The sequence below is a fragment of the Undibacterium sp. TJN25 genome (assembly GCF_049339885.1).
Taxonomy (GTDB): Bacteria; Pseudomonadota; Gammaproteobacteria; order Burkholderiales; family Burkholderiaceae_D; genus Undibacterium.
Map to the genome: position 1 here is coordinate 170,539 of NZ_JBMPPM010000002.1, position 223,878 is coordinate 394,416.

Below are 223,878 nucleotides of genomic sequence, written 5' to 3' on the forward strand. Positions count from 1 at the left end.
GGTGTAGTTCATGCGACAGCTGATTTCCAGGATTTTCTCGCGGGTGCCGGCGTTCAAGGGCGGCAGTGCCAGCAGCAGGATGACCTTGCCTTCATAAAAAACATTGTGGTCGCAGTGGATGCTGAGCCCGCCGAGGGAAATGTCGTTGACGCGGCCGTGGAAGGTCTTCTTGCCGTTGCCGCCTTCATACACGATCGCCATGCGCCATTTGACCAGATAGCGCTTGTGCGCGCGCACATTGGTGCGCGGCAGCTTGGCCGAAAAAAAAGGCAGCGGCGAAGGAGGGGCAGAGCTCAGTTCCTGCTCTTCCTTGTTCAGACCCTGCAGTATGCGCAGGCTGTCTTCTACCGCTTGGTCTACATCTGGGTTTTTCATGGTGTACATCTATCCTGCATGCGGCCAGCCGCGACTTCAATGGAATCCTGGGCACTACAGCGCGAATGCAAAAATTATAAGCGCAAAACATGCCGGCTTGCGCAGGCATCGGTTTCTTTTCGGCGCGGCAAACCGGCGGGCGGTCTGTGTTTAATCGGTGACAGCTTGAATGATAGGGGAATATTTGTCTCGCGGCAATTCAATTATTGCTCTTTTGTTATTTTCTGGTTGATGTTGCTGATATTGCTGATGTGGCGAAGCGGCAGGGCTTCCTCGGGGAAGCCCTGCTGCTTTAAGTCGCCCGATGACAAGCGGCTTATTTTTCTTGGTTTCCTTATTTACCCGGAGCCTGGTTCACGAAGTTTGTCAGCAGCGGAATCACTTTTCCAGGCGCTTCTTCGATCAGCCAGTGGCCGGAGCCGGTAATGACTTGGCCATCTACATTGTCGGCCACCAGTTTGACCTGGTTGATCAGGAAGGTGCCGCCGGATTTCTCGCCGGAGATGACCAGCACGGGCATCGTCAGTTTTGTCTGTCCCAGCTGCTGGAAGTCTTGTGCATCTTTTTCAAAATTATGGAAGTATTCAAACCCGGCACGCATGCCGCCCGGCTGCGCATAAGCTGCGGTGTAGATGCGGCGGTTGGCTTCCGGTACGGAATGGTTGCGGTCGGCAGCAAAATCATTCCAGAAGTGTTCGAAGTAGATGCGTTCGCGGCCTGCCACCAGTGCCAGCGGCACGTCGCCGTAGAAATGGAAGTGCCACAGGTCGCGCAGCAGCCACATGTCTTGCCAGTTGCCTATGCCTGGCAGGAAGGCGTCCATCAGCACCAGGCGGTCTGTCTCCTGCGGATATTGCGCCGCATACGCATAAGCCACCATCAGGCCGATATCATGGCCGACCACCGTGGCATGCTGGTAGCCCAGCGACTGCACCAGCGCATGGATATCCTGCGCCATGGTTTTCTTGTCGTAGCCGCCGGCCGGTTTTTCAGACATGCCGGCGCCGCGCAGGTCAGGCACGATGACGGTATGGTTTTTCGCCAGGTCGGGCATGACCGGCGTCCACATATAACCGGTGTCGGTGTAGCCGTGCAGCAGTACGACCGGGCTGCCCTTGCCGCTGATCTGGTAATGCAGTTGCACGCCGTTGACCTTGACGTCATGGGCGCTGAAGCCGGGTGCGGTAGGGGTGATTTCCTGGGTTTGCGCTTGCGCGCCGGCAGACAGGCCGATGCTGATTGCAGCAACGGCGACGGCAGCAGCGGCCTGGATGCCGCGCAGCAGGCTGCGGCCGGATGAGATGGATGCTTGTGTCATGATGATCTCCTGTTGAAGGCGGCTATCGGCGATAGCCAGCCGGTGAACACAGGATATGATTTATATATTCGATCAACAATGTGGAATATATTCATTAACCATTCATAATTTGTGAATTAAGGTCTTACGCTCATATAGCGAGGTGTCGCGCTTATTTGTAAGGTAGCAGGGAGGATGGATGGGAAGCTTGCATTCTATTGCCGCCGCCGTTCATCGTTGATGAAGGCAGCGGCACGCTGATGTTGCCGCTGGCAAGGCAGCCTGCGGAAACAGGCTTGCCAGCCTACTTGCTGAGTGAATCCGCCAGTGCGCCGAAGGCGGCGTCCGTCAGCGGGATGTTGGCGATATTGCCGGCGATGGGGTGGGAAGAAAACTTGGCAATCACCAGTTCTGCCTTGGGGTCGATATACACGCGCTGGCCGTGGATGCCGCGGGCATCGAACACGCCGTTCCTGTTATTCGATACCCACCACATGCTGCGGTAGGAGTAGCCGCTGCCGTAGCCGGCCACGTTCGGGTAGCCGGCCTTGGCAAATTTGGCCGGGTCGCCGCCTTTGCGGATGTCTTCGATGACGGAGGTTGGCACGATCTGCTGGCCGTTGAATTTGCCTCCCAGACGCATCATCTCGCCGAAGCGCGCCATATCCCGCAGCGGCAGGCTCAGGCCGCCGCCACCGGATTCCGAACCGATGGAATCGACGCTGAAGTAAGCGTCATTTTCCGCGCCCAGCTTTTGCCAGATTTTTTCAGACATCAGCGCAGAGGCCGATTTGCCGCTGGCGCGCTTGATGATCCAGGTCAGCACTTCGGCATTGGACGTTTTATAGGCGAAGGCTTCGCCGTGGCTGCCTTCTTTTTTGAGCCTGACCAGGAATTCGTAGAAATTCTTCGGTCCTGCATAGCCGGGCGGCACGGGCAGCATGCTGCCGGAGCGGGCGTAGTCGAACACTTCCGCCTTCGGATTGGCATAGTCTTCCGAATATTGCACACCTATCGTCATGTCCATGACCTGGCGCACGGTGGCGTCGCCATAGGCGCTGTCCTTCAATTCGGGAACGTATTTGGTGACCAGGGCTGCAGGATCAAGCGTGCCTTCCGCGGCCAGTATGCCGGCCAGCGTGCCGATGAAGGATTTGGTGACGGAAAACGCACTATGCGGCAACTGCGGCTCTGCACTGCCGCTGTATTTTTCATAGATGACCTTGCCTTTGTGCAGCACGATAATGCTGTCGGTATAGGTGCGGGCCAGCATGTCTGCCCAGGTGGCCTTGGCGCCCTTGTCGTCGGTGAAGCTGAGCTGGTCCAGGTTTTTCAGTTCCACCGGCAGCACGGACGGCGCGCTGCTGCCGCGCCAGACATTCACGGTGGGCACCATTTCGCGCATGTGCGAGAACGACCAGCGGGTGCGCGGGAAGCTGTAGAAGCTGCCGTTGCCGAAAGTGACCACCTTGTCCGGCGGCGGCGGAAAACCCTGCATCCAGCCCAGGGCTTTAGAATCGGTGGCTGCCGGGTCGGGCAGGGCAGGGGCGGTTTGCGCCAGACTGGCGCTGCCCGAGGCGAGGGCGGCAAGAACGGTGGCTGCGGCCATGGTAGCTTTCATAATGTCTCCAGATTTTATTTTATTTGAACGCTCTGAAACTCATCTCAGTATCATCTCATTGATACGAGCGAGAGGCGCTCTACATTAAACCTTATCAATTGCTACATTACAACCGCATTATTTTCACCAATGTTGTGCATTTCCAAAAAATTGTATGGGATGGCTGAGTGTGCCTGGTTTGCATACTACAATCGTGGCTCCCACCGGAGCAAAGATGAAGATACGCACCCAGTTGATGTTTATCGCCGCGGCCACGCTGCTTCCTGTTGTCGTATTTTCTGCCGTGGCGCTGAACCTGCTGCTGGAAGCCGAGCGCAATGCCGCGCTGAAAAACCTGCGCGAAGCCGCGCGCGCGATGGCGCTGATTGTCGATAGCGAACTCGGCAATGCGGATGCGGCGCTGCGGGTGCTGGCCACGTCGCGGGCGCTGGCCAGCAAGGATCTGCGCGGTTTTTACGAACAGGCCAAGTCTGCCGACCGCGGCCCCGGGTCGTGGACGCTGCTGTTCAACTACAATGGCGAGCAGCTGATCAACACCCTGCTGCCTTTTGGAAATACCCTGCCGAGTTCGGCAGACCTGCTGCGCGTCCAGGCCAGCAAGATGGAACTAAAAAGCGTACTGGAAGGCGTGGCGGGCAACCGTACCTATGTCTCGAACCTGCTGAAAAGCCCGCTGACAGGCAGGCTGGTCACCACGGTCAACGTGCCGGTGCAGCTGCCCGGCGACATGAAATATCTGCTGACCGAGACCTTTGCCGCCGACTATTTCGTGCGGGTGCTATCGCACGGCAATATCCCATCCAGCTGGACCCTGGCGATCATCGACCGCGACGGCAATTTCATCAGTCGCAGCCGCGGGGCGGACCAATTGATAGGCAAGCCGGCGCGGCCTGAGCTCATCAGGGCGGCGCGCGATGCGCAGCAAGGGCAGATCCGGCACCTGACGCTGGAGGGCGTGGATTCCTATGATGTGTTTGTGCACTCGGCGCTGGCCGGCTGGACGGTGGCAATCGCCGCGCCGGCCGACCAGATAGAGCTGTCGGCGCGGCGCGCTGTCAAGCTGGCGGCACTGGGTTTGCTGGCCGCTGTCCTGATGGCGGCCGTTACTGCGGCACTGGTCAGCCGCAGCCTGGTGCGCGCCATTGCGGGAGCCGCGGCTTCCGCTGCGGCAATCGGCCGGGCAGAGGTGCCGGCAGAAAGCATTACCGACATCGAGGAAATAGACAAGCTGCATGCCGCGCTGAACAATGCCGGCATTTTGCTGCGCCAGGAGCTGCAGTCGCGCCAGCGGGCCGAGGCGGAGCGTGAAGCACTGCTGGGCAACGAGCAGCATGCGCGCCAGCTGGCGGAGCAGCAGAATACCGCCAAGGACCAGTTCCTGGCCCTGCTGGGGCATGAGCTGCGCAACCCGCTGAGCGCTATCAGCGGCGCCATCCGGCTGATGCAGATGCAGCCGGCGGGCGGGGTCAATCCCCAGCACCTGCTGCGGGCGCAGGAAATCATTGAGCGCCAGAGCAAGCACCTGAGCCATATTGTGGATGATCTGCTCGACCTCAGCCGCATGAGCATGGGCAAGATCTCGCTGAACAAAAAGCCGCTGGACCTGGCCCGCGTCGTCAAGGCCTGCGTGGATGCCCTGCACACCACCGGCCGCACCAGTGCCTACACCGTGTCGGTCGCGGTGGAATCTGCGTGGGTGGACGCTGATGCCACAAGGCTGGAACAAATCATCAGCAACCTGATCGGCAATGCGCTGAAGTTCACACCGGCCGGCGGCAAGATCGACATCAAGCTGAAGGCGGAGGCTGCATCCCACACGGCCGTGCTGATGATCCACGATAACGGCATCGGCATTTCCAGCGAACTGCTGCCGCGCGTATTCGACGCTTTTGTACAGGGTGTGGCGCAGTCCGACAAGGCGCTGGGCGGCCTTGGCATAGGCCTGCATCTGGTGCGGCAGCTGGTGCAGCTGCATGGCGGCGAGGTCAGCCTGATGAGCGCCGGCGCCGACCGGGGCACGACAGTGCTGGTGCGCCTGCCTTTGCTGTCGGAAGAAGCGCGTCAGGCGGTGGTGCCGGTAACGGCAGAAACCGCCGGCGCGGCGCCGCTCAGCATCCTGCTGGTGGAAGACAACCGCGATGCGCGTGAGATGATGGCTGCCTTGCTGGACATGCACGGCCACCAGGTGATAGAAGCGGACACCGGCGAAGAGGGCGTACTGCGCGCACTGGAGCACAAGCCCGGCATTGCCATTATCGATATCGGACTGCCCGACATCGACGGCTACCAGGTGGCGGCCCGTATCCGCAGCCATCCGGCCTTGCGCGGCACGCTGCTGATTGCGCTGACCGGTTATGGACAACTGGCCGACCAGCAACGCGCACTGGGGGCGGGGTTTGATTACCACCTGGTCAAGCCGGTGGACATAGACCGGCTGATGGACATCATCCGCGGCAATTCCGCCGCGAGCCGGCTTTCAGTGTAGCCGGGAAGGGCGCTGCAATTCGTGCTTGAGCACGTTGATCAGGTCAACCAGGTGGTAAGGTTTTGCCAGCACCCGCACACCCGGTATGCCGACTGCCTGTTCGGTATAACCGGTTGCCAGCACGATGCGGGTAGCGCGGAAACGTGCAGTAATCGCCTTGGCCAATGCGATGCCGTCGGTAGCGCCGGGCATGACGATGTCTGACAGGATCAGGTCGAAGGTAGTGCCCGATTCAAGGATGCGCAAGGCCTCGTCACCGTCCCGGGCCACCGTCACGCTGAGGCCGGCCAGCTCCAGTGCGGGCCGCACGGTTTCGCGGATCAGCGTATCGTCTTCCACCAGCAGCAGCGTGGCAGCCGGCATGGACGCGCCGACTTCTTCTTTCACCGGCTTGGGGGCGGGCACATCGCTGTCCGAGCGCGGCAGATAGATGCTGACCAGGGTGCCTTCGCCTGCCTTGCTGCTGAGCGTCAGCGTGCCGCCGCTCTGCCGGGCAAAGCCGTAGGCCTGTGGCAAGCCCATGCCTGACCCCTTGCCCATCATCTTGGTTGTAAAAAACGGGTCCAGTGCCTTGCTGGAAATTTCATCGCTCATGCCGGCGCCGGCATCGCTCAGCTTCACGCACACATAGTCGCCGGCTTGCAGCGGGTCTGCCGGCTGCGTCAGGATGTCGTTATGGATGGACAGCTGTATGACGCCGCCCTGGGGCATCGCGTCGCGGGAATTCATGATCAAATTCAGTAGCGCCAGTTCAAACTGCAGCGGGTCCAGCCGCACCGGCCACACGTCCTGCTCCACCTCCAGCTTCAGTTCCATATTGCTGGGCAGCGCGCCTTTCAGCAAGGGCAGCGCGCTGTTGATCTGGCGCGTCATGTCCACGGTTTCCAGCCGGGCTTCCTGCGTGCGGCCAAAGGCCATCAGTTGCGACGCCAGCTGCGTTCCCTGCTTGACGGCGCGCTGGCAGGTAGCGATCAGCGCGGCGGTTTTTTCATCCTTGCTGGTCATCGCGGCGACCTGCAGGCCGGTGGTCAGCGTTTGCAGCACATTGTTGAAGTCGTGCGCAATGCCGCCGGTGAGGCGGCCCAGCGACTCCAGCTTTTGCCCTTGCAGCAGCGCCCGTTGCGCATGCTGTGCGTCGGCCACGGCCAGTTCCACGCGGCGCTCCAGCTCCCGCTTTGCATCATGCAGGTCGGCCGAGGCCTTGCGCAGCGCGGCATGCACCGCATCCATTTCTTCGATATCGAAGGCGTGCGGTTCCACCGTTTCGCCGCGGCCCAGGCCTTCCGCCGCCAGCCGCAGCACTTGCGCCGACCTGCTGGTGCCTGCCGCCACCCATAGCGCCGCCCAGATCGCACACCCTAGCAGGAACAGCGACAGCAGCCCCATCATCTTGGTCGTGGCAATTGCCGCCTGCTGCAAATCCTTGCGCGGTACGCTGACGACAAAGGTCCAGTCCGAATTGGGCGCCTTGCTAAAAAACGCGGACACTGCCTCTCCGCTCAGGGCGGTTCCGTCGTTGAAGCCGTCATTGTATTGCCGTATCTTGTCCATGATGGGGCCGTTGGCGCGGCGGCCGACATAGTCCTGCGCCTGCTTGCTGCGGGCAACCACGACGCCGGTACGGTCAACGATGGTGCCTATCCAGTTGGACGGCAGTCGCTGCTCGTCAAATACCGACTGCAGGATGTTGGCATAAATGCCCATGTCCAGGTAATAGGCGATATTGCCGTTGCGGAGTACCGGTATCTGGATGGAAAAGCTGTTGCGTTTGCTGATGGGTGCAAAATACAGGTTGGATACGATGGTGGCCTCAGGGCCATAGCGTTCGCGCAGTTCGCGCACGATGGGCACCAGCGGCTGCTCCACGGTATTGAACGGTAGCCGGGTATTGAGCAGCACCTTGCCGCTGGGGTCATGCAGGATGATGGCGCTATCCGTGGTATCGGAAATCCTATGGGCCTGACGGTAAAAGCTGGGCAGGTCGCCTTCTTCCAGGCTCTGCGAAATGGACAGCGTACGCAGGATGGCTTCGCGCCGCGCGATTTCCTTATCCACCACCAGCGCCATTGCGCGCGTCACTTCGCGCATATTCTGCTTGTTGGCTTGCTGTGCTTCCAGGTAAACATAGGCGATACTTGCTGCCGCAGTGATGATGGCGGGAACCAGGACGGCAAGGACAAGTATCAGGAGCCTGGAGCGAATGCGCATGTATTTATTTCGCAGTTGGAATATGACTAGTCTAACAAATTCTGCGAATTGAGTGTCTTTGATACAGATTTGTTACTTTTTCGCTTGCGCGGCCACTGGCAATGCAATCCCTGCACCCGTGCTTGGTATGCGGCTCTTTATGAAAATGCCGGGAACCTGTTTCGCCCCTTTATTTTTCGCCAACCCATATTTACAGCGTTGCCCATTGCCCGCTTGCCGAATTTTCTCCCTCCATTTTGAGCCATTTGTAAGTCCATTCGTTGCCCTCTTTGTAGCCGATTACCATGGCCATCCCCGCTCCAAGCTTGGCGCCGCGCTGGTAGCTGGCGATAACGTCCCACCCAAAGATGAGGTCTCTTCCCCGCCCGGTATTCACGGGGGCTTCATCTTCGCTATCGCTGCCGCTCGATTTTGATTCTTTCTTTACTGGCGGGGGTAGCGGAAACGGCGAAATGGACAGTTTGCGCCGAACGCTTGGAGCGTCATCGTCGTTAACAGGCATTTGAAGCGAACTTTCGGCATTGTCCCTGTCGATTTGCCTGTTTCTGGCCTCACCCATGGAAGGGGGCTGTTCATTGGCGATATGTGCGACGTAGGTGTCCGTCACAACGAACCTGCATCCCGAGAAGGTGCTGGTGAGGAAAAATTGACAAGGGGTGAGGTTGAGCTCGCGGACCAGCACACTTTCTACACTCAGATTTTTCCACGGTAGCCAGTAGACCTGCTTGATGTGCGTAGAATTCTCCGGATTGCCATCTGCCATGCTCAGGTCGTAGCCGGTGCCGTTTTCACGCCGGGCGGCGTTGATCCAGACGGCGCCCTTGGCATTTGTTTCACTGCGCTGATCCCTCAGCTTGCCGTTAAACATAATGACCCCAAGCGTGTTTTCTCCAACCAGGCCGGGTACCTCATCCCATAAACTTGGCATCATGCGTTCCTATCAAGTGATCGTTCTATTTTGATGTGCTAAATTTTCATTTGTTATTTTTCTCCCGCGAGCAATTGCACATCATGTGGGCGACGCGCAATGGACTGGCATTGAAGGCTTCTTTTTTCAGATACTTCTGCTCTCCCAGCGATTTTTCAAAAAAACCTTTCGACTTTTCCAATTCTCGTTTTCTTTGTATCCAATCCCCGCCGCCGCGATTAGGTGAACTATAGTGATCGGTATGCGGCACAGTTTCATGTAGATTGCCGCTGCGGCTTTCCCACTCTTCTTTTCCTTCTACGTTCACTTCAATTTTTTCTTTGCAAATCTGGCAGTAGATTGTTCCGCCGACCGACGTTGAACGCTTGCGGATTTCCAGTTGGCGGCCCTTGTTCCAAGTGGGGCGGGGCGAGACACAGCCACCTTTTTCAATATCCAGCGCCTCCGAATCCTCGTAATTGAGCCTCTTCGGTTTCGCTGTATTTTGATCGAGAAGGTGATCAAAGGGGCATCTTTCCGGTAACTTTCCTTTGTAGTAAAAAATACCTGGGTCACAAGTGTGCTTGGTGCATTCGACGACCCAGATGTCCACCGTTCTTACTTTCTTTTTCTTCCGTGGTTTTTCTTCTGCCAGCATTGCGATGCTCCTTTGAATTGAGATTGGAACGGCATTCAAAAAGACTGCACCCATGTCCCGGGTCAACCAAATCAGGGCTCATGAGCCAAATATGATTTTATTTTCAGTTATTAAAAATATACCATTTTCGAATGAAATGTTTGTTTTTTTATACTATCAAGAGGCCGTACTTATCAATTTGTCCATGAGTAATTGATACAGATTTTGGTCAATAATGATGTATATTTAAAAGCAACTCTTTGGTACGCGAAATCTCACCTGAAAGGACCTTGTATGCGCTGTGCACTCCGTAGCTGTTTGTTCCTGCTGGCCCTGTCAGTCCTGGCAGGCGGCGAGGCCGCCGCAACGACCCATTCCCTTGGCATTTCGTCGCCGCTGCAAGGCGGATCGCTGGCCTCCGACATGAATGCATCCGGGCAGGTTGCTGCGATGATCGAGGACCAGAAGGGCGGCTGGCATGCCGCGTTTTTTGAAAAAGGCGAACTGATCAAGCTGGAGACGCTGGGCGAAACGGAAAGCGAAGCAAAACGCATCAACGACAAGGGCGAGCTGATCGGCTCATCCAACAAAAAAGACGGCACCTGGACAGCTTTCCTCTACAGCCGTGCCACAGGCATGCAGGAACTGGGTACCCTGGGCGGCGCCAACAGCCACGGCGCGGCGCTGAACAACGCGGGCTCCGCCGTGGGTTTTGCCGACACTGCCAATGGCGACTGGCATGCCTTCCTGCACCAGCCCGGCGAACCGCTGAAGGACCTGGGCACACTAGGCGGCAAGATCAGCTACGCCAGCGGCATCAACAATAGGGAACAGGTAGTCGGCACGGCGACCACGGAAGACGGCTCCCGCCACGCTTTTCTGTACGATGCCGCGCGCGGCATGGTGGACCTCGGCACGCTCGGCGGCCGCTACAGTTCCGCCACCGCGATCAATGACAAGGGCGTCGTCGTCGGCACATCCGAAATGAAAGACCGCAGCTGGCATGCCTTCGTTTATGACGGCACGCAAATGAAAGACCTGGGCCTGGTTATCGGCGCCGGCGACAGCTTCGCTACGGCCATCAACAATGCCGGCCATGTCGTCGGCAGCGTGGAGATCGGCGAAAGACACCTGTCCTTCGTCTGGCGCGACAACAAAATGCTGCTGCACCCCAGCGGCAAAGGCCTGTACCTGACGAACGCCATCAACGATGCGGAGCAGGTCATAGGCGCCACCTACGACCGCGGCCTGAACGCCGCCACCATGCAGTCAAACGCAGCGCCGTTTGTAGACCTGGGCGGCACCAAAATTCTCAGCTTCAACCTGATCATGGTGCTGCTGGCCGGCACGGTGGTGATCTTTCGCAAGCGCTTCAGGGGATTGTTTTTCAGGACATATCACTTTTAGTATTGGCGCAGGCGAAGGGAGGATAGGTTCGGAGCAGGTGGGGTGTGGACGAGCGGCGGTCAGCCGTGATTCAACTTTTTCGATGTATCAAGCAGCGCCACTGCGAGAATGTGGCAGATAGTACGTTCTGGTCTGCATGGGGAAAATTATCTGCCGCGAGGGGGCGGACGCCAAATTGTCTGACGTCCGCGCACTCGGCTGCACTGACAAAACTTACGTCGAAGCAGCCGGATGGAGCTGGCCTCAGGCTGCGAAGCCGCCATCGATCAGCAGGTCGGCGCCGGTGACGAAGGCTGCTTCCGGGCCCGCCAGGTAAGCCACCATGGCGGCGATTTCATCTGCTTTGGCGTGGCGGCGTAGAGCCATCAGGTCATGCAGGCTGGCGCCGAACTCGGCTTTTTCCGGATTCATGTCGGTATCGACAGGGCCTGGCGCCACGTTGTTGACGGTGATGCCGCGTGGGCCGAGGTCGCGCGCCATGCCTTTTACCAGGCCGATCAGGGCCGATTTGCTCATCGCGTAAACCGCGCCGCCTGCGAACGGCATGCGCTGGCCGTTGGTGCTGCCGATGTTGATAATGCGCCCGCCATCTTGCATATGCTTGGCCGCTGCCTGCGAAGCGACGAATACAGCGCGCACGTTGACGGCGATGGTGCGGTCAAAGTCTTCCAGCGAATATTGATCCAGCGGGCCAACGATCAGCACGCCGGCGCTGTTGACCAAAATGTCCAGGCGGCCAAAACGCTTGGCGACGCTGTCGATGGCCTTGGTCAGGTCGGCGGGATCAGAGGCGTCTGCCTTGATGGCAATGGCCTGGCCGCCGCTGGCCTTGATTTCTTCCGCCAGCGCTTCAGCAGCGATTGCCGATGCAAAGTAGCCGATAGCGACGGTTGCGCCTTCGCGGGCCAGGCGGCGCGCAGTGGCGGCGCCGATGCCGCGCGAACCGCCGTTGATGAAAGCGACTTTACCGTTCAATTGGGTGCTCATGATGTTTTCCTTTCAGGTTGGGTTGGTGAGCACAGTATGGTCATCGCAACCTGATCGCGGTAGTCGTAAAGTTGAACGTTCAGTTTCAACCAATGGTTTAAAATATGGCCATGTTGACCGAACTGAGTAGCTATCTCGATGCATTTATTGCCGCAGCCGATGAAGGCAGCTTCTCTGCGGCTGCTCGCCGCATGGGCCTTACGCCGGCAGCCGTCAGCAAGAGTGTGGGGCAACTGGAGGCGCGGCTGGGTGTGCGCCTGTTCCAGCGCAGTACCCGCAGCCTGTCACTGACTACGGATGGCGAGCGCCTGTACGGCCAGGTGCGGCTTCCATGGGGCGAGATTGGCGATGCCCTGGCCGATCTGCGCCAGGGAGCAGGCAAACCGGCCGGCACGCTGAAGGTTTCACTGGCCTATACGATAGGCCGTGAGTATTTTGTGCCCATGATGGACGAGTTCGTACGCCGCTATCCGGACGTGGTGCCCGATCTGCATTTCGATAACCGCCAGGTGGACCTGATCGCCGAGGGCTTCGACGTTGCCATAGGCGGCGGCATAGAGCTGACCGATGCGTTGATCGCGCGTGAGCTGGCCCGCCTGCGTATCGTGCTGGTGGCATCGCCGGCGTATCTGAAAACGCATCCGGCACCGGCGCATCCGCTGGAACTGGCGCGGCATCGCGGCTTGCTGCGCCGCTCGCTCAGTTCCGGGCGGCTGGTGCCCTGGACCTTGAAAAATGTCTCTGGTGAAGAAGTGGTGGCCAGCGTGCGCCCCATCATGGTGCTGGACGACCCTGAGGCCATCGCGCGTGCGGCTGCCAGCGGCATGGGGATTGCCATGCTGCCGTTGCCGCATGCCTTACCACTGCTGGAACGCGGCGAGCTGGTGCGCGTGCTGCCCGAGTGGTATGCCGACGCGCTGCCGCTGTCGATTTACTACACCAGCCGTAAACTGGTGCCGGCCAAGGTGAGGGTATTTGTGGACTACATCGTAGAAGAATTCCGCGCCAGCGGCCAGGCAGCCCGCTTCCGGCAGGGGTGACATGGCAGAGCCGGCTTTCTTTCAGGCCTGAACTGCCATTCAGAAAATAACGGCGGTACGGTGGTGCAAGCGGGTTGCGGAAATTAGTCTTATCCGCGTACCGCTGCCTCGATCTTGGCGACATCAATCTTCTGCATTTGCATCATGGCCTTGAATGCACGCTGGGCGACATCCCCGCCTTGTGCCATCGCCGTGGTCAGGACGCGGGGCGTAATTTGCCAGGACAAGCCCCATTTGTCCTTGCACCAGCCGCATTCGCTTTCCACACCGCCATTGCTGACGATCGCGTTCCAGTAGCGGTCGGTCTCCGCCTGATCATCGGTGGCTATCTGAAAAGAGAACGCCTCACTATGCTTGAAAGCGGTTCCGCCATTGAGCCCCATGCACGGCACGCCGCACACCGTGAATTCGACCGTGAGAACGGTGCCCGCTTTGCCTCCGGGAAAATCGGAAGGTGCGCGGTGAACCGCGCCGACCGCGCTGTCGGGAAAAGTCTGTGCGTAAAAATGTGCGGCCTCCTCGGCGCCATCGTCGTACCACAGACAGAGTGTATTCTTGTTCATCATTAGTCTCCTTTATTTACCATTCGCCGTGCGTGTGTTGCTGCCCATGAAGGTCGAAGCCCTGGGCAAACGCACCGTTACTTAACGGGTACGTTGACGAAGTGCCGGCACTGCAATAACCAGACATCGCATAGCGGATATAAGAATTGTCACGTCAAAGATTCTACATCCTGCACACATAAAAAATCATGCTATTCTGTCATCTTGATGGGAAAAGAACTGCAATTGGCCAGAAGTGGACGGTCGGAAGTGCCTGCCAAACTGGTGGCGATTCAGAGATAACAAATTACAATAGACTAGAATTTCCAAGGACAACTGAATGAAACTCCGGCAAATAATTTTCCTGTCGATTTTGGCCTGCACGTTATCGACTGGAACCCTGTTTCTAGCATCAATATTGTTTATAGATTTCCACTCATGGGTAAAATTACTCCCGGAGGGACAAGCTAAACTTGTGACTCCAGCGTTGCTCCTGCTTACTGTTATTTTCCTATCTCTTGGTGCATACCTTCGACGGGATGGCAATTCGACTGAATATGAAGTTTAGAGTCGTTGCAGGAAGTGAACCAAGCTAACTGGCAAAAGTCGGCCAAAAGCAGACTTTCTCATTAATGTCGGCGTTAACCAAATATGAAACTCTAAGGATATGCGCGCATGAGCAATCTAGATTGGACACCAGTCACCCATGAGAGCTGCGGCAACGTAAAGGGGCCTTTCTACCACGGGACCAGATACGATCTGGTCATAGGCGACCTGCTGGTCCCTGGTTTCGCGTCGAATTACGAAGAGGGCCGAGTCTCAAATAACGTGTATTTCAGCTCCCTCCTGGAGCCGGCTGTCTGGGGTGCGGAGCTGGCTATCGCACTCGCCGCAGCAGAGGGCCGTGGACATATCTATATCGTAGAGCCCACAGGCAGTTTTGAGGACGATCCAAACCTGACCAACAAGCGCTTTCCCGGCAACCCTACACAATCCTACCGCACACGTCAGCCCCTGAAAATCGTCGGTAAGCTGGATGATTGGGCAGGGCACCCGCCGGAAGTGCTTCAGCAGATGCTGGATGGCCTCAAGGAAAAAATGCGTAATGGCCTGGCACCGATTGAAGACTAGTTGATTTTCAAAAGTGAAAGGCCTGGCGAGGCTCGCCTTAAACTTCGAGGAAATGATGGCAGGAAAATTTTTGGGTCGAGGCGCACTCGTTGACCTTATCAAAAGCTCCATATGCCAATTGAATGAAATGAGCCCGTGGCCCGTCCCCAAGGATTCATGCCAATTTAAGAGGCCGCATAACGGAGTACCGTCGGCCGGTTGAATTCACAGCCAGTAGCAGTCATTCAAATCTGCCCCAGCAAGAACTGTTTATAACTTATGACCGTACGCTCGGAGACATTAGGACGCATCGTCCAGACATGGAAAGACGGCCTTCGGATTCTATGGACTTATGCTCCAGAGATGCCAGCACAGGACGAGCGGAGCACTATGCCATGGTTGACCATAGTACGATGGGAATACGACGGATCAGGCAATGAGGGCATGCCTAGCGCTGACGAAAATGACCATATGCTGATGCTCGAAGCGGCTCTTGAAAAAATTGAGCATCCGGCGTTTTGCCTTGAAGGCTATCGTCGGATTGGCGCTGGCGTAAGAGAATTTGTATACTACGTCTCGGATCGCGAAAGATTTCTTCAGAAATTCAATAGTTACACGGCAAAAGATCCACGATACCCAATCACAATCAAGTTCTATAAAGACGAGGCGTGGTCCGATCTTCAAGACCTCATTGATGACTTTAAGACAGTGGAGCATGGCGCTACAAAATCAAGCTGATCTGTTTCGTAAGTATTCCTGCTAAATATCTGGATGTCCGCAATGGAGCGAAAGTGCTCACCCGATACACTAACTAGCCGGCTTGAACACAGTACGAAATGCCTTCAGCGCCGCCGGTTGATAGACAGTGCCATGATTTTCTTCCGGCATGGACTCCACGTGCCAATGCATGCCGGCGTTGTTGGCCTTGGTCAGCGCACTGGAAAACTTCTGCATCATCTCGGCCTCGCCGCTCTCGCCGCTGGCGACAAGGTAAAGCGTCTTGTTGCCAAGTGCCTTGCCTGTCAGCAGGGGCTCGGTATCCTTGATCAACTTGCTGTCGTTCCACCACAGACTGGGGTCGATCGCAATGCCGGTATCGAACAGATCGGGTTCCAGCAGGAGTGTTTCGACGACGAACAAGCCGGCCAGCGATTCGCCGACGATGGCATTCTCCTGGGTGGTGCGATAGCGGTCCCTCACCTGCGGCATTAGCTCGGTTCGAATGAAGCGGCGAAATGCCGCCGAGCCGCCGACAACCGGGGCGATCGCTTTGTCCTGTGCGACTTCGGTTGGCCCGGTCATGTCGCGCCGGCGTTGTGTGTTCTCGATGCCGACCAGGATAAACGGGCGCATCGTCATGTTATCAACCGATACCTGCAACAGTCCTGCTATGTGCAGGAAATCTTCGGCCAGCCCTCCGTCGGGCATATACAAGACTGGCAGGCGTAGTTTGTCCCTTGCCGTATAAACCGCAGGCATATACACGTTGATGCGCCGCGTTTCACCAAGAACCTGCGAGCGTATTGTAAATGTCTCGCCTATCGACAGTGGGGTGGCCGCTTCCCTTTGCTGGGCAATGCTGTCAGCGGCAACAAACAGCAAGCCGGATGTCAGCGCGACGATGCATGCGCGTGCCGTGGCGCCGCGGCGCAATTTTTGTATGAAGCCTATAAGCATTTTTTTTCAGTGTAAAAGGAAGTGAAATTTTATGGACGAAGCCGGGTGATTGTATGGGCAGTATTTTAACTTGTCCAGCAACTGGCGCCGTACCATGATGAGTGCACTCCTCCTGTCTTATTGGGCAGCATGCTTTTCGCTTTGTGCGTCAGCCCAAACGGGAATCGCCTTTGTCGGGCCGCTCAAAGCGATAGCCGGATACATCTTTGCCCGCAGTAGCAAGAATGGCCTTTCAACCAGCCAGAAGAGCAGCCATCCTCCGGCAATGCCTGCGAGCAGTATGATGGCGATTCCCGGTATTGAACTGGTATCGATATGCATTTTTTCTAAAGTGGGCATTACCAATTTAAATATGGGCTTATGCGCCAGGTAAATCGAATATGACCATAGGGCGATACGCGATGCGCCCGGTAAACGCGTGCGGTGCAATAGGGACGTTGTGCTCAGAGCAGAAAGGGTCAGGATGGCAAAGCTTATTGCCAGCAGCGGATAACCGAAGATGGGCATGTAAAACCCCAGTCCGTAGCCCGGCACTTCCAGGAACATCTTGAATAAATATAAAATTGCACCGGCCGATGACAAGCCGATGAAAAATAGAAGATTTCCTTTTTGCCCCAGCTTTGAATAAGCGGCGGGGTGGAAATTTTTCATCATGGCGATTGCCACGCCGGGCAGTAATTCGTCGAAACGGGCAAAGCTCGAATAATAGATGTATTCATAGTAGTCAGATCCATTAATTGCGGCTTTTCCATGATCAAGCCAAGCCAGGCCCCTGGTTGCCATGCCGGCGGCAATCGCGGCGCCGATTATTATCCACCCCAGTTTCCTGAAAGTTTTAAAACGAGCGATCAGTAAGGCCATGGCTGGCAGGACAAGATAGAATTGCTCTTCAATGCAAAGCGACCATGAGTGAGTGAAGGTGTGGCCCGGGCGAAGCCCCAGATTCTGCGTAAACGTCAAGAAGCGCCATAGTGGCGCAGTTTCCTGGCCGGCCAGATCGGAGGGGAAGATAAAGTAGATTGCCAGGATGAAGTAGTAGTTCGGTAAGGTCCGAAGCAAGCGTTTCATGTAGAAGGTCTTCAGGGAAAATTTCTGACCCAGCGCAATCGGCGACAGTATCTGGTTCCCAATCAGATACCCGCTCAGCACAAAGAACAGGTCAACCCCTGCCCATCCAATATCGGTCACAAATCCAAAGGTGCTTGTCCCGCTGACTACCACCATGTAGTGATATGCCAGCACAAGAATAATCGCAGCGGCGCGTAGCGTATCCAGTCCAGGCAGGCGGGTGGCCGTCTTGGTTTCCATCATGGGTCTATCCTTTTTGTGTCAGTGTTGGCGAGCATTGGCGAGATCGGCAATGGGTGAAAATGCGATTGTTGAGCATGGCGATGGCGCTGTCGCATGAAGAGTGATGAATGCGGGTGCAGCAGGGATGACCTCGGGAATGGGGCTGCTATACTGCTCCGCAATGAAACCTTTACTTTCCATGCCGGCCTGGCTGCGAGCCCTTCTGATCAACTTTGCACTGTGGACTCTGCTGTGCGCGCTGGCCGGTATTACTACTTACGGCGATGCTTTACATGATGGCGATACACGCAGCTACTGGCGAATGACGCTGGGATGGTGGTGCGGCTATGTCGTGATGATGGTGCAAAGCTACTTCCTATACATGATTTACCGTCGGCATCCCGGCTGGCTGGCCACGCCACGCTGGATTACGGCGGGTTACCTGCTCTATATCCTTTTATGCTGGCCCGGTGCGATGCTGGGTCTTGCGTACAGGCGCTGTTTCAAGTTCGGCATGGCGCCGACACTGGAGAACTCCTGGCGTTATTGGGTGTCGATGGACAAGTTCGAATGGTTCGTTGTTTTTCTGTTGCTGACAACGGCCTTTGGCGTCGTGGTGGCGGGCTTGCTTTGGCGCCAGCGCCAGCAGCAGATAAGCGAGCTGGCCGAGGTGCGATTGTCGCTGGAGAGGCAGCGGCTCGCGGCGCTGCGCGGACAGCTGGAACCGCATTTCATGTTCAATACGCTGAGCGCCATAGGGGCGATGGTGCGCACGGATGACAAGCCGCTCGCGCTGGATGGCTTGTCTCGCCTTGGCGACCTGCTGCAATATGCGCTGATGAGCAGTGAGCGGGATTGGGTAGGAATAAAACAGGAGTTGCAGTTCGTCCGTGATTATCTGGATCTGCAGCGTCTGCGTTTTGGGCCGCGCCTGCAGGTTTGCATTGAAGGTGAGCATTTGCTGGACGAGGACCTGGAGTGCCCGCCGATGCTGCTGCAGCCGCTGGTTGAAAACGCACTGCGCCACGACCTGGAATGCCATGAAAACGCCAGCGATATTGCTGTTGCCTTTTCCCGTGACGGCGGGCGTTTGTTTGTGCATGTCAGCAACCCCGTCCACGCCCGCGCGGCGCCTGCAGCTGGACTAGGGATCGGCTTGCGCGGCATCGCGGCACGCCTGAGCCTGGCATACGGCGATTCTGCGTCGCTGGCCGTAAGCCAGGTGGCCGGCCGTTTCGTGGCAGAGTTATGCCTTCCCTGGGAGCTGGCGGAATGAGCGCGCCTCTACAAGTATTGATTGTCGATGACGAGGTGCATGCGCGCACAAACCTGCGGCTGGCATTGCTTGCACTTCCCGGCTGGGAGCTGGCCGGGGAATGCTCCAGCGCCGCGGCGGCACGCGCCTGCATGGCAAGCTCTCACGTGGATGTATTGCTGCTGGATGTGCAGATGCCGCTGGAATCGGGGCTGGAACTGGCGCGTGAGCTGAGCGGACTGGATTCGCTGCCCCTGGTTGTTTTTGTCACTGCGCATCGCGGCCATGCGCTGGATGCATTTGACGTCCATGCGCTCGACTATATCGTCAAGCCTGTTGATGAGCGCCGCTTGCAGCAGGCGCTGGAACGCGCCAGCGTGTTGCTGGGTCAGCGTGCGATCTACGCCCAGGCGCTGCGCAAATTTACCGACCCCGCCCCCGGCTATTGGAGTGAGCTGGTAGTGCGGTCGGTAGGGCGGATAGACCGGGTCGCCTTGGCCGACGTGCAATGGATAGAAACTGCCGGCAACTATGTTGAGCTGCATCTGCCGCAACGCAGCTTGCTGCATCGAAGCACGCTGACGGAATTGGCACGTTACCTCGATCCACGCGAATTCCTGCGTATCCACCGGCGCATTCTGGTGCAACGCAGCCAGATGCTGGGGGTGCGCCAGATACAGGAAGGAAGCTACGTGCTGATCCTGCAAAACGGCCATAGCCTGCCTGTCAGCGAACGCTATATTGCCGCTGCCAAAGCGGCGCTGCACGACCAGCGGCGATCAATACCTTTGGTGCAGTAGCAAACTCGTTTGCCGGTAACACCCGGATGCCGCTTTGCGCTCCAATCCAATCGGTGACACAATATACTCACTTCCCATATTTCATCCCACCTTTATCATGGCAAGCAAAAAACAGAAAATCCACGGCATCATCCATACCGCTGCAGCGGCTTGCGCGGGTGTGGGTGGTGGGCTGGCGCAGGTGCCGGGGTCGGATGCGGCGGTGATTGTACCTTTGCAGACGGCGATGATTTCGGCGATTGCGGCGGAGCATGGGGTGACGTTGACCAAGGCAGCTGCAGCGGATATTTTGCTGACGTTTGCGGCCACTACCGGCGGGCGCTGGGTCAGCCAGCTGCTGGTGGGCTGGGTGCCGGGCATCGGCAATGTGATCAACGCTTCCACTGCGGCCGCGGTGACGGAGGCCGTGGGGTGGGCGGCGAATACTTATTTTTCTAGGAATGCGACGGAAATTTCCGTCACCTGAGGTGGATCAGTCCGGCAGGTTTCCCTGGTAAGCAGCATTCATCTTTTGCATGAAAATCTCTTCTTCGTCACCGCGGTAGCCTCGCCGCACTTCGCTGTAGCCAAAGCGGATATACATGTCGATTGTCGTCTGGTTGCCCACTACCGCGGTAAATAGCTGGAAGCTGTGCACGTAAGCGTAGCGGCGCTCCAGTTCCTCCATCAGTTGCCGGCCATAGCCTTTGCGCGCGTGGGCAGGGTGGACGATCAGGCGGCCTATGTGGCAGCTTAGCTGGCCCGGTTCCCCACTGACATACGCGCGTACCGAGCCGACGATGGCGCCGTCTGCGACGCCTTTCAGCACCAGGCCCTGTTCGATCTGTTCTGCGATTTCCTGCACCGGCTGGAGTTGCGGATCGAGGTAGTTCGGGAATTTTCTGAAGGCCAGTTTTTGCAGGTCGAGGATAGCCTGGGCATCGGCGGGAGCAGCCAGTGTGATGTGCATGAGGTTTGATAATGCGTGAGCTGACGGGGTGACATGATAGCGGATATCTACAGCTGTATCACGGATGAAACTGCAGTTCAGCTCATCCGCTTCAGGCCGCTACTGTTTTGGCATTCACCAGGGTTGCGCGTCCCGCGCCTATGCCGAATGACGCAGCCCCTATGCCCAGCAGGATGAACAGCACTGCTGTGGCGTGGTGGCTTCCGGTCCAGCCGTGCAGCAGGCCTACCATCAGTGGCCCGGTGGCAGCCAGCGTATAGCCTACCGCCTGCGACATGCTGGACAGGTGGGCGGCAACATGCGCATCCGGCGAGCGCAGTACAATCACTGTCATCGCAGCGGCGAACAGGCCGCCCTGGCCGACGCCTTGCAGGCCGGCCCACAGCCATACCCAGCCGCCGGAAATCGGGCCCACCGTCATGGCGACCAGCGCGACCACGGCGATGACCGCCAGGAAGACATTGATCATGCGCTGGTCCTTGCATTTGAAGGCAACGGGCGGCACTAGCAGGCAGGTGGCAACCTGGAACATGACCGATACCGATACCGCGAGCCCGGCTTGCACGCCGTCCATGCCGCGCGAGCGCAGGATAGGCGCCAGCCAGCCAAACACGCAGTAGGCCAGCGCCGACTGCAAACCCATGAAAAACGTCACCTGCCAAGCCAGCCTGTCGCGCCACAGGCCTTGCACGGTATAACCGCTATGCTGCGCGTGACGCTTGCTGGCCAGTGCCTGCGGCGCCCACATCAGCGCAATGACAATGGCCGGCAGCGACCATGCGGCCAGCGCCAGCGGCCAGGAGTTATTGAGCATTTTTTCTATCGGAACAGTCAGGCCGGCTGCACCGGCGGCGCCTGCGCACAGCGACATCGTATACAGCCCCATCATCAGCGCCGTCCGGGTGGGGAAATCGCGTTTGACCAGGCCGGGCAGCAGCACGTTGCCGACCGCGATGCTGGCGCCGGCCAGGCCGGAAGCGATGAACAGCAGAGGGATGCTGCCCATTCCACGCAGCGCAGTGCCGGCGGCCAGCAGCACCAGCATACCCAGCAGTGTGCGTTCCGCGCCGAAGCGCCGCGCCAGCATCGGCGCCAGCGGCGCAAACAGGCCCAGGCACAGCACCGGCAGCGTGGTCAGCAGGCTGGCCGAGGCGGAAGACAGGCCGGTGGCAGACATGATTTCCGGCAGCAGCACCGACAGGCTGGAGAAGACCGGCCGCAGGTTAAACGCGATCAGCACCAGGCTGGCGCCCAGCAGTAATTGGCTGACGCGGTTGGGATGTACCGGCAGTGAAGCTTCCGCGGGCGGCACGCTATCGATTTCCGCATCAATGGCCTGCACCAACGCCGGGTTGCTGAGGGAGGAGGGGGAGGGCGTCGTCATCTTATTCTTTCAGTCCGGGCGCGGTGCTGGCGACCGGCGCCAACAGGCGTTCCAGTTCATTCAGCACCGGCGCCATGAAGGCATGCATGGCTGCCGCTGCACGGTCGGGATCGCCGCTGGCGATGGCGTCGACGATGCGCTGGTGGGCTGCCTGATCAGGTTCCGGCAGATCGTTTTTCAGTGTGGAGGTAATGGTGTCCTTCACCGACGTGGAGAAGAACTGGTATATCTCGGCCAGGGCGGCATTGCCGGAGGAGGCGATGAGGCCCTTATGGAAATCCAGGTCGCGCGCGATGAAGGCGGCCTTTCCTGCTTCGTCATCGCCCTCAAAGCTGCCCCTGGCATTCACCAGTGCCTGCAGGCGGGCGAGGTCTTGATGGCTATGCCTGGCTGCGGCCAGGCGCGCGGCTTGTACTTCCAGCGCGCAGCGTACTTCAAACTGGTCGCGCAGGCTGGCGCGTTTCAGCTTCAGCATGCCGGCGGCGCTGTCGGCGACGGCCCGCACATAGGTGCCGGAACCCTGGCGCACTTCCAGCATGCCCTGGGTGACCAGCATCTTGACTGCTTCGCGCACCGTGCCGCGGCTGACATTCAGCAGTTCGGCCAGCCTGGGCTCGATGGGAATGCGCTGCCCCAGCGGCCAGCCGCCGGACGTGATTTCGGCAGTCATTGCGGCGGCGGCATTGTCCACCAGCGAAGGGCGGGGCGTGTTTTGTATCATAAAAGCTAATTCATCCAATCATCTGATGATTTTAGGTCTGGTTGTAGCGGGTGTCAAGGCGGGTAGCTTATGGGACTATATATGTGCTGATGCGAGCTTTACCGCTGTCAGAGTATCTTGCGTTGCGCGCAACACGGTGTTTCCTTGATAATCAGGTTTCTGTCCGTGAACAGCCTGCCGAGACAATATGCCTTTTACCATTCCAGACCGTCTGCAATCTGCCCGTCTTTGCCTCCGCCCCTTGCAGGAGGCCGATCTTGCCGCGGTGCTTGCCTGTTACGACCATCACGAGGTCATGCGCTATTGTCCGCCCACGCGCTGGCATACGATGGCGAATGCGCGCAACTGGTTCACGCGGATACAGCAGCGCATCGCGGAAGGCAGCACCATGCAGTTCGTCATCGAACTGAATGAACCGGAGACAGTGATAGGAAGCTGCGTGCTGTTCAAGCTGGACGAGGAAAGCCTGCGCGGCGAGATCGGCTATGCGCTGGGAAGACAGTATTGGGGGCAGGGATATATGCATGAGGCGCTGCTGCTGCTGGTGGAACACGGTTTCCGCAAGCTGGCGTTGCATCGGCTGGAAGCGGAGATCGACCCCAGGAACGAGCATTCGGCAAAGAGCCTGCTGCGGCTGGGCTTTGTGCTGGAAGGCACGCTCAGGGAGCGCTGGATAGACGATGATGAAATTTCCGACGCCGGCCTGTACGGTCTGCTGGCACGCGACTGGCTGGCGGCGCAGGAGGCGGGGCCGGGTGGCGGTTAAGCCATCATCAGTCTCTGCCGGCTGCCGTTATCTACACCGTTCCCTTGCCTGCCATGTTTTGCTTGGCCGCAAAGCGGGACAAGGTGTCCGGCACCATGCGTTCGAAGAAGCCTGCAATAAATGACCAGACGATCAGCTTGGCATACTGCACCAACGATTCCGGCGTGGCATGGCGGAGAAATTCCGAGAAGTATGGCGGTTGCTCCTTGGGGTCGCCTATGCTGTCAGGAAATGCGGGAAACAGGTCGCCCTTGACTAAGCCGGCGACGAAGATGATGTAAAAAATCACCGCAAACAGCGCGCCGCTGAAGGGCGACACCAGCACGCTGAAATTGCCCCAGCGCAGCACCGCGATGTTGTGCACCGGATCACCCTCGTCGGAGGCGCTCTGGTAGCGTTGCTGCACGCTGAGCAGCCCGCCCATCAGCCCGGTAAACAGCACGGCGCCCAGCGGCGTGACATCGACGCTCCAGCGTGTGAACGACACCAGCAGCGCGTAGATGAACAGGGCGATCAGCCCCACGCCGGTCATTACCGCGATGACGCGGGAGACGTATTCGCGCTGCTGCTCCCAGGCGGGGCGTATCGCATAGCGCAAGTGGATCTGGGTCAGCAGGAATTCCACGTCGGCGCGCAGTGCGGCTTCGGTACTGCTGCTCATTGCCGTGGGCTTGGCCGGGTCGGGGTCCTTCGGCTCCGCGTCCTCTTTTTTGCTGCTGTCCACGGGCGGCCCCTGGTCGCCCTGGCGCTTGTTGTCGGTGATCTGCGCCAGGTAGTCCGGCGGGCGCGACGCCAGGTAGGCATCATATTCGCGCAGGCCGGCCACATCGCGGTAGCGGTTGCGCAGGCTCCATACCTTGCGCGGCAGCTCGGTCTTCGGCATCAGCCGCGACAGCACCAGGTCAAACGCGTACAGGTCATCCCAGTTGAGGATGCCATCCTGATTTTTCTGGACGATCTGGTCGAGCTTGGTTTTGGATTCCTCGGGCACCTGCGCTGCGGGCAGGCTGCGGTATTTGCCCTCCAGGTGTTCAAAATAGATTAGCGCATAGGAGGGCAGGGGGCGGCTGGTGCAGTCCTGGTCCAGCAACAGGGATTTCAACATCATGCGCATCGCTTCCCCTTTTTTTGTCTACCTGTCTTGCCGTCGGCGCTGCCAAGTCTTTTATCTATGCGTGCAGGAACAACCAGAAATCAATCTATATGGTATTTGGGGATTGTCAATTTTTTAATGCCGGCCGTTGCGGGGCCGCAACCGGATTTCAGCTTTTTTTCAGCTTTTGCCGGCGGGCTCTTTTGCGGGTGAAAGGATTCTCCCTTATCCAGCATCTCCAGTATGGCCTGCATGCGCCTGGTCCGGGTTTCAGGCTTCTTCGCCGTGTGCAGGCGGTAGGCAATCGAATACAGGTTGGTCTTGTTCAGGCTGCCGAAAAAGGCGAAGGCCTTCTTGTTGTTCTTCAGGGCGGCCAAAAAATCGTCCGGGATGGTTGCAAGGCTTTGCGATGCGTAGGCAAGTTGCCAGCGGCCATCTTTTTTTGCCGCTTCCACCTGCTCAAGGCCGGCTGGCTGCATCTTGCCGGCGCCGGTAAGTCGCTCTGCGTGGCCGACGTTGATCGCGGACCAAGTGCTGCTCGTGCGGCGCGGGGTAAATTTTTGCAGCCACGAGGCGTCATCGAAAGGTTTTTTCTGGCCGTCTATCCAGCCGTAGCATAGCGCCTCGTCCAGTGCCTCGGCGTAAGTGACGGTGGCAGTGCCTGCATCTTTCTTGAATATCTGTAACCAGACGCCGTCTGTACGGCGATGGTGGGTAGCCAGCCACTGGCGCCATTTTGCGGCGGTGGCGAAAGGCAGGACGGTGAGCTCGGGTTTATCGGCCATGCGATGCTTTCTGGGATCGGGCAGGGATTGTTTGATATTTTAACCACATTTTTTGCGAAAGACGGGTTATCGGCAACCGGCACCACTTGTTTATTGGGCGGTCTGCGGAGCAGTCCGGTGCGGATAGCGCGCGGGCGCTCCCCACAATGCAAACAATTGTGAAAATCGATACGGGCCCGGCAGTCTTGCCTGTAGTTCGGGGCTATTATGCTAAAGGCTGATCCGGCAGCTGCCGGGGACCGCTTTTTCACGGAGATCCCAAAAGTGGCTGCTGCACGCTGGCTGAGCAAGACGATCTGGTTGCCGGTGGCGGTGCTGGCCGCAGGCGTCGTGCTTTCCGTTACGCTGGATTTTGGGCAGCAGGCAGACAACGCTCGCCGTGAGCAAGAGCATTTCGACGGCCTGGCCGAGCGGACGGTGACGCAGATCAACAACCGCCTGCAAAAGTATGAATATGGCTTGCGCGGCGCGCGTGGCGCCGTCATCGGCGCCGGTGGCGTGACCATCTCCCGTAATACCTTCCTTGAATATGGCCGCTCGCGCGATATCCGGCGCGAATTTCCCGGCGTGCGCGGTTACGGCTTTGCACGCCGCGTGCATCCGGGCCAGGAGGCGGCTTTCATTGCGCAGATGCGGCGTGACGGCTTGCCCGATTTCCAGATCAAGGAGTTTGCCCCGCACGAGGGCGACCATTTCCCTATTGCCTTTATCGCACCGCAAAAGAGCAATGAGCTGGCAATAGGCATAGACCTGGCATCGGAATCCAAGCGGCATGCAGCCGCTATCGCGGCTATGCAGACTGCGCAGCCGGTGCTGACGGCGCCGATTTCGCTGGTGCAGTATCCGGGCAAGCCGGACCGCGGCTTCCTGTTGCTGATGCCCGTATATTCGTCGATGGAAAAAGCGGAAACGGCTGCACAGCGGGACGCGCTGACCATAGGCTGGGTGTATTCGTCGCTGCAGATAGACGAAGTGCTGACCGGCTTCGACTACTTCGACGGCGAGTTTGCGATGGGGCTGGACGATGTCACCGAACAGCTGCAGCCATCGTCGCCAGGCCAGTCCGCGCGCATTCCTTTTTTTGCCTCTCCCGGATTTGGGAACGCCGTTGTCAACGGGCTGGAAAAAAGCGTCGACCTTCCCGTGTACGGACGCATCTGGCGCGTGCATATCAAGGCGCTGCCTCTTTTCATCAGCCATCTTGACGCGAAAAACCCGCAGGCAGAGGCCGGCGTCGGCATCCTGCTGAGCGCCTTGCTGGCGGTGCTCGCCTACAGCTACCTGCGCGCCCGGGAACGGGATGCGAGGGCCGGCATGGAGCGCAGCCGTCTTGCGGCCATCGTGGAAGGCTCCAACGACGCCGTCATCGCCCAGAGCCTTGAAGGCACCGTTACCGACTGGAATCGGGCCGCGGAAAAAATGTTCGGTTACAGTCCCCGGGAAGCAATCGGCAATACGCTCATGAACCTGATCGTGCCTTTTGAATATTCATTGGAAGAAGATGACGTGTTGCGCCGCATTGCAGGCCGCCAGGAGGTGCAGCATTTTGCGTCGGTGCGGCGGCGCAAGGACGGTTCGCTGCTGGACGTGTCGGTCACCGTATCGCCTATCCACGGCGCCGGCGGCGGCATGCAGGGCGCCGCGCTGACCATCCGCGACATCGGCGGGCAAAAGGCGCACGAAGCCAATATTCGCAGGCTGAATGCGTCGCTGGAGCAGCAGGTGCAGATACGCACGGTGCAGATAGAAAAATACTCGGCATTGCAGCAGGCGATTTTGGTCAGCGCGGGTTCTGCCGTGATTGCGACCGACCGCGATGGCCTGATCACGCTGTTCAATCCTGCCGCCGAGGCCATGCTGGGCTACGCCGCTGCCGACATGCTGGGTCAGGTGTCATCCACGGCCTTCCATGACCCGGCCGAGGTGATGGCCCGCGCGGCCGTGCTGTCTGCGGGGCTGGGCACGACAGTCAAGCCCGGCCTGCAGGCGCTGGTGGTAAAGGCCGCGATGGGCAGGCCGGACACCAATGAATGGACGTTGATTGCCAAGGACGGGCACCGCATCCCGGTGCTGCTGACCGTCAGCGCCTTGCGCAATGAGCAGGATGAGATCATCGGCTACCTGGGCATTGCCACCGATCTGACGGAGCGCCGCCGCAACGAACTAGCGTTGGAAAAAAGCGAGCGCTTCCTGCGTACGCTGACCGACAATCTGCCGGGCATGGTCGGCTATTGGGGTGCGGACCTGCGCTGCAGCTTTGCCAACTACGGTTATGAAACCTGGTTTGGCCGCAATGCGCAGCAGATGATAGGCATCCACGTGCGCGACATGATGGGCGAAGATATCTACCGGCAGAGCGAGCCCTACCTGCATGGCGTGCTGAACGGCGAAAGCCAGCAGTACGAACGTGTGCACGTGATGCCCGGCGGCACGGTAGCCTATGCACAGGTCAACTATATTCCCGATATGGACAACGGCGAGGTGCGCGGGTTCTATGTGCTCATTTCCGATATCACCGAGCTCAAGCATGCGCAGCTGAACCTGGAGCAGACCAACAAGATGCTGCAGGCCCGCACGCGCGAGGCGGAGGCCGCCAGCCGCGCCAAGAGCGATTTCGTCGCCAACATGAGCCATGAGATCCGCACGCCGCTCAATGCGGTGCTGGGCATGGCCTACCTGCTGGAAAGCACAGGGCTGACGGCGGAACAGAAAAAATACCTGGAGATGATCAAGGTATCAGGTCAGACGCTGCTTAGCATCCTGAACGATATCCTGGATTTTTCCAAGGTGGAGGCGGGCCGCATGGAACTGTCGATGACAGAGTTCCAGCTGGCGGACGTGCTTAATGCGGTCGCTACCATCATGACGGTGAATGCCGGCGAAAAAGACCTGGAGCTGGCCATCGCCGTGGAGCCGGACGTGCCCAGGGTGCTGGTCGGCGACGCGCTGCGGCTGCAGCAGGTGCTGGTGAACCTGACCGGCAATGCGCTCAAGTTCACAGAACGCGGAGAGGTGGCGGTGCTGGTCAGGCTGGTGCGCATGCAGTCCATCAAGAACAAGCCGTATGCCGTGCTGTGTTTCAGTGTGCGCGATACCGGCATAGGCATGAGTCCGGAACTGCAGGGGCGGCTGTTTGCCTCGTTTACCCAGGCGGATTCTTCGTTCACGCGGCGCTTCGGCGGTACTGGACTGGGGCTGACGATTTCAAAACGGCTGACCGAATTGATGGGCGGCAGCATTGGCGTCACCAGCGACGAAGGGCGGGGCAGCGAATTTACCGTCACGCTGCCTTTGCAATGCGCGATGGACCAGGAGGATACGGCCCGGTCGCGCAGCTCTATCGGCAACCTGCGCTTCCTGGTGGTGGACGATAACGCCACCAGCCGCGACTACCTGGGCAAGACGATACAGGGCTGGCGCTGGGAGGTGGATACTGCAGACTCCGGCACCCAGGCGCTGGCCCTTTTTGAGGCAGAACAGGCGGCGGGCCGGCCGTATGACGTGGTGCTGGTGGACTGGCAGATGCCGGGCATGGACGGGCTGGAAACCCTGCGGGCGATCCAGGCCCTGCCGACGGACGCGGCAAGCCAGGCGGAAGCCGGCCACGGCTTGGGCGTCGGCAACAAGCCTGCAGCGCTGATCAGCATCATCATGGCGAGCTCTTTCGGCCGGGGCAAGCTGATGCATACCGACGCCGAGCAACTGGCGGATGCCGTGCTCAGCAAGCCGTTGACCGGCTCCAGCCTGTTTGATGCGCTGCATGGCGTGCTGGTGGGGCTGGGCGCGTCCGTCCATGTGCTGCAGGAAGCCCGTTCCACGCCGCTGCTGCAGCGGATTGACGGCGCCAGGCTGTTGCTCGTGGAAGACAATCCCTTGAACCAGGTAGTTGCCCGCGGCATGCTGGAGCAGGCAGGCGCCAGCGTGGACGTTGTGGACAATGGCCGGCAGGCGCTGGACAGGCTGCATGCCGGCGCCGGCCGCTACCATCTGGTGCTGATGGACATACAGATGCCAGTCATGGATGGTCTGACCGCCACCCGCGCGCTGCGCGAGGACCTGAAGCTAAGCCTGCCGGTACTGGCCATGACGGCCGGCGTGATGGCTTCCGAGCGGGAACTGTGCATCGAGGCCGGCATGAACGATTTCATCGGCAAGCCCATTGATGCAGACGACATGCTGTCCAAGATCATCCGCTACCTGCCGGAGCTGCCGCGGCATCCCGCACTGGCATCCCACGCTCACGCTGCGAAAAAAACATTCAAGTCGTTTGCAGCGGCGACGGCAGCGGATGAAGCAGCGCCGGTGCCGGTTTTCGACCCTGGCCACCTGATGGCGATCACCAAGGGCAAACCGCAACATACGGCGACCATGCTGGGTTTGGTCAGGAAGGTAGTGGAGAATGGCACCACCCCCGTCACCGAGGCCAGGCAGGCCTGGCAGGAAGGCCGTGCCGACGATGCTGCACGCATGCTGCATACGCTGCGCGGCATGATGGGCACGCTGGGTGCAAAACGCTTTGCCAATGCGGCGCTGGAACTGGAAAAGACCTTGCCGCATGAAGCCGCTGAAAAGCTGGCGACGATGTTTGGCCGTGTAGAACAGGAACTGGATGCGGCAATAGAAAAAGCGCGGGTATGGGTGGAAGAGCAGGGCTCGTAAATTGCCGGAGCACCTGATTTTTTGCCGCCTGGGTCACGGTAGAAATCGTTGAAGCCTTACGCTAGCGGCCTAGCTGCACGACCTGGTTTCTCGCAATCAGGCTCCATTCCACAATACCGATATAGCCGTCTTCCACCGCTACCACGACATTGCGGCCGTTGGTGTACACCACGGTGCCGGCGGGATGCACATGCAGTTCCGTCCAGCCTACCGCGCGGCGCACGAACATCATTACATTGTTCAGATGCGCAATGCATTCGTGCTGGCCGAAAGCGCGTATCCGGCACAGTACTTCGGCCACCGGCTGGTCGAATTTCAGCAGCCACTCGCTGTCGGGTAATTTTTCCCAATAGCTGCCTTCATCGCCTTGTGGCGACGCCTGTTCCCATAAGCTCGTAAAGTCTGACGCGACTTGTCTTGCAAGATCGCGCATGGCGATCTGCGTGCGCAGGCTCAGGCTTTCATGGCAATCTTCATCCGTGAGCGGGAAATGCCGGTCTGCCAGGATGTCACCGCTATCGAATGCATGCTCCAGCCTATGGCAGCTGACGCCCCAGCGTTGCCTGCCTTCCAGGATGACGCGATGGAACGGATAGGGCCCGCGGCCTTCCGGCAGCGGCGACGGATGAAAGTTGACGGCATGGCGCAGATAAGGCCGCCAGTCCGGCACCCGCCAGTTGTAGCTTGCAATGACCAATATGTCGCAGTCTCGCGCCTGCAGGTCCAGCAGGTCTTGCGACGTGATGCGGGATAGCTGGACCTCCATCTTCAACTGGGTCGCATAGCTCATGACCGCCTGGTTGTGGTTGACGACATTGTCCAAAGGCACGGTGAACAGCTTGACCGGCTCCCAGCCGGCATTGACAAAGGCTTCAAATACGCCCATGTAACGGTCGGCGGTGGCAATGGCAAAGCGCATGACGGGATCCCTTTTCTTTTGACTGATGGGGGCTTGATGAATAGCGGGCCGGGCGGCCATACTGCGAAAAACATCCAGCATTGCATTTGAACACCGGCATGTAACCCCAGTTTTTCAGCGGCAGTACTTTTGTATCCGCACGTATCCTTCCGCATGTTTTTCTTTACAAAGCTTTGCAAGCTCGGTGGGAAGGCGAACAGAGCAATGCCTTTTAGGCACATAATATGGGGACTCGTTTTTGTTAAGGAGATGCCATGATGATCAAGCCGCCTGAAGATGCCCTGGGCGAAGCAGTCAAAGCGCCGGCCGAACCTGCCGACCACCATCATGAGCGGCTGGCAGACATGCCCGGCCAGAAAAAGAATGCGGCCGGGCGCAAGAAGGACAAGTCAACGCCTGACAGCGGCCTGAGCCGGCGCAGCATGTATGAAGACCAGTAAGCGGATTGACGCAGGCCGTGGCTGCAGCGGCCGGTAGTGGAAATTTACGGTCAAAAAATAAAAGGCCCGGGTTATCCGGGCCTTCAGCATTTAAAGGAATGTTTAAAGCAATAGATCGATAAAGATGCGTGTCGCGGCTGAGGCCGCGGCGTCTTATACACGAATGTCGCCGGAATCTGTATTCGAACGAATCTTTATATCGGTTGCCGGATTATTCCGAGAAGACGACTTCGACTTTATCCTTGTCGTGCTTGCTATCGTCATTGCGGGGCTCGCGGTAAGGCCGGTCCAGGTATTTATGGTGAAACTCTACTACCCGCGCCACCATGCCAGGCCGGTCCGTCTCAATTTCCCTTACCTGTTTCAGGCGGCCATTGCTTGGCGTGGAAATAATGGCGTTGGCGAATGCGCGCTTGTCAGGCCAGAAGCTTGTACTTTGCATGATAGTCTCCTTGGATGAGAGTGAAGCATTGGTGATGCGTAAATCCATGGACTCATCATATTTTCAATGCAATAAATATCCAACAGGACATGATCCATAGTGCATGTCGGATGAATCTGACAACAATTGATGGAAAGACAGGGAGAGGACGGGAACTGTGCCGGCGGAAGCGGCTATCTGGAAGGGCGTAACAGCGGGAAAGATGAAAAAAACGGCAAGGCGGGCATGCATTGCCGGGAGGATCTGGTGTGCATTTTTCTCATCGAAGAAAAATGCGATCCTTCCCGGTAGCCGGTGCGGCCTGCATCACTGCCTTGCTCATTCTGTTGCTGCGCTTACTGCTGGTTTCCTGTGTTCGACATAAGGAACATCGAGGTATTTGTGATGGAACTCGACCACGCGGGCAGATATGCCTGGTTTGCTGGTCTTTACTTCACGAACCTGTTTCAGCCTGCCATTTCCTGCGGTAGAGGCGAATACGTTGCTGAAAGCGCTTTTATCGGGCCAGAGGCTGGTTGCGTTTTGCATGATGATCTCCATTAAAAATTTTAAAATTCACACTGCGTTAGTCGTGCCAAATCTGTTGTTGCCAAGCTTGCTTACTTCTTGTGGGGAGCTGCACTGTGTCAGCGCAGCTCCCCGAATAAAAAAACCTGTTACCGAAAATAGGGAGGTAGGGGGGCGGTAACAGGCTGAGGAGCCACTCTTGCCCGGTTAGCCACCGATATATTTAGTGTTGCGGCTGCCGAATCTTGCTACGGCTGCCTGCATCGTTTCGGATTTCACTTCAGTACGGCTGGCTGTGTTGCCTGTATATTTGCTGTTGGATACGATTTCTTTGCCGCCTATCAGCAAATTCGATGCGTGGGCCTGGCTTTGCTCTGTCTGCAATTCAGCGGGTGTCTTTGTATCAGCAACTGCTTTTACTGCGCCGGTAGTGGGCGGATAGTTGACATAAGGCTCGTCGCCGAAGCCAGCTGCAAAAGCTGCTGCGCCGCTCAGTGTCAATACTGCTGCTGCGATCAATTGTTTCGTTTTCATCGTTATTCTCCTGATGCCTGTAGGCCTCAATATGGATTCAAGCAATTCGTCCAGCTTGTCAGTCGCTTCACTTATCCGGCTGACCGCGTGAGCCCTGTACCTGTCTGCTTGTTTGGCAGTACCTTGCTCATCGATGGAAGCAAGTGTAGCCAGCGATCGGGCTTCGATAAAGGCCGCTAAAAGAAATTCACTGTTCGCGTGGGTGAAATAATCGACGTAGATATGCCGAATCCGTATGCGCTCCATAGGAGAAATGCAGCTGAGCACAGCGTTGAATGCGTGCGGCAAGGCGCGCGCAGGTGGTGGTAACAGCGCTGTAACCCAGTAGTTTTACGGTAGTGTGCTGCCGTGTTTTTGCGGTGGCAGACGTGTTGTTGCGGCGTGAACCGGCGAACCGGTGTGATGGATAGCGGTAGATATATCAGCGATATCTCTGCCGCAAGCATGGAAAGTGGAAGAGCAGGTAACTTTATTTGACGGGCGGAACCCGGATGCCGCTATGTTGGCTACGCTTGCGGCAGCACCGTGCTTGCTGAGGTTCTCAGAAGCCCAGATCCGCCAGCAGATCGTCAACGCTGGATTGTTCCAGCGCAATGCCGCCGGCGGCGCCGGGACCTGCCATCAGTTCATCTTTTTTGATCAGCGACATCGTGCCCGGCGGCGCCGCATCGATGAGCAGTTTCAGCAGGTCGTTTTCAGTACGCTCTATCAGCGACACTACTTTCTTGATCAGCTGTCCTGTCAAATCCTGGAAATCCTGTGCCATCATAATTTCGGACAAGGCCTGGTACGTCGTGGCGCCGGTTGCCTGGCTTTCTGCAAGAAAGGCCGCAGTGCGAGCCGCGAGCGGATGCGCATCGCCCGCAGCCGCCCATTCGGCCTGCAATTTTTCCGCGGTATCGCCCAGGCGTTCCTGCAGCGGCATGGTTTGTTCGACCTTGTTCAACACCGTGTTGGCGGCTTTTTCGGTCAGGTTGCCGATGTGCTGCAGGCGCTCGCGTGCAGACGGAAATTCACTGGCAGCTTCGGACAGCACGTTGTCCGCGCCGATTTCGGTCAGCGTATCGTGCAATGCGCGGATGATGTCACCGAGGCGTTCAAAGACCGGCGTATCGCTTGGGAATTGCGGAAGACTGCTGCCGCTCTCTGATCGTTGACTGGCCATATTTCCCATGCTGACACCCCTTTATTTGTACTGATAATAATTTATCTCTATTGCAACGCTGTGACATTCCGCATTCCTTGGGCGTGCCTTCCTTGTATCCAGAGCCTGGCGTGAGGACGCAGGCAACGCCGGAATACAGGGAGGGAAGTTCATCAATGCAAGACATGGAGCGGGACGGAATGGGAAACAACGCACGGCCAACAAAGTTGACGTACGGCAATTTTAACACGTAAAGCAGATGCATCAAGATAGACAGCTTGAATTTACGGGCGAGGTTTGGAACCGATTTGAAAAAGATTGTGAATTCCCTTAAGCCTGAGGTTGAGCTTTCAGAGGAATTTCGTAACTGTTTTCTTTCCGGCGCAAACATAGTAAGCTAAAGTAACTTAATGTAACAATTTCCATAAGCTGGCGCTGCTTGCGGGCAAAGCCTGAAAGGATGATTCCATGAATGTCAGACATTTGACGGTTGGACAACGCTTGACCCTGGGTTTTGGCCTGATCCTGGCTTGCATGCTGGTCATGATCAGCATCACGGTGACGCAATTGTCGGGCATTGCCGGCATCAACACGCGCATTACCGAAAAAGAGTGGGTCAAGGCGGACGCGTTGAACCAGATGAAGGAAACGACGCGCGCCAATGCCGGCAAGACGCTGGAACTGTTCATTGCCCAGGATAAGGCGAAGGTAGCCAAAATATTGGACGGCATCAGCGCCAACAAGAAAGTCATTGCAGAGAGCTTGCAGGTGCTGGACAGGCTGATCTACACGCCGGAAGGAAAAAACCTGCTGGCGGCCATCAAGGAAGCTCGTGCGCGCTATCTGGAATCGTATGAGAAAGTGGCCAGATTGCTGGAGCAGGAGTTGCGCGAAGATGCCGTGACCATGATGCACAAGGAAACCCTGGTGGCGATGGAGATCCTGGTCGACAAGATAGAGGCGCTGTCGGTCCAGCAGGACAAGCTGGTGGCGAAGGGTAATGCGGAAATGAGCGCCAGCGTCGGCACCAGCCGCTTCTGGCTGCTGACGCTGGGTGGCCTGTCGCTGGCGATAGGCATCGTGGTCGCCACGCTGATACGCCGCAAGTTGACGCGTCAGCTGGGCGGCGAACCGGACTATGTCATTGAGGTCGCCGACAGGATAGCTGCGGGTGACCTCAATGCGAGGATAGAAATCGGAGAAAAAGACCAGGGCAGCATCCTGTATGCGATCAGGCTGATGCGTAACAGCCTGCGCGAAATCGTCGGCGACGTACGCAACGGCGCTGCGCTGATTGCCACTGCATCCAGCCAGATCGCCGTCGGCAACCAGGACCTGTCATCCCGCACTGAAGAGCAGGCCAGTTCGCTGGAAGAAACCGCCTCCGCAATGGAGCAGCTGAACGGCACCGTAAAACATAATGCAGAAAATGCAGACCAGGCCAACAAGCTGGTAATCAACGCCTCCGGCGTGGCGGTCAAGGGAGGCCAGGTGGTGGCTGACGTGGTGCACACGATGCGCTCCATCAATGACTCTTCCAGGAAGATCGTGGACATCATCAGCGTCATTGACGGCATCGCCTTCCAGACCAACATCCTGGCGCTGAACGCGGCAGTGGAAGCTGCGCGTGCCGGCGAGCAGGGGCGGGGCTTTGCCGTGGTTGCTGCCGAAGTGCGTAACCTGGCGCAGCGCTCTGCCGCGGCCGCCAAGGAGATCAAGGAACTGATCAATGCGTCCGTCAACGAGGTGGATGCGGGGACGCGGCTGGTGGATGCGGCTGGCCTGACGATGGAAGAAATCGTCAACAGCGTACAGCGGGTGTCCGACATCATGAGTGAAATCTCGGTTGCCAGCGGCGAGCAAAGCCGGGGCATCAGCCAGGCCAACCAGGCCATCAGCCTGATGGATGGCGTCACCCAGCAAAATGCGGCGCTGGTGGAAGAGGCTGCCGCTGCCGCCTATTCGCTGCAGGAGCAGGCCCAGCAACTGACCAAGGTGATCAGCGTGTTCAAGCTTGACGAAGCCGCCGCAGCAGCAGAGACAGGGGCAGCGGCAGCCAGACCGGCGCCGCGCAAATCTGTTTCAATCCCACAGCCGAAAGTCGCCGCGCTCGGCTAGAAACTGCGTTGCGCCGCCCATCAGATGCCCTCGCTGAGGGCATTTTTCTATGTTTCTCCTGTTTTTTCGGTTTGCCTCACTACGGTAAAACTACTAGCCGCCACGGTGAGTAGCCCGCGTAAATACCTGTTCATGCCACATTCAAGCGCTTGCTCGCTCGCTGCGGCGCACCATGCTTTTTTTCCTGTTCTCATAGGAGGAAAAGCGATTCTTTGGCCTTGCCGTCATGCGGCTTTGCAGCAATGCGGCGGCCCGCCATTTTCATTGTTGCGCCAACGGGAACAATGTATTTCCATTTGTCACCTTTATCGCAAAAGCCGCGGTGGCTACACTGCAGTCATCGATGAGCGACACCCAAAGCAGTAAAGCCGAGCAGATAAGTGCGCGACTCACCGAGGCTGGATCAGGATGCCATCAATGTACGTCGGCCCGCCAGCCTGTGGGAATGAATGAAATACTTGTTTTTACTTACTTAACTTATTTGGAGCACGATCATGAAAGCCACACAAATCATCGCAGCAGCAGTATTGACATTGACAGGCGTTGCCGCTTTTGCAGCCGGTGCACCAGTAGGCGGCGAAGCGTATGTCAGCTTCCCTATCCCTAACACCTTCAGTAAAACTGCCGCCAGCACCAAAACCAAAGCTGAAGTGCAGGCTGAACTGGTGCAAGCCCGTTCCGAAGGCCAACTGATCGGCGGCGAGGAATATGTGTCCACAGTCGGTAAAACAACCAGCACTGTCAGCCGTGCTGAAGTGAAAGCGGAAGCGATCAAAGCTGCTAAAAACGGCAGCCGTAATACTGAATACAGCTTCGGTGGTTAATCAACGCCAGGTAATACGTAGAGTAGCCGGAGCAGCCAAAGTAGTTTAGGCCGCTGGGCAAGGTAGCAAGCATTCGTTTCACCCTGTAATTGAACTCCTGAATCAAGTCTTCATTGATGGCCTGCCCCGGTATCACTACCGTGGCAGGTTCTTTTTTTTCGGCGGACATAGTGTCCGTATTGCGAAAAAATACTCTCCTACGTTAAAAATAGTCACATATTTCAATTCCTGCATCGTTTATGTGGCAAGGCGTGTACATCCCGCCGCGATAGTGCTTGCAGCACGGGCACATTGTGCCTAATCATAGGCAGGTAGTGCAGTCACAATCCCACTCAATACAATTGGCAAAAGCCTGGCCCGGCGCCGGCGAAAGATCATTTACAAATGATCATTGCAATTTAAGCTCAGGACATGGCTGACAAGGATACTTCAGCGTATAACGCTTCTGCCGACAACCGGCTTGCACTGGTGCGTGCCAATTTATTTGCGCTGCTGCTGTGGCCGGTGTTATGCATACTGGCAACCGGCGTCATCTGGATACTGGTACTGGCCAAGATAGATCGCGACAAGGCGGAGCTGAAGCGCAGCGCATTCCACGATGCCGGTGCGCTGTCGAAATCCTATACCGAACAGCTGATGCGCTCGCTGGACCAGATCGACCAGATCACCCTCAGCCTGAAATTCTACTGGAACAAAAGCGAAGGCCAGCTCAGCCTGGAGGAACAGGTCGCCGCCGGGCTGTTTCCGGAATCTTCACGATTAAATGTCGGCATTACCGACCGCCAGGGGGTGATGATCACCAATACTATGCCGGGCTGGATGCCGAGGGACATTGCCGACAGGGCTTATTTCAAAGCCGCCCAGGCTGAGAGGTCCGGCAATATGCAGATTGGCGAGCCTGTCCGGGGCAAGCTTTCCGGCAGGGCGGTGGTGCCTTTCGTGCGAAGATTGGAAACGGCCGGTGGGGAGTTTGACGGCGCGATCGTCGTCGGCGTGGATAATGTCTACCTCGCTGCGTTCAGGGATACGTCCAGCCTCAGCGCGCACGATTTCCTGTCGGTGCGCACGCTGCAGGGCACCGTGCTGGTCGCGAAGGCCGGCACCGGCCTCGGAGGTCTGTCAACAATATTCAGGGAAGCGCCTGCATTTGTGGGGCAGGACGGGATGGCTGCAATGCCCGGATCGGCATTTTTAGACGGGGAGCCAAGGATTATTGCGTGGAGCCGGCTGGGAAGCTATCCGCTAGTCGCCACGGTGGGCCTGTCGGAAAGGGATTATTTCGCCGGCTACGAAAAAACTTCCGGCAATTACCGGCGTTTTGCTGTGGCCGGCAGTTTGCTGCTGCTGGTGGTGGCGTTTGCCGCTGCCGCCTTTTCTTACCGCCTGGCCTGGCGTAAGCAGCAGGCCGAAGAAGTCAAGGATACCTATCGGCTGGCGGTGGATGGTGCGCGTGAAGGTTTTTACATGGTCCGGGCGCTGTATGACAGCAACAAACAGGTCATCGATTTTCTGGTGGAAGATTGCAATGAACGCGGTGCGCAGCTGGTGGGGCGAAGCAGGGACGAGCTGGTCGGCGCCCGTTATAGCGACCTGTATCACGGCGACCATGCGGAATACGTGCTGAACATTTTCCGGGGTGCGATGGAAACAGGGTTTTACGAAGATGAGTTCAAGGTTTCCACGCAAAGCCCGGTGCGCGGCGAATGGATGCACAGGCGGCTGGTGCGCTCTGGCCCCGGCCTGGCAATGACCTTGCGCGATATCTCCGACACCAAGAAGCATGAAGAGCAATTGTGGAAGATGGCCAATGCCGATGCGCTGACCAGCCTGCCCAACCGGCACTGGATGATGAGCTACCTGCCGACTGCACTGGAGCGGGCGCGCTCGGACAAGATGACGCTGGCGATCCTGTTCCTGGACCTGGACGATTTTAAAACCATCAACGACAGCATGGGCCACCAGGCCGGCGATGAACTGCTCAAAGCCGCGGGGGCGAGGCTAAAGGCAGTGCTGCGGCCGCACGATCATGCAGTACGCCTTGGCGGCGACGAGTTCACGATCATCCTTGAAAAATCGGACAGCGATGCAGACATCATTCATGTTGCCGAGCGTGTGATCCATACGCTGCGGGAGCCGTTCTCTTTTTCCGGCGGCGCGGCGCATGCCATCGGCGTTTCCATCGGCATCAGTATTTTCCCCCGGGACGGGCTTGATGCGGAAAGTTTGCTGAAGCTGGCCGATGAGGCGATGTATGCGGCCAAATCCAGCGGCAAGGGGCAGTTCAGATTCTATGGCCAGGCTGAACAGGGCGAGGCGAGCTGATACGCCGCCTACATGCCTTGTCTGTATCTGGCTATCGCAGGCAAATAACCGTATGCTGTCATTTTTGCTTCGGTCACCGTAACGGCTTGCCTGTGCATTCCACCTATTTCCGATCCAGACATGCAACTGAAACTGCTCCAGCAGAACGACGCCGGCCCGCTGCTGCAATTTGAAACGGCCAACCGCGCGTGGTTTGAACAATTCATCGAAACCCGGGGCGTGTGGTTTTATACCCCTGAAGGCATGCGCGCACATATTGCCGACTTCATGGAAAAGCATGCGGCCGGCCGCCTGTATCCCTACCTGGTGCTGGACGAGGCCGGCAGCATTATCGGCCGGGTGAACCTGAGGGATGTAGAGTGTGCAGCCGGCACTGCACGGCTGGGCTACCGCGTTGGAACCGATTACGCAGGCTGCGGCATCACCAGCGCCGCAGTGCTGCAGGTGCTGGACATCGCGCGTAGCCAGCTGGGCCTGAAGCGCATCATCGCTCATGTGTCGGTAGAAAATCCGGCCTCTGCCAGGGTGCTGGAAAAGAATGGGTTCACGTGGACTGGAATACGCGAGGCAGTAGCGCTGGTGCAGGGCAGGGAGCAGCAATGCCACGAGTACGTATGCGAACTCGGCTTCTGAGCCCGGCGCCAGGCAATCGGGCGCCAGGCGGCTGTGCCGTTACCCTGTCGCCAGCATCCTACCCCTTCATCTTCTGCCTTCATCCTGCCTATTGGCGAGGCGGGTCCTAAGCAGGCAGGACTTGCGAGGGATTGACTGCGTCGCGCGATACGCTCAGCGTCAGCACACTGCCCAGCACCAGGCAAGCGGCCAGCATGTACATGCCGTTGTCGGTGCTGTGCGTGGCGTCCTTGATCATGCCGACCAGCGTCGGGCTCAGGTAGCCTGCCAGGTTGCCCAGTGAATTGATCATTGCGATGCCGGCTGCTGCCGCGGTGCCGCCGAGGAAGGCGGTAGGCAAGCTCCAGAACAAGGGCAGCGTGGACAGGATGCCTGCCGTGCCCAGTGTCAGCGCAGCCATTGCCAGCACAGGATTGCCGGTGAAGAGCACGCTCAGCACGAGGCCGGCGGCGCCCAGGAAGCCGGGCACCGCAATATGCCAGCGCCGTTCGCCCAGCCGGTCTGAGCTGCGACCCACCATCACCATGGCCACGGCAGCAAACGCATAGGGAATCGCTGTCAGCAGGCCGACATCCATCAGGTCCTTGACGCCCAGCGCCTTGATCAGCGTCGGCAACCAGAAACTGATGCCGTACAAGCCCATCACGAAGCAGAAATAGATCAGCCCCATCAGCCACACCTTGCCGTTGCTGAACACCTGGCCCAGGCTATGGTCTTGCTTGGTCTGCTGCTCGCGCGAGACGGCGGCATTGATCAGGGTCTTTTCGGGGCCGCTCAGCCACTTTGCATCGGCGATGCGGTCATCCAGCAGCACCAGCGCCACCAGGCCGACCACGATCGACGGGATGCCTTCCAGCAGGAACATCCATTGCCAGCCGCGCCAGCCGTTGACGCCTTCCATCACCTTCAGAATCAGGCCCGACAAGGGGCCGCCAACGACACCGGCGATGGCCACTGCCGTCATGAACAGCGCGACGATGCGGCCGCGGCGGGCTGCTGGAAACCAGTAAGTCAGGTACAGGATGATGCCGGGGAAAAAACCGGCTTCGGCCAGCCCCAGCAGGAAGCGCAATATGTAAAACTGCATCGGTGTGGCGATGAACATCATCGCAGCCGACAGCACTCCCCAGGTCAGCATGATGCGCGCGATCCATATCCGCGCGCCTACCTTGTGCAGGATGATATTGCTGGGGACTTCAAACAGGAAATAGCCAATGAAGAAGATGCCGGCGCCGAGGCCGTATACGGTTTCGCTGAGCTGCAGGTCGCCCAGCATCTGCAGCTTGGCGAACCCTACGTTGACGCGGTCGAGGTAGGCCACGATGTAGCACAGGAACAGGAAGGGTACCAGCCGCCATGTCAGCCTGCGGTAGGTGGCCTCTTCGAAACTGTATGTGCCTACGCCTGCGCTGCCTGTGTCGCTGATGCCCATGCCTGCCTCCGTGATTTTATGATTTGCCAGGGGCTTGCGGTCCCGTGACGATTTTTTCATAGATTAACATTGCCGGGGAACTATGTCTAAATTCCCTGAGGCAGTGGGGCTGTAGGGCTGTAGGGCTGTAGGGCAGTAGCGCGGGCGCAGGAGCGGGGTCAGCCTTCGCTGAAAATGGCGTCGCAGCCTTCGCGCGGTTCTTCCAGTTTTTCTAGTTCGTCCACCATCTCCAGGTCCAGCAGCTCTTCCATGGCGTTCATGTAGCTGTTCAGCTTGGCGGCGCCGATCAGGCGGTAAATCTGTCCAGCCTCATTGCGGATGCCGATGATCATCTGTTCTTCCCGGACTTCTTCCACACTGGCCTTGTCCAGCAGCAGGTTGCCGATGATGTGTTTGTCTATTTTGGCAACTGCCATGCCTGCGATGAGTGCGGTTTTCACGATGTGTTCCAGTTTCTTGTTTGAGCGATGTCGGTGCCGATGGCCGCTCCGGCAGCCTTACGGGCGATGCAGGTCCGCGGCGGTATTCGGTGGCGAGGCGGTATTTTATAGGGATTTGCCGCAACCCGCGAATAAGATGATCATTTTAATATGCTCGCCAGTCCGTCCGGCCCGCCTGCGGAATCAGCTTGCTGCCTGCCAGCGCAGTTTCGCCCATGCTGCTTTTTGAGCGGGATTGAGGAAAGTCCAGGCCACCAGCCTGCTTTGTTTCTGTCCCTGGCTCATCGTCACGGTTTTCGTATCCTGCACGCCTGCCTTTTTTAATGCCGCATATATCCCGGTCAGGGTGGCGGATTTGGAGACCAGTGTGCTGAACCAGAAAATGCGGGTTGGAATCTGCGCGCTCTCCTGGATCATGCGCGTGATGAAGCGCTCTTCGCCGCCGGCGCACCAGAGTTCGGCTTCCTGTCCGCCGAAATTGAGCCCGACAGCATCCGGTTTGCCCAGGTTCTGCCATTTGCGCTGCGAGCCGGCGCCGGCTTCGGCCAGCGAAGCGTGGAAGGGGGGATTGCACAAGCTCAGGTCGAACCAGTCGTCCTCGCCAACGATGCCTTTGAAAATGGAAGAGGCCACGCTTTGCAGGCGCAACGTGACGGCGCCGGCCAGCGCCGGATTGGCATCCAGTATGCGCTGAGCGTTGGCCAGCGACGAAGGGTTGATGTCCGATCCGGTAAACTGCCAGCCGTATTCGCTATGGCCGACCAGCGGATAGATGCAATTGGCGCCGCAGCCTATGTCCAGCGCCTGGACAGACTTCCCGCGCGGTATCTTGCCGCGGTTGGCGTCTGCCAGAAGGTCGGCCAGGTAGTGCAGGTAGTCGGCGCGGCCGGGGACCGGCGGGCATAGATAATCCGGCGGGATATCCCAGCTGCTGATGCCGTAAGCATCTTTCAGCAGTGCGCGGTTGAGCGCCTTCACGGCAGCGGCATCGGCAAAGTCGATGCTCGGCTCACCCTGTGGATTGAGGATCACCATGCCTGCCAGTTCCTCGTCTACCGCGCCCAGGCTCGCAAAATCATAACGGCCCTGGTGGCGGTTGCGCGGATGCAGTGCGCTGCCGCCGGCGGTGGGCCTGGAAGGAGTTGCTGGACGGCGGATTGGGTTGGGCATGTTGGCGGCTTCGAATAACGGCTAGGGCGACTGGCCGTTATTGTCCCACAGTGTACGGAGCTGCCTGGGGATTTAAAAGACGATGGCCGGCTGGCCGGGCTGCCAGGGCGTGAATTTTTCCATTACGGCGTCGAATAAAGAGGATTCCAGCAAACCGTTCATCCATGCCCGCACCGCATGATAAGGGCTGGCGCTGAACCAGGCCGGGTCCACTTGGGCAAACTGGCGCACGAAAGGAAACAGCGCCATGTCCGCCAGCGACATGCGCGCTCCCAGCAGGAATGTCGTCTGTTGCAGTCTGGCTTCCAAAGGGGCGATCAGTAGGGCGACGCCGTTGTCGCGGTAGGTTTCGGCTGGCTGTTCGGGATGGCGCCCTGCATACTTGTAGCGGTCCAGCATCGCCTTGAAGGGGCCGTCGTTGACAGCGATCAGCTGTTCAGCAGCCTCTACGGATTCCGGGGCCGGTAGCCAGCCTTCGGGGTCTTGCTGCGCCAGCGCCCAGCGCATGATATCGATACTCTGGTCGATTATGGCGCCGTCGGGCAGTTGCAGCACCGGCACCGTTGCCTTCGGCGACAAGGCCATCAATTCGGTGGGTTTGCTGCGCAGGGCGACTTCGCGCAGCTCCACCGAAATGCCCGCGTATTTCAGGGCCAGGCGGGCGCGCATTGCGTAAGGGCAGCGGCGGAAAGAATACAAGACGGGGAAAGGCATTCGGTGAGCTACTTTTGGTTACAAGAGACTATTGTAGGCTGCAACCTCATGGAGCGTCAAAGACCGCTAGAATGATGGTTTTGCATCGCATCGGTATAAATGCGTGTGAAAAGCTCTTTTTTTTAAAACATCAAGTAGGCAACAATGAATAAGCAAGTTGGACCGGAACCGGTAAAAGAAAGCCAGCCTCGCTTCGGCAGGCTGTTGGTAGTATGTTTCGGCGTCATTATCATTTGCGGCGTCCTGGTATGGGTGAATGAATCCTACCTGTCGGATTGCTGCAGTTTCGATTTTCTGGACAAGATCACCGGCTATCACGGCAAGTGACACCCACACCGCGAGGAGACATGAATGAATAATAAGAAACTGGCTTTACCTCTGTTACTAACGATTGCCTGTGCAGGCCTGCCGGCGGCTGCCGGCGCGGCCAATGTCAAGATTACGCCGCTGGGCAGCCATGACGGCGAGTTTTGCGGGGCAGACCGCGCACTGATCTTTGAAGACCCGGATGGCACGCGTATCCTGTACGATGCCGGCCGCACCGTACGCGGCGGTAACGATCCCCGTCTGGGCAAGATTGACGGCGTGCTGCTGACCCACCTGCATAGCGACCACCTCGGCGACGCCTATCAGCCTGCCGCCAATGCAGGCAGCTGCGGCGCACCGGATTTTTCCGTCAAACCCACGCCCTCTTCGGTGACCGAGGAAGTGGTGCTGGCGAAAAAAGCCAAGCTGTTTGTCGGCGGTGAAATGGGGAGCTTTTTTACCAAAAGAATCAGGGCAGCCGGCGGTGCAGCAGACCAGGTCAAGCTGGTTCGCTTCGGTGGCCAGGACAAGCTGGGCGGCGTCAGTATTGCCAGCGTGCCAGCGGCGCATGCCAACGGGCTGGAACCCAAGTTCCTGACCGGCGCCCAGGCTGACGGGCTTGCCGCCAGCGGCTTGACAGCCTATGTCGGCCCTGCCGGCGGTTATGTGCTGACCTTCTCCAACGGCCTGGCGGTGTACCTGTCCGGCGATACCGGCATCATTGCCGATCAGGACCTCGTGGTGCGGCGCTATTACAAGCCCAAGTTGGCAGTGATGAACATCGGCGGCGTATATTCGACCGGGCCGGCGGAAGCTGCCTATGTGATGAATGACCTGGTGCAGCCGAATGCAGTGATTGCTTCGCATGCCAACGAAGCCGCCACGAAAGACGGAAAACTGCAGCCGGGTAAGACCATGGACTTTAAAAATGCCGTCAAGGTACCGGTCTATGTGCCTTTAAGCGGCAAGACCATGGAGTTCAGTGCAGAAGGGAAGTGCGTGGCGGGCTGTTGAAGCGGGCTGTTAACGCTGTCTGACATGATGCAAAAGGGCGCAGTGCTGATGCTCTGCGCCCTTGGGTAAGCTGGAAAAGACGGGCTTAGTGGGCAGCCAGCTCCTGTGAGGCGGCAGGAGCGCGCTGGCTCATTGCGGCCAGTTTTGCCATCCAGGGCTCGGTAATTTCAGTGATCTGCCTGTCGGTTGCCAGGATTTGTGTGATCAGTGCAATTTTACGCATGCGGTCTGCGCCATCCAGCGGGGGCAACGGGTTTGACTCCACAGCGCGTGAGTGTTCTGCGCATTCCTGTTCCAGCGCGCTGAGACTGGCCCAGTCGTTGGCGCGGGCAGCCGAAAGCATCTGGCTGGATAAGCCGGCGATATGTTCGTACAGTGCAATCACGTCTGAGGATGTCATAAGCTTTACCGGAAAAAGATTAAATTACGGCTTGTCCAACATTTACGGATCGACTTTGGTAAAACTTTAGGAAATTTTTCAAATTATTTTAAAAATTATTGAAAAGGTCGGTTCAGCGCTGGTTTTTGCGTAAATTTGTTATTAATTGGCTATTTGATTTGTCAAAAAAACATTAAAATACGTGCTGCTTCGACAGCTAAGCCAGAGCAGGCGGATGATCGGCAGTCTGTTTCCAGATATGCGGTGCCAGCCTCAATGTTATTCTGGGGCATCATTTCTGCAACAATATTGCCGCACGCCTGTTTTCTTTGCCGACTACACTGAAGGCACCGCCGCCAGTATCCGCAGTCGACTCCTGATTTGAGCGCATCTCGATGAGTAATAAAAATAGCAATAACGCAAGCGCAGCATCCCTTGACCCAGCCACTCCGGCTGAATGGGCGGCATTCCGCCAGCAGGCCCATGGCATGCTGGACGACATGCTGGGCTACCTGCAAGACATACGCGAGCGGCCGGTATGGCAACCTATTCCCGATGCGGTGCGCAACAGCTTTCGCGAGCCGCTACCCAGGGCGCCGGGCGAGCTGAGCGAGGCGCACGACACCTTCATGGACAGTATCCTGCCGTATTCCATCGGCAATGTGCACCCCGGCTTCATGGGCTGGGTGCACGGCGGCGGCTCTGCGGTAGGCATGCTGGCCGAGATGCTGGCCGGCGGCCTGAATGCCAATCTCGGCGGGCGCGACCATATTCCCATTGAAGTAGAGCGCCAGATCGTACGCTGGGTGCGCGAGCTGTTCAGCTTTCCCGAGACCGCCAGCGGCGTGTTTGTTACCGGCTCTTCCACCGCCAACCTCATCGGCACGCTGTGCGCGCGCACCAGAAAGCTGGGAACTGATGTCCGCACTGCAGGCGTTGCCGCCAGCACGCAACGGCTGACGGCGTATACATCGGCCCGGGCGCATAGCTGTGTCGCCCAGGCGATGGACCTGTCGGGTCTGGGCAAGGACATGCTGAGGATGATCCCTACCGATGCACAGGGGCGGATGGACCTGAACGTGCTGACGGCCCAGCTGAAGGTGGATAGCGAACGCGGTTTTACGCCTTTCCTGATCGTCGGCACTGCAGGCACGGTCGATGCCGGTGCGATCGACGATCTGACGGCGATTGCGCAGATCGCCCGCCAGCATGATGCTCACTTCCATGTGGACGGCGCCTTCGGCGCGCTGGCGATGCTGTCACCGGTGCTGGCGCCGCGGCTGAAAGGGCTGGAACTGGCCGACTCGGTCGCCTTCGATTTCCATAAGTGGATGCAGGTGCCGTATGACGCCGGGTTCGTCATCGTGCGCGACGGCGAACTGCATCTGGACACTTTTGCGACCCAGCAAAAAACTTACCTGAAGCGCGACGTGCGCGGCATGGCGGCGGGTTCGCCGTGGCCCTGCGACTTTGGGCCGGACCTGTCGCGCGGTTTTCGTGCACTGAAAACCTGGTTCACGCTGAAAGTGTATGGCGCAGACAAGCTGGGGCAGGTGATAGAACACAGCTGCGCATTGGCGCAGTATCTGCAGGAAAGGATAGTCGGCACGCCGGAGCTGCAACTGCTGTCCCCGGTCGCGCTGAACATTGTCTGCTTCCGCTACCTGCCGGCAGGCGTGAGTGACGAATTTGCCGACAGGCTGAACCAGGAGATCGTCATTGCGCTGCAGGAGTCCGGCATCGTTGCGCCGTCCTCCACCACGATGGGCGGCCATTTCGCCATACGCGCGGCATTGTTCAACCACCGCACCACCACGCAGGATATCGACGCCTTGCTCAATGCCGCGCTGGCATTCGGCAAGGAGCTTGCTGCTTCGACAGCAACAGACAAGGAGCAAGCATGAAGCCTGGCAACCTCGCACCGGTGTTTACGCCCGGCTCCAATTATCTGATGGGGCTGGCGGCGATGCTGCGCGCCGCCTATTATTCGGTCAACCTGACGCCGCTGGGCAATGAGCTGATTGCCCACCTGGATACCCATCCGGAAGACGCGAATGCGCTGATGGACCTGTCGACGATCCTGTATATGCTGGGCAACCGCGAAGTGGCGGCCGCCACGCAGACCGAGGCACTCAACCTGGCGCGCTTTTACCAGTTGCCTACAGCGGCCGGTAATGAGGCAACGCTGCGCGTGCTGGCGCTGATGGTGCCGGGCGACTTCATGGCCAATACGCCCATCGAATTTTTGCTGGAAGATTCCGATGTCGCGGTGGACCTGATGTATGTGATTCCCGGCATGCCGTTGCCGGAGCTGGTGCCTGACCATGACGTGCTGTTCATCTCGGTCGGCGAGGCGGAGAACACGCATACGCTGCTGGAACAACTGGCGGAAGAAACGCGCGACTGGCCGCGCCCGGTATTGAATCGCGCCGAACATACGCTGAAACTCTCGCGCGACAAGGTCGCCGGCTTGCTGGCAGGTGTGAGCGGCATCTGCATGCCGGTCACTGTCAGGGTAGAGCGTTCAGTGCTGGAGCAGATCGCTGCCGGGGAGATTACGCCGCTGTCGCTGCTGGGAGACGGTGACTTCCCTGTCATTGTCAGGCCGGTGGGCTCGCATGCCGGCCACGGGCTGATGAAACTGCCGGCAGCGTCCGACGTCCGTGCTTATCTGGACAATATGCAGGAAGAGCAGTTCTTTATCTCCCGCTTTGTCGACTATAGCAATGATGACGGCCTGTTCCGTAAATACCGCATCGTGCTGGTGGAAGGCAAACCCTTCCTGTGCCATATGGCGGTGTCCGAACACTGGATGATCCACTACCTGAACGCCGGTATGGCGGAAAACCAGGCCAAGCGCGATGAAGAGGCGATTGCGATGGCAGGGTTTGAAGAAGGTTTTGCCAAGCGCCATGCCGCCGCCTTCGAACAGATTTACCGCAAGTTCGGCCTGGACTATGTCGGCATCGACTGCGCGGAAACTGTGGAGGGCGATTTTCTGGTATTTGAGGTGGATACCAGCATGATCGTGCATGGCATGGATCCGGTCGACCTGTATCCGTACAAGCCGGCAGCGATGCAAAAGGTATTTACTGCATTCCGGGCCTTGCTGCAGCGGGCAATCCAACCCGCGACAACGGAATCTTGAACCGGGTCTGCTGGCGTTAATGCCATCCTCAAATATGAAGCCATTCAATCACTGAGTGAAAATCCAGTTGGAAAAACGGAGCCGTACCATGATCGTTAGCGTTCCAGCTTACGCACTGCCTTCCACCGATGAGTTGCTGGTGGCGGGCGGCGACGAGCGTATTGCGCTGGATATCTTCCATCAAAAAAATAAATACGGCTGCCGCGCGACACCAACGGCTGAACTGGTCGTATTCGGCTCTTGCACCGCCTCCGGCATCTCCCCAGAAGGCTATGCTGCTGCACAGCGGACTCGCCAGCATATCGCGCAGGCGTTGAAGGACGCATCACCGGTGGATGTATACCGGCGCGAAATGCAGCGCCTGCGCAGGGAGCTGCTGGTGCTGTGTGGCCTGTGCAGTACTGCGACAGACCTGGTATTTGCGGCGTCCGGAACCGATATTCACCTGATTGCAGCGCAGCTGGCGTCCACGCTGTCCGATGGACCGCTGCATGTCATCATGGTCTGCGCTGAAGAGAGCGGCAGCGGCGTGCCGGCGGCGCTCGGCGGGCGGCATTTCAGTGCGGCGACGGCGGCGGGAGTGAATGCCGCCAAAGGCGAACAGGTTGCGCCGCAGACGGTGGCGGGTGTCAGCCATGTGGCGATCCGCGACGCAGCGGGCAAGGCGCGGCCGCTGGCCGATATCGATGCCGACGTCAGGCAGCAGGCGGCGGATGCCTTGCACGCTGGTGGCCATGTTCTGCTGGTGGCAACGGATGTGTCCAAGACAGGATGTATCGCCCCCAGCCCGCAATGCGCGATCCAGCTGCAGCAAGAGCATGCAGGCAGGCTGCACGTGCTGATTGATGCCTGCCAGTGGCGCATCGCGCATGCCAGCCTGCGCGCTTACCTTGGCTGCGGCTTCATGGTGGCCATTACCGGTTCCAAGTTTGCATCCGGCCCTTCATTCTCCGGCGCCTTGCTGTTGCCGGAGCAGGTGCGCGAACGCCTGCAGGGGCGGGCGCTGGGCGCCGCCGTGCATGCCTATTCCATCCGCGAAGACTGGCCGGAATACCACCAGGCGGCGCAGGCGCTGGAGCCCGGTTTCAATTTTGGCCTGCTGCTGCGCTGGCAAGTCGCCTTGCATGAGCTGCGTGCCTTTTATGCCATACCGGAAGCCAGGTCGCGCTATTTTCTGCAGCGCTTTGCCGCGCGGGTGCAGCAGCGGCTGCAAGAAGATCCCTGTTTCGAAGCGCTGGATACGACGGTGCTGGACCGTCAGGCGCTGGGGCATATTGCCGCCTGGGACGAAATACCCGGCATCATGGCCTTCATTATTAAAAAACCGGGTCAGCGCGTGCCGCTTAGCAACGAGCAGACCCGGCAAATCTATGAGCGCCTGCAGGAGCGCAGCTATCCGCACGTCAGCCCCTACCTGTTCCAATTGGGGCAGCCTGTCGCCTGCGGCGTGCGCGGCGGCCGGCCGGTATCCGCGTTGCGGCTATGCGCCAGCGCACGGCTGGTAGTACAGGCAGTCGCCAATGCCCACGGTGACGGCGGCGATGCCATCATCGAGCAGGCCATGCTGTGTTTTGACGAGATTGTGGCAATGCTGGACCAGGTTTAGTTCACCTGGTAGCTGAGCAATTGCTGCCGGGTGCGCGTTTGCGGCAAACCGTCCGGCGTAAAGGTTTCGGAAATGGACAGTACTTCGCGCTTTACCTGCGGGCTGTACCAGGATGTGATCACGACCAGGCCAGAGGCCAGCTTGCTCTCCAGCGCCCAGTTGTTCTTGTAGACAGTCTTGATCGCTTTGAACCTGCCGGCAGGCGTATCCACCATCTCCCAGCCCTTGACCTCTGCTTCAAAATGATTGGTGATCACCTGCATTTCAGTGGCGAACGGTTCGCCTGGCCGCTCGCCGGCCGGGACTTCCTGACGCAGTTGGAAGCTCCATTTTTTACCGGGTTCCAGCGGCCACTTGTAGAGTATCTTGTCTTGGCGCTCGCCGCGAAAACTCAGCACACTGTTCATGTCGGCATTGTCGGTGGTCTCGAACGCCTTGGGCATCTCCAATTCACCGTCGCCGCTATTGGTTTTGCTCTCTATGAACAGGTGGACGTATTTGTCTTCTATTCCCAGGGTTTTCATGCTGATTTCACTCAGCACCCTGGCGGAGCCCAGGTCCACCGTATTGTAAGACCAGCTGTCGTCAGTCGCGGGCTTGGGCTGCGCAGCGCTCTGCGCCTGAGCCGCTGGAGCAAAGGCGAAACCGCAGAGCAGGGCCAGGCCGGCCAGGCGGGCAGCGTACCGGAACGGGCTGGTGTGTTGCTTTTTCATTAGGGTCAATCCGGTTGCGGGAATGCCTGATTCTATTCCGGAACCCGTTTCGGCGTTGCCTTCCCGTAGGGGCGTTTTGTAAGCCAGTGTGACCTTGTCTAGCGCAATGTATCGGCGCTTGCCAGCTTTGCCACTTCTATTGCACCAAGCCCGTCCACCAGCATGAAGTAACCCGTGCGGGCAATAAACCTGCTGCCGGCCAGCGTCGTGCCGGGTTTGACATGGCAGAACAGCCCCAGGCCTATGCTGCCGCACTGCATGTCGTCGGACGGCTTGCTGCCGGGCAGCAGCGATTCCATTGCCCTGCGCAGCGTTGCCTCCGTGACCAGTGTGAATTTGCTTTCGACGTTTGCCTCATTGTTGCCGGATGCATTGCCGGCGACGACGCGCGAGGTATAGCCCAGTTCTTTTTTGCGCAACACCAGTTGTATGGGCGGGTCCTGCCGGCTGGGGCGCAGCTGGTAAGAGCCGCTGAAATGGTCTGTGTCCACTGCAAATGCAGGGGCGCAGGCAGGCAGCAGGCTGGAATATAGCAGGAATGTGCGCAGGAGTTGTTTCACAAAGGCCGGTGGTTGACGTAGGTTTGAGGAAATACTTGCCGGATTCTACCATTGCGGCCGTCGGCAATGAGCGTGATTCCCTCCAGCTGCACAGCTGTTTTTGATACAAATAGTTAACTTTGGGCGCACTCCGGCCGCGATTGGCGGCGCCAGCAACCCCTTACTTTTGTCTTACTTGGGGTGTAAAAAGAGATTGCATGAATTCGAGTTGTTATTGTGCTATTGTCTCTCAATGGCAATGCAAACTCCGCCAATTCCAGGTATCCGCTTCAAATACTTCAACCAATAGAGGTAAATCATGAATACACATTTTTCTGGCCGCAGCTACGGCAGCCTGTCCATCCTGGCTTTGGCTGCCGTGCTGGCAGGCTGCGCTTCCTCGCCCATGCCGCTGGACAAAACCCCGGTTGTGCCTGATAGCCTGAAAGTGCCGTCCGGCCAGGTGTTGTCGCAAGCTTTCCGCGCCACCGGCATCCAGATTTATGAATGCAGGCAAAGTAAGGCCGATGCGCAGAAATATGAATGGGTATTCAAGGCGCCTGAAGCGACTTTGCTGGACAATGCCGGCAACAAGGCAGGCAAGCACTATGAAGGCCCTACGTGGGAATCCAATGACGGCAGCAAGGTCGTCGGCGAGGTCAAGGGCAAGGATGACGGCCCTGATGCCAATGCGATTCCCTGGCTGCTGCTGAGCGCGAAATCGGTTACCGGCAAGGGCATCTTTAGCGAGACCCAAAGCGTGCAAAGGCTATATACGACCGCCGGCAAGGCGCCTGGCTCGGAATGCACGGCCAAGCTGAAAGGCGCGGAAGAGCGCGTGCCTTATACCGCGACTTACTATTTCTACGCTGCGGCAAAATAATTGCCTGAATAACGGTCTGATCGAGTCTTGAAGCGGCCCGGTTTCCTTCAACGGAATCCGGGCCGCTCTGTTTTCATGCCGGCGATGGTGCAGTAGCCGCCTCCAGCAATTCGGCTGTTTCCCGTGTATGATCATTTCGCCTCATTCAGGCTTAAAACAATACATGGAGACAGCATGGCACATCAATTTCAAAAGGCATTTACCGCTATTTATCTGGGGATCATCGTGACATCGACCGCATTTGCACAATCCCGGCTGCCGACCATTGCGCCGGAAAAATACACTGAAGAACAGAAGAAGGCTGCGGAGGAGTTCCTGGCCGCGCGCAAGACCCCGGTATTCGGCCCGTTTGAGCCGCTGATGCATAGCCCGCAAATGATGAGCCAGGCGCGCTCCATGGGTGATTACCTGCGCTATCACTCGGCCATCGGCAATACGCTGAGCGAATTTGCGATCCTGGTCACCGCGCGTGAATGGACGCAGGATTATGAATGGCATGTGCATTATCCGATAGCGCTGAAGATGGGCATCAAGAAGGAAATCGCCGATGCCATCGCGGACGGCAGGCGGCCCACAGGCATGTCGGAAGATGAAGAAATCGTCTACGATTTTTCTACCGAGCTGCACAAGAATAAGCGTGTTTCCGAAGCGACCTTTGCCCGTGCCGACAAGCGCTTCGGCAAGGCCGGCGTGGTGGACCTGACCGGTATCAATGCGTACTACACGCTGCTGGCGATGCAGTTGAACGTGGCCCAGTATCCATTGCCCAAAGGCGGCAAGCCGCTGGTCCGTCTCCCTGAATAAAGGCAGGCAGCGGTAATGGACAGGCTCAGTGTCATGCGATTATTTGTCGATGCTGCTGCACTCGGCAGTTTTTCCGCGGCCGGGCGCAAGCAGGGGCTGTCGCCGGCAGCGTCCAGCGCCTGCATACAAAGGCTGGAAGCATCGCTGAAAGTAAAGCTGTTTGAGCGCACGACCCGCAGCCTGCGCCTGACCGAGGAGGGTGAGCTATATCGTCAGTACGGGCAACAGGTGCTGGAGCTGATGAACGAGGCTGACCATGCGCTGCAGCAGGGCAAGGACACGGTGCGCGGCACGGTGGCGATCTCGGCGCCGTCCGACCTGGGGCGTAACCTGCTATTGCCTTACCTGGACGAATTCCGGACGCAGCATCCGGATGTGCGTTTTGTATTGTCGCTGACGGACGGCACGGCCAACCTGGTGCAGGAGGGAATTGATGTGGCGATACGCTTCGGCCAGCCGGCCGATAGCAGCATGGTGGCGCGGCTGCTGTTCGCCAATCGCAGGGTGATTTGCGCATCGCCGGATTGCATCGCTCGTCATGGCCGCCCCGAATCGCCGGAGCAACTGGCCGAGTTGCCGACATTGGTGCTAACGACTGCGCACTGGACGGTGAACGAATGGCGTTATCGTCTTGCCGGTATTACGGGCACGGGCGGCGAAGGTGCACTGAAGTCGGTGCGGCTGTGCAATACGCAGCAAAGCAATGACGGCGAGGTGATCCGCAAATGGGCTTTGCAGGGCCACGGCTTTGCGCGCAAGTCCTGGCTGGATGTGGGCGCCGATGTACGTGCCGGCCGCCTGGTCACAGTGTTGGATGATTTTTTTGCCGACCAGGCGCCATTGAATATCCTATACCACCAGAACCGTTTCCTGGCGCCGCGCATCAGGCTGCTGGTGGAGTTCCTGCAACAGCGGTTTGGCGCGTATGCCGCTGAGCTGCAAGGCTGATTACCAGCCGTCGATTTTTGAAAATTATCAAACTTTAATATGTTATTACATAATTTTATATAAAAATTATGTAATAACATACTTTACTTTGAGTGATTGCTATGCTAAAACATAATAAATAATCCAATATTATGTTTTGACATATCATGAGTCTAATCCCACAAATCAAAGCCAGGCAGCAGTCGCTCGGCAAAACCACGCGTGACATTGCCAAAATGGTGGCGATGGCGCCTTCGAATGCGACCAATTCCCTGTCCGGCAAGATAGACGTGCGTGCTTCCACGCTGGAAGCCTTTGCCGGCGCGCTGGACGCAAAATGGGTACTGGTGCCGCGCCATTTGATGCCCGAAGTCGAGCGTTTGTTGTCCGGTAAAAGCATAGGCCCGGATGACGTGCCCAGCGCGGCGCAACGTTTCCTGGATGGCGAGAAATAAATGAGTAATGAACTAAGTCCGCGTTACCTGGAGGTCTGGCTGCGCGACCTGCATGTGGGCTGGTTGTGCGAGGCGGGGCGCACCACGCGCTTCGTCGCGACTGAGCCATATATAGCCGATGCCCGCAGGCCGACGCTGTCGATGTCGCTGACGGTGCCGGGCAGCGACCGGCTGACGCGTGAGATTCTGCAAAACCCTTTTGATCCCGCACTGTATCAGGAGCGCGGCGAATTGCCTGCGTATTTTGCCGGCTTGCTGCCGGAGGGTGATCTGCGCAAGCGTCTGGCGGCAACGAGGAAGGATATCCGCGATACCGACGACTTCGGCATCCTCGCCGCTGCCGGGCTGGATTTGCCGGGTGCGGTGAAAGTGTTGCCGGCCGACCTGGATAAACTGACCGACCATGCGCGCGCAGTCGGTGTCACCGGTGGTTCGGATAACCTGGAAATCGGCGTGCCCGAACAGGCAGCGGAAGGGGCTGCGTCACTGTCTGGCATGCAAGACAAGCTAGCGTTATCCACTGCGCATAAGGGCAAGCGCTTTACTTTACCTGTCAAGGGTCGCCTGTCCGACGTGATCGCCAAGCTGCCTGCGCGCCATGACGATGCGCAGATTTTTAACGAATACACGGCGATGCAGCTGGCCCGCATGGCAGGGGTCAACATTGCGCCGTGCAGCACGCGGCCGCTGACCGATATTGATATGCCGGATCTGGTGCAGGCATTAGGCGAAGACAAATATTTCCTTGCGGTGGACCGGTTTGACCGCACGCCAGACGGCGCCGTGCATGTGGAAGACGCCTGCCAGCTGCAAACGCTGATGCCGATTCGGAAATATGCAGACACCCGGTATTTTGTGGCGCTGCTGAAAATACTGGACAGGCTGAGCGTGCGCGGCGTGGAGGACATCCGCCAGTTTTTCATCCGGCAAACGGTAAACACGCTACTAGGCAATTCGGATGCGCATCTGAAAAATTTCAGCGTCATTTACCACAACGGCATCCTGCCGGAACTGTCACCGGCATACGATATCGTCTGCGTCAGCGCCTTGCCGGGTTTTGCAGGGTTTGCGACCAATGTCGCCATCGATGCTCAGCAACAGCGGCAGACGCTGCAAACCTACAAGGACATCGCAACGCAGGCCGGCATTGCTGCCCGCATCGCTGTTGCCGCGGTCAAGGATACGGTGGAGCTGGCGCGTACGCGCTGGCCAGAAGCGCTGAAAGACCTGCCGGCGCCGGCCGCGGCAGATGCCGAGATCAGGCGCCGCCTGGCGGTGCTGCCGCTGGCGCAATAACGTTCAATATCCTCAAATGCACATTACAGCAGGCCGCCGCCTTCTACGTCCAGCACCGTACCGTTGATGAAGCCGTTCTGCATCGCCATCAGATAAACCTGCGCTACTTCGCCAGGCTGGCCGACGCGGCCTACCGGCAGTCCGGGAGCGACCTTCTCCATCACTGCATTGCGCGCATCGGAGCCGGGCGCGCCCCATAGTTCGGTATCGATAACGCCGGGGCTGACCACATTGACGCGACGCGGCGCCAGTTCCTTGGCGAGATTCTTGCCCATCGCTTCCACCGACGCGTTGACCATGCTCTTCAGCAGGCCGCCGGGACCGGGCTTGCGCGCCAGGATGCCGGAAGTCAGCGTGACGGAGGCATCGGCGGCGAGGTAGGGCAGGGCTACCTGCACTGCCTTGACATACCCGAACACCTTGACGCTGAAGGCCAGCTGCAATTCTTCCTCCGACAGTGCCGGCAGTTTTGGCGAGCCTACCCTGGCGCCGGAGGTCAGCACCAGATGCTGTATCGGCCCTATGGACGCGAACGCCTGGCCCAGACTGGAGGCATCGGTAATGTCGGCGCTGATGCCGGTAATGCCTTCATGAGTGCTAGCGGAGCGTCCCAGGACAGTGACTATGGCGCCGGCATTTTTTGCGGCTTGCGCGATGGCACGGCCCAGGCCGGAGGTGCCGCCGACGATGACGACGTTTTGCTGATGCAGGGAATTGAGTGCAGACATGATGTTTCCTTTCATTGGATATTAAATAATTTCGGGGCGGGCGGTGCCCGCTTATGAGTGCTTTCCAGCTCTATTGCTTGATGATACCCATTTGCTGCAACAGGCTCAGGTTGTCCTCCAGATGCCAGTTTTCGGCGATCTTGCCGCCGGCAATGCGGTACAGGTCAAACGCCTGGAAATCGATGGCCTGTCCCTGGCCGCGGGTTTGTCCGAACTTCCCGGTGAAGTGGCCGCGGAAATGCAGATGCACGCTGACCCGGTCGCCGGCAACCACCATGTCTTCTGCTTCTGCCGTCAGGTCAGGCACCGCGGCCCTGAATGCGGCGGAAGCTTGCAAGGGGCCGGCAACGCCCTGTGGCCGGCCGGGCGGCAGCGTGCGGTCGGTGAAGTCCGCGGCCAACGCCTGCTGTGCGTATTGCGCCTTGCCGGTATTCCAGAATGCCGCGTAACGCCGCGCTGCAAGCACGGCTGCGCCGGACTCGGCTGTTTTCGCCGCTACGCTGACATGCAGTGGTTGTGGCAGGTCTGCATCGCTGCTTTCGGCTGCATGTACGGCCATTGAGCTTGCCAGCAAGGCTGCAGCTGCCATCGCCATTGCAGGCCGCGCGGAGGCGGAGCGTTTGGCGATGGGAGTAACGGAAATAATTGAAATAACAGAAGTGAGGGCGGTGAAAATTGGGAACATGATCATCCTTTCGGTGAAGATAAGCGTGAGTGCTGGGAAGGATTGTCTGCCTAAGGCCCTGTTTTGATAATTGGCTTCGATGTGAAAAGATATTCTTGTTTTTGTTGAATATGGATGCCACCCCGGCGCACGTGGCCCTGGTAAAATTTACTTACAAATAAGTTTAGGCGAATCGGCGCAAAGCGTGTATATTCCGCTTTGTACTTGCATCAGGTCGTAATATTGTTGGTCCCAATTCCGCATGGCTGTTCCTCTGGTCGTTCTGTTTTATCTCCTTCGGTTTTAATTTCTTGGTTTCAAGTGCCTTTCAGGCAATCTTGCCTATTCTTAAAATAAAAGGAAATCACATGAGCAATCAAACAGGTATCGTAAAATGGTTCAACGACGCTAAAGGCTTCGGCTTCATTACTCCAGACGCAGGCGGCCCAGATCTGTTCGCGCACTTCCAGGACATACAGTCCACAGGTTTCAAAAGCCTGTCGGAAAATCAGCGCGTTTCTTTTGAACGCAGCGTTGGCGCCAAAGGCGACAAAGCCAGCAACATCCAAGTTATTTCTTAATTCATCGGTCGGCATTCGCCGGCTCTTGAAAGAAACGCTTTAAGCCCAACTTAGCTTGTCAGATTGAATAATTACCGGCCATAAGCACCGTGCAGATAGTACGGGCTTGTGGAAAAACAGTCTGTCAGCAAGTGAAGCAAAAAATCGCCGAGGGGCATCGCATTGCGGTTCCCCGTTTGTGCAGACCGGCTCTAACCGGCCGGCCACCATGCAGATAGCATGGGGCCGGAAGATGGTTTAGCCGGGCAGTGGGATGAATATCCCGCCAGTGAAGGTCGTCTTGAAGGCGCACCGGAACGCACAGCCAGTTCTTGCCGGCCAGTAGCGCGCACTAGCGCCGCTTCTGGAAAATGGCTTAACTGATCGGCGAAGCAAATAATTCGACTATCGGATGACGGTCGCACGGCGATCTTATCCGGAGCAGACAAATGCAAAACCCGCCAGGGACACTGTGCAGATAGCACGGGTTTCCGGTTCCGGCGGCACCATGCAGATAGCATGGGTTGCCGGCCTTGGTCTGCTGTAGAGCAATATAGTGAATGGAAAGCCCGCTTTGTAGCGGGCTTTTTTGCGTTTACTACATTTGTTTTGCATGCTTCCAAAGCATTACCGGCATATTTGCCGTATCAAAGGGATTTGCTCGAAAATTGCTTTGCGGTAAAATTGCGAATTTCCTCGTGGAAATGCTAAATATATCTGGTGCAGGGCTGCATACGTGACTTGCGCACCTGGCGCGGGCTTTGTCGGCGCGAACCAACGCAGGCAGCTTTTCCGGCTAGCCTTCTTCGATTAATAAGAGTATATAAGTCAAGTGCTTAGCAATTATGTGCCTTAAAACGGTAGGCATCGCCTATGGCAAGGTATGCGGAAGAAACCGCAGCCTGTGCAGACCTCTGAAGGGGACGGTGTGTTTACACGACTGATCAGCCGGACTTTCCTGCCGCCTAAAACCGCCACGCTGGATATGCAGCAGTGGCGCGAACAAGTATTGTCCGCCGTACTGTTTGCAGTGCTGGTGCTGGGCAGTATTACTGCGGTGCCGAGCATCCTGCTGGCGCTGAGTGAAGGCCTGCAGTCCATTGCCATCATGGATACCGCGGCGCTGATCTGGCTGGCCTGCATCTGGCGCCTGAAGCGCTTGCCTTACAAGGTGCGGGCCATCAATTTCCTGGCATTGCTGTACATGGTTGGCGCGTGGTTCCAGATCATGGGCATCCCTGTCAGCCAGATTTACCTGAAAGCAGTCCCTATCATGGCGGCGCTGCTGCTGGGCATGCGTCCCGCTGTGTATGCGCTGGTGCTGGATGCGCTGACGATGCTGTGCATCGGCTACTTGGGCAATGCCGGCCAGTTCGGCACCGGCCTGGCGGACCAGCCTTTCCTGCGCTGGGTCATCATCACGCTGAATTTCAGTTTCGTCTGTACCGCGATCACAATCTCTTGTGCCGTGCTGTTACAGAAGCTGGAAAAATCGCTGGAAGCGCAACGCGCCATCAGCGAATCGCTGAAGCAGGGCCAGGAAAGCCTGCGCGTGGCCAATGAAGAATTGCGCCTGACCGCTGCCGCCGTAGAAAGGCTGAACGACCTGGTGCTGATTACGGAAGCCCAACCCATTTCGCTGGATGGTCCGCGCATTGTGTTCGTCAACGATGCCTTTGTGCGCCGTACCGGGTATGCGCGCGATGAAGTGCTGGGTAAAACACCCCGCATCCTGCAAGGCCCGAATACGCAGCGCCATGAACTGAAGCGCATCCGGATGGCGCTGGAGAAGTGGGAGCCTGTGCGCGCCGAGCTGATCAACTACACCAAGGCCGGCGAGGAATTCTGGGTCGAGGCGGACATCGTGCCCATTGCAGACGACGCAGGCGTATTCACGCACTGGGTGGCGGTGGAGCGCGACATCACCGAACGCAAAAAATCGGAAGCCCGCATTCACAAGCTGGCGTTCTTCGATGTGCTGACCGGCTTGCCGAACCGGCGCCTGCTGCTGGACCGCATCGGCACGCTGCTGTCCAGCGCACGCCGCACCGGCCTGGTCAGCGCTGTGCTGTTCATCGACCTCGATCATTTTAAAAATATCAATGAGGCGCGCGGCCATGCGGTAGGCGACGCCTTGCTGCGCCACGTGGCCAGGCGGCTGGGCAATCTGCTGCGCGAGATGGATACCGTGGCGCGCATAGGCGGTGATGAGTTTGTTGTACTGGTATCCAATATCGCGTCCGATATCCAGTCCGGCGCCCATGCAGCGCTGGCCGTGGCTGAAAAGATCCGCGATGCGATGGCCCAGCCTTTCGTCATCGACGGCCAGCCTTATAGCTCCGGCGGCACCATAGGCGTGACGCTGCTGCCCAAGACCGGCCAGTCCGCCGACGACCTGCTGCGCGAGGCCGATACGGCGATGAACCGCGCCAAGACGGCAGGGCGCAACCAGATTGCGTTTTTTGAGTCGGCGATGCAGTTTGAAGTGGAACAGAGGCTGACGATAGAGCGGGATATGGCCGAAGCGGTCGCAGCCAGCCAGTTCGAGATGTACCTGCAGCCGCAGTTCAACTGCGATGGCGAGGCGGTCGGCGCGGAATTGCTGATGCGCTGGTTCCACCCGGTGCGCGGTCCGGTATCGCCGGCGGTCTTCATTCCGGTGGCGGAAGAATCGGGCATGATATTAAAATTGGGAGAATGGGCATTGCGCCAGGGGTGCCAGACGCTGGTGCGGCTGGAGCGGGCCGGCAGGGCGATGCCGGTGTCGATCAATGTCAGCCCCAAGCAGTTCCGCCAGGCCGATTTTGTGGACCAGGTCTGCGCCATGCTGGCGGAAACCGGGGCGTCGCCCTCATTGCTGATCCTGGAGGTAACCGAAGGTCTGCTGATCGACAACCTGGACGATACGATTGCCCGCATGCGCCAGTTGACCGAAAGGGGCGTGCGGTTTTCCATCGACGATTTCGGCACCGGCTATTCCAGCCTGGCCTACCTGAAAAAACTGCCGTTGTACGAACTGAAGATAGACAAGAGTTTCGTGCGGGATGCGCCGGCAGATCCCGGCGATGCTGCCATCGTCCAGGCTATCCTGTCGATGGCAAAGCCGCTGGGCCTGCGGGTAGTCGCCGAGGGTGTGGAAACCCGGCAGCAGGCGGACTTCCTGATTGCAAGCGGCTGCGACTGCCTGCAGGGCTTCCTCTTCGCCAAACCCATGCCGGTGGACGACTGGCTGAGCCAGAAGCGGGATCACGCTGAACCGCTCCGTGTATAAACCGCATCCAGTCCATGTCCCCGGTTCGGCGCAATTTGTTTCCTTGTAAGTCAAATTTTCAAACACTCCATTTTTTGGGGGCGTTTGAATTCCAAGTCCGGCGCGAGCCGGCTGGATTCAATGCCGTGGACATGGTAAAAAATATTATTCCAGTGTAAGTTTTTTCTCTCTTTTTCGACTAATCGGCTGACGATGGCATTCCGCACCCAAGTGTTGTGCGGGGTTCTCCCCGATCTGCTTGTTAAAGGAAGATGATGAACTTTAGTAACTTGAAAATCAGCATGCGGCTGGCAATTGCTTTCGGCACGCTGATGTTTGTCATGCTGGCCATGATTGTCTCCAATGTTGAAAGGCTGACCGAGATAGGCAGCAAGAACACCACCATCATTGACAAGAACTGGATAGGCGCGTCCGCCGCGCTGGAAATCGATGCACTGACGCAGGAAAACGGCAGCCGCACGCTGGAGCTATTCATCCGTAGCGAGCAGGGCGACCGGATTGCGCAATATAAGGCCATCGACGACAACCGCAAGAAGATCGATGCGCTGGTGCAGCAATTTGCGAAGGTCGCCAGCACAGTGAAGGAAAAAGAAGCATTGTCCAGGTTTGTTGCCGCGCATGGCGCCTTTATAGCTGCCTATACCAAAGTGGCGGACCTGATTGAAGAAGATCGTCGCGACGATGCGGTGGCATTGCTGACCACGGTGGCGCAGCCTGCATTGAATTCCGTCCTGGCAGTGATGAACGACATCATCAGCCTGCAAAAAAACGAGATGGCGGGCAATGGCAGGGAGATCAAGACAAGCATCGCTTTTTCCCGCACCCTGGCGCTTGGCTTCGGATTTTTTGCACTGCTGATCAGTGCGCTGTTTTCATTTTTCATCACCCGCTCCATCACGCGCCCGCTGAATGTGGCGGTCGCCGCCGCCAGGCGGGTTGCCGACGGCGATCTTACCGGCAGCATCGACGTCAATCGTACAGACGAGGCGGGGCAGCTACTGTCAGCCTTGTCCGGTATGAACGCCAGCCTTACCAGCGCGATTGCGCAGGTCCATGAAGGCACCCATACGATTGCCGCCGCCTCGGATGAAATTGCCGCCGGCAATGCCAACCTGGCTTCCAGGACTGCGACGCAGAATAGCGCGCTACAGGAAATTTCCGCCTCCATGCATGGGCTGACTGCCGCAGTGAGGCAGAATGCCGGTAATGCCGGGCAAGCCAATTTGCTGGTCATGTCTGCGTCTGAGGTTGCCACCAAAGGCGGGCAGGTCGTGGGCGAAGTGGTGCTGACGATGGGGGCAATACGCGAAAGCTCGCGCAAGATAGTCGACATCATCGGCGTCATTGACGATATCGCCTTCCAGACCAATATCCTGGCGCTGAATGCGGCGGTAGAAGCAGCACGCGCCGGCACGCAAGGCCGTGGATTTGCGGTGGTGGCCGGTGAGGTGCGCAATCTCGCGCAGCGTAGCGCCGTGGCAGCGAAGGAAATCAAGGAACTGATAGGAAGCTCAGTCGAGCGGGTGGATCACGGCACCGAACTGACAGACAAGGCAGGGAAGACCATGCAGGATATCCTGTTGTCCATCCGCCAGGTGACAGAGATCATGTCCGCCATTACCGCCACAGGCCGCGATCAGAGCGTGGGTATAGAACAGGTCAACCTGGCCATCACGCAGATGGATGAAATTACGCGGCAGAATTCTGCATTGGTTGAACAGGCGACTGCAACCGCGCAAAATATGCATGGGCAAAGCATGGCGCTGGCGCATGCAGTCAGCCTGTTCCGGCTACATCCTTCTGTCAAGGTTCCCGGCCTCGCCGGAGGCTTGGCGGATGACAGAGCGGCAATGCATTTTGTGCCCGCCATGGGGCAGCGGGGAATGCGCAGCAAAGCTCCGCGCCTGTCTTGAGTCTTCTGCTATGCGTGAAGCTCGACCTCGCCTTCAATTTCCACAGGGATGTTGAACGGCAATTCCGCCATGCCGACTGCGCTGCGCGCATGCGCACCCGCGACCGGGCCATACAGCTCATTGATCAGGTCGGAGAAGCCGTTGATTACCGAAGGCTGCCTGTTGAAGCCGGGCGCTGAATTCACCATGCCCAGCACCTTGACCCAGGCCGAAATACGGTCCAGGTTACCGAGCGTGCGTTTCAGGCTGCCGAGTATTGACAACGCGGTGAGGCGTGCTGCCGTATAGCCTTGCTCTACCGTCACTTCCTTGCCGAGTTTGCCCAGCGGTTCCGCCAGCGAGCCATCCGGATTTTGCGGGCCGTGGCCGGAAATAATGGCGCGGTTGCCGACGACACGCACAAACTGGAAGGGCAATTCGACCCCTGGCGGTGGCGTGACGGCAGGCGGCAGGACCAGCCCTAAGGCGGCGAGGCGTTCTTCTATCTTCATTTTGTATCTCCTGACTAAAGTCCAAGAAACTTTTCCAAATATGCATTGTAGCAATTCCGGCGCAAGCCTGGTTGGGCAAGCTCATGTATCATCATGACCAGAAGGCAATAGCCGAGCACGTAAAAATGAACTGAAATCCGGTATACGGATTCACCAACTACATCATGGAATGGAGATATAACATGAGCGTTAATACAGACTACGAAACCATCAAGTACGACATCAGCGACCACATCCTGACGATTACGCTGAACCGGCCGGAAAAGCTGAATGCCTTTACCGGCAAGATGATGGCGGAACTGATCGATGCCTTCGACAAGGCCGACGCGGACGATGATGTGCGCGCCATCATCATGACCGGCGCCGGCCGCGCGTTTTGCGCGGGCGCAGACCTGTCCAGCGGCGCTGCCACGTTTGACTACGCAAAGCGTACCGACAGGCCGGAAAAACAGGGTTCGCCAGTCACGTCCGACGGGCAGATGGACTGGAGCAATGAGCTGGTGCGTGACGGTGGCGGCAGGGTGACGCTGCGTATCTACGAGTGCCTGAAGCCCGTCATTGCGGCAATCAACGGCCCGGCGGTCGGCATCGGCATCACGATGCTGCTGCCATGCGACATCCGGCTGGCTTCCGAAGAAGCCCGCATAGGATTTGTCTTTGCGCGCCGCGGCATTACACCGGAAGCCTGTTCTAGCTGGTTCCTGCCGCGGCTGGTCGGCATCAGCCAGGCGCTGGAATGGACATATACCGGCCGTATCATCCCGGCGCAGGAAGCGTTGGCCGGCGGCCTGGTGCGCAGCCTGCACAAGCCTGATGAATTGCTGGACGCGGCGCGTGCGCTGGCTGCCGAGATCGTTCACAATGCCGCACCGGTTTCCATCGCACTGACGCGCCAGATGTTCTGGCGCATGTCGGGCGCCGATCACCCGATGGAAGCGCATAAAATAGACAGCCGCGCCATCTATTCGCGCGGTGCCGCTGCCGACGCCAAGGAAGGCGTCGGCTCTTTCCTGGAGAAACGGCCTGCAGTATTCACCAACAAGGTATCGCAGGACATGCCCTCGTTTTTCCCCTGGTGGCAGGACCGGCCGTATAAATAAAGACGGACGATGCAGGCAATGATGAAGCGGGGTTTTGATGACTAAGGCAGGTGCGCTTTCCGATGCAGATGCCGCGTTTGAAGCGGCGCGGCGGCTGCATGAGGCAGGGCAGCTTGATCAGGCGAAGCTTGCCTATGAAAAGATATTGATGCAGGCGCCAGAGCATGCGGACAGCCTGCATCTGCTCGGCGTTGCCGCGCACCAGTCGGGCGACCACGTGCGCGCCAGCGCGCTGATCCAGCAGGCGATCAATGTAGCGACAGGCCCTGTGCGGGCGGTGTACTACAACAACATAGGCTCGGCATTCCGCGCCTCCGGGCGCCATACGCAAGCGATGATTTCGTTCGGTGTCAGCATCCGTATCGACCCGTCGTATGCGCCAGCCTATTTCAACCTGGGTGTGGCGTTGAGCGATGAGGGCAACTGGGAAGTCGCCTTGCAGCGCTTTGCCACTGCGTTGCGCCTCAACCCTGAACTTGCCGATGCCCACTACAACAAGGCAATTGCCGAAAAGCAGCTGTACCGGACGGAAGAGTCGCTGGCCAGTTTCCGCGAAGTGCTGCGGCTGCAGCCGGACAACGGGCTGGCGCAGCATTACGTCGCGCTGCTGACAGGTACGGCGTCCGACAGGGCGCCGGATGACTATATCGTCAGTGTTTTCGACGGCAGCGCCGAACATTTCGACGAACACCTGGTGGAAGAGCTGCAGTACGATACGCCGCAACTGCTGGTAGATATGCTGCAGCAGCATGCACATGCAGGCGAGAAGGCGTGGGCGGTGCTGGACATAGGCTGCGGCACCGGGCTGGTGGGTGCGGCGATTGCCCCATTTGCGCATTGTCTTGCGGGTGTGGACTTGTCGGCCAGGATGCTGGAAAAGGCGCGTCAGCGCAAACTCTACGACCGCCTGGAACAATCCGAATTGCTGGCGATGATGAAAAAGGAAGCTGATGCATCATACGATGTAATCACGTCTGCCGATGTGTTCATCTACATAGGCAGGCTGGAAGGCGTGTTTGAGCAGGCGCGGCGCCTGCTGAAGCCTGACGCCTATTTCGCCTTTTCGGCAGAATCGCTGGATGACCTGCTGGAAGAGGACGCCGGCACCGGCGAGGATTACCGGCTTAACCCCAGCGGCCGCTATGCGCATGCTGCCGCCTATCTGCGCAGGCTGGCTGCTACCCATGATTTTGAGGTCAGGAGCATGTTCAGTACGCCGGCACGCCTTGAAAGGGGCTATCCGGTGCTGGCCTGGTTGGCGCTGTGCCAGCGCAGGCAATAGTGTAGAGGACGGCGTAGAATCCGGCAAAGATGGATCAGGAAAAACCGACCACCGGGTGCGGCACGTAGGGTGCTTCCAGCGATGCGATTTCCTCCACGCTCAGTGTGATTTCCAGCGCTGCCACCGCGTCTTCCAGATGCTGCGGTTTGGATGCACCGATGATGGGCGCAGTCACGGCACTCTTGCTGAGCAGCCATGCCAGCGCAATCTGCGCGCGCGGCACGCCGCGCTGTTTTGCTATCTCCGCCACGCGCTCTACCACGGCGCGGTCGGAATCCACGCTGGCGACATACAGGCCCTTGCCGAATTCATCGGTTTCGGTGCGCGCGGTTTTTTCATCCCAGTCGCGCGTCAGGCGGCCGCGGGCCAGCGGGCTCCACGGTATCACGCCTATTTTCTCCGATGCGCACAGCGGCAGCATTTCGCGCTCTTCTTCGCGGTTGATCAGGTTGTAGTGGTTTTGCATAGTGCTGAAGCGCGTCCAGTCATGCTTGTCCGCCAGGTGCAGCGCTTTGGAAAACTGCCACGCATACATGGATGACGCGCCTATATGGCGCACCTTGCCGGCCTTGACCAGGTCGTGCAGCGCTTCCAGCGTTTCCTCTATCGGTGTTGCATGATCCCAGCGGTGGATCTGGTACAGGTCCACATAATCCATGTCCAGCCGTTTCAGGCTGGCGTCTATTGCCTGCATGATGGCCTTGCGCGACAAGCCGGCGCCATTCGGTCCGGGCTGCATGCGGCCATGTACCTTGGTGGCGACCACGATGCTGTCGCGGTTGGCGTAATTCTTCAGCGCGCGGCCGACGATCTCTTCACTGGTGCCATCAGAATACACGTTCGCCGTATCGAAAAAGTTGATGCCCAGATCCAGCGCCTGCTTGATCAGCGGGCGGCTCGGTTCCTCCGGCAGTGTCCACAAATGGGTGCCGCGCTCTGGCACGCCGTAGGTCATGCAGCCGAGGCAGAGGCGAGAAATGTCGGTGCCGGTGTTACCCAATTTGGTGTATTTCATGCAGACCTCGAAGGTGAAAAATGGTAATGGAAAGAAGAACAAGTCCGGTGATACTTTACACAAGTTCCATTTTTCTTGCCGAAGGCAGTCCGCACGGTGCCGAGCATTGACGCACGCTTTAAAGATCACTACAGTGTCTGCTCTTTAAACGCCTCCCTGCGGGACGGCAGTTTTTACGACGGAGTCAACTTGATCACCAGCAGTTTATTGCAATCGGTTCCAGGGATAGTGCACGGCTTTGGAACGGCTGCCGAACTTGTGCCGCATGCGCTGGCAGGTGCGTGGGCAGTGAGGCCTGGCAAGAAGCAGGTTCATGGCACGCAGCTTGCCGAAGTCACTGCCGCTAACCAGGAGTGCGGCGATGCCGACGGCATTTTTTCAGCCGAGGCAGGCATACCGATTAGCGTGATTACCGCCGATTGCGTGCCACTGATACTGGCAAGGCGAGACGGTGCCATGGTGGCTGCAATACATGCAGGATGGCGCGGCCTGATAGGCGGCATCATCGATACCTTTGCTGAGTGCCTGAAGGAAAAAGGGGAGGCGCCGACAGACTGGGTTGCCGCCGTGGGCCCTACGGTTGGCGCGTGCTGCTACGAAGTCAGCGGAGAGCTGGCCGCACAGTTTGTCAGCCACTTTCACTGGCTACCCACTGAAACAGTCAGCCCGCGTCACCGCCACCTGGAGTTGAATGCAATAGCCGAAGCAGAGTTGCGCAGGATAGGCATAGGCGACGTGGATAATTTGAAGCTGTGTACGATGTGCAGGCGGAATGCGGAAGGCAATTTTTTATTCCGTAGCTACCGTAGAGGCGACCGCGGGCCGCAACTGCATTCGGGGGCGATGATATTGCCCTAGCATGGCATATGGAGAAGGGCTTTGCTGCGTACAACTTACGCTGTCATGCAGTGACCATAGCCTGGGTGGAGCGGAGCGCAACCAGGGGCATGGCTCGGAGCATTTCGGATTTTGAACTTTGCATACATTTTGCATATGCCGGTATCCGGGTTTGATCCCGGATTCCGCTGCGCTGCATCCAGGCTACTCTTCTCTTTTTTTTGAAGAGGTGCTGAACGTAATGTTGACAATCTCGCGCTGCACAGGTTTTGCCTGCGAGGCAGCATCTACAGGTGCGAGCGGCGTATCGGGCTACCGACGGCATTACGCGCCGGGAATTTCGCCCATCATCTCGCCCATGCGCACCGCGCCTGCCGGTTCCCATGCCGGATTGAAGTTCAGCGTATGTTGAGGAAACAGCAGCACCACGGTGGAGCCCAGCAGGAAGCGGCCCATTTCCTCGCCTTTTTTCAGCACGATGTTCTGGTCGTCATATTTCCATTCGCGCACGTCGCGTGTGCGTGGCGGATTGACGACGCCATGCCATACCGTGGACATGCTGCCGACGATGGTGGCGCCCACGAGCGTCAGCACAAAAGGGCCGTGCGCCGATTCAAATACGCAGACCACGCGTTCATTGCGCGCAAACAGGCCGGGTACGCCGCGCGCCGTGGTCGGGTTCACGGAGAAAAGCTCACCCGGCACGTAGATCATGCGCGTCAGGCGGCCGTCGCAAGGCATGTGGATGCGATGGTAGTCGCGCGGGCTCAGGTAGATGGTGGCAAAACTGCCGTCTTCATATTGCGCGGCCAGCGCGCGGTCGCCGCCGACCAGTGCGGTGGTGGAATATTTGTGGCCCTTGGCCTGGAAAATCTGGTCCTTTTCTATCGCGCCGAACTGGCTGATAGCACCGTCCACCGGGCAGACGTAAGGGGCGGCAGATAAGGGCCGCGCGCCTTCGCGCAAGGAGCGGGTAAAGAAGTCATTGAAGCTGGTGTAGCTGGTGATGTCGGAATTTGCCGCCTCCTCCATATTCACCTGGTACTTCCGCACGAACCTGCGAATGATGCCGGTCGTGATGCTGCCAGCCCGTGCGTCGGCAATCAGGGAGCCAAAGGAGGTCATCGCCTTTTTCGGCATCAGGTACTGCGGCAATACGGCGAAACGATCAGACACGATAAAACACCCTTAATGAAGTCAGGAGGGGATTATAACGGTGAGTATCATTAAAATTGAAGCCTAAATTCACCTTGCGCCACATTATCGCGCTGCAGCAAAGAATCTCTGTGGGCATCAGGACAGCATATTGCCGCACCGCCACGACGGAATCGCGTTAAACGCCCGCCGATGATCCTTTCTCGCCCTTTTTCTGTGCGCTTCGCGCTAAAACGAGATGCCGAGGGAGACGGCGCTATTGGAAGGCCCTTGCCCCCGCATCCGGGCTGCCTCAAATTTAATCATCATCAGAATATCTTTTTAAATCAAGTGCTTGGGCGCGGCGGGTGTGGGTTATCCACAGCATTGTTAACAGCTTGTGTGGGTAAGCCTGTGGCTTGTGTGAACCAGCGCACCGAAGCATGCGGGCGGCGGAGGTATACATAGCGGTACACCGTCCATTAACTCGATGAAAGTAAAAAAACATGAGCTCAAATCCATCACAGCCTAAAGCCAATTTGTCAATCGATACTGCTGCGATACGCATTGCCGCGCAAAATCTTGACGATGGAGCTGTCACTTCAGGTTACCGCGGTAACCGCGAAGAAATTATTGCCATGCTCAATGGCGCGCTGGCGACCGAATTGTTATGCGTCATGCGCTACAAGCGCCACTATTTCACAGTGACGGGCCGCGAAAATCTCGCCGTCAAGGCAGAGTTCCTGCAGCACGCACAGGAAGAAGCAGATCATGCAGACCAGATCGCGGAGCGTATCGTGCAGCTGAACGGTGAACCCGACTTCAATCCCGCCACGCTGACTGAGCGCAGCCATGCTGAATATGACGATTCCAAGGATGTGCAATCGATGATTCGGGCTGATCTGATCTCGGAACGGGTTGCCATCGAGTCCTACCGCCAGATGATAGAAAAAATAGGCGATTCCGACCCTACCACGAGGCAGATGCTGGTTAGCATCATGGCCGTGGAAGAAGAGCACGCGGATGACATGCGGGATTTCCTGTCGCTGTCTTGAACGGCTAATGCTGCGCCCGTGAACGGGCGCGGATCTCTGCATTATTCCAGGGCCGTCCATTGGCAACGATGGCCGGCTCTTTTGCTAATTTTGTCCGGCTTGTTCACAACCGCAGCCATCCGCTCAGGATACCCATGAAATATACCGATTACTATGCCGCGCTGGGAGTCGACAGGAAGGCCACCCAGGCAGAAATCAAGCAGGCTTACCGCAAGCTCGCGCACAAATATCATCCGGATATTTCCAAGGACGCCGAAGGCGAGAGCAAGTTCAAGGACATCGCCGAAGCCTACCGAGTGCTGAAGGACGAGGAGAAACGCGCTGAATACGACCAGCTTGGCGTGCACCGGGCCGGTGAAGAATTCTCGCCGCGTGGCGCCGGCCATTCACCGCATTCACCGTATTCGCAGCAGTTCGATGATGCCGATGCCTCATTTGCCGATGTCGACATGGCCGACCTGATGGCGGCGTTTGCCGCTGCACGCAAGGGTGGCAGCCAGGCGGGAGGCCGTGGAGAAGGTTTCTCCCGCCAGGCATGGCCGCAGGACGGCCAGGATTTTGAGACTGAAGAACCGGTCACTCTGGAACAGATGCATGCCGGCGCGGAAATCGATGTCAGCGTCAGCTTGCCGGAGCTGGATGCACAAGGCATGCTGCATAGGGTGCCGCGTACTTTTCGCGTCAAGGTGCCCAAGGGCGCGCAAGACGGCCAGCGGCTGCGTTTGCCGGGCAAGGGCGGGGCAGGCATGCACGGCGGCAGGCAAGGCGACCTGTATGTGGTCATGCGTGTGATCCCCCATCCTTTGTACCGGGTGGACGGCAAGGAACTGTACATGGATCTGCCGCTGGCGCCATGGGAGGCAATGCTGGGCGCCAGCGTGCAGATACCCACGCTGGGCGGCACGGTGGAAATGAATATTCCCGCGGGCACGGTCAATGGCCGCCGGCTACGCCTCGCAAAGCGCGGCCTACCCGGGGCGGATGGTTCCATGGGTGATCTGTATGCCATGGTGCGGATAGAAGTGCCGAAGGAAATCACGCCGCAGCAGCGCGAACTGGAGGAGCAGCTGGCCAAGCTGTCCACGTTCAATCCGCGCGCGCATTTCGCAAAATTTCAAGCTGGAGGTGCATGATGGCAGCCGCAACTACAACAACACCGCACACCATAGAGCGCGTACATGCTGTATGGCTGAATGAGACGGAATTTTGCTCGCTGGAAGAATTGGTGAGCCTGTCGGGCCTCTCCCGGCTGGAGCTGGATCACCTGATAGATATGGGCGTGATCGAGCCGGACAGCGTTCGCGGCGAGCAGATCGTATTCCAGCAGCGCTGGCTGGTAGTGGCGCGTTCCGCCCGGCGTATCAGGGATGACTTTGAACTGGATACACAGGGGCTGGCGGTTGCCGCCAGCCTGCTGCAGCGCATAGAGGCGCTCAAGGGGGAGCTTGCCTCTGCGCGTGCGCAACTGCTGCACGGCAATCTGTCTTCGGACGCCTAAATTACCAGGTGTCGATAAACAGCTTGCCGTCGTTGATGACCTGTTTCGCACTCTGCAAGCCGCGCACCAGCCAGGCGCGGGTGTCTGCGGGGTCTATCACCGCATCAATTTCCAGCGTCGCGGCCATATTGGCGGCTTCTCCGTTTTTGTACTGCTGCGCGACCAGTTTCTGGAACAGCGCGTCACGCTCTTCGCCGGCAGCGGCCGCTTCCAGTTCTTTCCTGTACCCCAGCCTGACCGCGCCTTCCAGTCCCATCGCCCCAAACTCGCCGGTAGGCCAAGATACCGTGAATACCGGCGCATCGAAGCCGCCGGCCGTCATCGCCTGTGCACCCAGCCCATAGCCTTTGCGCAGCACCACGGTAAAGTAGGGCACGCGCAGGTGGGCGGCTACCACGAACATGCGGCATACATGGCGTACCTGTGCCTGCGCTTCTATGTCGGGGCCGACCATGAAGCCGGGCGTGTCCGTCAGCGATACAATAGGCAGGCCGTGTGCATTGCACAGTTGCATGAAGCGCGCAGCCTTGTCGGCGGCTTCCACATCAATGGCGCCACCCAGGTGTTTGGGGTTGTTTGCGATAAGTCCTACCGGACGGCCCTCGATACGGGCCAGCGCAGTGACTAACCCCGCGCCGAAGCCGGCGCGCAGTTCCAGCACCGATCCACTATCGGCCAGGCCCTGCATCACCTTGCGCACATCATAGACGCGCAGCCGGTTCTCCGGGATGGCGTTGCGCAGCAGGCGCTGGTCGGCGCACTCCCAGTGGGTGGTGCGGCCCTGGAAATAAGACAAGTATTGCTTAGCGGCCGCGACGGCTTGCGCTTCGTCCTGAACGAGCACGTCAATGACGCCGTTGCCGGACTGCACATCGCTGGGGCCGATTTCTTCCGGTTTAAATATGCCCAGCCCGCCGCCTTCTATCATTGCCGGGCCGCTCATGCCGATGTTGCTGGCGGCGGTGGCAATAATTACGTCGCAGCAGCCCAGCAGTGCCGCATTGCCGGCAAAGCAGCGCCCATGGACGATGCCAATGACGGGCACTTTGCCGGATAGTGCCGCAAATTGGCTGAAGGTATGGTTGTTCAGGCCGGCGACAATCGGCATATCGGTATCGCCGGGGCGACCGCCGCCGCCTTCCGCAAACAGCACCACCGGCACCTTGAGCTGGTGCGCCAGTGCCAGCATGCGGTCGGTCTTGTGGTGGTTGCGCATGCCCTGGGTGCCTGCCAGCACGGTGTAGTCATAGGCCAGTACCGCGCAGCGCGCGTTGTCGGCACCGAATTGTTCTGCATTGATGCTGCCCAGGCCGGTGATCATGCCGTCCGCAGGGGTGTTGACGATGAGGTCTTCGATGCTGCGGCGACGTGTCTGCGCGGCGATTGCCAGTGCGCCATATTCGATGAAACTGTCCGCGTCGCACAGGTCGGCGATGTTTTCGCGCGCGGTACGTCCGCCTTGCGCGTGGCGCTTGCTGACTGCCGCCGGGCGGTTGGCGTCCAGCGTAAACGCATGCCGGTCTCTATTCTTTTGCAGGTCCGACCGTATATGGTCGAGGTCGACCTGTTGTTCGCGGGCGTGCGTTAGGGCTTCCGCATCGGCGGCTTCCATTAGCAGCAGAGGTTGATCCTGCGCGACAAAGTCGTTTTGTTTCGCGAGGATGCCGATGACGCGGCCGGCGGTCTCGGCCACGATTACGTGCTCCATTTTCATTGCTTCGATGACTGCCAGCTGCGCGCCCGCTGCCACCAGTTCACCTGGCTGGACGTTGAAGGCGACCAGTTTGGCGGGCATCGGCGAATTGACAAGGCTTTGGCCATCTTCCAGTGATTCGCTTGCTTCCTGCCCGCCTTTTGGACGCGGCTTGGCCGGTACAATGACTGCTGCAAGAGCGGGCTTGTCTGCCAGCGAAGAGGCGGCTTGCATGAGCTCGGCCAGATGTTCTTCCACGAAGCGCGTATGGATGCGGTGCGGCACAAACTCCGGCCTGTCCAGCAGCGCCCGCAGCAACGGCAGGCTGGTGGCAATACCTGAAATGCTGCATTCATCCAGCACGCGGCGCGCGCGCCTGGCGGTATCGGCAAATTGCCTGCTGCGGCTGCTGACGATCAGCTTTGCCAGCAGCGTATCGTAGTGCGGCGACGGCGTATAACCGGCATAGCCATGGGTGTCGACCCTGACGCCGGGGCCGGTGGGCAGGTCGAAGCGCTGCAGGCTACCGGAACTTGGGTGTGCGTTGCCGTGCGCATCCAGGGTTTCCGCATTGATGCGCAGCTGTATCGCATAGCCTTGCTGGCGCGGCGGCACAGCCGGGTCCAGGCCGCAGTCTGTCAGTGTTTCTCCCGCAGCAAGGCGGATCTGCAGCTGCACCAGGTCGATGCCGGTTACTTCTTCGGTGACGGTATGCTCTACCTGCAAGCGCGGATTGGCTTCCATGAAGACAAAGGGCAGGTCGGCAGAGTCTTCGTCGACGAGGAATTCAAAAGTGCCGAGGCTGCGATAAGCTGCCTTGCTGGCCAGGGACAGCGCGGCATCGTTGATCAGGCGGCGCATCTCTGCAGACAGGCTGGGGCTGGGGGCAACTTCCACCAGCTTCTGGAAACGCCTTTGCAGCGTGCATTCACGATCGCCCAGCGCGATCACCTGGCGGCCGTCGCCGGCGACCTGGATTTCTATGTGCCGCGCGCGTTTCACGAGCCGTTCCAGATACACGCTATCGACGCCGAACGCGGCGCGTGCTTCCGATACGCAGCGCGCATACGCTTCCGGTAGCTCCGCGGCATGCTGAACGACGCGCATGCCGCGCCCGCCGCCGCCGCCGGTGGCCTTGATCATTACACTGATGCCTGCAGGCTGGGCCGCAAAGAAGGCCTGTGCCTGCTCCAGTGTGGCGGCGCCGGTGCCGGGCACCAGCGGTATGCCGCATTGCAGGGCCAGGGCGCGCGCCTTGGCCTTGTCGCCGAATATCTCCAGATGTGCAATGGAGGGGCCGATGAAACAGACGCCGGCCTCGGTGCAAGCCTGCGCAAAGTCTGCCCGTTCGCTGAGGAAGCCGTAGCCGGGATGGATAGCATCGCAGCCGGTTTGCTGTGCAATGGCGATCAGCCTGCCGGCATCCAGATAAGCTGCGGCGCCGGTGGCGTTCAGCGCGATAGCTTCATCCGCGCCGGCGACATGCAGTGCGCCGGCGTCATCCTCTGCAACCACGGCAACCACGGCAATGCCGAGGTCGTGCGCAGCACGCAGGATGCGCAGCGCGATCTCTCCGCGGTTGGCGATCAGTATTTTTTTAAACACGGCAATTCCTTTACATTGAACAGTCGTAGCCTGGATGGAGCACAGCGTAATCCGGGACGCTCTACGACAAACTCGGGCAAGAAGCCCGATGCCGGGTTTACTCCCGGATTGCGCTGCGCTCATCCAGGCTACAGAGCGGTTAATATTGTTAGCGGTCTTTCAGCAGCCGGCGCAGCACCTTGCCGGCGCCAGTGGCGGGCAGTGCATCGATGAACGCCACTTCTCTCGGCGCCTTGTAGGTCGCCATGTTGTCGCGCGCCCAGGCGATGATGTCGGCGGTCTGCACGCTTTGGCCGGGCTTCAGCACGACAAAGGCTTTCACCACTTCGCCCTTGTCTGCATCGGCGATGCCGATGGCAGCTGCCTGCGCGATGGCAGGATGCTTGATCAGTATGGTTTCCACTTCTTCCGGAAACACGCTATAGCCGGATACCTTGATCATTTCCTTGAAGCGGCCGATGAAATTCAGGTAGCCGTCCGCATCCAGTTTGCCCATGTCGCCGGTATAGACCCAGCCGTCGCGCAGCGTCTGGGCTGTGGCCTCCGGCTTGTTCCAGTAGCCTTTAAAGACGCCGGGGCTGCGCAGCACGATCTCACCGATGTCGCCGGTGGCGCACTGCAGCCGGGTATCGGGATCGATGATGCGAATTTCGCAACCGGTAATCGGCTTGCCCTGCGTGCCCCAGCGTATCGCGTCCAGCGGCATATAGGTATCCAGCGTATGCGTCTCGCTCAGCCCGTAGGCAGCTTCCGCCATGCCGCATTGCGGCACATGCTGTTTCCATTGATCGGCCAGTGCTTCGGTGAAGGTAATGCCGAAGCTGGTGACGAGGTTGGTGCGCAGGCTGGACAGGTCGAACTCCCTGATGGACGGCACCTGCATCAGCGCCACGTTCATCGGCGCGATGCTGTACCAGTAGCTGACCTTGTACTGCTGCACGGCCTGCAGCACCGCCAGCGGATCGAAACGGTACAGCAGCACGCAGGTGGCTCCGGAATAGATTGTGCAATTCACGCCCATGATCATGCCGGCGATGTGGTACAGCGGCGCTACTGCCAGCAGCACATCGTCGATGCCGATATTGCCGTTGGTGACGCCGGCCGCTGTTTTGTACACTGCATTGCGGTAGCTCAGCATGGCGCCTTTTGGCAGGCCCGTGGTGCCGGATGTGTAGGTCATCAGCGCGACGTCGTCCATGGACAGCTCAGGCTGCGGCGATTCGCCCCCGGCATTGACTGCCTGCAGGAAGTCAATCACGCCGGTGTGGGTTTCTACGGACGTTTTGCCCTTGTCCCGCATTGCCTGCAATTCGGCGGGCAGGGTGATGGGAGCAGGGACGGGCTGTTGCGGCAGCAGGTCTGCATAGTTGACAGAAAAAACGTGCTGCAGTGCCGTCTTGCCGCGCACCTTGTCCACCACTGGCAGCAGATTGTCCGCTGCAACGATGACGCGTGCCTGCAGGTCGTTGAGCTGGTATTCCAGCTCATGTTCCTTGTTCAGCGGGCCGCAGGGGCAGACAATGGCGCCCAGCTTTTGTATGCCGTAATGCGCCATCACGTATTGCGGGCAATTGTTCATGAACAGCACGACCGGGTCGCCCGGCCTGATGCCGAGTTCATCCAGCCTGGCCGCGAAGGCATCGCTGGCGCGGTCCAGCTCAGCATAACTGATGGGCTGGCCGTACCAGACATAGGCGGGTTTGTCTGGCTGATTGCGCGCATGCTGGCGCAAATGTTCATGCAAGGGCTTCATTTGCTGGTCTCCATACTTTTTTGCATATTATACTCACTAGTATAATAAATCTACCAATGAGTATAAATCGTTACCGGATGGTGTAAGCTGACGGAAAAAACACCGTGAAGAAGAATTAAACGATGAATACCGCTGCACACCCTGCTATCCCCGGCCTGGGCAGGCAGAAGACCTCCACTGCCGGCAGCGATGAAAAGCGCGAGCGTATCCTGAAGGCGGCCGAGGCCCTGTTTTTTGAGCAGGGCTATGCCAGCACGACGATGGACCAGATCGTGCAGGCGCTGGGAGTGACCAAGCCCTTTGTCTACTACTATTTCCGCAACAAGCTGGAAATCTTTGAAACCCTGTCCTGGCGGCCTACGCTGGCCTGCCTCAGCACGATGGACTTTCCAGAAATCGATACGCGCGCCGCGCATGAAAAGATCACGGATGGCATCCGCGACCTGATCCGGGCTACGATCAGCCACTATCCTTCCGCTTTTTTCGGCTACCGCGAACCGCAGGTCTATAGCGCCGCCTACAAAGACAGGCTGAACACGCTGGCCCACCATTTCTACGACAGGCTGTGCGCCTTGCTGGAAGAAGGGCGGCGAGACGGCATGCTGGACTTTAACGAAACCAGGGTGACGGCGCTTGCCGCATGCAGCTTGCCGGGTTTTTTGTATACATGGTACCGGCCGGACGGCCGCCTGGGCGAGGAGGAAATGGTGCAGGAACTGTCCCTCCTGGCATGGCGTGTGCTGGGGCTGCGCGCTGACACACCATGAGGTGACATGCAAGGCAAGGTGGCTTGGCGCAACGGCGGCGCGTATCTGCTATTCATGTTGCGAAGTTTGCCCATCCGTGGCAGGATTCGCTGGACAGAATCGCAACTGTTGCCGGAGCTGATTTCTTCAGCAGCGCCGGACGCGAACGAGTCTGCCCGGAATACGCTGTGAGATATTCAGCGGGCGTAACGCTATCGTGGGAATGGCAAAATGAATACTGAGGTAGTGGCTTCGTTCATCATGAGCGAGGGGCGCGTTGCACGCGGCAGCATGTTTTACCGCCTGCTGATTGCGGGTGTGCTGTGCACGGCGTTCGGCATGCTGGGCGGCGAGCTGGCTGGGAGTTACGGCAGCGCCGTGTTTGCGGCGGCGTTCCTGTGGTGCGCCTGCGCGGTGTTTGCGCAGCGGCTGCATGATATCGGCCGTTCCGGATGGACGCTGCTGGCGGCGCTGGTTCCTGTGCTGGGGCCGATATGGCTGCTGACGCAACTGCTGAAGCGCGGCGTGGAAGGACCTAACCGCTATGGCAAAGATCCGATGGCCCGCAGCGGCTACCTGTCCGTCGATATCTCACTTTAATCTCCTATGCCTACAGTCAACGACGTTACCCAGCTCAACCGCATTCCGGTTTTTGCGATTGCCACGCCCCATGCAACGTCTGATGTCCAGGCCATACTGAAAGACTCTTCCTTTCCGGTGTCGGTGGGCGGCGGGCATTTCAGCATGGGTGGCCAGACCGCCAGCCACGGCAGCCTGCATCTGGACATGCGCGAGATGAACGAAGTGCTGAACTTCGATCCGCAGGCCAGGACGATACGCGTGCAGGCCGGCATACGCTGGTGCGACATCCAGAGTTTTGCCGATCCGCACGGGCTGGCGGTGAAAATCATGCAGACCTATGCCAACTTCACCGTGGGCGGTTCGCTGTCGGTGAATGCGCATGGCCGCTACATCGGCCTGGGGCCGGTGGTGCTGTCGGTGCGCAATATCGTGCTGGTGCTGGCCAGCGGCGAGGCCGTCAACGCCAGCCCTGCGGAAAATAGCGAGCTGTTTTATGCGGCGATAGGCAGCTACGGTGCAATTGGTATCATCACCGAAGTGGAGCTCGACCTGGTCGAAAACATCCGCGTGGAGCGACGCAGCACCAAGATGCCGACGGCGGCCTATCCGGCCTGGTTCGATGCCAATGTGCGGCACCGCGAAGATGCAGTGTTCCATAATGCCGACCTGTATCCGCCGTTGTACCAGAGAGCGCGCGCGGTATCCTGGTTCAAGACCGAGACGCCGGCTTCTACTCGGCACCGCCTGCAGGCTCTGCGCCGTATCTATCCGCTGGAAAAATACTTCCTGTGGGCGATTTCGGAGACGCCGATGGGCAAGCTGCGGCGCGAGTACCTGATCGATCCCTTGCTGTTCTTGTCCAGCAAGGTGCACTGGCGCAATTACGAAGCCGGATACGATACTGCGGAACTGGAGCCCTTGGGCCGCAGGCGCCGCACGTATGTGCTGCAGGAATATTTCGTGCCCTACGACCGCCTGCTGGACTTTGTCCCGCGCATGGCGGCGGTGCTGAACAAGCACAAGGTCAACATGATCAATATCTCGATCCGCCATGCGCTGGCAGATCCCGGCACGCTGATGGCCTGGGCGCGCGGCGAGACCTTTGCCTTTGTGCTGTACCACAAGCAAAGGACGCGCGACAACGCCAAGGAGCGCGTTGCGGTGTGGACGCGCGAGCTGATCGATGCCGTCATCGATTGCGGCGGCACCTATTATCTGCCTTACCAGCTGCATGCCACGGCCGAGCAGTTTCATCGTGCCTATCCGCGGGCGCGCGAACTGTTCGAAGTCAAGCGCTACCTGGACCCCGGCTACCGCCTGCGCGGCGCCTTATGGGATAAATACTACCTGCCGACGCTGATGGAGGCCGACGCAGGAAAGTCGAAACAGGCCTCCAGTTCCCTGTTCCATTCGGTCTATAAGGATGTGCGGCATGCAGATAAATTCTATGCCTTCCTGCAAAACATTTTCCACCTGTATCCGGAAGACAGGCTGCACACGCTGATCAAACAGTCGGTGGCACAGCACGATAATGATGAAGCGATCTACCGCGCGGTGCAGGCAGGCTTGCCGGAAATAACACCGCCGCTGTCGCTGCTCCGTTATGCGCTGCCGTCGCTGCGGGAGCAGAAAGAGGAGATGGGGCGCCAGACCGCAGAATTGCTGGGCAAGAAAGCCAAGTTTGCCGATTACGTGGAAATCGGCAGCACGGGGCGCTATGTGAATGCCTTGCGCAAGCACTTGCGGCTGTCCGGCGGCGTCACGCTGGTGCACGACAAGGAAGCTGGCAATTCCCCTGTAGATATCGTCGAGCGCGGCCAGTTACGCAAGATAGGCGGCTTTGTGCCGCTTAACGATTATGCGCCGCTGGACCTGCCGGCCGAAAGCGCCGACCTGATCAGCTGCTACGCCGGACTGCACCACATGGAGCCGGAAAAACTCGGCCCTTTTCTGCAGTCGATAACCAGGACGCTGCGCCCGGGCGGCTACTTCATTTTGCGCGACCATGATGTAACGACGCCGGAGCTGGATGCCTTTGTCAGCCTCGCACATTGCGTGTTCAATGCGGGGCTGGGCGAATCCTGGGCCACCAATGCCGCCGAACTGCGTTTTTTCCAGAGCCTGGATACGTGGATACAGCGCGTCGAAGCGGCAGGCATGCAGCATACCGGCGGCAAGATGCTGCAAGCCGGAGACCCGTCGGACAATGTGCTGCTGGCTTTCCGCCGCGCAGAGGCGGGCTGAGGTGCGGCGCTTGCGTCTTGCCGGTGCTGTGCGGTTTTTGCATCTGGTGCTGCTTGCCGCTGTATTAATGGCAGGCATGGCCGGCAGCAGCCTGCTGGCGCGCGCCGAAGGCGGCAGCGTGATAGAGGAGCAGGAGCGCAGGGGTGTGGAACAGACCTTCTTGACCTTTCCGGAATGGTTCCTGGTGCATAGCCCGGCCGAGTTTGCGACCGAAATTGCCCGCCATCCGGCACATGAATTTCCGTTTGCCGGGCATATAGGCCAGTTGTGGTCCAGCTATGCCAGCGTCATCGGTGAGCAGCTGCGGCAGGATTATCCGGCCAACCCCGGCTACCATGTGATGATCGTCGTCATTGCCGGCAGCACGACGCTGGAATACGGGCTGCGCTGGGTCTATGAAAATACGGTGGGCAGGCTGAGCTGGGCCTTGTCGTCGCGCCAGCTCAGCGAAGAAGACCATTATGCTGCCGTCGTCGCGCAGGACTATGTCGACTTCATCCGGCAGGAACCCTGGTACCTGTATGACTTCGGCGCAAAGCTCAAGGGGCTGTGGACCACGGTACCGGCCTTAGGGCCGGACATGGTGCGCAAATGGGAGCGCCGCTATGCGCTCAGCACCGAATACCTGCTCAAGGCTGCCTATGGCAAGCTGATAGAAAAAGCCACGCGCGCTACCTATACGCCTGCGCTGATGACGACACGCGTGCTGGTGGACCATTTGCCTGGCGAGCTGGACGTGGACAAGGTGAAGCTGCTGCGTCGCCTGCCGGATGGCAGCGCGGTGCTGGATCTGCCGCGCTATTACGATTTCCGCGTGGCGGCAACGTCGCTGGCGGAGCAGGGCATCAAACTGCTCGATATCGCCGGCAACCAGTCGGTGATCCTGGTCACGGTATGGGCAGATGCGGATTTCAAGGATCCCCATCTGCGCGTACTGTTTGAACAGCCGCTGATCACGATGCCGGGCAAGAAGCGGGTGGCCCTGGTAGTGCCGGTGCGCGATCTGTCGGAGTTCCTGCTGATCGCGCCCAAGCAAGGGCTGCGGGTAGAGCATGTCTATGATTATTGACGCTGCATGAACGGGCCGCAGCACCTGCGGGCCGCTTGCTGACTTTGGGAAGTATCAATGAAATCGATTTTGAATGTACTGGGCATCCTGCTGATGCTGTTGGGCGGCATCTGGTTCTTGCAGGGCGTTAATATCCTGCCGGGCAGTTTCATGACGGGGCAGGTGCAGTGGGCCATCAACGGTGGCGCCGTGTTCGCCACCGGATTGATTGCGTTCATCGTTGCCCGCAAGGTGGGCAAGGGCAAGAAAAAATAGGCGACGGGTATTTATTGCAGCGCGTTTGGCACGCAACGCAAATTCCGTAGTCGCGGGGTTAATGCTAGTATTAGCAGGTTAGGCTTTTTTAGCGAGAGCGGCGTACCGCCTTCACTGTTTTTTCCGTAGCTGTTTTCGAGCCGCTGCCTTGTTGCCCAGTATCCATCGGCATTTCCAGCTGGTGCAGCAAGCTGTCAGGCGATGATCAGGCGCTATTGCGCCGGCGCCGGATGCCGGAAGATAAGATATCCATGTATTGTTAAGTGTTTAGATGAATTCCATTCTGTCTCCTTTTTCCAACATCAGTTCTCATGTGCAGGATATCCTGACCATGTACCTCGTGCCGATCGGCGTGGCGGTCGTCATTGCGATCACGATCGTGCTGTTTGGCCTGGGCAGGGGGAAAAGCAGTGCGGGCGCAGAAACCATTCCGGCTGACATGGACAATGAACGCAGCCCGGAACCGGATACCGTGCCGGCGCCGGCTGCCGATGCAACACCGGATGACGGCAAGCTGGCAATCCTGATCGTTGATGATTCTGCCGTTGCCAGGGCCAAGCTGGGCAAGCTGTTCCAGGCCAACGGCTACCATGTCGTCGTTGCCAATGACGGCTTGCAGGCGCTGGAAAAATTGTCCGCCACCTTCTTTTCAGTGCTGATCACCGACCTGGAAATGCCCAACATGAACGGGTTGGAACTGATCGCATCGGTGCAGGGCAGCCTGGAAACCGAAGACCTGCCTATCATCGCCATTACCGGCCATGATGAATTGCAGGCGCGCGTGCATGAATACCAGGGCCTGTATGGCATCTTCAAAAAACCCTGGCACGACAGGGAATTGCTGAAGCGGGTGGAAACCCTGGCCCAGTTGCGCCAGTCTCCCGCCAATGCACCGCGGCGGCGCAAGTCCGATATCCACGCTTAAACTTCTCGCTGTTTTCGTGGCGGCATTGCGCGCATATTTCTGCATGGCATTGTCTTTTGCTTTGCCCTGCGCTGCGCGTTTGATACGCTTAGTTGTTTTTCTAGTAATCGGTGATTTGTTCTGGACAAGCAACAGGATTCATTTTAAGCTCTTGTATGGCCTGTCGGTTTGCTACTTTTTTTGTCTCGCTGCATGCAGGGAAACGGGACGGAAGCAAACCAAAAGCCAGATAGAGTGAATGTATTCACCTGATTTTTCTGCCAGCAAAGATGACGCCCGCAATGCCTTTCCACGATGAAATCGTCCGTCTGTTGACCCAGTCGGAACTGCCTGAAGGGCTATATTACCGATTTGCAATGATCAACAACCACGGCGCCGCTTACCAGTGGTCGGTGCAGACGCACTGGTGCGGCTATACGGAAGGCAAGGAGCGGCGCGAAATCCACGAAGGCACGCTGTATCACGGCGCAGAAGAGCGCCGGCGACTACATGAGGCCGGCTATCCGGCGCTTATCATCAACGATGAAGCGGACATCAAATATTTTCATGCCTTTGGCGGTTATGCGCTGATCCTCAAATCGATTGCCGAAAAACGCTTTTCCTACCATATTGCGCCGCGTATCAGTACCGCCAGTTCCAGTGGCCGCGTCCATCATCTGGATGCAGCGGCCGCTGCATCGGCGCAAATGCAGGTCGATGCCTCTGCGCCCAGCCGCAAGCTGCGTCTGGGCATATTTCGCGGACGCCGCCGCTGCCTGATCTGCGGGCAATCGCCTTCGCACTACCTGAACGTGGAATTTAATAGCAGGGAATCGGTGACCTGGGGGCCGGGCGGCGGGCATGGCGAGCGCAACAGCGTCATCATCTGCAAGGATTGCCATGACGCGCTGGAGCCGCATATGGACTTCAAACTGATAGGCTTGCTGCGCGAGAAATATCCACGCATTTCCACCAAATATTTCGAAGATGTGATGCGCTACCAGACCTGGGTCAAGGACCACATGGGCAAACTAGGCTAGCCGGGTAATGCTGAGCGTGCTGTCTGCCGATTTGCCATTTTCCGGCAGCGTTTGCACCGTGCCGCTGACGTTAAAGCGGGTGGCATTTTCTACCCAGTGATAGCAGCCGTCCAGATGTGTGATGCCTTTGTGCAGCGCCAGCGTTACCTGGTATTCTCCCGGCGGCAGCCAGGCTTCGAAGTGGAAGGCCAGTTCCAGGGGCATTCCAGCCTTCACGGCAATCGGCAGGTTCTGCAGCCTGGTATTGCTTCCGCAGGCAGTGTTGCCGCGACTGTCGCGCACGCCTATCCCCACGGTGAGGTCTTCTTCCTCAATGAACGCATGGCAGGTTAATTGCACGGTCACCGCTTCTCCGACGCTGATGTTTGGCGAACGGCTTTGTTGCCCCAGGCAACTGGCGGATAGCAGTTCTATTTGACGAGTGCCAAAATTGGCTGCTGCATCCTTGGCGTCTTGCTGGATGAGTTTAGGGGCGTTCCTGCCACTTTCATCGCGTCTCTGGCTGAGTGTCAGAAAGCTGGAAATCTGGTGGCGCTGCTCCTGGAATCTTTGCGCGGCCCATTCGCACAGTGCGTGGTCGACCCGGTTCTTGGCCCTGATATGATTTGCCAGCGCGGCGGGTATGTCGCCTTCCAGCTTGCGGTCCCGGGTGACGTTCAGCACAGGCAGAATCTGCCTGGGCAAACCCAGATCCTGGCAATAGGTATCGATGAAACCTTGTGTATCCGAGACAACGCCAACCAGGTCGTATTCTTCCAGGCTGCTGATGGCAGTTTCCAGCAAGGCCGATTCACTCAGCGTTTCCGGGTCGTCGCACAGGCGACGCGCAAAATGCGTCGCCTGGAAATTGACATAGCTGCGCAACACATCGGGGCTTTTGTCGGCCAGGTAATCTTCGAGTTCATAATTGACGGCCGCGATCACGACTGGATCCGTCATGCTTCCTTCGAGCACTTGTTCGCGATGCGCGCGATGGAAATAATATTGCGACAGAAACCTGTCCACCGGATCGCGCAGCAGCGTGCAGTAATACCAGTCGGGCGCCAGGGTATCACCGGGAAAAAACCAGATATGCGATCCAATGAGGCGGCGCATGCCTGCGGATGCAATCAGCACATGGTGAGGATAGGAGACGCCGGGCAATTCACCTCGCTCGCCGATGGCAGCAGCCAAGGCTTCCTTGACGCTGGTTCCTGCGGTTTTGGGAATATGATCGAATATTGTTTTCGTCATGATCTGATAAAAAACGAAGTAGAAGGGCAGCGTCCCGCGAACCAGGCACGCACGGCTATTCCGATCATGTTTCTGCCGGCTTGGTGCACTGTGAGGCCTGCACAGTGATGCTTGGCCGCATGCAATGTGCATCTAATCAAATAAGTATATAAATTATATGAGCACCAATAGTGCTTTACGGAAGCTTTTACAAAACATTACTTTTCTCTTTCCCCGCCATACAAAACGATACTTTCCCGTTGCTTTATTTTTCAATGGCAGCGTTGATGCGGCGGTAGAAAACTGTTAGGAATGTTTGCAGGTAATGTTTTTGGCGCGTGGCCGGTAGGACGCTAATCTGAAAAAATGGGGAGGATTCAATTTTCCCGCGCGAGCACTCGCAGCGCCTGTTCCGACCATTCCACCCACAGGCTTTCATGCATGATGCCGGCGCGGAGCACCAGATGCTGCAGCTGCGCTTCCCGGGAGTTTTTTTCGGGTGGAAAGTCATCTGCTTCCAACTGCTGGTACAGCGCCAGCTTTTCCCTGTGCATGTCCATCCTGCGCTGTATGTCACTCGCCAGGGAGGTTGGACCTATGACGGCTTCCGCGCGCAGCCTCAGCATCAGCTCGTCGCGCAGCGGTTTCGGGTCCTGGCTTGCGCCGGTCCAGCGCTGCAACTCTTCGCGGCCTGCAGGCAGCACACGATATACCTTTTTGCGCCCGCGGCCCGATTCCGGCGGCAGCGATTCCAGCCAGCCGCTTTCTTCCAGCCGCCCCAGTTCACGGTAGATCTGCTGATGCGTGGCATGCCAGAAAAAACCGATGGAGCGGTCGAAGCGCCGCGCCAGCTCGAAGCCGGAGCACGGCTGCTCCAGCAGCGATGTCAGTAGCGCGTGAGGCAGGGACATAAGGTTGCGCTTACTCGGATTTTTCCGGTTTGGCAGCCTTGTACGCGGGCAGGTGCTGGCCCAGGCGCTTGCCCATTTCCTGGCCCAGTGCCTGCAGGCCGCTGAGTGGCCGTATCATCACTTCGAACTCAGTGATCTTGCCCTGTTCATCGAAACGTATCAGGTCTATGCCTTTTAACTGCTTGTCGCCGACGTTGGCGCTGAATTCAAGCACGATGTTCAGGCCGTCATCCGACGACAGCTCGCGGTGGTAGGCAAAGTTCTCAAACACGTCGATGACCGTACCCAGCACCAGCACGACTGCATCGGCAGATTTATACGGCGAGTTGGCCATCGGCGAGCGGAATTCCGCCTGGGGATGGACGATGCCGGGCAGGGCGGCCATGTTCTTGTCTGCTACCATCGTATGCCATGTCGCCAGCGAGGCCGCTACGGCGGGTTTCAGATTATTCAGTTTGCTCATGTTGTTCTCTCTTTGCGAATAATTTGCAGTGTTATTTATATGGTCGCGGCGAGCCGCGTTCCCTGGTTGATGGCGCGCTTGGCATCCAGTTCGGCCGCCACATCGGCGCCGCCTATCAGGTGCACGCTGCAGCCCGCTGCCTGCAGGTCGGCATACAGTTCGCGGCGCGGCTCCTGGCCTGCGCACAGAATCACATTGTCCACCGGCAGCAGTTGCGGCTGGCCGTCTATCGTCACATGCAGGCCCGCATCGTCCACCTTGTCATAAGTGACTGCCGGTATCATCTTGACGCGGCGCGCCTTCAGCGACGTACGGTGGATCCAGCCGGTGGTCTTGCCCAGGTTGTCGCCCACCTTGCTTTCCTTGCGTTGCAGCAGGAAGATGGTGCGCGGAGATTTTTCCGGCTCCGGTTCGCGTATGCCGCCGGCCACGGCGTAGCTGGGATCGATGCCCCATTCTGCATAAAATTTGGATGGGTTAATGCTGGGGCTGTCGCCTGAGTGCGCCAGGTATTCGGAGACGTCGAAGCCGATGCCGCCGGCGCCGATGACGGCAACCGCTTTGCCGACCGCTTTGTGGTCGCGCAGCACATCCAGATAACCCATGACCTTGGCGTGATGCACGCCCTCGATTTGTGGAATGCGCGGCAACACGCCGGTGGCAAGCACGACTTCATCGAATTTTTCTTTCGCCAGTTCAGCGGCGCTGACCCGGGTATTGAGTTTCAGCGTCACGCCCTTCAGGTCCAGCTGCTTGCGGAAGTAGCGCAGCGTTTCGTAAAACTCTTCCTTGCCCGGCACCTGTTTCGCAATATTGAACTGGCCGCCGATCTCCTTATCCGCCTCGAACAGCGTCACATCATGGCCTCGCTCGGCCGCGGTGACCGCAAAGCTCAGTCCGGCAGGGCCGGCGCCGACGACGGCAATGCGCTTGGGTTTTTCCGTCGGGGCAATCAGCAGCTCGGTTTCATGGCAGGCGCGCGGATTGACCAGGCAGGAAGTGATCTTGCCGCCAAATGTGTGGTCCAGGCAGGCCTGGTTGCAGCCTATGCAGGTATTGATTTCGTCGGCCTTGCCCTGTTCCGCCTTGCTCACAAAGAAGGCGTCCGCCAGCAGCGGGCGTGCCATCGATATCATGTCGCAGAACCCGTCGGCGATCAGCTGTTCGCCCACTTCCGGCGTGTTGATGCGGTTGGTGGCGATCAGCGGCACGCCTACATGGCCTTTCAGTTTTTGCGTGACCCACGCATACGCTGCGCGCGGCACCTTGGTGGCGATGGTCGGGATGCGCGCCTCATGCCAGCCTATGCCGGTATTGATGATAGTGGCGCCTGCCGCTTCGATGGCCTTGGCCAGCTGGATCACTTCTTCCAGCGTGGAGCCGCCTTCCACCAGGTCCAGCATGGATAAACGGTAGATGATGATGAAGTTGGGGCCAACTTTTTCCCGCGTGCGGCGCACGATTTCGACAGGGAAGCGCATGCGGTTTTCATAGCTGCCGCCCCAGGCGTCCTGCCGCTGGTTGGTGCGGGCGGCAATGAACTCATTGATCAGGTAGCCTTCGGAGCCCATGATCTCCACGCCGTCGTAGCCGGCATACTGGGCGAGGGTGGCGCATTGGACGAAGTCGGCGATGGTTTGTTCCACCTCGTCGGTGCTCAGCTCATGCGGCACGAAGGGATTGATCGGCGCCTTGATGGCGCTGGGCGCCACCAGCGACTGCTGGTAGGAATAACGTCCGAAGTGCAGTATCTGCATTGCGATCCTGCCGCCTGCCTCATGCACCGCCGCGGTCACGGTTTTGTGGTGGTCTGCTTCTACTTCTGTCGTCAGCTTGGCGCCTCCCTGCATGGGGCGGCCGCGGTCATTGGGCGCAATGCCGCCGGTAACGATCAGGCCCACGCCGCCGCGCGCGCGCTCCGCGTAGAAGGCGGCCATGCGCTGGAAACCATTGGGCACTTCTTCCAGGCCCACATGCATGGAGCCCATCAGTACGCGGTTTTTCAGGGTGGTAAAGCCAAGATCCAGGGGCTGGAGCAGATGGCGGTAGGCTGTCATGACGCGTCTCCTTTTGTGTTGGTGTGATTTGCCGGGTTATTTTAGGACGCATTCTTGATTTATGCAACCAGTTGCATAAAGAGGCGAAAAAACACATCAAATAGGCCTGGCCCCAGTTTTTAGAAGAAAATCAGGGGAGGGTGTAGTCGAACTCGTAGAAATGCTTGCCATCGACAATGTCGATTTTCATCCGGCCTTCCAGCCCCGTCAGCTCGCCTGCGCCTGAATCGGGCACCACGCTGACGGTAAGCTGCGGCGTGCCGCGGGTCATGGTGCCGCTGTGCTGCAATACGAAGCTGCCGCTGCGGCCCTGCAATGTACCTGTCACCTGTTCGATGGCGACATAACCGGCCGAGCCTTTGACATTGCCCATTGCCGCCAGCATTTCGCCCAGGCTGTGCGCATCCAGCTCGCCGTGAAATTGCTTGTCAATGGACATGCGGCCCGGCACGGCATCCGCCGATTTGCCGGGCGTGGCCTGCGGAGTGATTTTCACGTCGAAGCTGCCGCTGATATGCTGGGTCATGCTGGTTTCCTTTCATCTGAGGGGATGCGATACGCTGGTGCCCAGGCGCAGGCCGGGTGAGGCCTCCTTCTCTATCATAGCGCCTATCGTGGTGTCTGTCGTGGCCTGATATGCAGGCGCTGCTTGATTTTCCTGTTGTGCTCAGTCATCATGGTTGCCTGATTGGGATAACCGAAAAAAAACCGCCGTGAGTACACCTGAGCCATTGCCGCAAACTCCGCTGGACCAGCATCCTTCCCGCATCCGTTTCCTGGACGGCTTGCGCGGCCTTGCCATTTTAATGGTCGTGCTGTTCCACGCGTATGCGCGGTGGTCTGATCTGTATCCGTACGGCGCCAGGTTTGCCGGCGTGCCTGTGTTTGCCTACGGCATGCTGGGCGTACAGCTATTCTTCATCATTTCCGGTTTTGTCATTTTCATGACGCTGGAGAAATGCACGACTTTCCTGTCTTTCGTGCTGAAACGCTGGCTACGGCTGTTTCCGGCGATGCTGATCTGCTCGCTGTTTATCTTCGCAACGGCAAGCCTGTTTGTGGAAAGGCCGGCCGGCGCACCGGTGCTCAGGGATCTGCTGCCGGGGCTGAGCCTGGTGGAGCCTTATGTGTGGAGCAAGCTGCTGGGCTCGCCGCAAGGCGCGCTGGAAGGCGTGTTCTGGTCGCTGTATGTGGAAGTTAAATTTTATGTGCTGTTTGGCCTGATGTATTTTGCATTGGGCGGCCGCAAGGCGATTATCGGACTGGCGCTGCTGTTTTTTGCCAGTGCGCTAGGCAATGTGGCAATCCAGTCCGGCATGGCGGCTCCGCAGGGCATGCTGGCTCATGCCGCCAGCCTGCTGTACTGGTCGGGCGCGGAGCACTATGGCTGGTTTGCGGCAGGCGCCCTGTATTACCTGGCGTTCAAGCAGAAAAGCCGGCGCATGCTGGGCCTGGCGATAGGCGTGGCCTGCATTGCCGCGCTGGTGCGCGAAGGCGCCGTTGCCGACAAGATTGCTGCACTGATGATCGTGCTGGCATTTACCATGGCTATTGTCAGCAGCCGTGTACAGCACCTGCTCAATCTGCGAGTGCTGGCATGGCTGGGCGTGATCAGCTACCCGCTATACCTGCTGCACGAAAACATGATGGTAGCAATGATCATCAAGGCCGGGAAATATGCGCCGTGGATGCCGCACCTGCTGATGCCGGTGCTACCTGTGTTGCTGATAGCCGCGCTGGCGGCGCTGGTGGCGCGGGCGGGGGAGCCATGGCTGAGGCAGCTGCTGCGGGCGGGCGTGCTAAGGATAGCGCCCCATTCATGGGCGCTATCCTGAGTTTTTTGGTCGATTAGTCTGGCTTGAGAATTTTTGCAATCGGGCTAAAGCGCAGGCGGTGCGCATCCGGCAGGCCGGTTCCCAGCAAGGGGCGCAGATAATTCAGGAAGGCATCCGTGACGCCAGTGCCACCCGCGTTGATGAATTCATCTTCCATCACGCGCGTTTTCCCAGCCACGGCTTCCAGCGGCAATAGCTCGTACTCCACCGAATATGCCCCGTTGCGCTTGATCGCCACCGAGCCATCGCGCTGGCCCCACATGGCAAATTGCACCGCTTTTTCACCGACCTCGCGCGCCTCGCGCTGATCGACGTCGGACACGCAGCCGAGGAAAGAGCGCTGCAGGTAGCCGAAGGTGTCGCCGCGCACGCGCTTGATGTTCAGCTTTTCCTTGATCTCGTCGCACAGCAGATCGGCCAGCGCTCCAGTGCCGGACAGCTGTACGTTGCCATGCGCATCGCGCTCCACCTCCTTGCTCAGCAGCGTGGCGATGGCTGCGCCCGAGGCATCATGTATGCCTTCTGACACAGCGACCACGCAGCGGCCGTAACGCGAGTAAGTTTGCTTGACGTCTGCCAGAAACTGCTCCATCGAAAAATCGCGTTCCGGCATGTAGATCAAATGCGGGCCATCATCGGGAAATTTGCGGCCCAGCGCGGAAGCGGCGGTCAGGAAGCCTGCATGGCGTCCCATGACCACGCCAATATAGGCACCCGGTAACGAGGCATTGTCCAGGTTGGCGCCGGCAAAAGCCTGTGCGACAAAGCGCGCAGCGGAAGGGAAGCCGGGCGTATGGTCGCTGCCGACAAGATCATTGTCGATGGTCTTGGGGATATGGATGCAGCGCAGCGGATAACCTTCTTTTTGTGCTTCCAGGCTGACGATGCGCACCGTATCTGAAGAGTCATTGCCACCGATGTAAAAGAAATACCCGATCTCATGCGCGCGCAAGACCTTGAAGATTTCCTTGCAATATTTGTCGTCGGGCTTATCGCGGGTGGAGCCCAGCGCGGAAGAGGGGGTGTTCGCCACCGCCTCCAGGTTCAGGGTGGTTTCCTGCGTCAGGTCAACCATGTCTTCGTTGATAATGCCGCGCACGCCATGCCGGGCGCCGTAGACACGCTCTATCACAGGAAAGCGGCGCGCTTCCAGTACCACGCCCGCCAGCGACTGGTTGATGACGGCGGTAGGTCCACCACCTTGTGCGACCAGGATTTTTCCGGATGCCATATTCTTCCTTTACGGTATGAAATGCAATCAATCGCAGCTTTTTTCGCTTAAGCAGCTGGCAATGGTCATGCCATTCTACCTGACGCGCGCATGCCGGGGCCAGCGCCAGGTATTGCCTGGACATTGCTTGCCGCGCAGACGCCAGGCTGCTACGATATTTTGCGAACCTTCTTCAACCTGCTGATGAGGACCAAGCCATGCGACTGAATCATCTGGATATTCCCGTCACCGATGTCGCCGCGACGCGGCATTTCTTTGAGGCCATGCTAGGGTTTCGTCATCTGCAAACGGTGGGCGCGGACGAGATGGCAATACTGATGGATGAGTCCGGCTTTGTGCTGGTGCTCAACCGCCTGGTCACCGATGACATGCAGGCGTTCCCCAGGGATTTTCATATCGGCTTCCTGCAGAAAGACGAACAGGCCGTGCGTGAGCTGCATGAAAAATTTACCGCTTCCGGCATGGAGTCGGTGTCCCGCCTGGAGAACTCCGACAACAGCTCGGCGTTTTATTTTGTGGCTCCCGGCAATATTAATGTCGAGATCAGCTGGCGAACCTGACGCTGCTGCCAGTGTCGCCTTTGATTGAATGGACAAAGCCCACGCCGCTTGCTAGACTTTTTCACGATAGCAAAGCCACCTTCGATGATCACGACCCGATTGGGACATGCCACATGCCTGAGCAAAGCCCGACGATACCGCAGTATCTACGCCGCTACACCGACTTGCCTGCCTTGCTGTATCTGCTGAAAGAAAAAAAGATCACGCTGCTTGATCCTGCCAGTTGGGATGACAGCAACGATTCGCACTATCTGTCACGCTACAAGGAAAAGAAGGAACTCGGCAGCGTGCTGGCGGTGTGCTTTTCCCAGGCGGAAGAAACCTATCACCATTGGCGCGTGTTTTCCGGTAACGCGTCCGGCATTTGCATACGCTTCAAGCGCGAACCCTTATTGCGCGCGCTGCGCAAGCAGCAGGGCTTGATGCTCGGCGAGGTCAATTACATGGCACTGGCGGAAGCCAGGAAGTCATTGCCCGCCATCGCTGCCTTGCCTTTCATCAAGCGCGCCGCCTTCATTGACGAACGGGAATTCCGTGCCGTTTTTGAATCCGGCGCCGCATCTCTGCACAGCCTGGATGTGGCGATCCCTCTCAGCTGCATAGACCGCATCTCTTTGAGTCCGTGGCTGCACCGCAACCTGGCGGACGCCGCCAAGGAAGCCATCAAGGGCATAGACGGTTGCGCAGGGCTCAAGGTCTACCGCTCCACGCTGATCGGCAATGAAGAATGGAAGACCATAGGCGGTAGCGCCTGCTGACGCTGCATGCGCTGGGCAACGCCGATGCCGTCAGGCTATACTTGTTGTTCCGGTTCGGCCGCCTGCTTGTTTTGCTGCCGGAATCAAACATAAAAATGAGATAGAGGGACACGCAATTGGATACAGCAACACATAAGCTGGACAGCGCGCAGGCCGTGCATGCGCTGGATATCGCTACTGCACTCGTGCGCCAGCCGGACGGCAGCTTTCTGGGCAGCACCAGTCCTGCCTACGGCAATATGGTGGGGCCTTTTGGCGGCGTTACTGCAGCCACGCTGCTGCAATCCGTTATCACACATCCCGAGCGCCTGGGTGAGCCTGTTGCGTTGACGGTCAATTTCGCCGGCGCGCTCGCCGACGGCGAGTTCAGTATTATTGCCGAACCGGTGCGCACCAACCGCTCCACGCAGCACTGGGTGTTACGTTTGCTGCAGGCCGGCGAGACGGCGGCCACTGCTACTGTTGTCACGGCCACTCGGCGCGATACCTGGTCGGCCACTGATGCGCTATTTCCGCAGGTGCCCGCTGCGGCAGAGCTGGCGAGAACGCCGCCCATAGAGCGCGCCGCGTGGACCCGGCAATACGATATGCGCTTTGTGCGCGGCGGCCCGAATCCGGACGGCGGATGGACGCCGGGCGCGGACGCCGACACCGAAAGGGATTCTATCAGCCAGCTGTGGATACGCGACGAGCCGCCGCGTTGCCTGAATTTTGTATCGCTGGCGGCAATCTGCGACGCGTTTTATCCAAGGTTGTTTGCGCGCAGGCCCAAGTGGGTGCCAATCGGTACGGTGTCGCTGACGACTTATTTCCACGCCGATTCGGGCATGCTGTCCGCGGTGGGTAGTCATGCTTTGCTGGGAACTGCCCGCGCCCTGAGCTTCAGCAACGGTTATTTCGACCAGACCGCCGAAGTCTGGAGCCAGGAAGGACGCCTGCTGGCGAGCAGTCACCAGGTTGTGTATTACAAGGAATAGTCAGGGAAGACGGTTCAAGGTTGCCAGCGGAAGTGATCGATTTCTCCGCTATCCATTTTTCTTGCCATCCTTGCTTTTCATTTGGAGGTCAACTTGCCTATAGTGTAAAGGGCAGGAATTCTCTTGCCCGCGCATTGCATGGAAAGGGCTGCAAGTGGAAAAGCCGGTAGGAGTTGCACAACAGGCCGAAGTCGGTAGCGCGGAAGCCATGAACCTGAATGCATTGGGCGATTATTCCTTTTGCTATGGGAGTTTGCTGATGCTTGCGCTGTTAGGCGTGCTGGCATTGATGATTGTGCTTGGCATGCCTGTCTACGGCAGGGCGGGGCATTTAGGTGCGGTGGACATTTTCAACGTGCTCAGCAGGCTGAGTGCCGGCATGCTTTTACTCCTTGCTGCGTATGCGGAATATTGCAGGATGCACAGCAGCGGCAAGGTTCGGCTGAGTGCCGGTGTGCAATTGTTTGCGCTGGCGATTGTATTCTGGTGTGCCGGGTTCAGTAACGCGGATGCCGGAACCGCAGTCGTGCATCTGCTGGGCTGGCTCGGCAGCACATGCTCAGTAGCATGCGGTACCATATTTTTCTAAAGCGTTGAGGAGGCGCATCGGCGCGCCGCTGTTTCTTTTTTGATCAGATCATGTCGAACAGCGACGTAGGCTGGCCGTCTTCCAGGCCTGTGATGCCATTGAACTGCGTGCCCTGCTTGGTGTAAAAATCCGCCAGCGCGTTAGCCTGGGCAGTCAGTGCTTTGGCAACGGTATCTTTTTTGGTGTTCAGCGTATCGATGTCCTTATTGACTCGTGTGCTGTCCTTGGCAATGCTGCCGTCGCTGGCAGTGATGGCCGCAATCTGGCTCGACCAGCGGTCGGCGATGCCTTTGCCGTTATCGGTGAACAATTTGGCGACGGTGTCAGGATCGGTATTGATGGCGTTCTGCAGTTTTGTCTTGTCAACCTGCATGTCGCCGTTGCCGGCGATGCTGATGCCGATTGCCGATAGCGAGCCGCTGAGGCCGCTGATTGTTGATGCGAGCTGGGTTTTGACCTGGTCCACGACGGCATCCGATTGGAGGGCGCCCTGTTTCAGCGAATTGAGGCTGGAGTTCAGCGCATTGTAATTGGTGACGAGCATGTTGACGTTGCTGGCGATCTGCGAGGAATCCTGCACCACGCTCAGCGTGCTGGTGCCGCTTGCTTTCAGCGTCAGGTTGATGCCCGCCAGACTGCCCTTGCCGGCGATGGTGTTGCTGGGGCTGCTGGCAGCCACGCCGTCCACCGTATATTGCGCGTCCTGCGCAGTGGAGGTCTGGCTCATTCCTTTTGCGCCTGCGGGATCGAACCCCAGCAAGCCTTTCAGCGACGGGTCGCCGTCTGTGCTGATCCGCATGCTGCCGGCAGCGCCGACGGGGGAGTTGAGCACCAGTGCATAGGCATCGCCTTTTTGCACTACGCTGGCCTGCACGCCGACATTGGCTTTGTTGATTGCCGCAGCCACATCCTGCAGGCTGGCGCCGTCAGGGATGGAAATGGCCTTCGCTGTATCGCCATTCGGCGTGAATTTGCCGCCCGAAGTGATGCCGAATTCGATATTGATGGTAGACGTAGTGCCGTTGGGATTGCCCGGTCCCAGGGCTGCAGTGGCGCTGGAAATGCTCTTCGACGTCAGCGTTTGCGCCTGCGCCAGCTGCTGCACATTGATCGCATAGGTTCCGGACAGGCTGCTGCCGGTGCTGCTTGCCGTCAATATGGATTTGTCCGACGAGGTGGCGGCTGCCAGCATGCCGGAGCCGGACACGGAATTTGCCATGCCCTGAAATGTCGCCAGCAAACTGCTGAGCTTGCCCAGGCCGGAAAGCGTGGTTTGATCCGTTGCAATGGCGGCATTCAGTTTGGGTGCGATCGTATTTTGCGATTGCATCATCTGGCTGACCTGGTTATAGACCGCAGCCGACGCGCCGCTGGTGCCAGTGCTTGTGCTGGGAGGTGTGTAGCCTGGAGTAAAGCTTGCAATTCTCATATCTTTTATCCGGTGAAGTGCAATGCCGCGCCTGCTGTTGATACTGGCAAGACGCATTTGCAATAGTCTTCAGCATTATACAAGTTGCAAGATAAGCCTAAGTGAAGAATAGGCCGGCAATCCAGACTCAACTCTTACATTTGCCATTATTTGTCGCTATTTGTCATTATTTGCTATTGTCGCAGACGCTTTTTACAGCATTGTTACCGTTAACATTTTGTGCGCAGGGCAGGGAAGAAATGCTAACATATCGGGTTAGTTACCTTGCGGTAATTTTTAATGCGATTTCAGTGTTTTCAGTGTCTTTGTTGACGTCTTGCGCCTGGAATTTACGATCGAGATTTGGATGTTGGCGCTTTTGGGGCATCCATCACCAAGCTTCCGCAAGTAAGCACTATAAATAAGCGCCAAAAATAAAGCGGGGCAAAGACCCTTGACCATAATGTATGAACTGTTCCTAGCTCGGGATGAAAAATGAATATTAAAAACATTGGTATCGGTAAACGCCTGGGATTGGGCTTTGCCGTTATTCTCGCCTTTTCGATGCTTATCACCGCCATTGGTATCTGGCGCTTGCAGACCGTTGCCGGCGCTACGCGGGAAATGATGCAGCTTCCGCTGGCCAAGGAAAGGATGATTTCCGATTGGTATAGCAATCTGCATAGCGCTGTCAGCCGCACGACGGCGATCGCCAAAAGCAGCGATGCTGCGTTGGGTCCTTATTTCAAGGAAGCCGCTGCAGCATCTTCCAAGGCGTCCGCAGAATTGCAAGGCAAGCTGGAACCGCTGGTGTCCGGGGAAGAAGAGACCAAGCTGTTCAAGCAGATAGGCGAGTTGCGCAAGGTATACTTGTCTTCCCGCGATGAAGCCGCCAAGTTCAAGGCAGCGGGCCAGGTCGAGGATGCGGAGCGTGTATTCTCGCAAGTGTTTGTGCCAGGTGCGGCGCGCTACGAGGGCCTGATGCTGGACTGGGTCAAGATGCAGCGCGACACTATCGATGCATCAGCCAAGAAAATCGACGAAGTCGCCAGCACGGCAACGAGACTGCTGCTGTTGCTGGCGGTGCTGTCGCTGGTTTTTGGCGTCGTATGCGCGTGGTTGCTGACAACGGGCATTACACGTCCGCTGAAAAATGCCGTCGATGCGGCGCGGCGGGTGGCCGGCGGCGACCTGACCGGTGAAATCTCTGTGGAGTCGACCGATGAGTCCGGCCAGCTGCTGCAGGCACTGAAAGAAATGAATGGCAGCCTGCTCAGCATCGTCACCGAAGTGCGCAGCGGCACCGATAACATCGCCATCTCATCATCCGAGATCGCCGCAGGCAACCAGGACCTGTCATCGCGCACTGAGCAGCAGGCAAGTTCGCTGGAAGAGACGGCCTCGTCGATGGAGGAGCTGACTTCCACCGTGAAGAACAATGCCGACAATGCGCGCCAGGCCAACCAGCTGGCTGCGTCTGCCTCCAGCGTCGCGGTTCGCGGCGGCGATGTGGTGGCGCAAGTAGTGGGCACGATGGATTCCATCAACGATTCATCGAAGAAAATTGTCGACATCATTTCCGTCATTGACGGGATTGCATTCCAGACCAATATCCTGGCGCTGAATGCAGCGGTGGAGGCCGCGCGTGCAGGCGAGCAGGGACGCGGCTTTGCGGTGGTGGCGACCGAAGTGCGCAACCTCGCGCAGCGCTCTGCGTCGGCAGCGAAAGAAATCAAGACGCTGATCGGCGATTCTGTCGAGAAGGTCAATATCGGCACCAAACTGGTGGCCGAAGCCGGCACGACGATGCAGGAAATCGTCAGCAGCGTGCAGCGCGTGACCGATATCATCACTGAAATCACCGCCGCCAGCAATGAGCAGAGCGTGGGCATAGCGGAAGTCAATACCGCCATCGGCCAGATGGACCAGGTAACGCAGCAAAATGCCGCGCTGGTGGAGGAAGCCGCTGCCGCAGCCGAATCCATGCAGAACCAGGCTGCGACGCTGGCGCAGGTAGTCAGTGTGTTCAAGGTGAACCAGCTGGCAGTGCCTGCATCGGGCGTCAGCCGTCCGGCAGCTTCGCGTCCGGCAGTGGCCAGGGCACCGGCAACGAACAAGACAGCCAGCCGGCCGGCGCCTAAACGTCTGGCGGCGGCGAAACCTGCCGACGATAACTGGGAAGAGTTCTGATAAGAAGCCGAGCACTACCTTCCTTATGAAACCGCCTTGCCGGCGGTTTTTTTATGTACATGCCCATCGCCGCCGGACCTCATACTGACTGCAAGCTAGCCGTCCGGTGGTGGGCAGATGGACTATACTTTCCTGCTTAACGAGTCGTTTTATATAATTATCATGATATCCCTGCAAACTGCCGTTACCTTCTTCGGACTCTCCGTATTGCTTGGCCTGAGCCCCGGGCCTGACAACGTATTTGTGCTATTGCAGTCGGCGATGCGCGGCCGCAAGGCTGGCATGTTTGTGGTGCTGGGCCTGTGTACCGGACTGCTGGTGCATACCAGCGCGGTGGCGCTGGGCCTGGCCGCCGTGTTCGCCGCATCGGCGACGGCGTTCACCGCGTTGAAGCTGTGCGGTGCGGCTTATCTTATCTATCTGGCATGGGGCGCCTTCCGCGCGCCGGTCGGACAGCTTAGCGCGGGCAGCATGGAGCCCACCAGCGCGGCGCGCATGTACGGCCGCGGTGTGCTGATGAACATTACCAACCCCAAGGTGGCGATCTTTTTCCTGGCCTTCTTGCCACAGTTCGTCAACCCGGCGGCAGAGCATGTCGGCTGGCAAATCGTTTGCCTGGGTTTTGTGTTCATGCTGGCAAGCTTGGTAACTTTTGGCGCCATTGCCTGGTTTGCTGCGTCGTTCGGCCAATTTTTTCAGCGCTCACATCGCGCGCAGCGCATATTGAACTGGATGGCCGGCACAGTCTTTGTGGGGCTTGCCCTACGCCTGATATGGTCCCAGCGCTAGCAAAAACCGTGTGCGAATAACGAACACAAAAGCAGCATTCGCTTAAAGATGGGCTAAGCCCTTGCTTTGCAAGCCTATTTTACTGTCGCGGGTTTTATAACCGCAGGCGCGGCGTTCTCTCCTAGCGGCGCGGATATCCGGAAATACGATGCGCCTGGTTTGCGGTATTCCACACGGGCCACGCGCCGGGTGAAGATGCCGCAGTAAATTTCAAATGATTTAATTCCTATAAATCAATCACTTATTGGGATTTCCGCTGCGGGGACTTCGGCATTGCCATGGCTGGCATGAAGCCTGCATTGGAATGCGGAATAATTCAATCAACAGGAGACGGCAATGCCCGATAAACCCTTACCCGCCTTGAATCCGCCTGCAGGCAAGCGCTAAGCGGGATACACTTCATTTACCCAAGAACGAGACCGGTATGCCCTCGCTGGCACGCTGTATTCCGGCATTGCGGCCATTACGTCGCATCCCGGCTGCCGTGGGCAGCGCGTCCGCGTATGCGGGCCATCTAGCCACGGCAATTTACTTCAGGAGACTCCATGTCCAATATTGATATCACCATGACCACTAACGCCCATGCGGAAAAACGCGCCGACGAGCGCCGCCGTATATTCGCGATTCTTGCCGCTTCGTCCGGCAACCTGGTGGAGTGGTTCGATTTTTATGTTTACTCATTTTGCGCCATCTATTTCGCGCCGGCCTTTTTCCCGAAAGGCGATCCGACCACGCAATTACTGAATACCGCCGGCGTGTTTGCCGCCGGCTTTCTGATGCGGCCGATTGGCGGCTGGCTGTTCGGCCGCATTGCGGACAAGCATGGGCGCCGTACATCAATGATGATTTCGGTGCTGATGATGTGCGGCGGCTCGCTGCTGATCGCCTGCTTGCCGACGTATGCTTCCATCGGCGCGCTCGCGCCTGCGCTGCTATTGCTGGCAAGGCTGTTCCAGGGCTTGTCGGTAGGCGGCGAATACGGCACCAGCGCCACCTACATGAGTGAAGTGGCAATCCGCGGCAAGCGCGGGTTTTACTCCTCTTTCCAGTATGTGACGCTGATTGGCGGCCAGTTGCTGGCGGTCGTGGTGCTGGTCATTTTGCAGCAGTTGCTGACGGTGGACGAGTTGAAATCATGGGGCTGGCGCATTCCGTTTGTGCTGGGTGCAATCACTGCAGTGATTGCGCTGTACCTGCGTCGGACGCTGAGCGAGACCACGACCGAGGAGCAACGCAAAAACAAGGACGCCGGCACGCTGGCGGGCCTGATGAAGCATAAAGCCGCGTTCATGACCGTGGTGGGTTTTACTGCCGGCGGTTCGCTGATCTTCTATACCTTCACTACCTATATGCAGAAATACCTGGTCAATACTGCACACATGGAAGCGAAAACTGCCAGCAACGTCATGACCGGCGCGCTGTTTGTCTACATGATCATGCAGCCGCTGTTCGGCGCCTTGTCGGACAAGATAGGCCGCCGCACGTCGATGATCTGGTTCGGCTCGCTGGCGGCGATCCTGACAGTGCCTATCCTGCATGCGCTGAAGGATGTGACCAATCCATACGAAGCGTTCGGCCTGGTCATTGTTGCGCTGGCGGTGGTGAGCCTATATACGTCGATCAGCGGCCTGATCAAGGCGGAAATGTTCCCGCCGGAAGTGCGCGCGCTTGGCGTAGGCTTATCCTATGCAGTCGGCAATGCGCTGTTCGGCGGCTCGGCGGAGTTTGTCGCGTTGACGCTGAAATCCTGGGGCATGGAATCCAGTTTCTACTGGTACGTGTCTTTCATGTGCGCGATTGCGCTAGTGGTGTCTTTCCGCATGCGGGATACCGCCAAGGAAGGTTACCTGGTGCATGTACCCTGATATAAGGAGCACTATCCAAGGAGTTCGATCATTCATGAAGCCCCAGCCACGCTGGGGCTTTTTTGTTGGAACGGCAAGGGCGCGCTGCCGGGATGCCCCGTGTCACTTCTGCCGCTTCCAGCTATACTTAACACATGCTTACATTTTTGCTACCCCTTATTATGCTCTTGCAATACAATTAACATATAGGGAAATTGTCTTTCCTGCCGAAAATACGTGATGCCCGGCCGGCTGAGGATGTAGCCGCTCGTGGCCACCGCAGCTTCTGACGCCGGATTTGCCGTTGAGGTGCAAATGAGTACTATCGATAAAATTTACAGCAAGACTGCCAAGGGCCTGGCAGCCTTGAGGAATGTTCCTAAAGACCTGAGCCGGGACAGCATGAAGATTCTGGCGAGGGTGGATGGCAAATCCAATAACGCACAACTCATCGCTGCATTTGCCGGCATGCCGGTGCAAAAACTGCGCGAAGCGCTGGATTCCCTGGAAAGAAATGTCTACATCCGCGTGCTGCCGGCAGCAGAACAGGAAATTATCGAGCCGGCGGTTGAGAGAAGCACCAAGCTCGACTATACGCCGGTCTCCAATACTCCCCCGGTGTCTGAAATCGAAGTCACCGAGCTTTCTCCGCAAGACAGCGTGCAGGCCTGGGCCGAAGCACAGCGAGGTGCCCAGTCCCTGCAGGAAAAAGGGTTTTACACCCATACCAAACAAGCTCCAAACGCTTTCCCGCGCATCGGCCTGGCTGGGCTCTCCATCCTGATCATGGAGGATGATGAGAATATCTCCAACCTGATGGCCACCATGCTGGCGAGCAAGGAAGTCAAGGTAAGGCAGGTCGCTGATATCCCCAGCGCACTGGCTGTGCTGAAGGAAGCGGAGATACCGGACATGGTACTGCTGGATGTCGTGGTGCCGGGACTCGAGGGCAAGGATGGCTTCCACGTGCTGGAAGTGATACGCAAGGATCCGCGGCTTGCTGCAATCCCTGTCATCATGGTGACATCACAGATCGGCGATACCGACGTGATGCACGGCTTGAAGGCGCGCGCGGACGGCTATATTTTCAAGCCGCTGAAGTGGGCCACGCTGTACCGTTGCATACGCAGCGTATTTGGTTTGCCGGTGGAATAGCTGCAGGGCTTTAATGCAAGACTTTATTCTTCGTTGTATTTGCGGTCCGATCCCCTGAATTCTGTGACCGGATATTTGACAGCATTGGCCTGTATTTTTTGCCGGGCCGCTTGTTCCAGATCTATTCCCGCCAGATCGGCAAAGCGCACCAGGTACAGCAGGATATCTGCCAGTTCCTCGGCGGTGCAGCTCTTCAGTTTTGGTTCCTGCAATTCTTCCCAGTGCTGGCCGCGCGACCACTGGAACAGCTCCAGCAACTCCGCCGCTTCAATGGAGATTGATGCCGCCAGGTTTTTCGGTGTGTGGAATTGCTCCCAGTCGCGTTCTGCGGCGAAGGCTTTCAGTTCATTGCACAATGCCTGGTTATCTATCATGCCGGTCCTTTCTGCATATTCATCATTTTCATCAGGTTGACTGTCCGGCTTTGGCGAATACTTCCGCCATCCAGTCTACGAACACTCTAACCCTGGGCGACAGCTGCCGGTGGTGCGGGTAGAGCACGGCAACCGGCATCGGGTCTGGCCTGAACTCGGCCAGGACCTCTTGCAGCCGGCCGCTTTGCAATTCCTTTTCCACATGGTAGCGCGGCACCTGGATCAATCCGAAGCCATTGATGCAGCAGGCCGCATAGGCATCTGCATTATTCACCGAAACCATGCCTTTGATCGCGCAGCTCAGCGGCTTGCCGTCTACGATAAAATCGAAGGGAAAGAATTTTCCGGTCTGCGAAGAAAAAAAATTGATGCCGCGGTGCTGCTCCAACTCCGCGATCGACTTTGGTACACCGTGTTTTTCCAGGTAGGCCGGACTGGCGCAGGTGACTTGCTCCAGCGTAGCTACTTTGCGGGCCACCATCGATGAGTCGCGCAATTCACCTACGCGCAGTACGCAATCCACACTTTCCCTGACAAGGTCGATCAGGCGGTCTCCCATGCCGATTTCCAGTTCTATGTTGGGATAGCGGTCACAAAATTGCGGCAGCAGCGGCATGACGAAATGCATGCCCAGCGTACCGTGCATGTCGATACGCAACTTGCCGGCCGGATTGGCCGACGCTTCGCTGAAAATGTTCTCTGTCTCTTCCAGGTCAGCCAGCAAGCGCATGCAGCGCCGGTAGTAGGCATCGCCATCCAGCGTGGCCGTGACCTGGCGCGTGGTCCTGTGCAGCAGGCGCACCCGCAGCCTGGCTTCCAGCTGCTTGATTGCATGGGTGACGGTGGCTTTGGGGAAGCCGAGTTCTTCTCCTGCCCGCGTAAAGCTGCCCAGCTCCACGATGCGGGTAAAGATGCGCATCGATTCAAACCTGTCCATAAACCCGCCTATTGTTAATTAAAATTGCACAGTAAAGACAATTTTACCTAGTTTATCCAATTGCGATCAATAGGCATAATGCACTCACTGGCTCACACAAAGCTGCGCAGCCTTAACAGGAAGTACAGAAAGCACAACCTTCTCAATCATTAAGGAGCATCAAATGACTATGACCAACACAACATCCGCATCTGGCAAAGTTGCCATCATTACCGGCGCATCACGCGGCATAGGCGCTGCCATCGCCCAGCGCCTGGCGGCAGACGGCATGGCTGTCGTTGTCAACTACGCCAGCCGCAGCGATGAGGCCGACGCGCTGGTTGCAAAAATCGTCGCCGGGGGCGGCAAGGCAGTCGCGGCAAAAGCCGACGTGGCCGACGCTGCTGCGGTTGCGGCGCTGTTCGACACGGCGGAAGCGGCATTCGGCAAGGTGGATGTGCTGATCAACAATGCAGGCGTGATGCCTGCAGGCTTGCCGATGCTGGCCGACACCGATGATGCGTCATTCGACAATATCTTCGATATCAATGTCAAAGGCAGCTTCAATACCATGCGCCAAGCTGCCAAACGGCTGCAACATGGCGGCCGCATCGTGAATTTTTCAAGCAGCGTCGTCGGCCTGGCCATGCCTGGCTATTCGGTATATGCCGCTTCCAAATCGGCGATAGAAACAATGAGCAATATTTTTGCGAAAGAGTTGCGCGGCAAACACATCACCGTGAACGCAATTGCACCAGGACCGACAGCGACAGCCTTGTTCTTAAACGGCAAAACCGAAGAAGTCATTGAGCGCCTGAGCAAAGCCGCTCCGCTGGAGCGCCTGGGCACGCCGGATGACATCGCCGCGGCAGTGGCTTTCCTGGTCAGCGCGGACGGCGGCTGGATTAACGGACAGACCCTGCGCGCCAACGGCGGCATCATTTAATTTGCCCAATATCCTACTGCGCGGCCGTGATCGAGGCTCATCCGCTACTCGGAATGCTAACGTACCTTAAGTACGTTCCGCTTCCTGCGTTGCTCTTCACCTCGCTGACGGCCGCTCGCTACGGATTTTGAACAAATTAGTCCCTCATTTGTAAAGGAAAAACATCATGAACTCAGTGGTTTTAGTCACAGGCGCTTCCACCGGTATCGGCAATCTGACAGCAAAGGCATTGGCCGCAGCGGGACATACGGTGTATGCCAGCATGCGCGACATCAAGGGGCGGAATGCGCCGCAGGCAAGGGCATTGGTTGATTTTGCCTTTGCCCATGGTTACAGCTTGCGCCCGGTTGAGCTCGACGTGCTGTCCCAGGAATCTGCCGATGCAGCAGTCAAGGCCATCCTGGATGAACAAGGTCGCCTGGATACCGTGGTGCACAATGCGGGCCATCTGGTGGTCGGCGCAATGGAGGCTTTCAGCCCGGAAGAAATCAGCAAGGTGTTTGACACCAATGTGCTGGGTGCGCAAAGGGTCAACCGCGCGGCGTTACCTGCAATGCGCAACAGCAACTCCGGCCTGATGTTGTGGGTCAGCAGCTCGACGGTGCGCGGCGGTTTCCCGCCTTTCATGGGCCCGTATGCGGCGGCCAAAGCGGCCATGGATTCGATCGCGGTGACCATGTCGTACGAGCTGACCCGTTTCGGCATTGAAACTTCCATCGTTGTTCCCGGCGCTTTTACCCGCGGCACCGCGCACTTCCCGAATGCAGGCAAACCCGCCGACGAAACGACAGCTGCTGCCTATAGCCGCTACAACGGTTTGATGGACCAGGTTGGCGCCCGGCTCAGTGCGCTGATGCCGGACGATGCCGATCCTCAGGCTGTTGCGGAAGACATTGCCCGTATCGTCAGCCTGCCGGCAGGCACCCGCCCGTTCAGAAGCGTTATCGATTTCATCGGCGACGGCGCAGCGGAAGTGACCGAAGTGGCAGAGCAGGTCAGGCGCGATTTTGCAAAGCGCATTGGTATTGACGACTTGCTGCAGGTATCCGAACGGGCTGCCTGATGAAACTGCCAAATTGAGGCGGATGTATTCCTAGAAGGGCAGGTTTGAAAATCAAACCTGCTTTTTTTGCGTTAAGAAGATAGGGAGGAGGCAGCGCAAGAGGCGCTGCGAACCTTCATTTGACGCGGGGCACGCGCCTGTGTCAGCATCGAATCCTACAATACGCAAAAGGCCCGCATAATGATCATCACCCACGACAACAAGACCCCCAGGATCGACCCCAGTGCTTATGTGGCGCCAAATGCCGTTGTCTGCGGCGATGTCAGTATAGGCGCCGGCTGCCGCATCCTTTATGGCGCGCAGCTGATTGCGGAGAGCGGCTCCATCAGCATAGGGCGCGAATGCATCGTGATGGAAAACGCAGTGCTGCGCAGTTCGGCCGAACATGCGCTCAGCATCGGCAACCATTGCCTCATCGGGCCGCAAACCCATGTGGTGGGCTGCACGATAGAAGATGAAGTATTCGTTGCGACCGGCGCTGCCATATTCCATTCTGCACGGCTGGGCAAGGGAAGCGAAGTCCGTATCAACGGAGTCGTGCATATCAAGACCCATGTTGCCGCCGGCGCTTTTGTGCCCATAGGCTGGGTGGCAGTGGGCACACCGGCGCAAATGTTTGCGCCGCATGAACACGACAAGATCTGGGACGTGCAGAAGACGCTGGATTTTCCGCTGACCGTGTATGGATTCGAACGCGCTGACGCCGATATGGTAAAGATTACGCAGCGCCTGTCGCACAAGCTTGCTGCCCATAAAGACGACACGCTGGTATGAGTGAGATGATGTGATATGAGCGTTGATTGGCTGCACGACGCAGGGACAGCGGTGGGGCAGGGTGTGTTTGCACACAGAAGCTGCAGTTGATATCTGCTAAGTTGGATTCTTTCGCGATCCGCTACGAGAGGACTTTATGAGCCTGCCAAGAATCCCGCCTGAGCCTGGTCAAAAGCCGGAACCGGTGCCGCCGCTGCCTGACAAGCCTGATGACGAACCGGTGAAAGATCCGCCGCCGGCCCCGCATACGCGCGAGCCGATGCGGCTGTAAGCCTTACTTCTCCCGCTTTAGCCCTTCCAAATCCGCTGTAGCCCGGTATCGGTGTGTATCCAGCCGCCTTGCGCGCTGGGCCGGTAATAAAATCCGACACCGCCGCCGCGGAAGCTGCGGATCAGACCGCCCAGCACTTCTTCATGCAGCTTGGAGATGCGAATGTCTGCGGCGCGGCCTTCCATGTGCAGCGATTTCCTGGCCGCCGGAACGCCTTCTTCTATCAGCCTGCGGTTGGATTCCGGCGTGCGGTAGCCGGACAATATCTGTAGCGGCTGCACCATGCCAAAACGTTCCACATAGGCTTGCGTGGCCCACAGGGTTTCCAGCAGTTTGGGGTCGATAGGAACAGTCTGCTTGCCGTTGACATCGCGCAGCATGTGGCACAACTGCTGATAAGCCGATTCCTGTACGTCGCCGTCTTTCCAGTACAGCAGCTTTGTATGTTCGCCGGTGGCGGGACGTATGATGTCCAGCGTGCGCGGCTTGACCCAGAATTCTATGTCCAGCGACTGGGAGTCAAAGAGGTCGGGCGGCGGTTCCATGCTGGTGGCGGGGACCTTGTCGGCACCAGCCTCGGGGGTGTTTGCGCTGGCGAGGGGGCCGGTAAAAACGCCGGTATACAGGCCGGCTGCCGTCAGCCACAAACTCTTTTTCAATACGTTACGACGAGATGGCATGGGTGTTCTTTGCTCGCTGTGGTGCTGGGAATGCAGGTAGTGTATATCAGACCATACAAATATGTGGGGCGCCACCCACATTTTCTTTATGAATTTTGTAGCAGATTTGTTGCAGGCGCAGAGCACGCTTATGTGCTGCCGCGGCTGACGCTCTCGCCGTCTGTAGGGCGCAGCGTCCAGAAAGACAGCGAAGACAACGCCGTGACGATGCCCAGTGTCAGGAAGGCGTGATGCAGCGAGGACGTCAGCAGCAGCTTGTCGCTTTGCGGACTGTCGCCGAGATACCACGCCACGACCAGCGAGCCGCCGGCCAGGCCGAAGCTCAGCGACAGCTGCTGCAGCGAACTGGCAATGCTGCTGGCCATGCTGGAATCCTTGTCGTCGACATCGGCATAGGCCATGGAATTCATGCTGGAAAACTGCAGTGAATTGAAAAAGCCCATGGTCAGGCCCAGCGGCACGATCAGCGACACCGGCGTGGCGGAAGTGACCAGCGCAAACAGGCTGATCGTTACGCCGATCAACACCGTGTTAACTATCAGCACCTGGCGGTAGCCGTATTTGCGCAATACCCTGGGTGCGATCAGCTTCATGCCCATGGCAGCGAACGCAGACGGCATCATCAGCAGGCCGGATTGCCATGCGGGCAAGCCCATGCCGAGCTGGTAGAGCAGGGGCAGCAGGAAGGGCAGGCCGCCTATGCCAAGGCGTGTGATGAACCCGCCAATGACGGCCACCCTGAAGGTGCGCACCTTCAGCAGCGTCAGCCGCAACAGCGGGTGGGAAGACTGGTTGGCGTGCCAGCCGTAGGCCGCCAGCAAGGCAATCGCGAGCAGGAACAGCACGGCGCCGGACGTAGGGTCAACCTGATGTTCGCCGAAAATTTCCAGCAGCCATGACAGCAGCGCGATGCCTGCGCCGTACAGCACCAGGCCTACGAGGTCGATGGGGCGCGGCTCGTCGCCATGGTAGTCCGGCATGTAGCGATGGATCAGGTAGAGCGCTACCACGCCCACGGGAACGTTGACGAAGAATATCTCGCGCCAGCTCATCCAGTGTACGATCAGCCCGCCTATTGTAGGCCCCAGCAGTGGGCCGATCAGCGCAGGCAGGATCACGAAGTTCATCGCAGCGAGCAGTTCCGATTTGGGGAAGGTGCGTATGATGGCCAGCCTGCCGACTGGCATCATCATCGCCGCGCCTATGCCTTGCAGCAGGCGCGCCGCGACCAGCATCGGCGAATTAGCCGAGACGCCGCACAGCATGGACGCAATGGTGAATACCGTTACGGCGATCATGAAGACGCGCTTGGTGCCGAAGCGGTCGGCCATCCACCCGCTGATGGGGATGCAGACAGCCAGGCTCAGGATATAGCTGGTGACGACGGACTTCAGGCTCAGCGGCGTCACGCCCAGGCTGACGGCCATGCTGGGAATCGCGGTATTGACGATAGTGGAGTCCAGCTGTTCCATGAACAGGGCTGTTGCGACGACCCAGGGAAGGTATTTTTTTGTATCGGTAGCGGTCATCTTGGCCAGGAATCTCCGGGCGGCAAGCGAGCCGGAGTTTGCAGAAAATCGTGAATGGATGGTTTGCGACGGATTTGCGATATCGCAATCATAATCGATTCTGCAAGCTTTCGTCTGTGTTCCGCCTCACAGATGCCGGTATCGGACGGCTTCTTTGCCCGGCGTTGCCCATAAAAAAAGCCGGGCTTCGTTATGAAGCCCGGCTTTGATAACTGCTTACCCAGCCGGAAACCGGCCGGAAAGCCAGATCATGCTGGTCTTAGAAGTTTGCCTTGAACTGCACGCCGTAGGCGCGTGGCTCGTTCAGGATACCGGTCAGGTTGTCGAAATCGATACCTGCGACGATCTGTTGCCTGTTGGTGATGTTGCGGCCGTAGGCAGCGAGTTCATATTTGCCGTTGCCCCATTTGTAGCCGACACGTATGCCGCCCAGTGTCAAAGGTTTGGCAGTGTATTCCTTGGATTCATACAGGAATTCGTTGAACTTGCCTTTGTACGACCAGTCGGTGAACGCGAACAGGTCGCCTTCGCCTACAGGAACGGTGTATTGCAATGTGAAGTTCGCCACCCATTTAGGCGCTTGTGGCAGAGGATTGCCATTGATCGACACGGTGCCAGGCAACGGGCCTGGTGCGTTGGTCACGGTACAGCCGTTGCCGCAAGGAGCCGCGAACAGACCTGGATCCTTGATCTCGGTCTTGTTGTAGCTGGTGCTGAAGGTGGTTTTCCAGTTGCGGTTCAGATTGGCCTGCGCTTCCAGTTCAAAACCCTGGCCTTCGACTTTGTCGGCGTTAACCAGTTGATTCTGGTTGACGGCGCCGCTGCCGGCGGTCAGCTGCATGTCTTTCACGCGGTACTGGAACACCGTGGCGCTGAGGCGAGCAGTGTTGTCCAGCAGGTCTTTTTTGATACCGGCTTCAAACGACAGATTTTTCTCCGAATCGGCTACCGAGATGCTGTTGCCGAACAAGACGCGTCCCTGGATACTTGGCGCGCGGTAGCCGGTTGCAACGCGTCCGTACACGCTGGTGCTTGGGTCTATCGTGTAGTTGGCGCTCAGATCCCAGCTCACGTTGTTGGAGCGTGGATGGGCCGTCAGCACCGGTGTACCTGTGTCGCCAGGGCCTGCACCTGGAGTGACATAGCGTTTTGCGTCAAAGTCTTTTTTGTCGTCGGTGTAGCGTACACCGGCGCGCAGTTTCAGCTTGTCATTGACCGCATAGTTGACGGAGCCGAAAGTTGCCCAGGATTTGGCGTGCTGATGCTGGTTCGCATAACCGTCCTGCACGTTGCCAGCCAGGGAATTGAAGTCGAAACTGTCAACCTGGATGTCTTCCTTGAAGAAGTAGAGACCGCCTATCCATTGCAGAGGATCCTTGGTATTGGATTGCACGCGGAACTCTTGCGTGAGCTGCCTCAGGAAAGGCAGGCCATCGGCTGTCTCGGAAGGGAAGGGAATGAAGCCGGGGCCGCTAGGCTGAGCAAAGCTCGCACCGTAACCGCCGTCAACGTCGGCGCGGCTATATACTTTTGCCCGGTCGTAGCCGGTGACGGAAAACAGGCTGATGCCTTCCAGGTCCCATTTCAGGTTCATGTTGAGGCCGCTGGACGTCAGGGTCTGCGTGTTGATGCCGTCGGTCGGATAACTGGCGTAATCGAAACCAGGCACGATGTTGTTAGTGCCTTTCTGGATGATGTTGGCGCGGAACAGCGTCGCATTGCCTGCCATGTCGCGGCCATGGGCGCTGAACAGGGCGGTAAAGCCGGCATCCTTGTACTGGAACTGCAGGCGTGCTGCATTGTCGTGGTAACCCTCGAAAGACTTGGTTCCGCCGTTAGGATTTGGATTGGTGTTGTACACGCGGTCGTTGCGGCTTTGGGCCTGGCCAGAGAAGCGCATGGCCCAGCGGTCGCTTAGCGGCACGTTGATTGCGCCTTCCAGGTTGACGGCGCCGTAGTTGCCGTAGCCCAGGTTGGTGTAGCCTTCAAATACGTTGGTCGGCTTGGCGGAATCGAACTTGACGATACCGGCCGGCGAGTTACGGCCGAACAGCGTGCCTTGAGGGCCGCGCAGTACTTCGATGTTGTTCACGTCAAAAACAGGGAAGCCCTTGAGGATGGGGCTTTCCTGCACCACGTCGTCAAAAATCAGGCCGACAGGCTGCGATGCATTCATGTCGAAGTCGGTATTGCCCAGGCCGCGAATATAGAAACGCGGGAAGGTGCGGCCGAAATCGGATTCGACGTTCAGGCTGGGGACGCGCTGCGCCAGGAAAGTGATGTCCTGGCCGCTGGCGTTATAGGTGTCCAGCACTTCGCCCTTGATCGAGGAAATGGACAGAGGCACGTCACGCAGGTTTTCTGTGCGGCGCGCGCCGGTAACAATGACTGTTTCCAGCTTGGTCGAATCAGCCGGCGCATCGGCGGTGACGGCAGCCGGCGCGGTTTGCGCCAGCGCTGCGTGCATGGGGAAGGCAGACGCGATCGCCAGGGCGATCAGTGTCCGCGTTGCTCCCTGCATCACGGATTGGTTGGTTAGCTTCTTTTGCATGTGCTCTTCCTCGGTTATTGACTTCATCTATATAAGTCTTGCTATTTTTGTAGCTTTTTATCGCTCTCGGCGCTTCTGGCAATGAGGCTGAATATCGCCTCTTTCATTAATTTGCAAACGATACGCAAACGTTTGCGCGTTCGTTTTGATCATTAACTGCCACTGCCAAAAACAAGTCAAGAATTAGTCATTCGCCAAGGAATATTTCACCAAAATGACGCGAAAGATGTTGTGTAATCCAAACAAGTTAATGATTTTGATAATTTTGGTGCGCGGCATTCACCACACTGGACTAGCGCCCGAAAATGGAACTTTAAAAAAGGAAATATTGTTTTAAGGTAAATTATTTGACTGAATCAATGCAACTGATATCTGGTTTCTCTGAGATGGCTTGTCATGACTGCTGTCCTTGTTGTTGCCCGGCTTTGAAGGTATATTCATTTCGGCAACATACAGGTATCCCGGATCACCCGCCGGAACCTGCCGTAATCACCCAGGACAGTTTTATGGCCCGCATCATCATCCCCCTTCCGAGTCTGGATTTCGATCCCAGCGAGGTCGCCATTCCGTGGAAAATCCTGCGGCGACACGGCCATCAGGTACTGTTTGCGACGCCGGATGGGCATACAGGCCGGGCGGATGCGTTGATGCTGAGCGGCGAGGGCCTCGATTTCTGGGGTTTCCTGCCGGGGTTGAAAAACCTGAAATTGCTCGGCCTTGCGTTGAGGGCGAATGCGGAAGCGCGCCAGGCTTATGCCGATATGGAAAACGATGCGGCATTTTGCGCACCGCTCAAGTACGGCGATTTGCGTGTAGAGAGTTTCGACGGTTTATTGCTGCCCGGTGGCCACAGGGCACGCGGCATGCGTGCCTATCTGGAGAGCGAGGTCTTGCACCGCTTTATCGCCGGCTTCTTTGATGAAGACAAGCCGGTTGCGGCGATCTGCCATGGGGTACTGGCGGCGGCGCGCAGTGTGTCTGCACGCACCGGCAAGCCGGTACTGCACGGGCGCCAGACAACGGCGCTGCCGTGGAAGCTGGAAAGCTCAGCGTGGTCGATGATGAGGTTTGCGGGCCGCTTCTGGGACGCAGGATACTACCGTACCTATGCGGAGCAGCAGGGCGAGCCGGCGGGATACTGGAGTGTGGAGGGCGAAGTGCGGCGCGCGCTGGCGCAGGATTCGGATTTTAAAAATGTGCCTGCGGGTACACCCGGTTTTTTTCGGAAAACCAGCGGGCTATTCCGCGACAGCGATACGGATACTTCTGCAGCGTTTGTCGTCGTGGACGGCAACTACGTATCGGCACGCTGGCCGGGTGATGCGCACCTGTTCGCTACTACTTTTGCCGATGTGCTGAGCCGCGAATTTGCGCGGACAGGGCAAGCCAGCGGACTGCCTGCAGAGAGCCTTGAAGACACTGGCAGCGCGACCTGAGTGCGGGCACCGGCTTTCTCTTAATCACCGCTGATGTAGTTGTTGCACATGGTGATCAGCGCACTCAGCTTTTCACTATCGGCCCTCTTTTGCAGCACCGCCTTGACTTCCGCGATCTGCGCGCGGCTAGGAATGATTTCAGTAGGGCAGTCGCACATCCAAGTTACCAGCATCGCCGTGATTTTTGCCGCAGACAAGCTGGCCACTTCTTTGCGCGTAGGTACGTGGCAAGGCTTCTTGTCGTAAGCCCTGCACCATTTCTCGGCTGCCAGCAAATTGCTTAGAGGAACACCAAATCGGTCGCTTTCTTGTTCATTTCTCATACTTCGCTTTTGTTCGTTGATCTTGCGAACCTGTCTTTGACAAGTTCCGACCGGACCCGATGCGGCTATTTTGACAGCGCACCTGCAAAGGCAATCCGATCCTATAAGACATTGCACAATCAGCAAAAACTGCATTGCTGCCAGCTTATTATGCACCAGGAAGTGACTGTGGCGCTGCCGCAATATATTGCCTCTGGATAATTTTTTGTAACTGCATGATTTTTCCCGGCTGTCAGGATTTGAGTGGAGGCCATCATCCGTTTGCAAATCTCTGGCAATATATGCATGTACCAAGCATTCATACGGCATGCCGATGAGCGGGATCTTCCTGCCTCCATGCTATCAAAAGGGGCGAACCTGTTCATGCATACACCCAAAAATCTGGCCGCGGCCCAACTGCTGCTGGAAGCCAGGCGCAGCAATGTGCCGCTGGCGGCGCTGACCGATGAAGCAATGCCGCTCGATGCGGCAGATGCCTATGCGATCCAGGATATCGTGACCCATTCCTTGGGCAAGATAGGCGGCTGGAAAGTCGGCGCGCGCGGCCCCGGCGCTCAGGCCAATTGCGCGCCTTTACCTGCCAGCCTGGTGCATGCTTCGCCTGCGCTGGTGGCTGCAGAGGGCAAGGGGCGCTGCGCGATAGAAGCCGAAATTGCCATGCTGCTCAAGCATGACCTGCCGCTGCGGACTTCCGCCTATACCAGGGCCGACGTGATTGCTGCTGTGGCATCGCTCCATCCGACGCTGGAAGTGGTGTCCTCTCGTTTTGCGGCGCCGCCCTCGAATCCGCTTGCCGGTCTGGCCGACAGCCTTAGCAATGGCGCGCTGGTGGTCGGCCAGGGGAGGGCAGAAGACCTGGAGATAGACCAGACCTCACAATCGGTGGAGCTTTATTTCGATGCCGAACAGGTGGCGGCTGCAACGGGAGGAAATCCCGTCGGGGATATCTGGGAATTGCTGGTCTGGCTCGCCAATCACGCGGCGCTGCGTTGCGGCGGTTTGCGGGCGGGGCAGATCATTACGACAGGTTCCTGCACCGGCCTGACCTTTGCCAAACCAGGAACCCGCGTCAAGGCTGTTTTCCCTGGTCTGGGTGCAGTGGAGCTACTGGTCGAATGAGATGTTTGCGTTACAAAATTTTTGTGTGCAGATTCCTGGCGGTTAATGACAAAACACCAAAACGGATGCAGAATGCGCTTTCTGCTTCACTGCTGTTTTCTTGATTAATTTCCATGTGGAAACCCAATGTTTGCGCGGGTTTCTGGGTAACAGGGTATTCAACCGGAATGGCATATTTGTAGAAAGGCGGCCTGCGCTGGCGGGTGTATCCGAAGTGTAGTCTATGGTGGCAATTCAGCAGGGATGGAAGATGGCGGGTGAGATTTTTATCGCAAGAAAGCAAGACGATGCAGCAAATGAAAACCCTATCTGCCTGGAAGAATGGCTCTCCGCCTGTAGCACCGATCCCTCTCTGCGGGTAGTGAACGAATTGTCCGCGGTTAACCCGTCCACCGGGGAGCCGGAAAAGGTGGCGAGCAACGGCTGCGCCTTCTATATGCATCCGGTGCAGGGCAGTTTGTATGTGTTCGAATACGTGCAGGGAAAAGTAGCTGCGCGCTATGATCATCAGATATTGCAGAAGGCGAAGGAACTGGCTTTCCGTCTTGGCGCGGTTTTGCAGGATGAGCAGGGCCTGGAAATTATTGCATGAGCATTGCGGTTGCCGTATAAACGGGAACGGCATTGAGGTTTTTTAAAGGGGAGGCTGAGATGCATGCACTCAAGATAATCGCCGAAACGATGATGGCGCTGATGGTCCCACTCTCCCCCATGCTGCTCGGCCGACGGCCTCAGGTATTGCCGCGGAGCCAGTGGCCCGTAACCGTGGGCGCTGCAGTGGATAGCCTACTGTTGCGCATGTCGGCGCAGGATAAGGCGATGGTCAAAGCCACCCGGCATGAGGATCTGGTCATCTTCCACCACCGCTGGGGCGGCAGCATCCGCCGCTACTACGGGCTGGATAGCGGTAACCGGCAACTACTGGCTGCCGCGGCCGCAAGGCCGGGGGAGGCCGACCAGGCTGCCAGGAAAATCATCGAAGCGGTGTGGCAGGAACTCCAGCGTAGCTGAACCCGCGGCGCCTGACTTTGGGATCACACCGATGCCTATTTCGTTTGCAGCTGGTCGTAGACGCTGCTGGCGATGCGAGACAGGTCGTTTTTGCTGATGCCGCCTGAGAGCGCATAGCCGAATTTTCCATCTATCCAGTAAAACACGTTGACCTGGCCTTCCTGCGCAAAGCGGAAGCCGGTATCGCGGTTTTCGCTATTCTCGGATGCGACGTATAACGTCAGCCGCTGGCCTCCGGTGTCGGTGTACATAAATTGTGCGACCGGCCCGCTGCTGCCGGGAAGCAGCCTGCCTCCCACCAGATCGTAACCCAGCGGCCCCAGTTTGGGAGGATGCAGCGGGGTACCCAGGCGTTTGGATAGCCAGGCGACCAGATGTGCTTCCTGGTCTGCGCCGACCTCCACGGGATGTTTTACTTCCGGGCTGAATACGACGTGGGCGATGGCGGCCTGTTGCGGAAGTGACGCGATCTGCCGGCTTTGCAGCGTATCGCCCCCTTGGCCGGATTGGGCATATTGCGCGGCAGACTGCCAGCCATGCAGCACCCACCCGGCAGCGCCGCTGGCCAGCGCCAGCACGATGCCCGCCGCAATACGCTGTAAGGACCAGCGTGCTGGAGGCCGGTGCCGGGACGCGTGCGGAACGCCGGCGGCGGCATGCAGCGCCGAAGGCACGGCTTCTTCCAGCACCGGGTCAAACAAGGCACGCAGGCTGGCGTTCTGCTCGCGGTAGATGCGTACACGCTCGGCGTCTTCCGGTGCGGCCTGCAGCCAGGCTTCTACCTGCAGCTGTCGGGCCGCAGGCAGCGCGCCGTCCACGTAGGCGTGCAATTCGGCTTCAGTAATCGGAGCTGGTTTCATTTGACGACTTTCAGCGGTACTACGGACGCCGGGATTGCTGCCCGGCCTTCCATCAGCACCCTCAATTTTTCCCTGCCCCTGGCCAGGCGCGACATCACCGTGCCGATGGGAATATCCAGGGTGGCAGCTATTTCTTCGTAGGACATCTGTTCCAGCGCGACGAGCAGCAGCACGGCGCGCTGCTCGCTCGGCAGCAGTTGCAAGGCGCCGTGCAGGTCGCGTACTTCCAGCTGGTCGCTCTGGCTGGCCCGCACCGGTACGGCCAAACTTTCATCTTCCATTGCAACGGTCGCCAGTGACGGCTTGCGCACCTGGTTGATGTGCAGGTTATGCATGATGCCAAACAGCCAGGCGCGCATGTCGCTGCCGCTGCGCCACAGTGCCAGCTTGTCCCAGGCGCGTTCGAGCGTGTCCTGCACCAGGTCGTCGGCAAGGGCGTGATCGCTGATCAGCGCCCGCGCATAGCGGCGCAGGCGCGGGATGCAGGCGACTAGCTGGTTTCCTTCTTCAGCCATGTGCTTCATTCAATAAGTTGGCGCGATTCAGTTCTTTACCGCGTGCCAGACGTCCTTGAAATTGTCGCCAGTGTGGTCTCCAGCCTTTTTGTCTTGCGCATAGGTATACAGCGGCTTGCCTTTGAATGCCCACTGTTTGCTGCCGTCATCGCGAGTGACCACGCTGTAGTCGCCATTGTCCTTTGCGGAAGCGGAGGCCATCGCTGGCGGCCACAGGGTGGCGCAGCCACCGTTGCACACGCTTTTGCCGCTGCCTGCAGCATCTTTATCGAAGGTATACAAGGTCATGCCGGATTCTGAAACAAGCATGCCATCGCTTTTTTTCATAGGCGCTTCTTGCGCAAGGGCGGTGCCGATGGACAGGCAGGAGACGAGCAGTGCGCCAAGCAGGGAAAGTTTCTTCATGATAATTCCAGTCATATCAGATTAAAGGGACGTGCAACAAGGTATACAAGGGGAGCCTGCGGTTTATTCCACTTTTTTAAAATAGTTTTAATCCTGTGGCTTATACCTTGTTGCGCTTACCTTTCGTTACATTTTTGGTATCTGGAAAATAGGCTCGGTGCCGCCTATAGTGAATATAGGCGGTGACCGGGGATTAGCTATGGCCATCTTCAATATCGACATCTTGAACTTTAAATCATGTCTTTTTCAGCTGTTGACAGCAGTTATGCGGTGAAACAGGGAGTTGTTTCTTATACTCCCGGCGGGGCTGCGGGCGCAACTGTTAGTGCATCCGCCGCTGCTGCAGGAGCTGGCATGGTTTCTTCGCTGGATCAGGGGGCGAGTGCAATTACGGCTTTGTCATCCACCCAGGATGGTGTCGCCGCATCTGCGTTTTATACCGTGGATGGCCTGTTGCAAGGAAATTCCACCAGCGCTGGCGGCTCCGTTTTGCAGCAGGCGGTGGACAAGGAGATCGTGGCTGCGCTGTCGGCCAAGGCAGTGGGGGCGGGCGTCTATAACGGCACGGGTGTGCTGGAAAGTCTACCTTATTCCCGCGTGACGGATCTTGGCAGCCTGCTGCGCTACAATCCGCAACTGTCCTATATTCAGGTCGGCAACTCCTATAACCAGGGCATCCTGGAAAGCGTGGACATCGTTGCCTGAATCCTCAGGCAAGAAACTGCCGACGAGGCCTGTCGTCTTATCCGCTTACGCGAGCACCTGCATCTTGTCCTGCATGACCAGTGCATCATCGACCTGACGCGAAAACAGGCTGTAGTCGGCTTTGCCGGTTTTCCAGTCTGATGACAATTTCATCCTCAGGATAAAGGCGGAATCCCTTAGCGGGATAGTCTTGGGGTTGCCGATGATCTCTATCCACAGCGGCGCGGCTTCACCTCCGTCGCCCTCTGGAAGATGCACATAGCCGCCTTTCAGCGTCAGGTCGAAGTGGACGAATCCCCGCTTGACGCAGCATTTACCGACGATTTTTTTATGGGCAGTGTCTACGCACAGGTCCAGTTGCAGGCTGGAGCCGAATTCGCTGCGGCTTTCCAGCAAGTAGGAAGTATGAAAATTTTCTAGCGACGGCAGGCCGGCATGGCCCGCCAGGCAGGCCGCGCTCATTCTACAAAACTCAGTTCAAAACTGGCTGGCAGGTAAGCGCCAAAAGCACGCCCGTAAGTGCAGCGCAGATAGTCGTTGAGCTGGCCCAGAGCGGCCTGCTTCAGTTGCCGGGTCGGCTCCAGCGCGACAGGTGCGTCCTGCACGCAGTCCGCGCCAAGTCGAAAACTGGCATTGCCGGTTTTCCATCCTGGTGACAGCAGCATATGCAGGCTGAATCCGGTTTGCAGCGCGGCAGGCACAGGCAAATCCGCTTCCAGCCTGGCGACGATAAGGGGCTCGCCCGAACCTGGAGCGCAGACAGTGTCGTAGCTGCCGGATACCGGCAGCGTGTCCTGGCGGCCCGGCAGCTGCCGCCGACAGTGGCCGCGTATGCTTTGCGTCGTGGTGTCCACTGTCAGGTCGAGCTGCAGCCTGGTGGCGGAATCCGTATTCCCTAGCAGGTAGGAAACAAAAAATAAACCGGTCATGATATGTCCTCAGCGTTTTTATGCTGGCCGTGCTTGTGTGCCGGCTCTGGCTGTATATAGTCAAATTCTGTGCCATGCGTAAATGCCTGCCGGGGTGTAAAAACGGTGACGGTAGAGGCGTTTTTGTACATCGCAAGGTGTAAAAAGACGCTTTTTTACATGTCAAGCAGCTCTATGCAGGGTGTAAATCGGTTTTGTCGCTGTTATCTTTCAAGCATTGCTTGAAGTGCCCGCATCAGTAGACGATAATTCCGTTGCCGATTTATTTTTTGATACTGCGGAAGTGAGCTGTTTGTGAGCGACAACACCGAATACACCCTGACCTCGCGCCAGCCTGCTTTGCAGCGCAACAGCGGTCCCCTGCTTGGCCTGACCATCCTGTGGCATCCGGAGATGCACAGGATAGGCGAACAGTTCATGGGGCCTGCGGCAGAGGGCGTGGTGGAGCTGAGTCGCACCTTTCCCTTTTTTCACCAGCCGGGGAAGGGCGGCTTCGCGCTGGGGCACCGCTGTATTGCCCGCGCGCCGCTGACGATACGTCGCACTGCGCTCAATACGGTGGAAATCATCGCTGCAGACAGCTTGATGGAAGTGGAGGTTAACGGCAGTCCACTGGTTTCCTCACTGGCGCTGTCTTCCGAGCAGGTGGACCGCGGCGTCGTGCTTGGCCTTGGCGGTGTGGTGCTGGTGTGCATACACTGGATGCGCGGTGCGCCTAAAGCCAACGGGATAGACGGCTTGCTGGGCGTGAGCAGCGCGGCGATCACGATGCGTGACCAGATACGGCAAGTAGCACAAACGGACCTGACGGTGCTGCTGCTGGGTGAAACCGGCACCGGCAAAGAGGTAGCGGCGCGCGCCATTCATGCTGCCAGCAAATGCAGCCGTGGCCCGATGGTGGCGGTGAACATGGCGGCGCTGAATGAATCGCTGGCGGCAGCCGACCTGTTCGGCGCTGTAAAGGGCGCTTATACCGGCGCACAAAATAGCCGGGCCGGATTATTTGCCGAGGCGGACGGCGGTACGCTGTTCCTGGATGAAATTGGCGATACGCCGGTGACGGTGCAGCCCATGCTGTTGCGGGTACTGGAAACCGGTGACTACAGGCCGCTGGGCGCCCGTGCCGACCAGCGTTCCAGCGCGCGGCTGATCGCAGCCACCGACCAGGATCTGGATGCGCGAGCTTTTAACCAGGCCCTGCTGCGCCGGCTGGAGGCTTTTGTCATCCACGTGCCGGCCCTGCGCGAAAGGCGTGAAGACATGGGTGTGCTGATTGCGCATTTTTTGCAGCAATGGACGGCGCAGTCAGGCATCAGCGTGGAATTGCCGGTGCCTTTTGTCAGCGAGATGTGCAACGACGACTGGCCCGGCAATGTACGCCAGCTGGCACAGGTGCTGCGTCGTGCCGTCATGGCAGCGAGTGCCGGCGAGGTGCCGGTGCTGGCCGATTTCGTGCGCAGCATGAAGCTCAGTTCTGCAGCCCGGTCGGTCCAGCGCCCGCAGGCAGCTGTGCATTTTCCTTCTGCCGTGGAAAGCCCCGTTCCCCCAGTGGCCCTGCCGGCTATGGCGCCTGCGGATGTGATGGCGATACCGGAAGAGGAGGCACGCAAACCCAGGCTGTCTGAACTCACGCATGAAGACATCGTGCTGGCGATGGAGAGCAATGGCTGGCGTATCAGCAATGCCGCGCAGCAGCTGGGCATCTCTCGCCCGACGATGTACAAGCTGCTGGAAAGCCATCCGCAGATACGCTGGGCAGAAGCGATTCCCCAGGAAGAAATACGGCAGGCGCTGGAGCAGCATGGGGGCGACCTTGACCGCTGCGCTTCCAGCTTGAAGACCCCTAGCGAGGCGTTACGCCGCCAACTGAGGGTACTCAGGCTGATAGCGAACTAAGCGCTGTTGCTGTTTAATGCAGCAAACCTGCCTGCACGGCGACGATTAGGAAAATGCCCATCGCCGCGCGATAGATAACGAACGGCCAGGTGGAAAATTTTTCCAGAAAGCGCATCAATCCCCAGATCGCGCAAAACGCGGAAATACTGGCAATGACTAGGCCGAATCCCAGTAATTTCCATGCCTCAGGCGGGATGTGCGCGTGGTATAGCACCCACAGTTCTTTCAGGCCTGCCAACGCGATGGCAGGCAAACCCAGCAAGAAGGAAAAACGCGCGGCTTCATCACGCTTCAGGTTCAGGAACAGTGCCGCAGTCAGCGTGGAGCCGGAGCGCGAAACGCCCGGTATGAGCGCGCCGATCTGCGCGAGACCCACGATCAGCGCATCGCGCAAGCGCATTTCGGGCATGCTGCGCAGGTGGCGGCAGCTGAACTCCGCAGCCGCCAGCAACACCGCCATCACCAGCGACGATACGCCGATCACCGTCAGGCTGCGCAGCGGCGAATTGCAGGCGTTGAGCACCGAAGACAGTGCCAGCCCCGCAATGCCGATGGGAATGGTTGCCAGTACAATGGCGACCGCCAGGCGAAACGGCTGGCTGTCGAAGTCGCGGGTGCGTACCGCAACGACGCTGCCTGCCACAACGCCGCTGACGTCGCGCCAGAAATAGCTGACCACGGCTGCCAGCGCGGCGAGCTGCATTGCGGCTGAAAATGCGGAACCGGGATCGTTCCAGCCCAGCAGCGCAGGCAGGATGCGCATGTGTGCGGTGGACGAGATGGGCAGCAGCTCGGTAATGCCTTGCACGACACCCAAAATAGCGATTTGAAGGTAATCCAGTGAAGCAAAGCCTATATCCAGGCCGCCGGGGCAAGAAGTGGACACGTGGTCTCCCGTTTTGAGTGCGTAAAAAATAATCCCGGCAGGAATATAGCATTGCTAGCATCTGCAGGTGTATCAAATCGTTATAATTATTCAAGAACGATGATGTTGTACGTATTTGGTGCGGACGTTGTGCCAGGTGCGTGCGAGGTAGATATAGGTTGTGGTGCAACGCTGCATCTTTTTGATGCGTGTCATCACGCCGTCATACTGCTCATGCATGATGGCGCCACTCTCCCAATTACTCCCTAAGGAATTGGATTCGGCCTGCAGATTTATCGCTGCAGGCCTTTTTTTTGCCTTATTTTTATGGCGGACTTGCTGTTTTTTTAACGAACTCCATAGCGGACGGATAAGGCAGGGATAAACCCTGTTGCTATATAGGGAATGGCGCTGTTTCCCCGCTACAATGACAGGCATGTTGACCTGATTCTGGGAAAAGGCCGATGCCGATATCGCCGCAAACTTCCGCCGGACCTGCTACGCACCCCGGTACTTTACTGAATATCTGTGCGCTGCAGTCCAGTCACGGGGGACCTTTTTCGCTGGAACTGGTCGCGGGCGAATGCGTGGCTGTGCTTGGGGCATCGGGTTCGGGCAAGAGTGTCATGCTGCGCATGGTGGCAGACCTCGATCCTCATGCGGGCGACGTGTATCTGGGCGGTGCTGCGCGGGCCGCGATGCCGGCGCCTGAATGGCGCCGCAAGGTTGTTTACCAGGCGGCGGAGCCGGCCTGGTGGGCGGCTACGGCTGCAGCGCACTTTGCCGATGCAGACAGGCAGTTGTTGCCGGTTCTGCTGGGGCAGCTTGGACTGGACGAGGCATTGCTGGCCTCAGATGTAAGCCGGCTTTCGACAGGGCAAAGACAGCGACTGGCGCTAGTGCGCTCGCTACTGTGCAAGCCGAGCGTGCTGTTGCTGGACGAGCCTACCGCAGCGCTGGACCAGGCGGCCATCCAGGCGGTGGAGTCCTTGCTGCTCGACTGCATGAAGGACGGGCTGGCGATTGTCTGGGTTACCCATTCGGAAGAGCAGGCGCGGCGGATCGGCAACAGGCGCGTTGAAGTTCGCGCCGGGCAGTTGCATCCGCTATGAAGCCTATCCATCTTGACGCGCTTGACCTGGGCATTTCGGCATCTCTGGTACTGCTGGACGTGGTGATCTCGATTTACCTGGGGTTGCGCCTGCATAAACAGGTATTGCTGGCTGCCGTGCGGATGGTAGTGCAATTGCTGCTGGTGGGCTATGTGTTACGCATCGTCTTTGCGCAGAGTTCGCCTGCACTGACACTGGCGATCGTGGCGTTGATGATTGCCGCAGCCGCGCGCGAGGTGGCGGGGCGGCCGGTGCACAAGCTGTACGGCTGGGCCAATTTCAGGATAGGTGCTGCGGTGGTGGGCATTTCCAGCATGGCGACGGTGCTGCTGGCCTTGCTGACCGCAATACGGCCGTCACCCTGGTACGATCCGCACTATGCGATACCGCTGATGGGCATCGTGCTTGGCAGCGTGCTGAATTCGGCCAGCCTTGGCCTGGATACCTTCTTCGGCGGCGTGGTCAGGGGGCGGGCGGAAATAGAAGCCAGACTGGCGCTGGGCGCCACCTGTCGCCAGGCGATGGCGCCGCTGATGCGCGATTCCATCCGCAAAGGCCTGATCCCCATCATCAACCAGATGTCTGCTGCCGGCATCATCACCCTGCCGGGCATCATGACGGGCCAGATACTGGCCGGCATGGACCCGGTGGAAGCCGTGAAATACCAGATACTGCTGATGTTCTTGCTGACCGGCGCCGGCGGCCTTGCAGCCGCGGGCGCCGTCTATCTGGCGGCCAATGCGGTGACGGACGAGCGTGACCGCTTGCGGTTGGACCGCATGGCGTGACAGAGCCTGATTCTGTTGGAGGGTGCGCTGGAGCGGTACTGGCCGCTAGTGCCGGCTTCGCCGCCGGGTGGGTTCTGCCAGCACGCGCTGGGCTACTGCCTGATTGACGCCTTCAGCTTGCAAAAATTCCAGTGCGCATAGTGTGCCGACCGAATATTGCAGGGAAATGCCTCTTTCTACCGTCTGCTCCATGGCAAGGTCATGGCGCTGCACAGAGCCGGGTGATTCTGCGCCGGTAACCGCTTGCATAGGCTTTCGTTGCGTGACAAACATGGATGTCTCCCGAAATAGCGTGAAAAGAGGATTTTCTGAGGGGGCGATGCGTTCAGGCGGGGTTTGGAAACTGGAACTGTACGCATCTTAGCGGGCATCGCGTTGAAAAGCGAATGCATATAATTCATCAATCCCTTGAAGGGGATAGCCTGCCTGTTTCTCTTACATTATTGTTGAAGGCGAAGTGAAGCGTCGGCTTTTTTTAATATAAATTGTAAGAAAACTTGCGTTTACACCGTACTCAGCAGGTTTGTCTCCAGCCTCGGATATTCATCCGGCAGCAGAAAGCCTTTTTTCATTAATGCGGGAATCTGCTCGGCGGGCACAGGGCGTGAAATGAAGTAGCCCTGGATCTCGTCACAGTGGAGGGCTCTGAGCAATTCAAGCTGTTCCCTGGTTTCTACGCCTTCGGCAACGACGGTCATGTCCAGCGCATGCGCCATCGACACGATTGCCCTGAAGAAAATTTTGCCTTCGCTCGATTTGTCGAGTTCATTGGTAAACACCCGGTCTATTTTCAGGATGTCCATGTCCAGCCGTTGTAATTGCGACAGCGATGAATAGCCGGTGCCGAAATCGTCCACCAGCAGCTTGATGCCAAGTGCGCGGATCGATGCCAGTTCGGCGATGATGGCGTTGTCTTCCCCCATCATCGAGGATTCGGTGATCTCTACCTCCAGCAGATCTGGGCGTACATTGTATTTGCGTAGACAGTCGATCAGCTTCTGGTGCAGATCGCCGGCATGGAACTGCCTGGCCGACACATTGATGGATACCGGGATCTGCGGCAGGTTCAGCTGCTTCCAGGCGGCAATCTGGGCGCAGGCCTGTTCCATTACGGTTTCGCCCAGGCGCAGGATCAGGCCTGTGCTTTCGGCAATGGGGATGAATTCGGCTGGCGATATCAGCCCCCGTTCAGGATGTATCCAGCGCACCAGCGCTTCCATGCTGGTCATTTCGCCGGTCAGCGTATTGGTGCGTGGCTGGTAGTACAGCACAAACTGGTTCTGCTCCAGCGCTTGCATCAACGCCTGCTCCATTTCAAAGCGGGCCCTGAGCTTGGCATACAGTTCGGGCCGGAAAAAATCATAGTAACCCTTGCCGGCGGCTTTGACCGAATACATGGCAATGTCGGCATTCTTCAGCAGGGTTTCGCTGTCCCGGCCATCACGCGGGAACATGCTGATGCCTATTGACGCGCCTACCTGATGCTTTTCCCCTGCCCACCAGAATGGCTGCTTGAAGGCTTCGGCGATTCTTTCCGCAACGCGCGCCGGCTTGCTGTCACGCTCTACCGGCTGCAATATGACGACGAACTCATCTCCACCCAGCCGTATGACGTTGTCGCTTGGACGCAGCACCGATTGCAGACGGGAGGCGACTGATTTGAGCATGTTGTCGCCGGCGGCATGCCCTTGCGTGTCATTGACGTTTTTAAAGCCGTCCAGGTCGATGAACAACAGCGCCAGCTGATGGTTTTCCGTTGCCGCGCTGGCGATAGCCCCGGGCAGAAAGTTGAGCAGCCAGTGGCGGTTGTGCAGGCCGGTGAGACCATCACGGTTAGCCAGCATTTCAAGCTCGCGCTCGCTTTCTTTTTTTGCGCTGATATCCTGTATCGTCACCGCCAGGCCCGAGCCGGAGCGCACCAGACGCCTGCGGGCCCAGGCCATGTTCAGGCCGCTTTCTTCCGACAGTTCATATTCGTCTTCGTGGAAGCCGGTTTCCATGGCTTGCGAATAGATACCCAGCAATACTTTGAAATAGCCCTCTCCCTGCATTGAAGACAGCTTGACGCCGATCAGTTCTTCGCGGTTGAGGCCGAAGAATTGCGCGCCGCGGGCATTGCAGTCGATGAAACGGAAATCAATGATTTTCCCTTGCATGTCGCGCAGCGCATGCATCATGTAAAAGCCGTCGTCGGTGCCTTCCGTGGCCAGGCGGTAAGTATCCCGGACCTCCTTGGCCTGATGCTTGCGCCACGCCAGGCGCGAGGCCATGATGCTGGCGGCCAGGGCAAACACCAGCAGGAAGATACTGCCTGCGATGGTATAGCGCTTGGTGCTGCTCCAGTCGTTGCTGTGGTTGCTCAGCAATTCCTCTTCCGACAGACCGGCCACGGCGGTCAACGGATAAGCACGCAGGCTTTGCCAGCTGACAAACCGCGATTGGCCGTCGGCAAAGTGGCTGGGACCGGACACGCGTATCGTGCCATTGTCTGCCTCCAGCACAAGTTCGCCGGTGAACGCCTGCTTGCTTGCGTTGTAGACCTGGTCGCCGACGCGGGAAGTGCCGACCATATTGTTGTCACCGACGACGGCCAGCAGGCCGCTCTTGCCCAGGCTTTGTTCATCGTAGAAGGACGAAAAATAAGAGGCGTCTACTGAAATCACGACGATGCCGTCAAAGGACTCGTCTTCCTTTTCTAGCCTGCGGGTGAAATACACCAGCCGCTTGCCGGCCTGATCCTCCATGCCGGAAATGGCGATGCCCAGTGCGCTGGAATTATTGTTTTTGTGAAAAGAGAGCTGGTTGGCAAGTATGCGGTCTTGCCAACGGCTTGGTAATGCAGTGTAGGTCATTGGACTGCCGCTATTGTCCAGGATGGCGACTACGGCAAACTGGGCTGCAGTAAACAAGCCTCTTTTGCGCAGGTCTTCCAGCCGGAGGTTGCCGTGCGCGGCTTCCCAGTCGTATTTAACCTGCATGCTGATCTGGTCTATCTGCTCTATCGTGCGGGTCAGGTATTGCGCATAAGCGCGTGACAGGGATGCCGAATTTTTCAGCGCGCTGTCTTTAAGCAATCTTTTATCTTCGCTGACAGTAGACAGGGTGAGACCCCATAGCAGGCCCGCGAGGATCGCGCATAGCACCGGCCACACGAGGATGAAGGCCAGATTGTTTTTTAGAAATACAAAGTCATTCACCGGCCCCAGCAGGGGGATGGTCATGTTTTTTCTCATTGCAGTGCAGTCAGTTCAGTCGAGAGAAATTACATTTGGGAAATATATGCGTAGGCTATCATGTTTTCGGGTGCTTGCTGGCAGAAGCCTTGATTTGTCACCAAACTGTCATGTAAGTCTTGGAAAAAATGGCATGAAAGGCTGCTTCCGATCTTATGTGTGGCATACCGAACAAAGCTTTTCACGTAGGCCGCGTACACTTTTGCCATTCTGTACAAAAAGGCAAAGGAGATATCATGCGACATCTGGACAGGCAACGAGGACCACAGGCGGCACAAAACCATCCGTTTCATCTGACTTTGCTGTGGGGCGGAATTCTATTGGCAGTCTTGCTGCTGGCAGCAGGCGCGGCCGCGGCGGCGCCCGCATCCGGCAAGTTGGCGGATGCGCAGGCCAATTATCAACGTGAACGAGCGATATGCTTGAGCGGACAATCCAACCAGGACCGGGCTACCTGCCTGAAAGAGGCGGGTGCCGCACTGCAGGATGCACGCAGCGGCCGCTTGTATGAAGTGGACCGTAGCGACTATCAGCGCAATGCCTTGCAGCGTTGCCAGGAGCAGGCAAGCCAGCAGGACAAGGACGATTGCGTCAAGCGCGTACGTAATGGAGATGTATCCGGCAGCGTAGCCGCCGGCGGCGTGCTGCGCGAATATAAGGAAATCATTCCCGCACCTGCGCCAGTGAATTCCCCTCCGCAACAGTAGCGCATAAGCAGGATGGATTTGTCGTGGCAACAGCGTTACCATGTGACTTTGATAAAAGGGAGCCGGTATGGCTAATGGCGATACGGTAGGCGATACGGAGCGCCGTCGAGTAGCAAAGCATTTTTCGATGATCCGCGGGTTTCACCTCGCGGATTTTTTTACGCTTGGAAATGCGGCGTGCGGCATGGCTGCGGTATTTCTGGCGATGCTTTATATCGCACACCCGGGAAATGAAGCGAAGCATTATTTTTACCTCGCCGCGGCGATGGCGCCGGCAGCGTTTTTCTTTGATGTGCTGGACGGTCGTATCGCGCGCTGGCGCCGCCAGCATTCTGCGATGGGACGTGAACTGGATTCGCTGGCGGACGTTATTTCTTTCGGCGTGGCGCCTGCAACGCTGGCGTTTGCGGCGGGCATGCAAGGCGGCTGGGACTGGGTGTGCCTGGTCTATTTTGTCTGTTGCGGCGTCAGCAGGCTGGCGCGCTATAACGTCACTGCCGAGAGTCTCTCGGTGGGAGCAGACAAGGTTGCGTACTTCGAAGGTACGCCTATCCCGACCAGTGTTGTGCTGACCGCGATACTGGCATTTGCAGCGTGGAAGGACAGGGTAGGGGAGCAGCTGGCCGGTGGAAGCTGGCAGGTGGCGGGTACGGAACTGCATCCTCTGGCTTTGCTGTTCCTGCTGTCAGGATCGCTGATGATCAGCAAGACGTTCCGCATTCCCAAATTATAGATGCCTAGGTCGTAGACATAAGGGCAGGACTGCGGTGCACAGTCCTGGGCGCGTCAGCCTCTGCCTGCGATTTACTTGCGGGAGAATTTTGCGGCAAGCTGCTGTAATTTTTCACTGCGCTTGCTCTCTGCTTCTTCCTCTTCCTTGGCCTTGCGTTCAGCATTGGCCTTGGCTTTTTGTTCAGCAAACCTGGCTTTGCGCAGTTCGGCTTCTTTCTTTGCACGTTCTTTCAGCATCAGCACCGCATGGTTGCGGTGTTCTTCCGTGACTGCTTCGCCGGCATTGCCTTCCAGGTCAAAGCGGTTGGTTGCCTTGGCCATCACGTGCATGTAGCGCGGCGATTTGGTGTGCAGGCCCAATGCGATGCGCAGAACCTTGCGGTCCAGCTCCGGCAGTTTTGCCAGGATCTGCTTGTCTATGCCTATCGCCAGCGGCAAAGTGTCGCGGAAAGCGGCAAAGTCACTTTGCAGTTGTTTTAATAGCGCGCGTGCAAGGTGCACGGGGCTGGGAGCAGTACCGGTTTCTTTCGTATTCATTGACAAACAGCTAGCAGGTTAATTAAGGTGCGTAGCATATCATGGACGGCGCTCAACGCCGAATTTAGAGTCTGCCGTGTTGTTGGCTGGTGATTCCTTGTTATTGCGCTTTTTCAGCTGCGCCGGATGGCCATTTTCCCCATCAGCCACTGCAGGCCGGCCAGATGCTGCTGATCATGGCTGCACAGGAAATGCGCCAGACCTCGCGCGGTAACATCCCCATACCCTTCAAAACTGCCGGTACGTTGCCATTGCGCGGGCTCCAGCGCGGCCAGCATACGGACGGTTTCTTTCCGTGCTTCGCGGATTGCGGCAAAAGCGTGCGCCGGATCGGCGCCTGCATAATTGCGCTCGCTGACCAGCAGGTAGGTATCGATGGATGCCAATACTGGATGTTCCTCTTGCAGTAAACGCCGGAAGCGTAACTGGTAGCCGTCTATTTCTATATCGCGCACATGGCATACCTGTTCCAGCGCGTTCAGGGCCTCGCTGGGAACCCCTTCCCAGGATGGTGGCGACCACTGCCGCAACTCCGTAGGGACTGCATTGAAATGTGCTTCCAGCTGCTGGGGGAACGCTGACAGGGTGGCGAGGGTAATGTCCATGAATGCTTGTTTTCCGGTTCGTGCAGGTGGGGAGCGTAAGAGAAAACAGTTGTTTTTACTGGCGCGGAGGGTTTGCCTTGCTTTGCTCCAGCGCTGCCTTGATTCTCTCGGGTTTGACGAGGTTCGCGGGCAGGGTGTCGGCATAGGTGCCGAAACAGCACATATTGCCGTACTGGCTAAAAGAGTACTGGCCTATTGTCTCCGCATCCGGCGGCAGCTCAGGTGGCAGCGGATGCGGCACGCGTGCTTGCATTACATGGCTCTTGATCAGGTAATCCACTTCCCGCACTGCGAAGGCCGGATCGTCTGCCAGCGCTTCCCTTGCTGCCCAGATTTTATCTACGGCGATCTTGCCTTTTGTCATGGCAAAGGCGGCCACATACACCAGGGCGCCGGTCCAACTGCGGCAAAAATACAAATGCTCGCGGTAAAGATAGATGTCCCATTTCTGTTCCATCTGGCCGGCTTTATACAGCATGCCGTCGCGTACCTGCTCGCCCGGATATTCAAGCGTGCTGGCGATTTCCATCGCGTCCGGCGGAAATTGTCCAGCGTAACTGCTGCCGGTAACTTTCCTGAATTCAGCAAAGCTGCGCGCCACGGCAGGGTCCGAGGCATTTGCCTTCATGGCGCGTACAAAGGACAGACAATCGTAGCCGTCAACAACAAAGGGATTGGCGTCATCGGAGCCTGCCAGCGGGCTCACCCGAAACTGCGGCAATGGTTCGGTAGCCGCCGGTTGTGCGGGTTGGGCAGAGGCATCTGCCGGCGCAGCCTTACCCAAAATTGCATCTATGAACTTCTTGAACAAATGATTCTCCGCATGTTGCGCTGAATGACGTTGAAGTGAGCTGCATTTTACACTCGTAGTTTAGCAAATTACGCGGTCCCGCCAAGGGCGGGACCGGCAGTGCATCGCTTATTTCTCGCCATCCTGGCCGGGGTGTTTGACCAAGTTTCTCAGCCAATCATGATAGTGCAGGGCATTTTCTTCTGCATCGAAGTTCCACCCGTCTTCGTCGAATGACCATTGAATGGTGCGCAGATGAAGAAGGACCAGTGCCAGAAATTCGGCGAACGATGAGGCAACTAGGAATTTTTCATCTTCATCCCTGCCGAATATGATCACCAGTCCTATGGTCCCGTTCTCGTCCGGATCGAAGTCGATTCCAAGGTGATTGCCGCCATAGTCATCGCTGAACGGTATCCATTTTTGGATTGGTATACATTGGCTTGACATATCCTTCAGGCGTTGCGGACATGAACTCTGCGCAATCGTCATTCATCACTCCGTCTGCACCAACGTCGTACCACACATCCCATGCTTCCCTGATGCGTTCTATGCTAAGCAGCGGTATATCCAGAAATATACCCGGCCCTTCCTGGCCGTTAAAATCTGACAGGCATTGCTTGAGTTCTGCGGGCAGTGTGACGCCGAGATGCTGCTCCAGTTTTTGCAGTTCATCCGCCGTTGCCCCAGGATTCAATTTCAGGCGCTCTAGCGCATTTTTGTCCAAGAAAATTTGTTTGATGTCGTTCAATTGCTTCAGCGTGCCCGGCCTTCACAGGAAATAGATGGTTTATTTGCAAAAATCAGATGTTGATCCCAAGAACTAATTTTGCATGATATTTATTAATTTGTCATCTATTTTGCGGCTTGCGGACCGCTGTCGGGCTTTGAGCTTTTGCTGCGTATCTGGAGTATGCATCTGGCGACAATCCGGCTGCGGGCGGGGTCATCAATTGGAATACAGGGGAGGGAATACACCGGCGCGCATGGAACGCGCCCGTGGCTATTTGAGATAAGTTAAATGAAAATGATCAGCGCGGCGGCTGAGATAATCAACGCTACCTTTGTCAGTTTATAGACTGTTTTATTCCATGCCTTGAAGCGGCGCCGGTACTGGCCCATGACAAAAGACACGCGGAACAGCTTGCTGACGCCGCCGGTCTGGTCGCCGGTTTCATTCGGCGAGCTGGCGGCCGTCATCATCGTGCGGCCAAGCCAGCGGTTGACGGCTTGTGCCCACCGAAAGCGCATCGGACGTTCAATATCGCAGAAGAGGATGATGCGGTCGCTGTCACTGCCGTTGATGGCCCAGTGAATATAGGTTTCGTCAAAGATGACGCCCTGGCCGTCACGCCAGCTATAACGTTGCCCGTCCACCTCGATAAAGCAGCGGTCATCATTTGGCGTGGCCAGCCCGAGGTGATAGCGCAGCGAGCCGGCGAATGGGTCGCGGTGCTGGTTCAGCTTGCCGCCTGGCGGAAGTTCGGCGAACATCGCCGCTTTGACCGAAGGGATGCCGCGCAGCAGCTCGAAGGTTTGCGGGCAGAATTGCTGTGCCGAGGGATGGCTGGCGTCATACCACTTCAGGTAGAAACGCTTCCAGCCGCTCTTGAAGAAGGAGTTGAAGCCGGCATCGTCATTCTTTTCTGCTGCCTTGATTTTTTGCAGCGTCAGCAGGTTCTCTGCCTCTGCACGAATGATTTCCCAATTTTGCTGCAACGGAGCCAGATCCTTGAATTCATTGACAGGGAAGTAAGGCGTCGAAGGCACTTTGGAAAAGATGTGCATGAACAGGTTGATCGGCGCCATGAAGGACGAATGATCGAACATCTGGCGCATGAATGGCAGACGTACTTTGCCGCGGAAGTGGATATGAAGAATCGCCAGGAAATACAGGCTGATGAAGGCCCATTTCATGATGCTTGAATCCGGTGATGATACTGTTTTGAAACCTGTCTGGCGCGTCTTGGCAAAAGATCCACTATATGTTCCTCAACTTAGGCAGTCTGTGGACTGCAATAGGCGTCATTCTACGACTTTTTGACGCCTGTGACATTTATGGCATACGGCAGGGCTTCAGGGCCGGAACAGGCGTTTGCAATTCTATGCCACCTAACAAAAAGAACTTCCATTTTGGGAGGGAGGTGCGGTGGCCGGGGAGGGCTTTGCTCTAGTCCGGCTTTGTGCGCCATTGCATCGCTACATCGTAAAAGGCAGCGGCAGCATGCCGAACCCTTCGTCCAGCACGTCGATGCTATCCAGCAGCCCTTGCAAACCCTGGTCCAATTCTGCCAGGTTTTTTTCCTCCATTTGCATCAGCGCCTCCGGCAGCAAGCCGCGCGCGGGCGTCGGGGCGCGCAACAGCGTAGCGGTGCCTTCCCCGGTAAGTTTTACCTTGACGACACGCTGGTCGGCAGTATCCCTGGCTTTGACAACGAGGCCGCGTTTTTCCAGTGCATCCAGCAGGTTACTGGTAGTTGTCTGATGAATGGCGAGTTTGGCGGCTAGCTCGCCAACGCGCAGGCCGCTGTTTTCATGTAGTTCCTGCATGATCCACAACTGGGCGCCGCTGACGCCGCATTGCTTTTCTATCCACAGGGAATGCCTTTGTGCCGCGCGTATCACTACCCGCAGTTTTTTTAATATCTCGAGCTGGGAAGGAGATTTTTCTTGTTTATTGTCTGTCGTGGCGTGCGCCTGCTGTAACTTTTTCTTTGTCATTGCTGCTCCCGGGTATGTAGCTTAGTATAATTGAATTTGTACAAATATAGTTTGTTGGAATATACTTTGCACCAATACAGCTTGGCTGTAGCAATAAACAAAGCTGTTGAACAATGCGCTTTTCGGTCGGAAAAGCCTGTATTTATCCCTTGGCACGCTTAGCTTTTTCATATATTGACTTCCGATAACGATCAGGCAGGGCGCAATCTAGCGTCTGGCCAGAGTCTAGGTTCAAAGATAGTGCATTTCTGGCACAGGGGAGCGGCGTGGGTACTCGGCCCTGGGCTGGTGGGGTTGGCTGCGGTGGGTTTGGCAACGGGAAGTGAATATGCGAACCGGCTGAATCGGTCCATGGTGCAAACTTTTTTCTGGTCTCCGCTGCTCTTCATGCCTGCAGGATTTGCGCTGCTGGCCTATTGTTGCAAGCGTTATTTTCCCGGGTCACAGGGCAGCGGCATACCACAGACCATGGCCGCGATGGATATGACAGGGGCCGAGAAACGGAGCACTCTATTGTCGGCCCGGATAGCGGCGGGTAAGATATTTTCTACACTGGCCGGTTTATGCATAGGCGCATCGATAGGCAGGGAAGGGCCGACAGTGCAGATCGGTGCCTCCATCATGCATATGTTTTATGGACGTGGGCCGTTCCAGTCCGCGGAAACCCGCCGCATTCTGATACTTGCGGGCGGTGCTGCGGGCATCTCCGCTGCGTTCAATACTCCATTGGCGGGCATCATGTTTGCGATTGAAGAACTGAGCAAGAAGCATGTTTTTAATGCGAACAGTTCTACTCTGGTGACGGTCATTGTTTCGGGGCTGATTTCCTTATCTCTGCTGGGAAACTATACCTACTTCGGTTCCAGCGGCGCATCGCTGGACTGGCACTCCGGCCTGGCGGCGATTCTGTTGTGCGGCACGGTGGGTGGCCTGGCAGGAGGAATATTCAGCCGTTTGCTGATCGCGGGCAGTTTTTCTCTGCCTCGGCGCATGGCGGTATTTGTCAAAGACCGGCCGGTGCTGTTCGCTGCTTTATGCGGCCTCTTGGTTGCCATCCTGGGCGTTTGTACCCATGGGCTGATTTTTGGCACGGGATATGAACCGACGCGGCTGACGCTGGAGGGGCGCGACACGCTGCCATGGTATTTCGGACTGGCAAAACTGGCGGCTACCCTGGTTTCTTCCATGAGCGGTATTGTCGGAGGTATCTTTGCTCCGTCGCTGGCAGTAGGCGCCGGCATCGGCGATAACCTGGCCGATCTTTTCCCTGGCCTGGCGACACACGGAGCGATGGTGATGCTGGTGATGGCTGCGTATCTATCCGGAGTGACGCGGGCTCCGGTCACCTCGTTCATCATCATGATGGAAATGACGAACAGCCATCAGATGCTGCTTCCATTGATGGCGGCGTCGGTAATCGCCAGTGGCGCATCAAAACTGGTCTGCCCCACGGCTTTGTACCATGCACTGGCAAAAAAATTCAGCCATTTTGGCGATGGCGACTATCCTATGGATAGGCACATACAAGAAACCAGGGAGAGAAACCGGGAAATTACTTCATCTGACGCTACAGGAGAATATGTCAAAGAAAAAAAGTGAATTTTAATATCCATAAACACAGAGACGGCAGCGCTGTCATGCTGCAATGATTCTCTCGATAAACATCACTGGCCCTGCTTACTCATTAATGAATGGAGTTTCACATGAATACTATTAAGAACCTGACGTTGCTTGCAACATCCGCTTTGTTTGTCTCCGCTTGTTCAACCACACCAAAAACAGAAGCTCCGGCGGCAACACCCGTCGCGCAAACCAAGCCCGCTGCACCTGCACCGGATACGCGCACGGTTTCTACGGTGGATGCAACGGTGGATCCGCTGAATGATCCGAATGGCCCGCTGGCCAAACGCAGCGTGTATTTTGACTTCGACAGCTACGTCGTGAAACCTGAATTTGCTTCTGTCGTCGGCGCACATTCCAAATACCTGGAAAAAAATTCACAGCGTAAAATCCTGATTCAAGGCAATACCGATGAACGTGGCGGTAGTGAATATAATCTGGCGCTGGGCCAGAAGCGTGCCGAAGCGGTTCGCAAATCTCTGGTATTGTTGGGCGTGCCGGACCAGCAAATGGAAGCAGTGTCTTTGGGTAAAGAAAAACCGAAGGCGACAGGTAGCGACGAAGCCTCCTGGGCAGAGAACCGCCGTGCAGATATTGTGTACGCAGGCAACAAGTAATTCTTCCTTTTGCTGCCGGCCATGGCCGGCAAGCTTCCATTGCTTTCCATGCAGAAAATGGGCAGATGCCTGCACAGCGCAGGGATCTGCAGCATAAGGCTGGAACTGGCGTCGTTAGTTACCGCACATACAATACAATCAGGCATTGATACCCTTGCCACAAATGCTGGCGCCTTGCTGCCGGGAATTGACGAACGATAGCTCAGGGGGAGTGCAGTTTGCGCATTTTGTTCACAGTCGCCACCATGATTGGTCGCAATAAATGATTCCACATACAATTTTTCCGGTGATGCCGGAAGCTCTGAATACGTTGACGGCGATTGGTTTTATCCTGATTGCAGGCATCGTGGGCGCAAAGCTGATAACGCGGCTGTTGCCGGTTCCGACGATTACCAGTTATGTGCTGACAGGCCTGCTGATTGGGCCGGCGGGACTTAATCTGCTCAATACTGGAGCACTGGAAAGTCTGGCCCCGCTGATCGATCTGACGCTGGGTCTCGTTGTCTTTGAACTGGGGCGACGGATAGATTACAAATGGCTGGTCAAAGAGAAATGGCTGCTTGTGACCGGCATCGCGATCAGCGTAGCCATATTTTTTGCACTATACCTGTTGCTGACCAGCCTGGGGATACCTCGGCTGGTAGCGAGCATGGCAGCTGCGATCGGCATGGCAAGTTCACCGGCGGTGGCATTGAATATTGTGCATGAGCTGAAAGCCGAAGGGCAAGTCAGCGAGCGCATGCTGAATATTATTGCGATCAGCAACTCGCTGGCGTTTATCGTTTTTACGATGAGCCTGTCTGCGCTGCACCTGGAATACAGCAGCGACTGGCGTATCCTGGTATTCCACCCCTTGTTTCTTGTATTTGGCTCCGGCTTGCTGGGCTGGATAGCCGGCCGACTGGTGATTTACCTCAGCGAATGGCTGGGCAGGGAACATCAGAGCCAACGCATTATCCTGTTTGCGCTGATTGCCGCGACCGTCGGCGCCGCCAGCATGTTCAATTTGTCGGCGATGATTGCCTTGCTGGTGTTCGGCATCACAAGCAGGCATCGCGACCGCGGATATGCGATCGTGGAGCCCGATTTCAGTCACTTCAGCGGCTTATTGTATGGGATTCTGTTTGTCAGTGCCGGTGCGCAACTGGAGCTGATGCATATGCGCGAATACTGGCTTGCGGTAGTGGGTTTCGTCGGCGTACGTCTGGTGGTGAGTGTGTTGTTTGGCGCCGCTCTGGCACCGGTCAATGGCTTGACAGTACGCAAAGGTGCTTTGCTGGGCCTGAGCCTGCTGCCGATGTCGGGTGTGGCAATCGTGCTGGCAAAAAATGCCACCGTGCTTTATCCCGAATTCGGCGCGCTCCTGACGGCATTGCTATTGTCGGTTCTGGCGGTGCTGGAAATAGCCGGGCCTGTGTGCACGCGCTTTGCGCTGATATTGTCCGGTGAAGCAAAAAATTAAAGGAGTTGCCTGTGCTGGAATTTAATTCATCAACGCCATTGACGATGGGTGTGGAACTGGAACTCCAGATCGTCAACCGGCGCGATTTTAATTTGACGAGTGGCTCCAGCGACTTGCTGGCGCTATTGAACAAGAAGCCGCATGGCTATGATATCAAGCCCGAAATTACTGAAAGCATGATAGAGATTGCGACTTCGGTACACACCGATCACCAGGAAATGCTGGCCGAATTGAAGGCGATGCGTACCTTGCTCGTGGCTGCTGCCGAAAAGACCAACCTCGGCCTGGCCGGCGGCGGCGCGCATCCTTTCCAGCATTGGGACGATCAGCGGATTTATCCTTCTGAACGTTATGCACTGGTATCTGAGCTATACGGCTATCTGGCCAAGCAGTTTACCGTGTATGGGCAGCATATTCACATCGGCTGCGTCAATGGCGACGAAGGGATACGGCTGGTGCATTTGCTGGCGCGCTATATACCGCATTTTATTGCCTTGTCCGCATCCTCGCCTTTTTACCAAGGCGTGGATACCAGTTTCCAGTCTTCCCGGCTGACCAGCATCAATGCTTTTCCGCTCAGCGGCTATATGCCTTTTGTGAGTGACTGGGAGGGGTTTAACCGCTATTTTAAAACCATGAAAGATCTTGGCATCGTCGCCAGCATGAAGGATTTTTACTGGGATATCCGCCCCAAGCCTGAGTATGGCACGATAGAAATACGGGTATGCGACACTCCCCTGGAGATAGAAACTGCAGTGGCGCTGGCGGCGTATGCGCAAACCCTGTGCAAGTACCTGCTGGAACACCGGGAACTGGTGCCGAACCAGGATGTGTACCTGACCTATACCTACAACCGTTTCCAGTCTTGCCGCTTCGGCTTGAAGGGCAACCTGATCAACCCTCTGAGCAATGAACCGCAGGCGACGATCAAGGAAGATATCTTCCAGACGTTGATGCTGTTGACTGAAACCGCGCAGGAACTGGGCACTGCCGATGCATTGCGGTTATTGACTAATCGTCTTTTGGAACGCCCGTCCGACGCCGACTGGCTGCGCAGTACTTATACCCAGGGCGGTTCATTAAGTGAAGTAGTGAGGCAGCAAAGCGAAATGTGGATGGCAACAAAATAATCACGACGAAGAGCAAAAATATGTCAACGACGAATGAACCCGAACCGTCTGCCCCCGGCCCCGGCCCCACTTCGCAGGAAATCCCAACACAGGGCGTTCCGGGGCCCGATCCTCGGGTAGAGCCGAGTGCAGCCTTGCCGCGTTACCAATCCAGCGATGAGACGCCGTGGCGCCATACCTGGAAGCTGTTGGCGGCGCGTTTTAAATCGTTGTCGGACAAGGGCTTGCGGCGCCTGACGCAAAGGACACTGAAGATAGGCGTATCTGCACGCATATTTCATCCTGAAGCAGACGGCACCGGGCTACGTAGTAAAACCCTGCAATACCTGGAGGAGTCGATCGCCCAATGGGTGATGTCGCGCGATGTGCTGGTCTTCATGATACCGACGGTAAATACCAATGGCCTGCTACATCCCAGTAATATCCGTTTGCGCGATTATGCCAAACATCTGGATGGCCTTGTGCTGCAAGGCGGGGCGGACGTTTCTCCGCAAAGTTATGCCGAGGCAGTGACGCGCCCGGAGTGGAACGGCGACCGTGCGCGCGACATGTATGAACTGGAGCTGTTGCATGAATTTATCGAAGCGGACAAACCGGTGCTGGGAATATGCCGCGGTTGCCAACTGATCAACGTTGGCTTTGGCGGTACCTTGTACCAGGATATCGCCAGTAATGTGCCGGCCGCCATTTCGCATGTCAACGACATGTATGACAGGAATTATCACGAGATTCAGTTCACACAGGGTTCAACGCTGGCAAAGCTGTTTGCATCCCAGCCGACCGCGCTGGTCAACTCCATTCACCACCAGGCTGTTAAAACGCTGGGGCGTGACTTGTCAGTGGAAGCGGTATCCCACCAGGACCAGATTGTGGAGGCCATACGCTACAAGAAGGCGAGCTTTGTAGTGGGTTTGCAGTGGCATCCGGAGTTTCATCGTGCCGGCAGCCAGCATCTGCTGGATTGCACGCCTATTCTGGATAATTTTCTACGCGCAGCGCGAGAAACAAGGTTTTGAACGCTGTCTTTGATACCTTTTGCTATCTTGTTTGGTGTTGAGTGCGCTGTCTCACAGACGATGTTGAGAGGTCGCCTTACACTGGGTATCAATATTCTAGCTGGAGCAATTCATGACCTTACATACTATTAACCCCGAAACACTTAAAGAATTGTCCTCTACTCCAGAGCGTACTGAAAATGAATCTTCACGGGCCGCAGGGGCAGCCAGCGACAAAGCTGTTGATCGCGGCGTGACCAGTGATGCAAACAAGCCACAGCCGGCTCCGCAGGATGAACAAAGTGAGGCGGCTAAAAGATTTAGCCGTGACGTCGGAAAAAAACTTCCTCCCGATGTGGGCAGCGAGGATCCTCTGTAGCAGTGAATGGTGTGTTCCCGAACAGAGCTTGTTATTCGTTGGCCATATTATGGCGGTATAGGACAAATCAGATATAAATAGGAAAAAGCAGAAAAAAACAGGAGAAAGATTACCATGATGCCATCAAAGACACTTAAAGCAGACAGTAAGCCGGTGCAGGATATTTCTGCAGGCCGCCCGGTAGAGGCCGGCGAGGCTTCCATTCCTTCTACGCTGGATGATGATGTTTCCATTGAGCAGTTCACGAAAGGGAATCTGGGCGAGGATATTGACGGACTGCCGGATGAGTCGGTGGATATGGAGCGCGAAGCTTCTTTTAACAAGGATGAGCCTGATCTTGACCTCGATGGGTTGGATCCTGTGCCGCCGAAGTGAAAGCTAGACGAACGCCAAAAGAGGAGATTAGGTCGATGGGTAAACAAAACGTAACTGGGCCGCTTGTAGATCTTCCTAGAGTAATTTCGCATACATTGCCCGAGGCTTCAGTGCATGCCGAACCTACTGAATATGAAAAGCAGCCGAATGAAGATGATCTCTCCCGCGTGACGGGAAAACCTTCGGATGATGAAGGGCAAGCGCAAGCCGCTGCGACAGGCAAGCCAGCTTAAAAGTGCATTCTTGACGACAAACGGGTGTTATCCGGCCTGGCCGCAGCCGTTGCGGAGAATAATGCAGCTGGCGCGACGCATGCCTTTTGCCAATGCTACCAGTGTAACCTGACCCATATTGAAGTCCAGCGACACCATCAATTGCATCAGCATGATCATTACCAGCACCAGCGAGGGTTTATAAAGCTGACGTTCGATTAATGCTTTCATAGTGCCCTCCCTGTTAATTAAATGACTGTCTGACCGATACTTGTTTGTTTTTGTGCATGAAGCTTTTTACACAGACGAGAGTGTAAGCCTCTGCCTGTTTCCGATAAACCCCATAAAAGAGAAAACATTGTTCTTGTAGAGCGGACAATCGAATCATTACGAATGAGGGTAGGTTTAGTGTCAAAAAACAGTCTGCACTTGGTTTGACGCAGGAAGCTTTTCCGCGAAGTGAATATTTCCGCGGATAACACCTGTACAGTTGAGGGCAGAGTTGGACTTCTTTATTATTGCGGGTAGGGGAAGTGCGCTTGCATTAAACGCGAAGCGGCAAATCTTCTGTTGATCACGGGACAAAAACCCAGACCTCCGGTCTGGGTTTTTTTTTGCCCGCATTCTTTGAACAGTCGACTCAAGCGAGGTAAAAATGGACGAAATATGGCTAAAGCAGGGTGATCACTGGGCAGTAAAGCGCTATGACCAAAGAGATGACATCGGCATTCTCTATCTGCCGGAAGGATCGCAGATGGTGTATAGCGGCGATGTCATCGTGTTGGACGATGACGGAGTATACCGTGTAGGCAATTGTTCTGCAGATACGGGAGCGGAAGGCTTTGGTGAACTGGATTTGTCAGGCATTACGGCGGAAGCACTTGCCGATAGCGTGGAAAAAGATGCTGCGGTTAACGAAGATGTAAAGGAACCTGTGCCTGGCGGCGCGGCAGAGGCTGGCTCTGGAGTGTTGGAATAAACAAAGCGGATGAGCGCGATGATAGATTGGGAGCCGATAGAGCTGGAATTTCGTGGCGGGATAAAATCTGTCAGGAGCATCGCGACTGAATATGGTGTTTCCGAGTCCGGCATCAATAAAAAGGCAAAGCGCGAGTGCTGGCAGCGCGATAGTACTGCGCGGACCACTTCCAGGACATTGGCAAAATTGAATGCTACCGTCCTCAGCCTGGTTCCTGCCAGCACTGCGAAGGCGCCAGGAGGGATCATGAAATCCGACAGCGATGTCCACGGCGATATCGTGCTCGCGCAACGCAAGGATATACGGCGCTCGCGTATGCTGGTAATGGCGTTACTGCAGGAACTGGAGCAGCAGACGGGCAGCGTCGACACCTTGGCCGGATTGACGGAATTGATGGAAGCCGCGGACGATAAGGCGCGCGACAAACGAAATGAGCTGTTCCAGAAAGTGATCAGCCATGCAAACCGCACCAGCACGCTAAAGTCGCTGGTGGATTCCTTGCGGTTGCTGGTCGCGCTGGAGCGTGAAGCCTTCGGCATAGACGTGAAACAGAAGACTGGGAAAACCATCGAAGACTGGCTGGAGGTCGTGAGTGACGCCTAAACAATTGCAGACCTTGCATACACTGAAAACGGATTTTGTATTTCATGCGCCGCGTGTTTTGAAGGTGTTATCCAAGGATGGAAAAATTGTGCCGCTGGTGCTGAACAAGGCGCAGCTGCATATCCATGCGAAGCTGGAAGCGCAACTGCATGATACGGGCAAGGTGCGGGCGCTGATCTTGAAGGGCCGTCAGCAAGGCGCATCTACTTACATTGCGGCAAGATTTTATTGGAAGCTACAGTTTCGTAAGGGCAAGAAGGCCGTAATCATTACCCACGAGCAAAATGCTACCGATAACCTGTTTGCCATGACCAAGCGTTATCACGACAATGTACCTGAGCAGTTGCGGCCCAGCACGGGTACCGCGAACGCAAGGGAGCTTTATTTCGACAAGCTCGATAGCGGCTATAAGGTTGCTACGGCGGGAACCAGGGAAGTGGGGCGATCTAGCACCGCACAATATTTTCATGGGTCCGAGGCGGCTTTCTGGCCACACGCCGCATCCCATTTTGCAGGTATTGGCCAGGCTGTGCCGAATGCGGATGGCACTGAAATTATTCTGGAATCCACGGCAAATGGTGTCGGTAATGAATTTCACCAGCGCTGGAAGCGGGCAGAAGGGGGCCATGGAGAATATATTCCTATATTTTGTCCATGGTTTTGGCAGCCTGAATACCGTACGCCTGCCCCGGCGCATTTTGCCAGGAAGCTGGAGGAGCTGGACCTGGCCGAACTTTACGGACTCGATAATGACCAGCTGTACTGGCGCAAACTCAAGATAGAGGATGATTTCAGTGGCGACGTAAACTTGTTCCAGCAAGAGTACCCGAACAATGCTGCGGAAGCTTTCGTCGCGGAAAATAGGGATAGCCTGATTCCCGCTGCAAACATCATGGCTGCACGCAGGGCTGAAAACGTCAACATGGCGGGGCCGCTGGTTGTTGGTGTGGATCCTGCGCGGTTTGGCGATGACAGGACGGCGATCGTATGGCGTAAAGGGCGGGTGCTGACCAAGGTCAAGACTTATGAAAAAAAATCGACGATGCAGGTTGCCGGCATTGTGGCGCAATTGATAGAGCAGGACAAACCGGCGAGGGTATTTATCGATACGGTGGGGCTGGGTGCGGGCGTGTATGACAGGCTGGGATATCAGTTTTACGAAACCATGGCCTCATCAATATGTTTGCTCAGCATGGGGAATTTAATAAATCTCCTTTCTACACCATGGAAAATGATTTTGGCCGCTACATCGACCAGGGAAATCATGTAAACTTCGTATACAGCTTCGGAAATTTTAATAGCAAAGGCCGCCCCGGAAATGTAGCGATAGAATTTAAAGTGAACGATCCAAATGGGAACATGATAGACCATTGGAAGCAAGATTTTTATAACGGATCAGAACAGGTATACATAAGGAGAGTTGGTTGATGAATAATGACGCAAAACGTGATGAAGAAACCAAGCTGACAATGGATTTGGCAAAAAGTTTTATGCGTGAGATGTTTGACGCGGAGCCGGACTGGAAAAAAGCGTATTTCAGATTTGTGATGCAGAAATTCGGACCAGGTTGCAATGCTTCGTATGTCGTGGGTTCTAAGGTGGAATTCCTTGATATGCGCCGGCACTCAAATTTTATTGATGAAATGATGGAAAACGCGAGCAGGCTTGCTGAAGTGATGGGTAAAGAAAAAATGGTGATGCTGCTTGCCATCAATTCGGACTACAATTTCAGATTCTTTTACGAATATGAAAATATGGAAAAATGGAAAATCACCAAGCTGGATGGGAAGACGGGTATTCCTGAAGGTTTTTAATTCACGACGTATCGCCCCATATTCTAGTTGCTCGTAGAAGAGTGTAAAAGAATAAATCGACATAAAGCAGTTGCAACAACACAAGCCGCCTTAGTGCGGCTTTTTTCATTTATAGAGGGCATCATGCAAGATGAATCTGTCTCCACTGCCGCTGCCAAAGCGGCGCCTCCCGCGTTACTGACGAGCGCTTCCATCATATTCGGTTTGACGCTGAACGACTGGGTGGCAATTGCTACCTTGGTCTACGTTGGTCTGCAGACTTTTTTTCTGTTGAAAGACCGTCTGAGAAAGCGTAAAGAAAAACGGAGGCAACAATGAACCTGGATCTGAAACAAAAGATAGCAGCGGCAGGCTTGGGCATGGCCGTACCTTTGGTGATTTTTTTTGAAGGAACGCGTCAGCAGGCTTACCTGGACCCGGTCAGTATTCCAACCATCTGCCGCGGCCACACCGAAGGTGTGCACCTCGGGCAGACCGCCACCGCTGACCAGTGTGACGACATGCTGGCGAAGGATCTGCTTAAGGCCGATGCCGAAATGCGCGCGTGCGTGCTCGTGCCTTTGACCGATAACCAGCGTGCGGCTTTTGCTTCATTCATTTTTAATGCTGGCAGTGGCAATTTTTGCGGGTCGTCAATGGCTCGCAAGCTAAATGCAGGTGATCTTGCCGGCGCCTGTAATGAGCTGCCACGCTGGGTCTATGCAGGAGGGAAGGTTTTGCCCGGCCTGATCAAGCGTCGAGCGGCAGAAAAAGAACTGTGTTTAAGGAAATCGGGATGAGCCTGTATGCCAGATTAATTGCAGTTCTTGTCTTGTTCGGGCTACTGGGTGCCGCGATGTGGGGCATGCAAAGGCGAGGTCAACTACAGGGGAGGGCGGAAATACAGGCCAGGTGGGATAAGGAAAGCCGTGAGCGAGCGGAAGCTGAAAAGTCGGCATTGCTGGCGCGCGTAAAAAACAATGAACGAATTGTAGAACAACAGGCGCTGGATGGGCAGCGCATCAGAAAGGATGTCAATAATGAGCTTAACCAAATCCATGCTGCCTATGGCAGCAGCGGCCATACTGACTCAGGCCTGCGCGTCTCCGCCAGTATCTGTCATGGACTTGCCCCCGCCGCCGATACCGCAGGCGCCGCAGGAAGCAATGCAGCCGCTGCCTTCACCCTTGCACTTCCTCCAGAAATTGAAGGAAATCTTCGGGACCTGATGCAGGAGGCGGATACGGTCGTTGCGGGTTGCCGCGCGACGCAGCAGTTCATCAGAGCAAACCACATGTATCCCGGAGACCCGGGATAAGCGATGTAATCGGCCTGGCGATGTCAGGCCTTGATGTCGACCAGTGTACCCAGCATCTGGTCGGCAGTTTTTACTACTTTGGCTGAAGCATCAAATCCGTTCTTATATACCAGAGAATCGATCGTTTCTGTTGCCAGATCAGTTCCACTGGCTTCCTGGGAAATCGCAGACATGCCGTTGCTGCCATTTCCGCTCACTACCGTGGACACGCCTCCTGTCGCACCTTCCTTGAAAGAAGCCTGTTGTGGTTTGAAACCATTCGTTTGGGCATTGGCAATATTATTGGCTGATGTATCCAGCCCACGCTGGAATGCCTGCATGCCGGAGAGCCCGCTGCTGAATGCTGAAATAGACACGTTAATTCCGTTTCTGTGAATGCATTGCTGAAAAATAAATAAAATATCCTTATATTTCAATAGCTTAACTCAAGTCCTGATTTCCTGCAGGCAAATTATTCGAGGATGCTCCCTGATGTGGCGATTGCGTAGCCGGGAATGTCTTGAACACTCCCAAGTTTACGATATACTGTATATAAATACAGTAAAAACGAGGTGCAACAGGAGTGCTATGCAAACTGCCCGAACTTTTCATCCATCATCGCTTAAAAAGAAAACCTTGAGCCAGCTGCCTGTCAGTCCTGATCCGGATTCACCTTTGTGCAGGATCCCGGAACTGAGCCGCAGCTTGCCGCCGGATTTTTCGCCGCTGGTATCCGGTTATGCGGAGACGACGCTGGATCTGAATAACTATGTGGTGCCGAATAAAGGAAGCTCCTTCTTCTTTGACGTGCAGGACGATAGCTGGTGCAGCGCCGGCATCTGTGATGGAGACAAGCTTCTAGTAGATCGCTCCGTGCATGCAGAGAGCGGCCAGATGGTGATCGCTATTGTGGAAAATGAATATGTTCTGATGCGGCTGCACAGTTCGCACGGCATGCTGGTATTGAAGTCTGAGCACCCTGATGTCGATACCATCATCTGCAAAAAGGCCGATGATCCTTAGCTGTGGGGTGTCGTTACGGCGGTAGTACGCAAGTTTCCAATATAAGCTTGTATTACGTCGCGTGTTTGCCGTTGAGACCTGTTGCAGCGTTCACGTCGAAGGCTCTTTAAAGCACCAGTGCCAGGGTTCATACTGGTAGCCTGAAGAATTCCCTTGCGGATAGGACATGAAGAAGCCGAATGTGCCCGCATGCCGTGTGAGCCATGCAAACGCTACCGTGGTTTCAAATTCTATCTCCAGCTCTGGAGTATCTTCGTCGCTACCTATGTCAATGGCGCGGCCGGTATGGTGCTCGCTATATCCCGGCGGCGCGACAACTGTCAAAATTTCTGTAATCTGCAGGCCATCATCCAGTTTACTGCGTACGATTTCCGCCTGCCTTTGTATACTCCTGAAGGCGGATACCATTACCAGGGCGACACCATCTTCTTGCGCGGCATTTTTCATGCTGTGCCACGCAGCGCCCGTTGTCGGCGTCAGCATGAACTCGCGGCCATCCTCGCCAATTTCCACTATTGCCAATTCCCGTGCTTCTTCCTGAGCGATGAAACCACGCGCGTCCAGCAGGCTCTGCGATATTCCTAATTCTTCAAGCGCCAGGTTCATTGCTGCGGTTTGGTAAACGGCTTGGTTGTGGTCAGCACTTCCAGAATAGCCGCCGATTCTGCATCGGCAGAGCCATCGAACTTGGCGGGACGATAGCGCGCCTGGAAGGCGATCAGCACGTTGCGGGTGGCGTTATCCAGCACGCCGGTTTGCGGCGTTGCGTAACCGTGCTGGGCCAGCTTTTTCTGGAACCAAGCAATGTCAGGCAATTGCTGGTCGTACTCGTCCTTCTTTGCCGTAATCAGTGCAGCGTCCAGAGTGGGAATCAGGCCAGCGTCTGCTAGCTGCTTCCATGGGAACAGAGGCCCCGGATCAGGTTTACGCTGGGGCGCAATTTCCTGGTGGCCGAGAATATTCTCCGGCTTGATATGATGGCGTGCCACGATTTCTTTTACCAAAGGGATGAGGCTGTCTATCTGGTATTGCGGAAAGGGGACGTAGGTACGGCCATTCGGCCCATCGTGGTAACCCAGGTTGACGATTTCTATGCCAATGGAACTGGGATTCAGCCGGCTATAGCCCTTCCAGTCGCTCAGTCCGGCCTGGTAGGCGGTCTGGCTTTCATCCACCAGGCGGTAGATCGTGGTAGGGTTATCATCGCCCACCAGGTAATGCGCGCTCACTTCCTGCTGGGTTAGCGTATGCAACGCGGTAGGCATATCCTGTGCCGTGTAGTGGATGATCAAAAATTTTACCCGGCTCTCCTGGCTGACGGCGGTTTTGCTGGTATCCAGCCGTAACCCCGTAGCGCAGCCGCTCAATGCCACAATCGCAGCCAGTAATACTATCCACGTCAACCGCATCTTTGTACCTGATTTCATTATTCGTCCTTATTTTGGTGTATGGGCTATCTGTTCGAGAAACGGGGTCACTAGGGTCGATGGCGAGCTTGTCAGCACGTCCAGTATCGCCGCCGTTTCCGCATCGGGTTTGCCGTCTATATTGGACGGCCTGTATTTCATCTGGAAAGCGCTGATAACGTTCTTTGTTGCAGCATCCAGTTCACCTGTCTGCGGTAAGGCAAAGCCATGTTCGTGCAGTTTCTTCTGGAACCAGGCAATATCCGGCAATTGGTTTTCAAATGCGGCCTGCCTTGCTTTTACCTGGTCGGCATTCGGCCAGATAATCAGGCCCGCATCGGCCAACTGCTTCCACGGAAACATAGGTCCAGGGTCTTGCTTGCGCTGCGGTGCGATGTCGCTGTGGCCCAGGATGTTCTCAGGAGCGATCTGGTTGCGGGCCACGATATCCTTGATCAGCGGCATCAGCACATCAATCTGTTTTTGCGGGAAGGGCGCATAAACGCGGCCAGCAGGGGTATCGATATAGCCGGGGTTGACGATCTCGATGCCGATCGAGCTGGCTCCCAGGCTCTTGTAGTCCTTCCATTCGCTTTTACCGGCGTGCCAGGCGCGTTTGCTTTCGTCCACCATGCCATAGATGCGCGGCTGGTCCTCATCGCTTACCAAATAATGCACGCTGACATTATCTCCGGTCAGCAGCTGGATGGAGCGCTGCAGGTTCGAGACCGTGTAATGGATGACCAGGAAGCGGGCGCGGCTATCCTGCATTTTCCCTGAATAGGTCCTGTCAATGTTCAAGGTGCTGGCACAGCCGGTAAGGAAAGCGGTCATGGCAATCAGGGTAAAAAGTTTTTTCATCGCTGGGTAGGGATTATGCTCGATTATGGAAAAAAACACAGAGGGGTTTCATCGATGTCGCCCGTCAGCTGCGGCGATATTTGCTGCTATGCGTGCCGCCGCAAGATGCGGCCGGCGGGTGCTTTGCCTAAAACTGGTATTGGGCGGTAGGCAGGAATGCATGCTTTGCGCAACCGCCGCATGCAGCTCTTGCACCCGTCCTGCCAGTACGATGGTTTTTTCGCCGTAGCGCCCGCTAAGCGCCATCCCCAGCCTTGCCAGTTCACAGCCGGCGTTCTTCAGGATGGCCAGTGCTGCGGAGTCGGTATCCGCTGCGGCCGCCACGGCCAATGCCAGCATGCCCACTTCGCCTCGCGTTGAGTTATAAATAAACGCGCGCGACGAGGCCCAGTCATTGCCGCCAATGTGCTCGAAAACCTTCAACGCCATCGCCGATGAGCGCCAGCTGCCCGGCAGCTCGTCTTCCCTACGCCATATATGGCGCAATGCTTCGCGTGCGATCCAGAAGCCGCCTCCGGCATCGTCGAGGACGCCGCCATGTCCGCCGGCCCGGTGGAACACGCCGTCGCTGTCGATGAAGGCGGCGATGGAGCCTGTTCCTGAATACACCAGGTATCCCTCGCCCTGCGCAAAATTATCCTGGTAAGCCAGTTCAATGTCGTTGCTAAGGATGATTGTCTCGGAAGATAATCCGAAAGGCCGTGCCAGCATGCTGCGCAGCTCTCCTGCAGCCTCCGCCAGTCCGCTGAAGCCGGTAATGCCGGCCCGCACCGTATGCGGCCGGCCCACGGCCAAAACAGACTGCGCGATCTCGCTGAAAAGCCGGCTGACTATCTGATGGCCGGAACTGGTGCCTATCTGCAGAGCAGTGAAGCCTCCGACAAAGCCTTCTGCAATGATACTGCCATCTTCACCCGCAAGCGCCCAGCGGGTTTGCGTGCCACCTGCGTCAATGCCAAGGCCCAGCCGTCCGGAAAAGGGGGGCGCTGGTAAAGGGTTGACCTGGGCAGATATCATTTTATGATTTTATTGGGAACGGTTATGATCGTTTTGCATCAAAGCAGCGCGAACATGGGATGTACGGTTTTATCATAAGATTCGGGTTAATTGTCTGCCAATGAAAAGATAAGGCGAGAGTATGACTTTTTGGAATACCCCAGCAAGCCCATTTCCGAGCGGCTATAACTTTTGTATATGCGCCCGCGGCAAAATTTCAGTCGCCGGGCACCAAATTTGCTGAGAATATAAGTAAGCTGCAATGTGCGTTGATTTTTTAAATCCTTTACATCATTTGTCCGACTCGCCAGGCTGGGCGGAGGTTTTTTGAGTTCCAACACCGTCAATACCGAGTATTCATCGCCTCCCCAGCAGTTGGGCGTGGAGAAAGCCGCCTCCGGCTCCGGTAGCCTGTGGCGCTGGATTCCCTCTCTGTATTTCAGCCAGGGCATCCCTTATGTCATTGTCATGACGATGTCTGTCATCATGTACAAAAAAATGGGCGTGTCCAATGCAGACATCGCACTCTACACGAGCTGGCTTTATCTGCCCTTCGTCATCAAGCCTTTATGGTCGCCTTTTGTTGACATGTTCAAGACCAAGCGGCTATGGGTCATCGGGCTGGAATTGCTGATCGGCGGCTTATTTGCGCTGGTCGCGCTGACGATACCCATGCCGAATTATTTCCAGCTGACGCTGGCCGGGTTCTGGCTGCTTGCTTTCGGCGCGGCTACGCATGACATCAGTTCCGACGGTTTTTACATGCTGGCGCTGCAGCAGCACGAGCAGGCAGCTTATGTCGGTATACGCAGCATGTTCTTCCGCATGTCCATGATTACGGGACAGGGCGCACTGGTATATCTGGCCGGCAGCCTGACGGACATGACGGGCAAGCCGGCGTTTGCCTGGTCTGTCGTATTTTTTGTGCTGGCGGCGATGTTCATTTCATTATCCCTGTATCACAAGCTGGTATTGCCGAGGCCCGCCGCCGACCGTCCGATGCGCGAATCCGGCCATATCGTTAAAAGTTTTTTTTCCGTCTTTGCCAAGTTCCTGCAAAAGAAAAATGTGTTGCTGACGCTGGCTTTTTTATTGCTGTACCGCTTCGGCGAATCGCAACTGGTCAAGATGGCGCCGCCTTTCCTGCTGGATAGCGTGGACAAAGGAGGGCTGGGCTTGTCCACGCAGGCAGTAGGAGTCGTCTATGGGACGATAGGCATGCTGGCGCTGACGGTCGGCGGCCTGGCCAGCGGCTATCTGGTGTCGCGCCACGGTTTGAAGCGATGGTTGTGGCCGATGGCGCTTTCCATCAATGTGCCGCATCTGGCGTATGTCTATCTGGCATTTGTTCAACCCCAGAACATGTTTGTCGTCGCTGCAGCGGTGGCGATAGAACAATTGGGCTATGGTTTTGGTTTTACAGCGTTTATCATGTACATGATCATGGTGGCCGACGGTGAGCACAAGACTGCGCATTATGCGATCTGCACGGGCTTCATGGCGCTGGGCATGATGTTGCCCGGCATGTTCAGCGGCTGGATACAGGCACAGCTCGGGTATGCGCACTTCTTCGTATGGATCTGCATAGCTGCGATCCCCAGCCTCGGCATTACCGCACTGATCCGCATAGACCCCGGTTTCGGTCGCAAAAAATGAACAACGGCCGGCAGGCAAATTTTGCATGCCTGGCAAAGCTGCCGGGCATACTTTTATAATCTTCGACTGGATCAGCAAGTTTCAAGGTAGCGATATGTCTTCTTCCGCAGCAACATCCTCACTTCACTTTAAAAGCATTTCGTATGCCTCGCCCCGGCCGGGGCTCAAGTTGCTGGTCACCGGCGCCGTGCATGGTAACGAGACCTGTGGTACCAAGGCTATACGCCGTATCATTGAGGAGCTGGAAAGCGGCAAGCTGAACATGGTCGCCGGCAGCGTTACGTTTGTGCCGGTTGCCAATCCACTAGCCTATCAACGTGGCGAGCGCAGCGGCGACCGCAACCTGAACCGCAAGCTGCAGCCTACATCGGAACCCAAAGAGTTTGAAGACTACATCGCTAACTGGCTATGCCCGTTGATGGCGCAGCATGAGGTCTTGCTCGACCTGCATTCATTCCGGGGCGAGGGCGAAGCCTTTGTCATGGTGGGGCCGGAAAATAATGACGGCCCTGTCGAGCCTTTCAGGTTTGCGCAACAGGAAAAAGCCATGGCGCTGCGCCTGGGCGTGAATCGGTTTGTCGATGGCTGGCTGAGCACCTACGCACGCGGCGTGGACAGGCGCCGTGATTACCTTGCCACGCTGGGAGATAAGGCCGATGCGGTGCAATTGCTGAACGCCGATCCGCTGTTTGGCATGGGGACTACCGAATACATGCGTTCCGTCGGTGGCTATGCGATGACACTGGAGTGTGGCCAGCACCTGGATCCGCGCGCGCCGGAAATTGCTTACCGCGCGATTATCAATACCCTGGCGCATCTGGGGCTGATCGCAGGCGGCGACCCCGAGCCTGTCTCCATGGAAGCGCTACGCATTTATGATGTCGTTGACAAAACCCATAAGGACGACCGTTTCAGCCGACCCTGGACTAGTTTCGATACCTTGAAAAAGGGCGACCTGATAGGTATCCGGCACAATGGCATACCGGTGCATGCCGAGGCAGATGGACGTATCATTTTCCCGGATGCGAATGCGCAAGCCGGCGAGGAATGGTTTTATCTGACAAAGGCAAGCGGCCGCGTTCCCTGAGTTGCCGGCCTGACCGGCAAGCGCTCTCAGCGCGTATATTTTTTGCTGGACGTGGCATGTGCTGCCTTGATGGCAGCCTGCGCCCATTCCCTTAAATTGCCCGGATTGTCCAGCACCTCGTCAGGAATAGAGTAGTATTTTTTGACGAGGATCGTTCCCTTTTTGCTGGCGTATGAAAACGGCTGCATGCCGAGCTCCGTATAATTTTCCCGGTTGCTGTCATCCACGCAAAAATACAGCGTATTGCCCATCGCCATGGCGAATTGGATGTCATTGTAAGAAATGCCGATTCCGCCGAAGAATCGAGAAAAAACCACATCGCCGAGAATCTCGAATTTCTCCCTGATGTAGGACTGGAATTCGCTGCTGACACTCATCTTTATTTATGCTCCACTATTTTGGCCGGCGGAGAGCCTACATATCCCAGGCGCTGCGACAATCCAATCACCGCTTGCCGCAGGCTTTGCGCGACATCTCCCGTGTAGTTCGTATTAAAACTCCCCGCCGAGCCGATCAGCGCAATCACCAGGCAGATGCTGCCGGTATGATCGAATACAGGCGCCGCCAGCGTATGTATGCCGGGCACGGGCGCATCCAGCGCGGTATCCATTTTTTCTGTGGTGATCGCTTGCAAGCGCTGTTGATATTCTTGAGCGGCCTTGCCACTCCTCAAAAGCTGGCCTGCCATGCGCATGTCATCCTGGGCCAGTAAGCCGCCTAGCACGTCCTCAGGCAAATAAGCAGCAAATACCCTACCTATTGCAGTATTGATCAGGGACATCACGGTACCCAGACGCAAGCTGATATGCTGCGGCCGGGCGGATTCTTCCAGCCGCAGTATGGTGGGGCCCAGCGGCCCTAGCGTAGCCATTGCGACGCTCATGCCGGTCGTCCGCGCCATCTGCAGGATTTCCTGCTCAGCCTCCCGCGTGGGAGACAGCCTTTGCAATGCCATCAGGCCGAGCTGCAGGCTGAGTGGGCCGGGAGAGAAGCAGCCATCCGTGTCGCGGTTCAGCATGCCGGTTTTCTGCAGGCTGACCAGATGGGGGAATGCCTTGGCCGTGGGCATGCCGGCGGCCAGCGCAAGGTCTTTCAATGACAGCGGTTGTGCTGCAGTGACCAGCGCATTCAATATGACGCCGCTGCTATCCAGCGACAAGATGCCGCGTTGCTGTTTGGTTTCCACGCCTGACGATTCTTCCTTCATGCTGCCTCGCTCAGGTAGGCCGACAGTTCGCGGCTGATCGTAGCTGCCGTTTTACGCAAACTTTCTGCAGTTCCGCCATCCCAGGAGACATCAATATCACCGGAAGAGGCGATCACTGTGAGTGTCAGGCACAGCAGGTTTTTCGCATCGAAGACGGGTGCGCACAAACTGCTGATGCCGGGGCTGGGGGCATTGATGCCGCGCTCCATGCCATGCTCGCGTATCGCGGCCAGGTTTTTTTCGAATGCTGGGTCGGACATCAGGCCGGAAATGGCGGGAGAAGGGTGGGTGCCGCTATTGTCCAGTTGCTGCGCCAGCATCGTCTGTAAAGCCTCTGCTTTGGAAAACGCGCAGAACACCCGCCCGGTGGCAGTCATCTGCAGCGACATCACTGTCCCTATGTGCAGATTCACGTGTAATGGGAAGCCGCCGTGCTCATAGCGGACAATGGTCGGCCCGTTCAGGCCGGGTGCGCAGATGGCCACGCTGTGCCCAAGCTGCTCGGCAAGCCTTGTTACGTGGGGAACCGCAATGCGGTATGCCGGTTGATGTTCCAGATGCAGCAGGCCGAGACGCAGCGATAGCGGCCCGGGTTCATAGTTGCCGGAGAGGTAGTCGCGCTTGACCAGGCCCAGTTTCACCAGGCTGACCAGGTAGGTAAAGGCCTGTGCTGATGTCAGGTCCGCGCCGGCCGCAAGTTCACTCAGCCCCAGCGGGTGGCGGGCGAAGGCCAGTGCCTGCAATAACCTGCCGCTGACTTCGACGCTCTGGATGCCGCGCTGCTGCTTGTCTTTGCCTGCCTTCGGCATGGGGTCGTTGATCGGGGATTTGCTCACAGCCTGTAGTGGGTCACTTTGTTGCACAAGGCAACATCATAAGGGATAGCGGTGGATCGTGGTGGAACAGACAAGTCCTTGCCTGATAAGTTATTTTTATTCACAATTTTAAATTATACATAGTCAAATTAATTTGTTATTGACAAATATAAAAACCAGGGTTTATGATGCATCCATCAAGCAGCTGCCAGACAATGGCGGCAGGCAAAATTCCACAGGAGGCGCCGCCTCCGCATAACAGGAGCACATAATGGCCAAGGCATTCGCATCCCAGGCAGATCTGGAACAAAAGAAAATCAGTTTCATCCAGCTATCTGACAACGCCTGGGCCTATACGGCAGAAGGCGACCCCAATTCCGGCGTCATCATCGGCGACGATAGCGTATTGATCGTCGATACCACCGCAACCCCTGCGATGGCGCAAGACCTGATCGCCCGCATCCGCTCCGTCACCGACAAGCCCATCAAGCACGTCGTGCTGTCGCACTATCATGCAGTACGCGTGCTGGGCGCCTCTGCCTATTTTGACGAGGGCGCGCAGCAAGTGATCGCCAGTCGCGGCACCTATGAAATGATCGTCGAACGCGGCGAAGCGGATATGAAATCGGAAATCGAACGTTTCCCGCGCCTGTTTGCCGGCGTGGAAACCGTTCCCGGCCTGACATGGCCGACACTGGTGTTTGAAAAAGAAGTCACGCTCTTCCTCGGCAAGCTGGAAGTAAAGATCATGCATCTGGGTTCCGGCCACACCAAGGGCGACACCGTGGTATGGATACCTTCGCAAAAAGTATTATTCTCCGGCGATCTGGTGGAATACGACGCGGCATGCTACTGCGGCGACGCGCAACTGGAGCAATGGCCTACCACGCTGGAAGCATTGCGCGCCCTGGAAGCGGATAAGCTGGTGCCGGGACGCGGCCCTGCCTTGCTGAACCCTGCCGAAGTCAACAAGGGCCTGGACTACACCCGTGACTTTGTCACCACGCTGTTGCAGCAAGGGCACGAAGCGGTGGCGCAAAAGCTCGACCTGAAGGGGGCCATGGCGCACACGCGCAAGGCAATGGACCCCAAGTTCGGCCAGGTCTTCATTTACGAACACTGCCTGCCGTTTGACGTATCGCGTGCGTATGATGAAGCAAGCGGCATCAAGCACCCGCGCATCTGGACCGCACAGAGAGACCAGGAAATGTGGGCTGCGCTGCAAGACTGACTCAATAAAAATAACAAGTTCAGACAGTATCGGGTAGTGGAGGAGACAACAATGGGCACAGATTATCAATCTCTGAGCTTTGAATACCGGCGCAGCCCGGAACAATTGCAAGAAGCGCAGGAAGTGACGCACCCCGTTGTGGTCGTGGGCGCTGGGCCGGTTGGCCTGGCGACGGCAATTGACCTTGCGCAGCAGGGCATCCGCGTCGTACTGGTGGATGATGATTGCACCTTGTCCAGCGGGTCGCGCGCAATCTGCTTTTCCAAGCGCTCGCTGGATATTTTTGACCGGCTCGGTTGCGGCCAGGCGATGGTGGACAAGGGTGTGCGCTGGAATGTCGGCAAGGTTTTCCTGCAAGATCAGATGGTCTACAGCTTTGACCTGCTGCCCGAAAGCGGCCATCAAAGACCGGCGTTCATCAACCTGCAGCAATATTATGTAGAAGGCTTTCTGCTGGACAGGGCGCGAGAATTGTCCAATCTGGATATACGCTGGAAAAACAAGGTCGCCGGCTTAGAGCGGGGCGGCGACGGCGTTACCCTCACCATAGAAACGCCGGACGGCGCCTATACATTGAAGGCGCGTTACGTGGTCGCCGCCGACGGCTCGCGCAGCCCTGTCCGTGGCTTGATGGGGCTGGATAGCAAGGGCCGCATCTTCAAGGACCGTTTCCTGATTGCGGATGTCAAAATGGAGGCAGAGTTTCCTACCGAGCGCTGGTTCTGGTTCGATCCGCCGTTTCATCCCAACCAGTCCGTGCTGCTGCACCGCCAGCCTGACAATGTCTGGCGCATCGATTTCCAGCTAGGCTGGGATGCCGACCCGGTACTGGAAAAAACACCGGAGCGCGTGATCCCGCGCGTGCAGGCCCTGCTCGGCAAGGACGCAAAATTCCAGTTGGAATGGGTCAGCGTCTATACCTTCGCCTGCCTGCGCATGGACAAGTTCCGCCATGGCGGCGTGTTGTTTGCCGGAGATTCTGCGCACGGCGTATCCCCTTTCGGCGCGCGCGGCGCCAATAGCGGCATACAGGATGCCGAAAACCTGGCATGGAAGCTGGCGGCAGTACTTAAAGGTGTAGCGCCTGAGGCCCTGCTGGACAGCTATGCGCAGGAGCGCGAATATGCGGCGGATGAAAATATCCGCAATTCCACCCGCTCCACGGATTTCATCACGCCCAAGAGCGCCGTCAGCCGGCTGTTCCGTGATGCGGTGCTGAAGCTGGCGCGCAAGCATCCCTTTGCCCGCCAACTGGTCAATAGCGGCCGCCTGTCGTTGCCGGCTGTGCTGCACGGATCTGTATTGAATACGGAGGCTACTGAGGATTTTTCCGGCCAGATGGTGCCTGGCGCCTCTTGCGCGGATGCGCCTTTGCACGCATGTAGCGCGGCAGGGGTTGCAAGCACCGCGAATGCGGAGGAGGGGCCGAAGTGGCTGTTGCCCGAACTGGGCCAGGAATTTACCGTACTGCTGTTTTGCGATACAAACACGTTGCATGCCAGCGCCGACAAGGCCATGCAGGCGATAGCCGGAGCTCCGCTGCCGGTGAAGCTGGTACTGGCCAGCAGCGAAGCCCTGCCGGCGGACGTGGAAGCATTGTTCACATCCTCATTAGTAACCAGAGTCAAGCTGCTGCATGATGCCGGTGGCCTGGCTGCGCGTCGTTACGACGCGCAGCCAGGCACCTGCTACCTGATCCGGCCGGACCAGCACGTGGCTGCCCGCTGGCGCAGCATAGACCGAAACCGGATGCAAGCCGCGCTGCAACGCGCGCTGGGCATGCCTTCCTTATCCTAGCCGGAGTACAGTATGGCACTTAATACCCAAGCCAACCTGGCGCGGCCGGACGATTTCTATGAAGCGCTGATAGAGATGCACCAAGGGCTGGACGATGCCCAAAGCCAGGCCGTCAATGCGCAGTTGATCCTGCTGCTGGCCAACCATATCGGCGATTACGATACGCTGTACGAGGCGATGACGCTTGCCCGGGCAGCGAGCACGGGAGGCCCTGAGCCTGCCTCATAGCCTGCCATAGGCAGGAATAGAAGCCGCAGCAGCGCTGTAACGGCTTTGTAAAGCTGTTGCCCTGGCCGACAAAGAGCAAACGACAAGAGCGTTATCCTCGGATCAACGCCGGGGATTCTTTTCGCCCGAATCCCGCAAGGCACGCAGATGCCAATCCCTCGCTGCCGGAATGGTTCCGCAGCTATCATCTGGAGTGAGACTATCATGAGCAGCACATCCGTTGCACAGCCCATACCTGATCAGGTCGGCCATTTTCCGCTGGCGGCCGCCGGCGACCAGTTGTTCCGCAAGATATCCTGGCGGATTATTCCTTTTTTATTCCTCTGTTACGTCGTGTCCTTTCTGGACCGCATCAATATCGGCTTTGCCCAGCTGCAGATGAAGCATGACCTGGGTTTCAGCGATGCGATGTACGGCTTCGGCGCGGCCGTATTCTATATAGGCTATGTCGTCTGCGAAGTACCCAGCAACCTGTTGCTGGCCCGGTTCGGCGCGCGCAAGACCTTTGTACGCATCATGTCGCTGTGGGGCATCGCGTCGGTAGGCATGATGCTGGTATCGTCGCCGTTGCAGTTTTATGCCTTGCGTTTCATGCTGGGCGTATTCGAAGCAGGCTTCTTTCCCGGCATCGTGCTATATCTGACTTACTGGTATCCGGCTAGCCGGCGCGCGGCAGTCATGTCCATCTTTTTTGCCGGCGTCGCCATTGCCGGCGTGCTGGGTGGCCTGGTGTCCGGCTGGATCATGCGCGACATGGCCGGCATCGGCGGGATGTACGGCTGGCAGTGGATGTTTGCCATTGAAGGCGCACCTGCGATTGTGCTGGCGGTGATCGCCCATTTTTACCTGGACAATAAACCGACCGAGGCGGCCTGGCTCAGCAGCGACGAAAAAGCCCAGCTGCACGCCAGGCTCGGCGCGGAAAGCCGCGGTGAGACCGCACAATCCGATCACTCCTTCGCGGCGGCGTTGCGTAATCCCAAAGTCTACCTGTTTGCCTTTATTTATTTCGCGCTGACCTGCGCATCGCTGACCCTGAGTTTCTGGATGCCGCTGATGATCAAGGATTTCGGCGTCAAGGACGTCGTCGAGATCAGCCTGTATTCCGCGATACCCAATGCGGCAGGCGCGCTGGGCGTGATCCTGATCGCACGCCGCTCGGATCGCCGGGCCGAAAGGCGCCGCCACTTTGCGTTCTGTACAATAGGCGGCGCCGTGGCGATGCTGCTGTTGACACTGCATCTGCCCAGCCTGTTTGCGATGCTGCTGCTTTTGTCGATTGCCACCATACTGATTTTTTCCGCCTTGCCCATTTTCTGGGCCGTGCCGCCCAGCTATCTGTCCGGCAATGCGGCTGCCGGCGGCATTGCGCTGATCAGCAGTGTCGGCATTACCAGCGGGATCGTCAGCCCCTGGGTCATAGGCCAGATCAAGACGCATACCGGCAGCATGGATGGTGCGCTGTACCTGCTGACGGGTTTGCTGGTGCTGAGCGGTCTTTCGCTGCTGGCGGGCGTGAAAAAAACCAAATCGCCCTAGCGCTCAGTCTCATTCCGCGAGGCTGCCGCCACAGAAAGCAGCCATTCCCTGAAGGCAGCGAGAGGCGCAAAGCTGGCGTGTTCTTCCGGATAGACAAGGTGGTAGCCCGCGCTGCCGGGCAAACTGAGCTCCACGGGCGTAACCAGAATGCCTGCATCAAGTTCTGCCTGCACCATGAACCGCGGGATCAACGCCACGCCCAATCCGGCCAGCGCCGCGCTGACCAGCATCGTAAACAGCTCATAGCGTGCGCCCTTGACTGCAGGCACGTCGTTGCGATACTCATGCAACTCAAACCAGGTACGCCAGTCATTGAGCCGGGTTGTCAGATGCAGTAGAGGGAGATTGGCAATGTCCCGGATGCCGGGGCCATTCTTACTGCTCCGGCCTGCTTTGCTGATTTGTGCCATCAGCGCAGGGCTGCATACGGGAATCGTATCGCCTTCACTCAGCAGGAAATGCCCCTGTGTTCCCGGCCATGCCGCGCTGCCAAAGTGGATGGCGGCATGGAAGCTGGATTCCGAAAACAGGAAGGCATCGGTCCTGGTGAGCAGATTGAGCGTGATGTCCGGCCTGAGCCTGCTGAATTCCGCCAGCCGCGGAATCAGCCATTGCGTGGCAAAGGTCGGCACCACGGCCAGTTCCAGCACGCCACCGCCGTCCTGCTGCGCCATCAGTTCCAGCGTATCCCTTTCTATCCTGTCAATGTGCACGCGTATGCGTTCCGCGTACTGGCGTCCGGCCGGCGTCAGGATGACACGTTTTTTGATGCGGGCAAACAACGGCAGGCCCAGGTACTGTTCCAGGCCGGCAATCTGCCGGCACACTGCGCTCTGCGTCAATGCCAGTTCATCTGCCGCGCGGGTAAAACTTTGCTGGCGGGCAGCCGCCTCGAATATGGTCAGCGCATTCAGGCTGGGGATTTTTTTACGCATGGATCAGGTGGTCGATATTTGGTGCATAAAACTCACTAAGTGATGAGTTTATATCGTTTGCAGATAAAAAGGGCATGCTCCACAATAATCTTCAGCCATAGTACATCCCCATTTTCATAGCAGGAAAGCCAGAAAATCATGAATTCCAACCTACATACACTGATGAATAGCCAGGTCGGCAGCGGCAAGACCGCCGAATTAGTGAGTTTACTGCATATATCGGCCAAATTCAGGATGTGGGAAGAGGGGCGGGTATCCCGTTCGGAACTGGCGCAGGTGCTGAACATGCTGCTGTTCGACGGCATTTTGCAGCGTGTTCCTACCGGCAAGGCATATACGCAAGATGTGGTGGCACGCAGCGGCAAGGTTTTTCTGGATCATGGCGCCTTGCGCACAGTGCGCTGGTTTGGCATCGGCGCGCTGCCACCGGGAGAGACAGCATTGACCCGCATATTGAAGCCGTTGGGCTACCGGCTGAACGGCCACTATCCGCTGGATAAGCTGAAAATGACCGGCCGTTCGTATGCGCATGCCGACGATGCAGAAAATATTTCGCAATTCTTTGTCAGCGAATTGCATCCGGAACGTTTCAGCCGCGGCTTCCAGGAAGCGGTAACGCGCGTATTGGGTAACTCGGTAGACCCGCTGACGCCGGCGGCCTCGACGCTGCTGAACGAACTGGAACGCGACGGCAGCCTGGATATGCAGCAGGCCGCCGCACTGCTGCCGGTACTGCTGAGCTGCTTCGAACGCCAGCACGCCGCACCCAGCCTGGCCGATTACGAGATACTGCTGGCCGAATCGGCCGAAATGGCCTGGATCGCCACCGAAGGCAACGCCTTCAACCATGCCACCGACCGCGTGCCCGATGTGCATGCTACAGCGGATCAGCAAAGGGAAATGGGCCGTCCTATCAAGCCGTCGGTAGAGATTTCCGGCAGTGGCCGCGTCAGGCAAACGGCATTCAGGGCCGACAGTGTGCAAAGGCAGTTTGCGGTAAAGGGCGGTATGGTGGAGCGTACCGTTCCCGGCTCCTTCTATGAATTCATCTCGCGCGACCGTTTTACCGATGATGCAGGCAATGAGCAGCTGGATCTGAACTTCGACACCGGCAACGCACAGGGCATCTTTAAAATGACGGCGAATTCCTGAATCATGCGCGACAGCACACTGATAACCGCCAGCGTTGAGCCGGCAGAGAAAGAGGGCAGGCATCTTGCCGCACTGGGAGCACTAGTCGATGAGCGCGGCTTGCTGGCAGACAGGGAAGAATGCTCGCACTATGCGACCGGTGCGCGCTATGGCGCCGGACGTGCGCTGGCGGTGCTGAGGCCGACGGATGCGGAGCAAGTTGCTGCCATCCTCAAATATTGCGCGCGCCACAAGCTGCCGCTGGTGCTACAGGGCGCCAATACAGGCTTGGTTGCAGCCAGTACGCCGGACGCCAGTGGGCGGCTGCTGGTGCTGAGCCTGGAGCGGCTGAGAAAAAACATCGTTGTCGATGCCGTCAACCGTTCCGTTGCCGTGGATGCCGGCGTGACGCTGCAAGAGCTCAACGATGCATTGGAGCCGCACGGTCTATTCTTTCCAATAGACCTGGGCGCGAATCCCAGCATAGGCGGCATGGTTGCCGCCAATACCGGCGGCGCGCGGCTGATCAAATACGGCGATGTGCGGCATAACCTGCTGGGTTTGCAGGCAGTGCTGATGGACCCGCCGGGCGAACTGCTGGACTTGCGGCATGCCCTCAGGAAAAACAATACCGGCCCTGACTTGAAGCAGCTGTTTGTCGGCAGTAGCGGCGCTTACGGCGTCGTCACACAGGCGGTGCTGCAGGTACATCGCGTGCCGCGCCAGACAGCAACAGCGCTGGTGGTGCCGCGCGACCAGGCCGCGGTATTGCCATTATTGCAGGCGCTGGAACAGGATTTTCCCGAATTCCTGGCCGCATTTGAAGGCATTTCCGGCGCCGCACTGGATGCGGTTGTGCGCCATATCCCGGCGATAGGCAATCCGTTTGCGCCTGAGGCAGTGCCTGAATATTGCGTGCTGATAGAACTGAGCAGTGCGGCGGCGCCGGAATCCCTGGGCCTGTCGCTGGAGCAGGCGCTTTCTGCCAGCCTGGAGAGATTGTTCGGCGATGTGGTGGAAAATGCTGTCATTGGCCGGGGCCAGGATTTGTGGCGCATACGCCATGCGATCAGCGAAGCAGTGCGGCAGGAGGGCAAGGTCATCGCCTTCGATATCTCCATGCCGCGTTCTGTGCTGGCACCGTTCCGCGCGGAGGCGTTGGACCTGGTTCGCAGCAGCTATTCCTGGCTGAAGGTCATGGACTTTGGCCACTGGGCCGATGGCGGCGTACATTTCAATATGGTGTGGCCCGCAGATGCAGGCCAGGAGTACGATGCAGCTATGGTCAGCCGGGTGCGGGATGCAATCTACGACCTCGTCGTGCATAAATACCATGGCAGTTTTAGCGCGGAACATGGCGTAGGTCCTTACAACCAGCCTTACTACCACCGTTATACAGGAACGGCTTCGCAGCAGCTGGCCGGCGAGCTGCAAAGGCTGATGGATCCGCTGGGTTTGCTGGGCGTCACCTGGTTTGGGGAAAAACCGGCCTGATCAGGCGGATTGGCAAGTGTTTATTTCCAGTCTTCAGCCATCTGCTTACTTATTGTTCAGGCATCCGTGTAGCGTCGTTTCAGGGCATTCCTGCTGGGCAGTGTAGCCAGCAGTACGCCAAGCGTGGCAATGGCAAACGCCACCAGTTGCATGCTGGACAGCTTTTCTCCCAGAACCAGCACGCCTACCAGCGTCGCAGAGACCGGCAGCATGACGGTGAAAATACCGGCAAGGTTGGCCGGCACGCCTTTTAGTCCTGTCATCCACAGCCACACGGTCCAGACACTGGCCGCCAGCGAATAAAAAATCAGCAACAGCCAGGAGCCACCGTGCACCGAAGCAAAATCAAATTTCAGCGCCCAGTAAATACCCATGGGCGTCATCAACAGGAAACCCCACAGGTTGATCAGCGAACTGATGCGGCGCGGACTCAGCACGCCGCTCAGCTTTTTGCCGATGACTGCATACGCGGCTTCGCACAGTACCGCACAGAATACCAGCAGGTTGCCCAGCCAGGCATGGTTGCCCGCGCTGCTTTGCGCTGCGTGTGTAGCGCCGGAGTTGGACCAGGCAAGTAGCCCTATGCCGCCCATGGCGCAAGCCACTGCGCCCCAGACCCGTAAAGGAATCTGCTCGCGCAGGAAGATCCAGCTCAGCACGGCTACCGCCGCAGGTATTGCCGCCATGATGACGCCGGCCGATACCGCACTCGTCATGCTGACGCCGAACAGCATGCAAATCGAAAACATGAAGTTGCCGACAAAGGATTCCAGGAACACCAGCCAGCGGGTTTGCCTGTTCATCGGCGCTTCGTCGGCCGGTTTTTTCAGCCAGGGCAGCATGGCAATGCCTGCGATGCCAAAGCGCAGCCAGCCCAGCAGGAAAACCGGCAGCGCCGCTGTCAGCGGCTTGGACAGCGCAACATAGCTGCCCACAAGGGACATGCTCAGGGCGAGGCAGCCAAAGGCTACGGGGCGGCTCATGGTCATTGACTATGCTTTGTAAAATATAAATATGGTGCAAGTATACGGGCTGAACGCGGTTTCGGGGAAGGGCAGGTAAAAACCGGCCCGATATTACCCCGGCTGGGAACAGGTATGTCCAAAAGTTATAAGCCTGCACCGCTTTGCTATTGGATGCAGTGCCATCGCACTACTACACTAGACGCCGCAGATGCTATGCTGCGCAATAAAACAATACTCTTGCCTGCGCAAGCGCCTTTTCAGGCCCGTGCGGTGTTCGTTACCGGATATTTATGATTTTTAAGCGTACCAGCTTTCTTCCATGGTGTTTAAGCCTGTGCCTGCTGGGTATGGGTTTGGGCACGCAGCAGCAAACCAGGGCCGCCGACGGCGCACAGAAAGCCGGAGCACTAAAAACCCTGCATGTGATGCTGACCACGCAGGAGGCTGCGCTTGATCCCGGCGCAGCATCCGATCTGGCTTCGCTGAGCATCAATGAAAACATCTTTGATCCCATGCTGCGCTACGATTACCTGGCGCGCCCGGTCAGGCTGCTGCCCAACACGCTGTCGGCAATGCCCGACATTGCCGACAGCGGCAAGACCTACACAATGCATGTTCAGCCCGGCATCTTCTTCACGCCTGACCCTGCCTTCAAGGGAAAGCAGCGCGAACTGACGGCGCAAGACTACCTGTACAGCATCAAGCGCTTGTATGACCCCGCATTGAAGTCGCCATGGCTGTTCATGTTTGACGGCAAAATTCTCGGCGACGAGAAGCTCAAGTCCGCAGGTTTCGACATCAATACAGCGGTTGAAGGTTTGCAGGTGGTGGACCGTTACACTTTGCGCATACGCCTGAAGGCGCCGGACACCAATTTCCTGTTTCAGCTGGCAACGCCGGCCACGGGCGCGGTGGCGCGCGAAGTGGCTGAGGCCTATGCCGACCAGGTCGGCAGCCATCCCGTAGGCACCGGCCCATTCATGATGGGCAAGTGGCAGCGTAGCTATCAGATCGAGCTGCTGGCCAATCCAAGCTACCGCAGCGTGGTTTTTTCTTCCACTGCGGGCAAGGATGCGCGCGACCGGCAGCTTGCTGCTGCGTTGCAGGGCAAGCGGCTGCCACGCGTGGACAGGGTGGAAATCCGCATCATGGAAGAAGCGCAGTCGCAGGTGCTGGGTTTCCTGAACAAGGAGTTCGACTACCTGGAACAGGTGCCGCCGCCGCTGGCCGAGATGGTGCTGGTGCCGGGCGCGGATATCCAGCTGAAGCCGGAGCTGGTTAAAAGGGGGGTGCAGCTTGACCTGTTTTCCACTCTGCAGACTTATTACGTGTGGATGAACATGGATGACCCGGTCATCGGCGGCTACACGCAGGACAAGGTAGCGTTGCGCCGGGCGATTGCGCTCAGCTACAACAGCCGGGAAGACATCAGCCTGATGGAGCGTGGCCTCGCCATTGCTGCGCAGACCCCACTGCCGCCCAATGTGCTGGGTTATGACCCGGCGTACCGCAGCCCGCTGTCTTACGATCCGCGGCTGGCCAATGCCTTGCTGGACAAGTTCGGCTACAAGCGCGGCGCGGATGGCTATCGCAGCATGCCGGATGGCCAGCCTTTGAGCCTGGTCATGCACAGCCTGGCATCCACCAAGGGCCGCCTGCGCGACGAAACCTGGCGCAAGAACCTGGACTCCATCGGCATCAGGATCAGCTTCAAGAGCGACAAGAATTCCGAAATCCTGAAAGCAGCCCGGCTGGGCAAGGTGCAGATGACGGAAGCCAACTGGATTGCGGATTTTCCGGACGGTGAAAATTTCTATCAACTGCTGTATGGCCCCAACAGCGGCAGGGCCAACTATTCCCGCTTCAACTTGCCGGCGTTCAACCAGCTGTATGAGCAATCGCGGGCGCTCAGCGATTCGCCGCAGCGGCAGCGGCTGTATCACGACATGGCGCAGCTGATGCACGCCTACACGCCGTGGATCGTGCGTATCCACCCCTTGTCTGCTGACCTGCGGCAACCGTGGCTGAAGAACTATAAACGCCATCCTGTCGATTTCACCACATGGCGCTACCTGGACGTTGATGAAACCGCCAGGGCGGCCGCCAGATAGCTTGCAGGGCCGTATCGATGGCTATACCCTCAGGTTATACATAACCGGTAAAGTTTCATTTGTTGTTTGACTTGTCAAACCAATATCCTGATCGAATATACAGATTGTCTCGCGCTACCGGCAGTATTTTTTTTGCGGAAATGGCATGGTTTTTGCAATTTCGTAATATAGAAACTGCCCGGTAATGAAGTAGCGCGGCAATCCTCTACCAGTAGGCATGGAGACGCAATTAATGCTGTGTGAATTGATCAAGGATCATCCTGATTTCCGACGCCTGGAATCCATAGACGGCATCGTGGTTGAGCTGCGTTACATCGGTATAAATAATTTTGTCGGACGCGACCTGTACGGCGACCTCGACTGCAGCTGGCTGCACCATCAGGCTGCAACAGGACTGCAGAATGCCGCCGCGTGGCTGGCCCGGCAACATCCGGGCTACCGGATACTGGTGCTGGACGCCTTGCGTCCGCACCGCATCCAGGAAATGCTGTGGGAGCACCTGGAAGGCACGCCTTTGCGCATGTATGTTGCCGATCCCGCGCGCGGCTCCATCCACTCTTTCGGCATGGCGGTGGATGTAACGCTGCTCGATCCGCAGGGCAGGGAAGTCGATATGGGTACCGCCTATGATGAAATGGTGGAGAAATCCCATCCCACACTGGAAGCCAGGTTCCTGGCGGATGGCAGCCTTAGCCGGCAGCAGGCCGGCAACCGCGATATGCTGCGCCAGGCGATGTTTGCCAACGGCTTTCGCGGCATCAACAGCGAATGGTGGCATTTCAATTTTGGCGATCCCAGTGTGGTGCGCCAGACCTATCTGCGTATCGATTGACGGCGGAGCAGGCCCTTGCACAAGGGCCGGCCTGCCTAAGCCTCGCTCCACCTCCCGTTGTTTCTCCATACCCTGTGGTTATACCGTCACCACAAGCATTCATTTGTCGCAAAACGGGTTCAGCCTTAGTCTGCTGTACTGATTTGATCCCTAAGTATTGACGCAAATGATGACTGAAAAGAACCGCGTACGCTGCGAATTTATTGCCGACCATTCCGAGTTCCGCTCGCTGGACAGCATCAACGGCATCGCCATCGATTTGCGCTACGCCAGCAGTAATAATTTCGCCGGCCGCAACCTGTACGGCAACCTGAATTGCCGCTACCTGCACGCAGACGCCGCCAAGGGGCTGGACACTGCCGTCAAATGGCTGGCCAAAAACCGTCCAGGCTACAAGCTTATTGTGCTGGATGCATTGCGCCCGCACCGCGTGCAGAACATGCTGTGGGAAGAACTGGAAAGCACCAGCCTGCGCAAATACCTAGCCGACCCCGCGCGCGGCTCCATCCATTCTTTCGGCATGGCAGTCGATGTCAGCCTTGTGGACAGCCAGGGGCAGCTACTGGACATGGGCACCGCCTACGACGACATGAACGACCTGTCCCATCCTGCGCTGGAAGATGCCTACTTCGCCAAGGGCGTTTTGAGCGAGGTGCAGATCAACAACCGGCTGATGTTGCGCATGGCCATGCTGGGCAGCGGCTTTCGCGGCATCAGCACGGAATGGTGGCATTTTGATTTCGGCAATACCGAGGTGATACGCCAAACCTATACCCGCATAGAATAATGTTATAAACAAAAAAGGACGGAGGCATGTTGATGAGCAAGGTATTTCATGCAGTACCCGCAGCCGGCGCGCAGCTTGTCGCCGCAGTCATTGCTGTCATTGCCGCCATTGCCCTAGCGACACCGGCCCATGCGCAGGAAACCAAGCCTATGCCTCCACTCGACCAGCAATTGCAAAGCATCGTCTCCAATCCGCTCCGGCCGCTGGCCAGTTTGTCGGTGCTGGCGATCAGGGATGGCAAGGTCACCTATCTGCATTCGTTCGGCGAGCGCCGCATTGATGTTTCCGGCGGCAGCAAGGGAGAAGCTGCTGGCAGCCAGACGCTGTACCGCGTTGCATCGGTTTCCAAGCTGGTCGCCGCTATCGCCGCGTTGCACCTGGTGGAACAGGGTAAGCTGGACCTGGATGCCGATATCAGCCGCTACCTCGGCTTTAACGTGCGCAATCCGTATTTTCCTGATACGGCGATCACAACCCGCATGCTGTTGAGCCATACGTCCTCGCTGCGCGATGAGGGCGGCTACAGCTTTCCGGTGGATGTCACGCTGGGCAGCGTGCTGCTGCCTGCCGGAAAAAATTATGGCAAGGGCCTGCAATGGGCGGCACCCATTGCAGGAAGCAATCGCGCTCCCGGAAAATATTTTGAATACTGCAATTTTAACTGGGGCGTCATCGGCTCCGTGATCGAGGCTGTCAGCGGCCAGCGCTTCGACCGCTATATGCAGCAAGCCGTGCTGGCGCCGCTGCACATCCGCGGCGGCTACAATGCGGAAGAGTTGACGCAGGACGACATCAACAACCTGGCGGTGCTTTACCGCAAGCAAGGCAGCGACGAAGTATGGAACACTGCGGGCCCCTGGGTTGTGCAGACTGACGACTACCAGGGCAAGCTGCCGGCGCCGCGCAAAGGGCTGGACAGCTACATCCCCGGCAGCAATGCCACGCTGTTCAGCCCGCAAGGCGGCTTGCGCATCAGCGCCGCCGGCCTGTCCCGCATCATGCTGATGCTGATGAGCGGCGGCGAACTGGACGGCGCCAGGATACTCAGCGCCACCAGCGTCAACGCCATGCTGAGTGAACAGTGGCATTACGATGCTGCCGCCAAAAACGGCGACAACTACCAGGGCCTATTCCAGGCCTGGGGGCTCGGCGCCCAACATTTCAGCGATACCAGTGCCGCGCATGCCGGCGACCGAGTCGTCGCTGGCGGCGGCTTCAAGGGGTATGGCCATCTGGGATTTGCCTGGGGCTTGAATTCGGGATTCATTTTCGATCCCGTCGCGCGCAATGGGATGATCTATATCATCGGCGGCGTGGGGGCTGATCCTGACAAGAATCGCGGTGAATATTCGAGTTTGAATATCTGGGAAGAGCAGATACTGGATGTGCTTTATCGCGGGGCGATAGTTGGTCCTTAGCCTGCTTGTTTGAGTTCTGTCTTTTTATCGATTGCTGGCCAGGCTAGCTCCGGCCGGCAATTTCAGCATACAAAAATTAAAAATTGGCCTGGACCATACACGGTCAGCCATCATATTGGCCAGGCTAACTGACTAAGCGGCAAAAAGGCGTCAGCGGCGTGCCTATGATGCCGCCGTAGTTCTTGCAATACACTCCGCCGCCGACTCCCGGATACACTGCACAAACGCCCGCGCGGAACGCGACAGTGGTGTCGCCTTTACCGTCAGCAGATACAGGTTCACAGGTACTACGGGCACCAGCGGCCGGCACTGCACCTTGCCGTGGTCGGCCGTCGCTGCGGTGAAGGGGTCGATGACCGCGGCGCCGGCGCCGTGCTCCACAAGGGTGCGGGCGAGCAGATAGGTTTGCACGACTGTGTGCGAAGTAAAGCTCAGGCCCTGTTCTTCACAGGCATCCATGACGCGGCTGACCAGGTGGTCGTCCAGGTCCAGCGCGATCAGGTTTTTCGGCAGGTCAGCGACAGGCAACGGCGTATTATCCAGCTTGGAAGACCAGGTGCCCAGCGGGGCGATGGTCGTCATTCCGCCTTGCACCAGTGATTCCGACGCGATGTTCGGGTGTAGCGGATCATACAGCGACAGCGCAAAATCCACGTCTCCCAGCAACAGCGCATTGACGATGTCGCTGGTGTGGTGGGTCGCCAGGTTGCAGTGCACGTTGGCGAACTTGCTGCGCCATGCTGCCAGCGCCGACGGTACGACGGTAATCGATAGCGTGGGCGTGGAGGCCAGGCGCACGGCTTCGTCCGGATGGTTCTTCAGGTTGTTGGCCAGACGGCGCACCGATTGCAGGTCGCGGTTCAACCTGTCCACTTCAGTAAACAGCTTGCGGGCTTCGGGCGTGGGGTGCAGCTTGCCCTTGATGCGCTCAAACAGCGTCAGGCCCAGCTGCATTTCGCAATGCTGCAAGACCTTGGTGGCGGCGGGCTGGGAGATGCTCAGCAATTGGGCGGCGCCGCTGATGGTGCCTGCCTGCATGATGGCGTGGAAGACTTCTATATGACGCAATCGCATGGACTTACCTATGATTCAAAAAGCTGGCCGGCGTGACCGGCGTAAGCTTTAATTCTACCGCGCCGGGACGGAAAAGCTTAAGAGGAATTTATTGCGCTTGCTCAAATTTTAATCAAATAAGAAAATTCCTTACAAATCAAGCACCTGCCTGACCCTGAACCAGGTTATCCACAATTTTGTTAACATTAAATGTGGGTAAATCGCATGGACAGCAAATAAAGCAATGCAACTCCGCATCGAAAATGATTGCAGTGCCCCGAAACAGGCATTGACTAAAATTTAAGCAAATGAGGAAAAACGATATAAATCAAATACCTGGCGCTTGCCTGCGCGACTTATCCACAGTCTTGTTAACACATTGTGTGGGTAAGCTCTCAAGCCGGCTCTTGCAGCGCCAGGTGTACGTTGCCGTCGGCTGTTTCGAGTAGCACCTGGGCCTCATCAGTGTCGACTTGCCTTTTGATAGCAACGATCGCCACCTTGACATGGTGCCCGCAGGTTGCCAGCACCTGTTCGGCGTGCTGCTCATCCACGCCGGTGGCATGCATCGTCAACGCGACGCTGCGCTTGAGCAGCTTGGCATTGGTTGGCTTCAGATCCACCATCAGGTTGCCGTAGACTTTGTTCAGCTTCACCATCAGGCTGCTGGAAAAGGTATTCAGCGCGATTTTTTGCGAGGTTCCTGCCTTCAGGCGCGTGCTGCCTGATATGACTTCTTCGCCGGTGTCGAGAGTGACGCCGATATCGGCTGCCGTGGCAACCGGCGCATCGGGATTATTGGCAAAGCCTATCGTCAGCGCTCCGGCGGCTTTTGCTGCATACAAGGCCCCCAGCACATAGGGTGTGGCGCCGGAAGCAGCCAGCAGCAGCACCACGTCCAGCGGCCCGGTGTTTGCGCGCAGGATATCGTCGCGTCCCAGCACCACGTCGTCCTCCGCGCCTTCCACTGCTTCAAACATCGCAGACTGGCCGCCAGCCAGCATCGCAACTGCGCGTTCCTTGGGCCAGGAAAAAGTCGGGGGCAGCTCCACGCTGTCCAGCACACCCAGCCTGCCGGACGTGCCGGCGCCCACATACAGCAGGCGGCCGCCTTCGCGGATGCGCGGTACTGCTGCGGTAACGGCAGCTGCAATCTGCGCACTGGCGGCGCGCACTGCCTCTACCGCAAACAGTTGATCGCTGACGAAGGCATCGACCAGCTGCTCCACGCTGTACTGGTCCAGGTCGGTATGGCGGCTGCTGGGGCGCTCTGTATTTAACATGGAACTATTCTCCGGCTGCAATGCGGGAAGACGGCTTCGGTACCGCGACGCTCAGGCTGCGGCGCCTGTCCATCTTCCTGTTGATAGGGTCGGACCAATGTACAGCCTAGACCATATCGCCGCAAATGAAAGCTGGGCGGCACCCCATAACCCCAGGTAATGCAACATTGGCGAAGAGGTATTTGTCATAAACAGGCGCAATGACTACGCTGGAGGCCATTCAATCACAGGGAGAATGCAGATGGCGCCAGCTACCGCAGCAAGAATACAGGTATTCACGATGGTTTTCAGGCTAGCCGCGGGCAGGCTGGCGCTGGCATTGTCACTGGCATTGTCACTGGCCGCATGCAGCACACCGGACACCCGCCACAAACTGATAGTCTCGGTGCCCGAGCAGAAAATGGTCTTGCTGGAAAAAGGCGTGCCGGTGGCTTCTTATACGATCTCTACTGCCAAAAAAGGCATAGGCGACATTCCCGACAGCTACCAGACTCCCGGCGGCACGATGGAGATTGCCGAAAAGATCGGCGCTGGCTCTGCAATAGGCACCGTCTTCAAGGACCGCAAGCCGACGGGCGAGGTAGTAGCGCCCGATGCCCCCGGCCGCGACCCTGTCGTCACCCGCATACTTTGGCTGCGTGGGCTGGAAGAGCAAAACCGCCATGCCTATGAGCGCTTCATCTATATCCACGGCACCCCGCAGGAAAGCCTGCTGGGAAATCCCGCCAGCTACGGCTGCATACGCATGCGCTCCGCCGATGTCAGTGAACTGTTTGATCGCATTGGCGTCGGCGCACAGGTACAGGTTACCGACCAGACGCTGGAGCAGGCCATCAGCGCACAGGCTGCAGGTGCGCCGAAAGGCTGATGGCGATACTACCGCCATGATGCTAAAATGGCATGACCCACACTCCTGAAAAGGACGGATCATGTCTGCCGCCATCTTTTCCCGCGTTGACGATTTCTGCGCGCGTTTCCAGCTTCGTCTGCCCATCTTGCTGGGCCCCATGGCCGGCGCATGCCCGCCTTCGTTGTCGATTGCTGTCGCCGAAGCCGGCGGCCTGGGTGCCTGCGGCGCCTTGCTGCTGGAGCCGGAGGAAATCACGGCCTGGGTTGCCGAACTGCGCGCCCACACCAAAGGCGCGTTCCAGCTGAACTTGTGGATACCCGATCCAGCGCCCAAAAGGGATACGGCGCACGAGGCGCAACTGCGCGATTTTCTCGGCCATTGGGGGCCAGAAGTGCCGGAGCAGGCTGCCGACACCAAACCTCCTGATTTTGCCGCCCAGTGCGAAGCATTGCTGGCAGCCAGGCCACCCATCGTATCGTCCGTCATGGGCCTGTATCCGCCTGAATTCGTGCAAAAGCTGAAAGCCGGCGGCATACGCTGGTTTGCCAATGTCTCCACCGTGGCGGAAGCGAAAGCGGCACAAGCTGCCGGCGCTGATACCGTCGTTGCGCAGGGCATGGAGGCAGGCGGCCATCGCGGCTGTTTCGATGCCACGCTGGCGGAGGCACAGCTGGTTGGCCTGTTTGCGCTATTGCCGGCGGTGGTTGATGCAGTGAGCATACCGGTAGTAGCCACAGGCGGCATAGGCGACGCGCGCGGCGTGGCGGCGGCGCTGATGCTGGGCGCAAGCGCAGTGCAGATAGGAACCGGTTTCCTGCGCGCGCCGGAAGCCGGCATCCATCCCGCCTGGGCCGATGCGCTGGCAGTGACCGCACCCGAACACACCATGCTCAGCCGCGGCTTCAGCGGCCGCGCCGGACGCAGCATCGCCACCAGCTACGTCAAGGCCGCTACGGCGCCAGGCGCTCCCGCACCCGCGCCTTATCCGGTGCAGCGCGGCCTCACCGCAGCCATGCGTGCCGATGCACTGAAAACCGGCGACGTGCAGCGCATGCAGGCCTGGGCGGGGCAGGCCGCGGCAATTGCCAGGGCTATTCCGGCGGCCGAGCTGACGCGCAGGCTGTGGGATGAAACGAAGGCTTTGTTTTGATCCGGCTGCGTGTGCTCCCTTTGCCTGCAACGATACGTTCTTCCCGTTTTATAAGGTATGCAGGCGTGCTGGCGCTGATACTGCTCGGTGGCTGCGTGTTGCTGGCCCTGGCGGGAGAGTTGTTGACAAGACCAGCGCTTCATTCCGTAGGCGCACCGCCAGCGGATATGCCTGCTTTCGCAGTTGATATTCCCGTGCCTGGCAAAGAGAGTGTGGCAGGCTGGATTGCTCCCGGGCGGCCCGGCTCGGGCGCGGTGCTGCTGTTGCATGGAGTCCGCGGTGACAGGCGGCAGATGACAGACCGTGCGCGCTTCCTGAATCGCGCCGGATATACCGTGCTGTGGATAGATCTGCCAGCACATGGGGAGAGCCGCGCGGAGCGCATTACCTTCGGTTATGAAGAGGCAAGAGCCGTCGATGCGTCGCTTTCCTATCTGGCTATTGCAGCAAAGGGGGAGCGTCTGGGCCTCATTGGTGTGTCGCTGGGCGGTGCTGCGACCCTGCTCGCACATCCTGCGGAAGAGCTGAGCGCTGTCGTGCTGGAATCAGTATACCCAACCATTGCTGAGGCAGTGCAGGATCGGCTGCGGTTGTATCTGGGCGATGCTGGGCCTTTTCTTGCACTGGGTTTACTGATGCAGTTTCCGTTGCGGCTAGGCATTTCGTCCGACAGTTTGCGGCCTATAGACCAGCTTTCCCGCATGAAGGCACCCTTATTGATTGCCGCTGGCGATGCAGACCAACATACAACTGCCGCTGAATCCCAGCGCATGTTTGCCCGAGCGAATGCACCCAAAACCCTATGGATGGTAGAGGGAGCGGCCCACGTGGATCTGTATGCATACGGCAAAGCGCAATATGAAAGAAAAATTTCAGAGTTTTTTTCTGCCCACCTGCGGAAAATTTGACGCTGGTAGCCTGCTCCCAAAAATTTGCCACGTAAACGGCGTCAGTAGGGAAAACCGTCTATGCTTAGTGCCTGCCGCTTGATGCCAACCGGCCTGCGTCAGATAAGTCCAGTGCAAGCACCATTTGATCTTTCAGGAGGATGCAAAATGAAAATAGATTTGAGCAATAAAACCGCCATCGTTACCGGTTCCACGCTGGGCATAGGTTTTGCCATCGCCAAGGGGCTGGCCGGTACCGGGGCTACTGTTGTCGTCAATGGCCGCAAGCAGGAGGCAGTGGACAAGGCCGTGGCCGCCATCAAGGCCGAAGTGCCCGGCGCCAGCGTGCGCGGTGCGGTAGCCGATGTCGGTAGTGCGGAGGGTTGCGCGGCCCTGGTGAAGGCGGAGCCGCATGCGGATATCCTGGTCAATAATGTCGGCGTGTACGGGCCGCAAGATTTTTTTGATATTCCGGATGAAGAATGGACGCGTTTCTTTGAAATCAACGTCATGTCCGGCGTGCGCCTGTCGCGCGCCTATGTTCCCGGCATGCAAAAAACCAACTGGGGCAGGGTGGTGTTCCTGTCGTCCGAGTCCGGCATCAACATTCCTGCCGACATGATCCATTATGGCTTTACCAAGACAGGCAACCTGTCGGTATCGCGCGGCCTGGCAAAGCGCCTGGCCGGCACCGGCATTACCGTCAATGCGGTATTGCCGGGCCCCACCTTATCGGAAGGCGTGGAAGAAATGCTGAAAGACGCGGCGGCCAAGGCAGGCGTCAGCGTACAGGAAGCGGGCAATGCCTTTGTGAAGGCACACCGTTCCAGCTCCATCATCCAGCGTACGGCAACGTCGGAAGAAGTAGCCAACATGGTGGTGTACGTGTGTTCGCAGCAGGCCTCCGCCACTACCGGCGCAGCCCTGCGCGTGGATGGCGGCGTGGTGGATACGATCGCCTAGGTGTAACCGTACCAGCGGCTTGGCAGGCTACGCCGCCCAGGCCGCTGGTGGTTTTTACAGCCCGGCCAGCGCCTGCTGCGGTGATTTTCTGGCGTTGATGCGGTCGCGTATTTCAGCAATCAGCTTCAGCGAATGCAGGCGCGTCTGCTGATCAAAGATGTGCGCGGTCACCATCAGTTCGTCCGGCTGGGTTCTGGCCAAAAATTCCCTCAGCCTGGTTTCTACCGTGGCCGCGGAGCCGACGATGGATTGACCCAGCGTATGGTCCACTCCGGCTCTTTCCGCCGGTGAGCAATAGGTGTTGAAGTCTGCGATTGGCGGCGGCACTTGGCCCGGCGTACCGCGCTGGTGGTTCACAAATGCCTGCTGCTGCGACGTGAATTGATGGCGCGCCTCTTCATCGGTATCGGCGGCCAGCACGTTGATGGTCAGCATGGCATGCGGCTTCTTCAGTTGCGCTGAAGGCTCAAAGCGGGTGCGGTAGATTTCCAGCGCCTGCATCATCATGTCCGGCGCGAAATGGGAAGCAAATGCAAACGGCAGCCCCAGCATAGCCGCCAGCTGCGCGCTGAACAGACTGGAGCCTAGCAGCCACAGCGGCACCCGCAAGCCTGCGCCCGGCACTGCCCGTATCATCTGGTTCGCTTCCGCCGGCTCAAAATAGGCCTGCAATTCCTGCACGTCCTGTGGAAACTGGTCAGGCCCCGCACCCATGTCGCGCCGCAGCGCGCGCATCGTTGCACGATCAGTGCCGGGCGCTCGCCCCAGCCCCAGGTCTATGCGGCCCGGATACAGTGCTTCCAGTGTGCCGAACTGTTCCGCAATCACCAGCGGCGCATGGTTGGGCAGCATGATGCCGCCGGAACCTACGCGTATGGTCTTGGTGCCGCCGGCCACGTGCGCAATGACGATGGAGGTTGCTGCACTGGCAATGCCCTTCATATTGTGGTGCTCTGCCAGCCAGAAGCGCTGGTAGCCGTATTGCTCCGCCTGCTGGGCCAGCCGCAGCGTATTGCGGAAGGCATCGCTGGCGGTAGCGCCCTGGTTGATTGGGGACAGGTCTAAAACGGAAAAAGGGATCATGCGTATTCCTCGATAATGCGGGATTCGGTCAAAGGCAGATGATAAAGGCAATCCATTTTGCGCGTATTTTGCGAGTTTGCGCGCCTGGACGCAGCAAAGGCTTCGTTGTTCTCATATGGAGCCGAGCTTGCGTAATATAAGGGGATAGGTAAGGGGATAGCTAAGGGGATATATTGTGTTTCTGTCGGAACAAGTTGCGCGGCGGTGAGGGACTTCAGTCCGCTTCAACTTCGTCCACCGGTATCTTGGTTTCGAACTTGGAGCAGTTCATTGCAAAATTGCTGGTGAAATTGCGCACATTGTTGTGCGACGAAAAAACGCGCCGGGTCAGCGCATGGTAGCTCTCCATCGACGCCGAATTCACGATCAGCAGGAAATCCGATTCGCCGGATACTTCGTAGCAAGCCAGCACATCTTTCTCGGCGAGCATCCTTTTTTCAAACACCCTCAGCAGCGAGTCATTCTGCTTTTCCAGTTCCACCGAGACGAACACCGTCAGCGGCCTGCCTACGCGGTCGCGGTCCACAATTGCCACTTCCTTCAGCAGGATGCGCTCCGCTTTCAGCCTTGCGATGCGGCGCTGGCAGGTGGCCAGGGATGCATGCAGCTTTTCGGCAAGGCTTCTCAGCGAGATGCTTGCATCTTCCTGCAGCAGGTTCAATATCTGCCGGTCCAGACGGTCCAGGTTCATATTTTTTCTCCAAGCTTGGTCCAGGTATAGGCGGAAATAGCGGCCCATGGTGCGAGTGTTTCATTGTACGGCCAATTTTTGAGAAATTTTCTCATTCCGGGTGCCAAGCTTGAGAAAACGTATCGCTGCAGATGCCTATACTGGCTGTATTCCTTGTTGACCTTCCTCCTGGAGCGCACCATGCATACCGATCCTGCCTTGCAACAGCAGCTTGTCACCTGGCGGCACCATCTGCACCGTCATCCTGAAACCGGGTTCGAGGAGCTGCAGACCTCCGACTATGTCGCGCAGGCATTGTCCGGCATGGGGCTGGAAGTTCACCGCGGCATAGGCGGCACGGGCCTGGTGGCCAGCCTCAGCGCAGGGAATGGCACTGGTGTCATCGCACTGCGCGCCGACATGGACGCGCTGAATATCCACGAGGGTGTGGCGCAACGTGAATACGCATCGCAAACACCGGGGAAGATGCATGCCTGCGGCCATGACGGCCACATGGCAATGGTACTGGGCGCAGCCCGGCTGCTGTGCGAAAGCAGGGATTTCAGCGGCACGGTGCGCTTTATCTTCCAGCCGGCGGAAGAGCATGGCAGGGGGGCGAAGGCGATGATGGCCGACGGCCTGTTCAAGCGCTTCCCGGTGGATGAAATCTATGGCGCCCACAATATGCCCGGCATTCCGGCGGGGCATATTGCGACCCGCACGGGCGGCATCATGGCCAGCGAGGATAATTTCGTCATCCGCATCAAGGGGCGCGGCACGCATGCGGCCAGGCCGCACATGGGCATCGACCCCATCGTCATCGCGGCCGAAATCGTGCTGGCACTGCAAACCATCGTCTCCCGCAACCTTGACCCCGGCATGCCGGCAGTGATCTCCTGCACGGAAATACTCACCGACGGCATACGCAACGCCATTCCTACCCACGTCACCATCAAGGGCGATACGCGCAGCTACACGCCGGAAGTACAGTCCTTGCTGCAAAAGCGCATGCGCGAGATCAGCGAAGGCGTATGCAGGCTGCATGGCGCGGAATGCGAATTTGAATACACGCATGAGTTCGCTCCCACGGTCAACTGGCCGGAATGCGTGGCCGTCGCGGTCAAGGCGGCGGCCAACATCGTCGGCGCGGAAAAGGTGGACGCCGGCATCCAGCCGATGATGATTTCAGAGGATTTTGGCGCGTTTTTGCAGGTAGTGCCAGGCGCCTTCGTGTTCATCGGCAACGGTGCAGACCAGGAGGACGGTAGCACGCCGCTACACAATTCCAGCTACGACTTCAACGACCGCGTGCTGGAAACGGGGGCACGCTACTTTGCCGAACTGGCACGGGTGCGGCTGCCCGCCTGAATGCTTCTTCGATGAGTTCAACCACACCTGAAGACCCGACGATGAATCCTTCCATACCGGTCATCATGCCGCCGATTAACAGCACGCTTTTTACCAACCCGCGCTGCGCTTCCGCCGATACGGCTTACAGCGATGCAATGCGCGAAGTGCTTTCACTGGCATCCTTTGCCGACGCGCAGCGGCATATTTCGCAGTGGGCAGGCTACCACGCCACGCCGCTGGCCAGCCTTCCTGGCCTGGCGGAAGCGGTGGGGCTGGGCCGCATTCACTACAAGGATGAGTCCGGCCGTTTCGGTTTGGGCAGCTTCAAGGCACTGGGCGGCGCCTATGCGGTGGGCAGGCTGTTGCAGAAGGAAGTGGCGAGGCTTGCCGGCCACGAGATTGCCGCGGACGAACTGGGTCGGCCGGAGTACGCCGGCCTGATCCGCGGCATCACTGTCAGCTGCGCCACGGACGGCAACCACGGCCGTTCTGTGGCCTTGGGAGCGCAGCGCTATGGCTGCGGCTGCATCATCTATGTGCATGCAGGTGTCAGCGCCGGCCGCGTGGCCGCAATCGAAGCCTATGGTGCGCAGGTCGTGCGCATCGCCGGCAATTATGACGACTCGGTGCGGCAAGCGGCGGCGGACTCGGCCCGATACGCTCATTTTGTCGTATCGGACACGTCTTATCCCGGTTATCTGGATGTGCCGCGCGATGTCATGCAGGGCTATACCGTGATGGTGGATGAAATCCTGCAGCAAATGGGGCCGAAAATGGGCCCGGACCCGCAGCATCTGCCCACGCATATTTTTGTGCAAGGCGGCGTAGGAGGCCTGGCGGCCGCCGTCTGTGCGCATTGCTGGGAAAGCCTGGGCAGCCGCCGTCCGCGGCTGGTGGTCGTGGAGCCGGAGAGAGCCGCCTGTCTGTATCACAGCGCCGTTGCCGGTCATCCGGTCGTCATAGACGGTGAACTGGATACTGTCATGGCCGGCCTGGCCTGCGGCGAAATATCTCCGCTCGCATGGCGCATCCTGGAGCAGGGCGCCAGCGCGTTCCAGACCATTGACGACCGGTCCGCCCTGTTCGCGATGAAAATGCTGGCCGATGGCGGGCTAGGAGATCCGCCGATTGTTGCCGGCGAATCCGCCGTGGCCGGGCTGGTAGGTGCTGTTGCGGCGGCGCAGGATGCCACGTGGCGGGAGCAACTGGGCCTGGACGGGACCAGCAGCGTGCTGGTAATAGGCAGTGAAGGAGATACCGATCCCGGACTGTATCAGCGCATCGTAGGGCGCGCGGCTGGCGCCGTCAGGCAGCAGGCTGAAGAGCATGCCGCCATTGCCATGACTAGACCTTAGTCCGCTTGGTCTATAGCAGGCTTTACTTTTTCCGCCGCGCGCCACAGATACCACGCCGCAGCGCTACGGTGCGGGCTCCACGCCAGGCCTATCTGCGCCAGCTCTTTTGGCTTGGGTTGCTGCGGCAGCGATTTCAGCACGCGCCAGCCTTCGCGCACGCCGAAATCGTCCACCGGCAGGATGTCCGGCCGTTCCAGCGTATAGATCAACAGCATTTCCACTGTCCAGCGGCCTACTCCCCTGAGCGACACCAGGCGCGCGATCAGTTCTTCGTCATCGAGTTTTTGCGAAGCCTTGCGCGTGGGGACGACGCCTGCTGCCGTGCCTTCTGCAATGCCGCGTATGCTGGCAATCTTCGCAAACGAAAAGCCGCAGGCGCGCAGCAGTTCCGGCTCGGTCTCCAGGATGCTGTCCGGCGAGGGAAAGGCTTCATCCGGATACATCGCCACAAAGCGTCCCAATATGGCTTCGGCCGCCTTGCCATGCAGCTGCTGGTGGGCGATGGCGCGTATCAGCGCCTCATAAGGCTCGCGGCCGGGCATGGTCTGCAGGCCGCAGGGGCCGATACGCTGGACCAGCGCGGCCCAGTCGGCGTCGATGGCGGCCAGATGGGCGCTGGCGGAAGGGACGTCTTTTTTAGGCATGGAATTCCGGTTTCAATTGAGTGCGGAGATTGTACTCAATCTCCGTCACGGCCGTTGCCGGCAGCTCTTTTTCGCTGCGCTGGTGCGGCAGGTCAGCGTCGCGGGCGTTACGTTACTGTCGGTCCCTTCACTGCGCATCATGGAAGATGATTCCCAGCGTGTGCCTCTGGCCGCGGCGCAGCACGCTGACACCATGGCGCAGGTTGACGCGATAAGTGCCGCGGGTGCCCTGCACGGGTCTGTGGTGCACGGCAAACACGACGGCATCGCCTTGCCGCAAGGGCACGACAGCAGGGCGCGACTGCATGCGTGGGCGCTGTTCGGTCATGACAAACTCGCCGCCGTCGAAATCTGCCCCTGGCTCGGACAACAGGATAGCCACTTGCAGCGGAAACACGTGCTCTCCATAAAGATCCTGATGCAGGCAGTTATAGTCGCCCGCGCCGTACTGCAGCAGCAAGGGTGTCGGCCGGGTTTGCCCCGCCGCATGGCAACGCTGCAGGAAACCGGCATGCTTCGCCGGGTATTGCACGTCCATGCCCATTGCCTTGTTCCAGCGGTTTGCGATGGAGCTCAATGGCGCATACAGCGCTTCCCGCATGCCGGCCACCAGGTCCGGTAGCGGATAGTTGAAATATTTATATTCGCCACGGCCGAAACCATGTCTTTCCATCACGACGCGGCTGCGGAATGGTGCATCATCCGCATACAGCGCCGCAATGGACCGGCACTGTATCGCCGACAACAGGCCGGGGATCATCGCATAGCCTTGCCCATCCAGATCGTCGCTGATCTGCTGCCAGTCCAGCAGGCCGACTGCAATCTCATTGCCGAATTCGCCGGTAGCTGGCGTATCTACCGCTGCGCTCATAATGGCTTGCCCATGTCGGCCGCTTCCTTGTCCAGCAGGCTGCGCTTGCGTTCCACGCCCCAGCGGTAGCCGGACAAGGCGCCGTCATTGCGCACCACGCGGTGGCAGGGGATCGCCACGGCAATATTGTTTGCTGCGCAGGCCTGCGCCACGGCCCGCATGGATTTCGGCGAACCTATGCGCTGTGCGACGTCGCTGTAGCTGACGGTGCTGCCTGCGGGGATTTCCCGCAGGGCCTGCCATACGCGCTGCTGGAAGGCGGTGCCGCGCACATCCAGCGGCAAATCCAGCCCCAGTGCCGGCGCTTCCACAAAGCCGACCACGCGCGACACCAGCTGTTCGAATTCCGTATCGCCGCCCACCAGCGCTGCGCGCGGAAAGCTGTCCTGCAGCTCCTCGATCAGCGTGTCCGGGTCATCCCCCAGCAAAATGGAGCATACGCCCTGGCCGGTTGCCGCGACCAAGATGCTGCCCAGCGAACATTCGCCCAGCGCGAAGCGAATCTCGGTATCCCTGCCGCCGGCCCGGAAGCGTTTCGGCGTCATGCCAAGCACTTGCGTGGAGCTGGCGTAAAAGCGGCCGTTGGAATTGAAACCGGCGTCGTAGATGGCCTGGGTGACGGTGTCGGTGCGGCCCAGCTCCTCGCGCACCCGTTTGCCGCGATGTGCAGTGGCATAGGCTTTGGGCGTCAGCCCGGTCACCGATTTGAATATACGGTGAAAATGATACTGGCTCATGCCCATGGCCTCGGCCAGCTGCGGCAGGCTGGGCAGCTGGTCCGCCGTCTCTATCAGCCGGCAAGCCTTGGCGACGGTCGCGGCATACTGCTCGGGCAGCGCTGGCTGGTCCGGCTTGCAGCGCTTGCAAGGACGGAAGCCTGCGGCTTCGGCATCGGCGCCATGATCGAAAAAGGAAAGGTTTTCGCGCCGCGCAGGCCGCGAAGCGCAGGAAGGGCGGCAATACACGCCGGTGGTGCGCACCGCGTAATAAAAACTGCCATCCGCGCCGGCGTCCCTGGCCTGCACCGCAGTCCAGCGCGCGGCGTCGCCGGCATAGTTGCCGGTATGGTTGCCTGTTTCATCGGCATCATCGGCGTAATTGGTCATTTTGTTCATGATATGCATCCCTGGTGAACTGTTGATGGATACATGTTAGCGGCTCCTTTTTGCCGTCGAACTTCGATTCTTGCTTTTGAATCCATTTATTCTCTTTCGATTCAACAGCAAGAACCGGGGAGATTTCAGGGTAGGCGGAGCCTATAGTTTATTCCTCAAACTTATCCAGGGAATACCCATGATCACGCTGTACGATTATCTGCCCTCGCAGAATGCCTACAAAATCCGTTTATTGCTCAGACAGTTGCAGCAAGACTATACAAAAGAGCTTATCAGCATTTTTGAAGGGCAGGGCCAGACGCCGGCATTTTTGGCGGTCAACCCTGGTGGAGCAGTGCCGGCCATCCGGCTGGAAGACGGCCGTGTGCTGGCGGAATCCAATGCCATCCTGTTTTATCTGGCGCAGCATAGCCGTTTCCTGCCGCAAGACATTTTCGAGCAGGCCAAGGTATGGCAATGGATGTCTTTTGAAGGCGACTACGTGCAAGCCACCATCGCCACGCTGAGGCACTGGACGATGACGGGCAAGCTGGCGCGGCGGCCGGAAAGTGTTGTCAGCGGCAAGCGAGCGGGCTCGCTGAAAGTCTTGCAGATAATGAACCGCGAGCTGCAGGAGCGGCGATTTTTTGTGGCCGATACTTACACAATCGCGGATATGTCGCTGTTTGCGTATGTGCATCTGGCGGAAGATGCCGGCCTGCCCCTGCGCGACTACCCGCATGTGCAGCGCTGGATAGCGCGCGTCAAATCGCAGGAAAACTATCTGGATGAAGTTCATCCGTATTCCATCGACCCGCATTCTGCAAAAGAACTGCCGTAGGGCCCGGCGAGGAAATTTTGCACGCTTGTCAGGGTCATGGAACGCATGATTTACGGAAGGCATTCACCGGTATAATCCTTTCTGCAATTTACAGATACCCATTTGCCGGTGTTTTCTATAGCATAAATACCGGCAGCGCCTACCCAAGGATGATCATGCACATATTCCCCGGTTTGATGCCGCACGCCACCCGCGCAGTATTGCAGCAAAAAATACCTTTTTTTAGAAGGACGGCCCAGTATATTGCCGCATGCAGCGTGGGATGCGCGGCACTGCTGGTGATGCCGCATGCTGCAATGGCAGCGACCCAGGATCCCGCCTCTGTTCAGACGGCGAACCCGCTGAATGCCATCAAGCAGGATGAGCTGCCGGGAAATGATTTTTACAACTATGCCAATGGCACCTGGATGGATGGCACCGCCATCCCCGAAGACCGCAGCAGCTGGGGCGCCGGGAGTATTCTTGCCGAAGAAACCAACCAGCGCGTCATCAAGCTGCTGGAGCAGTTGAACGCCGGCGGCAAGGCCGGGCCGGATCAGCGCAAGGCCGCCGATTTTTATGCAGCCTACATGAACGAAGCCGGCATAGAGGCGAAAGGTCTGGCGCCACTGAAAGCGTCGCTGGAGCGTATCGATGCCATCTCCGACAAGCGCCAGCTGGCGAGGGTGCTGGGCGGCAATGTACGTGCCGACGTCGATCCGCTCAACGCAACCAATTTCTATACCGAGAACCTGTTCGGCCTGTGGGTTGTGCAGGGTTTGAAAGAGCCCACGCGCAACAGGCCTTATCTGCTGCAAGGCGGCTTGGGTATGCCGGACCGTGACTATTATCTTTCCATTAATCCCAAGGTGACGGAACAGCGCGGAAAATACCTGACGCATATCCTGATCGTGCTGAAGCTGGCTGGATTTGCCGATGCCGAGCAGCGCGCGGTGAAGATTTTTGAACTGGAAAGACAGATCGCCCAGAGCCACGCCAGCCTGGAAGATTCGGAAGACGTGGTCAAGGCCAACAATACCTGGAGCCGCAAGGATTTCGACCAGAAAGCGCCAGGCCTGGACTGGAATGAATTTTTTGCCGGCGCCAGCCTGAACCGCCAGGGCAGCTACATCGTGTGGCAACCCAGTGCGGTAACGGGGGCGGCGGCACTGGTGGACAGCGCGCCGCTGGCGGTCTGGAAGGATTACCTGAGCTTTCACCTGCTCAACCATTTTTCGCCGGTGCTGCCGAAAGCCTTTGCAGACCAGAATTTTGCGTTCTACGGTACGACGTTGACGGGCACTCCGCAGCAGGCTGCACGTTCCCGAAGGGCGCTGGATGCCAGCAATACGGCATTACGCGATGCAATCGGCCACATGTATGTAGAAAAATATTTTTCTGCGGCAGCCAAGGCCCGCATTCAGGGCATGGTGGGCAATATCATCGGCGCGTTCGACCGCCGCATTGCGCAGCTGGACTGGATGGCGCCCGCCACCAAGGCCCAGGCGCGCGCCAAGCTGAAAACCCTGTACGTCGGCGTTGGCTATCCGGAAACTTGGCGCAGCTATGCCGGCCTGCAGGTAGTGCCGGATGATGCGCTGGGCAATGTTTCCCGCGCGGAGGCGTTTAACTATCAGGCGGCCTTGTCCAAGCTGGGCCGCCCGGTGGACAAGAAAGAGTGGTGCATGCCGGCGCAAATCGTCAACGCGGTTAACATGCCGCTGCAAAATGCGCTGGACTTCCCGGCCGGCATCCTGCAGCCGCCTTTCTTTGATCCCGCTGCTTCCGACGCAGTGAATTACGGTTCCATAGGCGCGGTGATAGGGCATGAGATCAGTCATAGCTTCGACAATACCGGCAGCCAGTTCGATGCACAGGGCCGCCTGCGCGACTGGTGGACGCCGGCCGATCTGGCGCATTTCAATGCGTCGTCCGCCGCGCTGGTGGCGCAGTATTCCGCTTACCGTCCGTTTGCTGACGTGGCGGTTAACGGCCAGCAGACGCTGAGCGAAAACATCGCCGACCTGGCCGGCCTGGCGGCAGCCTATGACGCCTACCGCACGGCATCCGGCACTAAGACAGACCCCGCTGCGCAGCAGGAGCAGGACAGGCAGTTCTTCATCGGCTTTGCGCAGAGCTGGCGTAACAAGTCGCGCGAGCCGGCACTGCGCAAGCAGATCGCCACCAACGGCCATGCGCCGGACCAGTACCGCGCAGCCACTGTGCGCAATATCGATGCCTGGTATTCTGCCTTCGACGTCAAGCCCGGCCAGGAACTGTACCTGGAACCCAAAGACAGGATAAGGGTCTGGTAAGGCTGGATTAATTCTGTCGCACAAAAGGGCCCGTTTATTCATCTGCGGGCCCTTTTTTATTGGACCCGGTTACCTGCTGTCAGCTGCCTGAAACGCGTATCGCCGAAAAATATTTGCTTCCGTATGGAATAGAACGCGTGTATTCCTGTTTACCTCATTGCAAGCCGCAGACGCACACCACGTCTGCATCACACAATGAATGACATTACAGGAGCAACACGATGAAACAGGTTCTATTCGCCGCCGCCATTTTTTCCGCTTCCCTGGGCAGCGCCTTTGCCACCCCTGCCTCTGAAGCGCAGACGCATTTTGCCGCCATAGGCTCCGGCGACATGGCGGTGCTGATGCGCACCTATGCCGACAATGCGCAATTGAACTGGATAGGCGGCCCGCTGGATGGCGGCTATGCCGGTGCCGATAGTATCCGCGGTACATGGGAGAAATTCATGAAAGCTGCCGGTGCGCTGAAAGTAAGCATAGGCAGCCTGGAAGAGTCCGCCAATCCAAAAGGGGCGACCGTCGTTGCCAACGTATTGTTCGAAGGCAAGAGCACGATCAAGGTGCGCTACGTGCTCACTTATCGCGACAATAAACTGGTCAATGAAACCTGGCAGATCGACCCCAAACTGGCCGTTGCCGCATATTGATTTGGTGAGACCCATAAAAACCTCATTTAAGAAAATGAAAATTTATTCTTGACTGATCAGTCTGTAGTTGATAAAGTTTCCCCTAGCAAGTTTGGGCCGATTCCGTGTCGGTCCCTTTTTTTGGTCATATTTGGACTAAATAGTCCAAATATGACCTGCAGATAACCGGGGAATACTCTCATGACTACAGACATCACATCGGGCACAAACATTTTCACTAACAAAGTCGCACTCGTTGCTGGCGGTTCGCGCGGCATAGGCGCGGCTGTCGTCCGGCGGCTGGCGCGGGATGGCGCCACAGTGGCGTTCACTTATGCCAGTTCCCCCAAGCCGGCGCAGGAACTGGCGGAATCCATCGTTGCTGCGGGCGGCCGCGCCCTCGCCATCCAGGCAGACAGCGCAGATGCAGCAGCCGTGCAGGCGGCGGTGGCAGAAACGGTAAAAGCGTTCGGCGGCCTGGATATACTGGTCAACAATGCCGGCATCCTGCTGCGCGGCACGGTGGACGAGTTTTCGCAGGAAGATTTTGACCGCATGCTGGCGGTGAATGTGCGTCCGGTATTTGTTGCCGCCAAGGCGGCGGTGCCGCATATGAAAGAGGGCGGCCGCATCATCACGATAGGCAGTGTGGTCGCAAACCGCACCGCCTTCCCCGGCGCCAGCGTGTACGGCATGACAAAATCGGCGGTTGCCGGCCTGGTGCGCGGGCTGGCGCTGGATCTGGCGCCGCGCGGCATCACCGTCAATAATGTGCAGCCCGGCCCCACGGCAACCGACATGACACCGGCCGACGGCCCGCATGTGGACATGATCAAAGCGCTGGTGCCCCTGGGCCGCCTGGGCAAGGATGACGAGATTGCCGGCATGGTCGCTTACCTGGCCAGCCCGGAAGCCGGCTTCGTCACCGGTGCTAGCCTGAGCATAGACGGCGGTTACCTGGCCTGACCGCATCCCCGATTTGCAGGGCGGGAAAGGCGGCAGGTATCCGGCGCGGTCAGTTCATTGACTGCAGCTTCTCCGCCATGACCTCTGCAAAGGTGGTGGTGCCTGTCAAGTGTTCGGTGTGGTTGCCTTCAAACTCGATCCAGCCTTCGTTGAAGCCGTCCAGCATCTGCATGCGTGGTAGCGGGTAGGCAATGCCCTGGGATTGGAAGATGCCTTCCCAGGCGTCGCGCGCAATGACCTGCATCTGCACCGGTTTGTCCAGCAGGCGGCTGAAGTCGGCTGCGATCTGCTCAGGTGTGATGCGGGCGCCTTCCAGTTCTATGACGCGGTGGCCGCTCCAGTCTTCTTGCAGCAGCCGCGCCGCAACGGTGGCGATATCGCGGGTGGCAATCATCGGCACCGGCTTGTCCAGCGGCTGCAAGAAGCTGGGGATAGTGCCGGTTGTTTCTGCCGGGTCGATATCCCAGATGAAGTTTTCCATGAACCAGGCTGCGCGAATGAAGGCGACCGGCATGGTCAGGTCCGCAAAGCTTTTTTCCATCATCTGCAACTGGTTCAGCAGGTTGTCTTGCGTAGCCTGCGCGCCTATCGTGGACAGGCAGACGACCTTTTTCGGGTTTGCCTTTTTCAGTGCGGCATGCAGCGCATCGACGATGCGGCGCGTTTCCGGAAATCCTTTGGATGGCGCGAAATTCGGCGGCAGCAGGATGAAGACCGAGTCGGAGCCGGCAAAGGCCGTCGCCAGTGCATCGGCATCGTTGGCATCGGCAAGCGCCAGCTCGCAGCCCTGTTTTGCCCAGGAGCCGGCTTTCACGGTATCGCGGACGATGGCGCGTACCTGTTGGCCGTCCGCCAGCAGCTTGCCGGCCAAGGCACTGCCGACCTGGCCGGTAATTCCCATTATGGTGATCATGATCATTCCCTCGTAAAGAAAGCAGCGGTTGCCGCGTTGGAGAGAATTATCTATGCTTGCATTGCATTATGCGATAGCATCAGTGTTACTTGATAAGTGACGCGGAATTACTAATATGAAATTGCAAATGGAGCGGATGTTATGAGCTTTGATGCCCGTCTGGCCGGCGGCATGGGTGTATTTGCCGCGGTCGTCGATACCGGCAGCTTCGTGCGCGCCGCCGAAGTGCTGGATATGACGCCGCCCGGCGTCAGCCGCGCCATTGCCAGGCTGGAGAGCCGACTGGGTGCGCGCCTGTTTGACCGCACCACGAGGTCGGTCAAGCTGACGGATGAGGGCCGCCGCTTCCACGAGCATATCACGCCGCTGCTGGCCGGCATGGAGCAGGCGGCCAGCCTGGTGTCGGGCGCGGCCGTTGCCGTGCGTGGCCGCCTGCGCGTCAATGCCGATCCTTTTTTCTCGCAGCTGATACTGGCGCCGCATCTGGGCGACTTCGTCACCGGCTATCCGGAGCTGGAGCTGGAAATTATCACGCGTGACCAGATGGGCGACCTGGTCGCAGACGGCTTCGACGTCGCCGTGCGCTTCGGCCAGCCGCAATCGTCCACGCTGGTGGCGCGCAAACTGTTGGACACGAAGATACTGACGGTGGCTTCTCCCGCCTACCTGAAAAAGCATGGCACGCCCAAGACGCCCGCGGACCTGGCCAAGCCCGAACATATCTGCATCCAGTACCGCGACCCGGAAACCGGCAAACCCTTCCCATGGGAATTTCACAAAGGCAAAAGCGTAACGCGCGTGGCCATGCCGGGCCGGCTCATCATCAACGATGTGCGCACGATGCATGGCATCTGCCGCTCTGGCCATGGCGTGGCGCAGGTAATGGCGCTGGGGGTGGAAGATTATCTGAAAGACGGCAGCATGGTGCAGATACTGAAAGAATGGCCGGATGAGCGTTTTCCGCTCTACGCGCTGTATCCGTCGCGGCACCTGCCGCCGGCCAAGGTCGGCGCCTTCCTCGATTTTGTCACTTCGCTGAGCCGCGCCGCCTGAAGCAGAAACCGGGCAGGGCGCTATCGCCCATCATGCGTTCAATATTGACAGAGCAGTCCATTAATTCTATAGTCCCGCCATGGCAAGAAAAAAAGAATTCAGCCGCGAAGAAGCGGTGCGGAAAGCAATGGAAGTCTTTTGGAAAAAAGGCTTTGAAGCCACGTCCACCGACGATCTGCTGGCGGGCATGGGCATAGGCCGGCAAAGCATGTACGACACCTTCGGCGACAAGCGCCAACTGTACTTGGAGGCGCTGCAGCTGTATGTCAGCGACAGCATCGGCAACTTGCTGCTGTGCATGCGTGCAGAGTCTTCTCTGCAGGCCATCCGCGGCGTGCTGCTGCAAATCGCCACCGGCAGTGCCGAGCATCAGGCCAAGGGCTGCATGGGTGTCAGCGCCGTTTCCGAATTCGGCCAGCTCGATGAAGACGTCAACCGCATCCTCGCCTCCAGCGGCATGCTGCTGGAATCCACACTGGAACGCGTCATCACCGACGGCCAGCAAAAAGGCGAAATCAAACCCTTGCTACAACCCAGGGTCGCCGCCAAATTCATCGCCTCCACCTTGCTCGGCCTCAAAGTTAGCGCCAAGGGAGGCGCCAGCCAGCAAGACCTGTTTGCCGTTGCCGACTTTGCGCTGGAAAGCCTGAAAAACGCCTGAGCGGCGAACTTGTGCTCTAGGCCTGCCTTGTCGCTGCCCGGACATCGCTGTGAAACCGCAGGATTTTGGAGGTTTTGTCTCGAACATTGACAACCTCCAAGAGGTGGTGATTGATCAAGGCGGATTTATACGTCATACTTTTAATCACAATCGGCATTGCCAGGATGTCCGCTTAACGTTAGGCCTTACACAGGCTTCACGACCGCCATCAATCCCCAGAAGGAGCACCATGGCCAAGTATCTGATCTCTTTTCCAAGCGCGGCGATGCTTGTTCCCGATGGCGAATTGGAAGCGGTGGGCCGCGATGCACACGCTGTGATTGAAGAGGCGAAAGCCGCCGGTGTTTACGTCTTCGCCGGTGGAATCGACGAAGGCGTGCCGCCCGTCCTCGTCTCCGCTGACGGCGCGGTTGCAATGGGTGGCTATTCTTGGGCGCCTACGCTCGACGGCGGCTTCACCGTGTTGGAGCTGCCTTCGCGCGATGAGGCCATCACGTGGGCGGCGCGCATCGCCAAGGCTTGTCGCTGCGACCAGGAACTGCGCGTCTTCGGGTTCGATCCGCAGTCCTGAAGGCAACACTGAAATGGTGCGGCAAGTGCGGCCTCACAATTGATTCTCACCGAGCCCGCTTCGCGCTCGGCTTAACTCAGGCTAGAGTCGACTGCCCGACGATGCCCAGAGGCCGCTTTGGGGCGTCTGCTAACGGCCATAAGCGGACGTTGTCGGCTTATGGCTAGAAATGGCCATTCAGGAAAAGAAAAATTGAATCCGTATCGTTTGTTCGAAGGAATTTAGGAATGTGGCTTTTGCCCTGGGAAAAATGGTTGCCGCCGTTTATCGTCGGACCAATTATGTTTGTGGCCTCTATCTATGGGATGTTCAACTATTCTCAGCTTCATTGGTGGGATTCGATACTCCTCCCACTCGTTTGCTTATATGGGGCCTATGGAACTTGGGCGTGGTTCAAACGAGGTGAAAACGTTTTTAATTTCTCAGGCGGGGGAAAAAAAAGTTTGAATCAAAAAGAGTAGTATCTGCTTCCGGCCAGATGCGGACGTTCGAAATTTCTAACCGCACTCAAGTAGTTCAGATAAATATTAGAGGTGATTTTTTAGTTTGGAAATCAAAGATTTATTATGAATACTCGTAACTATTTTTTTCTCATTTTGTTTTTTTCCTTAGGCTTACTTGGTACTAAAACCGCACAATCCGCGACGACTGGAACTTCTGATTACGGAAACGAGATATACACGAACGTAAAACTAGTAAGTAGTGAAAGCGAATTAGTAGGTTGGCGCATTCAAATTATTCAGGCGTCATCACGAGTTTATGTTTTGCTTCAGGAATTTGAGGGAGTCGCTCAAAATCCATGTTTAATCGAGGCAACCATCGTTGGAAGCACCTTACATTTTGATTTGCCGAAGTCATGCTATGGGGAGGGAGATTTCACAGGGTTTTTACAGGGGAAATGGCTAATCGGAAATTTCTCTAACGGTATGCTTGGTCCAGATGGTGAAAAGAAAATGAAATTGAGAAGGATTAGCCAATAGTTGGGCAAAATGTCTTACCACCGTCCTTCATTCTCGAATGAGTGTATACGGCCAGAATCGGCCAATGCGGTTTGTTATTTGTTAAGGGTGAACATGCCAGCACGTTTTGTTGTGGGACTTGTTTTTAGCTTCGTTCTCACCGCAGCTAGTGCGAAAGATGCGGTCTGCTATGACCCGAAAGATGACATCGAAGATAGGCAGTGCATGTCAGCAGAAGTTGATAAGGCAGACGAGAAACTAGCTAAGTATATTGAAGCAGCAAAGGCGCGCATCGCGGAAGACCAAACCATCGAGCTATCACTCGATGTTGCGCAGAAGGCATGGCTCAGTTACAGGTCGGCTCAATGTGGCGACGTCTATACATATTGGCTTCGAGGGACCTATCGATATCGCGTCTCACTGCAGTGTATGATTGATTTGACACAAGAAAGAACACACGACATTTGGTCCGCTTATCTCACGTATGTCGATTCGACGCCGGCGACTTTGCCTGAGCCTTAATTGCAAAGTTCGATAGCAGGAATCGGCTGCGGATTCAACCGGCCGACGCAACACACTATAAACTGTACAAGCAGGAGGAGTGTTGCGATGAAACAAAGACCTCGAATCTATTACACGGAAAGCCAGAAGGCGTTGATGTGGGAGCGTTGGCGGCAAGGCGAGTCTCTTCAGCAGATCGCCCAGCTGTTTGATCGAAACCATTCCTCCATACAACGGATTCTAGCTGATTCGGGCGGTATACGACCGGCACAGCGATGCCGTTCCCGGTTGGCGCTGACTTTAGCTGAATGCGAAGAAATATCGCGCGCAATGGTCGCAGGACAGTCGATCCGTTCGATTGCCATGTTTCTCGGGAGAGCGCCGTCGACCATCAGCCGAGAGATTAAGCGCAATGGCGGTCAGGAAGGCTATCGGGCGAGTGAGACCGACCAAGGCGCCTGGGATCGAGCACGACGTCCCAAGTCCTGTAAACTAATAACGAACCGGGTGCTGGCGCGCATCGTAGCCAGCAAGCTCCGATTGCAGTGGTCACCGGAGCAGATCGCCGGATGGCTGAAGCAGACTTACGCTGACGACGAGGACTATCAGGTGTCACACGAGACCATCTATCGCAGCCTCTATATCCAGGCCCGAGGCGCGTTGAAGAAGGAACTGCTGGCGCATTTACGCCGTACCCGAGCAATGCGCCGCTCACGCCATCACACGCAGAAGACGGGTGATCACGGCAGAATTGTCGACGCGGTGTCGATCAGCGAGCGCCCGGCCACGGTAGAAGATCGAGCGGTACCCGGGCACTGGGAAGGTGACCTGCTGTTTGGCAGCCATAACAGCCAGATTGCCACTCTTGTCGAGCGCCAGACGCGTTACGTGATGCTGGTGAAGGCCCCCGGCAAGGATACCGAGACGGTCATCAATGCGCTGATCAAGAACGCTCATAAATTGCCGCAGGAACTCTACAAATCGTTGACATGGGATCGAGGTACAGAAATGCACGGCCACAAGCGTTTCACGTTGGCCACCGACATCCGGGTTTATTTCTGCGACCCTCAGAATCCCTGGCAACGTGGGTCGAATGAAAATACAAATGGGCTATTGAGGCAGTATTTCCCCAAGGGCCTTGATCTTTCGAATTACTCGCAGACGAAACTCAATGCCGTGGCGAGGCGATTGAACGAGCGCCCTAGAAAGACGCTAAACTACGAAACACCCGCCCAACGATTTCACCAAGCTGTTGCGTCGGCCGGTTGAATCCGCAGGTGCAAGCAGACATTGAGGCAAAGCGATGCCCAAGCATTTGCACCATGCAAGAACTACCCCTCAATCGACGTTCTATTTAGTATGATACATACGTAAATAGAAGTACTCAGGTATCCAGGAGAACTCTCACCATGAACCTCGACCACCTTATCTTGAAAGTTAACGACCTCGAAGCCAGTGTTGCGTTCTACACCGGCGTGCTCGGGTTTGTCGAAGAAGGAAAAGACGGCCCGTTCACCGTCATCAGGGTGGGGCCGGACTTTCAGTTGCAACTCGCGCCGTGGGGTACGCCGGGGTTTGAGCACTATGCGTTTTCCGTGTCCAGGGCTGAGTTCGATAGCATATTCGAGCGGATCAAGGCTGCGGGGGTTGCGTTTGGTCCCTCGTTTGATTCGGTCGGCACCAACACCGGGCCCGGGCAGGAATCGGGGGCGCGGGGGCCGGCCCCGACGCTATACTTCAATGATCCCAACAAGCACTTGCTGGAGATCCGGGCTTACGAACCCTAAGCGCCTTCGCGGCATCTACTCTTCAGCGTCGTTTCAATAATCCTTTTTGGGGAGGACGCGCCCTGCAGGCCGCTCAGGCTGCTACCCGGCCGGCGATGTTGAAAAGAGACAGCCGTTGCATTTTGGTAACGCTCAGCATATTGCCGATGGTCTTCTGCGCTACTATCTTTATCTTTACGGTAGGCAATCCTGCCGCTTTCTGACTGTTGAACCCTGGGAAATTGGAATGGACTCCTTCACGCTTCTCATCGCATCTGCTGTGGCGAGCGTCATCATGGCGGCGACTATGTATATGATGTTTCGCGCCAGTCCGCGCGAGACCTATCTGCTGGACTGGTCGCTTGCCGGCTTGTTCCATGTCGTCTCCGGCTGCCTTGGACTTGTTGCATCATCCTATACGGTTCCTTACCTAGTGACGCCGGCGCTGGGCAATGCGTTTTATGTGGTGGGCCACTATGCGATCCTGGTGGGGCTGCAGCGGCATTTTGGCTATCGGCCCCGCGTGGCGATATTGCTGCTGTTGCTGGTGGCAGTGGTCGGACTGCACTTCCTGCCTTTTGCACGTGCAGCCGTGGCGAACCGGCTGCTGTTGCTGTATCCGATCGTCATTTTCTTTAACCTCTGGACGATCCGCATGCTGTGGAAGGCGCCGGAAGGGGAAGCAAGGCCGGCTTACCTGCCGCTGATGCTGCTGGAGATTCTGTTCGTAGCGCAGTTGCTGTTGCGCGCCGTGGTTGTCGCTTTTGGCCACAGCGCGAGCCTGACCTTTGTCGGCAGCCAGTTCCTGCAAACCTCGGGTTCGCTGGCGACCTTTGTTTTTCTGTCGGTGGCGACGATGAGCTGTGCGCTGATTGTCATCCGTCGCCAGGAGCTGGTATTGCGCCGGCTGGCGTTGACGGACACGCTGACAGGCTGGCTGAACCGCCGCGCGATGCAGGACATGGCGGAACGGGAATTCCAGCGCAGCGTGCGCACGGGGTCGGCGCTGGCCTTTGTCATCTTTGATATCGACCATTTCAAATCCATTAACGACCGTTTCGGCCATGCGGTCGGCGATGCAGCGTTGCGCCATGTCACTGCCGTGTCGGCCGGAGCGCTTCGCGGCTACGACGGCTGTTTTCGTATCGGCGGCGAGGAGTTTGCCGCACTGGTGACGGGCGCCGAGCTGGAAGAAGCCCGGCACGTGGCCGAGCGTTTGCGTGAACAGGTCGCCGCAGCGCCTTTGCTGATTGACGGGAATACGATTTCCATCACCGTCAGCGTAGGGCTTGCCGTGCGAGGGCAAGGCGATATTTCATGGGAAGACGGCCTGCGCCGCGCAGATGACGCGCTATACCATTCCAAGCAGAATGGGCGCAACCGCGTCAGTATAGACAAGCACAGCGTTGCCGCGCCAGAGACGGGCGGAAACCTGGCTGCGGGCATGCAGGCGATGGCCTGAACGCCCCGGGCGCTTTTAATACGAAAGCTTGGGGTACCAGCCGGTTCCGCGTCCGGCGGGTGTCAGGTCCAGGATATTCCACAGCGGCGTAGGGTCGGGTGCGCCGCGCGCATCTTGTCCTGGGTCTTCAGTGCCGCCCAGTTCCGATCCCCAGAAGTGCCGCACCTTGCCATCCTGTTTCATCCACACATCCAGCGCCGGCCATTCATTGCCGTCGGGCGCCAGGCCGCGGTAGTCGCGCGCAAAATCGTCGCCGACGGTGGCATAAAATGTCAGGTTGTTCCAGCCGCGCTCACGGGCGAATGCCAGTTGCCGCGACACCGGCGAACGGCCTATCACGGCGATGGCCACACGCTGCGAGATATCGCGTGAAGGAATGTCGATGGAGCCCAGGAAAGCCGTGCACATGGGGCAGGGGCGCTCGCGCTGCGGGCCGTACATCCAGAAATAGGTGACCAGCGTATCGTGCTCACCGAACATGTCGGCCAGCTTCAGCGTTTTGCCGTTCTCATCCAGGAACTCATAGTCGCGTGCCTCGCCGCCGGCCGGCAGCGCACGCCGCTGGGCGGCCACGCGTTCGATGTGGCGGCGTAGTTCGATTTCTTCCGCCAGTAGCGCGGTGCGCGCCTTGCGGTATGCATCGCTGTCATTGGGATAGGGTTTGCTCGCGGCGGCGGCGAGCTCGGTGGCGGATGTCAGCTGGGTCATTGCGTGCTCCTGTGATCGTAGCCCGGACGGCGTATTTTTCCCAGGAGACTTTTAATTTACATAGTCTCCGCCAGGCTCACTGTGCGATAGACCGCATACTCGCGGCAAACGCCTCAGGGTGCATATTCCGGGCTGTCCGGTACTGTTATTTTGCACTTTATTCTTTGCGGCGGATAAGTTTAATGAAAATGGCAAAATACAGCCGTGCGAGCAATGGCGCCCAACGGAGTCTGCTCATGGACAAAACTACAGGGCATGACATGCATAAACTACCAGTACTTCTGATCCTTGCGACTTCGGCTTTATTGTCTGCCTGTAGCAGCGCGGATTTCTATGCCATGCGTCAGGAAAACGCCCAGGACACGTGCAGAAAGCTGCCGGAGGCCGACCGGGGCGCTTGCCTGGCGCGGAACTCCGCCGATTACGACAGTTATAAAAAACAGCGGGAAGGCCTGCTGGATAGCTCAAAGAAATGAATATCCGTGGAGCATTACATCTCGTTTGAAACACTGATCTTTTCGCAGGGAAAGCCTTCATGAAAAAACATCTTGTTTTCTTCGCTGCTGCTGTGTCTGAATTGCTTTTCATCGGCGCCGCTCTCGCTGATAAAACGGACCTGGGCCGGCACATCGATATCGTCGCAGATACGGTAAAGAAAACGCCCGGCGGCAAGGGGATTAAAGAACGGGTGACGGCTACCGGGCATGCAATGCTGAGCAAAGGCAGCTTCTCGCTAAGTGGCGAGACGATTGTCGTGACGACGTACGACAATGGCCGCGAAGAGGTCAACGTGCTGTCGCTGGCCGGACTGGCGACGATGCGGCAAAAGAAAGAGGGCAGTACCTCCTGGACGGAAGGCGAGGCGCGCGCGATTTATTGTGTGATAGACGGCAAGGCTGCGGTTGCCGAGCTGCGCGAAAACGCCAGAGTCCGCCATCTGAACGGCGGCAAAGTAGAAGATGAGTCATCCGGCGACGGAATACTATATGACATCGTTGCCGAAGAAGTGACGCTGCGCGATCCCGGTCGCACTCTCAGGCGCCCGTCTGTGCGGCTGACGTGGTTGCCCGGGCGCACGTGGCTTGCAGGCAGGATGGTGTAACCGAAGCTCTTGAGGCCATTCCCGGCCTCAGTCTTTTATCCGGCCCATCGTAACTTTCTGCACACCCGCATCTTCGGCATTTGCCGCATCGTATTGCGCCCTGGCCAGCTGGAACTGCGGCAGCTTGCGTACTATCCAGTCCCACACCGGGTTTACCGCAACCAGCAATTCCGTGCCTGTGGGCGTGATTTCATATTCGACGCGCGGCGGCACTTCCATATACATCGTACGTGTCAGCAGGCCATCCCGTTCCAGCTGGCGCACGGTCTTGGTCAGCATTTTCTGGCTGATGCCGGTGACCTCATTCATCAGTTTGGAAAAGCGCAGCCGTCCACGCTCATGCAGCACATGCAAGACCCATAAAGACCAGGTTTCGGATACCCGGGAGATGATTTCCCTGGCCAGCAGGTCTGCATCCGCATCCAAGGCATCGCAGGAACTGTAGTCGATCTGGCCTTTAGTTACCTCGGGGTTACTAGGGATCATTTCAGCGCCTTATTTACATTGGTAACTAATGCACCTATCTTAGCGGCAGGCAAGGTATATGGCAATGCAGCCACCAAAGCAGATAACGGGAACATGGATGACGGCAAGAAAACGGTTTGGAATAGGCAAGATGCTGGCAGCACTGTTTGTGCTGCTGTTTGCGGGTGTCTCCGTGGCGCTGGCGCAAGCCTGGGATGCGCTGGGGCATTCGGCGGAGGGTGCGCGACTGGTCCGTATGCAGGCATCGCCGCAATGGCATGATGGCCGCTTCCACAACCCGCAGCCGCTGGCAAACGATGATTTGTGGAAAATACTGGTAGGCGCCTTTCATAAAAGCGATGATGCAACGCCGAAGCAGCCTGTGCCGGTGGTGCTGGACAAACGCAGCGATTTTGCGGTGCCGCCGGCGTCCGGCCTGCGCGTAACCTGGCTGGGCCATGCGACCACGCTGGTGGAGATAGGCGGCCATGCACTGCTGATAGACCCGATATGGAGCGACCGCGCATCGCCGGTGACCTGGGCCGGGCCCAAGCGCTGGTACGCGCCGCCGCTGGCGCTGGCGGACCTGCCGCCTATCGATGCCGTCTTGATTTCGCACGACCATTACGATCACCTGGACCGCGCCACTATTGTTGCAATGAAGGGTTGGACGAATAAATTCATCGTGCCGCTGGGTGTGGGTGCGCATCTGGCAGGCTGGGGCATTCCCGAAGAACGTATCATCGAGCTGGACTGGTGGGAAAGCAGCAAGCTGCCGGGCCTGGAGATCGTTGCGGTGCCGGCTCGCCATACTTCCGGCCGCTATCTGTTCGACCGCGACAAGACCTTGTGGGCGGGTTTTGCAATGATCGCAGCAAACCAGCGCGTGTACTACAGCGGCGACACCGGCATGACGCCACAGTTTGCCGATATCGGCAACCGGCTGGGGCCTTTCGACCTGAGCCTGATGCAGATCGGCGAATATGACGAGGCCTGGCCGGACTGGCACCTGAACCCGGAGCAGGCGATACAAGCGCAGCAGATGGTGAAAGGCAAGCTGATGCTGCCGGTGCACCACGGCTTGCTGGACCTTGCCTACCACAGCTGGACCGAGCCCATGGACAGGGCGCTGGCGGCGGCAGAAAAGGCGGGCGTACGCATGGTGATACCGCGCCCCGGTGAAAGCATAGAACCGGCCAATGCACCTGATGCCGCGATAGCCGCGCACTGGTGGCCCAGCCTGCCTGCCCGCGCTTCCGCTTCTGGCGACAAAATGGCCGCACAGGCCATGGACGAATCCGTAAAACCATCTGCAAAGGAAACACAATGAAGGTCATCCTGTTTGGCGCCAGCGGCATGGTAGGCCAGGGCGTATTGCGTGAGTGCCTGCTGGACCCGCAAGTGGAAAGCGTATTGTCTGTGGTGCGCAAGCCCACCGGCGCGCAGCACGCCAAGCTCCGTGAACTGGTGCACGACAATTTCTACGATTTCAGGCCGGTGGCCGATCAGATCACCGGCTATGACGCCTGTTTTTTCTGCCTGGGCGTATCGTCCGCTGGCATGAGCGAGCAGGCGTACCACCGGGTGACGTATGAGCTGACAATGGCTGCCGCAACCGTGCTGGCCGGCGGCAGCCCGCCGTTGACGTTCATCTATGTATCCGGCACTGGCACCGACAGCAGTGAAAAAGGCCGCAGTATGTGGGCCAGGGTCAAAGGCAAAACCGAGAACGCGCTGTTGCGCCTGCCGTTCAAGGCGGCGTATATGTTCCGCCCCGGCGCGATCCAGCCTTTGCATGGCATACGCTCCAAGACAAAGCTGTATGACGCGATCTACCGTATCACGGCGCCAATGCTGCCGCTGCTTAAAAAACTGATGCCGAATTCGATTACGACGACGGAGCAGGTGGGGAAGGCGATGATTGTGCTGGCGGCACGTGGCGGATCAAAAACCGTTTTGGAAACGCCGGACATCAACGCGCTGTAAAGACGAGGGCAAGAGCCTGATGCAGAGCGCTGCCCCGTGGAGCGCTCCCGGATTTCGCTGCGCTCCATCCAGGCTACGTACCTGCATTTTTTGCGCCGGGTGACAGGAATCAGAGATCGCCGTTTACCTTATCTGTAGCCCGGATGCAGCGCAGCGAAATCCGGGATGCGTACCCAAAACCTGTGGAGCGCGCCCGGGTTGGGCAACGCTCCACCTGGACTACATGCAGATAACAACTGGATACGTACTCAAACTACTCCTTGATCGTATCCAGCGCATTGCGCAAATCCCTGCGCAGGTCTTCCACATCTTCTATCCCTACCGACAGGCGCACGAAGGAGTCGGTAATACCCAAAGCCGCGCGCTGTTCCGCCGGGATGGTGGCATGCGTCATGATGGCAGGGTGTTCGATCAGGCTTTCCACGCCGCCCAGGCTTTCCGCCAGTGCAAACACTTCGCAGCGTTCCAGGAAGCGCTTTGCGCCGGCCAGGTCGGTGCGCAGTTCCACCGAGATGATACCGCCGAAACCGTCCATCTGGCGCAATGCCAGCTCGTGTTGAGGGTGCGAGGTCAGGCCGGGGTAGTACACGTGCTGCACTTCGGGTTGCTGCTGCAGCCAGGTCGCCAGGTCCAGCGCGCTTTTGCAATGGCGCTCCATGCGGATGTCCAGTGTCTTAACGCCGCGCAGCGCCAGGAAGCTGTCGAAAGGGCCGGCAATTGCGCCGACTGAATTCTGCAGGAAGGCCAGCTGTTCGCGCCATCCGGCCTGGTGCGGTTCGCCGCCGACGATGGCAATGCCGCCAATGATGTCGGAGTGGCCGTTCAGGTACTTGGTCAGCGAATGTACGACGATGTCGAAGCCCAGTTCCAGCGGGCGCTGCACGCGCGGGCTGGCAAAGGTATTGTCGGCCACGGCGATGATGCCGCGCTCGCGGCAAATCTCGGAAATAGCGCGCAGGTCGGCCAGCTTCAGCATCGGGTTGGTCGGCGTTTCCACCCATACCATCTTGGTGTCGGGGCGGATTGCTGCCAGCAGCGCTTTCGGATCGGTCATGTCCACATAGGTGAACTCCAGGCCGGCGCTGCGTTTGCGCACCCTTTCAAACAGGCGGTAGCTGCCGCCGTACATGTCGTCGCCGGCGATGATATGGGCGCCGCTGTCGGCCAGTTCCAGCACGGTGGCAATGGCGGCCAGACCGGAAGCAAAGGCGAAAGCCTGCGCGCCGCTTTCCAGATCGGCAACGCAGCGTTCCAGCGCCCAGCGGGTAGGATTATGCGAGCGGCCATAGTCCAGGCCCTTGTTCACGCCGGGGCTTTCCTGCACATAGGTGGAGGTGGCGTAAATCGGCGGCATGATGGCGCCGGTGGTAGGGTCGGGCGACTGGCCCGCATGAATCACGCGGGTTGCAAAACCTTGCGCATGGGTGTCTTTGGGATTTGTGCTCACGATAAAGTCCTGCGTAAGTGGTTAAGAAGGTCGAAGCGGGTGATCAGTCCGTAAAAATGATCCTTGTCGGCAATGATGGCGACCAGGCCGCGATTCAGCGTTTCTCGCAGCGCCGGCAGGCCGGCCGTGGGCGCCAGGGTTTCTATCTGGCGTGTCATGGTGTCTTGCACGGGGCTATGGAACAGCTTCGCGTCGCCCGAGACTTTCAGCAACAAGTCGGATTCGTCTATGATACCGGCTATCTGGCCTTCTTGTATCACGGGCAGCTGCGATATTTCTGCACTGCGCATGCGGTTGAAGGCCACCATCAGCGTATCGGCAGCGCCTACGCTGATGACGTTGCCGTCGTCAAAGCGGCGGCCGATGATGTCGCGCAGGTCGCCGTAGCTTTCCCGCTTCAGCAGGCCCTGGTCTATCATCCAGTTGTCGTTGTAGACCTTGGACAGGTAGCGGGTTCCGGTGTCGCAGACAAAGGTGACCACGCGTTTCGGCGTAGTCTGTTCCCGGCAGAAACGCAGCGCCGCTGCCAGCAGCGTGCCGGTGGACGAACCCGCCAGGATGCCCTCGGCGCGCAGCAGCTCGCGCGCGGTGCCGAAGCTTTCGGTGTCGTCTATCGTGTACGCATGTTTGACGCCGGTCATGTCGGCAATCGACGGGATAAAATCCTCGCCTATGCCTTCCACCGCCCAGGAGCCGCTGGTGTCGGATATGTGGCCGGTCTTTACATATTCAGTCAGGATCGAGCCCTTGGGATCCGCCAGCACAAATTCCAGCTTGGGCTGTTTCTCGAGAAAGAAGCGCGTCAGCCCCGTCAGCGTGCCTGCCGAGCCCACGCCGCAGACGATGGCGTCCACGTCGTGCCCGGTCTGTTCCCAGATTTCCGGTGCAGTGCTCAATTCATGTGCCAGCGGATTGGCCGGGTTATTGAACTGGTCGGCAAAGAAGGAGTCCGGGATTTCCTTGGTCAGCCGGGCGGCATAGTCCTGGTAATACTCGGGGTGGCCCTTGCCGACGTCGGAACGGGTCAGGTGGATTTCCGCACCCATGGCTTTCAGGTGCAGGATTTTTTCTGTGGACATTTTATCCGGCACCACCAGCACCACGCGGTAGCCCTTGGCGCGGCCGACCAGCGCCAGGCCCAGACCGGTATTGCCGGCAGTGGCCTCGATGATGGTGCCGCCGGGTTTCAGGCGGCCATCGCGTTCGGCTGCTTCTATCATCGATAGGCCGACCCTGTCCTTGATGGAGCCGCCGGGGTTTTGCGATTCCAGTTTCAGGAACAGTTCACACGGACCCGTATCCAGGCGGGTAACCCGGATCAGAGGCGTGTTGCCAATCAGCGCAAGTACTGCGGGATTAGTTTGATTTGTCATGTCAGTGTCCATTTGCAAGGGATACCCTGGATAAGAAGTATGGGCCTTGTTTCATTTAGTTCAAGAGGCGCACATGCTAGCGATGTGGCCGCAGCGGGGGGAAGGAATGTTTTTGCATAAGCTTATGCGTATATGGTCTCCTTGCAGTCTCTTTTCGGCCTTCTTTTTTATTGTTCAATTGCTGCCGTCATCTTACTCCGAAGTGCATCAGGAAGTTTTACATGCGCATCGCGCATGCATGCCGTATGCAAACATGGCTTTAATATATTAGAGTGCGTATTGAGGCGCATACTTGAACACGTACTTAAGTAAGTACTTAAGCTCGTATTTGAGCAAATACTCAGGCATATACCCAAGCGCATATTGAGGGGCGCTGTCTGCCCGCAACGCTTATGCAACAGCCGCATTAAATATTGCGTTAAGGAAATTCTTTTTTGCGTCGAATGAGATTAATATTGGTTTTGCTGTCCGGCCCCCGGTTGCAGGCCCTTTGATGGTGGCATGTGTTGCAAAACACAAAGAAGTATTGCAATTTCCTTGTTAATCACTGATGATGGCAAAAAGATAATTCTCGGTTGCAGCCCATTGGTGCAACCGGGCCAAAGCGGGGAATTCATGACGGACACGAATCAGGAGCAGCGATGCAATCACTGTTTCGTCTAGCCAGAAACATCCTGGTCGCGCGACGCACGACGGCAATTCTGTTGCCGCTGATTGCCGTGATCATTCTCCTTAGCATATTTGCCGCTATCAGCGTGATCGTCATGTCGGTGCTGCGCGCCTATGTCGGTGGAGAAAGCCACTGGTCCAAAGCGCAGAAGGACGCCATCTATGCATTGCAGCGTTTTGCCGCCACAGGCGCCGAGCCGGAATACCAGCGCTTCCTGAAAGAAATTGATGTGCCGCTGGGAGACCGGCGCGCCAGGCTGGAGCTCGATAAGCCGGATCCCGATTACGCCGTGGTGCAGGAGGGCTTCGTGGCAGGCGGTGTCGCCGCCGACGATATCGCCAGCATGTCGTGGATGTACCGCAACTACAAGAACCTGCCGCTGTTCCGCAACGCCATCAGCTACTGGGAGCAGGGCGACTATTACATACTGAAAGTGCATGATATCGGCCTCAGCCTGCGCGAGCTGGAACTGGCCGGCCAGCGCGGCAGCAGCACGGCACTTTCCGCCGTCGCCGAACTGCAATCGATAGACAGCCTGCTGGCGCCCGTGGAAGACGGCTATGCACTGTCGCTCAGCGAGGCGTCGCGGCAGATCAAGAACATGCTGCTGGTTGCGTTGATTGTTGGCGCGCTTCTGCTGCTGTTTGCCTGCACCTGGTATTCGCGGCGCTCGTATGAGCGCAGCCACAGGCTGCAGGCGCAGTTGCGGCAAAGCGAGGAAAGGCTCAGCCTGGGCTTTGCCGGCAGCAATGCAGGCCTGTGGGATTGGGACATCGTCAACGGCCAGGTCTTTTATTCGCCGTGGATCAACCAGCAACTGGGCTATTCAGGGAAGGAAATGTCTTCCGCGCCGTCGGCCTTTGTCGATCTGATCCATCCGGATGACCGGCAGATGGCGCAGGATGCGTTGCGGCGGCATCTGGTGGCCAATACGATGTACGACATCGAATTCCGCGTCAAGACGATGACCGGCGACTATATCTGGTGCAAGTCGCGCGCGCAGGCCATCCGCAGCGAAGAGGGTGTGGCGGTGCGCATGGTCGGTTCGCTGTTCGACGTCACCGACCGCAAGATGGCAGAGGCCAAGGCTTTTGCCGAAAAAGAACTGGCCGAGGTTACCCTGGCCTCGATCGCTGATGCCGTTATCACTACGGATAATCTGGGCCGCATCAGTTATTGCAACAAGATCGCCGAGCAAATGTTGGGCCTGTCGCGAGAGGATATGCTGACGCAGCCTTTCGATGCCGTCTGCAAGATATTCGACGAAAAAAACCATGAGCACGTGCCCGATTTCCTGGAGCAGGTGATGTGGCCGGAAACCGGCACCGAGACCACCAACGACCTCTACCTGCTGGGTGTGGACGGCAGCAATATCCCCATAGACCGGTCGATTGCGCCGATCCGCAACCCGGACGGCAATGTGATCGGCATCGTGATCGTGCTGCACGACGTCAGCGAAGTACGCAGGCATGCGGCCCAGCTGTCCTACCAGGCCACGCATGACGAGCTGACCGGCATCCTGAACCGGCGCGAGTTTGAGCGCAGGCTCAGCGAATTAATCGCGAAGGAGCCGGTGGACGAGGAATACGAAGAGCATGCGGTGATGTATCTGGACCTGGACAGGTTCAAGATCATCAACGATACCAGCGGCCATGCGGCCGGGGACGAACTGATACGCCAGGTCAGCCACATGCTGAAGCACAGGCTGCGGGACGGCGACATGGTAGGGCGGCTGGGCGGCGACGAATTCGGCGTGGTGCTGGCGCATTGCAGCAAGACCGACGCCTGCCGGCTGGCCGAAGTGCTGCGCCAGAGCGTCGCGGACATCCGCTTTGCGTGGGGCGGCCGCGCGTTTGAAATCGGCGTCAGTGTCGGCCTGGTGGTGTTGGCGCCAGGCATGATATCGCTGAAGGAGGTGATGAAGGCCGCCGATGCCGCCTGCTACATGGCCAAGGAAAAAGGCCGCAACCGCATCCACCTGTTCAGCCATGACGATGAAGACCTGTCGGTGCGGCATAATGAAATGGAATGGGTGTCGCGCATCAAGGCCGCGCTGGACCAGGACCGCTTCTGCCTGTATACGCAAAAAATCCAGTCACTGCATGCTGAACACACGGGCGAAGGCGAGCACGTGGAAATACTGCTGCGCATGCTGGACGAAGAGTACAAGATTATCCCGCCGATGGCGTTCATCCCCTCTGCGGAGCGCTTTGACCTGATGCCGCAGATAGATCGCTGGGTCATCCGCAAAAGCTTCAGCGCGCTGGCAACCCTCTGCAAGGACGGCGGTGCCGCTATCGACACCTGGGCCATCAACCTGTCCGGCGCATCGATTGGAGACGACCGCCTGCTGGATTACGTCATCGAGCAGCAGCAGGCATCCGGCATTACCTTCAGTAAAATCTGCTTTGAAATTACCGAGACGGCGGCCATTGCCAACCTGCAGAAGGCCGTCACGCTGATCAACCGCCTGCGCGGCTTGGGTTGCCGTTTTGCGCTGGACGATTTCGGCGTCGGCATGTCTTCGTTCAGCTATCTGAAACACCTGCCGGTCGATTACCTGAAAATAGACGGTAGCTTCATCAAGGAAATCGTCAATAGCCCGACCGACAGGGCGATGGTCGAATCCATCAACCAGATTGGTCACGTGATGGGCAAGCAGACCATCGCCGAGTTCGTCGAAGACGACGCCATCATCGCCTGCCTGAAACAGATAGGCATCGACTATGCGCAGGGCTACGGCATAGGGCGGCCGCAGCCCTTGCCGCCGCAGGCCTTTGCCAGCAAGCACGTGGAGAGAATGGAAGCGCTGCTGTCCGGCACCCGCAAGATTGCCTAGCTGTTGCGGCCCGGCCGGGGTGAGGCATTTTATTTGATGGGTTTGCCGTATTTCGCGGTATATTTGCATTGGCCGGTGTCCGGCTTTTTTTATTTCAGATAAACGCAACAAGTAATCACAATGGCAATTACCCCCGGTCGTAAACAGACGAGAAGTGTCAGCATGGGTGACAGGAATATCATCACCCATGGCTTGCATACGCAGTTCTGGCAGGATATCTATTACTACGCAATGACTTCCAGCTGGCCGGCATTTTTCGGCGCTATTGCCGTAGTGTTTATTTCGCTCAACGTCCTGTTCGCCTGGATTTACATGATGGGCGACAACCCCATCGGCAACCAGTCGCCCAAAGGTTTCCTGGGAGCGTTCTTCTTCAGCGTGGAGACAGTAGCAACCGTCGGCTACGGCGATATGCATCCACAAACGATCTATGGCCATGTCGTGTCGGCGATAGAAATCTTCATGGGCATGGCCAGTATTGCGCTGATCACCGGCGTCATGTTTGCGCGGTTTTCCCGGCCCCGGTCCCACATTGTATTTGCGCACCACCCGATTACGCATCATCGCGACGGCAAGCAGGTGCTGATGATACGCATGGCCAATGCGCGGCTGAACGTCATCAGTGAGGCGTCCGCCAAACTGCGTCTGCTGCGCGACCAGGATGGGCAGGATGCCAGCGTGTTCCGCAAGCTATATGACCTGAAGCTGGAGCGCGAACAGCACCCTGTCTTTGTGCTTGGATGGACGGTCATGCACGTCATTGATGAAACCAGCCCCTTGTTCGGCCTGGATCTGGAGACGCTGGCCAAGGACAATGCCGGCCTGATTTTAAGCGTGGAAGGCTCGGATGAGACCACCAGCCAGACGCTGCGCGCGCGCAGTTTCTACAGCCACAAATCGATACGCTGGAACCACCGCTACATCAATATTTTCAGCATGGACGAGCAGGAAAACCAGCACATCGATTATTCCCGCTTCCATGATACCGAGGCGATCGCGCCGGCAGCGTTGCAAGAAACCGCCCGCAGTTAAGCGGCCAGGGATTTTTCCATGAATACGCTCAACGGATCGTCGGCGTAGCCGCCAAAAGGGGCGCGCGTTTGATAACCGCAACGCGCATACAGGATCAGGGCCTCATGATGCAGCGGCCCTGTTTCCAGTTGCAGCAGGCGGCAGCCTGCCTTCGACGCGTGGAATTCCAGCATCGCGAGCAGCTTACTGGCGATGCCCAGGCCTCGCTGATTCGGCTGTACATACATTCGCTTCAACTCTCCCACGGCACCGCCTAGTACCACGGCGCCGCAGCCGATAGCGCCGCCGGCCGCATTGCGCGCCACGGCAAACAGTAGTTGTCCCTGCTCCACACCGGACAGATCCAGCGAATACACACTTTCCGCAGGATACAGGCTGTGCTGGTAGGCATCCAGATCGGCGATCAGCGCCATCACTTCAGCCTGATTCGGCGTTTCCAGTGCAATGCTGATGTCGTTCGCTTTACTCATGGCGTTCATGCCGCTCATGCTGATTGTGCTCCCAATGCACGAACATAGAGCGATGTCGCGCACAGGCCACCGTCCGGCCACAGCGCGTAGTCGGGAATGCGGCCGCAAAATACCCAGCCCAGCCTTTCATACAGGCGTTCCGCGCCGCTGCCGGTAGCGGTATCGAGCACCAAGGTGGTTTTCCCCGCCGCCAGCGCGTGCTGTTCCAGTTCTTTCATCAATGCTTCTCCCATCCCTTGCTTGCGGGCGCGGCGGTGGACCAGCAGTTTGGACACATCGGCGCGGTGCGGCTGATTTTCCGGCTGGCCCAGCACCAGTTGCACGGTGCCGGCGATGCTGCCTGTGCTGTCGCGGGCCACCAGCAGCAGGCGTTTTCCTGCTGCAACGCCATCGGCCACGTCCTGCCAGAAAGCCCCGGCTTTTGCAGGAGAAAGAGGGTGCATGAAGCTGACGGAGGCACCACCGGCCACGCAATCGGTCAGCACGTCTATCAGTGCTTCCCGGTCGGCATCGCTGATAGCCTCCAGCTTTTGTATCTGCACAACATGCTCCACGATGATCTCCTTATGCCTGGCAGCGCCGCTGCCTTAAAAATCGCTGTTGATGACGACTACATACCGCGCGGCCTTGCCGGTAGTGTTCTGATACTGTACGGCCTGGTCTTCCCGCATCGCCAGGCAGTCTCCCTCATGCAGGCTGCATTGTTGCCCGCCGATGGTGATTTCCATGCTTCCCTCCAGCATCCATATCTGCTGCTGGATATCGGTGTCGCGGGTGCCGGCTTCATAGGCCACGCTGGCCCCCGGCGGGAAGACGACTTCAACGATCTGTATCGGCGAGCGGAAGTGCGGAGGGGAGACATTTCGCCGCAGGTAGCCGGACTGCGGGTCCTTCCATTCCAGCTGTTCGCTGCGCCTTGCCAACGGGCTGGCATCTTCACGCGGGTCTTCAAATAGCGATGCCAGCGTCACACCCAGGCCCTTGGCCAGTTTTTCCAGCACCACGGCGGTCGGGCTGCTTTCGCCGCGCTCTATCAGCGAGATCATCGAACGGCTGACATTGCAGCGCGTCGCCAGCGCTTCCAGCGACATCTCGCGTTCGGCGCGCAGGCCGGCGACGCGGCGGGCGATGCGCAGATTGATGTCGGACGAGGGTTTTTCTGTAATTTCTTTCATAGTGGATTTATTATCCAGTTTACTGGATATTGTTGTCAATACCCTTATTCGTTACTTGCAAAATGTGTGGAAACAGCCTGGCCGCAGGCTTAAGAGGATTGCCAACGCAGCGCGAATAATCGCTACAATGTCAGCAAAACCAGCTAACCAGACACGGAGTATTTGATGCTGACAGAAGCGCAAAAAGAACACTATGCAAAAGACGGCTACCTTGTGCTGCCGGGTTTCAAGAGTCCAGCCGACATTGCCGCTTTGAGGGAGCGCGCGGCGCAGATCGTGGAGGCGTTCGACCCGGCGGAGAGCGTGTCTATCTTCACCACGCAAGAGCAGGAAAAAACAACCGACGACTATTTTCTCGGTTCCGCCGACAAGGTACGCTGCTTTTTCGAAGAAGAAGCCTTCGGCGCCGATGGCGCGCTGCGCCAGGACAAGTCGCTGTCCATCAACAAGATAGGCCATGCGCTGCATGACATCGATCCGGTGTTCATGGCCTTTTCGCGCGATGACAAACTGGCGGAAGTCGCCGAAGACATCGGTCTGGTCGAAGCGCAGGTATGGCAATCCATGTACATCTTCAAGCAGCCCGGCATCGGCGGCGAAGTGCGCTGGCACCAGGATGCCACCTATTTCGACAGCACGCCGATCAGTGTCACGACCTTCTGGTTTGCGCTGGAAGACGCGACATTGGAAAACGGTTGCCTGTGGGTGGAGCCGGGCGGCCACCGCGGCCCCTTGCGTGAGCGCTTCATCCGCGAAGGCGATGCTGTCAGGGTAGAGAAACTGGATGCCATGCCATGGCCGGACGACAGCACCGCCATACCGGTGGAAGTGGCCGCCGGCAGCCTGGTATGTTTCCACGGCCTGCTGCCGCACTACAGCGCGCCCAACCGTTCACCGGTGTCGCGCCATGCCTATACACTGCATGCGACTGACGGCCGCACCGCGTATTCCGCCGGCAACTGGATACAGCGCGGCAAAGACCTGCCGGTGCGCGGCTTTCGTTAGATTCTTGCGTGGCTCGGCTATAATCCCGCCATTCACGGCCGTGGCCGCATACAAAGAGGGATACAACATGCAGATCGCACAACTGGGCTCCTTGACGAAAGACGAAGAACTGGATGACTGGCTGATCAGCGCTCCGGTCGCCATTCCTTATCTGGGTGGGCTGGAACTGGAATTCGTGCTGGAAGGCGTGGAAGGCGATGCGCATCCGGAAGAGTTTGCCGCCGCCGTATCCCATTTCCTGGCCAAGGCCAAGGAAGAGCAGGCGCAGGCCGCGCCGCATATCCTGGAAGCTTTCAATGCAGCAGCGGCAGCTGCCGTGCCGGAAAAGCTTTCCTGCGTCATTGGCAGTGCCGCTGAAGCCTGGCAGCATGTGCGCCCGGAAGAAGTGCGCGTTTGCCGCCGCCAGCAGGGCGACCGCAAGGTGTATGTGCAGGTCGTGGCCGATTGCGACTGGGACCATGAGCACGGGTTGCAACTGGTGTTCCGCGAAGGCAGGGAACTGTCCCGCGTCAGCTCCTTTGACGACCACCTGACCTATGCCGATGCCTTTGGCTTGCCGGATGACATGGACCAGATCAGTGGCTGATATTTTGTAAAGTAGGCGACGGTTCCAGCCCGCCGTTTCTCTGTTTCTGCCGCACAAAAAAAAGCCCCTGCAGCCATTCCGCTGCAGGGGCTTTTTACATTGCCGTATCGGCGCCGTCTTAGTTGAACTTGTAATTCACGTTCAGCGTAAAGGCACGGCCGCGTGGATCTGCTACGCGTGGATCCCAGCCTGCGCCGACCACATCATCCACATTGTGGGCAGTGAACGGAGGATCTGTGTTGAACAGGTTCTGGATGCCGGCGGTAATGGTCGTGTTTTTAAACCCGGTATAGGTCGCCGACAGGCCATACGTGATGTACGCATCGACGTAAGGATTGAAACCCGGAGGGATCACACCCTTAGGCAGCTGGTCCTTGTAGCCGGATGCATACAGCTGCGTGCCCATCACGCTCCATGAACCGCGTGTCCATGTGATGGAAGCATTGTGCTTCCAGCGCAGGTACAGGTCGCTGGTGCCGAAGTTGCCGACCAGTTCCTGATAAGGCTGGTCTTCAAATTCATGGTACTTGAAGCTGTTGGTGTAGGTGCCGTCAATCGCGAAACTCCATTTGCCGCTAGGCAGGGATTCCGTATCGTAGTGCAGGCTGACGTCTGCGCCGCGGGTCTGGCTGCCTGCCGCATTGATCCAGCCGGCCTGGATGTAATCGATGGTGCCGTCCGGATTGCGCACGATGTTGTTCAGCAGCGACTGGTAGTTCGCCAGTACCTGGGTCACGGTACGGTTCAGGATGCGGTTTTTGGAACGGATTTCCCAGATATCCAGCGAGCCTGTCAGGCCTTTCATCGGTGATACGACAAAACCGATACTGCCTTGTTTCGATGTTTCCGGTTTCAGTGCGGAGTTGCCGCCTGTACGGTAATCCATCTTGATGGAGCAGTAGTTAGGATCACCAGGATGCAGCGGGCACTGCACCGGATCATCCGCCCCGTTAGGCAGTTCCTGCGTCAACTGGCCGGAATACAGCTGCTGGAAGCTTGGCGCCAGAAAGCCGCTATTGACCGAGCCGCGGAACACAATTGCTTCCAGCGGCTGGTAGCGGAAGGCCAGTTTAGGATTGGTCGTGCCGCCGATCACGCTGTACTGGTCATGGCGCACCGCTGCCTGCAGTTCCAGGCTCTTGGTGATAGGAATGATCGTTTCAGCATATACCGCCTTGATGTCGCGGCTCACGCTAGGCAATGCAGCGTTACCCGGCGCCAGCAGGATCGTGGTGGCGTCGATGCCTTGCGAGAATTCATACGACTCGCGGCGCAGGTCGAAACCGGCTGCAATGCTCAGCGGGCCGGCCGGCAGCTGGAACAGTTCGCCGGAGATATTGCCGTCGGCCTGTGTCAGCTTGGTAGTGCCGCCTTGCAGGTCCACATACGCCTTGGTCGAATTCAGCAGCGCCATTGCTTCCGGCGTCTGCTTCTGGCCTGGCGCAAGCCACGGGTTGATGATGCCGGTTGCCAGTGCTGCATACAGCTTATCCGTGTAGGAATAGCCATCTACCAGCTGGGTATCGGCCTTGGAACGGGCCGCGGATACGCCGAGCTTGTAATCCCACTTGCCCAAAACGACGCCTTCCATGCCCAACAGCAAACGGGCATTGTCGGAAGTCGTTTCCTGCGTGCGGTTGCCGAGGTCATTGGCGCGCCACTTGTAGGCAATAGGTTTGGTGTTGTCGAACGTAGGGATATACGCCGACAGATCCTGGTAGTAAGGGCCGCCGACAGGATAGACGTTCTTGCTGGCGATGCTGGTGGAAATTTGCAGCGGCGTGAACTCTGCCCTGGATTTGGCGCGCGATGCTGTCAGTTCGGCAAAGGCCTTGGTGTCGGCATTGATTTGTATCGTGCCGCGCGACACCAGGTTGGCATGTTCCACCGGCTGCTGCATCACATAATCTGCGCCGTAATCGTAAGCGCAGGAGTAGGTGGAGCGCAGGATGGAGGTTGAGTTCTGCCACAGCGGCGCATCGTACTGGGACATGCCGGGAATGGTGCCGCATTTGCCGGTCAGGCTCAGCAGGCTGGCCTGCAGGTAGGAGTTGGGATCGCCCGGCAGCTTGAAGCCTGTGCCCAGCGCGGTGCCGGCACCAGACAGCTGATTGGCGTAAGGCGTGCCGGTGGTGTCCGGGGACAGGCCGCGTGCAGGCTGGTAGCCGCGCGCGAAATCGCGCTGGCTGGAGCGCAGGATGTCTGCCTTGTCCAGTGTCAGGCTGGCCATGACGTTGTAGCCGTCCTTGTCCAGCGTGCCCTTGCCGGCCAGCAGAGACGCGCGGCGGGTTGCGCCGCCGCCTTCTTGCGTGATATTGGTGTCGGCGGCAATTTCAACGCCGGTGTAGTTGGTCTTCAGGATGAAGTTGATGACGCCGCCAATCGCATCGGTACCGTAGATCGCGGAAGCACCGTCTTTCAGGATCTCAATGCGCTCGACTGCTGCCATCGGGATGGCGTTCAAGTCCACTGATTTGCCGCTGGTGCCGTGCGCGGAAACGCGGCGGCCGTTCAGCAGCACCAGCGTGCTGGAAGGGCCCAGGCCGCGCAAGTTGGCGAATGAGGCACCGCCCACCAGGCGGTCGGCGTCCGCGCCGAAGACGTTGTTGCCGGACGTCATGTTATTGGTGCCGGTGCCGTTGGCTGAAATAATCCTCATCAGCTGTTCGGCACTGGTAATGCCCTGGCGTTCGATATCGCTCTTGGTGATTACCTGCACCGGCAAGGCGCCTTCCTTGGCGATACGTTTAATGCTACTACCTGTGATTTCAACTTTTTGCGGTTCCCCCTGCTGATCCGCCTGTTCCTGAGCAAAGACGGTACTGGACACGCCTATCAGGGCAATACATTGGGCAATTTTCTTTAGTTTCACGGTTGACTCTCCATTTATTTACTACTTAAGCCTTGGTGGCGCTTGCTTGCCTGTCCCGGTAATGGTGCACACGGGGCGGGTGTTGCTTCTGCCTTTTTTTATGAATGATGAACTGCACGTATTTTGAAACTGCATGTTTGCTGCAAATGGTTTACACCGAAATGCAGACTAGGGTGTGGGATCGGCATGTGACAAATGAAAAAAAAGTTCCAATCGATAACTAAAAGATATAGGGTTCTGCGCCACCCCGCGCCATGCGGTGGTTTAGCTGCGAAAGAGGGCGGGAACGGGATTTTTCGCGAGATGCCAGGGGAATAAAAACATGGTCGTGCGTGCTGAAAAACCACACTTTGCAGCGTGGTTTTTACGGGCAGCCGGGGAGGGATTTTCTAGTGGAATTCGTGCGGCACGCGTGGGCTCTCATTGCCCAGCCTGTCTACCGCCGATATCTGGATTTCTTGCAGTGCACCATAAACGGGATCATTCGCCGTGCTGATGAGCGTATTGGAGGCCGGCTGCACCGAAAACTGCCACAGCTTGCCATAGCGTTTCCAGACTGCCAGCAGCGATGTCCCGGCGGCCGCTTTGGCTGTCATGACAGGCGTTTTGGCATTGGCAGCCGCGCTGCTGTCCACCGTCAATGCCGGGGCGGCAGGTGGCGTGTTACCCAGCCATGGTGTGGCCGGCACCAGCGCCACATTCTGGTAGGGGCCTTGCTGCAGCAGGTCGCGAATATTCTTCTTGTCCTTCATTAGCACCGTCATGCTGAAATGCAGGTTGCCGCCGCTGCCGGGCCTGTCGCGCGTGGCGGCGATCTGGTTCAGGATTTCCTGCGGCTGCCAGGATTGTTCGGTGTCGGTGATGCGGCCGGTATACAGCCCGGCCCACAAGTGCCGGCCCTGCGTGTTTTGTGCTATCCAGTAATCAAGCAATGTCTTATACGCCTGCGGCGCCTGGTCTATGGGCCAGTACAGTTGCGGCGCGAGGTAATCCAGCCAGCCGTTTTGCAGCCACAACTCCACGTCCGCATACAGCTTGTCATACTGGCTGAAGCCGGTGATGCCGGGCGGCAGGCGGTCTGGGCGGCCGATGCCGAAAGGGCTGACGCCGAACTTGACCCAGCTTTTCTCCTTATGGACTTCGGCATGGATCTGCGCTATCAGGCGGTCCACGTTTTGCCGGCGCCAGTCCGCGCGCGCCAGCTTGCCGCCGTCTTTCAGGTAGCGCTGCCATGAGACCTCGTCGGGGAAGTCCTGCTCGCTGCCTTTGGCGTCATTGACCGGATAGGGATAGAAATAATCGTCGATATGGATGCCGTCCACATCGTATCGGCGCACCACGTCGGTAATTACTGCCAGCGTTTGCTTTGCCGCCAGCGGTTCGCCGGGGTCCATCCACAGCATGTCGCCATACTGCTTCACGATTGCCGGACGCTGTTTGCTGACATGGCTGGCGGCGGCCGGCGATTTGCTGTTGGCCACCGTCCTGGCGCGGTAAGGGTTGAACCACGCATGCAGTTCCAGCCCGCGCAGGTGGGCTTCGTCTATCCACATTTTCAGCGGATCGTAATATGGTCGTGGCGGCTTGCCCTGTTCGCCGGTCAGGTATTCGGACCAGGGTTCCAGCGTGGACGGGTAGAGCGCATCGGCGGCTGGGCGTACCTGCAGCACGATGGCGTTCAGGCGCATTGATTTGGCGGTATCCAGTATCGCGATGATTTCCGCCTGCTGTTGCGCTACGCTCAGGTCCTTGCGGCTAGGCCAGTCTATGTTGCCGACGCTGGCAACCCAGGCGGCGCGGAATTCGCGCGGCGCAGGCGGCGGCGTATGCAGGTCGGTAACGGGGAAGCCCGGCGTTGGGGCGGTGCCCTGGGCATTGGTGCTGACAACTGGCGCCGGTACGGCGGGTTTGTTGCCGGCGCAGCCGCTGAACAGGGCCAGCATCACGGCCAGCAGGCTCAGCAGCAGGGAAAGGGGAAGTGGATGTGAGGTTCGATGTTTCAATAAATGCTCATTCATACTTTGACAAACCAGCGCCTTCGCCACATCAGCCAGGCAATGCAGAACATGGCCAGGTTGAACAGCAATGCAAAGATCAGCGATGCATTGACCGGGGCGACGGGCAGGTTTTTAATCGGCGCGTACAGGATGGCTTGCAAGGATAACAGCGTAGCGTCAGGCTGCGCAATTTTTATCAGGCCCAGCATCCTGGCGATCAGGCCGGACAAGGCAAACAGGAACAGCGCGTTCATGCCGTAAATAATGAAAGGCATGCAGATGCGCCGCGCCAGCTGTTGCATGCGTAGCGAATTATTGCCGTCAAGAAAATAATAGAAGCCAGAAAACAGCAGCAATGCCCAGCCTGTCATGAAGATGCAATACGACGTCGTCCACAGGCTTTTGATGATGGGCATCAGCAGCATATCGAGCTGCAAGCCTGATACCAGGCAGATCAGCCCGGCCAGCGCCATCCATGCCGTTTTTTGCTTTTTGCCCGCGCTGCCGGCGAGCAGGTGGCCGGTCAATACCCCGAACAGCAGGTTGCATAGCGCGGGCAGCGTGCTCAGCAGGCCTTCCGGATCCCAGGTCTTGACCCTGCGCCACAGATGGCCGTTGAGCAGCAGCCGGTCTATGTAGGCGCCCGCGTCGCGCCCCGGCTCCAGCGCGCCTGCGCTCCATACGCCATTCAGGTCAGGCACCGGCACTTTCAGCATCATCGCTGAATATACGGCCAGCAACGCAACTATCCAGACGCATTGCTGCTTCCAGCTGAAGTACAGCACGATGGGTGCGGCCAGCAGCGTGCACAGCGCAATCCGCTGCAGCACGCCGGGGATGCGGACGATGGAAAAATCGAAATGCGGGATCATGTTCAGCGACAGGCCGATCAGGAAAATAATCGCCGCGCGCCTGGCGAGCTGCCGCAGCAATGCCGGCTTGCTCGCTCCGGCTGCCGCGCGCTGGCTCAGTGACAGGTGCATGGATATGCCGCCGATGAACAGGAAAAAAGGGAAGATCCAGTCGGTAAATGTCCAGCCGGCCCACTCTGCATGGTCCAGCTGGGCATACAGGTGGCTCCAGTCGCCGGGATTATTCACCAGCAGCATGCTGGCGATGGTAAAACCGCGGAATGCATCCAGCGACACGAGCCGTTTGCCGGTTTCCGGGGGAACTGCCTTGCCCGCAATCGCTGTGCCGCCGCCTGATCCCGTCATGGGTTTTGCTCCGTGGATTTTTGTAGACGAAAAAACAGGGCGCGGTTGCGCCCTGCAAAGGCTCATCCATCGTGGGGGAGAGATGAGGGTACTGCTCCTTGGGAAATACCTTTAACACTGAAGGCATCGTAGGGCCGCCAAGGCGATTGTGTCGCCAGGGGCACCGCGTTGCTTTCATTCTTGCCATTGCGGATTACTTGCTTCAGATCTATCTTGGAGGATGCAGTTTTCTCACGACGCGCATCCCTAATCCAGAGCTGCATGGCGGAATTGCTGCCATGTTGCAAACATTAACGACGTCCATGCCGCTGGTTCAGGACAGCATGGGCGTCTATAACGCCAGTGAATCTTTTCACAAAAAACGGATACGGACGACTGACTTTTTGCAAGGGTGGTATGTGAAAAAGTTATGGGGCCGGGACGCAGGACTTGCAGCCGGCGGCAAAGTGGTCTTGCTGCTCGCGGCATTTGTTAAAAATATTGCCTTGTTGAATTTGTTTAATCGCAGCAACCTATTTTTTGATGCGTTCACTTAATATATCCGGGCTGCTCACCACCTGTCTAGTTTTACCCCAAGGGGATGTAGAGGACGGTGTTCGGGCTATACGGTTTATCCGGTTCTGCGGTTTTATGGTTCAACTAAATCAATAATTCAAAATTCATAAAAAAGAGGGAAGTTCATGCCGAATTTTATTAAAAACCTTAACATAGGGACGCGCCTTGCCATGGGCTTCGCGGTTGTCCTGTTGTGCGCGCTTGTTGCCATCTTTATCGGCATCACACGCCTGAATGCCGTGGCGGCGGAAACGCAGGATCTGCTGGATGACCCGCTGACCACGGAGCGCCTGATCTCCGACTGGTACCGCATCGTCTTCACCGGCATCCGCCGCACGATGGCCATTGTCAAAAATAGCGATTCCACACTGGCGACTTTCTTTGCGGACGAAGTGGCAAACTCCACCAAGCTATCGGGCGAGCTGCAAAAGAAAATCGAGCCGCATATCTCTACCGACAAGGAAAAGCAATTATGGGCCGAGCTGGCGGAACTGCGCAAAGGCTACCTGAGCGCGCGCGATACCGCCATCGCACTGAAGAAGGATGGCAAGTCGGATGAGGCGAACCAGATGGTGGACCAGAAATTCGTTCCGGCCGCCAAGGCCTATGGCGAAAGGATACAAGACCTGCTGAACAACCAGCGCGGCGCCATCGACGATAAAGCCGCCGAGATTCAGAGCATCTATAAAACCAGCCGCAACCTGATGGTGGCACTGGCAGCGCTGATGACGCTGTTCGTACTGGTGTGTGCCTGGATATTGACCAAATCGATCACGCAGCCCCTGGCAAGGGCCGTGCAGGTCGCCAAGCAGGTCGCCGCCGGCGACCTGACGGCAGAGATCAGCAATGAAACCAAGGATGAAACAGGCCAGTTGCTGAATGCCTTGCAGGACATGAACAGCAACCTGTCGCACCTGGTGTCTAATGTGCGCTCTTCAACCGAAACCATCACCGTCGCATCGCAGGAAATTGCTGCCGGCAATGCCGACCTCTCCTCACGCACTGAGTCGCAGGCCAGCTCGCTGGAAGAAACCGCTTCGTCGATGGAAGAGCTGACCAGCACCGTGCGGCAGAATGCCGACAATGCGCGCCAGGCCAACCAACTGGTCGTATCCGCCAGCGAAGTGGCAATCAAGGGTGGCAAGGTCGTGGGGCAGGTGGTCAACACCATGAGCACCATCAAGGACAGCTCGCGCAAGATCGTGGACATTATCGGCGTGATCGACGGCATCGCTTTTCAGACCAATATCCTGGCTTTGAATGCCGCAGTGGAAGCGGCGCGGGCCGGTGAGCAGGGCCGCGGCTTTGCCGTCGTGGCTTCAGAGGTGCGCAACCTGGCGCAGCGCAGCGCCAGCGCGGCGAAGGAAATCAAGACGCTGATCGGCGAATCCGTTGATCAGGTAGACCAGGGCAGCAAACTGGTGGATGAAGCCGGCAAGACCATGGAAGAAATCATGAACAGCGTGCAGCACGTGGCCGACATCATGAGCGAGATCAGCGCGGCCAGCCAGGAGCAGAGCGCGGGCATCGAGCAGGTGAATTTGGCAGTGACGCAGATGGACCAGATGACGCAGCAGAACGCGGCGCTGGTGGAACAGGCCGCCGCAGCGGCGGAAAGCATGGAAGAGCAGGCCGGCATGCTGTCGCAAACGGTCAGCGTCTTCAAGCTGAGCGGTGTCAATGCTTTTGCCGCCAGGCCGGCGCAGCCGGTAGCGGTTGCGGCAAGGCGAGCGAATACCTTGCGGGTTTCCTGAGCGGTAAAGGAACAGTAGCAGAAGAAATGCCCGGATGCGTCAATGCATCCGGGCATTTTTTTATCCATATGAGTAAATGAGATAGCGGTGGCATACCGTGCTGCGTAGCCTGGATGGAGCGTAGCGCAATCCAGGATGCATATCTGCAAGTCTGTGGAGCGCTTCCGGATTGCGCTGCGCTCTATCCAGGCTACCTCCCCGGGGCTTTTCAAGCACCGGTAAGCTCGTTACGCTTTTAAAAAACTAATCACCCGTTCTATAACGGCCTGGTCTTTCAAAATCCGGCGATGTCCAAGCCCCTGTACCGCCTCCAGCGTTGCCTGTGGCCATGCCTGCTGCAGCGCCACTGCTTCGGCATATGGCACTTCCGCATCTTCACTATCATGCAGCAGCAGCGCCGGGTGGCGCAGGCCGTGTTGCAGGCTTGAGGTATCCATTGCCGTTGCCGGCTGCCCGAGATAAGTTTCAAAACGGTCGCGGAACTCCTGCCGCAATTCTGCCGGCAGCATGCCGTTTTCCAGCATGCCTAACATGCGTACCAGTGAAGAAGGCCCGCTGATATGCACGCTCCTGTCTACCTGTACGCCATGGGCAAACGCATAGAGCGTGGCAGGCGAGCCGGCAGAATGGCCTATCGTCGCGAGCAGCGGCCCGAAGTGCGCGGCAGCACTCACCGTTGCACGGCCGAAGCTGACGACATCGGCCTGTTTGCCGAAGGATTCTCCATGCGCCGGCATATCGAATGCACATACCTGAAAGCCTGCTGCGAGCAACGCTGGGATGAATGCGCCCCAGTGGCTGGCGCGGCTTTCCCAGCCGTGCGCCAGCAGCACGCGTCCAGCGGCAGACTGGTCATCCCCCCACTTCCACGCAAATAAATGCCCGCCTTCGTGCGCAATGCTGCTGCGCTGGCCCTGATCCAGCAACTGCTGTTCGGCGTCGCTCAATGCTTTTTGCTTAGGATGCGTGAAGCCGTGAAATAGCGCCTCTACCTGCGGATGACCCATGCCAGTATTCCTTTCGAGTCAGATAGCTTCAAGAATCGTGGCAATGCCCTGGCCGCCGCCTATGCACTGGGTCGCCAGCGCGTACTTGGCTTTCTCGCGTACCAGCAACGCAGCTGCCTTGCCGGTGATGCGGGCGCCGGTTGCTCCTAGCGGATGGCCGATTGCCAGGCCGCCGCCGTCGAGGTTGACAGTGGCAGGGTCCAGGCCCAGTTCGCGGATGCAGGCCAGTGCCTGCGAAGAAAAGGCTTCATTGATTTCCACCACGCCCAGGTCAGCCACTGTGAGCCCCGCGCGCGCCAGCGCCTTGCGGGTGGCAGGGATGGGGCCTATGCCCATGACTGCCGGGTCAACGCCGACGGTTGCCCAGGATTTGATGCGTGCCAGGCGGTGCAGATTGTGGCGTAGCGCGAATTCATCGGTTGTCACCAGCACGGCCACGGCGCCGTCGGTCAGCGGCGACGAAGTGCCTGCAGTCACCACGCCGTTGTCGCGAAAAACCGGGCGCAGCGCGGCCAAGGCTTCTGCCGACGTGGTCGGGCGTATGCAGCCATCGGCGGAGATCAGTTCCCCGTCGGCAGTGCGGATAGGGACGATTTCATCTTTCAGCCGGCCTTGCTCGCGCGCCTCGGCCGCCTTGCGGTGCGACTGCACAGCCAGCGCTTCCTGGTCGGCGCGGCTGACTTTCCAGCGTTCCGCGACGTTTTCAGCGGTTTCGCCCATGGAGATATAGGCGTCGCTATTTTCATAGAGTTCGGGGCTGGGTGAAAAATTCAGTCCACCTTGCGGCACCATGGTCATCGATTCCACGCCCACACACAGGTAGGCTTCGCCGATGCCGGCCTCTATCTGCGCCGCGGCAATATGGATGGCCTGCATTGACGAGCCGCAGAAGCGGTTCACCGTCATGCCGCCGACTTCAAATGGCAAGCCGGCCAGCAGGCCGACGATGCGCGCCAGGTTATTGCCCTGCGACGCTTCAGGATAGGCGCAGCCGAGAATCACGTCTTCCAGCAAGGCGGGGTCAAGGCCGGTGCGTTCCAGCAGGCCTTTAACGACCTGCGCTGCCATTGTGTCCGGGCGTACATTGGCCAGCGCGCCTTTCTTGGAAAAATGGAAGGGGGAGCGGGCGTAGGCGGAGATGACTGCTTTCATGATGTGATCCTTCTTTTAAAAAGCGCCGTATCGGCGGTGGGGCAATATGATGCCAAGGGGTATTCCGTCTGTTTCTATTTTTGTTACTGTGTTGCTACCTACCGGTAGGTAGGGTTTGCGGTCAAAAAATCGGCATGCAAGAAAAACTTGTTTCCTGGCATGCCGGTGTTTATTTGTCGTACAGCGAATTCTTCAGTTGCGCCAGCGTATCGTCGAAATCGGCGACATCCTCCGTCATGCGTGCAGCAATCAGGCCGCCCTGGCATACGGCAAAAATATAGGCCGCGAGTTTGGCGGGCGGTTGCTTGCCGGCAGGCTTCAGTTCTTCCAGCAGGCCTGTCAGCCAGCGTACCTGTGTACTGCGCAGGTCGCGCACCGCATCCCGCAAGCCATCATTGATACAGTCCCAGCCCGGCGCCAGCGCGCCGGCAGGGCACATGCCTTCGCCTGCATGCAGCGCATTGCGGTACATCAGGAAATAGGCTTTCAGCTTTTTTTCAGGCGCGTAATGCATGCCGCCTGTCCATTCGCTGAACTTGCGCGTGGCTTCGCGTATCACTTCTTCACCCAATGCCTCCTTGGTCGGGAAGTGATGGTAGAGACTGGCTTTGCGTATGCCTATCTCATCTGCGATATCCTGGAAGCTGAAGCCCAGGTAGGAACGCTTTTCTATCATGCGCTGCGCCGCATTCATGATCTGCTCGCGAGTGCCGCCGGTCAGTGAGGGGATGCTGGTGATCATATTTTTCGTCGGATAAACTAAATACCTACCTTAAGGTAGGTAGCTTTATCTTAACATCAATCCGCTCATGATTTCAATGCGCATCTGCGGAGGGTGCTTTGGGCGGCGCAATTTTGCGCATCAGCGGCACGGAAATGGTCACTATGGCAAAACAGACCGCAATGATGACGAAGATATCCGAAAAGGTCTGGGTTTGCGCTTCACGGAAGGTCAGCGACCATAACTGCCTTAATGCACCTGCCTGGGAGTCCGCCGCATCCAGCCCCCATGATGACAGGCTGCTGCTAATGCCTTGCAAGACCTGGCCCATGTTTTCGTTAGTGGAATTCAGGTGTTCGGCCATGCGCTGGAAGTGCAGGTTGGTCCTGTCGTTGAGCAGTGTGGCACAGGCCGCAATACCCATGGCGCCGCCCAGGTTGCGCATCAGGTTGAACAGGCCCGACGCCAGCTTCAGTTTTTGCGGCGCGAGTCCGCCCAGCGTCAGCGTTACGATGGGGGCGACGGCAAACTGCTGGCCAAGTCCGCGCAAGGCTTGCGGCAGCAAGAGCTGCTGTGCGCCCCAGTCATGCGTGATAGGGGAGAAATTCCACATCGACAGGGTAAAGCAGGCAAAGCCGAACATCGTCAGCCAGCGCAGGTCTACGCGGTTGGCAAAGAATGCATAGATAGGGATGGACAACACCTGGAAGATGCCGGTGGAGAATACTGCCAGCCCGATTTCCAGCGCGCTGAAGCCGCGCACCCGGCCCAGGAACAGCGGCGTCAGGTAGATGGTGGCAAAGATGCCGACGCCGCTCATGAACGAGAACGCACAGCCGAGCGCAAAGTTCCTGTCCTTCAACGCGCGCAGATCCACCACAGGCTGCTCATGCGTCAGGCTGCGCCAGATAAAACCCACCGCGGCAAGGCCCGACAGCCATGCTGTCAGCAAAATGGTATCGTCGCCGAACCAGTCAAAGCGCGGGCCTTCTTCCAGCGTATATTCGAGACAGCCGAGGAACACCGCCATCATCGCCATGCCCAGGTAGTCTGCGCCGCGCAGCAGCGAGAAATTCGGTTTGTCGATGCGCACCAGCATGGGCACGGCAACGGTGATGAACAGGCCTGGCAGCAGGTTGATGAAAAACAGCCAGTGCCATGAGTAATTGTCGGTAATCCAGCCGCCCACGGTAGGCCCCAGCGTAGGGGCGAGCGAACTGAGCGCGCCTATCGTGGCCGCGGCGATCACTCTTTGCTTGCCCTGGAAAAAAGCAAATGCGGTAGTAAACACCAGCGGGATCATCGAACCGCCCAAAAAGCCCTGCATCGCACGGAAGGCGATCATGCTTTGAATGTTCCATGCGGTGCCGCACAGCAGGCTGGCCAGCGTGAAACCGGCAGCGGACAGACTGAACAGCCAGCGGGTGGACACTATCCGCGACATCCATCCCGATAACGGGATCACAATAATTTCCGCGATCAGATAACTGGTCTGTACCCACACGGTTTCGTCGACGCCGGCGGACAGGCCGCCGCCTATATCTCTCAACGACGCGGAGACGATCTGGATATCCAGCAGCGCGATAAACATACCCACGCACATGGTCGCGAACGCAAAAATCTTGGCATGTGTGGACAGCTCGCCTATCGAAAATGCGGGAGGCGGCGCAGCGGGAGCTGGAGTGGCGAGGGGGGCTGCCGGCTGGCCGGCAGAAACAGGAAGGCTCGCCGTGCTCATAGCCCGGCCTGCTGCAGTGCTGCGGTATTGCGGGCGTTGTGGTCGGCGCCGGTGCCGATGTCGGCTGCCCGGTTGTCCGCCTTATTGCGGACATCCACCTCGGCTACGACCGACAGGCCAGGGCGCAGCATGCCCAGCCTGGAGTCTTCCGCATCCAGCACGATGCGCACCGGCACCCGCTGCACGATCTTGGTAAAGTTGCCGGTCGCGTTTTCCGGCGGCAGCACGCTGAACTGGGCGCCGGTTGCAGGCGCCAGGCTGGCGACGGTGCCGTGCAGGATCTTGCCCGGCAACACATCCGCCTCTATCGTTGCGCGTTGCCCCGGCCGCATGCGCGCCAGCTGGCCCTCCTTGAAGTTGGCATCCACCCACAGGCCGGAAGCCGGTACGATAGACAACAGTTGCGAGCCCGGTGTCGCATAGGCGCCGTCACGCGCGCGGCGGTTGCCGATGACACCGTCTATCGGCGCGCGCAATTCGGTATAGGCCAGGTTCAGCTTGGCGATATCGCGTTCTGCAACGGCCTGCGCCAGTGCCGCCTCTGCCTGCATTTTCTGCGCACCGATCACATCCACCTGCCTTTGCGCCGCCACCAGGCCGGCCTGTGAACGCTGGCCGTTGGCGACCGCCTGCTTATAGTCGGCGTCGGCTTTTTGCGAGCTTTGCACGGATACGGCAGCCCTGGAAGACAGGTTCTGGTATCGGGTCTGGTCGTCGCGCGCTCGCACCGTATCGGCGTCACTGGCGCTGACACCGGCCTTTGCCTGCTGGATCACGGCATTTTGCAGGTTGCGGGTCGCATCCAGGTTGGCCAGCAGAGCCTGCTGCGCGGCGACCGCGCCTTCTGCTTTTGCCAGCGCTGCCTGGTAATCGCGGTCATCTATCTTCACCAGCAAATCGCCGGCGTGCACCAGCTGGTTGTCGGTCACTGCCACCTGCGTGATGTAGCCGGCGACCTTGGGGCCTATTACGGTCACGTTGCCGCCTACATAAGCGTCATCGGTATTTTGAAGGAAACGGCTTTCAGTCCACCAGTGGTAGCCGAAGCCGCCGAGTGCGGCTGCTGCCACGATGATTGCAATGGTGACGGCAAGGCGTTTTTTGCCCGGCGGTGCTTTGGCGGTCGGAAGGGAAATGAGGGTTGCGTCGGTTGGCGCAGTAGTGGTTGTCATGATCGGTCCTGTTAACTTTAGCTATTTATCTATTCAATGATTAGGCTTGCGGCGCATCGCCGCCTTCTGGCGGGAAATCCGGTTTTTTGTCCGGCGCCGCGCGTTTTTCTGCGGCAAAGGCAATGCGCTTGCGTATCGCTTCGCTGGCGGCGGGGCCGGCAGCCATGATGTAGTCACGGGCGTTGATTTTTTTTCCGCTGGCTTCATCGACCAGTACCGGAGAGACGCGTTCGCCCGTGCTGGCATCGGTCAGCATGACTGCGATACCTTCCGGCGCAAAATGCTTATTGCCCCAGGTCATGAACGCCGTCATCACCGGCTTGAAATCGCGTCCTATATCGGTCAGCACATATTCAAAGCGGGGAGGGCGCTCTGAATACTGGCGGCGCTCCATCAACCCGCTTTCGACCAGGCCATTGAGGCGGCGCGTCAACATATTGGGGGCGATGTCCAGACTCTTCTGGAACTCATCAAAGCGCGTCATTCCATAAAAAGCATCGCGCAGAATCAGGATGTTCCACCATTCGCCCACCCGTTCGAGGCTACGGGCTACCGGGCACCGCGATCCTTCAAAACTTTTTCTTTGCATGACTGTTTTCTCCACTTGCTATCAACATGAAAGTAACTTTATACTAGTCACTATTGTGATGCAAGTTACTTTTAAGTTTTTCCCGATATTTTTCAAGGAGTGGTCAAAATGGCTATCAAATCAGAGCTGGAGCAAAAACCGGTATTTTCTTCCGGTGCAAAAGCAGTGCTGCTGGCCGTCATGGCCATGAGCCTGTCGGCATGTGCAGTGGTCGGCCCCAATTATGAAACGCCGCAGATAGAAGCCGGCAAGTCTTACCAGGGCGCCGGAGCCGCAAATGACCGGCAGGCAGTGCTGCCCGCGCCTGCGCTGGAAACCTGGTGGACAGGCTTTAATGACACGGACTTGAATCGCATCATCCAGCGTGTGCTGGACCAGAACCTGGACCTGGCCGCCGCCATGGCCAGGGTAGACCAGGCCCGTGCAGCCGCGCGCGAAGCCGGCGCCCAGCAGATGCCGTCAGGTTCCATCAATGCGCAGGCAGCCAGACAGCACCAGTCGCTGGGCAGCCCGCTTGGCAAAATCGCCAGCGCCTTCCCCGGCTATGAAAGGAACGAGACATTGACTGACGTAGGCGCCGGCGCCAGCTGGGAGCTGGACTTGTTCGGCGGACTGAAGCGCGGTACCGAAGCCGCCAAGGCAGAGGCGCAGGCGGCCGAAGCCGGCAGCATGGGCGTGCGCATCTCGGTCGCCGCGGAAGCCGCGGATGCCTACTTCCGTGTGCGCGGCGCACAGCAGCGGCTGGCACTGGCGCAAGACCAGGTCAAGACCAACCGCGGCCTGCTGGACCTGGTGCGCCTGCGGCTGGATAACGGCATGGCCAGCAGCCGTGAAGTCGCGCAGGCAGAAGCGCTGGTGTCGCAGGCAAAAGTCACGATCCCGCCCTTGCTCACAGAACTGGCAATACAGCTGAACCGGCTGGATGTATTGATGGGCGCGCAGCCCGGTACCTATACTGCAGAGCTGGCACAGCCGCTGCCGCAGGGAGCTGGCTCAGCAGGCAGTTCGGTACCTGCGATCGCGCTGGCCCAAGGCCCGGCGGACCTGCTGCGTCGCCGTCCCGATGTCATCGCGGCGGAACGCCGGCTGGCGGCGTCCAGCGCCCGCATCGGCGTTGCCACTGCCGAGTATTACCCTAAGTTTTCCTTGTCGGCACTGATAGGATTTGAAACCCTGAGCGGCGGCACCTTGCTGTCCGCGGCAAGCTTCCAGCCGCAAGCGGCAGCCGGCCTGCGCTGGCGCCTGTTCGATTTCGGCAGGGTGGATGCCGAAGTCGCGCAAGCCAAGGGCGCCAATGCAGAGGCGCTGATCAATTACCGCAAGTCCATGCTGCGCGCTACCGAGGACGTGGAAAACGCCGTTGTAGAATTGACGCAGCTGGAAGCGCAGGCCAAGGAGCTGAACGAAGAAGTCGCAGCCCACACCCGTGCCAGGGACGCCTCCGAAGATGCCTACAAGGGCGGGGCCATCAGCCTGTTTGAAGTGCTGCAGGAAGAACGGCAATTGCTGACCGCCCGCGACGAACTCGCCCGCGTGCATGCAGACAATGCACGCGCAGCTGTCGCCACTTTCCGTGCGCTGGGCGGGGGCTGGGGTGGAAGTTAAGCTTTAGGGCAGCGCGTTGCGCCGGAACAGGCGGAACGCATCCCTGTCCATGTTTCCCCGAAAAGGTGTACCTGAGTGTAAGTTTTTGCAACTGTCGGCGACAAAAGCTTGCATAGTGGAAATAATATCGACTGCAGCGCCTCAGTGGCGCAGGTCTTCAGGTGTGACATCAACAAGGAAAATCATGGACAAGCGACAGTTCTTGCAGTTCGCCGCCGGCAGCCTGTGCCTGGGCGCCTATCCCTCGCTGCAGGCACAGCAGGCGGCAGCGCCGCCGGC

220 protein-coding genes (2 of these 220 cut by a window edge) are annotated in these 223,878 nt (G+C 57.8%); 122 read left to right on the top strand and 98 right to left on the bottom strand.

Translation table 11 applies throughout. The annotated features are described in order from the left end of the window. From ACO0LO_RS04350 to ACO0LO_RS04360, 3 genes are all read right to left on the bottom strand, one after another. On the bottom strand, positions 1-375 hold the 5' portion of the coding sequence (locus ACO0LO_RS04350) for a PilZ domain-containing protein (protein ID WP_422962974.1). 126 nt of this gene lie to the left of the window's left edge; 375 of the gene's 501 nt are visible here — the first part of the coding sequence; its start codon is at positions 373-375; its stop codon lies beyond the left edge, outside the window. 334 nt (positions 376-709) lie between these two features. Continuing rightward, the gene (locus ACO0LO_RS04355) at positions 710-1,693 is read right to left on the bottom strand and encodes an alpha/beta fold hydrolase (protein ID WP_422962975.1); all 984 of its coding nucleotides are present in this window, start codon (positions 1,691-1,693) and stop codon (positions 710-712) included. Positions 1,694-1,976: 283 nt separating this feature from the next. Next, complete coding sequence (locus ACO0LO_RS04360; protein WP_422962976.1) at positions 1,977-3,293, bottom strand: serine hydrolase domain-containing protein; 1,317 nt, start codon at positions 3,291-3,293, stop codon at positions 1,977-1,979. A gap of 214 nt (positions 3,294-3,507) precedes the next feature. Between ACO0LO_RS04360 and ACO0LO_RS04365 the strand changes: the two genes are divergently transcribed. Beyond that, positions 3,508-5,778: an ATP-binding protein gene (locus ACO0LO_RS04365; protein ID WP_422962977.1), complete on the top strand. Its 2,271-nt coding sequence runs from the start codon at positions 3,508-3,510 to the stop codon at positions 5,776-5,778. On the opposite strand, the gene ACO0LO_RS04370 is transcribed toward ACO0LO_RS04365, so the two are convergent. From ACO0LO_RS04370 to ACO0LO_RS04380, 3 genes are all read right to left on the bottom strand, one after another. Then, positions 5,770-7,986 carry a response regulator gene (locus ACO0LO_RS04370; RefSeq protein WP_422962978.1) on the bottom strand — a complete coding sequence of 739 codons (2,217 nt, stop codon included), beginning with the start codon at positions 7,984-7,986 and terminating at the stop codon, positions 5,770-5,772. The two genes, ACO0LO_RS04365 and ACO0LO_RS04370, sit on opposite strands and share 9 nt — an antisense overlap. 190 nt (positions 7,987-8,176) lie before the next feature. Continuing rightward, positions 8,177-8,917 carry a hypothetical protein gene (locus ACO0LO_RS04375; RefSeq protein WP_422962979.1) on the bottom strand — a complete coding sequence of 247 codons (741 nt, stop codon included), beginning with the start codon at positions 8,915-8,917 and terminating at the stop codon, positions 8,177-8,179. A 43-nt stretch (positions 8,918-8,960) separates the two neighbouring features. After that, the gene (locus ACO0LO_RS04380; RefSeq protein WP_422962980.1) at positions 8,961-9,551 is read right to left on the bottom strand and encodes a hypothetical protein; all 591 of its coding nucleotides are present in this window, start codon (positions 9,549-9,551) and stop codon (positions 8,961-8,963) included. A 273-nt stretch (positions 9,552-9,824) separates the two neighbouring features. On the opposite strand from ACO0LO_RS04380, the gene ACO0LO_RS04385 reads away from it, so the two are divergent. After that, on the top strand, positions 9,825-10,937 hold the full coding sequence (locus tag ACO0LO_RS04385) for an HAF repeat-containing protein (protein ID WP_422962981.1): 1,113 nt from the start codon (positions 9,825-9,827) through the stop codon (positions 10,935-10,937). Positions 10,938-11,180: 243 nt separating this feature from the next. Here ACO0LO_RS04385 and ACO0LO_RS04390 read toward each other — a convergent pair whose 3' ends face one another. Next, positions 11,181-11,924, bottom strand: a complete 744-nt coding sequence (locus tag ACO0LO_RS04390) for an SDR family oxidoreductase (RefSeq protein ID WP_422962982.1) — start codon at positions 11,922-11,924, stop codon at positions 11,181-11,183. A 110-nt stretch (positions 11,925-12,034) separates the two neighbouring features. Between ACO0LO_RS04390 and ACO0LO_RS04395 the strand changes: the two genes are divergently transcribed. After that, positions 12,035-12,964 carry a LysR family transcriptional regulator gene (locus ACO0LO_RS04395; protein WP_422963477.1) on the top strand — a complete coding sequence of 310 codons (930 nt, stop codon included), beginning with the start codon at positions 12,035-12,037 and terminating at the stop codon, positions 12,962-12,964. Positions 12,965-13,053: 89 nt separating this feature from the next. Here ACO0LO_RS04395 and ACO0LO_RS04400 read toward each other — a convergent pair whose 3' ends face one another. Continuing rightward, positions 13,054-13,530 carry a VOC family protein gene (locus ACO0LO_RS04400; RefSeq protein ID WP_422962983.1) on the bottom strand — a complete coding sequence of 159 codons (477 nt, stop codon included), beginning with the start codon at positions 13,528-13,530 and terminating at the stop codon, positions 13,054-13,056. 651 nt (positions 13,531-14,181) lie between these two features. Between ACO0LO_RS04400 and arr the strand changes: the two genes are divergently transcribed. Together arr and ACO0LO_RS04410 are read left to right on the top strand one after the other, a co-directional pair. Further along, a complete protein-coding gene (gene arr, locus ACO0LO_RS04405; protein WP_422962984.1) occupies positions 14,182-14,637 on the top strand; it encodes an NAD(+)--rifampin ADP-ribosyltransferase in 456 nt (151 codons plus the stop codon). A gap of 342 nt (positions 14,638-14,979) precedes the next feature. Continuing rightward, complete coding sequence (locus tag ACO0LO_RS04410) at positions 14,980-15,354, top strand: DUF695 domain-containing protein (RefSeq protein WP_422963478.1); 375 nt, start codon at positions 14,980-14,982, stop codon at positions 15,352-15,354. 69 nt (positions 15,355-15,423) lie between these two features. Here ACO0LO_RS04410 and ACO0LO_RS04415 read toward each other — a convergent pair whose 3' ends face one another. Next, a complete protein-coding gene (locus tag ACO0LO_RS04415) occupies positions 15,424-16,293 on the bottom strand; it encodes an alpha/beta hydrolase (protein WP_422962985.1) in 870 nt (289 codons plus the stop codon). A gap of 117 nt (positions 16,294-16,410) precedes the next feature. Next, the gene (locus ACO0LO_RS04420; RefSeq protein WP_422962986.1) at positions 16,411-17,604 is read right to left on the bottom strand and encodes an acyltransferase family protein; all 1,194 of its coding nucleotides are present in this window, start codon (positions 17,602-17,604) and stop codon (positions 16,411-16,413) included. A 160-nt stretch (positions 17,605-17,764) separates the two neighbouring features. On the opposite strand from ACO0LO_RS04420, the gene ACO0LO_RS04425 reads away from it, so the two are divergent. The 3 genes from ACO0LO_RS04425 to ACO0LO_RS04435 all read left to right on the top strand — a co-directional run bounded on the left by ACO0LO_RS04425 (position 17,765) and on the right by ACO0LO_RS04435 (position 20,104). Further along, entirely contained in the window at positions 17,765-18,859 is a 1,095-nt protein-coding gene (locus ACO0LO_RS04425) for a sensor histidine kinase (protein ID WP_422962987.1), read from the top strand. Next, positions 18,856-19,638 carry a LytR/AlgR family response regulator transcription factor gene (locus tag ACO0LO_RS04430; protein ID WP_422962988.1) on the top strand — a complete coding sequence of 261 codons (783 nt, stop codon included), beginning with the start codon at positions 18,856-18,858 and terminating at the stop codon, positions 19,636-19,638. Before ACO0LO_RS04425 ends, ACO0LO_RS04430 begins: the two co-directional genes overlap by 4 nt. A 97-nt stretch (positions 19,639-19,735) precedes the next feature. Beyond that, positions 19,736-20,104 carry a hypothetical protein gene (locus ACO0LO_RS04435; RefSeq protein WP_422962989.1) on the top strand — a complete coding sequence of 123 codons (369 nt, stop codon included), beginning with the start codon at positions 19,736-19,738 and terminating at the stop codon, positions 20,102-20,104. Positions 20,105-20,110: 6 nt separating this feature from the next. Here the strand turns inward: ACO0LO_RS04435 and ACO0LO_RS04440 are convergent, their stop codons facing one another. From ACO0LO_RS04440 to ACO0LO_RS04450, 3 genes are all read right to left on the bottom strand, one after another. Next, entirely contained in the window at positions 20,111-20,587 is a 477-nt protein-coding gene (locus ACO0LO_RS04440; RefSeq protein WP_422962990.1) for a GNAT family N-acetyltransferase, read from the bottom strand. Positions 20,588-20,678: 91 nt separating this feature from the next. Further along, positions 20,679-21,971: a CynX/NimT family MFS transporter gene (locus tag ACO0LO_RS04445; protein ID WP_422962991.1), complete on the bottom strand. Its 1,293-nt coding sequence runs from the start codon at positions 21,969-21,971 to the stop codon at positions 20,679-20,681. Between the two features lies 1 nt (position 21,972). After that, on the bottom strand, positions 21,973-22,692 hold the full coding sequence (locus ACO0LO_RS04450; protein ID WP_422962992.1) for a FadR/GntR family transcriptional regulator: 720 nt from the start codon (positions 22,690-22,692) through the stop codon (positions 21,973-21,975). Positions 22,693-22,879: 187 nt separating this feature from the next. Here ACO0LO_RS04450 and ACO0LO_RS04455 point away from each other — a divergent pair, with 187 nt between their 5' ends. Next, the gene (locus ACO0LO_RS04455) at positions 22,880-23,458 is read left to right on the top strand and encodes a GNAT family N-acetyltransferase (RefSeq protein ID WP_422962993.1); all 579 of its coding nucleotides are present in this window, start codon (positions 22,880-22,882) and stop codon (positions 23,456-23,458) included. Between the two features lie 31 nt (positions 23,459-23,489). On the opposite strand, the gene ACO0LO_RS04460 is transcribed toward ACO0LO_RS04455, so the two are convergent. Together ACO0LO_RS04460 and ACO0LO_RS04465 are read right to left on the bottom strand one after the other, a co-directional pair. Beyond that, a complete protein-coding gene (locus ACO0LO_RS04460; protein WP_422962994.1) occupies positions 23,490-24,566 on the bottom strand; it encodes a hypothetical protein in 1,077 nt (358 codons plus the stop codon). An 86-nt stretch (positions 24,567-24,652) separates the two neighbouring features. After that, positions 24,653-25,336, bottom strand: coding sequence for a YdeI/OmpD-associated family protein (locus ACO0LO_RS04465; RefSeq protein WP_422962995.1), 684 nt, complete (start codon positions 25,334-25,336; stop codon positions 24,653-24,655). A gap of 264 nt (positions 25,337-25,600) precedes the next feature. Here ACO0LO_RS04465 and ACO0LO_RS04470 point away from each other — a divergent pair, with 264 nt between their 5' ends. Then, complete coding sequence (locus tag ACO0LO_RS04470) at positions 25,601-29,995, top strand: PAS domain S-box protein (RefSeq protein WP_422962996.1); 4,395 nt, start codon at positions 25,601-25,603, stop codon at positions 29,993-29,995. Positions 29,996-30,056: 61 nt separating this feature from the next. Here ACO0LO_RS04470 and ACO0LO_RS04475 read toward each other — a convergent pair whose 3' ends face one another. After that, positions 30,057-30,914: a formyltransferase family protein gene (locus ACO0LO_RS04475; protein ID WP_422962997.1), complete on the bottom strand. Its 858-nt coding sequence runs from the start codon at positions 30,912-30,914 to the stop codon at positions 30,057-30,059. A gap of 254 nt (positions 30,915-31,168) precedes the next feature. Here ACO0LO_RS04475 and ACO0LO_RS04480 point away from each other — a divergent pair, with 254 nt between their 5' ends. Continuing rightward, positions 31,169-31,354: a hypothetical protein gene (locus ACO0LO_RS04480; RefSeq protein ID WP_422962998.1), complete on the top strand. Its 186-nt coding sequence runs from the start codon at positions 31,169-31,171 to the stop codon at positions 31,352-31,354. 211 nt (positions 31,355-31,565) lie between these two features. Here the strand turns inward: ACO0LO_RS04480 and ACO0LO_RS04485 are convergent, their stop codons facing one another. The 4 genes from ACO0LO_RS04485 to ACO0LO_RS04500 all read right to left on the bottom strand — a co-directional run bounded on the left by ACO0LO_RS04485 (position 31,566) and on the right by ACO0LO_RS04500 (position 34,002). Then, positions 31,566-31,796 carry a hypothetical protein gene (locus ACO0LO_RS04485; protein ID WP_422962999.1) on the bottom strand — a complete coding sequence of 77 codons (231 nt, stop codon included), beginning with the start codon at positions 31,794-31,796 and terminating at the stop codon, positions 31,566-31,568. 318 nt (positions 31,797-32,114) lie between these two features. Next, positions 32,115-32,324 (bottom strand): hypothetical protein, encoded by a 210-nt coding sequence (locus tag ACO0LO_RS04490; protein ID WP_422963000.1) that lies wholly within the window; start codon positions 32,322-32,324, stop codon positions 32,115-32,117. 186 nt (positions 32,325-32,510) lie between these two features. Continuing rightward, positions 32,511-33,083 (bottom strand): hypothetical protein, encoded by a 573-nt coding sequence (locus ACO0LO_RS04495; protein ID WP_422963001.1) that lies wholly within the window; start codon positions 33,081-33,083, stop codon positions 32,511-32,513. Between the two features lie 295 nt (positions 33,084-33,378). Continuing rightward, positions 33,379-34,002 (bottom strand): protein phosphatase CheZ, encoded by a 624-nt coding sequence (locus tag ACO0LO_RS04500; RefSeq protein ID WP_422963002.1) that lies wholly within the window; start codon positions 34,000-34,002, stop codon positions 33,379-33,381. Between the two features lie 447 nt (positions 34,003-34,449). On the opposite strand from ACO0LO_RS04500, the gene ACO0LO_RS04505 reads away from it, so the two are divergent. The 4 genes from ACO0LO_RS04505 to ACO0LO_RS04520 all read left to right on the top strand — a co-directional run bounded on the left by ACO0LO_RS04505 (position 34,450) and on the right by ACO0LO_RS04520 (position 39,878). Beyond that, positions 34,450-36,099, top strand: coding sequence for a methyl-accepting chemotaxis protein (locus tag ACO0LO_RS04505; protein ID WP_422963003.1), 1,650 nt, complete (start codon positions 34,450-34,452; stop codon positions 36,097-36,099). 494 nt (positions 36,100-36,593) lie between these two features. After that, positions 36,594-36,923: a DUF4148 domain-containing protein gene (locus ACO0LO_RS04510; protein WP_422963004.1), complete on the top strand. Its 330-nt coding sequence runs from the start codon at positions 36,594-36,596 to the stop codon at positions 36,921-36,923. 411 nt (positions 36,924-37,334) lie between these two features. Beyond that, positions 37,335-39,245: a diguanylate cyclase domain-containing protein gene (locus ACO0LO_RS04515; RefSeq protein WP_422963005.1), complete on the top strand. Its 1,911-nt coding sequence runs from the start codon at positions 37,335-37,337 to the stop codon at positions 39,243-39,245. A gap of 120 nt (positions 39,246-39,365) precedes the next feature. Then, a complete protein-coding gene (locus ACO0LO_RS04520; protein ID WP_422963006.1) occupies positions 39,366-39,878 on the top strand; it encodes a GNAT family N-acetyltransferase in 513 nt (170 codons plus the stop codon). A gap of 106 nt (positions 39,879-39,984) precedes the next feature. Here the strand turns inward: ACO0LO_RS04520 and ACO0LO_RS04525 are convergent, their stop codons facing one another. From ACO0LO_RS04525 to ACO0LO_RS04540, 4 genes are all read right to left on the bottom strand, one after another. After that, on the bottom strand, positions 39,985-41,310 hold the full coding sequence (locus ACO0LO_RS04525) for an MFS transporter (RefSeq protein ID WP_422963007.1): 1,326 nt from the start codon (positions 41,308-41,310) through the stop codon (positions 39,985-39,987). Between the two features lie 158 nt (positions 41,311-41,468). Further along, a complete protein-coding gene (locus ACO0LO_RS04530) occupies positions 41,469-41,750 on the bottom strand; it encodes a hypothetical protein (protein ID WP_422963008.1) in 282 nt (93 codons plus the stop codon). A 183-nt stretch (positions 41,751-41,933) separates the two neighbouring features. After that, positions 41,934-42,920, bottom strand: coding sequence for a 23S rRNA (adenine(1618)-N(6))-methyltransferase RlmF (gene rlmF, locus ACO0LO_RS04535; RefSeq protein WP_422963009.1), 987 nt, complete (start codon positions 42,918-42,920; stop codon positions 41,934-41,936). 72 nt (positions 42,921-42,992) lie between these two features. Beyond that, complete coding sequence (locus ACO0LO_RS04540) at positions 42,993-43,634, bottom strand: glutathione S-transferase (protein ID WP_422963010.1); 642 nt, start codon at positions 43,632-43,634, stop codon at positions 42,993-42,995. A 144-nt stretch (positions 43,635-43,778) separates the two neighbouring features. Here ACO0LO_RS04540 and ACO0LO_RS04545 point away from each other — a divergent pair, with 144 nt between their 5' ends. Both ACO0LO_RS04545 and ACO0LO_RS04550 read left to right on the top strand, forming a co-directional pair. Continuing rightward, complete coding sequence (locus tag ACO0LO_RS04545) at positions 43,779-43,961, top strand: hypothetical protein (protein WP_422963011.1); 183 nt, start codon at positions 43,779-43,781, stop codon at positions 43,959-43,961. Positions 43,962-43,985: 24 nt separating this feature from the next. Continuing rightward, positions 43,986-44,954, top strand: a complete 969-nt coding sequence (locus tag ACO0LO_RS04550; protein ID WP_422963012.1) for an MBL fold metallo-hydrolase — start codon at positions 43,986-43,988, stop codon at positions 44,952-44,954. Between the two features lie 85 nt (positions 44,955-45,039). Here the strand turns inward: ACO0LO_RS04550 and ACO0LO_RS04555 are convergent, their stop codons facing one another. Continuing rightward, positions 45,040-45,354 (bottom strand): flagellar protein FliT, encoded by a 315-nt coding sequence (locus ACO0LO_RS04555; protein ID WP_422963013.1) that lies wholly within the window; start codon positions 45,352-45,354, stop codon positions 45,040-45,042. Positions 45,355-45,728: 374 nt separating this feature from the next. Here ACO0LO_RS04555 and ACO0LO_RS04560 point away from each other — a divergent pair, with 374 nt between their 5' ends. From ACO0LO_RS04560 to ACO0LO_RS04570, 3 genes are all read left to right on the top strand, one after another. Next, the gene (locus ACO0LO_RS04560) at positions 45,729-47,237 is read left to right on the top strand and encodes a pyridoxal phosphate-dependent decarboxylase family protein (RefSeq protein ID WP_422963014.1); all 1,509 of its coding nucleotides are present in this window, start codon (positions 45,729-45,731) and stop codon (positions 47,235-47,237) included. Then, entirely contained in the window at positions 47,234-48,481 is a 1,248-nt protein-coding gene (locus tag ACO0LO_RS04565; protein ID WP_422963015.1) for an ATP-grasp domain-containing protein, read from the top strand. The genes ACO0LO_RS04560 and ACO0LO_RS04565 overlap by 4 nt, the downstream gene beginning before the upstream one ends. Before the next feature lie 88 nt (positions 48,482-48,569). Further along, positions 48,570-50,087: a hypothetical protein gene (locus tag ACO0LO_RS04570; protein ID WP_422963016.1), complete on the top strand. Its 1,518-nt coding sequence runs from the start codon at positions 48,570-48,572 to the stop codon at positions 50,085-50,087. Here ACO0LO_RS04570 and ACO0LO_RS04575 read toward each other — a convergent pair. Further along, entirely contained in the window at positions 50,084-50,800 is a 717-nt protein-coding gene (locus tag ACO0LO_RS04575) for a hypothetical protein (protein WP_422963017.1), read from the bottom strand. The two genes, ACO0LO_RS04570 and ACO0LO_RS04575, sit on opposite strands and share 4 nt — an antisense overlap. Before the next feature lie 98 nt (positions 50,801-50,898). Continuing rightward, a complete protein-coding gene (locus ACO0LO_RS04580; RefSeq protein WP_422963018.1) occupies positions 50,899-51,360 on the bottom strand; it encodes a hypothetical protein in 462 nt (153 codons plus the stop codon). A gap of 298 nt (positions 51,361-51,658) precedes the next feature. On the opposite strand from ACO0LO_RS04580, the gene ACO0LO_RS04585 reads away from it, so the two are divergent. The 5 genes from ACO0LO_RS04585 to ACO0LO_RS04605 all read left to right on the top strand — a co-directional run bounded on the left by ACO0LO_RS04585 (position 51,659) and on the right by ACO0LO_RS04605 (position 55,704). Beyond that, positions 51,659-52,222, top strand: coding sequence for a DUF3455 domain-containing protein (locus tag ACO0LO_RS04585; RefSeq protein ID WP_422963019.1), 564 nt, complete (start codon positions 51,659-51,661; stop codon positions 52,220-52,222). 174 nt (positions 52,223-52,396) lie between these two features. Next, positions 52,397-53,026, top strand: coding sequence for a carboxymuconolactone decarboxylase family protein (locus ACO0LO_RS04590; RefSeq protein ID WP_422963020.1), 630 nt, complete (start codon positions 52,397-52,399; stop codon positions 53,024-53,026). Positions 53,027-53,059: 33 nt separating this feature from the next. Next, entirely contained in the window at positions 53,060-53,974 is a 915-nt protein-coding gene (locus ACO0LO_RS04595; protein ID WP_422963021.1) for a LysR substrate-binding domain-containing protein, read from the top strand. A 146-nt stretch (positions 53,975-54,120) separates the two neighbouring features. Beyond that, entirely contained in the window at positions 54,121-54,408 is a 288-nt protein-coding gene (locus ACO0LO_RS04600) for an XRE family transcriptional regulator (protein ID WP_422963022.1), read from the top strand. Further along, positions 54,409-55,704, top strand: coding sequence for a type II toxin-antitoxin system HipA family toxin (locus ACO0LO_RS04605; protein ID WP_422963023.1), 1,296 nt, complete (start codon positions 54,409-54,411; stop codon positions 55,702-55,704). 23 nt (positions 55,705-55,727) lie between these two features. Here ACO0LO_RS04605 and ACO0LO_RS04610 read toward each other — a convergent pair whose 3' ends face one another. Together ACO0LO_RS04610 and ACO0LO_RS04615 are read right to left on the bottom strand one after the other, a co-directional pair. Next, a complete protein-coding gene (locus ACO0LO_RS04610) occupies positions 55,728-56,432 on the bottom strand; it encodes an SDR family oxidoreductase (protein ID WP_422963024.1) in 705 nt (234 codons plus the stop codon). 70 nt (positions 56,433-56,502) lie between these two features. Then, a complete protein-coding gene (locus ACO0LO_RS04615) occupies positions 56,503-57,027 on the bottom strand; it encodes an ester cyclase (RefSeq protein WP_422963479.1) in 525 nt (174 codons plus the stop codon). Positions 57,028-57,464: 437 nt separating this feature from the next. Here ACO0LO_RS04615 and ACO0LO_RS04620 point away from each other — a divergent pair, with 437 nt between their 5' ends. The 3 genes from ACO0LO_RS04620 (at position 57,465) to ACO0LO_RS04630 (ending at position 62,840) form a co-directional block, all read left to right on the top strand. Next, positions 57,465-57,677 carry a cold-shock protein gene (locus tag ACO0LO_RS04620; protein ID WP_325394922.1) on the top strand — a complete coding sequence of 71 codons (213 nt, stop codon included), beginning with the start codon at positions 57,465-57,467 and terminating at the stop codon, positions 57,675-57,677. A gap of 907 nt (positions 57,678-58,584) precedes the next feature. After that, on the top strand, positions 58,585-60,927 hold the full coding sequence (locus ACO0LO_RS04625) for a putative bifunctional diguanylate cyclase/phosphodiesterase (protein WP_422963025.1): 2,343 nt from the start codon (positions 58,585-58,587) through the stop codon (positions 60,925-60,927). Positions 60,928-61,178: 251 nt separating this feature from the next. Continuing rightward, the gene (locus ACO0LO_RS04630; RefSeq protein ID WP_422963026.1) at positions 61,179-62,840 is read left to right on the top strand and encodes a methyl-accepting chemotaxis protein; all 1,662 of its coding nucleotides are present in this window, start codon (positions 61,179-61,181) and stop codon (positions 62,838-62,840) included. A gap of 8 nt (positions 62,841-62,848) precedes the next feature. Here the strand turns inward: ACO0LO_RS04630 and ACO0LO_RS04635 are convergent, their stop codons facing one another. Beyond that, positions 62,849-63,331 carry a RidA family protein gene (locus ACO0LO_RS04635; protein WP_422963027.1) on the bottom strand — a complete coding sequence of 161 codons (483 nt, stop codon included), beginning with the start codon at positions 63,329-63,331 and terminating at the stop codon, positions 62,849-62,851. A gap of 182 nt (positions 63,332-63,513) precedes the next feature. On the opposite strand from ACO0LO_RS04635, the gene ACO0LO_RS04640 reads away from it, so the two are divergent. Both ACO0LO_RS04640 and ACO0LO_RS04645 read left to right on the top strand, forming a co-directional pair. Then, on the top strand, positions 63,514-64,431 hold the full coding sequence (locus tag ACO0LO_RS04640; RefSeq protein ID WP_422963028.1) for a crotonase/enoyl-CoA hydratase family protein: 918 nt from the start codon (positions 63,514-63,516) through the stop codon (positions 64,429-64,431). Between the two features lie 37 nt (positions 64,432-64,468). Beyond that, positions 64,469-65,713 carry a tetratricopeptide repeat protein gene (locus ACO0LO_RS04645; protein ID WP_422963029.1) on the top strand — a complete coding sequence of 415 codons (1,245 nt, stop codon included), beginning with the start codon at positions 64,469-64,471 and terminating at the stop codon, positions 65,711-65,713. Between the two features lie 34 nt (positions 65,714-65,747). Here the strand turns inward: ACO0LO_RS04645 and ACO0LO_RS04650 are convergent, their stop codons facing one another. Beyond that, on the bottom strand, positions 65,748-66,728 hold the full coding sequence (locus tag ACO0LO_RS04650) for an aldo/keto reductase (protein ID WP_422963030.1): 981 nt from the start codon (positions 66,726-66,728) through the stop codon (positions 65,748-65,750). A gap of 189 nt (positions 66,729-66,917) precedes the next feature. On the opposite strand from ACO0LO_RS04650, the gene ACO0LO_RS04655 reads away from it, so the two are divergent. Next, positions 66,918-67,586, top strand: a complete 669-nt coding sequence (locus ACO0LO_RS04655; protein WP_422963031.1) for a polyphenol oxidase family protein — start codon at positions 66,918-66,920, stop codon at positions 67,584-67,586. Positions 67,587-67,889: 303 nt separating this feature from the next. Here ACO0LO_RS04655 and asd read toward each other — a convergent pair whose 3' ends face one another. Continuing rightward, complete coding sequence (gene asd, locus ACO0LO_RS04660) at positions 67,890-68,741, bottom strand: archaetidylserine decarboxylase (protein ID WP_422963032.1); 852 nt, start codon at positions 68,739-68,741, stop codon at positions 67,890-67,892. A 464-nt stretch (positions 68,742-69,205) separates the two neighbouring features. On the opposite strand from asd, the gene ACO0LO_RS04665 reads away from it, so the two are divergent. The 3 genes from ACO0LO_RS04665 to ACO0LO_RS04675 all read left to right on the top strand — a co-directional run bounded on the left by ACO0LO_RS04665 (position 69,206) and on the right by ACO0LO_RS04675 (position 71,252). Then, on the top strand, positions 69,206-69,754 hold the full coding sequence (locus ACO0LO_RS04665) for a ferritin-like domain-containing protein (protein ID WP_422963033.1): 549 nt from the start codon (positions 69,206-69,208) through the stop codon (positions 69,752-69,754). 134 nt (positions 69,755-69,888) lie between these two features. Next, positions 69,889-70,887, top strand: a complete 999-nt coding sequence (locus ACO0LO_RS04670) for a DnaJ C-terminal domain-containing protein (RefSeq protein ID WP_422963034.1) — start codon at positions 69,889-69,891, stop codon at positions 70,885-70,887. Next, positions 70,884-71,252 (top strand): chaperone modulator CbpM, encoded by a 369-nt coding sequence (locus ACO0LO_RS04675; protein WP_422963035.1) that lies wholly within the window; start codon positions 70,884-70,886, stop codon positions 71,250-71,252. Before ACO0LO_RS04670 ends, ACO0LO_RS04675 begins: the two co-directional genes overlap by 4 nt. Before the next feature lies 1 nt (position 71,253). Here the strand turns inward: ACO0LO_RS04675 and ACO0LO_RS04680 are convergent, their stop codons facing one another. Both ACO0LO_RS04680 and ACO0LO_RS04685 read right to left on the bottom strand, forming a co-directional pair. Further along, positions 71,254-74,550 (bottom strand): carboxyl transferase domain-containing protein, encoded by a 3,297-nt coding sequence (locus ACO0LO_RS04680; RefSeq protein ID WP_422963036.1) that lies wholly within the window; start codon positions 74,548-74,550, stop codon positions 71,254-71,256. A gap of 148 nt (positions 74,551-74,698) precedes the next feature. After that, entirely contained in the window at positions 74,699-76,303 is a 1,605-nt protein-coding gene (locus ACO0LO_RS04685) for an AMP-binding protein (RefSeq protein WP_422963037.1), read from the bottom strand. Between the two features lie 122 nt (positions 76,304-76,425). Here ACO0LO_RS04685 and ACO0LO_RS04690 point away from each other — a divergent pair, with 122 nt between their 5' ends. The 7 genes from ACO0LO_RS04690 to ACO0LO_RS04720 all read left to right on the top strand — a co-directional run bounded on the left by ACO0LO_RS04690 (position 76,426) and on the right by ACO0LO_RS04720 (position 83,143). After that, the gene (locus ACO0LO_RS04690; RefSeq protein WP_422963038.1) at positions 76,426-77,070 is read left to right on the top strand and encodes a TetR/AcrR family transcriptional regulator; all 645 of its coding nucleotides are present in this window, start codon (positions 76,426-76,428) and stop codon (positions 77,068-77,070) included. Positions 77,071-77,280: 210 nt separating this feature from the next. Next, complete coding sequence (locus ACO0LO_RS04695; RefSeq protein ID WP_422963039.1) at positions 77,281-77,649, top strand: DUF805 domain-containing protein; 369 nt, start codon at positions 77,281-77,283, stop codon at positions 77,647-77,649. A 6-nt stretch (positions 77,650-77,655) separates the two neighbouring features. Next, complete coding sequence (locus tag ACO0LO_RS04700) at positions 77,656-79,875, top strand: FAD-binding protein (RefSeq protein ID WP_422963040.1); 2,220 nt, start codon at positions 77,656-77,658, stop codon at positions 79,873-79,875. Between the two features lie 10 nt (positions 79,876-79,885). After that, positions 79,886-80,944 carry a hypothetical protein gene (locus ACO0LO_RS04705; RefSeq protein ID WP_422963041.1) on the top strand — a complete coding sequence of 353 codons (1,059 nt, stop codon included), beginning with the start codon at positions 79,886-79,888 and terminating at the stop codon, positions 80,942-80,944. Positions 80,945-81,001: 57 nt separating this feature from the next. After that, complete coding sequence (locus ACO0LO_RS04710; RefSeq protein WP_422963042.1) at positions 81,002-81,199, top strand: hypothetical protein; 198 nt, start codon at positions 81,002-81,004, stop codon at positions 81,197-81,199. 271 nt (positions 81,200-81,470) lie between these two features. Further along, positions 81,471-82,124: a response regulator gene (locus tag ACO0LO_RS04715; RefSeq protein ID WP_422963043.1), complete on the top strand. Its 654-nt coding sequence runs from the start codon at positions 81,471-81,473 to the stop codon at positions 82,122-82,124. 269 nt (positions 82,125-82,393) lie between these two features. Beyond that, positions 82,394-83,143, top strand: a complete 750-nt coding sequence (locus tag ACO0LO_RS04720) for a hypothetical protein (RefSeq protein WP_422963044.1) — start codon at positions 82,394-82,396, stop codon at positions 83,141-83,143. On the opposite strand, the gene ACO0LO_RS04725 is transcribed toward ACO0LO_RS04720, so the two are convergent. From ACO0LO_RS04725 to ACO0LO_RS04745, 5 genes are all read right to left on the bottom strand, one after another. Continuing rightward, on the bottom strand, positions 83,135-84,376 hold the full coding sequence (locus ACO0LO_RS04725; RefSeq protein ID WP_422963045.1) for a Wzt carbohydrate-binding domain-containing protein: 1,242 nt from the start codon (positions 84,374-84,376) through the stop codon (positions 83,135-83,137). The two genes, ACO0LO_RS04720 and ACO0LO_RS04725, sit on opposite strands and share 9 nt — an antisense overlap. A 356-nt stretch (positions 84,377-84,732) precedes the next feature. Beyond that, the gene (locus tag ACO0LO_RS04730; protein ID WP_422963046.1) at positions 84,733-85,266 is read right to left on the bottom strand and encodes a PadR family transcriptional regulator; all 534 of its coding nucleotides are present in this window, start codon (positions 85,264-85,266) and stop codon (positions 84,733-84,735) included. Positions 85,267-85,276: 10 nt separating this feature from the next. After that, positions 85,277-85,729 carry a nuclear transport factor 2 family protein gene (locus tag ACO0LO_RS04735; RefSeq protein WP_422963047.1) on the bottom strand — a complete coding sequence of 151 codons (453 nt, stop codon included), beginning with the start codon at positions 85,727-85,729 and terminating at the stop codon, positions 85,277-85,279. A gap of 35 nt (positions 85,730-85,764) precedes the next feature. Further along, positions 85,765-87,786, bottom strand: a complete 2,022-nt coding sequence (locus ACO0LO_RS04740) for an FAD-dependent oxidoreductase (protein WP_422963048.1) — start codon at positions 87,784-87,786, stop codon at positions 85,765-85,767. Positions 87,787-87,916: 130 nt separating this feature from the next. Beyond that, positions 87,917-88,312, bottom strand: coding sequence for a DUF3224 domain-containing protein (locus tag ACO0LO_RS04745; RefSeq protein ID WP_422963049.1), 396 nt, complete (start codon positions 88,310-88,312; stop codon positions 87,917-87,919). Positions 88,313-88,499: 187 nt separating this feature from the next. On the opposite strand from ACO0LO_RS04745, the gene ACO0LO_RS04750 reads away from it, so the two are divergent. Continuing rightward, a complete protein-coding gene (locus tag ACO0LO_RS04750; protein WP_422963050.1) occupies positions 88,500-89,621 on the top strand; it encodes an acyltransferase family protein in 1,122 nt (373 codons plus the stop codon). A gap of 13 nt (positions 89,622-89,634) precedes the next feature. Here ACO0LO_RS04750 and ACO0LO_RS04755 read toward each other — a convergent pair whose 3' ends face one another. After that, entirely contained in the window at positions 89,635-90,852 is a 1,218-nt protein-coding gene (locus ACO0LO_RS04755; RefSeq protein ID WP_422963051.1) for a 6-phosphofructokinase, read from the bottom strand. Positions 90,853-91,049: 197 nt separating this feature from the next. Between ACO0LO_RS04755 and ACO0LO_RS04760 the strand changes: the two genes are divergently transcribed. From ACO0LO_RS04760 to ACO0LO_RS04775, 4 genes are all read left to right on the top strand, one after another. Next, a complete protein-coding gene (locus ACO0LO_RS04760) occupies positions 91,050-91,412 on the top strand; it encodes a VOC family protein (protein ID WP_422963052.1) in 363 nt (120 codons plus the stop codon). Positions 91,413-91,525: 113 nt separating this feature from the next. Further along, positions 91,526-92,170, top strand: coding sequence for a DUF2971 domain-containing protein (locus tag ACO0LO_RS04765; RefSeq protein WP_422963053.1), 645 nt, complete (start codon positions 91,526-91,528; stop codon positions 92,168-92,170). Positions 92,171-92,286: 116 nt separating this feature from the next. Next, positions 92,287-93,147 carry an acyl-CoA thioesterase gene (locus ACO0LO_RS04770; RefSeq protein ID WP_422963054.1) on the top strand — a complete coding sequence of 287 codons (861 nt, stop codon included), beginning with the start codon at positions 92,287-92,289 and terminating at the stop codon, positions 93,145-93,147. A 154-nt stretch (positions 93,148-93,301) separates the two neighbouring features. Then, positions 93,302-93,736 (top strand): hypothetical protein, encoded by a 435-nt coding sequence (locus ACO0LO_RS04775; RefSeq protein ID WP_422963055.1) that lies wholly within the window; start codon positions 93,302-93,304, stop codon positions 93,734-93,736. Positions 93,737-93,779: 43 nt separating this feature from the next. Here the strand turns inward: ACO0LO_RS04775 and fliD are convergent, their stop codons facing one another. After that, positions 93,780-95,165 (bottom strand): flagellar filament capping protein FliD, encoded by a 1,386-nt coding sequence (gene fliD, locus ACO0LO_RS04780; RefSeq protein WP_422963056.1) that lies wholly within the window; start codon positions 95,163-95,165, stop codon positions 93,780-93,782. Positions 95,166-95,639: 474 nt separating this feature from the next. On the opposite strand from fliD, the gene ACO0LO_RS04785 reads away from it, so the two are divergent. The 4 genes from ACO0LO_RS04785 to ACO0LO_RS04800 all read left to right on the top strand — a co-directional run bounded on the left by ACO0LO_RS04785 (position 95,640) and on the right by ACO0LO_RS04800 (position 101,122). Continuing rightward, complete coding sequence (locus ACO0LO_RS04785) at positions 95,640-97,334, top strand: methyl-accepting chemotaxis protein (protein ID WP_422963057.1); 1,695 nt, start codon at positions 95,640-95,642, stop codon at positions 97,332-97,334. Between the two features lie 162 nt (positions 97,335-97,496). Further along, entirely contained in the window at positions 97,497-98,123 is a 627-nt protein-coding gene (locus tag ACO0LO_RS04790) for a LysE family translocator (RefSeq protein ID WP_422963058.1), read from the top strand. Between the two features lie 545 nt (positions 98,124-98,668). Then, a complete protein-coding gene (locus ACO0LO_RS04795; protein ID WP_422963059.1) occupies positions 98,669-99,988 on the top strand; it encodes an MFS family transporter in 1,320 nt (439 codons plus the stop codon). 294 nt (positions 99,989-100,282) lie between these two features. Next, complete coding sequence (locus tag ACO0LO_RS04800; protein ID WP_422963060.1) at positions 100,283-101,122, top strand: response regulator; 840 nt, start codon at positions 100,283-100,285, stop codon at positions 101,120-101,122. 23 nt (positions 101,123-101,145) lie between these two features. Here the strand turns inward: ACO0LO_RS04800 and ACO0LO_RS04805 are convergent, their stop codons facing one another. Together ACO0LO_RS04805 and ACO0LO_RS04810 are read right to left on the bottom strand one after the other, a co-directional pair. Then, positions 101,146-101,496: a nucleotide pyrophosphohydrolase gene (locus tag ACO0LO_RS04805; RefSeq protein WP_422963061.1), complete on the bottom strand. Its 351-nt coding sequence runs from the start codon at positions 101,494-101,496 to the stop codon at positions 101,146-101,148. Positions 101,497-101,527: 31 nt separating this feature from the next. Continuing rightward, the gene (locus ACO0LO_RS04810; protein ID WP_422963062.1) at positions 101,528-102,433 is read right to left on the bottom strand and encodes a LysR family transcriptional regulator; all 906 of its coding nucleotides are present in this window, start codon (positions 102,431-102,433) and stop codon (positions 101,528-101,530) included. A 163-nt stretch (positions 102,434-102,596) separates the two neighbouring features. Between ACO0LO_RS04810 and ACO0LO_RS04815 the strand changes: the two genes are divergently transcribed. From ACO0LO_RS04815 to ACO0LO_RS04830, 4 genes are all read left to right on the top strand, one after another. Further along, positions 102,597-103,358, top strand: coding sequence for an SDR family oxidoreductase (locus ACO0LO_RS04815; RefSeq protein ID WP_422963063.1), 762 nt, complete (start codon positions 102,597-102,599; stop codon positions 103,356-103,358). 166 nt (positions 103,359-103,524) lie between these two features. After that, complete coding sequence (locus ACO0LO_RS04820) at positions 103,525-104,421, top strand: SDR family oxidoreductase (RefSeq protein WP_422963064.1); 897 nt, start codon at positions 103,525-103,527, stop codon at positions 104,419-104,421. Positions 104,422-104,601: 180 nt separating this feature from the next. Continuing rightward, positions 104,602-105,195, top strand: coding sequence for a gamma carbonic anhydrase family protein (locus tag ACO0LO_RS04825; protein WP_422963065.1), 594 nt, complete (start codon positions 104,602-104,604; stop codon positions 105,193-105,195). 136 nt (positions 105,196-105,331) lie between these two features. Continuing rightward, positions 105,332-105,466 carry a hypothetical protein gene (locus ACO0LO_RS04830; RefSeq protein WP_422963066.1) on the top strand — a complete coding sequence of 45 codons (135 nt, stop codon included), beginning with the start codon at positions 105,332-105,334 and terminating at the stop codon, positions 105,464-105,466. 17 nt (positions 105,467-105,483) lie between these two features. On the opposite strand, the gene ACO0LO_RS04835 is transcribed toward ACO0LO_RS04830, so the two are convergent. From ACO0LO_RS04835 to ACO0LO_RS04845, 3 genes are all read right to left on the bottom strand, one after another. After that, complete coding sequence (locus tag ACO0LO_RS04835; protein ID WP_422963067.1) at positions 105,484-106,146, bottom strand: YcbK family protein; 663 nt, start codon at positions 106,144-106,146, stop codon at positions 105,484-105,486. Between the two features lie 128 nt (positions 106,147-106,274). Next, a complete protein-coding gene (locus tag ACO0LO_RS04840) occupies positions 106,275-107,675 on the bottom strand; it encodes a DHA2 family efflux MFS transporter permease subunit (protein WP_422963068.1) in 1,401 nt (466 codons plus the stop codon). A gap of 259 nt (positions 107,676-107,934) precedes the next feature. After that, positions 107,935-110,226 (bottom strand): TonB-dependent receptor, encoded by a 2,292-nt coding sequence (locus tag ACO0LO_RS04845; protein ID WP_422963069.1) that lies wholly within the window; start codon positions 110,224-110,226, stop codon positions 107,935-107,937. A 506-nt stretch (positions 110,227-110,732) separates the two neighbouring features. Here ACO0LO_RS04845 and ACO0LO_RS04850 point away from each other — a divergent pair. Continuing rightward, a complete protein-coding gene (locus ACO0LO_RS04850) occupies positions 110,733-111,662 on the top strand; it encodes a type 1 glutamine amidotransferase domain-containing protein (protein WP_422963070.1) in 930 nt (309 codons plus the stop codon). 20 nt (positions 111,663-111,682) lie between these two features. On the opposite strand, the gene ACO0LO_RS04855 is transcribed toward ACO0LO_RS04850, so the two are convergent. Beyond that, positions 111,683-111,985, bottom strand: a complete 303-nt coding sequence (locus ACO0LO_RS04855; RefSeq protein WP_422963071.1) for a hypothetical protein — start codon at positions 111,983-111,985, stop codon at positions 111,683-111,685. Positions 111,986-112,270: 285 nt separating this feature from the next. Here ACO0LO_RS04855 and ACO0LO_RS04860 point away from each other — a divergent pair, with 285 nt between their 5' ends. The 3 genes from ACO0LO_RS04860 to ACO0LO_RS04870 all read left to right on the top strand — a co-directional run bounded on the left by ACO0LO_RS04860 (position 112,271) and on the right by ACO0LO_RS04870 (position 114,115). Then, positions 112,271-113,104 carry a 2-keto-4-pentenoate hydratase gene (locus ACO0LO_RS04860; RefSeq protein ID WP_422963072.1) on the top strand — a complete coding sequence of 278 codons (834 nt, stop codon included), beginning with the start codon at positions 112,271-112,273 and terminating at the stop codon, positions 113,102-113,104. Positions 113,105-113,327: 223 nt separating this feature from the next. Continuing rightward, on the top strand, positions 113,328-113,696 hold the full coding sequence (locus ACO0LO_RS04865) for a hypothetical protein (protein WP_422963073.1): 369 nt from the start codon (positions 113,328-113,330) through the stop codon (positions 113,694-113,696). A 59-nt stretch (positions 113,697-113,755) separates the two neighbouring features. Beyond that, entirely contained in the window at positions 113,756-114,115 is a 360-nt protein-coding gene (locus ACO0LO_RS04870; RefSeq protein ID WP_422963074.1) for a DUF6794 domain-containing protein, read from the top strand. 35 nt (positions 114,116-114,150) lie between these two features. Here the strand turns inward: ACO0LO_RS04870 and ACO0LO_RS04875 are convergent, their stop codons facing one another. Genes ACO0LO_RS04875 through ACO0LO_RS04885 form a run of 3 tightly spaced genes read right to left on the bottom strand, consistent with a single transcriptional unit; the run spans position 114,151 to position 115,895 of the window. Further along, positions 114,151-114,975 carry an anti-sigma factor family protein gene (locus tag ACO0LO_RS04875; RefSeq protein WP_422963075.1) on the bottom strand — a complete coding sequence of 275 codons (825 nt, stop codon included), beginning with the start codon at positions 114,973-114,975 and terminating at the stop codon, positions 114,151-114,153. Then, the gene (locus ACO0LO_RS04880) at positions 114,972-115,490 is read right to left on the bottom strand and encodes an RNA polymerase sigma factor (RefSeq protein ID WP_422963076.1); all 519 of its coding nucleotides are present in this window, start codon (positions 115,488-115,490) and stop codon (positions 114,972-114,974) included. The genes ACO0LO_RS04875 and ACO0LO_RS04880 overlap by 4 nt, the downstream gene beginning before the upstream one ends. Before the next feature lie 27 nt (positions 115,491-115,517). Then, positions 115,518-115,895, bottom strand: coding sequence for a hypothetical protein (locus ACO0LO_RS04885; RefSeq protein WP_422963077.1), 378 nt, complete (start codon positions 115,893-115,895; stop codon positions 115,518-115,520). Positions 115,896-116,249: 354 nt separating this feature from the next. Between ACO0LO_RS04885 and ACO0LO_RS04890 the strand changes: the two genes are divergently transcribed. Beyond that, positions 116,250-116,600, top strand: a complete 351-nt coding sequence (locus ACO0LO_RS04890) for a hypothetical protein (protein ID WP_422963078.1) — start codon at positions 116,250-116,252, stop codon at positions 116,598-116,600. Positions 116,601-116,645: 45 nt separating this feature from the next. On the opposite strand, the gene ACO0LO_RS04895 is transcribed toward ACO0LO_RS04890, so the two are convergent. Together ACO0LO_RS04895 and ACO0LO_RS04900 are read right to left on the bottom strand one after the other, a co-directional pair. Next, positions 116,646-117,062: a DUF1842 domain-containing protein gene (locus ACO0LO_RS04895; RefSeq protein WP_422963079.1), complete on the bottom strand. Its 417-nt coding sequence runs from the start codon at positions 117,060-117,062 to the stop codon at positions 116,646-116,648. Next, positions 117,059-117,529 (bottom strand): DUF1842 domain-containing protein, encoded by a 471-nt coding sequence (locus ACO0LO_RS04900; RefSeq protein WP_422963080.1) that lies wholly within the window; start codon positions 117,527-117,529, stop codon positions 117,059-117,061. Before ACO0LO_RS04900 ends, ACO0LO_RS04895 begins: the two co-directional genes overlap by 4 nt. 294 nt (positions 117,530-117,823) lie before the next feature. Between ACO0LO_RS04900 and ACO0LO_RS04905 the strand changes: the two genes are divergently transcribed. Next, positions 117,824-119,425: a sigma 54-interacting transcriptional regulator gene (locus tag ACO0LO_RS04905; RefSeq protein ID WP_422963081.1), complete on the top strand. Its 1,602-nt coding sequence runs from the start codon at positions 117,824-117,826 to the stop codon at positions 119,423-119,425. A 13-nt stretch (positions 119,426-119,438) separates the two neighbouring features. On the opposite strand, the gene ACO0LO_RS04910 is transcribed toward ACO0LO_RS04905, so the two are convergent. Continuing rightward, complete coding sequence (locus ACO0LO_RS04910) at positions 119,439-120,311, bottom strand: undecaprenyl-diphosphate phosphatase (RefSeq protein ID WP_422963082.1); 873 nt, start codon at positions 120,309-120,311, stop codon at positions 119,439-119,441. 90 nt (positions 120,312-120,401) lie between these two features. After that, positions 120,402-120,728, bottom strand: coding sequence for a hypothetical protein (locus ACO0LO_RS04915; protein ID WP_422963083.1), 327 nt, complete (start codon positions 120,726-120,728; stop codon positions 120,402-120,404). Positions 120,729-120,754: 26 nt separating this feature from the next. Here ACO0LO_RS04915 and ACO0LO_RS04920 point away from each other — a divergent pair, with 26 nt between their 5' ends. Both ACO0LO_RS04920 and ACO0LO_RS04925 read left to right on the top strand, forming a co-directional pair. Beyond that, positions 120,755-121,402: an ABC transporter ATP-binding protein gene (locus ACO0LO_RS04920; RefSeq protein WP_422963084.1), complete on the top strand. Its 648-nt coding sequence runs from the start codon at positions 120,755-120,757 to the stop codon at positions 121,400-121,402. Further along, positions 121,399-122,190, top strand: coding sequence for an ABC transporter permease (locus ACO0LO_RS04925; RefSeq protein WP_422963085.1), 792 nt, complete (start codon positions 121,399-121,401; stop codon positions 122,188-122,190). The genes ACO0LO_RS04920 and ACO0LO_RS04925 overlap by 4 nt, the downstream gene beginning before the upstream one ends. Before the next feature lie 45 nt (positions 122,191-122,235). Here the strand turns inward: ACO0LO_RS04925 and ACO0LO_RS04930 are convergent, their stop codons facing one another. Next, complete coding sequence (locus ACO0LO_RS04930) at positions 122,236-122,463, bottom strand: hypothetical protein (protein WP_422963086.1); 228 nt, start codon at positions 122,461-122,463, stop codon at positions 122,236-122,238. A 230-nt stretch (positions 122,464-122,693) separates the two neighbouring features. Continuing rightward, positions 122,694-125,411 carry a bifunctional diguanylate cyclase/phosphodiesterase gene (locus ACO0LO_RS04935; RefSeq protein WP_422963087.1) on the bottom strand — a complete coding sequence of 906 codons (2,718 nt, stop codon included), beginning with the start codon at positions 125,409-125,411 and terminating at the stop codon, positions 122,694-122,696. A gap of 248 nt (positions 125,412-125,659) precedes the next feature. Here ACO0LO_RS04935 and ACO0LO_RS04940 point away from each other — a divergent pair, with 248 nt between their 5' ends. Next, complete coding sequence (locus ACO0LO_RS04940) at positions 125,660-126,130, top strand: hypothetical protein (RefSeq protein WP_422963088.1); 471 nt, start codon at positions 125,660-125,662, stop codon at positions 126,128-126,130. Between the two features lie 67 nt (positions 126,131-126,197). Further along, positions 126,198-126,863, top strand: a complete 666-nt coding sequence (locus ACO0LO_RS04945; RefSeq protein WP_422963089.1) for a CDP-alcohol phosphatidyltransferase family protein — start codon at positions 126,198-126,200, stop codon at positions 126,861-126,863. A gap of 71 nt (positions 126,864-126,934) precedes the next feature. Here the strand turns inward: ACO0LO_RS04945 and ACO0LO_RS04950 are convergent, their stop codons facing one another. The 7 genes from ACO0LO_RS04950 to ACO0LO_RS04980 form a co-directional block, all read right to left on the bottom strand. Beyond that, positions 126,935-127,399, bottom strand: a complete 465-nt coding sequence (locus ACO0LO_RS04950; protein ID WP_422963090.1) for a ProQ/FINO family protein — start codon at positions 127,397-127,399, stop codon at positions 126,935-126,937. 113 nt (positions 127,400-127,512) lie between these two features. Continuing rightward, complete coding sequence (locus ACO0LO_RS04955; RefSeq protein ID WP_422963091.1) at positions 127,513-128,004, bottom strand: DinB family protein; 492 nt, start codon at positions 128,002-128,004, stop codon at positions 127,513-127,515. A gap of 55 nt (positions 128,005-128,059) precedes the next feature. Further along, the gene (locus ACO0LO_RS04960) at positions 128,060-128,815 is read right to left on the bottom strand and encodes a hypothetical protein (RefSeq protein ID WP_422963092.1); all 756 of its coding nucleotides are present in this window, start codon (positions 128,813-128,815) and stop codon (positions 128,060-128,062) included. 108 nt (positions 128,816-128,923) lie between these two features. Then, positions 128,924-129,286: an SMI1/KNR4 family protein gene (locus tag ACO0LO_RS04965; RefSeq protein ID WP_422963093.1), complete on the bottom strand. Its 363-nt coding sequence runs from the start codon at positions 129,284-129,286 to the stop codon at positions 128,924-128,926. Next, positions 129,195-129,545, bottom strand: a complete 351-nt coding sequence (locus tag ACO0LO_RS04970; protein ID WP_422963094.1) for an SMI1/KNR4 family protein — start codon at positions 129,543-129,545, stop codon at positions 129,195-129,197. Before ACO0LO_RS04970 ends, ACO0LO_RS04965 begins: the two co-directional genes overlap by 92 nt. Positions 129,546-129,811: 266 nt before the next feature. Continuing rightward, complete coding sequence (gene lpxO, locus ACO0LO_RS04975; RefSeq protein ID WP_422963095.1) at positions 129,812-130,711, bottom strand: lipid A hydroxylase LpxO; 900 nt, start codon at positions 130,709-130,711, stop codon at positions 129,812-129,814. Between the two features lie 282 nt (positions 130,712-130,993). Then, complete coding sequence (locus tag ACO0LO_RS04980) at positions 130,994-131,515, bottom strand: MarR family winged helix-turn-helix transcriptional regulator (RefSeq protein ID WP_422963096.1); 522 nt, start codon at positions 131,513-131,515, stop codon at positions 130,994-130,996. A 351-nt stretch (positions 131,516-131,866) separates the two neighbouring features. On the opposite strand from ACO0LO_RS04980, the gene ACO0LO_RS04985 reads away from it, so the two are divergent. The 8 genes from ACO0LO_RS04985 (at position 131,867) to ACO0LO_RS05020 (ending at position 138,326) form a co-directional block, all read left to right on the top strand. Next, the gene (locus ACO0LO_RS04985) at positions 131,867-133,114 is read left to right on the top strand and encodes a chloride channel protein (protein WP_422963097.1); all 1,248 of its coding nucleotides are present in this window, start codon (positions 131,867-131,869) and stop codon (positions 133,112-133,114) included. Positions 133,115-133,218: 104 nt separating this feature from the next. Further along, positions 133,219-133,752: a peptidoglycan-associated lipoprotein Pal gene (gene pal, locus ACO0LO_RS04990; protein ID WP_422963098.1), complete on the top strand. Its 534-nt coding sequence runs from the start codon at positions 133,219-133,221 to the stop codon at positions 133,750-133,752. Positions 133,753-134,014: 262 nt separating this feature from the next. After that, the gene (locus tag ACO0LO_RS04995) at positions 134,015-135,214 is read left to right on the top strand and encodes a cation:proton antiporter (protein ID WP_422963099.1); all 1,200 of its coding nucleotides are present in this window, start codon (positions 134,015-134,017) and stop codon (positions 135,212-135,214) included. A gap of 11 nt (positions 135,215-135,225) precedes the next feature. Continuing rightward, entirely contained in the window at positions 135,226-136,344 is a 1,119-nt protein-coding gene (locus ACO0LO_RS05000; RefSeq protein WP_422963100.1) for a YbdK family carboxylate-amine ligase, read from the top strand. 20 nt (positions 136,345-136,364) lie between these two features. Further along, the gene (locus ACO0LO_RS05005) at positions 136,365-137,360 is read left to right on the top strand and encodes a gamma-glutamyl-gamma-aminobutyrate hydrolase family protein (RefSeq protein ID WP_422963101.1); all 996 of its coding nucleotides are present in this window, start codon (positions 136,365-136,367) and stop codon (positions 137,358-137,360) included. Positions 137,361-137,472: 112 nt separating this feature from the next. Then, entirely contained in the window at positions 137,473-137,718 is a 246-nt protein-coding gene (locus tag ACO0LO_RS05010; protein WP_422963102.1) for a hypothetical protein, read from the top strand. Positions 137,719-137,832: 114 nt separating this feature from the next. After that, a complete protein-coding gene (locus tag ACO0LO_RS05015) occupies positions 137,833-138,093 on the top strand; it encodes a hypothetical protein (protein ID WP_422963103.1) in 261 nt (86 codons plus the stop codon). A 35-nt stretch (positions 138,094-138,128) separates the two neighbouring features. Continuing rightward, the gene (locus tag ACO0LO_RS05020; protein ID WP_422963104.1) at positions 138,129-138,326 is read left to right on the top strand and encodes a hypothetical protein; all 198 of its coding nucleotides are present in this window, start codon (positions 138,129-138,131) and stop codon (positions 138,324-138,326) included. Positions 138,327-138,353: 27 nt separating this feature from the next. On the opposite strand, the gene ACO0LO_RS05025 is transcribed toward ACO0LO_RS05020, so the two are convergent. After that, positions 138,354-138,536, bottom strand: coding sequence for a hypothetical protein (locus ACO0LO_RS05025; protein ID WP_422963105.1), 183 nt, complete (start codon positions 138,534-138,536; stop codon positions 138,354-138,356). Between the two features lie 424 nt (positions 138,537-138,960). Between ACO0LO_RS05025 and ACO0LO_RS05030 the strand changes: the two genes are divergently transcribed. The 7 genes from ACO0LO_RS05030 to ACO0LO_RS05060 all read left to right on the top strand — a co-directional run bounded on the left by ACO0LO_RS05030 (position 138,961) and on the right by ACO0LO_RS05060 (position 142,998). Next, complete coding sequence (locus tag ACO0LO_RS05030) at positions 138,961-139,284, top strand: hypothetical protein (protein WP_422963106.1); 324 nt, start codon at positions 138,961-138,963, stop codon at positions 139,282-139,284. 246 nt (positions 139,285-139,530) lie between these two features. Further along, positions 139,531-139,887: a hypothetical protein gene (locus ACO0LO_RS05035; RefSeq protein WP_422963107.1), complete on the top strand. Its 357-nt coding sequence runs from the start codon at positions 139,531-139,533 to the stop codon at positions 139,885-139,887. Positions 139,888-139,984: 97 nt separating this feature from the next. Beyond that, on the top strand, positions 139,985-141,157 hold the full coding sequence (locus ACO0LO_RS05040) for a hypothetical protein (RefSeq protein WP_422963108.1): 1,173 nt from the start codon (positions 139,985-139,987) through the stop codon (positions 141,155-141,157). A gap of 157 nt (positions 141,158-141,314) precedes the next feature. Then, entirely contained in the window at positions 141,315-141,701 is a 387-nt protein-coding gene (locus ACO0LO_RS05045; RefSeq protein ID WP_422963109.1) for a hypothetical protein, read from the top strand. 123 nt (positions 141,702-141,824) lie between these two features. Continuing rightward, entirely contained in the window at positions 141,825-142,019 is a 195-nt protein-coding gene (locus ACO0LO_RS05050; RefSeq protein ID WP_422963110.1) for a hypothetical protein, read from the top strand. Then, on the top strand, positions 142,016-142,480 hold the full coding sequence (locus ACO0LO_RS05055) for a lysozyme (RefSeq protein WP_422963111.1): 465 nt from the start codon (positions 142,016-142,018) through the stop codon (positions 142,478-142,480). Before ACO0LO_RS05050 ends, ACO0LO_RS05055 begins: the two co-directional genes overlap by 4 nt. Next, positions 142,477-142,998, top strand: coding sequence for a hypothetical protein (locus ACO0LO_RS05060; protein WP_422963112.1), 522 nt, complete (start codon positions 142,477-142,479; stop codon positions 142,996-142,998). Before ACO0LO_RS05055 ends, ACO0LO_RS05060 begins: the two co-directional genes overlap by 4 nt. A 23-nt stretch (positions 142,999-143,021) precedes the next feature. On the opposite strand, the gene ACO0LO_RS05065 is transcribed toward ACO0LO_RS05060, so the two are convergent. Then, positions 143,022-143,414, bottom strand: a complete 393-nt coding sequence (locus ACO0LO_RS05065; protein WP_422963113.1) for a flagellar basal body rod C-terminal domain-containing protein — start codon at positions 143,412-143,414, stop codon at positions 143,022-143,024. Positions 143,415-143,613: 199 nt separating this feature from the next. Here ACO0LO_RS05065 and ACO0LO_RS05070 point away from each other — a divergent pair, with 199 nt between their 5' ends. Next, positions 143,614-144,000, top strand: coding sequence for a LexA family protein (locus tag ACO0LO_RS05070; RefSeq protein WP_422963114.1), 387 nt, complete (start codon positions 143,614-143,616; stop codon positions 143,998-144,000). A 90-nt stretch (positions 144,001-144,090) separates the two neighbouring features. Here the strand turns inward: ACO0LO_RS05070 and ACO0LO_RS05075 are convergent, their stop codons facing one another. From ACO0LO_RS05075 to ACO0LO_RS05090, 4 genes are read right to left on the bottom strand one after another with little or no spacing between them, the layout of a single operon-like run. Next, a complete protein-coding gene (locus ACO0LO_RS05075; protein WP_422963115.1) occupies positions 144,091-144,606 on the bottom strand; it encodes a M15 family metallopeptidase in 516 nt (171 codons plus the stop codon). Further along, complete coding sequence (locus ACO0LO_RS05080) at positions 144,603-145,427, bottom strand: N-acetylmuramoyl-L-alanine amidase (RefSeq protein ID WP_422963116.1); 825 nt, start codon at positions 145,425-145,427, stop codon at positions 144,603-144,605. The genes ACO0LO_RS05075 and ACO0LO_RS05080 overlap by 4 nt, the downstream gene beginning before the upstream one ends. 9 nt (positions 145,428-145,436) lie before the next feature. After that, positions 145,437-146,267, bottom strand: a complete 831-nt coding sequence (locus ACO0LO_RS05085) for an N-acetylmuramoyl-L-alanine amidase (RefSeq protein WP_422963117.1) — start codon at positions 146,265-146,267, stop codon at positions 145,437-145,439. 48 nt (positions 146,268-146,315) lie between these two features. Continuing rightward, on the bottom strand, positions 146,316-147,284 hold the full coding sequence (locus ACO0LO_RS05090) for an N-acetylglucosamine kinase (RefSeq protein WP_422963118.1): 969 nt from the start codon (positions 147,282-147,284) through the stop codon (positions 146,316-146,318). A 306-nt stretch (positions 147,285-147,590) separates the two neighbouring features. On the opposite strand from ACO0LO_RS05090, the gene ACO0LO_RS05095 reads away from it, so the two are divergent. Both ACO0LO_RS05095 and ACO0LO_RS05100 read left to right on the top strand, forming a co-directional pair. After that, positions 147,591-148,919, top strand: coding sequence for an MFS transporter (locus tag ACO0LO_RS05095; protein WP_422963119.1), 1,329 nt, complete (start codon positions 147,591-147,593; stop codon positions 148,917-148,919). Positions 148,920-149,013: 94 nt separating this feature from the next. Continuing rightward, the gene (locus tag ACO0LO_RS05100) at positions 149,014-150,006 is read left to right on the top strand and encodes a succinylglutamate desuccinylase/aspartoacylase family protein (protein ID WP_422963120.1); all 993 of its coding nucleotides are present in this window, start codon (positions 149,014-149,016) and stop codon (positions 150,004-150,006) included. A 26-nt stretch (positions 150,007-150,032) separates the two neighbouring features. Here ACO0LO_RS05100 and ACO0LO_RS05105 read toward each other — a convergent pair whose 3' ends face one another. The 3 genes from ACO0LO_RS05105 to ACO0LO_RS05115 are packed head-to-tail and all read right to left on the bottom strand — an operon-like array spanning position 150,033 to position 152,022. Continuing rightward, positions 150,033-150,383, bottom strand: a complete 351-nt coding sequence (locus ACO0LO_RS05105) for a TfoX/Sxy family protein (RefSeq protein ID WP_422963121.1) — start codon at positions 150,381-150,383, stop codon at positions 150,033-150,035. 2 nt (positions 150,384-150,385) lie between these two features. Then, positions 150,386-151,213, bottom strand: coding sequence for an IclR family transcriptional regulator (locus ACO0LO_RS05110; protein WP_422963122.1), 828 nt, complete (start codon positions 151,211-151,213; stop codon positions 150,386-150,388). After that, positions 151,210-152,022 carry an IclR family transcriptional regulator gene (locus ACO0LO_RS05115; protein WP_422963480.1) on the bottom strand — a complete coding sequence of 271 codons (813 nt, stop codon included), beginning with the start codon at positions 152,020-152,022 and terminating at the stop codon, positions 151,210-151,212. The genes ACO0LO_RS05110 and ACO0LO_RS05115 overlap by 4 nt, the downstream gene beginning before the upstream one ends. A 277-nt stretch (positions 152,023-152,299) precedes the next feature. Between ACO0LO_RS05115 and ACO0LO_RS05120 the strand changes: the two genes are divergently transcribed. The 4 genes from ACO0LO_RS05120 to ACO0LO_RS05135 all read left to right on the top strand — a co-directional run bounded on the left by ACO0LO_RS05120 (position 152,300) and on the right by ACO0LO_RS05135 (position 156,823). Further along, positions 152,300-153,259 (top strand): MBL fold metallo-hydrolase, encoded by a 960-nt coding sequence (locus tag ACO0LO_RS05120; protein ID WP_422963123.1) that lies wholly within the window; start codon positions 152,300-152,302, stop codon positions 153,257-153,259. A gap of 51 nt (positions 153,260-153,310) precedes the next feature. Further along, complete coding sequence (locus tag ACO0LO_RS05125; RefSeq protein WP_422963124.1) at positions 153,311-155,056, top strand: FAD-dependent oxidoreductase; 1,746 nt, start codon at positions 153,311-153,313, stop codon at positions 155,054-155,056. 12 nt (positions 155,057-155,068) lie between these two features. Next, entirely contained in the window at positions 155,069-155,284 is a 216-nt protein-coding gene (locus ACO0LO_RS05130; protein WP_422963125.1) for a DUF2783 domain-containing protein, read from the top strand. A 204-nt stretch (positions 155,285-155,488) separates the two neighbouring features. Further along, positions 155,489-156,823, top strand: coding sequence for an MFS transporter (locus tag ACO0LO_RS05135; protein ID WP_422963126.1), 1,335 nt, complete (start codon positions 155,489-155,491; stop codon positions 156,821-156,823). Here ACO0LO_RS05135 and ACO0LO_RS05140 read toward each other — a convergent pair. Beyond that, the gene (locus ACO0LO_RS05140) at positions 156,820-157,758 is read right to left on the bottom strand and encodes a LysR substrate-binding domain-containing protein (protein ID WP_422963127.1); all 939 of its coding nucleotides are present in this window, start codon (positions 157,756-157,758) and stop codon (positions 156,820-156,822) included. The genes ACO0LO_RS05135 and ACO0LO_RS05140 overlap by 4 nt on opposite strands. A gap of 138 nt (positions 157,759-157,896) precedes the next feature. Between ACO0LO_RS05140 and ACO0LO_RS05145 the strand changes: the two genes are divergently transcribed. Both ACO0LO_RS05145 and ACO0LO_RS05150 read left to right on the top strand, forming a co-directional pair. Continuing rightward, positions 157,897-158,910, top strand: a complete 1,014-nt coding sequence (locus ACO0LO_RS05145; RefSeq protein WP_422963128.1) for a DUF1338 domain-containing protein — start codon at positions 157,897-157,899, stop codon at positions 158,908-158,910. A 3-nt stretch (positions 158,911-158,913) separates the two neighbouring features. Beyond that, positions 158,914-160,383, top strand: a complete 1,470-nt coding sequence (locus ACO0LO_RS05150) for an FAD-binding oxidoreductase (RefSeq protein WP_422963129.1) — start codon at positions 158,914-158,916, stop codon at positions 160,381-160,383. A 56-nt stretch (positions 160,384-160,439) separates the two neighbouring features. Here the strand turns inward: ACO0LO_RS05150 and ACO0LO_RS05155 are convergent, their stop codons facing one another. Further along, a complete protein-coding gene (locus ACO0LO_RS05155) occupies positions 160,440-161,366 on the bottom strand; it encodes a DMT family transporter (RefSeq protein WP_422963130.1) in 927 nt (308 codons plus the stop codon). Positions 161,367-161,638: 272 nt separating this feature from the next. Between ACO0LO_RS05155 and ACO0LO_RS05160 the strand changes: the two genes are divergently transcribed. The 4 genes from ACO0LO_RS05160 (at position 161,639) to ACO0LO_RS05175 (ending at position 166,496) form a co-directional block, all read left to right on the top strand. Then, positions 161,639-163,459, top strand: a complete 1,821-nt coding sequence (locus tag ACO0LO_RS05160) for an ABC transporter substrate-binding protein (RefSeq protein ID WP_422963131.1) — start codon at positions 161,639-161,641, stop codon at positions 163,457-163,459. Between the two features lie 217 nt (positions 163,460-163,676). Continuing rightward, a complete protein-coding gene (locus tag ACO0LO_RS05165; RefSeq protein WP_422963132.1) occupies positions 163,677-164,291 on the top strand; it encodes a M15 family metallopeptidase in 615 nt (204 codons plus the stop codon). Positions 164,292-164,457: 166 nt separating this feature from the next. Further along, the gene (locus tag ACO0LO_RS05170) at positions 164,458-165,078 is read left to right on the top strand and encodes a M15 family metallopeptidase (protein ID WP_422963133.1); all 621 of its coding nucleotides are present in this window, start codon (positions 164,458-164,460) and stop codon (positions 165,076-165,078) included. 32 nt (positions 165,079-165,110) lie between these two features. After that, positions 165,111-166,496, top strand: a complete 1,386-nt coding sequence (locus ACO0LO_RS05175; protein ID WP_422963134.1) for a serine hydrolase domain-containing protein — start codon at positions 165,111-165,113, stop codon at positions 166,494-166,496. Between the two features lie 162 nt (positions 166,497-166,658). Here the strand turns inward: ACO0LO_RS05175 and ACO0LO_RS05180 are convergent, their stop codons facing one another. Together ACO0LO_RS05180 and ACO0LO_RS05185 are read right to left on the bottom strand one after the other, a co-directional pair. Continuing rightward, complete coding sequence (locus tag ACO0LO_RS05180) at positions 166,659-167,570, bottom strand: LysR family transcriptional regulator (protein ID WP_422963135.1); 912 nt, start codon at positions 167,568-167,570, stop codon at positions 166,659-166,661. A 374-nt stretch (positions 167,571-167,944) separates the two neighbouring features. Beyond that, positions 167,945-168,832 carry an N-acetylmuramic acid 6-phosphate etherase gene (locus ACO0LO_RS05185; protein ID WP_422963136.1) on the bottom strand — a complete coding sequence of 296 codons (888 nt, stop codon included), beginning with the start codon at positions 168,830-168,832 and terminating at the stop codon, positions 167,945-167,947. Positions 168,833-169,073: 241 nt separating this feature from the next. On the opposite strand from ACO0LO_RS05185, the gene ACO0LO_RS05190 reads away from it, so the two are divergent. The 4 genes from ACO0LO_RS05190 to ACO0LO_RS05205 all read left to right on the top strand — a co-directional run bounded on the left by ACO0LO_RS05190 (position 169,074) and on the right by ACO0LO_RS05205 (position 172,682). Beyond that, positions 169,074-169,700: a L,D-transpeptidase family protein gene (locus tag ACO0LO_RS05190; RefSeq protein WP_422963137.1), complete on the top strand. Its 627-nt coding sequence runs from the start codon at positions 169,074-169,076 to the stop codon at positions 169,698-169,700. A gap of 61 nt (positions 169,701-169,761) precedes the next feature. Beyond that, complete coding sequence (locus ACO0LO_RS05195) at positions 169,762-170,832, top strand: NAD(P)H-dependent flavin oxidoreductase (protein ID WP_422963138.1); 1,071 nt, start codon at positions 169,762-169,764, stop codon at positions 170,830-170,832. 194 nt (positions 170,833-171,026) lie between these two features. Next, entirely contained in the window at positions 171,027-171,740 is a 714-nt protein-coding gene (locus ACO0LO_RS05200) for an alpha/beta hydrolase (RefSeq protein WP_422963139.1), read from the top strand. Positions 171,741-171,887: 147 nt separating this feature from the next. Beyond that, positions 171,888-172,682, top strand: a complete 795-nt coding sequence (locus tag ACO0LO_RS05205) for an SDR family NAD(P)-dependent oxidoreductase (protein ID WP_422963140.1) — start codon at positions 171,888-171,890, stop codon at positions 172,680-172,682. 54 nt (positions 172,683-172,736) lie between these two features. Here ACO0LO_RS05205 and ACO0LO_RS05210 read toward each other — a convergent pair whose 3' ends face one another. After that, entirely contained in the window at positions 172,737-173,765 is a 1,029-nt protein-coding gene (locus tag ACO0LO_RS05210; protein ID WP_422963141.1) for an LLM class flavin-dependent oxidoreductase, read from the bottom strand. Positions 173,766-173,979: 214 nt separating this feature from the next. Then, positions 173,980-174,456 (bottom strand): Lrp/AsnC family transcriptional regulator, encoded by a 477-nt coding sequence (locus ACO0LO_RS05215; protein ID WP_422963142.1) that lies wholly within the window; start codon positions 174,454-174,456, stop codon positions 173,980-173,982. Between the two features lie 180 nt (positions 174,457-174,636). On the opposite strand from ACO0LO_RS05215, the gene ACO0LO_RS05220 reads away from it, so the two are divergent. Together ACO0LO_RS05220 and ACO0LO_RS05225 are read left to right on the top strand one after the other, a co-directional pair. Beyond that, complete coding sequence (locus ACO0LO_RS05220; RefSeq protein WP_422963143.1) at positions 174,637-175,803, top strand: M20 aminoacylase family protein; 1,167 nt, start codon at positions 174,637-174,639, stop codon at positions 175,801-175,803. 11 nt (positions 175,804-175,814) lie between these two features. Next, on the top strand, positions 175,815-177,140 hold the full coding sequence (locus ACO0LO_RS05225) for a diaminopropionate ammonia-lyase (protein ID WP_422963144.1): 1,326 nt from the start codon (positions 175,815-175,817) through the stop codon (positions 177,138-177,140). On the opposite strand, the gene ACO0LO_RS05230 is transcribed toward ACO0LO_RS05225, so the two are convergent. The 3 genes from ACO0LO_RS05230 to ada all read right to left on the bottom strand — a co-directional run bounded on the left by ACO0LO_RS05230 (position 177,137) and on the right by ada (position 179,761). Continuing rightward, positions 177,137-177,784, bottom strand: a complete 648-nt coding sequence (locus ACO0LO_RS05230; RefSeq protein WP_422963145.1) for a DNA-3-methyladenine glycosylase family protein — start codon at positions 177,782-177,784, stop codon at positions 177,137-177,139. The genes ACO0LO_RS05225 and ACO0LO_RS05230 overlap by 4 nt on opposite strands. 127 nt (positions 177,785-177,911) lie before the next feature. Beyond that, a complete protein-coding gene (locus ACO0LO_RS05235; RefSeq protein ID WP_422963146.1) occupies positions 177,912-178,655 on the bottom strand; it encodes a 2OG-Fe(II) oxygenase in 744 nt (247 codons plus the stop codon). Continuing rightward, positions 178,652-179,761, bottom strand: a complete 1,110-nt coding sequence (gene ada / locus ACO0LO_RS05240) for a bifunctional DNA-binding transcriptional regulator/O6-methylguanine-DNA methyltransferase Ada (protein ID WP_422963481.1) — start codon at positions 179,759-179,761, stop codon at positions 178,652-178,654. Before ada ends, ACO0LO_RS05235 begins: the two co-directional genes overlap by 4 nt. A gap of 187 nt (positions 179,762-179,948) precedes the next feature. Here ada and ACO0LO_RS05245 point away from each other — a divergent pair, with 187 nt between their 5' ends. The 4 genes from ACO0LO_RS05245 (at position 179,949) to ACO0LO_RS05260 (ending at position 184,476) form a co-directional block, all read left to right on the top strand. After that, positions 179,949-180,590: a glutathione S-transferase family protein gene (locus ACO0LO_RS05245; protein ID WP_422963147.1), complete on the top strand. Its 642-nt coding sequence runs from the start codon at positions 179,949-179,951 to the stop codon at positions 180,588-180,590. A gap of 155 nt (positions 180,591-180,745) precedes the next feature. Next, entirely contained in the window at positions 180,746-182,884 is a 2,139-nt protein-coding gene (locus ACO0LO_RS05250) for a M13 family metallopeptidase (protein WP_422963148.1), read from the top strand. A gap of 221 nt (positions 182,885-183,105) precedes the next feature. Further along, the gene (locus ACO0LO_RS05255) at positions 183,106-183,531 is read left to right on the top strand and encodes a nuclear transport factor 2 family protein (protein ID WP_422963149.1); all 426 of its coding nucleotides are present in this window, start codon (positions 183,106-183,108) and stop codon (positions 183,529-183,531) included. 180 nt (positions 183,532-183,711) lie between these two features. After that, entirely contained in the window at positions 183,712-184,476 is a 765-nt protein-coding gene (locus tag ACO0LO_RS05260; protein ID WP_422963150.1) for a 3-oxoacyl-ACP reductase family protein, read from the top strand. Positions 184,477-184,525: 49 nt separating this feature from the next. Here ACO0LO_RS05260 and ACO0LO_RS05265 read toward each other — a convergent pair whose 3' ends face one another. Beyond that, on the bottom strand, positions 184,526-185,389 hold the full coding sequence (locus ACO0LO_RS05265) for an NmrA family NAD(P)-binding protein (RefSeq protein ID WP_422963151.1): 864 nt from the start codon (positions 185,387-185,389) through the stop codon (positions 184,526-184,528). Positions 185,390-185,530: 141 nt separating this feature from the next. Here ACO0LO_RS05265 and ACO0LO_RS05270 point away from each other — a divergent pair, with 141 nt between their 5' ends. The 8 genes from ACO0LO_RS05270 (at position 185,531) to ACO0LO_RS05305 (ending at position 192,362) form a co-directional block, all read left to right on the top strand. Then, the gene (locus ACO0LO_RS05270; protein WP_422963152.1) at positions 185,531-186,442 is read left to right on the top strand and encodes a LysR family transcriptional regulator; all 912 of its coding nucleotides are present in this window, start codon (positions 185,531-185,533) and stop codon (positions 186,440-186,442) included. A 127-nt stretch (positions 186,443-186,569) separates the two neighbouring features. Next, complete coding sequence (locus ACO0LO_RS05275; protein WP_422963153.1) at positions 186,570-187,103, top strand: TetR/AcrR family transcriptional regulator; 534 nt, start codon at positions 186,570-186,572, stop codon at positions 187,101-187,103. Between the two features lie 229 nt (positions 187,104-187,332). Beyond that, a complete protein-coding gene (locus ACO0LO_RS05280; protein WP_422963154.1) occupies positions 187,333-187,674 on the top strand; it encodes a YciI family protein in 342 nt (113 codons plus the stop codon). Positions 187,675-188,240: 566 nt separating this feature from the next. Next, entirely contained in the window at positions 188,241-188,654 is a 414-nt protein-coding gene (locus ACO0LO_RS05285) for a hypothetical protein (RefSeq protein WP_422963155.1), read from the top strand. Between the two features lie 93 nt (positions 188,655-188,747). Continuing rightward, positions 188,748-189,155, top strand: coding sequence for a lysozyme inhibitor LprI family protein (locus tag ACO0LO_RS05290; protein ID WP_422963156.1), 408 nt, complete (start codon positions 188,748-188,750; stop codon positions 189,153-189,155). A gap of 87 nt (positions 189,156-189,242) precedes the next feature. Further along, the gene (locus tag ACO0LO_RS05295) at positions 189,243-190,403 is read left to right on the top strand and encodes an IS30 family transposase (protein WP_422963157.1); all 1,161 of its coding nucleotides are present in this window, start codon (positions 189,243-189,245) and stop codon (positions 190,401-190,403) included. A 140-nt stretch (positions 190,404-190,543) separates the two neighbouring features. Further along, positions 190,544-190,921, top strand: a complete 378-nt coding sequence (locus ACO0LO_RS05300) for a VOC family protein (RefSeq protein WP_422963158.1) — start codon at positions 190,544-190,546, stop codon at positions 190,919-190,921. A gap of 226 nt (positions 190,922-191,147) precedes the next feature. After that, positions 191,148-192,362: a GGDEF domain-containing protein gene (locus tag ACO0LO_RS05305; protein WP_422963159.1), complete on the top strand. Its 1,215-nt coding sequence runs from the start codon at positions 191,148-191,150 to the stop codon at positions 192,360-192,362. A 15-nt stretch (positions 192,363-192,377) separates the two neighbouring features. On the opposite strand, the gene ACO0LO_RS05310 is transcribed toward ACO0LO_RS05305, so the two are convergent. Further along, positions 192,378-193,070: a DUF899 family protein gene (locus tag ACO0LO_RS05310; protein ID WP_422963160.1), complete on the bottom strand. Its 693-nt coding sequence runs from the start codon at positions 193,068-193,070 to the stop codon at positions 192,378-192,380. 182 nt (positions 193,071-193,252) lie between these two features. Between ACO0LO_RS05310 and ACO0LO_RS05315 the strand changes: the two genes are divergently transcribed. Both ACO0LO_RS05315 and ACO0LO_RS05320 read left to right on the top strand, forming a co-directional pair. Next, positions 193,253-193,546, top strand: a complete 294-nt coding sequence (locus tag ACO0LO_RS05315) for a hypothetical protein (protein ID WP_422963161.1) — start codon at positions 193,253-193,255, stop codon at positions 193,544-193,546. A 59-nt stretch (positions 193,547-193,605) separates the two neighbouring features. Further along, the gene (locus ACO0LO_RS05320) at positions 193,606-194,172 is read left to right on the top strand and encodes an LptA/OstA family protein (RefSeq protein WP_422963162.1); all 567 of its coding nucleotides are present in this window, start codon (positions 193,606-193,608) and stop codon (positions 194,170-194,172) included. A gap of 27 nt (positions 194,173-194,199) precedes the next feature. Here ACO0LO_RS05320 and ACO0LO_RS05325 read toward each other — a convergent pair whose 3' ends face one another. Next, positions 194,200-194,658: a winged helix-turn-helix transcriptional regulator gene (locus tag ACO0LO_RS05325; protein ID WP_422963163.1), complete on the bottom strand. Its 459-nt coding sequence runs from the start codon at positions 194,656-194,658 to the stop codon at positions 194,200-194,202. Positions 194,659-194,755: 97 nt separating this feature from the next. Between ACO0LO_RS05325 and ACO0LO_RS05330 the strand changes: the two genes are divergently transcribed. Both ACO0LO_RS05330 and ACO0LO_RS05335 read left to right on the top strand, forming a co-directional pair. Further along, on the top strand, positions 194,756-195,967 hold the full coding sequence (locus ACO0LO_RS05330; RefSeq protein ID WP_422963164.1) for an MBL fold metallo-hydrolase: 1,212 nt from the start codon (positions 194,756-194,758) through the stop codon (positions 195,965-195,967). Continuing rightward, on the top strand, positions 195,964-196,623 hold the full coding sequence (locus tag ACO0LO_RS05335; protein ID WP_422963165.1) for an epimerase: 660 nt from the start codon (positions 195,964-195,966) through the stop codon (positions 196,621-196,623). Before ACO0LO_RS05330 ends, ACO0LO_RS05335 begins: the two co-directional genes overlap by 4 nt. A gap of 253 nt (positions 196,624-196,876) precedes the next feature. Here ACO0LO_RS05335 and ACO0LO_RS05340 read toward each other — a convergent pair whose 3' ends face one another. Beyond that, positions 196,877-198,070 (bottom strand): trans-sulfuration enzyme family protein, encoded by a 1,194-nt coding sequence (locus tag ACO0LO_RS05340; protein WP_422963166.1) that lies wholly within the window; start codon positions 198,068-198,070, stop codon positions 196,877-196,879. Continuing rightward, positions 198,067-199,443, bottom strand: coding sequence for a pyridoxal-phosphate dependent enzyme (locus ACO0LO_RS05345; RefSeq protein ID WP_422963167.1), 1,377 nt, complete (start codon positions 199,441-199,443; stop codon positions 198,067-198,069). The genes ACO0LO_RS05340 and ACO0LO_RS05345 overlap by 4 nt, the downstream gene beginning before the upstream one ends. 641 nt (positions 199,444-200,084) lie before the next feature. On the opposite strand from ACO0LO_RS05345, the gene ACO0LO_RS05350 reads away from it, so the two are divergent. After that, a complete protein-coding gene (locus tag ACO0LO_RS05350; protein WP_422963168.1) occupies positions 200,085-202,952 on the top strand; it encodes an EAL domain-containing protein in 2,868 nt (955 codons plus the stop codon). A 162-nt stretch (positions 202,953-203,114) separates the two neighbouring features. Beyond that, a complete protein-coding gene (locus tag ACO0LO_RS05355) occupies positions 203,115-203,984 on the top strand; it encodes an ion channel (protein WP_422963169.1) in 870 nt (289 codons plus the stop codon). On the opposite strand, the gene ACO0LO_RS05360 is transcribed toward ACO0LO_RS05355, so the two are convergent. From ACO0LO_RS05360 to ACO0LO_RS05370, 3 genes are read right to left on the bottom strand one after another with little or no spacing between them, the layout of a single operon-like run. After that, positions 203,981-204,463, bottom strand: a complete 483-nt coding sequence (locus ACO0LO_RS05360) for a GNAT family N-acetyltransferase (protein WP_422963170.1) — start codon at positions 204,461-204,463, stop codon at positions 203,981-203,983. The genes ACO0LO_RS05355 and ACO0LO_RS05360 overlap by 4 nt on opposite strands. Positions 204,464-204,468: 5 nt before the next feature. After that, positions 204,469-205,008, bottom strand: coding sequence for a GNAT family N-acetyltransferase (locus ACO0LO_RS05365; protein ID WP_422963171.1), 540 nt, complete (start codon positions 205,006-205,008; stop codon positions 204,469-204,471). A gap of 33 nt (positions 205,009-205,041) precedes the next feature. Beyond that, entirely contained in the window at positions 205,042-205,629 is a 588-nt protein-coding gene (locus tag ACO0LO_RS05370; RefSeq protein WP_422963172.1) for a helix-turn-helix domain-containing protein, read from the bottom strand. A 165-nt stretch (positions 205,630-205,794) separates the two neighbouring features. On the opposite strand from ACO0LO_RS05370, the gene ACO0LO_RS05375 reads away from it, so the two are divergent. Both ACO0LO_RS05375 and ACO0LO_RS05380 read left to right on the top strand, forming a co-directional pair. Continuing rightward, positions 205,795-206,634, top strand: coding sequence for a phytanoyl-CoA dioxygenase family protein (locus tag ACO0LO_RS05375; protein ID WP_422963173.1), 840 nt, complete (start codon positions 205,795-205,797; stop codon positions 206,632-206,634). A 67-nt stretch (positions 206,635-206,701) separates the two neighbouring features. After that, a complete protein-coding gene (locus ACO0LO_RS05380) occupies positions 206,702-207,220 on the top strand; it encodes a DUF6985 domain-containing protein (RefSeq protein ID WP_422963174.1) in 519 nt (172 codons plus the stop codon). Positions 207,221-207,338: 118 nt separating this feature from the next. Here ACO0LO_RS05380 and ACO0LO_RS05385 read toward each other — a convergent pair whose 3' ends face one another. The 3 genes from ACO0LO_RS05385 to ACO0LO_RS05395 form a co-directional block, all read right to left on the bottom strand. After that, positions 207,339-210,092 (bottom strand): TonB-dependent receptor, encoded by a 2,754-nt coding sequence (locus ACO0LO_RS05385; protein WP_422963175.1) that lies wholly within the window; start codon positions 210,090-210,092, stop codon positions 207,339-207,341. A 389-nt stretch (positions 210,093-210,481) separates the two neighbouring features. After that, the gene (locus tag ACO0LO_RS05390) at positions 210,482-212,095 is read right to left on the bottom strand and encodes a glycoside hydrolase family 10 protein (protein ID WP_422963176.1); all 1,614 of its coding nucleotides are present in this window, start codon (positions 212,093-212,095) and stop codon (positions 210,482-210,484) included. Positions 212,096-212,106: 11 nt separating this feature from the next. After that, the gene (locus tag ACO0LO_RS05395; RefSeq protein WP_422963177.1) at positions 212,107-213,306 is read right to left on the bottom strand and encodes an acyltransferase family protein; all 1,200 of its coding nucleotides are present in this window, start codon (positions 213,304-213,306) and stop codon (positions 212,107-212,109) included. A 98-nt stretch (positions 213,307-213,404) separates the two neighbouring features. On the opposite strand from ACO0LO_RS05395, the gene ACO0LO_RS05400 reads away from it, so the two are divergent. Further along, positions 213,405-213,842, top strand: a complete 438-nt coding sequence (locus tag ACO0LO_RS05400; protein WP_422963178.1) for a hypothetical protein — start codon at positions 213,405-213,407, stop codon at positions 213,840-213,842. A 144-nt stretch (positions 213,843-213,986) separates the two neighbouring features. Next, the gene (locus tag ACO0LO_RS05405) at positions 213,987-215,615 is read left to right on the top strand and encodes a methyl-accepting chemotaxis protein (RefSeq protein ID WP_422963179.1); all 1,629 of its coding nucleotides are present in this window, start codon (positions 213,987-213,989) and stop codon (positions 215,613-215,615) included. Between the two features lie 227 nt (positions 215,616-215,842). Here ACO0LO_RS05405 and ACO0LO_RS05410 read toward each other — a convergent pair whose 3' ends face one another. The 6 genes from ACO0LO_RS05410 to ACO0LO_RS05435 form a co-directional block, all read right to left on the bottom strand. Beyond that, on the bottom strand, positions 215,843-216,622 hold the full coding sequence (locus ACO0LO_RS05410; protein WP_422963180.1) for an alpha/beta hydrolase: 780 nt from the start codon (positions 216,620-216,622) through the stop codon (positions 215,843-215,845). A gap of 18 nt (positions 216,623-216,640) precedes the next feature. Beyond that, entirely contained in the window at positions 216,641-217,774 is a 1,134-nt protein-coding gene (locus ACO0LO_RS05415) for a thiolase family protein (protein WP_422963181.1), read from the bottom strand. Positions 217,775-217,943: 169 nt separating this feature from the next. After that, entirely contained in the window at positions 217,944-218,516 is a 573-nt protein-coding gene (locus tag ACO0LO_RS05420) for a TetR/AcrR family transcriptional regulator (protein ID WP_422963182.1), read from the bottom strand. Positions 218,517-218,589: 73 nt separating this feature from the next. After that, entirely contained in the window at positions 218,590-220,233 is a 1,644-nt protein-coding gene (locus tag ACO0LO_RS05425) for a DHA2 family efflux MFS transporter permease subunit (RefSeq protein ID WP_422963183.1), read from the bottom strand. Beyond that, positions 220,230-221,405: an HlyD family secretion protein gene (locus ACO0LO_RS05430; protein WP_422963184.1), complete on the bottom strand. Its 1,176-nt coding sequence runs from the start codon at positions 221,403-221,405 to the stop codon at positions 220,230-220,232. The genes ACO0LO_RS05425 and ACO0LO_RS05430 overlap by 4 nt, the downstream gene beginning before the upstream one ends. Positions 221,406-221,445: 40 nt before the next feature. Next, on the bottom strand, positions 221,446-221,994 hold the full coding sequence (locus ACO0LO_RS05435; RefSeq protein ID WP_422963185.1) for a winged helix-turn-helix transcriptional regulator: 549 nt from the start codon (positions 221,992-221,994) through the stop codon (positions 221,446-221,448). Between the two features lie 108 nt (positions 221,995-222,102). On the opposite strand from ACO0LO_RS05435, the gene ACO0LO_RS05440 reads away from it, so the two are divergent. Further along, positions 222,103-223,599, top strand: a complete 1,497-nt coding sequence (locus tag ACO0LO_RS05440) for an efflux transporter outer membrane subunit (RefSeq protein ID WP_422963186.1) — start codon at positions 222,103-222,105, stop codon at positions 223,597-223,599. A 184-nt stretch (positions 223,600-223,783) separates the two neighbouring features. Beyond that, positions 223,784-223,878, top strand: partial view of a peroxiredoxin family protein gene (locus ACO0LO_RS05445; RefSeq protein WP_422963187.1) — the 5' end (the start) only. 436 nt of this gene lie beyond the right edge of the window; 95 of the gene's 531 nt are visible here — the first part of the coding sequence; its start codon is at positions 223,784-223,786; its stop codon lies beyond the right edge, outside the window.

Excerpts from the sequence above, each read along its gene's own strand:
- ACO0LO_RS04880 (WP_422963076.1), bottom strand. The coding sequence starts at position 115,490 with ATGGCTGAAGAAGGAAACCAGCTAGTCGCCTGCATCCCGCGCCTGCGC.
- ACO0LO_RS04540 (WP_422963010.1), bottom strand. The coding sequence starts at position 43,634 with ATGCCTTTCCCCGTCTTGTATTCTTTCCGCCGCTGCCCTTACGCAATG.
- ACO0LO_RS04620 (WP_325394922.1), top strand. The coding sequence starts at position 57,465 with ATGAGCAATCAAACAGGTATCGTAAAATGGTTCAACGACGCTAAAGGC.
- ACO0LO_RS05045 (WP_422963109.1), top strand. The coding sequence starts at position 141,315 with ATGAATAATGACGCAAAACGTGATGAAGAAACCAAGCTGACAATGGAT.
- ACO0LO_RS04685 (WP_422963037.1), bottom strand. The coding sequence starts at position 76,303 with ATGAAGCCCTTGCATGAACATTTGCGCCAGCATGCGCGCAATCAGCCA.
- ACO0LO_RS04710 (WP_422963042.1), top strand. The coding sequence starts at position 81,002 with ATGAAATCGATTTTGAATGTACTGGGCATCCTGCTGATGCTGTTGGGC.
- ACO0LO_RS04355 (WP_422962975.1), bottom strand. The coding sequence starts at position 1,693 with ATGACACAAGCATCCATCTCATCCGGCCGCAGCCTGCTGCGCGGCATC.
- ACO0LO_RS04810 (WP_422963062.1), bottom strand. The coding sequence starts at position 102,433 with ATGGACAGGTTTGAATCGATGCGCATCTTTACCCGCATCGTGGAGCTG.
- ACO0LO_RS04720 (WP_422963044.1), top strand. The coding sequence starts at position 82,394 with ATGACGCCCGCAATGCCTTTCCACGATGAAATCGTCCGTCTGTTGACC.
- ACO0LO_RS04485 (WP_422962999.1), bottom strand. The coding sequence starts at position 31,796 with ATGCAAAGTACAAGCTTCTGGCCTGACAAGCGCGCATTCGCCAACGCC.
- ACO0LO_RS04560 (WP_422963014.1), top strand. The coding sequence starts at position 45,729 with ATGAGTAATAAAAATAGCAATAACGCAAGCGCAGCATCCCTTGACCCA.
- ACO0LO_RS05030 (WP_422963106.1), top strand. The coding sequence starts at position 138,961 with ATGGACGAAATATGGCTAAAGCAGGGTGATCACTGGGCAGTAAAGCGC.
- ACO0LO_RS04760 (WP_422963052.1), top strand. The coding sequence starts at position 91,050 with ATGCGACTGAATCATCTGGATATTCCCGTCACCGATGTCGCCGCGACG.
- ACO0LO_RS05320 (WP_422963162.1), top strand. The coding sequence starts at position 193,606 with ATGAAAAAACATCTTGTTTTCTTCGCTGCTGCTGTGTCTGAATTGCTT.
- ACO0LO_RS05055 (WP_422963111.1), top strand. The coding sequence starts at position 142,016 with ATGAACCTGGATCTGAAACAAAAGATAGCAGCGGCAGGCTTGGGCATG.
- ACO0LO_RS04565 (WP_422963015.1), top strand. The coding sequence starts at position 47,234 with ATGAAGCCTGGCAACCTCGCACCGGTGTTTACGCCCGGCTCCAATTAT.
- ACO0LO_RS04370 (WP_422962978.1), bottom strand. The coding sequence starts at position 7,986 with ATGCGCATTCGCTCCAGGCTCCTGATACTTGTCCTTGCCGTCCTGGTT.
- ACO0LO_RS05220 (WP_422963143.1), top strand. The coding sequence starts at position 174,637 with ATGCATACCGATCCTGCCTTGCAACAGCAGCTTGTCACCTGGCGGCAC.
- ACO0LO_RS04635 (WP_422963027.1), bottom strand. The coding sequence starts at position 63,331 with ATGAAGATAGAAGAACGCCTCGCCGCCTTAGGGCTGGTCCTGCCGCCT.
- ACO0LO_RS04605 (WP_422963023.1), top strand. The coding sequence starts at position 54,409 with ATGAGTAATGAACTAAGTCCGCGTTACCTGGAGGTCTGGCTGCGCGAC.
- ACO0LO_RS04360 (WP_422962976.1), bottom strand. The coding sequence starts at position 3,293 with ATGAAAGCTACCATGGCCGCAGCCACCGTTCTTGCCGCCCTCGCCTCG.
- ACO0LO_RS04520 (WP_422963006.1), top strand. The coding sequence starts at position 39,366 with ATGCAACTGAAACTGCTCCAGCAGAACGACGCCGGCCCGCTGCTGCAA.
- ACO0LO_RS05350 (WP_422963168.1), top strand. The coding sequence starts at position 200,085 with ATGCAATCACTGTTTCGTCTAGCCAGAAACATCCTGGTCGCGCGACGC.
- ACO0LO_RS04665 (WP_422963033.1), top strand. The coding sequence starts at position 69,206 with ATGAGCTCAAATCCATCACAGCCTAAAGCCAATTTGTCAATCGATACT.
- fliD (WP_422963056.1), bottom strand. The coding sequence starts at position 95,165 with ATGAGAATTGCAAGCTTTACTCCAGGCTACACACCTCCCAGCACAAGC.
- ACO0LO_RS04805 (WP_422963061.1), bottom strand. The coding sequence starts at position 101,496 with ATGATAGATAACCAGGCATTGTGCAATGAACTGAAAGCCTTCGCCGCA.
- ACO0LO_RS05430 (WP_422963184.1), bottom strand. The coding sequence starts at position 221,405 with ATGACAACCACTACTGCGCCAACCGACGCAACCCTCATTTCCCTTCCG.
- ACO0LO_RS05335 (WP_422963165.1), top strand. The coding sequence starts at position 195,964 with ATGAAGGTCATCCTGTTTGGCGCCAGCGGCATGGTAGGCCAGGGCGTA.
- ACO0LO_RS04940 (WP_422963088.1), top strand. The coding sequence starts at position 125,660 with ATGCGACATCTGGACAGGCAACGAGGACCACAGGCGGCACAAAACCAT.
- ACO0LO_RS05190 (WP_422963137.1), top strand. The coding sequence starts at position 169,074 with ATGGCGCCAGCTACCGCAGCAAGAATACAGGTATTCACGATGGTTTTC.
- ACO0LO_RS05060 (WP_422963112.1), top strand. The coding sequence starts at position 142,477 with ATGAGCCTGTATGCCAGATTAATTGCAGTTCTTGTCTTGTTCGGGCTA.
- ACO0LO_RS05100 (WP_422963120.1), top strand. The coding sequence starts at position 149,014 with ATGTCTTCTTCCGCAGCAACATCCTCACTTCACTTTAAAAGCATTTCG.
- ACO0LO_RS05300 (WP_422963158.1), top strand. The coding sequence starts at position 190,544 with ATGAACCTCGACCACCTTATCTTGAAAGTTAACGACCTCGAAGCCAGT.
- ACO0LO_RS04725 (WP_422963045.1), bottom strand. The coding sequence starts at position 84,376 with ATGACGAAAACAATATTCGATCATATTCCCAAAACCGCAGGAACCAGC.
- ACO0LO_RS04475 (WP_422962997.1), bottom strand. The coding sequence starts at position 30,914 with ATGCGCTTTGCCATTGCCACCGCCGACCGTTACATGGGCGTATTTGAA.
- ACO0LO_RS05050 (WP_422963110.1), top strand. The coding sequence starts at position 141,825 with ATGCAAGATGAATCTGTCTCCACTGCCGCTGCCAAAGCGGCGCCTCCC.
- ACO0LO_RS04390 (WP_422962982.1), bottom strand. The coding sequence starts at position 11,924 with ATGAGCACCCAATTGAACGGTAAAGTCGCTTTCATCAACGGCGGTTCG.
- ACO0LO_RS05250 (WP_422963148.1), top strand. The coding sequence starts at position 180,746 with ATGCACATATTCCCCGGTTTGATGCCGCACGCCACCCGCGCAGTATTG.
- ACO0LO_RS04585 (WP_422963019.1), top strand. The coding sequence starts at position 51,659 with ATGAATACACATTTTTCTGGCCGCAGCTACGGCAGCCTGTCCATCCTG.
- ACO0LO_RS04690 (WP_422963038.1), top strand. The coding sequence starts at position 76,426 with ATGAATACCGCTGCACACCCTGCTATCCCCGGCCTGGGCAGGCAGAAG.
- ACO0LO_RS04435 (WP_422962989.1), top strand. The coding sequence starts at position 19,736 with ATGGCAAGCAAAAAACAGAAAATCCACGGCATCATCCATACCGCTGCA.
- ACO0LO_RS05225 (WP_422963144.1), top strand. The coding sequence starts at position 175,815 with ATGAGTTCAACCACACCTGAAGACCCGACGATGAATCCTTCCATACCG.
- lpxO (WP_422963095.1), bottom strand. The coding sequence starts at position 130,711 with ATGAAATGGGCCTTCATCAGCCTGTATTTCCTGGCGATTCTTCATATC.
- ACO0LO_RS05105 (WP_422963121.1), bottom strand. The coding sequence starts at position 150,383 with ATGAGTGTCAGCAGCGAATTCCAGTCCTACATCAGGGAGAAATTCGAG.
- ACO0LO_RS04850 (WP_422963070.1), top strand. The coding sequence starts at position 110,733 with ATGGCCCGCATCATCATCCCCCTTCCGAGTCTGGATTTCGATCCCAGC.
- rlmF (WP_422963009.1), bottom strand. The coding sequence starts at position 42,920 with ATGCCCAACCCAATCCGCCGTCCAGCAACTCCTTCCAGGCCCACCGCC.
- ACO0LO_RS05420 (WP_422963182.1), bottom strand. The coding sequence starts at position 218,516 with ATGATCACCAGCATCCCCTCACTGACCGGCGGCACTCGCGAGCAGATC.
- ACO0LO_RS04790 (WP_422963058.1), top strand. The coding sequence starts at position 97,497 with ATGATATCCCTGCAAACTGCCGTTACCTTCTTCGGACTCTCCGTATTG.
- ACO0LO_RS04380 (WP_422962980.1), bottom strand. The coding sequence starts at position 9,551 with ATGCTGGCAGAAGAAAAACCACGGAAGAAAAAGAAAGTAAGAACGGTG.
- pal (WP_422963098.1), top strand. The coding sequence starts at position 133,219 with ATGAATACTATTAAGAACCTGACGTTGCTTGCAACATCCGCTTTGTTT.
- ACO0LO_RS04935 (WP_422963087.1), bottom strand. The coding sequence starts at position 125,411 with ATGACCATCCCCCTGCTGGGGCCGGTGAATGACTTTGTATTTCTAAAA.
- ACO0LO_RS05280 (WP_422963154.1), top strand. The coding sequence starts at position 187,333 with ATGGCCAAGTATCTGATCTCTTTTCCAAGCGCGGCGATGCTTGTTCCC.
- ACO0LO_RS04525 (WP_422963007.1), bottom strand. The coding sequence starts at position 41,310 with ATGGGCATCAGCGACACAGGCAGCGCAGGCGTAGGCACATACAGTTTC.
- ACO0LO_RS04695 (WP_422963039.1), top strand. The coding sequence starts at position 77,281 with ATGAATACTGAGGTAGTGGCTTCGTTCATCATGAGCGAGGGGCGCGTT.
- ACO0LO_RS05110 (WP_422963122.1), bottom strand. The coding sequence starts at position 151,213 with ATGAAGGAAGAATCGTCAGGCGTGGAAACCAAACAGCAACGCGGCATC.
- ACO0LO_RS05130 (WP_422963125.1), top strand. The coding sequence starts at position 155,069 with ATGGCACTTAATACCCAAGCCAACCTGGCGCGGCCGGACGATTTCTAT.
- ACO0LO_RS04755 (WP_422963051.1), bottom strand. The coding sequence starts at position 90,852 with ATGGCATCCGGAAAAATCCTGGTCGCACAAGGTGGTGGACCTACCGCC.
- ACO0LO_RS04860 (WP_422963072.1), top strand. The coding sequence starts at position 112,271 with ATGTACCAAGCATTCATACGGCATGCCGATGAGCGGGATCTTCCTGCC.
- ACO0LO_RS05020 (WP_422963104.1), top strand. The coding sequence starts at position 138,129 with ATGGGTAAACAAAACGTAACTGGGCCGCTTGTAGATCTTCCTAGAGTA.
- ACO0LO_RS05270 (WP_422963152.1), top strand. The coding sequence starts at position 185,531 with ATGAGCTTTGATGCCCGTCTGGCCGGCGGCATGGGTGTATTTGCCGCG.
- ACO0LO_RS04550 (WP_422963012.1), top strand. The coding sequence starts at position 43,986 with ATGAATAATAAGAAACTGGCTTTACCTCTGTTACTAACGATTGCCTGT.
- ACO0LO_RS05360 (WP_422963170.1), bottom strand. The coding sequence starts at position 204,463 with ATGAACGCCATGAGTAAAGCGAACGACATCAGCATTGCACTGGAAACG.
- ACO0LO_RS04490 (WP_422963000.1), bottom strand. The coding sequence starts at position 32,324 with ATGCAAAACGCAACCAGCCTCTGGCCCGATAAAAGCGCTTTCAGCAAC.
- ACO0LO_RS05025 (WP_422963105.1), bottom strand. The coding sequence starts at position 138,536 with ATGAAAGCATTAATCGAACGTCAGCTTTATAAACCCTCGCTGGTGCTG.
- ACO0LO_RS05325 (WP_422963163.1), bottom strand. The coding sequence starts at position 194,658 with ATGATCCCTAGTAACCCCGAGGTAACTAAAGGCCAGATCGACTACAGT.
- ACO0LO_RS05115 (WP_422963480.1), bottom strand. The coding sequence starts at position 152,022 with ATGCCGAAGGCAGGCAAAGACAAGCAGCAGCGCGGCATCCAGAGCGTC.
- ACO0LO_RS04890 (WP_422963078.1), top strand. The coding sequence starts at position 116,250 with ATGGTTTCTTCGCTGGATCAGGGGGCGAGTGCAATTACGGCTTTGTCA.
- arr (WP_422962984.1), top strand. The coding sequence starts at position 14,182 with ATGAGCAATCTAGATTGGACACCAGTCACCCATGAGAGCTGCGGCAAC.
- ACO0LO_RS05145 (WP_422963128.1), top strand. The coding sequence starts at position 157,897 with ATGAATTCCAACCTACATACACTGATGAATAGCCAGGTCGGCAGCGGC.
- ACO0LO_RS04385 (WP_422962981.1), top strand. The coding sequence starts at position 9,825 with ATGCGCTGTGCACTCCGTAGCTGTTTGTTCCTGCTGGCCCTGTCAGTC.
- ACO0LO_RS04765 (WP_422963053.1), top strand. The coding sequence starts at position 91,526 with ATGCCTGAGCAAAGCCCGACGATACCGCAGTATCTACGCCGCTACACC.
- ACO0LO_RS04645 (WP_422963029.1), top strand. The coding sequence starts at position 64,469 with ATGACTAAGGCAGGTGCGCTTTCCGATGCAGATGCCGCGTTTGAAGCG.
- ACO0LO_RS04715 (WP_422963043.1), top strand. The coding sequence starts at position 81,471 with ATGAATTCCATTCTGTCTCCTTTTTCCAACATCAGTTCTCATGTGCAG.
- ACO0LO_RS05265 (WP_422963151.1), bottom strand. The coding sequence starts at position 185,389 with ATGATCACCATAATGGGAATTACCGGCCAGGTCGGCAGTGCCTTGGCC.
- ACO0LO_RS04445 (WP_422962991.1), bottom strand. The coding sequence starts at position 21,971 with ATGACGACGCCCTCCCCCTCCTCCCTCAGCAACCCGGCGTTGGTGCAG.
- ACO0LO_RS05235 (WP_422963146.1), bottom strand. The coding sequence starts at position 178,655 with ATGAGCGCAGCGGTAGATACGCCAGCTACCGGCGAATTCGGCAATGAG.
- ACO0LO_RS04365 (WP_422962977.1), top strand. The coding sequence starts at position 3,508 with ATGAAGATACGCACCCAGTTGATGTTTATCGCCGCGGCCACGCTGCTT.
- ACO0LO_RS05295 (WP_422963157.1), top strand. The coding sequence starts at position 189,243 with ATGAAACAAAGACCTCGAATCTATTACACGGAAAGCCAGAAGGCGTTG.
- ACO0LO_RS04455 (WP_422962993.1), top strand. The coding sequence starts at position 22,880 with ATGCCTTTTACCATTCCAGACCGTCTGCAATCTGCCCGTCTTTGCCTC.
- ACO0LO_RS04985 (WP_422963097.1), top strand. The coding sequence starts at position 131,867 with ATGGTGCAAACTTTTTTCTGGTCTCCGCTGCTCTTCATGCCTGCAGGA.
- ACO0LO_RS04920 (WP_422963084.1), top strand. The coding sequence starts at position 120,755 with ATGCCGATATCGCCGCAAACTTCCGCCGGACCTGCTACGCACCCCGGT.
- ACO0LO_RS04965 (WP_422963093.1), bottom strand. The coding sequence starts at position 129,286 with ATGACGATTGCGCAGAGTTCATGTCCGCAACGCCTGAAGGATATGTCA.
- ACO0LO_RS04495 (WP_422963001.1), bottom strand. The coding sequence starts at position 33,083 with ATGGAGCGCATACGGATTCGGCATATCTACGTCGATTATTTCACCCAC.
- ACO0LO_RS04555 (WP_422963013.1), bottom strand. The coding sequence starts at position 45,354 with ATGACATCCTCAGACGTGATTGCACTGTACGAACATATCGCCGGCTTA.
- ACO0LO_RS05135 (WP_422963126.1), top strand. The coding sequence starts at position 155,489 with ATGAGCAGCACATCCGTTGCACAGCCCATACCTGATCAGGTCGGCCAT.
- ACO0LO_RS04610 (WP_422963024.1), bottom strand. The coding sequence starts at position 56,432 with ATGTCTGCACTCAATTCCCTGCATCAGCAAAACGTCGTCATCGTCGGC.
- ACO0LO_RS05405 (WP_422963179.1), top strand. The coding sequence starts at position 213,987 with ATGCCGAATTTTATTAAAAACCTTAACATAGGGACGCGCCTTGCCATG.
- ACO0LO_RS05210 (WP_422963141.1), bottom strand. The coding sequence starts at position 173,765 with ATGATCCCTTTTTCCGTTTTAGACCTGTCCCCAATCAACCAGGGCGCT.
- ACO0LO_RS05285 (WP_422963155.1), top strand. The coding sequence starts at position 188,241 with ATGAATACTCGTAACTATTTTTTTCTCATTTTGTTTTTTTCCTTAGGC.
- ACO0LO_RS04840 (WP_422963068.1), bottom strand. The coding sequence starts at position 107,675 with ATGACCGCTACCGATACAAAAAAATACCTTCCCTGGGTCGTCGCAACA.
- ACO0LO_RS04900 (WP_422963080.1), bottom strand. The coding sequence starts at position 117,529 with ATGACCGGTTTATTTTTTGTTTCCTACCTGCTAGGGAATACGGATTCC.
- ACO0LO_RS05260 (WP_422963150.1), top strand. The coding sequence starts at position 183,712 with ATGACTACAGACATCACATCGGGCACAAACATTTTCACTAACAAAGTC.
- ACO0LO_RS04400 (WP_422962983.1), bottom strand. The coding sequence starts at position 13,530 with ATGATGAACAAGAATACACTCTGTCTGTGGTACGACGATGGCGCCGAG.
- ACO0LO_RS05370 (WP_422963172.1), bottom strand. The coding sequence starts at position 205,629 with ATGAAAGAAATTACAGAAAAACCCTCGTCCGACATCAATCTGCGCATC.
- ACO0LO_RS05195 (WP_422963138.1), top strand. The coding sequence starts at position 169,762 with ATGTCTGCCGCCATCTTTTCCCGCGTTGACGATTTCTGCGCGCGTTTC.
- ACO0LO_RS05315 (WP_422963161.1), top strand. The coding sequence starts at position 193,253 with ATGAAAATGGCAAAATACAGCCGTGCGAGCAATGGCGCCCAACGGAGT.
- ACO0LO_RS04395 (WP_422963477.1), top strand. The coding sequence starts at position 12,035 with ATGTTGACCGAACTGAGTAGCTATCTCGATGCATTTATTGCCGCAGCC.
- ACO0LO_RS05410 (WP_422963180.1), bottom strand. The coding sequence starts at position 216,622 with ATGGGTCATCCGCAGGTAGAGGCGCTATTTCACGGCTTCACGCATCCT.
- ACO0LO_RS05355 (WP_422963169.1), top strand. The coding sequence starts at position 203,115 with ATGGGTGACAGGAATATCATCACCCATGGCTTGCATACGCAGTTCTGG.
- ada (WP_422963481.1), bottom strand. The coding sequence starts at position 179,761 with ATGACCAATTACGCCGATGATGCCGATGAAACAGGCAACCATACCGGC.
- ACO0LO_RS04480 (WP_422962998.1), top strand. The coding sequence starts at position 31,169 with ATGATGATCAAGCCGCCTGAAGATGCCCTGGGCGAAGCAGTCAAAGCG.
- ACO0LO_RS04500 (WP_422963002.1), bottom strand. The coding sequence starts at position 34,002 with ATGGCCAGTCAACGATCAGAGAGCGGCAGCAGTCTTCCGCAATTCCCA.
- ACO0LO_RS05395 (WP_422963177.1), bottom strand. The coding sequence starts at position 213,306 with ATGACGGGATCAGGCGGCGGCACAGCGATTGCGGGCAAGGCAGTTCCC.
- ACO0LO_RS04650 (WP_422963030.1), bottom strand. The coding sequence starts at position 66,728 with ATGAAATACACCAAATTGGGTAACACCGGCACCGACATTTCTCGCCTC.
- ACO0LO_RS05230 (WP_422963145.1), bottom strand. The coding sequence starts at position 177,784 with ATGCCTAAAAAAGACGTCCCTTCCGCCAGCGCCCATCTGGCCGCCATC.
- ACO0LO_RS04835 (WP_422963067.1), bottom strand. The coding sequence starts at position 106,146 with ATGCCATCTCGTCGTAACGTATTGAAAAAGAGTTTGTGGCTGACGGCA.
- ACO0LO_RS05015 (WP_422963103.1), top strand. The coding sequence starts at position 137,833 with ATGATGCCATCAAAGACACTTAAAGCAGACAGTAAGCCGGTGCAGGAT.
- ACO0LO_RS04595 (WP_422963021.1), top strand. The coding sequence starts at position 53,060 with ATGCGATTATTTGTCGATGCTGCTGCACTCGGCAGTTTTTCCGCGGCC.
- ACO0LO_RS04570 (WP_422963016.1), top strand. The coding sequence starts at position 48,570 with ATGATCGTTAGCGTTCCAGCTTACGCACTGCCTTCCACCGATGAGTTG.
- ACO0LO_RS04430 (WP_422962988.1), top strand. The coding sequence starts at position 18,856 with ATGAGCGCGCCTCTACAAGTATTGATTGTCGATGACGAGGTGCATGCG.
- ACO0LO_RS04820 (WP_422963064.1), top strand. The coding sequence starts at position 103,525 with ATGAACTCAGTGGTTTTAGTCACAGGCGCTTCCACCGGTATCGGCAAT.
- ACO0LO_RS05120 (WP_422963123.1), top strand. The coding sequence starts at position 152,300 with ATGGCCAAGGCATTCGCATCCCAGGCAGATCTGGAACAAAAGAAAATC.
- ACO0LO_RS04545 (WP_422963011.1), top strand. The coding sequence starts at position 43,779 with ATGAATAAGCAAGTTGGACCGGAACCGGTAAAAGAAAGCCAGCCTCGC.
- ACO0LO_RS05425 (WP_422963183.1), bottom strand. The coding sequence starts at position 220,233 with ATGAGCACGGCGAGCCTTCCTGTTTCTGCCGGCCAGCCGGCAGCCCCC.
- ACO0LO_RS05185 (WP_422963136.1), bottom strand. The coding sequence starts at position 168,832 with ATGTTAAATACAGAGCGCCCCAGCAGCCGCCATACCGACCTGGACCAG.
- ACO0LO_RS04450 (WP_422962992.1), bottom strand. The coding sequence starts at position 22,692 with ATGATACAAAACACGCCCCGCCCTTCGCTGGTGGACAATGCCGCCGCC.
- ACO0LO_RS05380 (WP_422963174.1), top strand. The coding sequence starts at position 206,702 with ATGCAGATCGCACAACTGGGCTCCTTGACGAAAGACGAAGAACTGGAT.
- ACO0LO_RS05005 (WP_422963101.1), top strand. The coding sequence starts at position 136,365 with ATGTCAACGACGAATGAACCCGAACCGTCTGCCCCCGGCCCCGGCCCC.
- ACO0LO_RS04995 (WP_422963099.1), top strand. The coding sequence starts at position 134,015 with ATGATTCCACATACAATTTTTCCGGTGATGCCGGAAGCTCTGAATACG.
- ACO0LO_RS04575 (WP_422963017.1), bottom strand. The coding sequence starts at position 50,800 with ATGAAAAAGCAACACACCAGCCCGTTCCGGTACGCTGCCCGCCTGGCC.
- ACO0LO_RS04460 (WP_422962994.1), bottom strand. The coding sequence starts at position 24,566 with ATGATGTTGAAATCCCTGTTGCTGGACCAGGACTGCACCAGCCGCCCC.
- ACO0LO_RS04830 (WP_422963066.1), top strand. The coding sequence starts at position 105,332 with ATGAGCCTGCCAAGAATCCCGCCTGAGCCTGGTCAAAAGCCGGAACCG.
- ACO0LO_RS05415 (WP_422963181.1), bottom strand. The coding sequence starts at position 217,774 with ATGAAAGCAGTCATCTCCGCCTACGCCCGCTCCCCCTTCCATTTTTCC.
- ACO0LO_RS04510 (WP_422963004.1), top strand. The coding sequence starts at position 36,594 with ATGAAAGCCACACAAATCATCGCAGCAGCAGTATTGACATTGACAGGC.
- ACO0LO_RS05245 (WP_422963147.1), top strand. The coding sequence starts at position 179,949 with ATGATCACGCTGTACGATTATCTGCCCTCGCAGAATGCCTACAAAATC.
- ACO0LO_RS04640 (WP_422963028.1), top strand. The coding sequence starts at position 63,514 with ATGAGCGTTAATACAGACTACGAAACCATCAAGTACGACATCAGCGAC.
- ACO0LO_RS05090 (WP_422963118.1), bottom strand. The coding sequence starts at position 147,284 with ATGATATCTGCCCAGGTCAACCCTTTACCAGCGCCCCCCTTTTCCGGA.
- ACO0LO_RS04950 (WP_422963090.1), bottom strand. The coding sequence starts at position 127,399 with ATGAATACGAAAGAAACCGGTACTGCTCCCAGCCCCGTGCACCTTGCA.
- ACO0LO_RS05205 (WP_422963140.1), top strand. The coding sequence starts at position 171,888 with ATGAAAATAGATTTGAGCAATAAAACCGCCATCGTTACCGGTTCCACG.
- ACO0LO_RS05150 (WP_422963129.1), top strand. The coding sequence starts at position 158,914 with ATGCGCGACAGCACACTGATAACCGCCAGCGTTGAGCCGGCAGAGAAA.
- ACO0LO_RS04875 (WP_422963075.1), bottom strand. The coding sequence starts at position 114,975 with ATGAAACCAGCTCCGATTACTGAAGCCGAATTGCACGCCTACGTGGAC.
- ACO0LO_RS04630 (WP_422963026.1), top strand. The coding sequence starts at position 61,179 with ATGATGAACTTTAGTAACTTGAAAATCAGCATGCGGCTGGCAATTGCT.
- ACO0LO_RS04590 (WP_422963020.1), top strand. The coding sequence starts at position 52,397 with ATGGCACATCAATTTCAAAAGGCATTTACCGCTATTTATCTGGGGATC.
- ACO0LO_RS04980 (WP_422963096.1), bottom strand. The coding sequence starts at position 131,515 with ATGACAAAGAAAAAGTTACAGCAGGCGCACGCCACGACAGACAATAAA.
- ACO0LO_RS04615 (WP_422963479.1), bottom strand. The coding sequence starts at position 57,027 with ATGGCGATGGCAGCTGCAGCCTTGCTGGCAAGCTCAATGGCCGTACAT.
- ACO0LO_RS04700 (WP_422963040.1), top strand. The coding sequence starts at position 77,656 with ATGCCTACAGTCAACGACGTTACCCAGCTCAACCGCATTCCGGTTTTT.
- ACO0LO_RS04945 (WP_422963089.1), top strand. The coding sequence starts at position 126,198 with ATGGCTAATGGCGATACGGTAGGCGATACGGAGCGCCGTCGAGTAGCA.
- ACO0LO_RS05085 (WP_422963117.1), bottom strand. The coding sequence starts at position 146,267 with ATGAAAAAACTTTTTACCCTGATTGCCATGACCGCTTTCCTTACCGGC.
- ACO0LO_RS04465 (WP_422962995.1), bottom strand. The coding sequence starts at position 25,336 with ATGGCCGATAAACCCGAGCTCACCGTCCTGCCTTTCGCCACCGCCGCA.
- ACO0LO_RS05010 (WP_422963102.1), top strand. The coding sequence starts at position 137,473 with ATGACCTTACATACTATTAACCCCGAAACACTTAAAGAATTGTCCTCT.
- ACO0LO_RS04440 (WP_422962990.1), bottom strand. The coding sequence starts at position 20,587 with ATGCACATCACACTGGCTGCTCCCGCCGATGCCCAGGCTATCCTCGAC.
- ACO0LO_RS04375 (WP_422962979.1), bottom strand. The coding sequence starts at position 8,917 with ATGATGCCAAGTTTATGGGATGAGGTACCCGGCCTGGTTGGAGAAAAC.
- ACO0LO_RS05125 (WP_422963124.1), top strand. The coding sequence starts at position 153,311 with ATGGGCACAGATTATCAATCTCTGAGCTTTGAATACCGGCGCAGCCCG.
- ACO0LO_RS04515 (WP_422963005.1), top strand. The coding sequence starts at position 37,335 with ATGGCTGACAAGGATACTTCAGCGTATAACGCTTCTGCCGACAACCGG.
- ACO0LO_RS05175 (WP_422963134.1), top strand. The coding sequence starts at position 165,111 with ATGAGCAAGGTATTTCATGCAGTACCCGCAGCCGGCGCGCAGCTTGTC.
- ACO0LO_RS04895 (WP_422963079.1), bottom strand. The coding sequence starts at position 117,062 with ATGAGCGCGGCCTGCCTGGCGGGCCATGCCGGCCTGCCGTCGCTAGAA.
- ACO0LO_RS04740 (WP_422963048.1), bottom strand. The coding sequence starts at position 87,786 with ATGACAGCCTACCGCCATCTGCTCCAGCCCCTGGATCTTGGCTTTACC.
- ACO0LO_RS04420 (WP_422962986.1), bottom strand. The coding sequence starts at position 17,604 with ATGATGGAAACCAAGACGGCCACCCGCCTGCCTGGACTGGATACGCTA.
- ACO0LO_RS04885 (WP_422963077.1), bottom strand. The coding sequence starts at position 115,895 with ATGAAGAAACTTTCCCTGCTTGGCGCACTGCTCGTCTCCTGCCTGTCC.
- ACO0LO_RS05440 (WP_422963186.1), top strand. The coding sequence starts at position 222,103 with ATGGCTATCAAATCAGAGCTGGAGCAAAAACCGGTATTTTCTTCCGGT.
- ACO0LO_RS04795 (WP_422963059.1), top strand. The coding sequence starts at position 98,669 with ATGTCCAATATTGATATCACCATGACCACTAACGCCCATGCGGAAAAA.
- ACO0LO_RS04915 (WP_422963083.1), bottom strand. The coding sequence starts at position 120,728 with ATGCCTGTCATTGTAGCGGGGAAACAGCGCCATTCCCTATATAGCAAC.
- ACO0LO_RS05255 (WP_422963149.1), top strand. The coding sequence starts at position 183,106 with ATGAAACAGGTTCTATTCGCCGCCGCCATTTTTTCCGCTTCCCTGGGC.
- ACO0LO_RS05035 (WP_422963107.1), top strand. The coding sequence starts at position 139,531 with ATGAAATCCGACAGCGATGTCCACGGCGATATCGTGCTCGCGCAACGC.
- ACO0LO_RS04845 (WP_422963069.1), bottom strand. The coding sequence starts at position 110,226 with ATGCAAAAGAAGCTAACCAACCAATCCGTGATGCAGGGAGCAACGCGG.
- ACO0LO_RS05330 (WP_422963164.1), top strand. The coding sequence starts at position 194,756 with ATGACGGCAAGAAAACGGTTTGGAATAGGCAAGATGCTGGCAGCACTG.
- ACO0LO_RS05180 (WP_422963135.1), bottom strand. The coding sequence starts at position 167,570 with ATGCGATTGCGTCATATAGAAGTCTTCCACGCCATCATGCAGGCAGGC.
- ACO0LO_RS04600 (WP_422963022.1), top strand. The coding sequence starts at position 54,121 with ATGAGTCTAATCCCACAAATCAAAGCCAGGCAGCAGTCGCTCGGCAAA.
- ACO0LO_RS05080 (WP_422963116.1), bottom strand. The coding sequence starts at position 145,427 with ATGAAATCAGGTACAAAGATGCGGTTGACGTGGATAGTATTACTGGCT.
- ACO0LO_RS04825 (WP_422963065.1), top strand. The coding sequence starts at position 104,602 with ATGATCATCACCCACGACAACAAGACCCCCAGGATCGACCCCAGTGCT.
- ACO0LO_RS04800 (WP_422963060.1), top strand. The coding sequence starts at position 100,283 with ATGAGTACTATCGATAAAATTTACAGCAAGACTGCCAAGGGCCTGGCA.
- ACO0LO_RS05345 (WP_422963167.1), bottom strand. The coding sequence starts at position 199,443 with ATGACAAATCAAACTAATCCCGCAGTACTTGCGCTGATTGGCAACACG.
- ACO0LO_RS05290 (WP_422963156.1), top strand. The coding sequence starts at position 188,748 with ATGCCAGCACGTTTTGTTGTGGGACTTGTTTTTAGCTTCGTTCTCACC.
- ACO0LO_RS05170 (WP_422963133.1), top strand. The coding sequence starts at position 164,458 with ATGATGACTGAAAAGAACCGCGTACGCTGCGAATTTATTGCCGACCAT.
- ACO0LO_RS05275 (WP_422963153.1), top strand. The coding sequence starts at position 186,570 with ATGGAAGTCTTTTGGAAAAAAGGCTTTGAAGCCACGTCCACCGACGAT.
- ACO0LO_RS04670 (WP_422963034.1), top strand. The coding sequence starts at position 69,889 with ATGAAATATACCGATTACTATGCCGCGCTGGGAGTCGACAGGAAGGCC.
- ACO0LO_RS05215 (WP_422963142.1), bottom strand. The coding sequence starts at position 174,456 with ATGAACCTGGACCGTCTGGACCGGCAGATATTGAACCTGCTGCAGGAA.
- ACO0LO_RS04745 (WP_422963049.1), bottom strand. The coding sequence starts at position 88,312 with ATGACCCAGCATATCAGCGGCAGCTTCGACGTGAAAATCACTCCGCAG.
- ACO0LO_RS04425 (WP_422962987.1), top strand. The coding sequence starts at position 17,765 with ATGAAACCTTTACTTTCCATGCCGGCCTGGCTGCGAGCCCTTCTGATC.
- ACO0LO_RS04785 (WP_422963057.1), top strand. The coding sequence starts at position 95,640 with ATGAATATTAAAAACATTGGTATCGGTAAACGCCTGGGATTGGGCTTT.
- ACO0LO_RS04925 (WP_422963085.1), top strand. The coding sequence starts at position 121,399 with ATGAAGCCTATCCATCTTGACGCGCTTGACCTGGGCATTTCGGCATCT.
- ACO0LO_RS04505 (WP_422963003.1), top strand. The coding sequence starts at position 34,450 with ATGAATGTCAGACATTTGACGGTTGGACAACGCTTGACCCTGGGTTTT.
- ACO0LO_RS05155 (WP_422963130.1), bottom strand. The coding sequence starts at position 161,366 with ATGAGCCGCCCCGTAGCCTTTGGCTGCCTCGCCCTGAGCATGTCCCTT.
- ACO0LO_RS05375 (WP_422963173.1), top strand. The coding sequence starts at position 205,795 with ATGCTGACAGAAGCGCAAAAAGAACACTATGCAAAAGACGGCTACCTT.
- ACO0LO_RS04730 (WP_422963046.1), bottom strand. The coding sequence starts at position 85,266 with ATGTCCCTGCCTCACGCGCTACTGACATCGCTGCTGGAGCAGCCGTGC.
- ACO0LO_RS05305 (WP_422963159.1), top strand. The coding sequence starts at position 191,148 with ATGGACTCCTTCACGCTTCTCATCGCATCTGCTGTGGCGAGCGTCATC.
- ACO0LO_RS04865 (WP_422963073.1), top strand. The coding sequence starts at position 113,328 with ATGGTGGCAATTCAGCAGGGATGGAAGATGGCGGGTGAGATTTTTATC.
- ACO0LO_RS04955 (WP_422963091.1), bottom strand. The coding sequence starts at position 128,004 with ATGGACATTACCCTCGCCACCCTGTCAGCGTTCCCCCAGCAGCTGGAA.
- ACO0LO_RS05160 (WP_422963131.1), top strand. The coding sequence starts at position 161,639 with ATGATTTTTAAGCGTACCAGCTTTCTTCCATGGTGTTTAAGCCTGTGC.
- ACO0LO_RS04870 (WP_422963074.1), top strand. The coding sequence starts at position 113,756 with ATGCATGCACTCAAGATAATCGCCGAAACGATGATGGCGCTGATGGTC.
- ACO0LO_RS05435 (WP_422963185.1), bottom strand. The coding sequence starts at position 221,994 with ATGCAAAGAAAAAGTTTTGAAGGATCGCGGTGCCCGGTAGCCCGTAGC.
- ACO0LO_RS04855 (WP_422963071.1), bottom strand. The coding sequence starts at position 111,985 with ATGAGAAATGAACAAGAAAGCGACCGATTTGGTGTTCCTCTAAGCAAT.
- ACO0LO_RS04675 (WP_422963035.1), top strand. The coding sequence starts at position 70,884 with ATGATGGCAGCCGCAACTACAACAACACCGCACACCATAGAGCGCGTA.
- ACO0LO_RS05310 (WP_422963160.1), bottom strand. The coding sequence starts at position 193,070 with ATGACCCAGCTGACATCCGCCACCGAGCTCGCCGCCGCCGCGAGCAAA.
- ACO0LO_RS04930 (WP_422963086.1), bottom strand. The coding sequence starts at position 122,463 with ATGTTTGTCACGCAACGAAAGCCTATGCAAGCGGTTACCGGCGCAGAA.
- ACO0LO_RS05165 (WP_422963132.1), top strand. The coding sequence starts at position 163,677 with ATGGAGACGCAATTAATGCTGTGTGAATTGATCAAGGATCATCCTGAT.
- ACO0LO_RS04815 (WP_422963063.1), top strand. The coding sequence starts at position 102,597 with ATGACTATGACCAACACAACATCCGCATCTGGCAAAGTTGCCATCATT.
- ACO0LO_RS04415 (WP_422962985.1), bottom strand. The coding sequence starts at position 16,293 with ATGCTTATAGGCTTCATACAAAAATTGCGCCGCGGCGCCACGGCACGC.
- ACO0LO_RS04410 (WP_422963478.1), top strand. The coding sequence starts at position 14,980 with ATGCCAGCACAGGACGAGCGGAGCACTATGCCATGGTTGACCATAGTA.
- ACO0LO_RS05075 (WP_422963115.1), bottom strand. The coding sequence starts at position 144,606 with ATGAACCTGGCGCTTGAAGAATTAGGAATATCGCAGAGCCTGCTGGAC.
- ACO0LO_RS05140 (WP_422963127.1), bottom strand. The coding sequence starts at position 157,758 with ATGCGTAAAAAAATCCCCAGCCTGAATGCGCTGACCATATTCGAGGCG.
- ACO0LO_RS04735 (WP_422963047.1), bottom strand. The coding sequence starts at position 85,729 with ATGAGCAAACTGAATAATCTGAAACCCGCCGTAGCGGCCTCGCTGGCG.